The organism is Stenotrophomonas sp. TWI602, assembly GCF_039674045.1.
Classification (GTDB): Bacteria; Pseudomonadota; Gammaproteobacteria; order Xanthomonadales; family Xanthomonadaceae; genus Stenotrophomonas.
Genome location: NZ_JBDJMT010000006.1, coordinates 1 through 219,868 on the forward strand (window position 1 = coordinate 1; position 219,868 = coordinate 219,868).

Below are 219,868 nucleotides of genomic sequence, written 5' to 3' on the forward strand. Positions count from 1 at the left end.
TGTTTCGCCCCGCGGTGGGGGGGGCTCCTGTCGCCAATTTTCCCTCCCCCCACCCCCCGGTCGGCTCTACTGGCTGTCCCGGGAAACCGGTGCCTCGGCACCCTCGGTGTCGCCCGGATGGCGCGGCTCCGGCGGTGGCAGCTGTTCTTCCTTGGCGGTCTTGTGGCCCGGCAGGTCCGGCCGGGTTTCCATCAGCAGCGACAACGCGGCCTTGGCCATCATGTGCGCACTGATCGGTGCGGTGATGAACAGGAACACGGTGATCAGCAGTTCGCGTGGCTGCGGGTCTTCGCCGAGGAAGATGTGGTAACAGACCGAGCCGACCAGCACGCAGCCCACGCCCAGCGTGCTGGCCTTGGTCGGTGCGTGCAGGCGCTTGAAGAAGGTGGAGAGCTTCACCAGGCCGAGTGCGCCGACCAGGATGAAGAAGCAGCCGAACAGCAGCAGGATCGACAGCACGATCTGGATGAAGGTGATCATTCGACGATGTCCCGGCGCAGCACGAACTTGCTCAGCACCACTGTGCTGCCGAAGCCGAGCATGGCGATGATCAGCGCCGCTTCGAAGTACACCGCCGAGTTGAGGTACATGCCGAACAACATGAGTTCAGCGATGGCCGTCACCGACAAGGTGTCCAGCGCAAGGATGCGATCGGGCACGGTGGGGCCTCGCAGCAGGCGCCAGGTGGCCAGCAGCATGGCCAGGCCGACCACGTGCATGCACACCACCATCGTGGTCTGGATGAACATGTATCCGGTCATGGGAAGATCTCCATCAGCGGGGCTTCGTAGCGGGATTTGATCTGCCGGATCAGCGCATCCGGATCATCCAGATGCAGCACGTGCACCAGCAGATACCTGCGGTCATCGGACAAGGCCGCCGACACCGTGCCCGGGGTCAACGTGATCATGCTGGTCAACGCGGCGATGCCGTGGATGTTGGCGATATCCAGCGGCAGCCAGATGAAGCCGGGGTGGATGCGGCGCTCCGGCCCCAGCACCTGGATCGCGACCCGTATGTTGGAGATCAGGATGTCCCACAGGGTCACGAACAACAGCTTGGGGAGGGGCTTGAGCGAGCCGATCCGCGCGAACTCGCGGTCCAGCCGGGCGGCGAACAGCGGCACCACCACGCCCAGGATCATGCCGAGCACGAACTGGCCCAGGGTGAAGCTGTCGGACATCAACAGCCAGAACGCCACCACCATCACGCTCAGCGAGGGCGAGGGCAGGATGCGCTTGTACAGGGAAGGCTTGCCGGTCATGGCTGGCGGATCTCCGGCGTTGTGGCGCGCAGTTCACCCACGTAGTCCTGGGGCTGCAGCAGCTGGGTGGCCATCGCATCGGTGTGCTGCATCAGCGGGCCGGCGAACACGCTCATCGCGATGCCATAGCTGAGCAGCAGCGCGGCGGCGAACAATTCCACGGTGCGCGTCGGTGCCTTGCGCGGCTTGGGTGCGCCTTCTTCGACCACCGGCACGCGCCAGAACAGGCGGATGCCGCCGCGGGTCAGGCCGACGATGACCATCAGGCTGCTGCCCAGCACGGCGGCCCACACCGCCCAGGTGTACTGCGCGGGCATCCCGGCCAGCAGCGCAGCCTTGGCCAGGAAGCCGGACAGCGGCGGCAGGCCCGCGACCGACACCGCACCGATCAGGAACAGCACCGCAGGCGTTTCCTTGCCCGGCATCGGCGCGATGACTTCCTTGCGATCGCTGGCACCGCCGCGGCGGCGGCGGATCAGATCGGCAATGAGGAACAGTGCGGCGGCCACGAAGGTGCTGTGCGGCAGGTAGTAGAGGCCGGCCGAGAGCACTTCGGGCGTACGCACCGAGAAGGCGATGAACAGCGTCGCCGCCGAGACCACCACCAGGTAGGAGATCAGCACGCGCAGGCGTGCCGCAGCGAGCACGCCCAGGCCGCCCAGCACGAGGGTGGCCACACCGGCCCAGAGCAGCCACTGGCTGCCGTAGCCGGCCATCGGTCCGGCACCCTCGCCGAACCACAGCGTGCTGACCCGCAGCACCGCGTACAGGCCGACCTTGGTCATGATCGCGAACAGCGCCGCCACCGCTGCCGGCGCACGCGCATACGCTTCGGGCAGCCACAGATACAGCGGCATCAGCGCGGCCTTGCTGCAGAACACCAGCAGCAACAGCCCCATGGTCGCCTTGACCAGGGTCAGGTGCGAGGCCGGCACTTCAGCGATGCGCTGGGACAGTTCGGCCATGTTGAGCGAGCCCAGCGAGGCGTACAGCAGGCCGAGTGCGATCAGGAACAGGGTCGAGGCGGTGACGTTGAACACCACGTAGTGCAGGCCGATGCGCATGCGCAGGCCGCGCCCGCCGCTGAGCAGCAGGCCATAGGAGGCGATCAGCATCACCTCGAAGAACACGAACAGATTGAAGATATCGCCGGTCAGGAACGCGCCGTTGAGGCCGACCAGCTGGAACTGGAACAACGCATGGAAGTGCGGCGCGCGCCGGTCCCAGCCCGAGCAGGCGTGCAGCAGGCAGGGGATGGCCAGCAGCAGCGTGGTCACCAGCATCCATGCCGAGAGGCGGTCGGCCACCAGCGCGATGCCCAGGCGCGAGGGCCAGTCACCCAGCAGGTACACCGCGATGCTGCCGTCAGCGGTCTGCGCGAACAGCAGCGCGACGGCCGCGGCGAGCGCGGTCAGCGTGGTCCACGCCACCGTGCGCTGCACCTTCGGCCCGTAGCGGCGATGCTCGACGAACAGCGAGCAGGCCGCGCCGAACAGTGGAATCAGGATGGGCAGGATCACCGCATGATTCATGCGCCGCCCTCCCGGCCCGGCGCGGTATCGGCAGGCAGCTCTTCTTCTTCGTGCGCGTCCACGTGGTCGCTGTGGTTGTCGCTGCGGCTGCGCATCGCCAGCACGATGCTGACTGCCGTCATCGCGAAGGCGATCACGATGGCGGTCAACACCAGCGCCTGCGGCAGCGGATCGGTGTAGTTGCCCAGGTCGCTGTCGATGCCCTCACGCAGCACCGGTGCCTTGCCCTGCACCAGCCGGCCGCCGGCAAAGATCAGCAGGTTGGTCGCATACGACAGGAAGGTCATGCCGAGGATCACATCGAAGCTGCGCGCGCGCAGCAACAGGTAGATGCCGATCGCGCTCAGTACGCCGATGGCGCTTGCCAGAGCCAGTTCCATCAGTGCATCTCCCCGGTTTTTGCCGAACGGCGGTTGGGATCGATTTCGCCTTTACGGGCATTGCGGGTGCGCGAGGGCTTGATCGTGCCCATCATCGAGAGCATCAGCATCACGCCGCCGAACACCACCAGGTACACGCCGGTATCGAAGCCGATCGCACTGGCCAGCGGTACCTCGCCGATCAGCGGAATGTGCAGGTCCAGATGGCCGCTGGTCAGGAACGGCACGCCGAACAGCATCGACGCGCAGCCACTGAGGATGGCGATCAGCAGGCCGGCACCGATGCAGCGGATGTAATCGAAGCCGAAGCGCGATTCCACCGAGGTGGTGCCCTGGATGACGTACTGGATCAGCAGCGGCACGGCCAGCACCAGGCCGGCGATGAAGCCGCCGCCGGGCGCGTTGTGGCCGCGCAGGAACAGGAAGATCGAGACGGTCAGGGTGAGCGGGAACATGATCTGGGCCAGATCGGCCGGCACCGGCAGCTTGATCGGCGGGCCGGGCATGATCTGTTCCGGCGCCATCCGCGAGCGGCGCAGCATGGCGTGCACCACCAGCGCGGCGATGCCGAACACGGTGATCTCACCGAAGGTATCAAAGCCACGGAAGTCGACCAGGATCACGTTGACCACGTTCTGCCCATACGCCTCCGGCAGCGCACGCGCCAGCAGCTCGCCGGCCATGGTGTTCGGCGGCAACGTCATGGCGGTGTAGGCCATCGCGGCCAGGCCGCCGCCGGCGACGATCGCGATCACCGCATCGCGCCGCTTGCGCCAGACCGACTTCTCCGGGGGCGACTGGATCGGCAGGTAGTTCATGCCCAGCAGCATCAGCACCAGGGTGACCATCTCCACCAGCAGCTGGGTCAGGGCCAGATCGGGCGCGGAGAGGAACACGAAGGTCAGCGAGACCATCAGGCCGACACCGCCGACCACCAGCACCGCCAGCAGGCGCTGCCGGTAGACGAACAGTGCGCCCAGCGCGCAGGCCATCATCACCAGCCACAGCGCCCAGCCCAGCAGTGGGATCGGCTGCGGCGAGGGCCAGTTGGGCGACGCTGGATTGGCCACGAACGGTGCGGCGGCGACGATGATCGCCACCACCACCAGCGCCATCAGCATGCGCTGCAGGCTGCCGTTGGCCAGGCCCTGGGTGAGCCGGTGGGCGAAGCCGAACACCAGGTCCAGCTGCTTGTGGAACAGGTTGCGGCCGATGCTGCGGCTGACCACCGCATGCAGGTTGATCAGGCGGCGCAGCCCGAAGTACAGCGCGATACCGCCAATGACGCCGGCGATGCTCATCATCAACGGGGTGTTGAAGCCATGCCAGACCGAGAGGCTGTAGGCCGGCATCGCCGCGCCGAGGATCGAGGAGGCGGCCGCGTGCAGCACCGGGGCGATGGTGATCGCCGGGGCGACGCCGACGGCCACGCAGACCACGACCAGGATCTCGACGGGCACCTTCATGAAGCGCGGCGGCTCATGCGGGACGCGGTCCAGATCATGCGGGCCTTTGCCGAAGAAGGTGTCGTGCACGAAGCGCAGGCTGTAGGCCACGCCGAACACGCCGGCCAGCAGTGCGGCGATCGACATCACCACGCGCATGGTTTCCGGACCGCCCGCGGTCAGCGCTTCGGCGAACAGCATTTCCTTGGACAGGAAGCCGTTGAGCAGCGGAATACCGGCCATCGCCAGCGAGGCGATGATCGCCAGCGCGCTGGTGATCGGCATCAACCGCCGCAGGCCGCCCAGCTTGCGCATGTCACGGGTGCCGGTCTCGTGGTCGATGATGCCCGCAGCCATGAACAGCGACGCCTTGAAGGTGGCGTGGTTGAGGATGTGGAACACGCCGGCCACCACCGCCATCGGTGTGGACAGGCCGAACAGCATGGTGATCAGGCCCAGATGGGAGATCGTCGAATAGGCCAGCAGGCCTTTGAGGTCATGCTGGAAGATCGCGTTCCAGGCGCCGATCAGCAGCGTGATCGCCCCGATGCCGCTGACCGTATAGAAGAACAGATCGGTGCCGGCCAGCGCCGGGTGCAACCGGGCCAGCAGGAACACGCCGGCTTTGACCATCGTCGCCGAATGCAGGTAGGCCGAGACCGGGGTCGGCGCGGCCATCGCGTGCGGCAGCCAGAAGTGGAACGGGAACTGGGCGCTCTTGGTGAAGATGCCGGCCAGGACCAGGAACAGGGCATACGGGTACAGCGAACTGGCGCGGATCAGATCGCCCGCGGCGAGTACGGCATCCAGTTCGAAGCTGCCCACGATGCGACCGATCAGCAGCACGCCGCCGAGCAGGGCCAGACCGCCGCCGCCGGTGACCACCAGGGCCATCCGGGCCCCCTCGCGGGCATCCTGGCGATGCGACCAGAAGCCGATCAGCAGGAACGAGCTGATGCTGGTCATTTCCCAGAACACCATCAACAGCAACAGGTTGCCCGAGAGCACCATGCCCAGCATGGCGCCCATGAACAGCAGCAGGTAGCAGTAGAAGCGGTGGGCGCTGTCGCGGGCACTGAGGTAGTAGTGGGCGTACATCACCACCAGTGCACCGATCGCCAGCACCATGCCGGCGAACATCCAGGCCAGGCCATCCAGGCGCAGTGAGAAGGCCAGGCCGATCTGCGGTATCCACTCCCCATAACTGCGGACGATCCCGCCGTCCATGATGGCCGGGGTCATCGTCGCCAACAGCGCCAGTCCTCCCAGCGGAGCGGCCGCGGCTACCCAGGCGGCCGTGGAGCGGGAGGTGCGGCGGAATGAAGCGACGGCCACTGCCATCAGGAAGGGCAGGGCGAGCAGCAGGAGCAGACTAGGATTCATGCAGGGAATGCGGGATTCACGAGCAGGTCGTTCAGTCTAACAGGCAGGCAATTGCTGCCGATACACCCGAATACGCCCTCAATTGCATGTAACGTGCGCTGATTCATTTTTTCAGGGCGGCGCGTGGCCCCATTCGGGCGCGTCGGCCGCCGTATGGAGACCCGCTGGCGACTTTGCCGAGTGTGGCCTCCCGGCGCCCGTCGAATCGGGTCGGGAACCAGTCGTCACAGGGGCTGCGGGACCGCGTGGGCGTGCACGAAGATGAACGGTGACCGTCGCTCGAAAGGCCACTGCGGACGATGCTGGACGGTCCGGCGTGGAGTGCCGGTGAGCGTCCTCGCTCGTTCAGGAAAAACCGGTCAGTAGCGCCAGTCCATCCGGCGGTAGAGCTTGGCCAGGACCCACAGCGGGCCGATCAGCAGGTAGACCAGATCGGTCAGGAAGCTCGGCTTGCGGCCTTCATGCTTGTGGCCGATGAACTGCGCGACCCAGGCCACGGCGAAGACCCCCAGGGCCAGCCAGAACAGGTTGACCAGGCCGATCTCGGCTTCCAGCAGCCGGCAGACGCAGCCGCTGACGAAGAAGAACGCCAGCATGCCGTAGCCCAGCGTGCGCGAGAGGCGGTTATAGAAGCACCAGGCGGCGAACATCGCCAGGCCGGCCCAGATCCCGTTCTGGAACCAGGTGATCAGCGGCGGCAGGCACCACAGCAGGGCGATCACCGACCACGCGATCGCCGGGACGGCCACGACGTGGATGCGCTGGTTCAGCGCATTGCGGTGATCGTCGGAATAACTGGCGAAATAGCGGTCGATCGGGCGTGCGACGGTGGTGGTGGCCATGTTCCCTCCCAGGATCTGCAGAGCATACCGCCCGTAGAGCCGACCGTTGGTCGGCTTGCTCTCACCCAGACGATACCCCTCGTGCTGCACGCGATAGGCCACCAACGTCCGCGGCAGTCGACCAGCGGTCGACTCTACGGCCGGGACCCCCGGCCATCACGGCCGGGGGCGCAGGCGAATCAGTCGACCGAGATACCGGCCAGGCGCTGCAGCGCCTCGGCGTACTTGGCCCGGGTGCGCTCGATGATCTCGGCCGGGATGCTCGGGCCCGGGGCGGTCTTGCCCCAGTCCAGCGTTTCCAGGTAATCGCGGACGAACTGCTTGTCGTAGCTCGGCGGGCTGGTGCCCACCTCGTACTCGTCAGCCGGCCAGTAGCGCGAGGAATCCGGGGTCAGCATCTCGTCCATGATGTACAGACGGCCATCGGCATCGGTACCGAACTCGAACTTGGTGTCGGCCAGAATGATGCCGCGCTCGCGGGCGTAATCGGCGGCGAAGGCATAGATGCGCAGGGTGGCGTCGCGCACGCGCTCGGCCAGGTCCGCACCGACCGCCTTCACCATCGCATCGAAATCGATGTTCTCGTCATGGTCGCCGACGGCGGCCTTGGTCGAGGGGGTGAAGATCGGTTCGGGCAGCTGTTCGGCCTGGCGCAGGCCGTCGGGCAGCTCGATGCCGCTGATCTTGCCGGTGCGCTGGTAGTCCTTCCAGCCGCTGCCGATCAGGTAGCCGCGGGCGATCGCCTCGACCGGAACCGGCTTGAGCTTGCGGGTGACCACGGCGCGCTTGGCGTACAGGGCCGGATCGACACCCTCGGGCAGCACGCTGGCGACATCGATGCCGGTCAGGTGGTTGGGCATCAGGTGCGCGGTCTTGGCGAACCAGAAGTTGGAGACCTGGCAGAGCATCTCGCCCTTGCCGGGGATCGGATCGGGGAGCACCACGTCGAAGGCTGACAGACGGTCGGTTGCGACCATCAGCAGGTAGTCCCCCGGCGGAGTGCCGGCGGGGAGCCGGTCGCGCGGAATGTCGAAAACATCACGCACCTTGCCGCGATGGCGCAAGGGCAGGCCGGGGAGATCGGATTGCAACAACGTGGTCGGCACGGGCACTCCTGAGGCTTCGTCATGACAGCTGTCCAGGGGACCCGGAGGGCCCGCACAGACAGCGGGCGGCCTAGTGTAAAGCGGGTTGGGCCCGCTGTGACGTAAAATGAGGATCCTTTGTCGCCTTGGCTGCCCAGACCACCATGCGCTGGTACGGAAAACTGCTCGGATTCATCGCCGGCGCCTTGTTGTTCAGGCCCAATCCGCTGTTCGGTGCCGTGGTCGGGCTGTTGCTGGGGCATGCCTTCGATGCCGACTGGTTCCGGCTGAACAGGGAAAACCCCTACCGCGAACTGGGGCTGACCTCCGAGGCGACCGATGCCGAGATCGACCTGGCCTACCGCCGGCTGATGTCCCAGTACCACCCGGACAAGGTGGTCGGCGCGGCGCCGGAGCTGCGCCAGCAGGCCGAGCGCAAGTCGCGCCAGCTCAATGCCGCCTACGACCGCATCAAGACCCTGCGCAAGCGCTGAGTCCGCGCGGCGCCCCCTTTCCACCTCCCGAAGGCCCCGGCCATGTCCAACTGCATCATTGCCCCCTCCATCCTGTCCGCCGATTTCGCCCGCCTGGGTGAGGAAGTGGACAACGTGCTCGCGGCCGGCGCCGATTGGGTGCATTTCGATGTGATGGACAACCATTACGTGCCGAATCTGACCATCGGCCCGCTGGTCTGCCAGGCGCTGCGCAAGCACGGTGTGACCGCGCCGATCGACGTGCATCTGATGGTGGAGCCGGTGGACCGGATCATTCCGGATTTCGCCGAGGCCGGCGCGACCTACATCAGCTTCCATCCGGAGGCGAGCCGCCACGTGCACCGCACGATCCAGCTGATCCGTTCGCTGGGCTGCAAGCCGGGCGTGGTGCTCAATCCGGCCACGCCGGTGGACATCCTGGACTGGGTGCTCGATGACCTGGACCTGGTGCTGGTGATGTCGGTCAATCCGGGTTTCGGCGGCCAGGCGTTCATTCCGTCGGCGCTGGACAAGGTGCGCGCGATCCGCAAGAAGATCGATGCCAGTGGCAAGGACATCCGCCTGGAGATCGACGGTGGGGTGAAGGCCGACAACATCGGGGCGATCGCCGCCGCCGGTGCCGATGCCTTCGTGGCCGGCTCGGCGATCTTCAATGCGAAGACCAGCTACCAGGACATCATCGCGCAGATGCGCGGCAACGTCGCCGCGGCGCGGGGCTGAGCCATGGAACCGGTGGCTGCCGTGACCATTCGCGTGGCCACCGCCGAGGATGCGGCGCTGATCCTGCGTTTCATCCGCGAGTTGGCGATCTACGAGAAGGCCGAGTCGTCGGTGCAGACCGACGAAGCGGGCATCCGCGCGAGCCTGTTCGGACCGGCGGCGAAGGCGCATGCGCTGATCTGCGAAGCCGATGGCGTGGCGATCGGGTATGCGGTGTATTTCTACAACTACTCGACGTGGCTGGGCCGCAACGGGATCTACCTGGAAGATCTGTACGTCAGCCCGGAGCGCCGCGGCAGCGGTGCCGGCAAGGCGCTGCTGCAGCACATCGCACGGATCGCGGTGGCCGAAGGCTGCGGCCGGTTCGAGTGGTCGGTGCTGGACTGGAATGCACCGGCGATCCAGTTCTACCAAGCCGCGGGAGCGAAGCCGCAAAGCGAGTGGACGGTGTACCGGATGGAAGGCGAGGCGTTGCGGACCTTCGCCGAAGGCTGAGCACCCGTAGAGCCGACCGTTGGTTGGCTGCCGCAGCCAACCCAGCCCGGTAGTGCCGACCGTTGGTCGGCTGCGCTTCTGGCGGGTCAAAAAAAAGACCGCACCATTGCTGATGCGGCCCTGGGAATAGCGGGAGGCTGATCCTGCCTCCATCCATCTTCCTTGCTATGGCCTCCCATTCTCCGGGGGATCGGTGACGCTTTGATGACGTTCACCGGCGGCCACGCCGTCCGCTGCTAGCCTTCGCTTCCCCACTCCCTGGAAGTACCGCATGAGCCGTCCCCATTGGCGTTTGATCCTCAACGGCAAGGCCACCGGCAATGAGGATGTGCGCGAGGCGGTCGCGGCGCTGCGTGAGCGCGGCGTGCAGCTGGAGGTACGGGTGACCTGGGAATCGGGCGACGCCGAGCGCTACGTGGCCGAGGCGATTGCGCATGGGGTCGATACAATCATTGCGGCCGGCGGTGATGGCACCCTCAGTGAGGTGGCCGAGACACTGGCGCACCGGGAAGAGGCCGCCGATGCATTGCCGTCGCTGGGGCTGCTGCCGCTGGGCACGGCCAACGATTTCGCCACCGCGGCGGAGATTCCCGATGAACCGCTGGCGGCGCTGGAGCTGATGACGCACGCGCCCGCGCGCCCGGTCGATCTGCTGCGCATCGATGCCGATGGCAAAGTGTGGTGGTGCGCGAACGTGGCGAGTGGCGGCTTCGGCACCGAGGTCACGGTGGAGACCGATGAGGGCTTGAAGAAAGTGCTCGGCGGCCTGGCCTACCTGGTCACCGGGGTATCGCGGCTGGGCCGGATCGATCCGATCCAGGCGCGGGTCCGGGCGCCGGGGTTCGAGTGGGCCGGTGGTTTCATCGCGCTGGGCATCGGCAACGGCCGCCAGGCCGGCGGCGGGCAGGTACTGTGCCCGGAGGCTCTGATTGATGACGGTCTGCTCGATATCACGGTGATCCCCGAGCTGAGCGGGGAGGTCGCCTCGACCTTTGCCGCGTTGGTCAAGGGCGGCAAGCGCGGCGCGCTGGAGCAGGTGGCCGAGCGTGTCCAGGCACCGTGGGTGGAGATCGAGGCCGAGGAGCCGCTGACCCTCAATCTGGATGGCGAGCCGGTCCAGGCCCGGCACTTCCGCATCGACTGCGTGCCGGGGCGGGTCAACCTGCATGTGGCGCTGGACAGCCCGCTGCTGTCCAGAGCCTGAGTCGCAGCGCCGGGGCGGCACCCTGCATACGGCGGGCGCGTGGTGGCGCCTGCCGGGCCCGGCTCACTTCAACAGGCGATCCAACAACCTGCCGGCCGCGTTCTCAACCGTCTGATCGCTGCGCCCGCCGAGACCCGTCGCGATGCCGCCCGACGTGACTGAGCGATCCTTGAAGGAAACGGGGAATGTCTGCATCCGTCGCAGTCGTCCCTGGCCCAGGTCCTGGTACTGGCCGAAGGAGGAGCTGATGTCAAAGCGGTTACCCACCGTCTGCCCTTCGCTCATGACTCTCTGCGCGATGAACGTCACCGGGCTTGATCGACCCGGCAACAAGGTGAAGCTTGGGTCGACCTGGTTGCCGGAGGCGATAGGGATGCCTTTTACGTTGTGCTTGCCCTGGCCGCCAAAAAGGCGGTAGCCATAGCCATTGCTGTCGGTCGCGTTGAAGCTGCCGTGTTCGTAGTTCAATACCATTGGTTGCGATGACACGTTGCGCAGCGTCATGGTTACCGTGACCTGCATGGTGCCGCGTCCCCGCTCACCCGCCCGGATCGAATCCAGACGCGCTTCGATATCGCCAAATCGCTCCAGTGCGCCGGTGTCGTCGGGCGCCGGCACGCCGCAGCGTTGGTTCAACGCTTCCAGCTGGGCACGCAGCTGTGCGTTCTCACGACGGAGCGCGTCGGCGGATTGTGCGTGGGCAGGCACGGCCTGACCGGCCAGCAATGCTGCCGCCGCAGCGGCCGACAGCAGCGACTGCTTCAAGGTGATTCCGTTCATGTGCAGATCCTCAATGCATGGACATGGCTGCGCCAAACAGGCCGAGCACGGTGAGATTGACCAGCACCCAGACGATGCCCGCAGCGAACAGGCTGGCCAAGGTGATCAACAACTGCTTGATGCCATCGGGGTTCCCCTTGCTTTGCGCATAGGCGAAACACAGGATCGTGCTGAGCAGGAACAGCACCACCCCGACGATGCCGATGATCGGCACCAGAGCGCAGACCCAGCCGATCCATCGCAGCGTCCTGGCCGTGCGCATCAGGCCTTCGGTTGCGCGCCGCCCGGCTTCCTCGCGCACGAGGCGCTGCTGCAGCGCGTTCTGGACGTCGCTTTCATTGAGTTGATTCATGGATGATTCCCCTGTGGATTCCGAAACGATCAGCTGCCCAAAGCACGCCGTGCGCAGTCCTCCGGCGAAACGCACGGATCCTCTTCCGCTGGCTGCGCTGCCACCGCCGGATCGGGCGAGTAGGACGCCAGGACGCGTCCGCTGCGGTCCAGAAGCTGGACGTGCGTGACGTACGCATTGAGGCGTCGCTGGTTCAGATCCGCAGACTGGACGAAGAAGTAGGTCCGCAGCCGGGGTTTGCTGTTCCATCGGCTACGAAGCCCTTCAAGCTCGCGGGCAACCGCTTCGTCAGCGACCGGGGCGAGCTGAACCTGCGCAGGGTTGGCCCAGGTGTAGGTGTACTCCGGAATGTCCATGAAGTAGCGATACTTGCCGCCGTTGAATTCGCCGACCGGGAAGCCCTTCCGCTCGAAGTCATAGGCCTGCAGGTCGGCATCCTCCAGTTCGCTCCAGAAATACGGCGAGCGGCCCGCGTCTGCGATGCCCTGTTCGAGCTGCGGGCGAAGCGCCACCATCAGGTCCTTGCGGCGGAAGGTATCGGCCGTGCCGCGGTATTCCTGCGAGGCGAGGCTGGCCATCGTGTCGAAATCCGTCGGCAGCTTGGACGTGGCGGCATAAAGAAACATCACCTGTTGGCCGCTATCCAACTTGCGATACTCAGTCAGCGGCTTGGCCAGGTCGGCTTGGGGAAGCGGGGTGCGTGCCGTTTTATCTGCGCTTGCCTCACCCTCGGCCGCAGGGGTGTTGCTGTCGTTATCGGCGCTCGGGGGTGCTGCATCGTCTTTGCCGTTGCAGGCGACAAGCAGCAGGGACAGGGTGAGTGCGGTGGAAAGTGATTGCAGTGCGGAGAGGGCCATGGCGTCCTTGACGTGGTGATGGGATGGCGGCAAATCTGCGTCCAGAGGCGCAGCGACGCAGGTCGTGAACATGACTTGACGAACAACACAGGAGGTGGTTGTGAAAGCGGAGCTTATGGAGGAGCTGTACGCCGGGGTCACCGATCCCGAGCGGATGCAGTCATTCGTTGAACGACTCGGGCGCGCGGTTGGTTGCCACTCGGGCAGCGTGACCCTGCGGGACGTGCAGGGTGGGCGTCACGTGGCGCTGGTTGCGGCCGGTGCGATGGCGGACCCGCGTACGGTGGAGCGCTTCAACGAAGACACGCTGTATTCGGTGGACAACCTCTGGTTCAACCGGGCCGCGCCTACGATGCGGGCTGGCAGTGTCATCGTCAGCGACCGGGTGGCCACGCTGGAGGAGATGCGCGGAACGCGGTATTACCTGGATTTCCTGCGCCAGATCGACACGCTGCGCTCGGTGGCGCTATGTGCCTCGCGCAAGCCGGATCAGGTCACCATGTTGACCTTCGTGGGAACCGAGCGGCGGGGCGATTTCGATGCACGTGAGGTGGCACTCTGCGAAGCGTTGGCACCGCACTTCGTCAACGCCTTCGAGTTGCGCCAGTCACTGCAGGACGCGTGGCGCCAGGCAGGGACGTTGGCCCTGTTGCTTCTCGATGAGAACCTGCGGCCGGTGTCGGTGAATGCCGGGGGGGAGGAGATGCTGCTGGGTCGTGTCCTGCGTGTGCGCCGCAAGGCGGCATTGGAGCCGGTACATCCGGCCTCGCGTGCAGGCTGGAATGCCCTGGTCCGGCGCCTGGCGCTGCGGGGCGGTCCGGCGCAGGACCCCGGGGAGGATATCGTCGCCCTGCATGATGTCGATGGGCTACTGGCAGGCTTCGCGTCGCTCAGGCCTTACGGAAAGTACATCCCCGGCACCGGTACCGCCCGCTTTGTCATGACGGTCAACACGCTCGTGCGCCGTTCGTCTGCCGGGCTGTCCACCACCCTGCGCGAGCTTTTCGGCCTGACCCCGGCCGAAGCCACCCTGGCCGTGGCGCTGCATCACCAAGGCGAGCTGTCGGCCGCCGCCACGATCTGCGGCATCGGTGTCGGAAGCGCGCGGACCCGCCTGCAGAGCATTTTCGAGAAGACCCGTCTGCATCGGCAGGTGGACCTCGTCAGGATGCTGGATACCCTGAACGGTATGTTGGCCGCCGAACGGCCGATGCCCCTGTACTGACGCTGGAGGCGCCAGTGCGGGCGCCGCGTCGGGGGCTGGCGTGCCTGCCTGCGGCGCGGGACGGGGTTCCCCCCCGCGCCGGGCTGCGGTACAGTCGCCGGGTGTCCATTCTGACGACCCCGCATACCCTTTCTTCCGCTCGCCGTTGGTGGCGATGGTGGCCTGTTGCCGTCGTCCGTCCCGCCACCGCCGTTTCCCGGAAGGAAAGTCGTCTTGATTACGCTCGAGCAGTTCCAGCAGCAGGCCGCTGAAGGCCACACCCGCATCCCCGTCGTCCGTGAAGTGCTGTCCGACCTGGACACGCCGCTGTCGGTCTATCTGAAGCTCGCCGACGGCCCGCATACCTATCTGTTTGAATCGGTCGAGGGCGGCGAACGCTTCGGGCGCTATTCCATCATCGGCCTGCCGGCACGCCGGGTATATGCCTTCCACGGCCATACCCTGACCATCAGCGAGTCCGGCACCGTGGTGGAAACCCGCGAGGTCGCCGACCCGTTCACCGAGGTCGAGGCGCTGCGCAGCGCCCACTCGGTGCCGAAACTGGCCGGTCTGCCGGGTTTCACCGGCGGCCTGGTCGGCTGGTTTGGCTTTGAGTGCATCGGTTATATCGAACCGCGCCTGGCCCCGCCGCGTGGCCGCGATGAGTTGGGCACGCCGGACATTCTGCTGCTGCACTCCGAAGAACTGGCGGTATTCGACAATCTCAAGGGCCGCCTGTACCTGATCGTGCACGCCGACCCGGGTCAGCCCGGGGCGTGGGACCACGCCCAGGCCAAGCTGGATGCGCTGGTCGCCACATTGCGCGCCCCCGGCGCCGGCTACCCCGCGCCGATCACGCGCGACGTGCTGGACGAGAACGATTTCGTCTCCGGCTTCACCCGCGAAGGCTTCATTGCCGCGGTCGACAAGTCCAAGGAATACATCCGCGCCGGCGACATCTTCCAGGTGGTGCTGAGCCAGCGCCTGAGCGTGCCGTTCAAGGCGCGCCCTGTGGATGTGTACCGCGCGCTGCGTGCGCTCAATCCCTCGCCGTACATGTATTTCCTCGATACCGGCGACGTGCAGGTGGTCGGCTCCTCGCCGGAAATCCTGGTGCGGCTGCAGGACGGGGAAGTCACCGTGCGTCCGATCGCCGGCACCCGCCCGCGCGGCGCGACGGTGGAGGAAGACAACGCACTGGAAGTGGAACTGCTGGCCGATCCCAAGGAACGTGCCGAGCATCTGATGCTGATCGATCTCGGCCGCAATGATGCCGGCCGCGTGTCCAAGGCCGGCACGGTGGAAGTGGGCGAGCAGTTCGTGATCGAGCGCTACAGCCACGTCATGCACATCGTCAGCGAGGTCACCGGGCAGCTGCAGCCGGGCCTGAGCTATGCCGACGTGCTGCGTGCGACGTTCCCGGCCGGCACCGTCAGCGGCGCGCCGAAGATCCGCGCGCTGGAAGTGATCCGCGAGCTGGAGCCGATCAAGCGCAACGTCTACGCCGGCAGCATCGGCTACATCGGCTGGCATGGCGATGCCGATACCGCGATCGCGATCCGCACCGCGGTGATCAAGGACGGTCGCCTGCACGTGCAGGCCGGCGCCGGCATCGTCTACGACTCCGATCCCGGCAAGGAATGGGACGAGACGATGAACAAGGGCCGCGCGCTGTTCCGTGCGGTCGCGCAGGCGGCCAAGGGCCTGTAACGCACTGCTGCCGAACGGCCTGACACGTGCACGGTTGCGTGCACGCCACTTCCCCATTCAAGACGGACCCTGACCATGTTGTTGATGCTCGACAACTACGACAGCTTCACCTACAACCTCGTGCAGTACCTGCAGACGCTGGGCGCCGAGGTCAAGGTGGTGCGCAACGACGCGTTGAGCGTCGATGAAATCGCCGCGCTCGCGCCCGAGCGCATCGTGATCTCGCCCGGCCCGTGCACGCCCAACGAAGCGGGTGTGTCGCTGGAGCTGATCCGCCGGCTCGGCCCGACCACGCCGATCCTGGGCGTGTGCCTGGGCCACCAGAGCATCGGCCAGGTGTATGGCGGTGACGTCATCCGCGCCACCAACATCATGCACGGCAAGACCTCGCCGATCCGGCATGAAGGCAAGGGCGTGTTCGCCGGCCTGCCGGACCGCTACCAGGCCACGCGCTACCACTCGCTGGTGGTCGACAAGACCACGCTGCCGGCCTGCCTGGAAATGACCGCCTGGACCGAGAACGAGGACGGCTCGATCGAAGAGATCATGGGCCTGCGCCATCGCGAACATCCGGTCGAGGGCGTGCAGTTCCACCCCGAGTCGATCCTCACCGAGCATGGCCACGCCCTGCTGAAGAATTTCCTGCAGCGCTGAGCGCGCCGCACCTGCACCACAAAGGACCCCGCATGACCTTCTCCCCCCAGGAAGCCCTGCAGCGCACCATCGAGCACCGCGAGATCTTCTTCGACGAAATGGTCGACCTGATGCGGCAGATCATGCGCGGTGACGTGTCGCCGGTGATGACCGCCGCGATCCTGACCGGCCTGCGGGTCAAGAAGGAAACCATCGGCGAGATCGCCGGCGCCGCCACCGTGATGCGCGAGCTCGCCCTCGCGGTACCGGTGGAGGACAAGACGCATCTGGTGGATATCGTCGGCACCGGTGGCGATGGTTCGCACACCTTCAACATTTCCACCTGCGCGATGTTCGTGGTGTCTGCGGCCGGGGCCAAGGTGGCCAAGCATGGCAACCGCAGTGTTTCCTCCAAGTCCGGCAGTGCCGATGCAGTCGAGGCGCTGGGCGCGATCATCGATCTGCAGCCGGAGGAGGTCGCGCGCGCGATCACCGAGACCGGCATCGGCTTCATGTTCGCGCCGATGCACCACCCGGCGATGAAGGTCGTCGCACCGGTGCGACGCGAGATGGGCGTGCGGACGATCTTCAACATCCTCGGCCCGCTGACCAATCCGGTCGGTGCGACCAACGTGTTGATGGGCGTGTTCCATTCGGATCTGGTCGGCATCCAGGCGCGCGTGCTGCGCGAACTCGGGGCCGAGCGCGCGCTGGTGGTGTGGGGCCGCGACAACATGGATGAGATCTCGCTCGGCGCCGGGACACTGGTGGGCGAACTGCGCGACGGCAAGGTGCGCGAGTACGAGATCCATCCGGAAGATTTCGGTATCGCGATGTCGGCCAGCCGCAACCTCAAGGTCGGCGGTCCGGAAGAATCCATCGCGATGCTGCGTGGCGTGCTCGACAACCAGCCCGGCCCGGCGCTCGACATCGTGGCGCTCAATGCCGGCGCCGCGCTGTACGTGGCCGGTGTCGCCGACAGCATCGCCGATGGTCTGGCCCGTGCCCGTGCGGTGCTGGCCGATGGCAGTGCGCGCTCGCGGATGGAGCAGTACGTCGCCGCCACCCGCCGCATCCGCGGGGCCGTCTGAGCCCGCGTTTTCCGAATTCAGCGGGGCTGGTCGATAATGGCCGGCCTCCAGGACCCCAATGACATGAGCGACATCCTCGATACCATCCTGGCCCGCAAGGCCGAAGAAGTCGCCGCACGCCGGGCCCAGGTGCCGCTTGAAGCACTGATCGCGCGCGTGGAGCAGGCTCCGCCCGTGCGTGGCTTCGCGGATGCGCTGCGCGCCTCGATCACCGCCGGCAACCCGGCCGTGATCGCCGAAATCAAGAAGGCCAGCCCCTCCAAGGGCGTTATCCGCCCGGACTTCCATCCGGCTGATATCGCGGTGAGCTACGAATTCGGCGGGGCCAGCTGCCTGTCGGTGCTGACCGACGTGGATTTCTTCCAGGGCAGTGATGCCTACCTGCAACAGGCCCGCGACGCCTGCACGCTGCCGGTGCTGCGCAAGGACTTCGTGATCGATGCCTACCAGGTGTATGAAGCGCGTGTGCTCGGCGCGGACTGCATCCTGCTGATCGTGGCCGCCCTGGACGACCGCCAGCTGGCCGAGCTGTCCGACCTGGCCATGCAGCTGGGCATGGACGTGCTGGTGGAAGTGCACGACATCGACGAGCTCGAGCGCGCCATCCAGGTGCCGGTGCCGCTGATCGGCATCAACAACCGCAACCTGCGTACCTTCGAGGTGTCGCTGCAGACCACGCTGGACATGCGCCAGGCCGTGCCGCGCGACCGCCTGCTGGTCACCGAAAGCGGCATCCTCGGCACGGCCGATGTCACCGTGATGCGCCAGGCCGGGGTCAACGCGTTCCTGGTCGGTGAGGCCTTCATGCGCGTGGAAGAGCCCGGCGAGGGCCTGCGTCAGCTATTCTTCAGCGCATGACAGCGATCTACCCAACGCCGCGCGACGACGCCCCGCTGGTGGTCTTCGATTTCGATCACACCCTGTACGACGGCGATTCCGGCAGCCATCTGTTCGCCTGGCTGATCAAGCGCAACCCGCTGCGGCTGCTGGCGGCCCTGGTTGCCACGCCGCTGCTCGGCCCGTTGGTGGCATTCCTGCCCACCCGCCGCCGCGGCATCTCCGGCTATGTGTGGATCGCCACGTTTGGCCTGCACCGGGCGCGCGAGTTCAACAAGGTGATCGATCGCTACGTCCTCAAGCACGAAGCCGATATCCGCCGCCGCCTGCTGCCCGTGGCGCTGGAGGTGTTCGCGCGTCACCGCGCCGCTGGCGACCGCGTCGTGGTCGCTACCGGTGCACCGCCGGAACTGGCCCGCGCGATCCTGGCCTTCGTGGCGCACCAGGGCGTGCCGGTGATCGGCAGTGAGGTCGGGCCGTTCCTGGGCGCGGTCATCGCCACCCGCCACTGCCACAACGAAGAAAAGATGCGGATGCTGCGCGAGCGCGGCTACGGCGAGATCGACGTCGCCTACTCCGACAGCAGCGCCGACCTGCCGCTGCTGCTGGCCGCGGCGGCGCCGGTGGTGGTCAATCCGAAGGCGTCCCGGGTGGACTATTTCCGCCAGGTGCTGCCGCCGGGCACCCCCGTGCTCAACTGGGGCTGCGTGGATCGGGCCGGCGATCCGGTCTGATTCACCGCTGAAAATCCCTGAAACGGTGTCGCGTCCGGCTCAGCCTGCGCGCCACTGCACGATGGCATGGCCGATCTGGAACAGGCTGATGCCCAGCACCAGCACGCCGACGGCCACCAGCACCCAGCGTTCCTTGACCTTTTTGACCAGAATCGCGGCCACCGGCGCGGCCATCATGCCGCCGATCAACAGGCCGGCCACGATGTTCAGGTACTGAACGCCCATGGTCAGCAGGAAGGTGATCGACACCGCCAGGGTCACCACGAACTCGGCGGCATTGACCGTGCCGATGGTGGTGCGGGCCTTGCCACCGCGTGCGAGCAGGGTGGACGTCGCCACCGGGCCCCAGCCACCACCGCCACTGGCATCCAGCAGGCCGGCCACGAGGCCAAGCAGCGGGACGCGCTTCACTTCCTGGGCCGGCAGCATCCGGCCGGCCGCGCGCAGCAGGATGAAGATCGCCAGCACCAGCAGATACATATAGATGAAGGGGCGGATCACGTCGCCGGGCAGCTGGGTCAGCACGTAGGCGCCGACCACCCCACCGACGGCGCCAGGCAGGGCCAGGCGCAGGAACAGCCGACGGTCCACATTGCCCGCGACCAGGTGCGAGACCCCGGACGCCCCGGTGGTGAACACCTCCGCGGTATGGATGCTGGCGCTGACCGCGGCGGGCGGCAGGCCCATGCTGAGCAGGACCGAGGAAGACACCAGCCCGAACGCCATGCCCAGCGCGCCGTCGACCAGCTGTGCGCCGAGGCCGATCAGGATGAACCAATAGAATTCACTGCCAAGTTCCATGCGAACAGCCTAGCGGCAAATGGGCAGGTAGTGCCGACCGCTGGCCGGCGACCCGGGGTAGTCAGGGCCCGGGGGAGGCCGGGTGGCGTGTCCAATCGCGTGCCGGATAGCCGAACGGATAGCCGAACGGATAGCTGACCGGATAGCTGACCGGATAGCTGACCGGATAGCCGGCCGGATAGCCGACCAACGGTCGGCTCTACCGCGCGGGGTCAGCGGGTGCCGTACAGGACCACGGTCTTGCCGCGGGCATGCAGTTGCCCGTCGGTCTGCAGCTTCTTCAGCACGCGGCCGGCCATTTCACGCGAGCAGCCGACCAGACGGGCCAGTTCCTGGCGCGAGACGCGCAGCTGGGTGCCCTGCGGGTGGCTCATCGCCTCCGGCTCGCGGGACAGATCGTGCAGGGTCCGCACGATGCGGTCGGTCACATCCAGGAACGCCAGGCGGCTGGCCTTCCTGCTGGTATCGAGCAGGCGCTTGGAGAGCTGCTGGCCGATCGAGTAGAGCAGGCGCGGCGCATCGGCCGAGAGCGGGCCCAGGAACAGCTGATGGAGGCGCTCGTAGCTGATCTCGGCCAGCTCGCACGGGGTGCGGGTGCGCAGGATCACCTCGCGCCGGTCCGATTCGACGAACAGCCCCATCTCACCGACGAACTCTCCCGAGCCGAAGTAGCCCAGCACCAGCTCACGATCGTCATCTTCCTCAGCCATTATTGAGACTGATCCACTGATCACGTAGTAGAGCGTGCCGGCCGGATCGCCAGGACGGAACACGTCGGTACGGGCGGGGTAACGGCGGCGGTGGCTGTGGGCCAGGAAGCGATCGATTGTTGCGATATCCAGGGCCAATGGACTTGTGGCAAGGCGCACAGTTGACACGTTGAGGCGCTCCGATTGCTCATGAAGAATTCACGGCTATGTGCCGGGAGCTTAACGATCCGAATTGTTAAGGGCAAACCGAGCACAGGTACTCGTTTCAATGCAAGTTTCGCCCCCGATCACTTTGCCCCATAATTACTTCTTTCCCACCACACACAGGATCGACCGCCGTGGTCAAGCCGTTGCCTCGCCTGAGGTTGCAGGGTTTCAACAACCTCACCAAGGCGTTGAGCTTCAACATCTATGACGTCTGTTACGCCCGCACCGAAGAGGAGCGTCAGCGTTACATCGAATATATTGATGAAGAGTACAACGCCGATAGGCTGACTCAGATCCTGACCGACGTTGCCGAGATCATCGGCGCGAACATCCTGAACGTGGCCCGCCAGGACTACGACCCCCAGGGTGCCTCGGTGACGATCCTGATCTCGGAAGAGCCGGTGATCGACAAGAAGCAGGCCGGCAAGGAGCTGATCTCCGACGCTGTGGTCGCGCACATGGACAAGAGCCACATCACCGTCCATACCTACCCGGAAACCCATCCGCAGGAGGGCATCGCCACGTTCCGCGCGGACATCGATGTGGCCACCTGTGGCGTGATTTCCCCGTTGAAAGCGCTGAACTACCTGATCGAGAGTCTGGAATCGGACATCGTGATCATGGATTACCGCGTGCGTGGCTTCACTCGTGACGTGAAGGGCAAGAAGCACTACATCGATCACAAGATCAACTCGATCCAGAACTTCCTGGCCAAGAACATCAAGTCGCGTTACGAGATGTTCGACGTCAATGTCTATCAGGAAAATATCTTCCACACGAAGATGCACCTGAAGGATTTCGATCTGGACCAGTACCTGTTCGAAGAGAAGGCCAAGAACCTCTCGTTCAAGGAACGCATGAAGATCGAGGCGCTGCTGCGTCGTGAGATCGAAGAGCTGTTCCATGGGCGCAATCTGGCCGAGTAAGGCACTTCGCGATGGTGTCCGGGCCTGGCCCGGGCAACCTCGTTCAGGCGGGACGGCCCGCCCTGTGGAACCGGTGTTTGCGCAAAACCCGGTTCCACGGTAGCTACCGACGACGGTCCGGTGTGAAAACACCGGGCCGTTTTGCTTTTGTTAACCCAAGGAATCCCCCATGCCCTGGATCTATCTTCTCGTCGCCGGTCTGTTCGAAATCGGCTTCGCCATCGGAATGAAGTACTCCGAAGGCTTCAGCAAGCCCCTTCCGACGCTGGCCACCGTCGCGGCCGCCCTGGTCAGCCTGTACCTGATGAGCCAGGCGATGAAATCCATTCCGGTCGGCACGGCGTACGCGATCTGGACCGGGATCGGCGCATTGGGCGTGGCGATGCTGGGCATCTTCCTGTTCGGCGACAGCGCCTCGCCGTCGCGGCTGGCCTGCATCGCGTTGATCGTGGCCGGGGTGATCGGCCTGAAGCTGGTCTCGGGGTAACGCCCTCGCATTCGCGCTGGCGCTCCCACGGTTCGCTGTGCGAACCGTGGGCCCCCGGCTCACTGAACACCCATACCCCCGCCGCTTCGCGGCGCCCCCCTGACTCAGGGGGGCTTTTCACCCGATGCACGCGGCGCGGTGGAGGCTTAAAGGCGGTACGCGATGGTCTTCATGACCTTGGAGGCCAGCGCCATCACCGACGGGATCGGGGCGGGCAGCCTGCGCGCGCCGGCATGCTCGGCATGGTCGGCGTGGCGGGCTTCGTCGATCTTCATCACCTTGATCACCTCGCGGCTGCGCAGGTCGGCCGGGGGCAGGGTATCCAGGTGTTCGTCCAGATGCGCTTCCACCTGACGTTCGGTTTCGACCACGAAGCCCAGGTTCCAGCCATCCCCGCGCAGGCCCGCCAGGGTGCCGATGGTGTAGCTGCCGGCATACCAGATCGGATTGAACAGGCTGGGACGGCTGTCCAGTTCGCGCAGGCGCTGGGCACACCAGGCCAGGTGGTCGGTTTCTTCCTGGGCGGCGTCGAGCAGGTGGGCGCGGGTTTCCGGCTCACGGGCGACTGCGGCCTGGCCGAAGTACAGGCCCTGGGCGCAGACCTCACCGACATGGTTGATGCGCATGAGACCGGCGGCGTGGCGGCGCTCGGGCGCGGCCATCTGCACGTCCGGGGTGTCCTCGGCGGGGTAGGGGCGGCTGGCCGGCGGATTGCCGAACACGGTATCCAGCGCCCGCTGGGCTTCGGTCAGCAGGTGGTCGAGCGGCGTGATCTGGCGGAGCGCGGTCATGGCAGGAAGTGTCGCGGCGGGGGACTGTCGATTCTCGCCCCCCACGGCCGGTGTGCCAAGCCGGGATCAGGGTCAACTTGCATGTGGCGGGGATGGCCAGTACAATCCCGCCTCTTCACAACGCGTGGCAGAGTTCCGGCCGTACTGCGCCGTAATGAGCCCGACCTACTAGAGTTCTTTCATGAGCACTTTCACTGCAAAGTCCGAGACCGTCCAGCGCGACTGGTATCTCGTCGACGCATCCGGCAAGACGCTGGGCCGTCTGTCCACCGAGCTGGCCCGCCGTCTGCGCGGCAAGCACAAGCCGGTTTACACCCCTCACGTTGATACCGGTGATTACCTGGTTGTCATCAATGCAGAAAAGATTGCCGTCACCGGCAACAAGCTGCAGGACAAGCTGTATCACCGTTTCACTGGCTACATCGGCAACCTGAAGACCGAAACTCTGGCCCAGGCGCTTGAGCGCCACCCGGAGCGTGTCATCGAGACCGCCGTCAAGGGCATGCTGCCGAAGGGCCCGCTGGGCCGCGCCATGTACCGCAAGCTCAAGGTGTACTCGGGTTCCGAGCACCCGCACGCCGCTCAGCAGCCTCAGGTTCTGGATATCTAATCATGGCTATCACGCAAAACTACGGCACCGGCCGCCGCAAGTCCTCCACCGCCCGCGTGTTCCTGCGCAAGGGCGCCGGCAACATCACCGTCAATGGCCGTCCGCTGGACGAGTTCTTTGGCCGTGAGACTGCACGCATGATCGTGCGTCAGCCGCTGGAACTGACCAAGAACACCGAAAGCTTCGACATCATGGTCACCGCCGCTGGCGGTGGTACCACCGGTCAGGCCGGTGCGATCCGTCTGGGCATCGCCCGTGCGCTGGTCGAGTACGACGAAACCCTGAAGTCCGAGCTGCGCAAGGCTGGCTTCATGACCCGTGACGCCCGTGAAGTCGAGCGTAAGAAGGTCGGCCTGCACAAGGCACGTCGCGCCACCCAGTTCTCCAAGCGCTGATCCATCGCGCCTGGCGTGGGATCCTTCGGGATCCCGCTGGGAGGTACGCAAAAGCCCGGCTTCGGCCGGGCTTTTGTCGTTTCCGGGGGTGGGTTTCGTCCCCGCAGATCGCTTGGTCGTCAGGTGGATGCAGCGAGGGGTGGCGACGCTTCCGGCGGCACTGCTGCGCTCGCCGCTGTTTCATAGGGGCGGCGGTGGCGGTAGTGCCGACCGCTGGTCGGCTGCTTTCGCGGCCCGGCATGGGCAGGGTGTCGGCCGTCCACCCTCTTTCTGGTGAAACAGCCCCCTTGGAGTGCAAGGGGGCGCGCCGCCAGGCGCGGGGATGTGGAGGCAAAGAAGGCTGGCCCCAACCTTGCTCCGCAAGGTTGGGGCACTGGGCGCCATGCGCCCAGTCAGCCGCCCAAACAAAACAAAAGGCCTGATCTTTCGATCAGGCCTTTTGTTTTGTTTGGCTGCCCCGGATGGATTCGAACCACCGAATGCCTGAGTCAGAGTCAGGTGCCTTACCGCTTGGCGACGGGGCAAAATGTGCGTGCAATTATTGCACTTTTTCCCTGAAAAACCAAGCGAACTTGGTGGCTATGGGTGGACTCGAACCACCGACCCCAGCATTATGAGTGCTGTGCTCTAACCGGCTGAGCTACATAGCCTCAGGGAGCCGGTAATTCTGGAGATGTATTCGGAATCTGTCAACACTTTTTCACCGCGCTTGTGAGTGGGCAGCGGGCGTGGCACAGTCCCGATCAGTAGATTTTTCTAGGAGTCCGCATCGTGATCGATCCGGACGGCTATCGACCGAACGTCGGTATTGTGCTGATGCGGCAGGATGGGCAGGTTTTCTGGGCACGACGTGTGCGCCGGGATGGCTGGCAGTTCCCGCAGGGCGGCATGAACACCGACGAGACGCCTGTCGAAGCCATGTATCGCGAGTTGCAGGAAGAAACCGGGTTGTTGCCGGAGCACGTTGAAGTGCTCGGGGCGACGCCGGGTTGGCTTCGCTATCGGCTGCCGGCACGGGCCATCCGCCGCAATGAACGGCAGGTCTGTATCGGCCAGAAGCAGGTGTGGTTCCTGCTCCGGCTGGCCGGGGACGAATCCCACGTCACCCTGGACCATACCGACAGCCCCGAGTTCGACCAGTGGCGTTGGGTCGATTTCTGGTACCCGGTCGAACATGTGGTGATGTTCAAGCGGGGCGTCTATGCGCGTGCGCTGCGCCATCTGGCGCCGCTGGCACGGGGGGTGGCCGGGCCGGGGGTGGAAACCATGCCCAAGTCCGCGCAGGAAGCCTGGATGCCTGGCAATGCCGCCGGTCACGACCGGCCGCGCAAGCGCACCACGCCCAAGCGGGGTGGTGGCTACTGGCCGCGCAGCAAGGCCAAGGGCGAGCCGGGCGCCGTCTGAGCGCTGCTGGCGGCTCTGAACCGTATCGAGAATGATTCAGGTTCGAAATTGACAACCATTCGCATTTCGATTGGAATAGCAGCAGGCCGATCCGGGCCTGCCTGCCGAGTCCGCACGTGTACGTCTGCATCTGCAACGGGGTTACCGACCATCAGATCCGCGAAGCCGCGCAGAGCGGTGTCGTGAGCGTGTCCGAGCTGACGATGCGCACCGGCTGCGGCGCGACCTGCGGCTCCTGCCTGGACATGGCGGCCGATCTGTTGGCCAAGTTCAGCGCTACCCACGACCTGCCACTGCCGGTATTGGGCCTGCAAGCCGCCTGAGATCGGCCGGCCCGGTTGCGGGCCGCAACTGAGCACGATTCGCGTTCCTTCATGCCTGCGCGCGACGCGGTACAGTGCCCGCGATTCCACGCAGCAGGAGCACGCTCATGAAGGGCGACGCCAAAGTCATCGAATTCCTCAACAAGGTCCTCTACAACGAGCTGACCGCGATCAACCAGTACTTCCTGCACGCCAAGATGCTGAAGAACTGGGGCCTGAAGGAGCTCGCCGATCACGAGTACAAGGAATCGATCGAAGAGATGAAGCATGCGGACATCCTGTCCGACCGCATCCTCTTCCTCGAAGGCCTGCCGAACTTCCAGGCACTGGGCAAGCTGCGCATCGGCGAGAACCCGGCCGAGATCCTGCAGTGCGACCTCAGCCTGGAACGCGATGGCGTGGTCACGCTGCGCGAAGCGGTGGCCTATGCCGATTCGATCGGTGACTACGTCAGCCGCCAGCTGTTCGTGAAAATCCTCGAGTCCGAGGAAGAGCATATCGACTGGCTGGAAACCCAGCTGGATCTGATCGAGCGCATCGGCGAACCGAACTACCTGCTGACCAAGATCGAAGACTGAGTCAGCCCTGCAACGGGGCGCGCAGGCGGGCGTGATAGCCGCCCAGCGCGATCCGTGCACGCGCGAACTCGGCGATCAACAGCGCCACCGCCACGGCGGGGCGCTCCAGCGTGCCGGCGCGGGCATCGTGCTCGATCCGCCAGGCCGCTGCCGACAGGGCCATCGCGCCCACATTCGCACTGGCGGATTTGAGGCTGTGGGCCAACGCGCGCAGCTGGTCCAGGTCCGCTGCGACCGAGGCGTCCTGCAGCTGGCGGATCAGCGGTGGCGTGTCATCCAGGAACACGCCGATGACCCGCGCGGTGTCCGCGCCGATCACTTCAAGCAGTTCATCGAGCACGTCCTGGTCGAGCACCGCGGCGGGTGTCTGGTCGCGTGCGGGCACCGCTGCGGTGGCTGCAAAGGGCCGGGTCGGCAGCAACGCCGGGTCGTCGGCCAGCACGCTTCCCCAGCGTGCCAGCACGGCCTGGAGTGTTTCGCGGTGGATCGGTTTGGACAGGTAATCGTCCATGCCGGCCTGCAGGCAGCGCTCGCGGTCGCCGGCCATCGCATTGGCGGTCATCGCCACGATCGGCAGCCGCGCCGCGCCTCGTGTGGCCTCGTGCGCGCGCCAGCGGCGGGTCGCGTCGTAGCCATCCAGCACCGGCATCTGGCAATCCATCAGCACCACATCGAACGGCCGGGCCTGCAGTGCCTCCAGTGCCTGCTCGCCCTGGGTGGCGGTCTCCACCTCGCAGCCCAGCACCTGCAGCAGCCGCTGCGCGACCAGCAGGTTGACGCTGTTGTCTTCCACCAGCAGCACGCGCAGCGGGAACTGCGGCAGTGCCGTGGGCGAGCCTGCGTATTCCACCTCGGCCAGCAGCGCAGCCGGGCGCGCACTGGGCACCACCGGGCGCAGCAGCGCGTGCAGTTCACTGTCAGCGCCCTGCCGCGACAGGGCGGGTCCCGGGCCAAGCGACTCGGGCGCGGGCGCCTCATCGCCGTACAGCCACAGCAGCTGCGCAGTGGGATGCCGTTCGTTCCCGGCCACCGCCTTCTGCAGTGCCTGGGTGCCATGGCGCAGGCCGTCGGTGTCGGCGATCACCCAGGTCAGGGCCGGGTCGATACCGGGGCGCTGTGGCGCGCGCAGGGCGTCGATCGCTTCGGCGCTGGTCTCCACCGTGTGCAGGCGCAGATCATGGTGCTGGGTCACCCGTTCGATACGCTGGGCGAGCACCGCATCGCGGGTGATCAGCAAGGCACGCCGCGTGTTGCCGACCGCTGGCAGATCGCCGATCACCTTGAGCAGGGGAATCTCGAACCAGAACGTAGCGCCGCGCCCCACGGTGGAGTGCACGCCGATCCGGCCCTGCATCAGGTCGATGATGCGCTTGCAGATGGCCAGGCCCAGCCCGGTGCCGCCGTACAGGCGCGTGGTGGACGCATCGGCCTGGCTGAAGGACTGGAACAGGCGCGCCTGCAGGGCGTCGTCGATGCCGATCCCGCTGTCGGCGATCTCGAACCGCAGCTGGTGCTGCGCGTTGGTCTCGCCCTGGCGCTGCACGCGCAGCCGGATCTGGCCACGCTCGGTGAACTTGATCGCATTGACCAGCAGGTTGCTCAGCACCTGGCGCAGGCGCACCGGGTCGCCACGGACGGACAGGCGTACCGCCGGGTCGAGTTCGAGCGAGAGCTGCAGGCCTTTCGGATCGGCGGCGCGCTGCATCAACTGCACCAGCCCTTCGAGCAGCTCGCGCAGGTTGAACGTGGTGATCTCCAGGTTCAGGCCCTTGGCCTCGAGCCGGGAGTAATCGAGGATGTCATCGACGATCCTCAGCAGCTGCTGTGAGCTGGTCGCCGCGGTCTGCAGCATCTGGCGCTGGTCACTGCCGAGCTGGCCGCGCGCGATCAGATCGAGCATCGGCAGGATGCCGTTGAGCGGCGTTCGGATCTCGTGGCTCATGGTGGCCAGGAACTCACCCTTGGCCAGCGCCGCGGCTTCGGCGGCCTGCTTGGCGCTGAGCAGTTCCTGTTCAAGCTGGTTCTGCTGCTGCCGGCGCTGCTGCAGCTGATCGCGCTCGAGCACCAGCGCCTCACTACGCCGCTGCAGCCGCTCCAGCTGGTCCTGCGCGTCACGCCAGCGGCGTACCGCCTGGATGCCGGCGATCAGTGCCACCACGCCGGTGCCGGCGGCAATGTCGATCCACGGCCCATTGGCACCGATGCGCGCCATCACCGCGGCAGTGGCACACAGGGCGGCCGCCGCAGCGCTGATCCACAGCGGGGCCGGGGTGGAGGAGGGGGCTGGCCGTCCGTGGCGTCCCATGCTCAGAGCACCGAGTTCTGGAAGTCGAAGTTCAGTTCGCTGCCGGCGGACTGGACCATGTTGCCCTGGATGAAATCCACTCCGCCGATCCACATCGCGGCCGCTGCCTGCGGGTCTTCAATCTGCTGGCCGATGATGCGCAGCCCGGCGCGGTGCGCCCGGTCGATCGCCGCGCGCAGTTCGTCGCGCGTCTGCTGGTTGGTGTGGCTGTTGGAGAAGCGCGCGGCCATGCGCACATAGGCCAACGGCAGCTGCGCCATCAAGGCATTGGCTTCATCGCCCGGCTCGAACTGGCTCAGGCAGAAACGCACGCCGGCTGCATGCATGCGCGTGCAGAACTGCTGCAGGGTGACGGTGTGGATCAAGGCATCGGGCAGGCGTACGTCGATGACCAATGCGCTGCCGTCGATCTGCCGGCTCGCCAGCGATTCCAGCAGCCAGTCACCGAAGGCATCGCGGGCCAGCGTGCGCAGCGACTGCGAGACGAACAGGTGCAGCGGCTGCGCGGCGTGGCGATACAGATCCAGCAGCCCAAGCGCATGGTCGAGCACCTGCTGGTCCAGATCGGCAATGCGCCCGGCTGCTTCGGCGGCCGGAATCACCTGGCCGGCGGCCAGCACGCTGCCATCGGCCTGGCGCAGCCGCAGCAGCATCTGGTATTGCGCGGTGTTGCCACCGGCCACGGCGACGATCGGCTGGTAGGCCAGTTCCAGCTGCCCGTCAAGCAACGCCAGGTGTTCCTGCGCGGCCACATCTTCGCGGCGCACGTACGCGGCCACGCCCGCGGTCAGCAGGCGGGCCTGCAAGGTGGTGCGTTCGACCGCTTCCAGTGCGCTGCCCGCATCGGAGAAGCCCGGCGAGAGCTGCGCATGACCGACCACGCCGCGCAGGTGCACGGATTCGTCATCGCGGATCACGAACGCGCGCGTGGACAACTGCTCGCGCAGGGTATGCGCCATTGCATCCAGCGTGGCCTCGTCGGCCCCGCGGGCCAGCACCAGGAAACTGTTGTCGTTCAGACGTGCCAGCAGGTAGGGCTGGGCGGCATCGGCCAGCCGTTGGCCCGCCTGGGTCATCAGCCGTTCGAACGCGGCATAGCCGTAGCGCTCGCGCAGCCCCAGCGCGCTGGCGATCTCGATGAAGAACAGGCCGCCGTGGTCGCGGTGCGCCAGCGAGGCGCCGAGCTGTTGCATCACATGATGGCGGGTCGGCAGGCCGGTCTCGGGGTTGTTCATCGCCGGTGCGCTGCCGTTGCCCGCCTGTGAGGCGGCCTGCGCACGGGCGCGGCGGATCCGGTTGGAGACGGCGGCGATCAGGTGGCGCGGGCGGATCGGCTTGCTGAGGAAATCATCGGCGCCGCTGTCGAGCACTTCGAACTGGCGCTCCGGATCCGGGTCGCCACTGAGGAACACGATGGGCAGCAGCTGCTGGCCGGGTTGCTGGCGGATCAGGGCGGTCAGCCGCATCCCATCCAGCCCGGGCAGATGCAGGTCCATCAGGATCAGGTCGGGGCGATGCTCGGCGATGGCCTGCTGCACCCCCTCGGCATCGCTGTGCACCAGCGCTTCCATGCCGGCGCCGTGCAGCACGCTCTGCGCGAACAGGGCCTGCGAGCGGTCGTCTTCGACGATCAGCACGCGGTACGGCGAGTCGATGCCGGGCGGCGGCAGGCTGCCGGTCTCGGTGTGCATCGGGGGGAGCAGGGGCGGCGGGCTGGCCGGCGCCGGCGTCAGCGCCACGACATTGCTGTGCACCACGGGCGCGGGTGAGGCCTGGCTTTGCCAGCGCTGCCAGTGGTCGGCCGGCGGCGTTTCAGCGCGCACGGCGCGGGCGGGTGCAACAACGTTGTCGTGAACGGCCATCAGTACTCCCAGTCTGCGCCGCAATTATGCGATGAACACCCGAAGGCAGGGCACGCCTCACCGTGGCAGGGTTCCCGGTTTGACCTGCGTCTGGCCACTGTCGGCCTGCCGCATCAACCAACGCATGCCCTTCCACAGCGTCCGCCAGATCATCCACACGATCAACGCGCCGATCAGGCTGCACGCCACCACCAGGATCAGCGCCAGCCAGGGGTGCGCCAGCGCGAGCGCGAGCCCGCCGACCACCACGGTGTCTTCGGCGGCGGAGGCGATCCAGTTGCTGGCCGGTTCGGGTGAGGTGTTGAGCAGGGCGCGGGTACCGGATTTGAGCCCGTGGCTGGCCAGCGCGACGCCGGCACCGGCCACCAGTGCGGTGCCGCTGAGCTCACCGCTGGGCGAGAGCGTGGCGGCGGCCAGGAACGCACCGGCCGGGACCCGGGCCAGGGTCTGGACCAGATCCCAGACCGAGTCGACCCCGGGGATCTTGTCGGCGAAGAATTCGGCGATGGCCAGCGCGGCCGAGGTGCCCAGCACCCACCAGGACTCCGTGGCCTGCAGCGCGGGCGGCAGGTCGACCCAGCCGAGCAGGCCGGCCAGGCCGACGCCGAACACGGTCAGGTACACGCGGATGCCGGCCAGCCAGGCCAGCAGGATGCCGATCACGAACAGGTGGGCTTCGGTCATGGCACGCGCTCCGGCTGCAGAATGTGCACAGGCGCACACTATCGGGGATGACGTCCATGAACGCCACTGCCCCGATCCCGGCCCTGCGCGGACAAGGTCTTTCCCCTGACTTACACTAGCCCGTCGTTCCAGACAGGGGCCGTTGCGACAGCGCCGGCAGGCGCGGTCGCCCAGGACTGCCATGAATAAACCCACACCTTCCCGCATCCAGATCCGCCGGCCGGGCGCGCCGCCCGTGCAGGACCGCAAGCGCCTGCTGGTGCTGGGCGGGGCCTGGCTGCTGTCGCTGATCCTCGCCGTGCTGCTTGGCGCCTGGCTGGGCTCGCCCGGCGGTGACGTCGGCACCCAGCTCAAGGCCGCCGAGACCCGCAATGAGCGCCTCCAGCAGCAGCTCATCGAACTGCAGCAGCGCCAGGCCACCCTGCAGGCGTCCGACCGCATCAGCCGCGCCGCCAACAACGAAGTCCAGACCTCGCTGGGCGAGCGCGACGAAGAAATCGCCGGCCTGCGCGCCGACGTGGCCTTCTATGAGCGCCTGGTCGGAGCGACCAGCCAGCGCAAGGGCCTGAACACCCATTCGGTGGAGTTCTCGCCGGAGACGGGCGGCACCTGGCAGTACGCCGTGGTGCTGACCCAGAACCTGAACCGCGGGGCGATCAGCCAGGGGCAGATGCGCTTCACGGTGGAAGGCGTCAAGGACGGCAAGCTGACCTCGGTCAGCTGGGACGAGCTGCACCAGCGCACCAAGGTGCCGGGCCAGGACTATTCCTTCCGGTACTTCCAGCAGCTCACCGGCAGCGTGATGCTGCCACCAGGCTTCACCCCGCAACGTGTGCGGGTCACGCTGGGATCGGGCGCGGGGGGCGCCACCCAGGTATTCGATTGGAAGCAGGCCGGAGCACCGGCGGCATCGGCAAAAGAAGGGGAGTAAGCCCATGTTTGGCAGCAACAAATCCAACCGCGACGGACATCTGGTCGTGGACGCGCTGATCGGCGCGCAGGTGGTGATCCGCGGGGACGTGGAATTCAGCGGTGGCCTGTACGTGGAAGGCACCATCCTGGGCAAGGTGATCGCCCAGGACGGCGCCAGCAACGCCACCCTGACGGTGGCCGAGCATGGCGCCATCGAGGGCGAGATCCGTGCCCAGGTGGTGGTCATCAGCGGCCGCCTGGACGGGGATGTGCACGCCACCGAGCGGGTCGAACTGACCCCCAGCGCCCGGGTGACGGGCAACATCCATTACCAGGTGGTGGAAATGCACGCCGGCGCCCAGCTGACCGGCCGCCTGATCCATAGCTCGGCGCAGATGGCCCTGCCGCCGCCGTCCGGGGATGCGGACCAGGGCAAGGGCAAGGACACCGCGGCCCGCAAGAAGCTGGCCGAGGCGATGGCCTGAATCGCGCCCGCGTGACAACTTGAAACCGTGCTCATGCACCCCCATGCTGGGGGCATGAGCACGCTTGTTTCCCTGCCCGGCGCTCCCGCCGCCGCGCCGAACTACCAGTCCCTGGACCGTCCGCTGAACTTCACCGAGGCCGCTGCGGCCAAGGTCAAGGAGCTGATCCAGGATGAGGGCAACGCTGCCCTCGCCCTGCGCGTCTACATCGAAGGCGGCGGTTGTTCCGGCTTCCAGTACGGCTTCGAGTTCGACGAGAACCGCGCCGAGGACGACCTGGCGGTGGATACCGCCGGCGTCACCCTGCTGGTCGATCCGCTGAGCCTGCAGTACCTGATGGGCGCTGAGGTGGATTACACCGAAAGCCTGACCGGCGCGCAGTTCGTGATCCGAAATCCGAACGCCAAGACCACCTGCGGCTGCGGCAGCAGTTTCAGCATGTGATGTGCGCGCAACCGGCCTGACGGTCGGTTGCCGCTTGCCAGTCCCGCCGAATGTGGGCAGGCTCTTGCGATGTCCAAATTCTCTTCGCAGCTTTCCGGTTTCGCCTTCGTCAGCGAGCCGCTGGAGCGCGCCGATACCCTGCGCGATGACGCCGATGCGTTGTTGCGCCTGTGGCCGGACGCGCGTGTATTGGTGCTCGACCAGGACGGCACGGCGCTGGCCGGCCACGATGGTCAGCCGCTGCCGCTGACCGGCGCGGATCTGGGCGGTGGCCCGGGCACCGCGATCTTCCTCGGCCTGCGCGGCGAGCAGGCGTGGTTCTCGATGGAGGCCGCCGGGCTGTCGGTGACGGCGCCGCAGCGGGTCGACCTGCGCCAGTCCGCCGCGACCTGGTCCATCGCCGATTCCACCGCCTTCTGTTACGCCCGGGGCATGTCCTACTGGCAGTCGCGCACCCGCTTCTGCGGGGTGTGCGGCGGCGCGGTGACCTTCAGCCGCGGTGGCTTCGTGGGCCGGTGTGGCCAGTGCGCCACCGAACACTACCCCCGGGTCGATCCGGCGGTGATCGTGGCCGTGGAGAACCAGGGCCGGCTGCTGCTCGGCCGCCAGGCGAACTGGGCCCCGCGCCGTTATTCGGTGTTGGCCGGCTTCGTCGAGCCGGGTGAGTCCTTGGAGCAGACCGTGGTCCGTGAGGTCTTCGAGGAGAGCCGGGTGCGCGTGCGCGAGTGCCGCTACCTGGGCACCCAGCCATGGCCGTTCCCCGGCGCACTGATGCTGGGCTTCGCCGCCACGGCCGAAGACGACGTGCCTACCGTGAACGGCGAGCTGGAAGATGCGCGCTGGTTTACCGCCGAGGAAGTGGGCGCAGCCCTGGCCCGGGATGTCGAGGATGACGGCGAAGGCATCCGCCTGTCGCCGCCGATCTCGATCTCGCGCAGCCTGATCGAGCACTGGTACCGCCAGCAGATCGCCTGACCGTCGCCTGCCGTTGCCGCAGGCTGAACACGCGGCGCGGTACATTACCAACGGCCCGGGGAATTGCCGGGCCGCAAGGCATAGTAGCGGCGCGTTCCACGTCCCGAGCCGGAGGCTTACATGTTCACCACCCTGGTCGCCGTGCTGGTTGCCTTGGCCCTGGGCCATGTCGCGCCGGGCGTGGCCGTCGCGCTGCGGCGTTTCGGCCTGTACCGGCGCTGGCTGCAGTGGCTGGACCGGCACGCCGCCGAAGACGGGGTCTGGCGCGGCCGCAAGGGCGCCTGGCTGGCGGTGCTGCCGTTCGTGGCAGTGCTGGGCCTGCTCCAGTGGCTGTTCGATGACCGCGTCTACGGCCTGCCGTCGCTGCTGCTGGGCGTGCTGGTGCTGGTGATGTGCTGGGGCCCGCGCGATCTGGACCGCGATGTCGAGGCGGTGATCGACGCCGATGACGCCCACGCCCGCCACCTGGCGATCGCGCAGCTGCAGTCCGCCGGTGGCAGCCTGCAGGAAGACGTCCCCTCGCTGGTCGAAGCCACCGTGCTCAACGCGCTGCGGCGCTGGTTCGCGGTGCTGTTCTGGTTCCTGCTGCTGGGCCCGGTCGGCGCGCTGCTGTATCGCCTGCTCGCCTTGCTGGGGGTTGGCCCGATGCGCTCGCTGGCCAGCGTGGAAGCGGTCGCCGGGGCGCGCGTGGTGCTGTCCTGGCTGGAGTGGCCGGTGGCGCAGCTGATGTCGCTGTCGATGGCGCTGGTCGGCAACTTCGATACCGCGTTCAAGGCCTGGCGCGAAGCGCACGGGAATCAGTGGTCGGCCTCGACACACTTTCTCGGTGCGGTCGCGCGGGCAAGCGTGAGCGCCGAGCTGCGTGAGGACGCGCACGATTACAGTGATGCGGGGATGGTGCCGGTGTGGCGTCGCCTGCCGGAGCTGCGCGATGCGATGAGCCTGGTGTGGCGCATGCTGCTGCTGTGGATGGCGGTGCTGGCGCTGCTGGTGATCGCCGGCTGGGTCACCTAGCCGTCCGGGTCAGCCCGGTGCCAACCAGGTAAACGGCACCCACGGCAGGTTGCGTGCGATCCAGTACGCGGGCAGCAGGATCAGCCAGAAAGCGGGCTTCATCAGCAGCGTGATCAACGGCTGCAGCGCGCGTGGCCGCCAGCCCAATGCCCAGCCGAGCACCAGCGGGGCGATGGCCAGCATCAGCATGGCCAGGGGATTCATCGAAAACGCGGTGGCCACATCGCCGTGGGCCAGCGCGTGCAGTGCACGCGTCAGCCCGCAGCCGATGCAGTAATACCCGGTGACCGCCAGAAAGCTGCACGGCGGGAACGGACTGCTGGCGCTGTTGGGGTCGTAGTGCCGCAGCACCCAGACCCCCGCACCGGCCGCCAGTGCGGCCGGTGGCAACAACGCCAGCAACCAGCGCTTGCCGTGCAGCGCGATCATCAGCTGTTGCTTTCGATCTGCTGCTGGAACTGCTGCATCTGCTCCATGTAACCGTCCACGCCCATGAAGGCCAGCGAGATCACGAACAGCACCACGCCGGCGATCAGGAAGCCGGTGGTGACCCATGCCCAGATCTTGGCGTTCTTGGAAGCACGACGCGCGCCTTCCAGGTCGCCCTGGTTGAGCAGGCCGTTGACCTTGCTGGCGAACACGATCGCGACCACACCGGTGACGATGCCCGGGAAGCTCAGGCACGACAGGCAGCACACGAAGAACGCCAGGATGGTGACGACGATCGACCAGATCAGGTGGTTCGGAATGCTGCCCGGGGCGGGCGGCAGGGGGGCGGTGGCATTCATCAGCGAAACTCCATTTGCTTGGGTGGGTGGGTGCGTACGAGGTGTCCCGGGCGGTAATCTAACCGATGTCCCTGTCTCTATGTATACGGTTACATGCAGGCACGGCGGGGCTCACGCCTGATCGCCCCGCAGCTGTCGCACCTGGCTTTCCAGCATCGGTGCGGTGGCAGCATCCCCCGCTATCGGCGCAGAGGCGACCACCTCCACATGCGCGCGGAAGCGGCGAGGCACACGCATGCGGCCCAGGCGCGTGTCGCGGCGGCTCCACATGCTCGACCACATCCCACGCAGCGCCATCGGCACCACCGGTACCGGGCGACGCTCCAGGATCTTCTCCACGCCCGATTTGAACGCGCCCATCTGCCCATCGCGGGTCAACGCGCCCTCGGGGAAGATGCAGACCAGCTCGCCCTCGGCCAGCGCCTTGTCCACCTCATCGAAGGCGGCCTGCATCAGCGCGGGATCTTCGCGTGCGCCGGCGATCGGGATCGCCTTGGCGGTGCGGAAGATCCAGCGCATCACCGGGATGTTGAAGATCTTGTAGTACATGACGAAGCGCACCGGCCGCGGGATCGTCGCCGACAGGATCAGCGCGTCCATGTAGCTGACGTGGTTGCACACGATCAGCGCCGCGCCCTCGTCCGGCACGTGGGTCTCGATCCCGTGCGGGCGCAGCCGGTACAGCGCACGCACCATCACCCAGCTGAGGAAGCGCATCAGGAATTCAGGCACGATCGTGAAGATGTAGATCGACACCACGGCGTTGGCGATCGCCAGCGCCAGGAACAGCTGCGGGATGGTCCAGTCCAGCACGCGCTGGGTCAGCAGGCCAAGACTCGCAGCGAGCACGATGAAGCCGGAGTTCTGGATGTTGAGCGCAGCGAACACGCGTGACATTTCCGACTTGGCCGTGCGGCTCTGGATCAGCGCGAACAACGGCACCACGAAGAAGCCGGTGAACAGGCCGATGCCGATCAGATCGATGATGATGCGCGCGCTGCCCGGCGCCTGCACGAACTGCCAGATCGACAGCCCGGCCACGGCAGCTTCGCCGACGCGGGCGAAGTACAGGTCGAGCATGAAGGCGGTCATGCCGAACGCCCCCAGCGGCACCAGCCCGATTTCCACGGTGCGCCCGGACAGCTTCTCGCACAGCAGCGAACCGGTGCCGGTGCCCAGCGAGAACAGGGCCAGCGCGAAGATGTAGAGCAGGGAGCCACCACCGAGGTTGACCTCGGCATAGGTCGGCAGCTGCGAGGTGAGCATGGTGCCGACGAACCAGAACCAGGACACGCCCAGGATCGCGTTGCGCACGGCTTTCTGCTTCTTGGCCATGCGCAGCACCGCGAGCGACTCGGGCAGCGGGTTCCAGTTGATCTTCAGGTCCGGCGCGCCCGCATCGACCTTGGGGATCATCCGTGCGGTCAGATTGCCCGCGACGGCGAGCACGATCACCGCGGTGGCCGCCACGATCGGCCCATGGCTCCCGGACAGGGCGAAGATCAGGCCGCCGGCGATCATGCCGGTCAGGATCGACAGCGAGGTGCCCATCTCGACCAGGCCGTTGCCGCCGGTCAGTTCCTCGGGCTTGAGGATCGAGGGCAGCACCGAGTACTTCACCGGCCCGAACAGCGTGGACTGCATGCCGGTGCAGAACAGTGCCACCAGCAGCACGGGCATGCTCTCGGTCAGGAAACCGAGTGCGGCCAGCGACATGATCGCGATTTCCATGGTCGTGGTGATCACGATCAGCCGGGATTTCTCCAGCTTCTCCGCGATCTGGCCGGCCAGTGCCGAGAACAGGAAGTACGGCAGGATGAAGATCGCCGGCGCCAGGTTGGTATACAGCGAGCGCTCTTCGATCGGCGTGCCGAGGAAGAACAGCAGCGCGATGATCGCCTGGCGGTAGACGTTGTCGTTGAACGCGCCCAGCGACTGGACGATGAAAAACGGCAGGAAACGGCGTTGCCTGAGCAGAGCGAACTGACTATGGCCGGACATGGAGACTCCTTGCGAACCGGCGCAGCCTAGCATTCTCCCTGTTGGCGCAGCATGGCAGCGCCGCGGAACGGTGCAGGCAGCCCCGTCTTGGGTAGCTCACGACCGTTGGTCGTGAGAACGTTCAATAGGTCGTGAGCCCTTCAACATCCGTATCGACCAACGGTCGATACCTACCGCAGCGTGCGCGCGGCCTCATTGGCGGCGCCCCGCAGCTTGGGCAGCAGGCGCAGCATCAGCCCCATCTGGGTGCGGATCAGCTGCAGCTTGGGGGGCATGTCGTCCGGGATCTGCTCCAGCTGCTCGGCCAGGGCCCGATCGCCCTCGTTGGCGTCTTCAGCCACCGGCTCGCGCCGCTGCAGCGCAGTGGCGATCTGCTGCATCGCCTGTTCGACGCGTTCCCCACCGGACAGCGCCAGTGGATCCTGGCCGTAGCTGTCCAGCTGGGTGCGGTGGGCGCCCAGTGCGGAGAGATGGCCGAGCAGGGTGTTGGACAGCGCCAGGAAGCGGAAGCCGGCATCCAGGTTGCGGCGCACGTGGCCGGGCTCGCGCAGCATGTTCGACAGTGCCGTGGACAGCGCCGCATCGGCGTTGTGCATGTCCCGGCGTGCGATGCGATAGGCCAGATCGTCCTGCATCCCGCTGCCGTACTGGCCCAGTACGGCGTGCAGGTACTTGGCGCAGTTGTCGAGCACACGGGCCATCACCAGGTTCAGGCGCCGGCCCTGCCAGTCGGGCAGGATCAGGAAGGCGGCCGCCGCGGCGATCGCGCAGCCCAGCAGGGTATCCACCAGGCGCGGCCAGATCAGCAGGAAGCCATCGCCGATCAGGTTGAAGCAGGTCAGTGCCATCACCGTGATCGCCGCCGAGGCCACCAGGTAGCGATCGCTGCGGGTGAAGAAGAACAGCAGCGCCGAGAGCAGGGCGATCAGCAGTTCGATGCGCAGGTCCTGGAACAGCTGCATCAGCGCCCAGGTCAGCACCAGGCCGATCAGCGTGCCGGCGATCCGTTGTGCCAGCCGCTGGCGGGTCGCGCCGAAGTGCGGGCGGCACACGAACACGATGGTGAGCAGCACCCACGAGCCGTTCTGTGCGTTGAACAGCCGGATCGCGGCGAACCCGGCGATCAGCGCCAGCGCCATGCGCAGGCCGTGCCGGAACAGCACCGAGCCGGGGGTGAGCTGCTGGCGGATGCGCACACCCATCTCGCGCAGGGTATGCGGGTTGGTATCGCGCAGGCGGGTATCGACGTTGTCCAGGGTGGACTCGGACTTCTCGGCCTCGGACAGGCGCCGCTCGATGCTCTGCAGGTTGTGGCCGAGCAGTTCCAGCGAGGCCAGCAGGCGCTGCCACTGCGGGTTGTGCTGGGCACGCAGCCAGGTGATCGAATCGGTCAGGTCGGCCGTGGCCTGCTTGGTGCGCTCGCCGTACTGGAACGGCTGGCGCAGGCGGATCGCCTGGCCGAGGTTGGCGCAGGCCTCACCCTGCAGCGCGAGCAGGCGCTGGCAGCGGTACAGCACGTCGCTGTGGAAGAACGCCTCGGTGAGTGCGCCGTAGGGGTAGTGCGAGGAGCTGGCACGCTCATGGAAGTCCTGCGCCATGTAGTAAAGGCGCAGGTACAGGCCGGACTGCACGCCGGGGCGACCGGAGCGGCCAAACCGGGCCAGGATCGCGGTCTTGGCGATGTTCAGCGCTTCGACCACGCGCCGGTTCTGCTCGGCCAGGGCCAGCTGGCGCTTCTGCACGTCGGCATCGCGCACCGGTTCGAACAGATCGGCCTTGAGCTGCAGGTAGCGGCCCAGTTCCAGGTACAGGCGCGCGACCCGCTCGCGCACGGGCCGGTTGGCGAACAGGGCGGTCCACAGGATCGAGAGCAGCGCGTACCAGACCGCACCGGCCAGCAGATGGCTGACCGCGTTGATCGCCTGGGACAGATCGGCCGCGCCGTGCTGCTCCAGCCCGATCATGGTGTAGATGGCCAGCGTCACCGTGGCCTGCGCGATGGAGGCATAGCGCTCGCCGAGCGCGCCGAGCAGGGTCAGCCCGAACGTCGCTGCGGCCAGCGCGGTGATGAACCACCACGGATGCGGGAACAGCACCACGACCGCGGCGGCGGCGGCCACGAAGCACAGCAGTGACAGGGCGACCGATTTGATCCGGCCCCACCAGTTGTCGTCGGTCTCGGCGATCGCGCTGGCGATGATGCCCAGGAATACGCCCGGCAGCGCAGGCAGCTGGTCGAGATACCAGCACAGCCCCATCGCCGCGGACAACGCGATGAACACCCGCAGGCCATAGCTGGCCTTCTCATGCGCCCACAGGCGGCTGACGCGGGTTTCGAACGAAGGCATGGCGACTCGGCGGAAGGCAGGCGGCCATTATTGCCGGAGCGGGGTGAAGGGGACACCTTTACGTGGGTTGGAATGGCGCTGGTAGTGCCTGCCGCTGGCCGGCTCCCGACAAAGCCGAGGAGCCGGCCACCGGCCGGCACGACCAGCATGCATCCGGCTTACATATCGAACCGCACGCTTACCGCGAAGGTGCGCGGCAGGCCGACGCCTGCGTTGGACCAGTACTTCTTGTTGGCCAGGTTCTCCACGCCGGCGCGCCAGGTGACGGGGTGGCCGGCAGCCTGCATGCGGTAGCCGACGCCCGCGTTGACCAGGGTGTAGTCGGGCAGCTTGAGCGTGTTGTCGGCGTCGTAGTAGACGTCACCGTAGTAGCGGGCCAGTGCGTACACGCTCAGGCCCTCGATCTGCGGGATGCTGTAGTCGGCGTGCAGCACGCCCTGCCAGCGGGCGGCGCCGGCGGTGCGGTTGCCTTCCTGGCTGGCGCTGCCCGGGGAGAGTTTGTCGTAGGTCGGGTCCAGCCAGGTCACGCCGCCACCGAGGGTGAAGGCATCGGTCAGGCGCACATCGCCACTGACTTCCACGCCTTCGTACAGGGTGATGCCGTCCTGCACCAGCAGCTTGCCGGCGGACGTAATCAGGTCGATGTTCGCGCCACGCTCCAATCGGAAGGCGGCCGCATTGGCGCTCCAGCGCGGGTACTCGATCTTGGCGCCGATCTCGACCTGCGTGCTGATGGTGGGGTCGAGCACGTCGCCGGCATTGATGTAATCGCTGCCCACGCGGCTGCCGGCTTCCAGCGATTCGACGTAGCTGGCATACAGCGTCACGGCATCGGCCGGCTTGTACATCAGGGCGTAGGTCGGGGTGACCGGATAGGTGTGGTACGCGCCCTTGTTTTCGAAGTCGTTGTAGCGCGCGCCGGCCAGCAGCGACCAGCCATCGGCGAAGCTGACGGTGTCGCTCACGAATACCGCCTGCTGCACGGTCTCGCTGCCGCGGCTGAGCACGCGCGAGCCGACCGCATCATGGCGCAGCGTCGGACGCTGATAGATGTTGCCGCGGCCGAGGGTGTTCCATTCGTACGGACGGTCCCAGCCCAGGCCGGTCTGGTGGGAGACGCCGGCAACGACCTGGTGCGACAGCGGGCCGGTCTGGAAGCGACCCTGCACGATGGCCTGGGCCAGCTTCCACTCGCTCTTGCCGCCGAGCTCGTAGGTGTTGATGTCGTAGTCGCCGTTGACGTCATCGATGTAGGCGAAGATCTTGTTGACGTCGTTCCAGGAGGTGGTCACGCCATAGCTCAGGCTGGCTTTCCAGTCGCTGTTGATCTGCCAGTTCAACGCGGTGGAGAGCAGGCTGGAGCGGGTGTCGTAGTAGCTGCCGTCGATGCTGTTGTCGATGTCGCCGGCCAGCGGGCGCGGCAGCTCGGTCAGGCCGATGAAGTAGTACTGCGGGGATTCGTTGCTGAGATCGCGTGACTGGAACACGCCGTCGAAGGTCCAGGTGAGGCGATCGCTCAGGCGTGCATCCAGCGACAGCGCGCCGACCTTGCGGTTCACCTCGCCGCCGTTGAAGGTCTCGCCCTTCTCCTGGTACGCATTGAAGCGGTAGCCGAACATGTCTTCGTTGCCGAAGCGCCCGCCCACATCGACCTGGCCGCTGACGATGCCCGCCTCGCGCCAGCCGAGCTGCGCCGACAGCGTGGTGACCTCGGTCGGCTTCCTGGTCACGTAGTTGACGATGCCGCCGGGCTGGCCGAAGCCATACATGAAGCCACCGGGACCCTTCAGCAGTTCCACCTGCTCCATCACTTCCAGCGGCCACTCGGTGCCCCACGAAGAAACCTGCAGGCCGTTGACGCGGTAGCTGTCGTAGCTGAGGTCGATACCGCGGTTGCGGATCGGCGAGCTCCAGCCGCTGGCGTAGGCGCTGACCTGGGTGACCACGGACGGATCGGTGAGGAAGGCCTCGCCAAGCGAGACCACCTGGCGCTTCTCGATGTCCTCGCGGCCCACCACCGAGATCGCGAAGGGGGTATCGCGCACGGCACGGTCGCCCAGCGCGCCGGTGTCGGTATGGGTGCGTTCGGCGATGACCTTGATCGCATCCAGGTCGGTGGCCGAGCGCGCCCGGACGCCGCCATCCGGGGCGGACTGGGCGTGGGCGGTGCAGGCCGCGGCCAGGGAAAGGGCGAGCAGGGCCGGGCGCAGGGCACGGCGGCCCGGCACCACGGCCGGGAGCGAAGACACAGACTGGCGCATGTTGTGGGGGTCCTCCGCGGGCGGCAGCACACCGTCCGCGATCAGAAGAAGGCGGAAAAGAGGGGGTGGCTGAGTCGTCAGGCGTGCCGCGTCAGCGGCAGCGGGGCATCGCGGGGGGCAGTGCAGGACCGTGGCTGATGCGAATTGTTCTCTTTTGGGCCGGAAGCGTCAATCCGGCGGCGTGCCGACCCACGGTCGGCACCTGGCTGCATGAACCACGTTCAGTGCAGCCGTGCCGCCGTCACCGTGCGGCCGCGGCGCGCTTCAACGCACGCTTTTCACGACGGCGGGCCCGCCGGGCCGCCCAGCGCTCGCGCAGGCACGAGAAGATCACGTACAGCGCCGGGGTGCTGAGCAGGGTCAGGCTCTGCGAGAACAGCAGGCCGCCGATCATCGCGATGCCCAGCGGGCGGCGCAGTTCGGAACCTTCGCCCAGCCCGATCGCCAGGGGCACCGCGGCCAGGATCGCCACCATGCTGGTCATCATGATCGGACGGAAACGCACGATGCTGGCTTCGCGTGCGGCTTCCAGCGGTGTCTTCCCATGCTCGCGCTGCGCTACCACCGCGAAGTCGATCATCATGATCGCGTTCTTCTTGACGATGCCGATCAGCAGCACCAGCGCGATCATCGAAATCACCGACAGCTCGGTGTTGGTGCCATACAGCGCCAGCAGCGCGCCCACGCCCGCCGCCGGCAGCGTGGACAGGATGGTGACCGGGTGGATCAGGCTTTCATACAGCATGCCCAGCACCAGGTAGACGGTGATGATCGCCGCCATCACCAGGATCAGCATCGCCATCGGGTCCGAATCGAACCCGAACCCGGCGTCCTCGGCCAGGCGGATGTCGCCGGGCATGCGCATGCCATTGACCGTGCTGTCGATGATGGCCTTGGCCTCGCCCATGCTGGTGCCGGGGGCGAGGTTGTAGCTCAGGTCCATCGTCGTGTACTGGTTTTCGTGGGTGATCTGCGAGGGCGCCAACCCCGGCACCTGCTCGGCGACCGCCGTGATCGGCACCATCTCGCCATTGCCGGCCCGCACGTAGATCTGGTCCAGCGCACCCGGTGTCGCGGTCTGCTCGGGCAGGGCGTTGACCACCACGCTGTACTGGTTGATGTCCGAGTAGATCGTGGAGATCTGGCGCTGGCCGAAGGCGCCGTACAGCGCGCCGTCGATGGCACCGACCGACACCCCCAGGCGCGCGGCCTTGGCGCGGTCGATCACGATGTTCTGGCGCAGGCCGGCGCTGTCCACGTCGGTGCCGACGTCGGCCAGCTTCGGGTTCTTCTTCAGCGCGGCCTGCAGTTTGGGCAGCCACTCCTGCAGCTGGGCCAGGTCGTTGCCCTGCAGCGAGACGCGGTACTGCGCGCCCTGGCTTGCCCCCCCGCCGTCATTGCTGGGCAGATCCTGGATCGCGCGCAGGCGCAGCTGCAGGTCGGGATAGCGGTCGGCCTTGGCGCTCAGGCGCGCCAGGGCCTGCGCGGTGGTTTCGCGGCGGCCGTCCTTGCGTGATTTCAGTTCAACGTTGAACTGCGCGCTGGAGCCCTGCCGGCCACTGCCCAGGCGCACGCCCACGGTCTTCACCGCCGGGTCGGCCATCAGCATGTCGGTGATGCGCCGCTGGCGGTTGACCATGTCGTCGAAGGAGACCGTGGCGCTGGAGTTCGCGCGGCCCCAGATCAGGCCGGTGTCCTGGGGCGGGAACGCGCCCTTCTTCACCGCACCGAACAGGAACACCGTCGCGCCGATCAGCAGCAGCGGGGTCAGCGACAGCAGCAGTGCATGACGCAGCGAGAAGTCGAGCAGCGTCACGTAGATCCGCAGCATGCGGTCGTGGCCGGCGTCGAGCAGGCGGCCGAAGCGGCTGGGTGCACCGGCGTCGGCATGCGCGCTCAGGAAGCGGCTGCACAGCGCCGGGGTGAGGGTCAGCGAGATGATCATCGACACCACGATCGCCGCCACCAGGGTGACGGTGAACTCGCGGAAGAACGCGCCCATCATGCCCTTGGCGAACAGCAGCGGGATGAACACCGCCACCAGCGAGGCGGTGATCGAGACGATGGTGAAGCCGATCTCGCGCGCACCGGTGAGGGCCGCCTGCATGCGCGTCATGCCCTCGTCGAGGTGGCGCATGATGTTCTCGATCACCACGATCGCATCGTCGACCACGAAGCCGATCGCGATCACCAGCGCCAGCAGGCTCAGGTTGTTCAAGGTGAAGCCCAGCACGTACATCACCAGCGCCGCACCGGCCAGCGACAGCGGCACGGTCACCGCCGCGATCAGGGTCGGGGCGAGCCGGCGCAGGAACAGCGCCATGGTCAGCACCACCATCGCCAGCGCGATCAGCAGGGTGATCTGCACTTCATGCAGCGAGGAGCGGATGGTCGGGGTGCGGTCGAAATAGGGGGTGAGCGTGGTGCCCGGTTCCAGGTAGTCGCGCAGGGTGGGAATCTGCGCCTTTACCCGGTCCACGGTTTCCACGATGTTGGCGCCGGCGCGGGTGAACACGTACATCACCACCGCCGGTTTGTGGTTGAACCACGCGGCCTGGTAGGCATCCTGCTGCCCGTCGTAGACGTTGGCGATGTCCTGCAGGCGGATCACGCGGCCGTTGTCGGCGGTCTTGATGACGAGCTGGGCGAAGTCGGCTGCGCGCGCCACCGAGTCGTTGGCGATGATCGCGGTGGTGGTGTTGCCATCGGTGAGGAAGCCGGTCGGCGAGGTCACGTTGGCGGCGCGCACGGCATTGCGCAGGTCATCGGCGGTCAGACCGAGGGCGTTCATCAGGCGCAGGTTGACGTCCACGCGCACGGCCGGCGTCGAAGCACCGGCAATATCCACCGAGGACACGCCGGTGATCTGGCGCAGGCGCTGGGCCAGCAGCGAGTCGGCGACGTTGTAGAGGTCGTCGGCCGACTGCGTTTCCGAGGTCAGCGCGATCGCGATGACCGGGTCATCGTTCGGGTTCGCCTTCTGGAACATCGGCGTGCCCAGCCCGGCGGGCAGGTCGGCCTGGGCCGAGTTGATCGCGGTCTGTACGTCCAGTGCGGCCGAATCGATGTCGCGGTCGCTCTGGAAGATCATGAAGACCAGCGAACTTCCCTCGGAGCTGGACGAACGCATGCGGTCGATGCCCGGCAGCTGGCCGAGGTGGCGTTCCAGCGGCGCGGTCACCGTGGAGGCCATGGTCGTGGCATCCGCGCCGGCCTGGTTGGCGTGCACGAAGATCACCGGGATCTGGATGTTCGGCAGTGCCGACACGCCCAGCTGCAGGTAGCAGATCACGCCGACCACGAACAGGCCGATGGCCAGCAGGGCAGTGCCGATCGGGCGGCGGATGAACGGACCGGAGATGTTCATCGAACGCCTCCGCAACGGCCTGCGGTGCTCATCATCACGCCTGCGGCTCCTGCACCGGGCCATGGCCATGACGCAGCGCACGCTGTTCGCGGCGCTGGCGCAGGCGGTCGGAGAAGCGCTCCATGTACAGGTAGATCACCGGCGTGGTGTACAGCGTCACCAGCTGCGACAGCAGCAGGCCGCCGACGATGGCGATACCCAGCGGGCGGCGCAGTTCCGAGCCGATGCCGGTGCCCAGCGCCAGCGGCAATGCACCCAGCATCGCGGCAGCGGTGGTCATCATGATCGGGCGGAAGCGCAGCAGGCACGCGCGACGGATCGCCTCGTGCGCGTTGGCGCCGGTGCGCCGGGCTTCGATCGCGAAGTCGACCATCATGATGCCGTTTTTCTTCACGATGCCGATGAGCAGCACGATGCCGACGATGCCGTCCACCGACAACGGCAGCCCGCACACCATCAGCGCCAGCAGGGCGCCGACGCCGGCCGGGGGCAGGGTGGAGATGATGGTGAAGGGATGGATGTAACTCTCATACAGCACGCCCAGCACGATGTAGATCAGCACCAGCGAGGCCAGCAGCAGCCACACCACATCGGTCTGGCTGCCGGTGAACTCGGCGGCCTTGCCGATGAACTGCGCATGCACCTGCGAGGGCATGTCCAGGCCGGCCTTGGTCTCTTCAATCGCCTTGACCGCATCGGACAAGGAATAGCCCGGCGCGATGTTGAACGACACCGTGACCGCCGGCAGCTGCTGCTGGTGGCTGACCACCAGCGGGGTGCTGGTGACCTTGCCCTCGGCCAGCGCCGCCAGCGGAATGATGTTGCCGGCGCCGACCGGAATGCCGGTGTTCTGCGCGCCGATACCGGTGGCGGTGGACGAGTTGGACGAGGTGACCTGGCCGAAGTTGGTGGCATTGCTGCCGGTCAGCGCGCCCGCGCCATTGGAGGCTACCGCCAGCTGGTTCATCAGCGCGGTGCTGGTGCGGAACTCCGGGGCCACTTCCAGCACTACGCGGTACTGGTTGAGCTCGGTGAAGATGGTCGAGATCTGGCGCTGGCCAAAGGCGTCGTACAGGGTGTCGTCGATGGTCTGCATCGGCACGCCGAGCACGCTGGCCTTGTCGCGGTCGATGGTCAGCTCGAGCGCGCGGCCCTGGTTGGACAGGTTGTTGTCCACGTCGGCCAGCTCCGGGCGCTGGCGCAGCGCCTCGGTCAGGCGCGTGGCCTGCAGCGCGACCTGCGCGCTGTCCACGTCCGATAGCGAGTACTGGTACTCGGTCGCGGCCACGCGGGTATCCAGGGTGACGTCCTGCACCGGCTTGAGGTACAGCGCCACCCCGGGAATGCCGGCCACGGCCTTCTGCAGGCGCGGCAGGATCTTGTCGAGCCCATCGCGGTCGCCGCGCTCCTTGAGCACGATCGACAGCTGGCCCTGGTTGAGCGTCGGGTTCATGGTCCCGGCGCCGATGAAGGCCGAGACACCGGTCACTGCCGGATCGCTGCGCAGCGCTTCGGCCACGGCCTTGGTGCGCTGCTCCATCTGCGGGAAGGCGATGTTCTGGTCGGCCTGCACCACACCGGTGATCAGGCCGGTGTCCTGCTCGGGCAGCAGGCCCTTGGGGATCACGATGTACAGCACCACGGTCAGCACCAGTGCGCCGGCGGCGACGGCCAGGGTCAGCGGCTGGTGATCCAGCACCCAGTCCAGGCTGCGCTCGTACAGGCCGACGGTGCGCGACCACACGGTGGTCTTGCCCGCTGCGGCGGCGCGCTCATGCGCGTCTTCGCCCTCGGGCAGCGCATCGGGCTTGAGCAGGTAGGCGCACATCATCGGGGTGAGCGTCAGCGAGATCAGCATCGACAGCGTCACCGCGATGCTCAGCACCCAGGCGAATTCGTGGAACAGGCGGCCGGTGACGCCGGGCATCAGCAGCAGCGGCAGGAACACCGCCACCAGCGAAATCGTCAGCGAGAGCACGGTGAAGCCGATCTGCTGCGCGCCGATCTCGGCCGCTTCCGGCCCGCTCTTGCCCTGTTCGATGTAACGCACGATGTTCTCGATCATCACGATCGCATCGTCGACCACGAAGCCGGTGGCCACCACCAGCGCCATCAGCGAGAGGTTGTCCAGCGACATCCCGGCGAACGCCATCACACCGAAGGTGCCGGCCAGTGACAGCGGCACCGCCACCGAGGGAATGATGGTCGCCCACAGGCGGCGCAGGAACACGAAGATCACCGCGACCACCAGGCCGATGGTCAGGATCAGGGTGAACTGCACTTCATGTACCGAGGCGCGGATGGTCTCGGTGCGGTCGTTGAAGATGTCCAGATGCACGTCGGCCGGCAGCACGTTCTGCAGCTGCGGCAGCAACGCGCGGATGCGCTCGACGGTCTGCACGATGTTCGCGCCCGGCTGGCGCCGCACTTCCAGCAGCACCGCCGGCTTGCCATCGGCCCACGCGGCCAGCTGGTCGTTCTCCACGCCGTCGATCACGTTGGCCACATCGGACAGGCGCACCGGGCGGCCGTTCTTGTAGCTGATGATGGTGTCGCGATACTCGGCGGCACTGGTCAGCTGGTCGTTGGTGCCGATCGAGTAGGACTGGGTCTTGCCGTTGAGCGAGCCCTTTGGCGCGTTGACGTTGGCCTGGGTGAGCGAACTGCGCAGCTCTTCCAGGGTCAAGCCCATGTTGGACAGCTGCGCCGGGTTGACCTGGATGCGCACGGCCGGGCGCACGTTGCCGGCGATGGAGACCAGGCCCACGCCCTGCACCTGCGACAGGCGCTGGGCGAGGATGGAGTCGGCGTAGTTGTTGACGTCGCGCAGCGGGCGCGTGTCGGAGGTGAGCTTGAGGGTGACGATCGCCGCGTCGGCCGGGTTCACCCGGTTGTAGACCGGCTGGTAGGGCAGCGAGGAGGGCAGGGTGGCCTGGCGGATCGCGGCCTGCACATCCTGCGCGGCGATGTCGATGTCGCGGTCCATCGAGAACTGCAGGATGATCGTGGACAGCCCTGCCGACGAATCGGAGGTCATGATCTCCAGCCCGGAAATCTGCCCGAACTGGCGCTCCAGCGGCGTGGTCACCAGCGAGGCCATGGTGACCGCATTGGCACCGGGATACTGGGTGGTCACCACCAGGCTGGGCGCATCGATCTCGGGCAGCGCCGACACCGGCAGCTGGCGGTAGCCGAGGATGCCGAGCAGCAGCAGGCCCGCCATCAGCAGCGAGGTGGCGATCGGGCGGCGGATGAAAATCGTCGAAAAGCCCACGGGCGGGTCCTTGCTGGTGCGTCGTGCTGCGTTGGATCAGGCGAACGCCGGCGCGTGGGCCGGCGTCAGGAACGTAGGGCAGGCGCGATCAGCGCGGACCGCCACCGCGGCGTCCACCACCACCCTGCTGCTGGGCGGCCTTGAGTTCGGCTTCGGTCGGTGCGGCCGGGGTTTCGCCCGGCTTGAGCGCGGTCACCTTCGCACCCGGCTTGAGCCGGAACTGGCCTTCGCTCACGACACGCTCGCCGCCTTTCAGGCCCTCGGTGATCTGCACCTGGCTGTCGCCGACTTCCACGCCGCTCTTCACCGTCTGCATGGCCACGGTGCTGTCCGGCTTGACGATGTAGACGTATTCGCCGTCCGGCCCGCGCATCACGGCCTGGGTCGGGATCACCACGCCGCCGGCGATGGTGCGCAGCTGCATGCGGACATTGACGAACTGGCCCGGCCACAGCGAGTTGTCTTCGTTGTCGAACAGGGCGCGCGCGCGGAAGGTGCCGCTGTCGCTGCTGATCTGGTTGTCCACCACATCCAGCTTTCCGCCGTCGGTAAGGACGTGCGCGTCGTTGCGGTCCAGTGCGGCGATGTCTACCGGGCCGGCGGCCTGGGCCTGGCGCACGGCCGGCAGCTGGCGCTCGGGCAGGTTGAACACGACATGGATCGGATGAATCTGGGTCAGCGTCACCAACGCCGTGCCGGCGCTGACAATGTTGCCGGCGTCGACCGCGCGGATACCGGCGATGCCGGAGATCGGGGCGGTCACGCGGGTGTACTGCAGCTGCACCTGGGCGGCGCGCATGCTGGCCTCGTTGGCGGCCACGGCACTTTCGAACTGGGCCACCTGGTTGCGCTGGGTATCCAGGTCGGTCTTGGCCACGTACTGGCGATATTCGGCCGAATTGGAGCGCTGGTAGTTGGAGCGGGCGGTGGCGAGCTGGGCCTGGTTCTGGCGCTTGGCGGCCGCAGCTTCGTCGTAACTGGCCTGCAGGGTGCGCGGATCGATCTGTGCGAGCAGGTCGCCCTTCTTCACTTCCTGGCCCTCCTTGAAGTTCAGGCTGATCAGCTGGCCACCGACCTGCGGGCTGACGGTAACGGTATTCATCGCCGCGACCGTGCCAAGCGCGCTGGCATACACCGGCACGTCCTGGCGGACTGCATCGATCACCGTGACCGGCACCGGGCCGGCATTGGCCGGGTCACCGCCCTGGCGCCCTTCGGCTGCCGGACCGCCTGCATCCCCCTTCTTGCCGCCCATCAGGCGCATTCCGACCACGGCAACCACCAGCACTGCGACCACCAGCAGCACGATCTTCCAGAAACGCGACATTCAATAACTCCTGAGGGGGCTGGCGGAGGGCGGGGGGCCCGGTTGGCTAGGCGCAAAGCATACTCGTCGCCCGTGGCCTTTCATGCATGACGGATGGGACGGGCGATCAGACCGGATGTGACGGGTGAGGTTCCCTCCATGAACGTTTGCCGGGGCAGAAAGTTACAGCGCGTCCGGCCCCGATGCCCTACATTCAGGTTCGACCGCCGTTCTGACCCGTGGAGACCTTCAATGCCCCGTCTGTCGCTGTTGATGTCCGCCCTGCTGCTGGCCGCCCCCGGTCTGGCCGCCGCCGCCCCCGCCGAACGCCCGGAAGTGGCCGCCGCTGCGACCCGCCTCAAGGCCCAGGTGATCGACTGGCGCCGTGACTTCCACCAGCACCCGGAGCTGTCCAACCGCGAAGAACGCACCTCGGCCAAGGTGGCCGAACGCCTGCGCGCGATGGGCCTGAAGCCGCAGACCGGCATCGCCCACCACGGCGTGGTGGCCATCATCAAGGGCGGCAAGCCCGGCCCCCGGATCGCCCTGCGCGCGGACATGGACGCACTGCCGGTGACCGAACAGACCGGCCTGCCGTTCGCCTCCAAGGCCACCAGCACCTACCGCGGCGAGACCGTCGGGGTGATGCACGCCTGCGGTCACGACGCCCACACCGCCACCCTGCTGGGCGTGGCCGATGCGCTGGTGAAGATGCGCGCGAACCTGCCCGGCGAGGTCATGCTGATCTTCCAGCCCGCCGAGGAAGGCGCGCCGCCGCCGGAAGAGGGCGGGGCGGCGCTGATGCTCAAGGAAGGGCTGTTCAAGGACTTCAAGCCCGAGGCCGTGTTCGGCCTGCATGTGTTCTCCAGCGTGCCGGCCGGCCAGATCGCGGTGCGTGGCGGCCCGCTGATGGCAGCGTCGGATCGGTTCGGGATCAAGGTGATCGGCCGCCAGACCCACGGCTCGGCGCCGTGGAACGGGGTAGACCCGATCGTGGCCACCGCCGACCTGGTCGGCACCGCGCAGACCATCGTCAGCCGCCGCGCCAACCTCTCCAAGCAGCCGGCGGTGGTGACCTTCGGCGCGATCAAGGGCGGCATCCGTTACAACATCATTCCCGATGAAGTGGAGATGGTCGGCACCATCCGCACCTTCGACGAGGGCATGCGCCAGCAGATCTTCGCCGACCTGCGCAACGTGGCCGAGCACACCGCGGCCGCGCACGGGGCCAAGGCCGAAACCGAGATCTATGAGTCCGAGGGCAACCCGGCCACGGTCAACGATCCGGCACTGACCGCGCGCATGCTGCCGAGCCTGCAGGCCGTGGTGGGCGAGGGCAATGTGTATGAGCCGCCGCTGCAGATGGGCGCCGAGGACTTCTCGCTGTACGCCCAGCAGGTACCGGGGATGTTCTTCTTCGTGGGCTCCACCAGCGAGGGGATCGATCCGGCGACCGCGCCGGCCAACCACTCGCCGAAGTTCCTGCTCGATGAGAAGGCGCTGGATGTGGGCCTGCGCGCGTTGCTGCAGGTGAGCCTGGATTACCTCAACGGGACGCCGGCTGCGGCGCCTGGCGCAGGCTGACGTCAGACGACGGCTGGTAGACGGTAGGTCCCGGCCGCTGGCCGGGGCGAAAACCGGCACGGGCGGGAGGGTTCCGATCCTCCCTCCGACTGGGGATGCAAATTGCCCCGTCGCCGTGTCCGTTCGTTTTCGATGCCGGACGCCGCGCGCCTACCGGCGTAAAATGGCGGCATGAATACCCCCCAGGACTCCAGCCTCGGTCGCGAGGTGGCTTACCCGTCGCAGTACGATCCCGGCCTGCTCTTCCCCATCCCGCGCCGTGGCGCCCGCGAGGAGATCGGCCTGGACGAGGCGGCGTTGCCGTTTGTCGGCCATGACCGTTGGCAGGCCTATGAATTGAGCTGGCTGGATGGTCGCGGCAAACCGCGCGTGGCCGTGGCCACGGTCAGCGTGCCGTGCACCTCGCCGAACCTGATCGAATCCAAGTCGTTCAAGCTGTATCTCAACTCGCTCAACAGCACGCGTTTCGATGATGACGCGGCCGCGCGGCTGTGCATCACCCGCGATCTGTCGGCGTGTGCCGGGGCGGTGGTGACGGTGGTGCTCGGGGTGCCGCCGCTGGTGGAAGAGCCCGAGGGCGAGTCGCTGGACGAGCGCGAGGTGACCATTGAGCGCTACGGCCCGCCGGCCCCGGAGTTCCTGTTCGCCGATGCCGATGAGGTGGTCACCGAAACGTTGAGTTCGGCCCTGCTCAAGTCCAACTGCCCGGTCACCGGCCAGCCGGACTGGGCCAGCGTCAGCGTGCGTTACCACGGCCCGAAGATCGACCGCGACGGCCTGCTGAAATACCTGATCAGCTACCGCGAACACGCCGAGTTCCACGAGCAGTGCGTGGAGCGGATCTTCAGCGAAATCACCCAGCGCTGCGCACCGCAGTGGCTGGAAGTGGAAGCGCGCTACACCCGCCGCGGCGGCCTGGACATCAACCCGTGGCGGGCCAGCCCGGGCATCGAACTGCCGGCCCGCACCGTCCGCGACCTGCGCCAGTAGAGCGACCCCACGGGTCGCTGCCCTGGAACCCGGCACCACGCGCAGCCACCCATGGGGTGGCTCTACCCCCGGGCAACGTGGCCGCCGGTAGCCGTTCCGCACGTCTTCACACCCACGCCATGCCCCATTAACAAGGGCTGTGACACCGTGCCTCCCATGTCGTCAATCAAGACGGGAGTGTATGGATGAGTACCGATAAGAAAGTCGACTTTTCCGGTGTCAGCGCCAGCGTTGATACCACCGCGCAGAAAGTCGATCAGGTCGATTTCTCGGGCGTGACCTCCTCGGTGGATACCACCGCGGAAAAGGTCGGGGGCACCTACACGGTGCAGAAGGGCGATTCGCTCTCCAAGATCGCCAAGCAGGAACTGGGCGATGCCAATGCGTGGAAGCGCATCTTCGAGGCCAACCGCGATGTACTGGACGACCCGGACAAGATCCAACCGGGCCAGACCCTGAAACTGCCGCCCAAAGCCTGATCCGCTGTACTGCCCATCACCTACAAGGGAGCAACCTCACATGAAGAAGTCGTCCATCAGTACTGCCGTCCTCGCCGCGCTTCTGGCCACCGTGGCCTTGGCTGGCTGCAAGAAGAAAGAAGACACCGCTGACAACAACGCCCAGCCCGCCGCGATGACGCCGGCCGCGCCGGCGCCGATGACCGAAGCCGCGCCGCAGCCGATGACCGCGGCAGCAGGGGTGAACGTTTCGGCCGTTACCGTTGGCAAGACCGCCGCAGCCGACAAGACCGTCACCTCGGTCGCGCTGTTCGCGCCGAAGGACGACATCATCGTGTCGATCCGCACCGATGGCAGCGCCAACAACGCCAACGTGGCGGCCAAGCTGACCTTCCAGAATGGTCAGGTGGCCGGTGAGCAGAACCAGGTGGTCAATACCACCGGTGCCGAAACCACCAATATCTCGTTCAAGAATGCCAATGGCTGGCCGGCGGGCAAGTACCGCGCGGAAGTCATGGTAGATGGTAAGGCGGCCGGATCGCCGCAGGAGTTTGAGGTCAAGTAAGCCTAGACGCCGACTCTCTCCCGGCAACAGGCTCACGATGGACGCAGCCGCGAGGCTGCGTCTTTTTTATGGCTTTATTTCATCGGCGTGGCGGGCAGAAGTGCGCTTCATGCCATTCCAGGCGCGGCAGCCTGTATGGGTCTAGCGCTGGGCCGCAGGCGCCTCAAGGAAGGGCATGGTTTCCCGCTCTGGTGAGATCGCCCGATCCGTACTGTGCGTGGATTGCACGAGTCGTATCGTCGCAGAATGGGGGTATCGCGCGGCGCCGGAATTCCAAGGGAGAGGCAATGGACAAGAAGAGGATGTGGCGTTTCTTTGCGCCTGTTGTTGCGCTTTTACCCGGATACGCATATGGACAGGAAGCAACGCTGTGGGCCTACAGTTGCGATCACTTCCTCCATGGCGCCTGCCTGCGTGTCCCCACTGGGATGTCGATCAGCTACGAATCACCTGCGGATTTCGGGATTCATGAAGTTTTGAAGGATCAACGGAGCGTGCTGTTGGTCTATGAAGGCGACGCACCGCAAGCGCCCAGTCCGGGATCCTCTATCGATCTGAAACTAACCCTTCCTGGCTATCAGCTTTCCGGCTACAGAACAGCCGAGGGCGATTCGACCCGATACGACATCTTCGTTACGCCTGACCGATCCGGTGCCATGCCGCTGCATCTGATCGGCACGGCGACCGGCGCCTCACAGCGCAAGGATCTGGCAGCGGCAGTTGGCGGCTTCCGGGTATGTAGTTTCAAGCGCAACCACAGCAACCAGACGCTCACGTGTCCCCGCCAAAGTGTGTGGGGAAAGCCACTCGCGGAATGGGTGGACGACCCCCCGCAGGCCGCAGCCGCTTCCAAGTGAGCGGCTCCGCACCCCGAAAGCGGCTGGGCCGCTGGCTGGCACCGATGCACCACAGCGTTCCAGTACGTTTGCGTATGGGGTAGCTTTGCTCCGGGGGGCTGAAAACGCGACAATGCAGGGGTTTCCCGCCGTGCGCGCCGTTGGTTGGCGCGGTCCCCGGGGAAAGTGCGGGCCAGGCTGTGCGAGGCCCTGCACGCGACACGGTTGCACGCGGCCCGGCATTGCCGTCGGCCATCATTCACGAGATCTGCAAGAGAGCCCTGATCCCCCATGTCGAACACGCCCAAGATTCTCTACACGCTCACCGATGAAGCCCCGTTCCTGGCCACGCAGTCGCTGCTGCCGATCGTCGAGGCCTACACCGCCACCGCCGGCATTGCCGTGGAAACCCGCGACATTTCGCTGTCCGGCCGCATCCTGGCCCTGTTCCCGGATTACCTGAAAGACGACCAGAAAGAAGCCGATCACCTGGCCGAACTGGGCCAGCTGGCGACCACCCCGGACGCGAACATCATCAAGCTGCCCAACATCAGCGCCTCGGTGCCGCAGCTGAAGGCCGCGATCAAGGAACTGCAGGACCAGGGCTTCGCACTGCCGAACTACCCGGACGTGCCGACCGACGACGTCTCGCGCGACATCAAGGCGCGCTACGACAAGGTCAAGGGCAGCGCGGTGAACCCGGTGCTGCGCGAAGGCAACTCCGATCGCCGCGCGCCGCTGTCGGTCAAGAACTACGCCCGCAAGCACCCGCATCGCATGGGCAAGTGGTCCAAGGACTGCAAGTCGCATGTCGCGCACATGGATGGCGGTGACTTCTACGGCAGCGAAAAGTCGGCGACGCTGGCCACTGCCGGCAGCCTGAAGATCGAACTGTTCAAGGCCGACGGCAGCAGCGTCGTGCTCAAGGAAAAGACCGCAGTCAAGGCCGGTGAGATCGTCGACGCCGCCGTGATGAGCCGCAATGCGCTGGCCTCGTTCGTGCAGGCGCAGATCGCCGATGCGAAGGCCAAGGGCGTGCTGTTCTCGCTGCACCTCAAGGCCACCATGATGAAGGTCTCCGACCCGATCATGTTCGGTGTGGTCGTCGAAGAGTTCTACAAGGACGTGCTGGCCAAGCATGCCGAGGTGCTCAAGCAGGCCGGGTTCGATCCGAACAACGGTATCGGCGATCTGTTCGCGCGCCTGCCGCAGCTGCCCGAAGCGACCCAGGAAGCGATCAAGGCCGACCTGGCCGCCGAGTACGGCAAGCGCCCGGGCCTGGCCATGGTCAATTCGGACAAGGGCATCACCAACCTGCACGTGCCGAGCGACGTGATCGTCGATGCCTCGATGCCGGCGATGATCCGCGACTCCGGCGGCATGTGGAATGCCGATGGCAAGCTGCAGGACACCAAGGCCGTCATCCCCGACCGTTGCTATGCCGGTGTGTACCAGGCCGTGATCGACGACTGCCGCACCCACGGTGCGTTCGACCCGGCCACCATGGGCTCGGTGCCGAACGTCGGCCTGATGGCACAGAAGGCCGAGGAATACGGCTCGCACGACAAGACCTTCCAGATCCCGGCCGACGGCACCGTGCGCGTCTCCGATGAGGCAGGCGCCGTGGTGTTCGAGCACGCCGTGCAGACCGGCGACATCTGGCGCATGTGCCAGACCAAGGACGCCCCGATCCAGGATTGGGTAAAGCTGGCCGTGAACCGCGCCCGCCTGAGCGGCACCCCGGCGGTGTTCTGGCTCGATGCAGCCCGCGCGCACGATGCGCAGGTGATCGCCAAGGTCGAGACCTACCTGAAGGACCACGACACCAACGGCCTGGACATCCGCATCCTGGCCCCGGTGGAAGCGACCGCCTTCTCGCTGGACCGCATCCGCAAGGGTGAGGACACCATCTCGGTGACCGGCAACGTGCTGCGCGACTACCTGACCGACCTGTTCCCGATCATGGAGCTGGGCACCAGCGCCAAGATGCTCTCCATCGTGCCGCTGATGGCCGGTGGCGGCCTGTTCGAGACCGGTGCCGGTGGTTCGGCGCCCAAGCACGTTCAGCAGTTCGTGGAAGAGGACTACCTGCGCTGGGATTCGCTGGGCGAGTTCCTCGCGCTGGCGGCCTCGCTGGAGCACCTGGGCAACCGTTACGACAACGCCGGTGCGACCGTGCTGGCCAAGACGCTGGACCAGGCCAACGGCCAGTTCCTGGACAACGACAAGTCGCCGTCACGCAAGCTCGGTGGCATCGACAACCGCGGCAGCCACTTCTACATCGCGCTGTACTGGGCCCAGGCCCTGGCCGCGCAGGACGACGATGCCGCGCTGAAGGCCCGTTTCGCTCCGCTGGCCAAGGCCCTGGCCGACAACGAGCAGGCCATCGTCGGCGAGCTGGCCGCGGTGCAGGGCAAGCCGGTCGATATCGGCGGTTACTACCGTCCGGACGTGGCCAAGGCCAGCGCCGCGATGCGTCCGAGCACCACCTTCAACAGCGCGCTGTCTGCGCTGTAACGAAGCGGTCCCGCCCCAGCGGTGATCGATGAAGAACCCGCGCTTCGGCGCGGGTTTTTTTGTGGGCGATTGGTTCTGATCGGGCGGCGGGTCACTGGCGGCGGGGACGGCGGCCCAGCTGGGCCGAAAGGTGGGCGATCTCAGCATTCAGCGCAGTCTGCTGCTCTGCGGCCATCAAACGCAGGAGCACGGTGGCATCTGTCTCCATGCAGGCACCCGTGCTGAAGCACAGCACATCCATCAATTCACTCCCCACCCCGCAGGCAAGTCCACGTTCGCAGGCGGTAATCTGCCACGCCAATCCAGTGATGAGCGGATCTCCATCCGCGGCGCCCGTCGCAGCGGTTGCTTGAGCAAGAGACCCCAGGTACGCCATTGCCGTCACGTCGTCGGCCGCAATGACCTGTTCCATCAACTGGACATACTCCGCCGGCGTGAGAGGTGCCGTAGCTGTCTGGCGAAGACGCAACCACAGCTGTGAAGCAAGATCACCCTGGCGCGCGGCCTGCTCCCTCCATGCCAGCATGGCCTCAAGTGGAATCACCTGACCGCCATCCACACCGCCACACTGCGCGAAAACACGTTCGCCGGTCAGGCGCATCTGCTGCCCTGCACCCGGATCCGGATGCAACCTGGCCGTGCTTTCGACGCCCTCGAGATAGGACGCACGCCGGAGGTTCACCAGAAAACACTTCTCGTACAGTTCGGCCAACCGGCGCTGCGCGTTGACGTCTCCGCGTTCGGCCGCAGCGCTGACGCCTTCGAACTCGTTGCGGGTGTCATCTTCGAAGCCGGCCGACAGCGGTCCAGACTCCAGCGCATGAGGGACCGGAGCGACAGCCTCCGCGGACAGTGCGGTTGTCGATGAAGGTCTAGTCATGGTCTGCGATACCCGTGGCCGGTCACGTTGGCCCGAATACACGGGCACCAATACTGCCGCCAGCAACACAGCGCCCACCCACACGGTCCTGCGACGGCCTGTCGTCATCACTTTCCCTGTTCGAAGGTTCATGGGGCGACTCTACCCCGGAAACCCGCATGCACCGGCGCCGGCTGGGCAAGCGCCCAGTGGCTGCCGTATGGTGGCAGCAGGTCCTGTGGAAGTGGATACATGCGCGGTCGCTGTTCCTGCCAGATCTTTCCATGCCCCGCCGGGGGCGCCACATGAGCGCAACGCCGGATGCGCTCGCGCACCTGATCCGCGATGGGTTCGAGGAGTACCACGCGCGCTTCGCGGCGATCAGCCGGCGTGCGCGGCAGCGCTTCGAACAGCGGGACTGGGCCAGTGCGCGGCAGGACGCCGTGGAGCGCATCGGGCTGTACGACCGGTGCATCGCCGAAACCGTGGATGCATTGCGCCGTGCAGCCGGTGAGCGGATCGGCGAGCGCGCGCTGTGGCTGCAGGTACGTGTCGCCTACGCCGCGCTGCTGGTCGGCTTGATCGATGCCGAGCTGTACAAGACCTTCTACAACACGCTGGCGCGCCGGCTGTTCGCCACCCGTGGCGTAGACGGGGCGATCGAGTTCATGGCGATGGATGTGGAGCCCTCCGACGCCATTACCCATCCGGTCGCGCGACACAGCTACACCTTGTCGCCCACGCGCCCGGCCGATGCCTTCATGCGCGTACTGGGGGACTACCGCTTCGATGTGCCGTACGCGCACCAGCTGCGCTGCGCCGCGGCGATCGCGGTGCGCCTGCAGGACGATCTGGCGCACTGGGGCGACTACCCGGTGCGCAGCATTGAACTGCTCGACACCGTGTTCTATCGCGAGCGTCGGGCCTATCTGGTGGGGCGCGTATTCGGTGAGCATCGCTTCTCGCCCTGCGTGATCGCGCTGGTCCATGACGAGCGCGGCCTGCGCGTGGATGCGGTGTTGACCCGGCGCCGTGATGTCGCGCATCTGTTCGGCGTCTCGCGCAGCTATTTCCAGGCCGATCTGGCCACGGTAGGCGATGCGGTGGTGTTCCTGCGCAGCCTGCTGCCGGGCAAGCCGGTCGATGAGATCTACACCGTGCTCGGGCGTGCCAAGCAGGGCAAGACCGAACGCTATCGCACCTTTTTCCGTCACTTCCAGGAACAGCCGGGCGAGCAGCTGGTGCATGCTGACGGCACGCCCGGCATGGTCATGGCGGTGTTCACCCTGCCCAGCTATCCGCTGGTGTTCAAGCTGATCCGGGACCGTTTCGCCTGGCCCAAGACCATGAGCCGGCACCAGGTCGAAGAGAAGTATGCGCTGGTATTCAACCTGGACCGTGTCGGCCGGCTGCTCGACGCGCAGCCCTATCGGCACCTGCGCTTCCCGCGGTCACGCTTCTCTTCGGCCCTGCGCGAGGAGCTGCTGACCCAGTGCGCCAGCAGTGTGCGCGAGGACGGCGACGAACTGGTGATCGCGCTGTGCTACGTGCAGCGGCGTTTCCGTCCGCTCAACCTGTACCTGCGTGAGCAGACCGCCGAGGCACGTCGCGTCGCCGCGCTTGATTACGCGCAGGCGATCACCGACATGGCGCGCAACAACATTTTTCCTGGCGATATGTTGCCGAAGAACTTTGGTGTGTCCCGCCACGGGCGCGCGGTGTTCTACGACTACGACGAGCTGTGCCTGGTCACCGAGTGCAACTTCCGTGCATGGCCGACGCCGCGCAATGAGGAGGAAGCGCTGGCTGGTGAACCCTGGTTCGACATCGGCCCGCGTGACGTGTTTCCGGAGCGGTTCTGGATGTTCATGGGGCTGCCGGCGCCCGAGCTGGCGGCCGTGCGCGAGCATTTCGGCCATCTGCTGGATCCCGTGTGGTGGCAACAGCTGCAGGCAGGTTTTGCCAGCGGTGATTTTCCGGACACGCCGCCGTATGCCGGCGCGCTGCGGCTGGCTTGATTGTCCACAGGAACGCCGCTGCGCTACGCTGTCAGGTATCCACAAGGAGATAGTGCGATGCGTTGTTCCCCTATTCTTGCCCTGGCACTGGCCTTCAGCGGCGTGGGCATGGTCGTGGTTCCCGATGCGGACGCACAGACCAAGCGCGAGGTGCGCGAGCAGGCCGAAGCCAGCATGGTGCTTACCGGCGAGATCGATATCGGTACCGAAGGCCAGGTCGAAGCGTTCCGTCTCGACAAGCCGGACCAGGTGGACGAGGGAATCGTCCGGTTCGTCGAACGTGCGGTGCACACCTGGCGCTTCGAGCCGGTGCGGCGCCAGGGCCGCGCCGTCAAGGCGCGTGCGCCGGCCAGCATCCGCCTGGGGGCAAAGAACAACCCGGATGGCACGGGCCAGGTCACCCTGCTGGCGGCGAGTTTCGACACGTACGACCCAACCGATACCAGCAGCGTGACCGGCAGGAAGATGTCGCGGCCGGCGTATCCGGAGGACGTGTTCAATGCAGGGGGACGCGGTGACGTGATCCTGCTGATCCAGGTCGGGCGCGATGGCAACGCCCTGGACGTGGCGACCGAGCAGGTCAACCTGCGTGTGATCGCCAATGAGGCGAACATGCGGAAGATGCGTGACAAGCTGTCGCGGGTAGCGATGGGTGCTGCGCGCAAATGGACGTTCAGGATTCCGACCACCGGCGAGTACAGGAATGAAGCCAGCTGGACCATCCGGGTGCCGGTACGCTTCTCCTTCGGAGACGACGCCGAGCGCTACGGTCGCTGGGATGCCTATATTCCCGGCCCGCGCCAGCAGGCGCCGTGGCGCAGGGACATGGACATGGCGGCCGATGGCAAGGCCGATATGCTGCCGTCCGGCGGGGTGTTCATGGCCGATGCCGCCGGCAAGGGGCCGACCCTGTTGACGCCGCTGGGTGGCTGACCCTGCATGCCGGCCCCAGTGGGTAGGCTGTCGGTACCGATGACGATGAATGGCACAAGGAGAAACAACGCGATGGACATCATCAAGGCAATCGCCGTGGCACTGGTGCTGGCAGCAGCGCCAGCGCACGCGGCCAAGCCGTCGGCCGATGTGCCGGTGGAAATGGGGATGCGGGTCGAGGGCACCCTCGCCATTGGCGACGACGGCCGCATCACTGCGCTGGAGATCGACAAGCAGGACCTGCTTCCGGAGGCAGTGGCCACGCTGGTGCGTGACACCGTGAAGAACTGGGAATTCGAGCCGAATGTGCGTGACGGCGCCCCGGTACCGATGGATGCGCGGATGACCGTACGTGTCGTCGCCCAGCCGGGTGCGAACGATACCTTCAACGTGCGGCTGATCAGTGCACATTTCGATGGCGCCCGGAAGGATGCCTCGGGACGGGAAATCAAATCCAGGGTGCGTACGCCACCCCCGCGCTACCCCGCCGACGTGTTCCGCGTGGGTGGGCAGGGCACCGTGTACCTCGCCCTGAAGGTTGACCGGGAAGGGCGTGTGGTCGACCAGGTTGCCGAGCAGGTGAATCTGAGAAGCACGGGGACGGCAGCCCAGATGGATCTCATCCGCAGTCGCCTGAGCAAGGCATCGCTGGACGCCGCGCGCAAGTGGCGCTTTCCGCTGAGCGCGGAGGACGCCAGCCTGGAGGCGCCGTTCCGCACCTACCGCGTGCCGGTCAGTTTCGCGATCAACACCGCCATGCCTGACGACCTGGCGCAGTGGCGCGCTTACATTCCAGGACCACGCAACGCCATCCCGTGGTCCACACGCCCGGAGAGCGCCGGCTTCTCGCCGGATCTGCTGACCGACGGCTCGGCTACGTTGGCCGGCGACCCCAACGCGCCGCGCCTGCGCACCCCGCTGGGCAGCTGAGCCTGACACGGGCCGCGGCGCATTGCGCCCGCGACCCCGGTGTCAACTGGTGCCCGTGCCTTCAGGCTGCGGGTACACCACGGTGCGGTTGCGGCCCTGTTCCTTGGCCATGTACAGGGCCTTGTCGGCCAGCCGCAGCGCCTGCTGCGGATCATCGTGATAGGTCGGGTAGTGGGCCACGCCCAGCGACACGGTGACCGTGCCGACCTGCTCGAACACTTCGGCTGCCACCTGGATGCGCAGGCGCTCGGCCACCTGCGCGGCATGGAGGGCATCGATGCCCGGCAACAGGATCAGGAACTCCTCACCGCCGTTGCGGCAGAGCAGATCGGTGTCGCGTGAGCCATCGCGCATCAATTGCGCGATGCGCAGGATCACGGCGTCACCGACCGCATGACCGAAGCGGTCGTTGATGCTTTTGAAGCGGTCGATGTCCAGCGCGATGATCCCGAATGGCTGGCCGCGTGCCTGCCAGTCTTCCAGCCCCTGCTGCAGGCCGCGCCGGTTCTGCAGGCCGGTAAGGGGATCGGTCATGCTGGCGCGGTTGAGCTTGCCGATGCGGTCCTGCAGCAGGTTGAAGCTGTACAGCAGGGCGGCTTTGAGCTGGGCGACCTCGTAGTACCAGGCCCGGATACCGGTGACGTGGCGGAGCGCGATGCCGGTGTCGCGGTTCTGCACGTTGCGCGCCAGCTGCCATAGCGGCAGCGAGATGCGCCGCGCGAACCACCAGGTGATCAGCAGCGACAGGATGCCCAGCGGAATCGCATTCCAGATCACCGCCGACATCAGCTTGGACAGTGAGGCCAGCGTGGCGGTGGTCGGCCGCTGGGCCACCACGCCCCAGCCAACGCTCGGCACCGGCGCGTACCCGGCCAGCATCTGCACGCCGTGACTGTTGCGTACCTGCTGCGCGCCGGAGTGGCCTCGGGTCACCGCCTGCACGGCCGGGTTCTCCAGCGCGAACTGGCCGACCCGGTCCTGTTCGATGTGGTACAGGATGCGACCGTTGCGGTCGACGACGTACAGGTAGGACCCATCGCGGTAATAGTGCTTGCCCAGCAGCGATTGCAGGATGCTGCGCTGGCGCAGGTAGATCGTGCCGCTGACATAGCCCTGGTACCTCCCCTGCGCGGAGAAGATCGGATGCGAAATCGCCACCACCAGGCGCCCGGTCGCGGCCTGGTAGGGGTCGCTGATGAAGGGGACCCGGCGCTCCAGGGCATCGCGGTTGCCGGCGCTCTTGAGCAGCACGCCCTGCAGGGCCAGGCTCTGTGGGGAGGTCGCCAGCACGGTACCGCCGGCATCCACTATCAGCACCGAGTTGAAGCTGTTGGTCTGCAGCTGCAGGCGTGCGGCTTCTGCTTCCAGTTCGCTGCGATCATGCACACGCTGGCCGAGCAGGGTGGCGCTGTAGGCCACCTGCTGCTGCGCTGACAGAACGAAGTTCTGGGTCGACTCCGCCAGCTTGCTGGCATACACACGGTTGGCTTCCAGCGTATTGCCGATCAGCTGCTCGCGCTGCACGCGGTAGCTGGCATGCAGGGTATTGGCCAGCGCGATGAGCGCGCTGAGCAGGGCCAGGGCAAGGATCAACTTGCCCAGGTTCAGACGGGTGGACAACGGACGCATGCGGTTCACGGGCGGCAGGGTGCAGCACCAACCGGAACATGCGGATGGAACGGCAGCAGCGAAACAGTCAGGAGCGCACGACCCCGCCCCCGGGCGGTCAACAACTCGTTGGGCGGCGATTATTGCGGATTACACCCCCACGTGGGTGAAGTCGGCGCCGCCGTGGTGGCCCGTTCAGCGCTCCAGGCGCTTGCGCAGCACGCCGCGCAGATGATCGGCGCCGGCCTGGTCGAGTGGCCCGAGCACGCCGCGCACCGTTTCGGGAATATGCGCGGCGGTGTGGTCATCGGCCTCGAAGACATAGTGCTGGAACATCGCCTGCCAATGCGCACGCTGTGCCGGTGGCAGATCGCGTATGGCCAGCAGCGATAGCATCAGTGCGTTCATCGGCGCATCCCGCCACGCCGGCACAGGCCGCCACCAGTAATTGACCAGTACATTGAACGCCTCCAGCCCCTCCATGTGGTGCCACCACAACGAGGGGATGAACACCGCATCGCCGGGGCCGAGTTCGGCCACCTGTGCGTGGGCCAGCGCCTCGCTGAAGCGCGGGAAGCGTGCCAGGTCCGGTGCGGCGAAGTCGACCAGGCTGACGGCCTGCCCGGCCGGCGTGAAGTCCAGTGGCCCGATATACAGATTGCCCACCTGCGCCGGCGGGAACAGGGTGACCCGGCGGCGGCCGGCGGCCACGCAGGCCAGGTTGTCCGGCACGTCCTGGTGCGCGGCGATACGCGAGCGGTTGCCGATCCAGATACTGGCCAGCGGATCGTCCACGCCGAGCGCAAGTGCATTGGCCCGGCGGAAGCCGGGCAGGAAACTGTCCAGCGTGGTCGAGGCGACGTAGATCGAGGGTGGCGTCGGCGCGGTGGCGTACTTGAGCAGGGTGTCGAGCACGACCTTCAACGGAATCTGCTCGCGGCGGAAATTGAAGCCGCTCATGTCGGCGTTGTAGAACACACGCCCCTTGGCCTCCGGCGGCGCCGTGGTGGCGGTGACCGGCATCGTGCCGTGGTCGAACTGTTTGAGATGGGCGACCGCCGCCTGTGCGGACTGCGTCGCCGCGCTGACCAGCGGCCACTGCGCCACCAGCCCGCGGATCACTTTCGGTGTCGTCCAGCCGGGCAACTGCGCGTGCAGCTGCGCCGGATCCAGATCATGCAGTTCCTCGATCGGGCCGGGCATGGCAGACATCGGCGTCCTGATGGCAGAGGCGGGTGGCGCCCACGGTAGCGCGGGGGTGGCGGAAGCGAAAGGCCGCGGGGTGAGCGCGGCCTTCCGGTGCTGCGGGTCGGTACAGCCGACTCAGAACTTGTAGCGAACGCCGAACATGTAACGCGGCCCGGTCTGGGTGGCGTAGCGCAGCATGTTGGAATGGCGCGCGTAGGTGCGCATGGTCTCGTCGGTCAGGTTGATCGCCTCCACACTCAGCGTCAGCTGGTCGCTGACCGCGTAGCTGATGTTGAGATCGAGCTGGCCGTAGGCTTCGGTGTAGTTCGGGTTGGGCCCCTGGCCGCCGATGCCGTTGAGGAACTTGTCGCGCCAGTTGTAGGCCGCACGGACCTGCCAGGCGTTCTTGTCGTAGAACAGCACCGCGTTGGCAGAATCGCTGAGGCCGATCATCGGATACTGGTCGCCCAGGCTGAGGTTGTCGAAGGTCAGGCCGGATTTCACCTTGGTGTAGTTCGCCGCCATGCCAAAGCCGGACTGGCCGAACAGGTGCTGCACGGCCACTTCCCAACCCTGGAGGTGGTCCGAACGCTGGTTGGCCGGCAGGGTGACATCAAACCCGGCGATCGGATCACCCGGCTGGCCGACGATGCTGCCGGTCAGCTGACCGGCGGAGTTGACACCGGTGGAGGTCACGCCCGGGTCGCCGGCATGGTTGGTGAAGATGTAGTTGCGGAGGCACACCGTATCGGTAGCCACGCAGCCCGATGCCAGTGCCTCGTTCCAGTAGGCGCCGCCCACCGGGGTGTGCAGACTGCCTGCATCCTCACGCGCGATCGTATTGCTGATGAAGTTCTTGATGTTCTTGCGGAAGAAGCCGACCGAGGCGTAGCTGGCCTCTCCGTAGTACCACTCCAGCGAGAGATCGACGTTGTCCGAGAGCAACGGCTCCAGTGCCGGGTTGCCACGCGAGCCGGTGCCGCCCTGGGTGCGCACGATGTTGTCCAGACGCTGCCCGCTTTCGATCTGCGTCCAGCCCGGACGGCCGAGGCTGCGGCTGTAGCTGCCGCGCAGCGCCAACGATTCGCTCAGGTCCAGCTTCAGGTCGAGATTGGGCAGGATGTAGTCGTACTTGCCCTTGCCACCCACGAAGGCGCCTTCCTCGGCGTAGGTGATGTTGAATTCGTTGAGCGAATTCCAGCTGATGGAGGTGGGTACGCGCACCAGCGCCTGCGATTCCACCTCGGTTTGTTCGTAGCGCACACCCGCGGCGATATGCAGCGGCATGTTCCAGTCAAAGGTAGTGCGGTATTGCAGGTAAGCGCTCTTGGACGTTTCCGTGGTACGGATGTCCTCGGAGTATTCCGTCGGGGCGACATAGCAGGTGGGGCAGGCAGGCTCCACGCCATTGGCCACCTGGGCGGCACGATCGCGCAGGCGGTCGAAATCGAAGACCAGGAACTGGCCCGTCAGGCGCGGATCGTTGTGGCCGGAGAACGCCTTGAAGTACTTGCCCATGTCATCGGCGTACCAGATGCTGTCATCGTAGTCCGCAGGCGTACCGACGCCACCCCAGCTGTCTCGCTGCATGATGGCCGCGGCCGAGCGATTGTCCACCTTGGTGTGGCCCACGCCGAAATCCAGCGCGGAGTAGTCGGCAAAGCGGAACACGCCCTTGGCCTGCAGCTGCTCCACTTCAGACTTGTTGTAGCTGTTCTGGAAGACCGAGCCGGTCACCAGGGCATCCGACGCCTGGATGCCGCCAGGAGGCAGTGCGATGTTGATGATGGGGAGGTCGCCGCTGTAATCCACCGTGGTCTTGCCACGCACGTAAGCGGCGACGCCCAGCACGCCCGCCGAGCCGTAGGGGCCATCGGGCTGCGATTCGGCACTGGCGCGGTTGTAGTCGAAGGACAGGTCCAGCGCGTCGTTGACCTCCCACTCGACGTTGAAGCCCACCGCTTCCATGTTGTTCTTGGTCGCCAGCTTCATGCCGCCCATGGCCACGTCGCCGTTGACCACGTCTTCGCTGTAGACGATAGGCGCGGCAACCGGGCCGTTGGTCCAGGTGCTGTCGCCAGGGCCATAGTTGAACCACACCGACAGTTCGCTGCGCTGCTGCTGGACCTTGTTTTCCACATAGGTGTAGTCCAGCGTGGTGGTCACGTTGTCCAGCGGCTTCCACTGGAACGTGGCCTGCCCGTTGGTGCGCTGCCGCTGCACCGCATTGACGTTGTAGGCCGAGTTCTGCGGGCGGCCATAGATATCATCGGCGCCCGGGCGGTTGGTGATCCGGTCGACATAGCCCGTGCCTGGTTGTGGCAACGCCCGCCAGTCGGTGGTGTCGCTGCCACGAAGGGTCGCCCAGCCTTCGGCCACGGTCGCCTGGTTGAAGCCCGAGTCGCGTTCCTGATGGCTGGCACTGAGTGCAACACCGAAGCGTCCGTCGGCGTAGGTCTGGCTGAAGATGCCCGATAGCTCACCGGTGATGTTGGACCCTTGCAGCGTGCGCGGCACGTTGTCGTTGGAGGTGTCGTGCACCGCCTTCAGGCCCAGGCTGACGACCGGCGCCGCCTCCAATGGACGCAGCGTCTTGATGTTGATGGTGGCGCCGATGCCGCCCGTCGGATTGTCGGCGCGGGTGGTCTTGTAGACCTCGACGGCCGAAATCGATTCGGAGGCGATATTCGCAAAGTCGAACGATCGCGAACCGTTCAGGCCAGCACCGCCGTTGCCGAGGTTGGACGCCGGCATCTGCCGGCCGTTCAGGAGCACCAGGTTGTAGTCCGGGCCGATGCCGCGCACGGTGACTTTGGAGCCCTCGCCGCTGGAGGTGCGGTCGATCGACACGCCGCTGATGCGCTGCAGCGATTCGGCCAGGTTGGTATCCGGGAACTTGCCGATGTCCTCGGCAATGATGCCGTCGACCACCCCCTGGCTGTCGCGCTTGAGGTTCATCGACGAGGTGAGGCTGCCACGGATGCCGGTGACCTGCACCGCATCCAGCGTGGTGGGATCGACGCCATCGGGGGCCGTCGTGGTGTTCTCTCGGGCCGCAGGATCCTGCGCCCAGGCCGGGCCGGCCAGGACAGCGAGAAGTGCGGAGGTGAGCATCGCCTTGCGGGGTACGGCCTTGTACGTCTTCATGATGATCCCTCCCCAGGGAATTCGATCGTGGCGGTTCTGCGTTGTGTCGGCGCGGGGTCCAGTGCGCACGGCCCGGATTGGAGCCATGGTTGACAGCGTTGTCAACAAACGCACGTGGCGATGCGCTTGCGGCCGACGCCGAGCTGTGTCGTGCGTTGCAGTCGGGACGGCTGCGCGCGCGGCGGAAACACTGCAGCACGGGCGTTGTAGCTCGATTCTGCGGGGACGTGGGCCGCCGGAATGGCGATGCTGATCTGTTGTGCAGTGCAGAACGAAACTGCGCGAAGGCATTCGGGCGCGTGCACTGCAGCATCGGCCGACCCTCGGATCCGATTGCTGACAGCGCTGGACAATCGCGGTCCAAGCAGGTTCCATGTCTGGCCGCCGACTGGCCGGCACTCCCAATCTGGAAGGACATGCAATGGACACTCCTGCTGCCGTCCGCGGACAACATGTGCAAAGCAATGGCGTTGCACTGGCCGTGGTCACCGCCATCTTTTTCATGTGGGGCTTCCTCACCTGCCTCAACGACATCCTGATCCCGCACCTCAAGGCCGCGTTCGCCCTGACCTGGGTGCAGGCGATGCTGGTCCAGTTCACCTTCTTCGGTGCGTACTTCCTGATGTCGCTCCCCGCCGGGCGCCTGGTCGCGGCGGTGGGTTACAAGCGCGGCATCGTGGCCGGGCTGGCCATTGCCGGTGTGGGCGCGTTGCTGTTCTGGCCGGCCGCGCAGGCGCATGTGTACGGCCTGTTCCTCGGCGCGCTGTTCGTGCTGGCCACCGGCATCACCGTGCTGCAGGTGGCCGCCAATCCCTACGTTGCGCTGCTCGGGCCGGAACAGACCAGTTCCAGCCGGCTGACGTTGGCGCAATCGATGAATGCGCTGGGCACCACCATCGCGCCGCTGTTCGGTGGCCTGCTGATCCTCTCGGCCGCGCCGCGCACGGCCGATGAGCTGGCGCTGCTGCCGCACGCTGAAGCGCTCGCGTATCGCGCTGCTGAAGCGCAATCGGTGCAGGTGCCGTACTTCGGCCTGGCAGTGGCGCTGTTCGTGCTGGCGGTGGCGATCTGGATGTTCCGCCTGCCGACCATTCCCGGCGTGGAAGGCGAGGCTGCCACCGGCAGGGGCCGCCTGCGCGATGCGCTGCGCCACCGCCACCTGCGCTATGGCGTCCTGGCGATCTTCTTCTATGTGGGTGCGGAAGTCTCGATCGGCAGCGTGCTGGTCAACTTCCTTTCGATGCCGGGTATCGGTGAGGGGCTGACCGAGCAGGAAGCCACGCGCTACGTGTCCTTGTACTGGGGCGGCGCGCTGGTCGGGCGTCTGCTCGGTGCGGCATTGCTGACCCGTCTGGATCCGCGCCGCATGCTGGGGGTCTTCGCGTTGATCGTCATGGCCCTGCTGGCGGTGACGATGCTGGGCAGCGGCAACCTGGCCAAGTGGAGTGTGGTCAGCATCGGCCTGTTCAATTCGATCATGTTCCCGACCATCTTCGCGTTGGCGATTGCCCGCCTCGGTACGCTGACCGGCCAGGCATCGAGCCTGCTGGTGATGGCGATCGTCGGTGGGGCGGTGATCCCGCTGGCGATGGGTTGGCTGGCCGACCATCATGGGCTGCAGGTGTCCTTCCTGCTGCCGATGCTGTGCTACCTGTTCATTGCGTTCTACGCGTGGCGCGGTTCGCGCCACAGCGGCTGAGGCAGGCGATCAGCGGCGACGCGGTGGGTGCGTGGATTCGCGCACCAGCACCGCGTGATCGACGGTGATCATGGTGCCGGCGTCCGGCGAGCGGATGTGATCGATCAACTGCTCGGTGGCCAGCCGCCCCATGGCGGCGGTCGGCTGCCGCACCGTGGTCAGCGCCGGGTAGATATGCCCGGCGATCGGGGTGTCATCGAAGCCGCAGACCGACAGGTCCCGGGGGATGCGCAGGCCGCGTTGGCCGGCGACGCGGAACACTGCGGCGGCCATGTCGTCGTTGGCGGCGAAGATCGCCGTGGGTGGCTCTGCCAGATCCAACAGGGCGTTGGCCGCGTCGATGCCGGATTCGAACGAGAACTGGCCGTTGACCACCAGCGCCGGGTCGTACTCGATCCCGTACTGGCGCAGCGCCTGGCGATAGCCGGCGTGGCGCCACTGGCAGGCGCCATGCGCGCGCGGGCCCTTGATGTGGCCGATGCGGCGGTGGCCCTGCGCGACCAGGTGGCCGATCAGTTCGACCACCGCCGTGGTCTCGTCCATGCGCACGCCGATGCAGCCTTCGGGGTGCCGCGGCGCAATGGAGGCATACGGAATTTCGTGTTCTTCCAGATAGGCCAGCACCACTGCGTCGTCGGTCAGTGGCGGGATCAGCACCACCCCGTCGGGGCGCGAATTCTCGAACAGCGCGGCCAGATCGGGCAAGGTGCGGCGCGCCGTGCCGACCGGGCCCAGGATCAGGTTGTAGTGGTTGGCGTGGCACGCCTCCAGCATCCCGTTCTGGATTTCCATCAGGTAATTGCGCGAGGGGTTGTTGTAGACCAGCGCCAGCGCATACGAGCGCTGACCGGCCAGGCTGCGCGCCGAGAGATTGGGTTTGTAGCCGAGGCGGGCCACCGCGGCCAGTACGCGATCGCGGGTTTCCACGCGCACGTTGGGCTCGTTGTTGAGCACGCGGGACACCGTCTTGATCGATACACCCGCAACGGCGGCGACATCCTCGATACGACTACGCATGGTGCGGGGGTTCCTCTTGGAGGGGCGGGCGGGCAGCTGCCGATGGTAGTGCGGGTGTGTCACATCGATGTTGCCGATGCAGGCGGATGTTGCCATGCCGGCGACGTGCGTGGCGGGTTCGTGTTTTTGCATGCCGCGATGCAGCAGTTCACGGGAGGGGCGGACACACGCTGCGCCGGCGATCCCTGCTGCAGCGGGACTTCGGCCGCAACCCTGCCCGACCGCGGTTGACAGCGTTGCCATGGGCTTATATGACAGCGCTGTCAGACAGGGGCGCTGACCGACGCAGTATCGCTACCCCGCCGGCCATCGACATCGCAGCGCGAGCGGTGCCCGGCTGCGGTCGCGCCCGTCCCGTTCGCGCGTATTTCATCAGAGGAAGATGTCCAGTGACCAGCTCCAACAAGACGATTCTCGCCACCTGCCTGCTGGCCGCGCTGGCCTCGACGGCCGGTGCCGCACCGGCCACCGGTGAACGCCTGCAGGACTGGCCCCACGTGGCCAGCGCGATCGCGCCGGATGCCGCGCTTGAGGCGCGGGTGCGGGAAATCGTGGCGGAGATGACGCTGGCGCAGAAGGTGGGCCAGATGACCCAGCCCGAGATCAAGATGATCACGCCCGATGAGGTCCGCCAGTACTACATCGGCTCGGTTCTCAATGGTGGCGGCTCCTGGCCGGGCATGGACAAGCACGCCACGGTGGCGCAGTGGCTGCAACTGGCCGATGCCTATCGCGCGGCCTCGCTGGCCACCGATGCACGCACGCCGATCCCGGTGATCTGGGGCACCGATGCGGTGCACGGTCACAACAACGTCTACGGCGCCACGCTGTTCCCGCACAACATCGGCCTGGGCGCGGCGGGCGATGCCGCCCTGATCGAGCGGATCGGCCAGGCCACCGCACACGCGGTGCGCGCGACCGGCATCGACTGGGTGTTCGCGCCGACCCTGGCGGTGGCGCACGATCCGCGCTGGGGCCGTACCTACGAAAGCTATTCCTCCGATCCACATGTGATCCGCGCCTTCGCACAGGCCTACGTCAAGGGCGCGCAGGGACGTTTCGGCGATGACGGCAACGTGGTCGCCACGGCCAAGCACTACATCGGCGATGGCGCGACCGACAACGGCCGCGACCAGGGTGAGGCGCTGGTCGACAAGGCCACGATGATCAACGTGCACGGGCAGGGCTACTACGGCGCGCTCGGCGAAGGCGTGCAGACGGTGATGGCGTCGTTCAACAGCTGGAACGACCGCAGTGGCGGGGTCGACTACGGCAAGATGCACGGCAACAAAGCCCTGCTGACCGGTGCGCTGAAAGAGAAGATGGGCTTCGACGGTTTCGTCGTGTCCGACTGGAACGGCATCGCCCAGGTGCCGGGCTGCCGCAACGACAGCTGCGCGCAGGCGATCAACGCCGGCATCGACATGGTGATGGTGCCCGACGACTGGAAGGCCTTCATCGCCAACACCATGGCCCAGGTGGAGCGCGGGGAGATCCCGATGGCGCGCATCGATGATGCGGTCACCCGCATCCTGCGCGTGAAGCTGCGTGCAGGCCTGTTCGATCACAAGCCGTCGGACAGCCGCTACGCCGGTGATGTCGCTGCCGTGCAGCACCGTGAGCTGGCGCGCCAGGCGGTGCGCGAGTCGCTGGTGCTGCTCAAGAACGATGCGAAGGTTCTGCCGCTGCGCCGCGATGCACGCGTCATGGTGGTCGGCAAGAGTGCCGACAACCTGTCCGATCAGTCCGGCGGCTGGTCGCTGACCTGGCAGGGCACCGAGAACCGCAATGCCGATTTCCCCCACGCTGATTCGGTGCTGGGGGCGTTGCGTGCCGAGCTGGGCACACAGAACGTTGCCTACAGCGCTGATGCCACCGCGCTGGATCCCACCCGGTTCGATGTGGTGGTGGCGGTGATTGGCGAGACGCCGTACGCCGAGACCAACGGCGACATCCTGGCCTCTGATTCGGTCAGCCACAGCCGCGCCTATCCGCAGGATCTGGCGGTGCTGCGCGCGGCCCAGGCCAGTGGCAAGCCGGTGGTGACCGTGTACTTCTCCGGGCGTCCGATGTACACCAACGACCTGCTCAACCAATCGCAGGCCTTCGTGGCGGCGTGGCTGCCGGGCACCGAGGGCAAGGGCATCACCGATGTGCTGGTGGCCGGCAAGGATGGCAAGCCCGTGCATGATTTCCGCGGGCGCCTGAGCTTCCCGTGGCCGGGCGTTCCCTGCCCGGCGCCGATCGACCGGCCGGACCCGAAGCGTCCGCCGCTGTTCGCGCTGGGTCACGGCCTGGCCTACAGCTCGCCCGGCACGCTGACGCGCCTTCCCGAAGCCAATCCGGACAACTGCGGCGAGGTGACCACCCTGCCGATCTTCAACCGGGCTGACACGCCACCGTTCGCGCTGCATGTGGCGGCCGGCGGCGCGACCCAGCCGCTGGGCAACGACCTCAACGCCACGCTGCGCTGGCCGGCCGCCGCGCCGGTAGTGCAGGTGCGCACCGTGCAGGTCAACACCCAGCAGGACGCGAAGGAAGTCACGTGGCTGGCACCGGCGCAGTTGATCGCGCGCAGCACCTCGCGGCGCAACCTGGGCGCGCTGGCGCGCAACCACGGCGCGCTGCAGTTCGACCTGCATCTGGTGCAGCGCCCGACATCGCCGGTGACGGTGAGCATGCAGTGCGGCACCGGCTGCGACGGCGGCGTGGATATCGCGCCGCTGCTGACCACGCTGGCGCCGGGCCAGAAGCAGACCGTGACCGTGCCGCTGGCGTGCTTTGCCAAACGCGGCGTGGACCTGGGCGCGGTGGAAGCGCCGTTCGTGGTGAGCGCCGACACGCCGTTTGCGGCGGCGTTTACCCAGGTGCGCGTGTCGGTGAATGCAGACAAGGCGCCGGGCGTGGTGCGCTGCCCGTAGAGCCGGGCTCTGCCCGGCCGGCGTTCGGCGGAGGATGTGTGGAGCCGGCCAGCGGCCGGCACTACCCGGGCACCCTCTCAACGAAAAAGGCCCCGCAGTGCGGGGCCTCTTTCTGTCCGGATGCTGCGCCGATCAGCGCTTCATCGAACCGAAGAACTCGTCGTTGGACTTGGTGTTCTTCATCTTGTCGAGCAGGAATTCCATTGCGGCCATTTCATCCATCGGATGCAGCAGCTTGCGCAGGATCCAGATCTTCTGCAGCAGTTCCGGTTCGATCAGCAGATCTTCGCGGCGGGTACCCGAGCGGTTGATGTCGATCGCCGGGAACACGCGCTTTTCGGAGATGCGACGGCTCAGGTGCACTTCGCTGTTGCCGGTGCCCTTGAACTCTTCGTAGATCACCTCGTCCATCTTGCTGCCGGTATCGACCAGCGCGGTAGCGATGATGGTCAGGCTGCCGCCTTCCTCCACGTTACGCGCCGCGCCGAAGAAGCGCTTCGGACGGTGCAGGGCGTTGGCGTCCACACCACCGGTGAGCACCTTGCCGGAGCTGGGCACCACGTTGTTGTAGGCACGCGCCAGGCGGGTGATCGAGTCGAGCAGGATCACCACGTCCTTCTTGTGCTCGACCAGGCGCTTGGCCCGCTCGATCACCATTTCGGCGACCTGCACGTGGCGCGCAGCCGGTTCGTCGAAGGTGGAGCTGATGACTTCGCCGCGCACGGTGCGCTGCATTTCCGTCACTTCTTCCGGGCGCTCATCGATCAGCAGCACGATCAGGTGCACGTCCGGATGATTGGTGGTGATCGCCGTGGCCACCTGCTGCATCATCATCGTCTTGCCGGCCTTGGGCTGGGAGACGATCAGCGAACGCTGACCCTTGCCCTGCGGTGCCATCAGATCGAGGATGCGGCCGGTGATGTCTTCGGACGAACCGTTGCCGCGTTCCAGGGTGAAGCGCTTGCGCGGGAACAGCGGGGTCAGGTTCTCGAACAGCACCTTGTTCTTGGACGCTTCCAGCGGCTCACCGTTGATGGTGTCCACGATCGACAGCGCGAAGTAGCGCTCGCCGTCCTTCGGGAAGCGGATGCGGCCGGACAGGTGGTCGCCGGTGCGCAGGTTGAAGCGGCGGATCTGGCTGGGCGAAATGTAGGTATCGTCCGGGCCGGCCAGGTAGCTGGCTTCGGCCGCGCGCAGGAAGCCGAAGCCGTCCGGCAGGATTTCCAGCACGCCGTCGGCGGCAACGCCGTCGCCATGACGGGTCAGCACCTTGAGCAGGGCGAAGATCACGTCCTGCTTGCGGGCACGGGCCACGCCTTCGGAGATCTGCAGCTGTTCGGCGATTTCCAGCAGCTTCTGTGCCGGCATGCGCTTGAGGTCACTCAGCGAATAGACCGGGAAGCCTTCGGGCACGTTGGCCTGCTGGCTGCGCACGAACGGCTGCTGTTCGCCGTTGTCCTGCGGCATGCCGTCGTCGTTGTAGCGATCGCCACCGCGGTTGCGGTCACGGCGATTGCGGAAACGGTCGCGGCGGTTGCCTTGGCCCTGACCCTGGCCTTGGCCCTGGTTCTGGCCCTGACCCTGCTGGTACGGGTTCTGCCCGCCCTGCGGGTTCTGGTTGCGGCCGTTCTGGTTGCGCTGGCCACCGTCGCCGGTGTCCTGCTGACCACCGCCCTGCGAGGGCGATGCGTCGCCACCGGCAGGGGCTGCCGGTGCCGATGCCTGCGGGGCTGCCGAAGGAGCAGCAGCCGGCGCCGGCGCGTCAGACGCGGCAGCCAGAGGCAGAGCGGGTTGTGAGGGGGGAGAACCTGCGTCGGCAGCGGTGTTGGCGGCGGCCTTGGCGACGCGCGGCTTGCGCACGCGCTTCTCGGCGGGCGCGTCGGCGCTCCCGGGTTCGGAAGTAGTGATATCGGACAAGTGCTGGATTCCTCGCTAGAAGGTGCGAGCGCCCGGCAGGGCGGCGAACGTTGGGAAAGGATCTGGAAGGAAACTGCGTCCAGAAGATGCGGCGCGCGAATGCGGCCGGATATGCCGACACTAACACCGGCTCGCGGCGGCGCGCAAGCCGGGTGGGGCAGGGTCATTCATGCGGGCGACGGGCCCGCGTGGCAGCCGGACGGGCCGGCTGCCTGCTGCGATCAGGCCAGGGCCTTGTCGAGCATGCCGGCCAGCTGGGCCTTGCCGACGGCACCGATCTGCTGGGCCTGGACTTCGCCGTCCTTGAACACCAGCAGCATCGGGATCGAGCGCACGTGGTACTTGGCAGCCAGGGCGCGGTTCTGATCCACGTTGACCTTGGCGATCTTGGCGCGACCGTTGTAGGCGTCGGCCAGTTCATCCAGCGCCGGGGCGATCATCTTGCAGGGACCACACCATTCGGCCCAGAAATCGACCAGCACCGGTTCCTTGGAATTCAGCACTGCGCTATCAAAGTCGGCGTCGCCGACGTGTACAACCTTGTCGCTCATCTTGGTTTCTCGTCTGGTAATGCACCCGGCAGGGCCGGAGGAAGTTGAATTTGGGCAACGCCGACCCGGCGTCACCCTCGTCTGGTGCCTCGTGGCCGCGGGCGGCCAGCGGTGCGTTCGGCGGATGCCTGGACGCTCACGGGGCGCAGTGTACCGCTATCGCCGTGACCGGACAGACGCTGGTTGGAAAGATGCGTCCCGTGATCGCCCACCTGCGTTATCGCGACGATCCCGGTTGATATGCGGGGGCCGGGAGGCCGGTTCCAGCCCCGCCCGCCGCGCCGTTCAACCGGCGGCAGGGCGGGTGAATACGAGGTGCAGAGCGCACGCCAGCCCTGCCAACGCGCTGTAATGGCGCGCTGGGCGGGCATTCTCATGGGGTCGAGCGACGGGGGATCCCGGTTTGCCGCCGACATTGCGCTAAACTGGGGCATTGCGCGGCGCCCTGGACCCGAGTCCGGCCCCGCCAATCCCGGCGCAGGGGCCGTTTGCGACGGTGCCCCCCAAGATGATGCAAGCCACCCGCACCTCTGCCGGCTGGCCTTACCAAGACGGACTCATGAGCGACAAACCGCTGACCGATTTGACCTTCTCCTCCTTCGAGCTGCATCCGGCCCTGCAGGCCGGCCTTGAAGGAGCCGGATTCACCCGTTGCACGCCCATCCAGGCGCTGACCCTGCCGGTCGCGCTGCCCGGCGGCGACGTCGCCGGCCAGGCCCAGACCGGCACCGGCAAGACCCTGGCCTTCCTGGTCGCGGTGGTGAACCGCCTGCTGACCCGCCCGGCACTGGCCGATCGCAAGCCGGAAGACCCGCGCGCGCTGATCCTGGCCCCGACCCGCGAGCTGGCCATCCAGATCCACAAGGATGCCGTGAAGTTCGGCTCCGACCTCGGCCTGCGCTTCGCACTGGTCTACGGCGGTGTGGATTACGACAAGCAGCGCGAAATCCTGCAGCAGGGCGTGGACGTGATCATCGCCACCCCCGGCCGCCTGATCGACTACGTCAAGCAGCACAAGGTGGTCTCGCTGCACGCCTGCGAAATCTGCGTGCTCGACGAAGCCGACCGAATGTTCGACCTGGGCTTCATCAAGGACATCCGCTTCCTGCTGCGCCGCATGCCCGAGCGCAGCACGCGCCAGACGCTGCTGTTCAGCGCCACGCTCAGCCACCGCGTGCTGGAGCTGGCCTACGAGCACATGAACGAGCCGCAGAAGCTGGTGGTGGAGAGCGAGTCGATCACCGCCGCCCGCGTGCGCCAGCGCATCTACTTCCCGGCCGACGAAGAAAAGATCCCGCTGCTGCTGGGCCTGCTCTCGCGCAGCGAAGGCGCCCGCACCATGGTCTTCGTCAACACCAAGGTGTTCGTCGAGCGCGTGGCCCGTTCGCTGGAAAAGGCCGGCTACCGCGTCGGCGTGCTGTCCGGCGACGTGCCGCAGAAGAAGCGCGAGAGCCTGCTCAACCGCTTCCAGAAGGGCCAGCTGGAAATCCTGGTGGCCACCGATGTCGCCGCCCGCGGCCTGCACATCGACGGCATCAAGTACGTCTACAACTACGACCTGCCGTTCGACGCCGAAGACTACGTGCACCGCATCGGCCGTACCGCGCGCCTGGGCGAAGAAGGCGATGCGATCAGCTTCGCCTGCGAGCGCTACGCGATGGGCCTGCCGGACATCGAGGCGTACATCGAACAGAAGATCCCGGTCGAGCCGGTCACCAGCGAAATCCTGACCCCGATCCCGCGCGCGCCGCGTGCACCGTCGCCGGAAGGCGAGGGTGATGCCGAGGGTGACGAGAACGAAAGCGTCGGCCAGATCTTCCGCGAAGCACGCGAAGCGCGTGCCGCCGAAGAGCAGCGTCGTGGCGGTGGCAGCAGCCGTGGCGGCAAGCCGGCCGGTGGCCGTGGCGAACGCCGCGCACCGGGCGAGCGCAGTGCCGATGGCAAACCCCGCCGTGAGCGAAAGCCGCTCGTGGAAGGCGAGCCGCCGGCCGTGGCCGCCGATGCCGCTGCCACCCCGCAGCTGGCCCCGACCGCCGCGCCGTCTGCCGAAGGCAGCCCGGCCGTGGAAGGTGAGCGTGCGCCGCGCAAGCGTCGTCGTCGTCGCCACGGCCGTCCGGTCGAAGGTGCCGAGGGCGCCGCAGCGACCGGCCCGGTGACCCCGGTGCAGGTGACCGCCAAGCCGATGCGCGGCACGCCTGCCGCCGATCCGGGCGCCTCGTTCCTGACCCGCCTGGGCCGCAAGATCCGCCGGATGCTGTCCGGTTCGTAAGACCGGACGCGCGACCCGCGATGCCTGGGGGGTATAGCCCCCTTGGTAAGGGGGCGGTCGCGAAGCGACGGGGGATCGGGTGCTGATGAGAGGGGCCCACGGTTTGCGCAGCGAACCGTGGGGCGACAGCGCGAATGCGATGGCGCTTCCCCCGACCAACGGTCGGCACCTACCGTCTGACGCCCGACCTCCACGCCGCCACCCTCGTCCTGCATAATCAGGGGATGAGCGTCCTGCGTTTTGACAATGTCAGCAAACAATATGCGGGCGGCCACCAGGCACTGGTGGACGTCAGCTTCGATGTCGCCCCCGGGGAAATGCTGTTCGTCACCGGCCATTCCGGTGCGGGCAAGAGCACCCTGCTCAAGTTGATCCATCTCGACGAGCGGCCCAGCCGCGGCGCGGTGATCTTCAATGAGCGCAACCTGCTGAAGGTGCGCGGCGGAAGTATTCCGCGGCATCGGCGCGAGGTCGGTGCGGTGTACCAGGACCATCGGCTGCTGATGGACCGCAGCATCGCCGAGAACGTTGCCCTGCCGTTGATCCTGCGCGGCACCCGCCGCAACGAGATCGGCAAGCGCGTGCGCTCGGTACTCGAACGCATGGGCCTGGGCCACCGCGAAAAAGCCCTGCCCTCGCAGCTGTCGGCCGGTGAACAGCAGCGCGTCGGTATCGCCCGTGCGATTGTCGGCGAGCCCACGCTGCTGGTCGCCGATGAGCCCACCGGCAATCTCGATCCCACGTTGGCGGCGGAAATCATGGCGTTGTTTGCCGAGTTGCCCGATCGCGGCACCAGCGTGCTGGTGGTCAGCCACGATCTGGCCCTGCTGCGACGCATGCGCAAGCGCGTGCTGATCCTGGATCACGGCCGCCTGGTCGATGACATCTCGCCGCAGGACCTGGCCGAATGAATACTCCGGTGACCAAGGAAACCGCCGCGCCCTCGCGCTTGGGCGTGTGGCTGCACCATCACGGCCACAGCGTGGTCTTCAGCCTCGGCCGTGCGTGGCGCAAGCCGTGGGCGACGCTGCTCACGGTGATGGTCATGGCGCTCGCGCTGGCCCTGCCGCTGGGCCTGTCGATCGCGCTGGACAACCTCAAGCACTTCGCCGGCAGCGTGCAGCAGTCGCGCGACATCAACCTCTTTCTGAAGACCGACGCCGGTGCCGATGCGGCCCGCCAGGTGGCCGAGGCCCTGCGCGGTCGCGCCGACGTGGCCAACGTCACCGTGCAGACCCCGGAGCAGGGCCTGGCCGAGCTGCGCGAGAGCGCCGGGCTCGGTGAGGCCATCGATGCACTGCATGACAATCCGCTGCCGACCCTGCTGATCGTGACCCCGGGCGAGGGCGCCGACGACGCGCGCCTGGCGCAGTCGCTGGAAGGCCTGCCGCAGGCCGATCTGGTCCAGCACGATGCGTTGTGGCGCAAACGCCTGGATGGCTGGCTGGGCTTTGGTACGCGCCTGGTGCAGGTGCTGTCGGTGCTGCTCGGCCTCGGTGCCGCACTGGTGGTCGGTAATACCGTACGCCTGGACATCCAGGCGCGCCGCGATGAGATCGGCGTGCTGCAGCTGCTCGGCGCCAGCGATGGCTTCATCCGCCGCCCGTTCCTGTATCTGGGCGCGTGGTACGGCCTGGGCGCCGGCGCGGTCGCCCTCGCGCTGATCGGTGCGGCCGGGCTGGCGCTGCGTCCGCCGCTGGCGGCGCTCTCGCAGAGTTATGGCAGCCCCTTCGTGCTGCATGGTCTGGACCTGCTGCATTCCTCGTTCGTGCTGCTCGGCACCGTGGTGCTGGGCTGGCTGGGCGCCTGGCTGGTGACGGGGCATTTCCTGCGCCAGACCCGTCCGACCGAAACCTGAGGCCCGCATGCGTCCGCAAGCCCTCAAGCACCTCGCCGACGACGCCCCGCGCGTGATGGTCGTCGACGGCTCCAGGCTGGTCCGCAAGTTGATTGCCGATGTGCTGCAGCGCGAACTGCCGGCCGTGGAGGTGGTGGGCTGCGCGAGCATCGCCGAGGCGCGTGCGGCGCTGGATGCCGGGCCGGTCAGTCTGGTCACCACCTCGCTCACCCTGAGCGATGGCGACGGGCTGGACCTGGCGCGCATCGTGCGCGACGCGGCGGGGCAGGCCTACGTGCCGGTCATCGTGGTCTCCGGCGACGCGCAGCAGCATCTGGAACAGCGCCGCTTCACCGAGTACGTCACCGATTATTTCGACAAGGCGCTCGGTCACGAAGCCCTGGCCACCTTCATCCGTGGCTATGTGCAGCCAGAGACCATTCCGGGCGCCACGATCCTGTATGTCGAAGACAGCCGCGTCGTCGCCGAGGCGACCAAGCGCATGCTCGAACGGCAGGGCCTGAACGTGCTGCACGTGCTCACTGCCGAAGATGCCTTCGCGCTGCTCACGGCCGAGTCGCTCGGCCGCAGCAGCCATCGCATCGATCTGGTGCTCACCGATGTCACGCTCAAGGGCGAGCTCAGTGGCCGCGATGTGGTGCAGCGCGTGCGCGTGGACTTCGGCTACGGCAAGCGCCGCCTGCCGGTGCTGGTCATGACCGGCGACGGCAACCCGCACAACCAGTCCGGCCTGCTCCAGGCCGGTGCCAACGATCTGGTCCAGAAGCCGATCGAAGAGCGCCTGCTCATCACCAAGGTGCTGTTCCAGCTGCGCCTGTCCCGCCTCAACGAAAAGCCTGTAGTGCGATGAATGACGATGTAGTGCCCAGCATCCAGCTCGAACCGAGCTGGAAGACGCGTATCGGTGATTACCTGCTGCGCCCGGACATGCGCGAACTCTCCGCGTTCCTGCGCCAGCGCAAGGCGGCCGGGGCGCAGGTGTTCCCGCCTGGCCCGCAGATCTTCGCCGCGTTCGACGCCACGCCCTTCGATCAGGTCAAGGTGGTCATCCTCGGCCAGGATCCGTATCACGGGCATGGCCAGGCCCACGGCCTGAGTTTCTCGGTGATGCCGGGCGTACCGGTGCCGCCATCGCTGCTGAACATCTACAAAGAGATCGAGGCCGATCTGGGCATCCCGCGCCCGGACCACGGCTGCCTGCTGCCGTGGGCGCACCGTGGGGTGCTGCTGCTCAATGCGGTGCTGACCGTGGAGGCGGGCAACGCCGGCTCTCACCAGCGGCGTGGCTGGGAGGGCTTCACCGACCATGTGGTGGACACGCTCAACCGCGAGCGCGAGGGCCTGGTGTTCCTGTTGTGGGGCAGTTACGCCCAGCAGAAGGGCAAGGTCATCGATACCGGCCGGCACCGCGTGCTCAAGGCGCCGCATCCTTCGCCGTTGTCGGCGCATCGCGGCTTCCTGGGCTGCCGTCATTTTTCGATGGCCAATGACTACCTGCAGCGCCGCGGCAACGCGCGCATCGACTGGTCGCTGCCGCCGCGTGCCGCGCTGGAGCCGGCGGCGTAATCACTGGCGGTCGTCATCTGGACGGCCAGCATCGCGATGATGGAGTGCGCCACCTGCCGCTTGCGGGTTGAACATGGCGGGCTATTACCAGGCGTCGGTGGGTTTGGGCCTGCCACGCGTAGCGGTGGCGCAGGGGTAGAGCCAGGCCATGCCTGGCTGAACTGCCGACAACCTTTCCGGGCTGAATGGGCGCATCCGGCAGCCTGTTCAGCCAGAAAACACGCGCCAGCGCCCAATTCATCCGTCTATCTTGTTGATTTTATGGAGTTTGATGGTTTGTTTCCAGCCTCTCGCCACTGTCATCATTTCGCGGTACGTTAGGGGTGTCTTCGGTGCCAGCGTCCCATGAACAGAACGCTGGAACTTCTTTCCCCTTTAGCAGTCCAATTCCGGGACTGCTAAGATGAGTGCTATGAGCCAGAACACCTCTACTGCCCTTGTGGCAAACAATCTCCCGATTCCCAGTGCGCTCGGTTCGCTGGACGCCTACATCGGTGCCGTGCACCAGATCCCGGTGCTGTCGGTCGATGACGAGCAGGATCTGGCCCGCCGCTTCCGCGACGAGCTGGATCTGGACGCCGCGCGCGAGCTGGTCCATTCCCACCTGCGCTTCGTGGTGCACGTCGCCCGTGGCTACAACGGCTACGGCCTGGCGCTGGGCGATCTGATCCAGGAAGGCAACATCGGCCTGATGAAGGCGGTGAAGCGCTTCGACCCGGACATGGGCGTTCGCCTGGTGTCGTTCGCGGTGCATTGGATCCGTGCGGAAATGCACGAGTTCATCCTCAAGAACTGGCGCATCGTCAAGGTCGCCACGACCAAGGCGCAGCGCAAGCTGTTCTTCAACCTGCGCAAGTCCAAGACTCGCCTGGGCTGGATGAACGCGGCCGAAGTCAGCGCGGTGGCCAAGGACCTGAACGTGTCCGAGCGTGAAGTGCTCGAGATGGAGTCGCGCCTGTCGGGTCGCGATATCGGTTTCGATCTCTCCAGCGATGACGATGACGATCATGCGCCGCCGTCGCCGGCTGCCTACCTGCGCGCCAACGAAGAAGATCCTTCGATGGCGTATGAGCGGATGGACAGCGAAGACAATCAGCTGCAGCTGCTGCGCGAAGGCATGGCCGAACTGGATGCGCGTTCGCGCGACATCATCCGCCGTCGCTGGTTGGACGCGGACAGCAAGGTGACGCTGCAGGAGCTGGCCGATGAGTACGGCGTGTCGGCCGAACGCATCCGCCAGGTCGAGGCGAACGCGCTGAAGAAGATGAAGGCGCTGTTTACTGCGTGATGCAGTGACTGGCGTGGTTACGCAAAAAGGCCCGGCTGATGCCGGGCCTTTTTGCTTTCTGGCGTTCAGGGCAGTGCTTCGATCGGTCGTGGCCCCGATCGTGCCAGGTCAGCCCTGCTCGCGCGCAATCGCCCGCCAGCCGATATCGCCGCGGTGGAACTCATGGGCCCAATGGATGGCACCGACGCCGGCGTAGGCGTTGCGCTGTGCCTCGCCCACCGTGCCGCCCAGTGCAGCCACGCACAGCACACGGCCGCCGGCGCTGAGCACCTGGCCCTGCGCGTCCAGCGTGGTGCCGGCATGGAATACCTTGGCCGTCGCCGCCACAGCGTCCAGGCCGTGGATCACGTCACCGGTGATCGGGGTCTCCGGATAGGGCGAGGCCGCCATCACCACACCCAGCGACGGGCGCGGATCCCACTGCGCCTCCACGGTGTCCAGGCGCTCGTCGATCGCCGCTTCGACCAGATCCACCAGGTCCGACTGCAGGCGCAGCATCACCGGCTGGGTTTCCGGGTCGCCAAAGCGCACGTTGAACTCGATCACCTTCGGCGCGCCGCTGGCATCGATCATCAGGCCGGCATAGAGGAAGCCGGTGAACGGAATGCCGTCGGCGATCATGCCCTGCACGGTCGGGTTGACCACCTCGCGCATCACGCGCGCATGCACTTCATCGGTCACCACCGGGGCCGGCGAGTACGCGCCCATGCCGCCGGTGTTCGGGCCGGTGTCACCGTCGCCCACGCGCTTGTGGTCCTGCGAGGTCGCCATCGGCAGCGCCGTCTTACCGTCCACCATCGAGATGAAGCTGGCTTCTTCGCCGTCCAGGAATTCTTCGATCACCACGCGTGCGCCAGCATCGCCGAAGGCATTGCCGGAGAGCATGTCGCGCACCGCGTCCTCGGCCTCGGCCAGGGTCATCGCCACGATCACGCCCTTGCCGGCGGCCAGACCATCGGCCTTGACCACGATCGGTGCGCCTTTCTCACGCAGGTAGGCCAGCGCCGGTTCGATGTCGGTATGCACGGCATAGAACGCGGTCGGGATCCCGTGGCGGGCCAGGAAATCCTTCGCGTACGCCTTGCTGCCTTCCAACTGCGCGGCGGCGGCGGTGGGCCCGAAGATGCGGTGCCCGGCGGCGCGGAAGCGATCGACCACACCAGCCACCAACGGCACTTCCGGGCCGACCACGGTCAGGCCGATGCCTTCGGTGCCGACCAGCGCCAACAGACCGTCCAGATCGGTGACCTTGACGTCCACGTTGCGGCACTTGGGCTCGGTGGCGGTGCCTGCATTGCCGGGGGCGACGATGACCTCACGGACCTTCGCGGACTGGGCCAGCTTCCAGGCCAGGGCGTGTTCGCGGCCGCCAGCGCCGATGACCAGGATCTTCAATGCAGTTCTCGCGTAAGAGGGCAGGAACGTGATTTTACGCGGTGCGGGCGGCGGGTGCATTCGGGCGGTCGGTGGCCGTGGCAACCCACGGCCTCAGCTGTCGGCGCAGCCGTCGCGCTGGAGGTCGTCCGGCACCGGATACGCGCGCTGCCGGGCATCGAAGATGAGGTGGTAGAACGCGGTCGCCGGGCCCGTGCAGTCGTGGCCGCTGGCACGCACCGTCAGCGGCCAGTAGCCATCCACGGCGTTGCTGTCGCCCACCGTCGTGCTGAAGTCGACCGAGAACACGCCCTCGCCGCAGTCGGCCGGATGGCCGTCACAGCGGTGCAGGGCAAGATTGTCGAGGTGATCGCGGTACCGGGCGACATCGCGCAGACGATGATTGTGTTCGGCGATGTAACTGCGCCAGACGCGCCGATGGCCGCGCCGGTGTTCTTCGTGGGTGATCTGGAAGGCATGGCGCTGCGGGCCAAGCTGCGCGATCTGGACCGTACCGGGTGCGCCGTGGCGCCCGTATGGGCCCTGCAGGCGCTGGGCCATCACCAGCAGCGGATCCTTGGCAGGCAGTGGGGCGAACATGCCGCCGCGGTTGGCCTCTCCGTCGTCCGTGCCCACGCGCAGCACATACAGATCGACCCGGCCCGGCTCGACCGTGGCTGCGTCGTCCAGGGTCTGGCACACCGCCAGCAGGGTCTGCTCATGACCGTCGGCCGTGACCGTGTCACGCGCGCACACGCTGCGGGTGACCGGGCGTAGTGCCTCGACCTCGGTGTCCTCCCACGCATCCTTCCACGGCGCATCCAGGACGGCCTTGTCGCCATAGCGCGTGCGAAGGAAGGCCAGCAGGCGCTGGGTGTGATCGCCCCGGACCCGGACGGTGTCTTCCGGCTGCGCCGTGGTGTCGAGCACGCGGTGTGGTTTGGCCGGTTCGGAAGACGCCCCCGGTTCACTGGCAGGCGTGCAGCCCAGCACCCCCGCAGCAGTGGCGATGACCACCGCTGCGAGGCGATTGCGGAGCGAGGACGACATCCGTGTCGATCCCCCCATCAGTGGCGGAAGTGACGCACGCCGGTGAAGACCATCGCCAGGCCATGTTCGTCGGCCGCGGCGATCACTTCGTTGTCGCGCATCGAGCCACCCGGCTGGATCACCGCCTTGATGCCGGCCGCAGCGGCGGCATCGATGCCATCGCGGAACGGGAAGAACGCATCGGAGGCCATCACCGAGCCGTCCACCACCAGGTTCGCATCGGCGGCCTTGATGCCCGCGATGCGCGCCGAGTAGACGCGGCTCATCTGGCCGGCGCCGACACCGATGGTGCGGTTGTCCTTGGCGTACACGATGGCGTTGGATTTGACGAACTTGGCGACCTTCCAGGCGAACAGCAGATCGGCGAACTGCTTGTCGGTCGGCGCCAGCTTGCTCACCACGGTCAGTTCGTCGCGGCTCATGCCGCGGTTGTCGGCGCTCTGCATCAGCAGGCCCGAGCCGATCCGCTTGGTGTCGTAGTTGTTGCGGCCCTGTCCGTGCGGAATGCGCAGCACGCGCACGTTGGCCTTCTTGGTCGCGTACTCCAGTGCCGCCGGCGCGTAGTCCGGGGCGATCAGCACTTCAACGAACTGACGGTCCAGGATCACCTGCGTGGTGGCCAGGTCCAGCGGCTGGTTGAAGGCGATGATGCCGCCGAAGGCGCTGGTCGGGTCGGTCGCGTAGGCCAGCTCGTAGGCATCGCCGTTCCCGGCACCCACGGCCACGCCGCACGGGTTGGCGTGCTTGACGATCACGCAGGCCGGTACGTCGAACTGACGCACGCATTCCCACGCCGCATCAGCATCGGCCAGGTTGTTGTAGCTCAGTTCCTTGCCCTGCAGCTGCTGGAACGTGGCCAGCGTGCCCGGCACCGGGTACAGGTCGCGATAGAACGCGCCGCTCTGGTGCGGGTTCTCGCCGTAGCGCAGATCCATCACCTTCACGAAGTTCGAATTCATCTGCGCCGGGAACTCCGCACGCACCGGCACGGCGGTGTCGGTGGTGGTCACCGCAGAAAGGTAGTTGCTGATCGCCGCGTCGTACTGGGCCACGCGGTTGAACGCGGCCACCGAGAAGGCGAAGCGCTTGGCGGCCGAGAGCTTGCCGTCGTTGGCGTCCAGTTCGGCCAGCAGCTCGGCGTACTGCGACGGGTCGGTCGCCACGGCCACGCGGGCGAAGTTCTTGGCCGCCGAACGCAGCATCGCCGGGCCACCGATGTCGATGTTCTCCACGGCGTCTTCAAGCGCGCAGTCCGCCTTGGCGGTGACCGACTCGAACGGATACAGATTCAGCACCAGCAGGTCGATCGCGCCGATGCCGTGGTCGGCCATCACCGCGTCATCCAGCCCGGCGCGGCCGAGCAGGCCGCCGTGCACCATCGGGTGCAGGGTCTTGACCCGGCCGTCCATCATTTCCGGGAACCCGGTGACGTCGGCGACGTCCTTCACTGCCAGGCCGGCCTCGCGGATCGCCTTGGCGGTACCGCCGGTGGAAAGCAGCTCCACGTTGCGCGCCGCCAGGGCGCGGGCCAGGTCGATCAGACCGGTTTTGTCGGAAACAGACAGCAGGGCCCGGCGCACGGGCAGCAGATCGGAACTCATGGGGGCAGGAGATCGAAGCGGAGCGGGGGCATATTGTAGGCCAGTGGCGCTGGCATGGCCCCAGAAACGACGAAGGCCGGCACCGAGCGCTGCTCGATCCGGCCTGCTTTCCGCCAGGCACTAAGCGCCTGCCCACCGGCATCAGGTGGTGATGCCGTATTCCTTCAGCTTCTTGCGCAGGGTGGCGCGGTGGATGCCCAGCATCGCCGCGGCGCGGCTCTGGTTGCCTTCGCAGTGGTTGAGCACCTCCACGAACAGCGGGATTTCCATCTCGCGCAATACGATCTCGTAGACATCGTCCGCATCGCAGCCATCCAGGTCCCGCAGGTAGCGCCTGACCGACTGGGCCACGTGTTCGCGCAGGGGTGGCTTTGGCGCGCCACGACTGTTGTCAGGACGAGAAAGGACAGCGTTCAAGGAGTTTCCCGGTGCAAGAGCCGGGGCGGACAACAGCCCACGGCGGAAGGGTGATGGGGTCAGTCTAGCGCGTGCGTCGGCCGCCTGCCACGCTGCGGCGGCCCCGGCGACGCCTCAGAGGAACTCAAAGGTGAATGCGACGGTAGACGCCGCAGGCTCGCGCACGCGGAAGGCGATCTGCGCGCTTTGCCCCGGTTCCAGCGTCGCGGCCGGGTCCGTGGCGCGGTCCAGATAGTCGGCCGGCGCGAACACATTGGTGCCGATCACGCGGCCATCGGCATCAGACAGCGACAGCCGCAGCGACGGCCAGGACTGGGCCCAGCGCGCGTCGTTGCGGATGCTGGCCTGAACCTGCAGCGCGCCGGCCTGGCCCGGCACCGGGCGCACATCGCGGCTGAGCATGCTGAAGGCCGTCGGCTCGCGCCAGGCTGGCAATGAACAGCGCAGCACGCCGCACAGCCCGGCAATCCACGGGCGGGTGCCGGCATCGGCGGCAAGCCGGGCGCGGTCGGCCACGGCGATCTGCACCAGCAGCACGGCGGCCAGCCCGGCGACCATGCCCCACTGCCAGCGCGGCGTTCGCAGGCGCGCACCGGGCAGGCGGAGGAAGCTCGGTGTGGTGATGGCATCGGCTGGCGGCAGGGCCGCCGTGGCCGTGCTGCGCGCGTCCTCGTTGAAGGTGCGCACGTCATCCGATGGGGCTGCCGTCTCAACGAGTGGCGCGGCCGCCAGCGCATCGTCGGCGACACGGTGCCGCTCGGACGCGGGTGAGCGTTCCCATTCCGAGACGGAGGGTTCCGGCGCGTGCACCGGCTGTGCATCGATCACCTGTTCGACCGCCAGCGGTGCGATGCGATCGTCCACAGGCGTGGCCGACGGCGCAGGTGCTGCGTCAGACGGCGCGGCCGGGCGGTCAGCCGGATCGGCCGGCGCCTCCGGCGACGGACGCAGGAACGTGGCGATCGGGCGGCGCGGCGGCATCGGAGGCTCGGACATGGGCACGGGACCGGGCAGGAGACGGGCTATTCAAGCACGGCGGACGCCGGTGATGCGCATCCAGTCGCCGTCATGCGCCACCGCCAGCTGTTCGAAGGCCGGGGCATAGCGCTCCAGCAGTTCGCCTTCCTGCCCATGCAGGATGCCCGACAGCGCGATGCGGCCGCCCGGGGCGACACGCGCGGCCAGCACATCGGCCAGTGCATCCAGGGCCGAGGCGAGGATGTTGGCGACCACGACGGGATACGTCGCCTGCGGCTCGTCGTCCGGCAGGTAGACCTGCACACGGTCCTGCAGCCCATTGCGCTCGGCGTTGTCACCGGTGGCGAGCACCGCCTGCGGGTCGTTGTCCACGCCGACCGCGCGCGCGGCCCCCAGCTTCAGCGCCGCCAGGGCGAGGATGCCCGAGCCGCAGCCGAAATCGAGCACGGTGTTGCCGGCCAGCGCACCCTCGGCGGCCAGGCCGTCCAGCCAACGCAGGCACAGGGCCGTGGTCGGGTGGGTGCCCGAACCGAACGCCAGGCCCGGATCCAGGCGGACCACGGCGGCATCCTCGGCCTGCGCGGCTTCTGGAAGTTCATGGTTCCACGGCACGATCCAGGTGCGGTCACCGAAGGCCATCGGCTGGAACTGGTCGATCCAGGCGCGCTCCCAGTCTTCGTCGGCCACGGCACGGAAGCTGGCATTGGCCCAGTCCAGGCCCGGATCGAAGGCATCCAGCGCGGCCAGCAGGGCCAGCGCATTGGTATCGCCCGGGAACAGCGCGGTCAGCACCAGGTCGTTCCACAACGGCGTCTCGCCCACGCCCGGTTCCAGGATCGCGCGTTCGTTGCTGGTGTCGGCATCGGCATCGAGCAGGGTCACCGCCAGCGCGCCCACGTCGTCCAGCGCATTCTCATAGCGCGGCTGGGTGGCTTCGGTGCAGTGCAGGGTGAGTTCCAGGAAGGGCATGGGGGCAGGGACCGGCGGAAAACCGTGCATGTTAGACCAGTGCGGCCCGCGGGTCCCGGCGTACCGTGGGGAGGTCGTCTCGCCGGCCGGTAAGATCGGCCGGACGACCGGTTCAGACAGCGTTGCGGCTGCTTGCTAAACTTACATTTCTGCTGTCTATCGCTGACAGCCTCTGACGTCCCGCCCATGGCGCTCGTGCCCACCCTCAAAACCTGGTTGCTGGTCGTGCCAGCCCTGGCGTTGCTCGGGGTGGTGGGCTATCGCGCGGGCGATCGGGTGCTGCATGCCGAGCACGTGGCCTCGCCGGGCGATGAACCGACGGCGGCCAGCGCGCCGAGCGCGGTCCCGGCCGAAGCGCGGCAGCTCGCCCGGCGCCTGCTGGGCAGCGAGCGCGGCACGGCCGTGGCCTCCGGCCTGCCGTTGGACCTTCGCGCCGATATCGAAGGCGATACCGATCTGTTTGCGTATGCGCAGCGCCTGCAGCTGCAGGCCGCCAACGGCAATGCGGAGGCCGGGTGGATGGTCAGCCGTGTGTACGACTACTGCGCCACCTACGCCATGGACCCGGGTGGCTATCAGCTCGACAACGACGTGTTGACCGGGCTGGGCATGAAAGCGTCCGTGTCGATGGTGACCGCGCGCGAGCGTGTTTCGCGCCGCTGCGCCGGCTTCGTCAGCAGCGACAATCTGGGCCGGTCCTTGATCCTGACCCAGCGCCTGCAGGCCGCCAAGGCCGGCAACCTGGCGGCCGAGGCCTCGCTGTTCGCCGAAGGTCATCCACTGGAAACCGCTCCGGCCTATCGTCGCGGGCTGGTCGAGCGGGTGATGGAGTCGCGGGATCCGGAAGCCTTCATGGCACTGGCGCCGGGCATGGGCCAGCGCGCCAGCGGCGACAGTGCGATGAGCGGCATGGTGGCCGGCGATCAGTTCAGCGAACTCGCCTGGCGGCTGGCGGCCTGCGAGTTGGGCATGGCGTGCGGGCCCGATAGTGTGCTGATGAATAATTTCTGCGCGAACGGAGGGATCTGTTCGCAGGACGGTGGGCAGGACTTTGCCACTTTTGTGTATGACGCCGCGGTATCGCGGCAAGGTGCGGGGAAAATGAACGTGTTGGTTGAAGAGCTGGTCAAGCAGAGGAATGGGCGATGAATTACCGTCGAATCCTGCACGGTGCGAAATTCTGGTTCTGGGTGGCGTTGTTTGTCGCTTACTCGGCCGGGGCAGTGGGTCTGGTGATGATCGACACCTATGACGATCGTTACCGAAGCCTGTCCAAAGTGCAGTTGACCTCGGTCAAGGCCGATGCCGAAGTGCGTCGTGCCGGTGCCAGTCAGGTCGCTGCGGTGTATCGCGCGCAGAGTGGCATGCCGTTCGCTTCGCTGCCCACCGGCAGTACCTTCCAGGTGGTGTGGCCGGACGGGTCCACCGAGACGATGGTGATCGTGGATCCGACCTCCTCGCTGGGCGTGGAGCCGGTGAAGCATTCGCAGGTCACCGCAGCTGATACCGCCAAGCCGTAAGCACGTCAGCCAACCATGGGTTGGCTCTACCGGGTTTGTGCCCTCCGGCAGCCCGGTTCGCGCAAACAAAAAGGCGGGGAGATCCCCGCCTTTCTGCTGTCCAACGTGACGCGTGAATCAACCGATCAGGTCAACGCGATCGACTTGTTCTTGCGTTCGGCCAGGCGCTTTTCCAGGTAGTGGATGTTCTGCCCACCGGCCTGGAAGCCCTTGTCGCGCATGATGCGCTGCTGCAGCGCGACGTTGGTCTTGATGCCGTCCACGACCAGCTCGCTCAGTGCCACGCGCATGCGCGCGATCGCGGTCTCGCGATCCGGGCCGTGCACGATCAGCTTGCCGATCATCGAGTCATAGTTCGGCGGCACGCGGTAACCACTGTAGATGTGGGTATCCACACGCACACCGGGGCCACCCGGCGGATGGAACGCGGTGATCTGGCCCGGGCTCGGCACGAAGGTTTCAGCGTCTTCGGCGTTGATGCGGCACTCGATCGCGTGGCCGGTCAGCACCACGTCGCTCTGCTTGATGGTCAGCTTCTGGCCGGCGGCGATGCGCAGCTGCTCGCAGACCAGGTCGATGCCGGTCACCATCTCCGTCACCGGATGTTCCACCTGCACGCGGGTGTTCATTTCGATGAAGTAGAAGCGGCCGTCTTCGAACAGGAACTCGAAGGTACCCGCGCCGCGGTAGCCGATGCGGATGCAGGCTTCCACGCACACCTTGCCGATCTCATCGCGCAGCTCGGCGGTGATGCCCGGTGCCGGCGCTTCTTCCACCACTTTCTGGTGGCGGCGCTGCATGGAGCAGTCGCGCTCACCGAGGTGGATGGCATTGCCCTGGCCATCGGCAAGCACCTGGATTTCCACGTGACGCGGATTCTCCAGGAACTTCTCCATGTAGACCTGATCGTTGCTGAAAGCGGCCTTGGCTTCGGACTTGGTGGTCTCGATCGCCGCCTTCAACGAGGCTTCGGCATGCACCACGCGCATGCCACGGCCGCCACCGCCACCGGAGGCCTTGATGATGACCGGGTAGCCGATCTCACGGGCGATCTTGGTGTTGGCCACGATGTCGTCGGTCAGCGGGCCGCCCGAGCCGGGCACGCACGGCACGCCGGCGGCCTTCATCGCGCGGATCGCTTCCACCTTGTCGCCCATCAGGCGGATGGTGTCGGCCTTGGGGCCGATGAAGATGAAACCGGACTCTTCCACGCGCTCGGCGAAGTCGGCGTTCTCCGACAGGAAGCCGTAGCCCGGGTGGATGGCCTGGGCGTCGGTGACTTCCGCCGCGGCGATCAGGGCCGGGATGTTGAGGTAGCTCTCCGAGGACGGTGCCGGACCGATGCAGACCGACTCGTCGGCCATGGCCACGTGCTTGAGGTTGCGGTCGACCGTGGAATGCACAGCCACCGTGCGGATGCCCAGGGTATGGCACGCGCGCAGGATGCGCAGCGCGATCTCCCCTCGGTTGGCAATAACGACTTTGTCGAGCATGGACTAATCCTTAGCCGATCACGAACAGCGGCTGGTCGAATTCGACCGGCTGGCCGTTTTCGCCCAGGATGGCGACGATGGTGCCGGAAACATCGGCTTCGATCGGGTTGAACATCTTCATCGCTTCGATGATCGCCAGCGTTTCACCGGCCTTGACGGCCTGGCCGACCGACACGAAGGCCGGCTTGTCCGGCGAGGACGACGCGTAGAAGGTGCCGACCATCGGGGCGCGCAGCACGTGGCCGTCCGGCAGGGCGTTGCCCGCCTTGGCGGTGCCGCCGGTGGAGGCTTCGGTGGGCGACTGCATCGGCATCGCCGGGGCTGCGGCGGCCTGCACCGGCGCGGGCGCCATCATCATCTGCGGGGCGGCCTGCATCATGCCGTAGCCGGAGACCGGGGCGCGCGACAGGCGCACGGACTCTTCGCCTTCCTTGATTTCGATTTCGGCGAGGTTCGACTCTTCCAGCAGGTCGATCAGTTTCTTGATTTTGCGGAGATCCATAGGGGCCTCTTTGGCTCGTGGTGTCAGTGGTGGGAAGCGCGGTGCGCTCGGGTCAAAGCAATTCGTAGAAATCGCGCAGCTGCCGCGTACGGTCGCGCGCGAGGGTGGTCAGGCAGTGCATCTGCGCGCCATTGCGCGAGGTGCCATCGGCGTTGAAGGCGTAGACCGCGTCGCAATCGTGGTCGCGCAGCTGCATCCACGCGCGCTGGGCCAGGATCAGCTGCTTTTCGGCATCCGCGCAGTGCGTGCAGGCGCCTTCGGCCGCCTGGCGGCGCAACTGCTGGCGCGCCTGGGCGTACACCGCGTTCAATTCGGTATCGGCCTCGCTGGCCACATCCGAGGCGCACAGATCCGATTCCATGGTGCCGCTCGGCTGCGCGCAGTCGATGCCTTCCGCGCTGCGATCAGCGGCACTGGCGGCGCCACACAGGCAGCCCCACAGCGCGACGCTGGCGAGGACACGCGGCAGCGTCATCACGCGGAGGCGGCCGCCAGCCGGGTCAGCGCTGCATCCATCGCATAGCGATAGCTGTCCGCCCCGAACCCACAGATCACCCCGACCGCCTTGTCGCTGAAATAGCTGTGCTGGCGGAAGGGCTCGCGCGCATGCGGATTGGACAGGTGGATCTCGATGAAGGGCAGGTCCACCGCGGCCAGCGCATCGCGCAGGGCCACGGACGTGTGAGTGAACGCGGCCGGATTGATCAGGATGAAGGCGGTGCCGTCATCGCGGGCGGCCTGCACGCGGTCCACCAGGTGGTGTTCGGCGTTGGACTGCAGGCTCTCCACGTCATGCCCGGCGGCGTGCGCCTGGGCCAGCAGGGCCTGGTCGATCTGCGCCAGCGTGGTGTGCCCATACACCCCCGGCTCGCGTGTGCCGAGCAGGTTGAGGTTGGGGCCATGCAGGACCAGCAGTTTCGCCATGGGTGCCGAACAACAGGAAAGGGCGGAGTCTGGCGGAACTGGTGGATCGTGTCCAGTTCGACGAAGTTACGCGTGTTTCAAGCGCATGTTTGAAAATTGAGCGGGACCGTTGCGGTAGCACGATGTCCGCAGGCTGTGCGGCTCAGCATAGTTGGTGGGAATTCCCACCAACTATGACGCGCGCCCACCATAGTTAGTGGGGACAGGGCCGCTAGTGGCCGGTAGCGGACACGGACGGTGCCAGCTGGTGTAGGCGCCATGACGATACAAGCGCGAGCGGCGTGGATCTTTCGCCAGATTTGCGCACTCCGGCACGCAGGACCGAAACCAATCCTCGCTCCGCTCACGCAAGTATCGCAACGGTTTGTCGACCCATAGGAACGCGGATATCCATAGGAGTCGCAAGAGACCATCAGTGAACCAATTGGGGCCAGTTTCACCGCGCTCGTAGCGCTTCCAGCGCGCGCTGTTCGCCAATACGGACCAGGCCGGCCATTGAAAATTCTTGGAGATGGCGGATCAGCTCTGCCTTGGGCATGTTTGTTACTGTCTGCACCGGCTCGGGGAAGTTGCTGCTGATCAGCAACGTCAAACAAGGGGCGCCCACGCTCCAAAGGCAACGCAACAGGGCCGGGTCGTCTTTCGGGATGCCCGTGATAGCACTGATGACGTCGAGCACGAAGACGAGCTTTGCCGCAATATCAACGGTGAACAGGTGCTTCAAGTGGGATGAGGGTGATCCGATCTCGCGCGCCAGCACCCGTACATGCCAGTTCTCCTCGCTCATCACTGAGTTGACGACGGTCTCCAGGATCACCAGCAGCTGTTTTGCGGGCGGGAGATCCCCCCTGGACAGGGGTGAGAGGTCTGCAAGCGCCAACAATCGGTCATGGGCCTCAACTAACACGGACTGATAGAGCGCGCTACGGCCTCCGAAGTGGTAGTTGATGGACGCCAGATCAACGCCAGCAACCTCGGCAATTGCTTTGCTCGTCGTCTCCGCATAGCCCTGATTGGAAAAAAGCAGGCCCGCGCTTTCCAGTATCCGTAGGCGAGTGGCTTCTCCGTCGACTCGGAGAGCTCTATGTGCTTGGTTCATCACGCCACTTCAATGAGTTCGGTTGGATAGCATAAGTGCATTTGCGCTTAGATTAAAATTGATTTAATGTCGAGTTGACGTAGTTCCTTCCGAGAATTTCCCGTGCCGATGCCCCACCTTGGGTCGAGGGAAGGGGTGGCGCGACCGCACCAATCAAGGACTGAAAGCGATGAATCTTGATGTCACCTCTCCCTCATCTGCTGGGTTGAATGCAGATGCGCTGGAACGGCTGGGCTCCTCTATTCAGGCCGATATCGATGGCGCGAAGCACTTTGGGGCTTCGGTCCTTGTCGCCCGGCACGGCCAGGTCGTGTACCAAGCAAACTTCGGTACTGTAGGCCCAGGTCGCGCGCCTGCAAATGACGATAGATACCTGCTCATGTCGATGTCGAAAGCTTTCACCGCAGCGCTTGTACTCAGAGCAGTCGATGAGGGTCGCTTCGGCCTGGATACCCGCGTCGCGGATCTAGTCCCTGGCTTCGGCGCATTGGGCAAGCAACGGGCAACCGTTCGGCAATTGCTTTCACACACAGCGGGGCTGCCGTTCGGTCTCGTTCCGCCTCCACTTAGCTTGGATAAAGTCGGCAACTTGGAGATGAAAACTGCCGGAATATGTGCGTTGCCCGCCTCCTACAGGCCCGGGACAAAATGCATCTATACCTCCGGCTTGGGGTACGACCTTCTAGGGCAAATTCTAGTGAATGTCGATTCGAAAGGCCGCAACTTCAATCGCATCGCCGAAGAGGATCTGTTCAAGCCGCTGGGGATGGCGGACAGTAGCTTCGGGTGTTCGATCAATGATCCGCGCCGTGTCCCGGTTTCGTTTACTGACAGGAATGTAGGTCCCACGACCCCGATGCTTCTGCGCCTTTTCAATGAGCATCTTACCGAGGACGCGGAAATGCCGAGCGGAAATGCGTACTCCACGATTCATGACGTCTTCCGTTTTACGGAAGTCTTTCGCGGGCGCGGGGCGGCGCATGGTCGGCGCGTTCTCTCACCCGCTCTCTTCAACTACGCCCGGCGAGACCATACGACAGGCCTGATTAACGACGCGACCGCGTTCGAGGTAGAAGAGCGCGGCCTGGACGATTTCCCAGCACACTTTACCCTGCTTGGAGGCTATGTCCGTGGGATGGGGCACATGCTGAACCCCGCGGGGCATACCGCATCACCGCAGAGTATCGCGGCCGTTGGCGGAGCCTCAACGTCATGGATGATCGATCTCGAGCGTGATCTTACGGTCGTTTTCCTCTCTGCTGGCTTCATTGAAGGACTGCGCCATATTCAACGCGTGCAACGCATCAACGACCTTGCCCTCGCAGCAGTCGACGCCTAGCTTGCGGCTGACCAAGAAGCGAGAGCGCTCGTGTGTCTGTTATTGGCCGCAAGCGGACGCAGAGAAGAGGTGTGCCAAGCAGGCTTGGCGTGCGCGTAAAGGCATGTCTTGGGTTCTGAGTAAGGACAGAAGAACCCAACTACGCTGGTTAACAGGAGTGTAGTGCATCGATCATTGATCCAGTCCTCGAGCAGACTTTGAGTAGACTCCGGCCAAGCGCCTTGACTGCAGACGCACCTCATCGGTATCGGTGTAGCCCTGCTCCCGAATCAGTCCAGCAACGCCTAACAGCATCCAAGCAGTCCAGCTGCTGAGCGTAGCCACATCCCTGTACGCGACATGTTCATGGCGTGCGTCATGTACGGCATCGCACCGAAGTTCATAAAGCGCTACCAGACGGGCTACGATCTCCTTGAAGTTCTCCGGTTGCTCCTGCTGAACGGCACCTACCAGGATAGCCGCCACACCCTCACTGACAGCCTTGGTGATGCCCGTTCCCTCACCTGAGAAGATCACTTCCGCGCAACTCCAGTACTTGACCAGTTGCATTACACGCAACGTATCTTGCTGCGCGTCGGAGAACCAGAAAATTCCTCGCAGCAGCGCCTCCTCCAGGTCTGACAAATGCGTACTCGCCGCAAGGCTTAGGGCATGTTTCACATACGGAGTGCCCTCGAGGAAACTGGCAACCTCTTCATCAACGTTGAAGTCCTGATGCTCCACGAATGCACGTGAAAACCTGACTCCATGGCTCTCATCATCCCAAGACATTCTACGGCGTGCGGCGCGCACGCCTGCAAAGCGAGTCTCGGCCGTGATCCGAAAGGGATTGGCACCATCAGAGAAGCAGACTGAAGCTACTACTGCTAAGACGCCGATCACTACCTCGACGCGGAACTTGAACTCACGGTTCGCGAACGCTTCTGATCCGTACACAGAGCCGACTAGGCAAGGACCATTGCCAATCATTTCTCCAATCGAGGTGTCTCCGAGCTTAGCCCCTCTTCGCTCCAAACTCTCACCACAAGGCCGTTCCAATGTTAGACAACCTAAATGAACTGCCACGCCTTCGAGAGTCAATCCGTTTATGGGAACGGCTTGCCAATACATGCGGCGGGAGGCCTGCAGTTTGTTGGTCACTAGCCGAATCAGCTCTTCCGCGCTGCTTGGAACTCTGCCTTCCGAGAGGAAATTGCACAGAATTGCTCGGAACGAACCAATGCTATCGGCTGGCTCAGTAAACGCTACCAATTGGGCAGGCCTGAGCAATGCGCTGATCGCGTCAAATGCTGCCAATCCCGCGTCCGTAAGCAAGGCAATTCGACCATCTGACAAGCGCAACTCCTGCCATAGATACTTCCGGCCTAGGCGCTTGGCCGCCTTGAAAGAATATGGTTCAACACCCTTTCGACCGAAGAGGGTGGAAAGATGGCGCTTCAGTGTTCTCAATTGCTTGCGACTAAGCGTCATACATGCCTCACGACCTACGGCTCGTTTGGAGGCGGCCAGGAGTGCTACCAACCTTGCCCGGCATGCTTGTTTACTGTAATCGGGAAGAATCTGCAACCGGATCGTTGCAACCTATTACAATGCGGTCAGCATGCGGCACCCGCCGCGTAGCATGTCTTCTGTTCGCCGCAAGCGGACATCACAAGATTCTGCTTGCCTATACCTGATCACGGCGGTCCCTCAGCTGATGATCCTCACTCGCTCTAGTCTTCCAGTCGCCCTTCGCCCCTACGCTTGGCCGGGCGGATCTTGGCTGCGTATGCGACTGGAGGGCGCGTGCTGGCATTTGCCCCGTAGCTCAGGAGCTTTAGCGCCACCTATGGGAACGCTCGCAAGCCATCAGGTGATGGTGTGCTTGGTCCTGCAACCATCTCTCTGGGTAGCACGAGTCTGAATGCGGCGAAAGGGGCAAGCGGCCGATTCATCATTTTTAAGAATGCTCTGATTTATCTAGAAGCGGCAGATGCCGAGGATGGCTGCATCCGGGAAGACCGGAATTCACGACCACTCCTCCTCATCCGCGGCGCGCTGCGCAGCTTCTGGAAAGCTCCCATGAACTTTGTTTACAGATTGATCTTCAACGCATCGACTGGTACGTGGGCTGTTGCCCACGAGCTGGCCGCTGCACGTGGCAAGAAGAACCGCACCCGCCTGGCAAAGGCAATGGCGCTGGTGCTGGCGCTCCCGGCTGGCGCGGCATTGGCCGCCGATTCGCCTGACTCGCTGCAGTGCGAAGCAGGTCAGGCCATTTCCCAAGATGGACTCCGCTGTGAGGCCGTCGCGCAGGGAGTTCCCACCGGAATCCAGACGAGGGCGACTGCTGCGGAAGTCCAGGCCTACACCGCTATTGGTGCCGCGACGACTGCGACTTTGGAAGACGCGAGCGCGAAGGGCATCGGGGCAACGGCATTGGGCAGAGGTGCCTTGGCAGACGCAGATTTTGGCACGGCAATCGGCGCCGGCGCGAAGGCGATCGGGAAAAATTCTTTAGCGATGGGTTATGCAGCGAAGGCCGAGGGCGTCCTTTCTGTTGCCATTGGCTATGATTCTCAAGCACCCGAAGGCAAGACCGTATCAGTGGGTAGCGCGGCATTCAAGCGTCGAATCGTCAACGTCGCCGCTGGCACCGCCGCTTCCGACTCCGCAACCATCGGTCAGCTGACCCCGCTTGTGAGGGGTTTGGGTGGAGGCGCCGCCATTGACGCCACCACGGGCACTGTTACTGGCCCGACGTACAAGGTGGATGGCAAGGACAAGGCCAACCTGGGCGACGCGCTGGCGAGTCTCGACGCCAACACCAGCGTACTGAAGGACAAGCTCGCCAGCAGCGGCCTGGTCGCGGCCGACGGGAAGTCCATTGCGGCGGTTGCGTATGACCGTGATGCCAACGGCGCTGCCAACTATCAGGCCGTAACGCTCGGCAATGGAACCGGTCAGGTCGCGCTGAAGAATGTTGCCGCCGGCACGGCCGCGTCCGACGCCGCAACCGTTGGTCAGCTGACTCCGCTGATTGCTGGGCTGGGCGGCGGCGCTTCCATCGACGCCAAGACCGGCGTGGTGACGGGCCCCACCTACAAGGTGGATGGCAAGAACCAGAACCTGGATAATGCGTTGGCTGGACTGAGCAGCAGCGCTACCGAGCTGAAGGACAAGCTCACCAACAGCGGTGTGCTGGCCGCCGATGGCAACGCCATTGCCGCGGTGACCTATGATCGCGACAAGAAGGGCGTCACCAACTACGGCTCGGTGACCCTGGGCAACGGCACCGGTGCTGTGCAGCTGAAGAACGTCGCCGCCGGCACCGACGGCGGTGACGCCGTCAACCTTGACCAGCTGAAGACCGCTGTGGCCAGCGCGTCGCCGGCGGAGAGCGCGTTCATCGCTGGCAAGGGCGGTGGCACGGCAGCCAAGGCGACCGGCTTCAACTCGGTGGCTCTGGGCATCAACTCGGTGGCCGACCAGGCAAACACCGTGTCGGTGGGCTCGACGTCGGGGAAGCGTCGCATCACGAACCTGGCGTCGGCCCAGGAAGAAAGCGATGCCGCAACCTATGGCCAGGTTACGGCCCTGGTGGGTAACGCCAGTTCGAGCGCCCAGCGTGCACTGAAGGACGTCAACACGCGCCTGTCGGCGCTGAGCGAGCAGACAGGCCGTGTCGGTTTGGATAGCCCGTTTCTGAAGATCGATGCCCCGGAAGGCTCCGATGCGGCTGTAGTGGATCTGAACAACTCCGCTGTGGCCATTGGTGCATCGACCAGCGCCATCGGCAGTATTGCCACGGCGATTGGTGGCGCCTCCTACGCGAAGGGTTCGCAGGCTGCGGCGATTGGCGGTGGCGCCTACGCCGAGGGTCAGGGCGCTCTGGCGATGGGCTCCGCGCGGGCCGAAGCCGACAATTCCACGGCGCTGGGTAACGGTGCGCGTGCCACCGGTGCCTACACGCTGGCCGTCGGCGCGAACGCGCGCTCGGCGGGCATGAATGGCATTGCCCTGGGTAACAGCACCCGCGCGAACGCTGATAATGCAGTGGCCATCGGCACCTTGGCCAACATCGAGGCCACGGCCACCAACTCCATGGCCTTTGGCCGTAACGCCAGCGTGGGCGCTGGCGCGACCAATGCGATGTCGCTGGGCAGCAACACGACCAATACCCGTGCCAACACGGTGTCGGTCGGTAGCCTGAAGAACGAGCGGCAGATCACGAATGTGGCGGCCGGTACCGCTGACACCGACGCCGTCAATTTCAGCCAGCTGAAGAGCTTCGTCGGTTCCAATGGTGGTGGTCCGCTGACGGTGTCGTACGCCGATGAAACGAAAGCCTCGCTCGCCTTGGCCGGCGAAAACGGCACGACGATCAGCAACGTGAAGGCTGGCGCCGTCTCGGCCACCAGCACCGAAGCGATCAACGGCGCGCAGCTGCAGGGCACGGCCTCTTCGGTTGCCTCCGCGCTGGGCGGCGGTTCGACGGTCAAGGCCGACGGCACCCTCGTGGCGCCGAGCTACACCGTGGGTGGCAATAAGCATGGCTCCGTCGGCAGCGCTCTGGGGGCTGTGGATACATCCCTGACCGATCTGGACGGCCGTACCAATGACCTGGCCAGCCAGATCAAGGGCAGCGGCCTGGTGGACGACAAGGGCAACGCCCTGGCCGCCGTGACCTACGACAAGAAGGCGGATGGTTCGGCTGACCGGGCTTCGGTGACGCTAGGCACGCCGGGCACTGCCGTGAAGCTCTCGAACGTGGCCGCCGGCAAGGTGACCGCCGCCAGCACCGACGCCATCAACGGCGCTCAGCTGCAGGGTACGGCTGCTTCCGTGGCAGCGGCCCTGGGTGGCGGCTCCACGGTCAAGGCCGACGGCACCCTTTCGGCGCCGAGCTACAACGTTGGTGGTAAGCCGCATGCCTCCATCGGTGGCGCATTGGGCGCTCTGGACACATCGGTCACGGCGCTGGATGGCAGGACCAATGATCTCGCCGAGCAGCTTGCCGGCAGTGGATTGGTGGATGACAAGGGCAATGCCATCGCGGCAGTGACGTACGACCAGAAGAAGGACGGCTCGGCGGACTACGCATCGGTTACGCTGGGCAATGCGGATACCGCCGTGAAGCTCTCGAACGTGGCCGCCGGCAAGGTGACCGCCGCGAGCACGGATGCCATTAACGGTGCACAGCTGCAGGGGACGGCCACTTCGGTGGCGGCGGCTCTGGGCGGCGGCGCGGTGATGAAGGCTGACGGCACGCTGACCGCGCCAAGCTATACCGTGGGAAGCGGCAAGTACGGCGACGTCGGCGGCGCTTTCGGTGCGGTGAACAGCTCGCTGACTGATCTGGATGGCCGTGCCAAGTCCATGGCGGAACAGCTCGCAGGTATGGGCATGGTGGGCGAGGATGGCAAGAGCCTGGCCGCCGTTACCTATGACCAAAAGAAGGATGGTTCGGCTGACTATGCGTCCGTGACCCTGGGCTCGAAGGATGCTGCGGTGAAGCTGTCGAATGTGGCCGCCGGTTCGGTAGCCGCCGGTAGCACCGAGGCCATCAACGGCGCTCAGCTGCAGGGCACCGCCGCTTCGGTGGCAGCAGCCCTGGGCGGTGGTTCCACCGTGAAGGCCGACGGCAGCATTGCGGCACCGAGCTACACCGTGGGTACCACCAAGCACGGCGATGTGGGCAGTGCATTCGGCGCCGTCAACACCTCGCTGTCTGACCTGGACGGCCGAGCGAAGCAGCTGGACGAAAAGTTGTCCGGCACGGGCTTGGTGGACGACAAGGGCAATGCGTTGGCCGCTGTTGTCTACGGCCAGAACAAGGACGGTTCGACCAACTATGGTTCGGTGACGCTGGGTAAGATCGCTGGCAGTGAACCGGTGCGCCTGAAGAACCTCGCCGCTGGCGTGGACAGCAGCGACGCGGTCAATGTCAGCCAGCTGACCGCTGCAACCGCCAATCCGTGGTTCAGTGGCAAGGGCGGCGGCACGGCGGCCAAGGCAAGTGCGTTCGGTTCGGTTGCCATCGGCATCAACTCGGTCGCCGACCAGAACAACACGGTGTCCGTTGGCAGTAATGACCAGAAACGTCGCATCACCAATGTTGCCGACGGTGAGGGCAACTACGACGCGGTCAACTACCGCCAGCTTGTGTCGATGGTGTCCGGCCAGAACACGCGGACCCAGAGCGCGCTCAAGGATGTGGATAGCCGCTTCGCCGCATTGGATGCACGCGGCGTCGTGGACGATTCATTCATCAAGATCGATGCCCCTGAAGGCTCCGATGCGGCTGTAGTGGATCTGAACAACTCCGCTGTGGCCATTGGTGCATCGACCAGCGCCATCGGCAGTATTGCCACGGCGATTGGTGGCGCCTCCTATGCGAAGGGTTCGCAGGCTGCGGCGATTGGCGGTGGCGCCTACGCCGAGGGTCAGGGCGCTCTGGCGATGGGCTCCGCGCGGGCCGAAGCCGACAATTCCACGGCGCTGGGTAACGGTGCGCGTGCCACCGGTGCCTACACGCTGGCCGTCGGCGCGAACGCGCGCTCGGCGGGCATGAATGGCATTGCCCTGGGTAACAGCACCCGCGCGAACGCTGATAATGCAGTGGCCATCGGCACCTTGGCCAACATCGAGGCCACGGCCACCAACTCCATGGCCTTTGGCCGTAACGCCAGCGTGGGCGCTGGCGCGACCAATGCGATGTCGCTGGGCAGCAACACGACCAATACCCGTGCCAACACGGTGTCGGTCGGTAGCCTGAAGAACGAGCGGCAAATCACCAACGTGGCGGCCGGCACGGCCGAAACCGATGCTGTCAACTTCAGTCAGCTGAAGAAGTACGTGGGTGAGAACGGTGGCAGCGGTGGTGCAGCCAATCCGCTGGCTGTGGCCTACACCGATGCCGACAAGGGCACGGTCAGCCTGGCGGGTGCTGAGGGCACAATCCTCTCCAACGTCAAGGCGGGTAGCGCAGACACCGACGCGGCCAACGTCGGCCAGGTGAAGGGCGTTGCCGCCGCGATCGGCGGAGGCGCCTCCATTGCGGCAGACGGTTCCGTCACCGCGCCGAGCTTCACGATCGGTGGCGGCCGCTACAGCAACGTCGGCGACACTTTCGCTGCAGTGGACACCTCGCTGACCGACCTGGATGGGCGTGTCACGGGCAATAGCAGCAGCGTGACCAACCTGAGTAAGCAGTTCGAGGCGCTGACGGCAGGCACCAGTGGCATGGTCACCTTCGATGCGGCGTCCAACACCGTGAAGGTCGCTTCGGCCCAAGCGGGCACCACGGTCGACTTTGCCAACAGTGACAACGAAGCACGCACGCTGACCAACGTTGCTGCAGGCAGCGCCGAAGGCGATGCGGTGAATGTTGCCCAGCTGAAGGGCACTGCACAGAGTGTGGCCACAGCCATCGGTGGCGGTTCGGTCGTCAACGCGGACGGCACTGTCTCCCAGCCGAGCTACACGGTCGGTGGGACTACGGTGACCAACTTCGGCGATGCCATCACCAACATCGATGACCGCACGACCATCAACGCAACCGAGCTCACCACGCTGGGCACGACCATCAAGGAACTGTCCAACGGCACGTCCGGTCTGGTCACCGTTGATCAGGTCACCGGCAATGTGCAGGTCGCTGCAGCGCAGGGCGGTACCCTCGTCGACATGGAAGGCACCGACGGCAAGCGTCGCGTCAGCGGTGTTGCCAACGGCACGGAGGAGGACGACGTGGTGACGATTGCCCAGCTGCGTGCAGCCGGTGCGATCGATCCGGTCAGTGGCCAGACGTTGAGCGTGCTGACCTACGACGGTGCCGATCTGTCGCGTGCCACCCTGGGCGGTAGCCAGGGAACCGTACTGGCCAACGTCGCCAGCGGGTTCATCGGCGCGGGCAGCATGGAAGCGATCAACGGTGGCCAGCTGTTCGACATGAATGCCGCTATCCAGGGCAGGATGGATGGGCTCGATGGTCGTGTCGGCACCATTGAGAAGGGCATTGCTGAGGGCTCGATTGGGAGCGGCAACGGCAACGGCAACGGCAACGGCAACGGCAATCCTGCCGGCGACGGTGCAGCCGAGGGCGGTTTGGTTGGTCCGGGTGCTGGCGAAGGTGCGCTGATTGTCGGCGGCGGTTCGGCCGGCGGTTCAGGTGCGGTGAGCGTCGGCGACGGCAGCAAGGCGGAGGGCGACAGCTCGATCGCCGTCGGCGGTGGCAGCTCGGCCGGCACCGGCTCCATCAGCGTCGGTGGTGGCAGCTCGGCCGGTGGCACTGGCGCGATCAGCGTCGGCGAGGGCAGCGCGGCCAGTGGTACCGGCTCGGTTGCCATCGGTGAGGGTGCGAAGGTGACGAACGACAACTCGGTTGCCATCGGCAGCGGATCCACCACCACCCGAGATAATGAAGTGTCGATGGGCTCGGCGGGTTCGGAACGTGTTGTCAGCAATGTCGCCGCGGGTATCCAGGGCACTGACGCAGTCAATCTGCAGCAGATGGATGACCGCTTCAAGGCCGAGCATGACTGGTCCAACAGCCGCTTCCAGTCGATGGACAAGCGCATCGACCGGATGGGTGCCATCAGTGCGGCCTACGCCGGTATGGCCATCAATACGGCCGGTCTGAGCGGCGACAACCGCCTGGGCGCCGGTATCGGGTCGCAGAACGGTCGCAGTGCATTGGCCGTTGGCTACCAGCGCATCCTCGGCGAGAAGAAGAACGTGTCGGTCTCGCTGGGCGGTGCTTTCAGTGGCAGCGACCAGAGCGTCTCGGCAGGTGCCGGCATCAGCTGGTAAGCGGAGAGAGCTTACCGTCGTAGTGTAAAAAGAAGCCCGCGGTCGAAAGATCGCGGGCTTTTCTACGTTTTCCTGCGGAGCAACCGCGCCTCGATCAGCCGAAAAGGCCTGAGTCCAGACAGAACGCCACCAGTTCCTGATCCGTCCGGGTGCCCAGCTTGCGCATGGCGCTGATCTTCTGGGTGCTGACTGTCTTGGTGCTGCGATTGAGCGCGCGCGCGATATCGCCAACGCTCTGGCCGCTGGCGAACAGCCGAATCACTTCGAATTCCCGGGGCGACAAGGTGGCAGCCGAGGTGGGCTCGCCAGCCTCAGGTACCATTTCTTCGCGAGGCAGTTCGGGGGAACGGTAGATCCGTTGTGCCAGCAGGCTGGTCAGGGCCCCGTCGAGCTCATTGAGATTCCCGCTCTTGCGCACCACACCGTTGGCACCCGCGCGGTACATTTCGGCAACGATGGAGGGGTTGGACACCATCGTCAGTATCAGAACGCGAGTGTCCGGGAAATTGCGGGTCAGGTAGGAAATGAGCTTGATCCCATCCCCCATACGCTCGTCACCAGGCATGCTGTAGTCGGTGATGATGATGTCCGGCGCATGTTGCTGTGCGAGTTCCACCAGCCCGGCCGGGTCCTGTGCCTGACCGACGACCTGGAAGCGCGGGTCGCGATCAACAAGATCGGCGATGCCCGCCAGCACAATCGGGTGGTCGTCGGCAATGACGATCTTGGTCTTCAAGGTGGGGTCTCCGGATCGCGGGAAAGGTCAAGGTGGATCGGTCGGGTCGGCGGATGTCGACTCGAGATGGGCCAGGGCGCGTTCCAATCGGACAATGAACGCCTCGATGCCAGATGCGCAATCCTCCGCACTGGCGCCGTCGTCGATTCTATCCTCGATGCGCTTGCTCTCATCGGCCAACGGTTCTGCCGACGCTATGACCAGCGCACCACGCAGGCGATGCAGCATGTGCTTGACGCCCTGCAGATCCCCGGTCTCCTGTGATCTCACCAGTGCGGCTATATCAGCACGCATGGTTTCCAGGAAGACCGTCCGCATCCGCGGAGTGACCGAGAGGACATCCGGGCTCGATCCGGTAACAGCCAAGGGGCTCAGATGTCGGTACAGATCGTCCAGCCGGATGGGCTTCACCAGACAGTCGGCCATGCCCACGCTGCGGCAACGCGCGCGCTCAATGGGGTCGGCATTGGCAGTGGCACCGAATATTGGGGCCGTGACGCCGTGCCCGTGCAGCCGCTCTGCCAGTGCATAGCCATCGACATGCGGCATGTTCAGGTCGGTGATGACCACATCGAAATGACGACGTGTCCAATAATCAAATGCCTCGGCGCCATCACTGGCGACGACGGCATGGCACCCGAGTCGTTCCAGCTGTTCACGCAGGATCATCTGGTTGATGGGGTTGTCCTCTGCGACCAGAACGCTCAGGTGGAGCGGCTGGAACGCCTTGGCCGACGGTTCTCTCTGCAGGGGCAGTGGGCGGCCGGCCGCGAGGAGCAGTGCATCGACCATCGCATCGAGGCGGTGCATGGATACCAGCCATACGCCGTTGACCTGTTGGGGATGATCGCCGCCGCCGGTGCGGGCGACCACGTGAGGGCCGTGCCATGCGCCGATCGGTCCATTCATGGGGATCTCCAGAAGAGGCGTGCCGGGGATCGCATCCATGCCCGGGTCCCGGTGAAGCCCCTGCGCGAGGAAACCGCGCTTGCGCAGACGGGCGCACAGGGTGTCAACCAGCTCGCCGGCCGGCGAGCGCACGTAAACGCGCTGCTCTGCGTCGGCGGAACGTCCGCTCGGGGAGGAATCCTCTGGCCGGTCCAGCTCGAGCTCGAAACTGAAACTGCTCCCAAGCCCCGTGTCACTCACCAATCTCAGTTGGCCGCCCATCAGGCCCAGCAGTTGCGCGCTGATCGCCAACCCAAGGCCGGTGCCCCGCTGCGCATCGGCGCCCGGATTGGCCTGATAGAACGCTTCGAAGAGATGCGCTTGATGGTGTTCCTCGATCCCGATCCCGGTATCGGCCACCTGCCAGGCGAGCGTCGCCTTTCGCCCGCTCACGTCCCGTGGCTGAAGCCGGATGACCACGCGGCCGGCCTCGGTGAACTTGATGGCGTTGCTGACCAGGTTGTTCAGGACCTGACGTATCCTCGCGCCGTCGCCGTGGACGTGCTCAGGCACGTCGCCATTAATGCAGGCATACAGCTGCAGGTTCTTCCGCGTCGCGGACGCGGCATACGAGCGGAGCACCTCTTCGGTGAGGTCGGCAGGGGAGAACAGCACGGGCTCCAGGACCAGCTGTCCGGCTTCGGCTTTGGACACGTCCAGGATGTCACCAATCAACTGCATCAACGTGGATGACGAATGCTGGATGGTGCTCAGGTAGTCTCTCTGCTGACTGTCCAACGCGGTGAGCCCGAGCAGCTCCAGCGTGCCCAGGACGCCGTACAGGGGGGTGCGGATCTCATGGCTCATGGTCGCCAGGAACAGGCTCTTGGCGCGGTTCGCCTGATCGGCCTCCTGCCGAGCCTGTTGTAGAACCTGCTCGGCTTCATGCTGCGCAGTGAGATCGATGAACAGGCAAAGGGTGACAGGCTCGCCGCGATACCGGGCTTGGGTGGTATTGATCAGCAGGTGGCGTCCATCCGGTGTCCGGTAGGGGATCGTGCGGCTCTGCCCGGATTTCACCAACGTCAGTGCATCTTGACGCCACGTGCCATCCCAGCCGGGAGCGTCGTGTCGAGCACCCAGCCACTCGCGAGCCAGCGCATTCTCCAGTACCACGCTGCCATCACTGCTGCGAAGAAGACACAGCCCGATCGGAGCGGCCTCCAGGACGGTACGGCTGAACGCCTCGCTCTCCTGCAGCCGTTCCTGATTCCTGCGCAGCGGCACCAGGACGGAGCGGCGGTAGCTGCGAAGCGCCACGATGCCACCGAGCGCAAGCAGGATGGCCGCAATCACGCCGCCGATCAGAGGCCAACGCTGGTGAAGCAGCACGCGCGCCCAGCCGACCTGATAGACCGCTTGCCAGCCTTCAGCGTCACGCATGCGATAGGTAATACTCCCTGCACTGTATTGTCTGCTTTGCCCGCTGCCACCATCGACCTCCGGCCCGTAGAGCAGCCGCCCGTCTGGGGCCAGGATCGAAAGCCGGTCGTAAATAGGCTCTCCAAGCACCTGCTGGTGGTCGTCGATGCGGGACACATCCAGCATGCAGGAGATCGCCGGGGTCCCGCCATTGGCCCATAGGGCCGCATCCTGGGGAGAGCGCATGATGGACAGCAGCCAACGGCTCCCATCGGCCAGATCGCGTCGGTGCCACCCCATGCCGCCGTTCTGCGGGCTCGTGATCGAGGCTTCTGCGTGAATGATGCCCATCATCCGGCGCAGGGTTGGATCCGCAGTGTTATCGGAACCGCTTATGGGGAGCGCATGCGGCACCAGCGCTGCCATCGTGCCGGCACCATCGAGCAGGAGGCAACGGGGCGACGGATAGCGCGAATCGGACCAAAAGCTGCCATAGAACCCTGAGAAAGCTCTGCCCAACTCCATTGCTGCGGGTGAAGGGGGGGATCCGGTGCTGCTTACGACGGAAAATGGAGAGAAGGCTGCGGGGTAAGGACTGGCGTCCAGAAAGCGTGGCGTGGCGCGCTTTGAATCCGCGGGATCCAGCTGATGGCCCTGCCAGCGCGCCATGAAGCGCTCTTGTTCGTGCAGCGCACCAGAAAGGCGCTTGAAGTGGAAATCAACCTTCTGCTGCTCTTCCCGAAGCAGCTGTAGCGAGCTGGAGAGAAGAAGACCGGCCTGAATGGTGGCCACGGCGATGGTGCCCACGAGCAGGCTGTGCAGCCACAGGGACCTGCGCGCAAGCAAGCGCACGGGAGTGGACTCGACCGGCATGCATATCTCGTCTGACGGGCGGAGCGGCCCTTGCGAAGGATAATCGATAGGAACCCTGCCGCGCACGGAACGGGGAAGGTCCCCCAGCGGTCTCACCCCTGCAACCATTCACGGGCTCCCGTGAGATGACCTGGTCACCCCAACCCGACAAAGTTCAGGCCCAGCGCCACCAGTTCCTGGTCGCTCCTCGTACCGAGCTTGCGCTTCGCACTGGCCTTCTGGGCGCTGACGGTAGAGCGGCTCCGATTGAATCTCGCCGCGATGTCACTCACGGTCTGGCCGTTGGAAAACAGCCTGACGACCTCCAGTTCCCGCGGCGACAGGCCGTGTCGAGGCGCTTGAGGGTGATCAGACGTTGCGCTGGAACGACCAGCGCTACGTGACCGATAAGTGCGCTGCATCCGTGCCGCTGCCAGCGCGCTGAGAAGCTCACCGGGATCCCCCGATTTGGTGATCACGCAGTGCGCCCCGACTCTGTACATCTCATCGATCATCCACGGGGTGGTGATCATTGTCAGAATCAGAATGGGGAGGCAGGGAAACGCCCTGTGCAGCCTCCCGATGAGCACGGAACCATCGCAGGTGCGGGAATCGCCTGGCATCACGTAGTCGGTGATCAGCATGTCAGGTTGTTGCGTATGGAGCGCCCTCATGAGTGCGGCGGAATCACTCGCCTGTGCAACCACCCGGAATCGGCCGTCCTGCTCGATCAGTTCACGAACGCCCGCCAGTATGAACGGGTGATCGTCGGCAATCACAACGCGGGATGTCCCTCGGCCGTCCTTGCGTTTCATCGGCCGTCATTCCGCTGGGCGCGCGTCTCACCATTCAAAAGTTCTGCGAAGGCGTTTGGGGGGATCGCGGCGGAGATCAGGTAGCCTTGCACCTGTGTGCAGCCGAGTGCACGGAGCGTGGACAGCTCTTCATCCGTCTCAACTCCTTCGGCGACGATGTTGAGGCCGAGCTTCTGGCCAAGCGTGATCACGGTGCTCAAGGCGCTCCGCAGTGCAGAATCCCGCGTGCAGCCATGTACCAGCGAACGATCGATTTTCACCTCGGTGAATGGAGCGCTCACCAGGTTGTGCACGGAGCTCAGTCCCTGTCCAAAGTCATCCTGGGCCAACCCGAAGCCTTTCATGCGCAGGCGGCAGGCACCAGCGTAATAGTCGCTCACGTGCCGGGTGGTGCTGCTCTCCATCAGCTCGAAACAAAGATCAGCAGGCGACCCGCCGTGCTCAATGGTCAGCTCCATCAGTTCCTCCGGCAAGGTGCTTCTCTCCAGGAGATGGGGAGGCAAATTGACTGATACGGGAATTCGAAAGCCCCTCGCGCGCCACTGGGCCTGCGCGCGAACGCTCATCTTCACCATGTGCTGCAGTAGTGCCAGCTCGAGTGAGTTTTCCTGGATCAACGGTAGGAACTGACCGGGCGATATCAAGCCCTGTTCTGGGTGGCACCAGCGGACCAACGCTTCGGCCGCCACCACAAGGCCGGAGCCCAGCGATTTTTTCGGCTGGAACCACGCCGTGATCTCACCGCTCTTCATGGCCCGCCACAACGTGTCGCGGCTTGCCGCCAACGGGAGCTTGGCCTCCTTGCTGACGGCGGCGACGCGATGCGCGCCCTCCTGCTTCTGGCTCAACAACGCCATTACATCGGCAACATCGCCAGGAGATACGGGCTTTGGCAGTATCGCAAGCACGCTGAATCCCAAGGATTCGGCCATCAGACGGGCGGAGAACATCATGCGTGTCGACGCCGAGCTGACCAATACCAGTGCCGGCTTTCGATCCTGGGCTGCCAGGCTCTGGATGAACTGAATGCCGTCTACCCCGGGCATCATCATGTCGGTCACGACCAGGTCGTAGGGACGCCAGTGGCACATCGCCAGCGCATCGGCGCCATCGCCCGAGGTATCTGCGTGGGTTCTCGAAGCGCTGTTGAAGAGCTGAGCCAGCATGCTGCGTTGGAAGGCCTGGTCTTCCAGGATCAGTACATGGCGGATGGTCATGCCGGTGCTCCGTGGGACAGTTGGGTCAGGGCGCGGCGCAAGGTACCGATGTCAACCGGCTTCGCCAGGTAGCCGGCCATGCCACTGGCAAAGCAGCGTTCACGCTCTTCGGGGGTGGCGCTGGCTGTCGCGCCGATCACTGGGACAAGGATGTCGTGCTGACGCAGGCTTCTGGTCAACGCATGCCCGCTCATGCGCGGCATGTTGATGTCGGTCAACACCACGTCGAACGGTTGCGACCGGCACAGCTCCAAAGCATGCTGGCCGTCGGTTGCTGTTAGGACGCTGCAGCCGAGTGTTTCCAGCTGCTCCTTCATGATGATGCGATTGATCGGATTGTCCTCGGCGACCAGCACCCGCAGGTCCAGCGCGTCGGGTCGGGATACCGCTGCCATCGGGACAGGGGCGTCGCTCTGTTGCAGCCGCGCCAACGCGTTTGCAATGGCGCGGATGCTGAACATTGTGACGGTGAGGTGGCGGGGGTTCTCCGGATCAACGACGGGCGTATCACCGGCATCAGGCAGCGCGGTGACGCGGGGCCCCCGCCAGCTGACGGGGGGAGAGCCGCGTGGGTCGCTGTCGAGCAGAATGGCGTCCTGGTCCGGCGCGAGCGGCATCCCCGGTTCAAAGCGATGCACGGTGGCACCCCACCGCTGCAGCCATTCGCTCCCACTATCTGCCAACTCGGAAACAGAGCACCGGACATAGATCAGCGGTTGCGCCAGCAACTTGGGCGCACTTCCCTCGGGCGTGGCCCGCGAATCGGCCTTCAGGGGCAGCACCATCGTGAAACTGCTGCCCAGGCCGGGCTCGCTGACCAGACGGATGTCGCCGTTCATCAGCCGCACCAGTCGGTCGCTGATGGACAATCCCAGCCCGGCACCTTCCAAGCGGTTGTGTGTGCCGATCTGACGGAAGGGTTCGAACAAACGCGCATGCTCGGCTTGGGCGATGCCTACGCCGGTATCCGTGACCTGCCAGCTTACGGACACCATATCCGCCTCACGGGCGACCAGCCGGACGCGCAGGCAGATGTTCCCGCTGTCAGTGAACTTGATCGCGTTGCTCAGCAGATTTCCCAGAATCTGCCGAATCCGACCAGCGTCGCCCACGACCTGGTCCGGCAGCCTGGGGTCGGTGCACACCATGATCCGTATTCCCTTCCGTTCAGCGGCTGCCGCATACGCACGAAGGGTCGACTCCGCCAGATCCAAAGGGGAGAACGGTGCCACGACCAAGGTGAGCTGACCCGATTCAATCTTGGTCACATCCAGAATCTCGCTGATCAGCTGAAGCAGGGCCGAAGATGATTGCTCGATGGTTGCAAGGTACTGGCTCTGTCGAGCGTCCAGTGACGTATGCGCCAACAGCTCCAGCGTGCCGAGCAGGCCATACAAAGGGGTCCGGATCTCGTGGCTCATCGTGGCAAGAAAGGCAGTCTTGGCTTGACTGGCGGCGTCAGCCGCCTGCTTTGCCGCGGACAAGACCGCCTGGATCTGACGATGTCTGCTCACGTCGTTGAAAACGCACAGCAGGACATCTTCGCCGTGATAGCGGGTCCGAGCGGCCAGCACCTGGAGTTGTCGGCCATCGCTGGTGGTGTAGTCCGCGCTGCGACGTTCGCCCAGCGGGTCCGCATTGCCGGTTCGAAGATTGCCCAGCCAGTCGCCTGCTGCGGCATCGTTGCCAAGCCAGTCACGTGCAAGCTGGTTCTCCACCATCGGGGTGCCATCGTGGCCGCGCAGCACGCAAACTCCGACCGGCGCCATCTCGATCACCGTGCTGCCGAAATCGAAGCTCTCCAGGAGTTGTCGATGCTGTAGCAGCGCCGGCTGGATCAACTGGCGGTCGATGCGTCGGGTCAGCGCACGCAGCGCAACCACGCCAGCCAGGGACATCAGCAGCGAAATGCCCAGATGGGGCGCGAGATCAACCAGCAGCAGGCTCAGGGGCGCGTGGTACACCAGCCGCCAGCCGTCTTCGCCAATGCCCTTGACCAGTGCCAGGCCCTGAGGACGAGCGCCATCCCAGATCCATCCGAACTCGTCCTGCGCATGCCGACGCATCCAGTTTGCGGAAGGGGAGCGCTCCCCTTGCGTCAGGACTGCCTCCCCGTGCTTGTCCAGCAAAGCAAAGTCGCCAATGCCATTGCCATTCAGGGTCTCGATCATGGCGTCCGAGTCAATCGCCAATCCCAGCCAGTGGGAAGCGTCTGGTTCCGCGCCGCCGATCGCCCGATAAAGATAAATGGGCGATCCCGTCTGTGTTGGTGCAACCCAGCGCACCCGGCTATCGCCAGGTCGTTCACCATCCGGTGCCAGCGGGCTTCCCACGGTGTGTTGTCGAGAGATGAAACTGGCGCTCGGCTCCTCGTGAGCAGCCGAGCGAACGGCCACTGAGGTGCCGTCAATGTGCACCAAGCGCACGCCAAAATCGGCCAACGTCTCTTCAGCCCGTGCCGACAGGAGCAGAGTCAATTCCTGTCCGTCGCCCGCCGTACCCAATCGGAGTCGACGAACGTTCCGGTCATCGTCATGCCTCGAGGCGCGCGCCTTCCGGCTGGAGGTGTGGACGTTGACGACCGAGTCGACCAGATAGTTCAGGAGGGCTTCGCGCTGGTCCACATAAAGCTGCGCTCGATACGCAGCAGCGTTCATCCCGCGCCTGTGTACGGAGACGTCATCGCCCAGCTGAACGAGGACGTAGAAGATCCCGGTACCGACCAGGCACAGCAGGATGCACGCCGACAGCCACCGCAGCAGCACGGTGGCTGCGACGGCAGGAGCGTCGATCGTGGGGTGCTGTGGGAGGAGGCGATGCATGAAAGCATGCTATGGAGAGGTATCAAGCCATTCCATCAGCCAATCCTTAAAGGCCGTCTCCTCACGCGGAGGTCGGCATGTCCGTTCAGCTCCGGCCAGACGGGGGCTGGAACTGCCAATAAGGGTGTTTCCTGTGGCTTTGACCATTTTTAGAATTGAATTCGATTCGGAGTCCAGCGTGTCCCAGAACATCTACGACAATCAGGCGTTTTTTGATGGCTATGCCCGACTGCCGCGCTCGCAGTTCGGTCTGGAGGCCGCACCCGAGTGGCCGGCGATCCAAGCTATGCTCCCTGTGCTGACGGGAAAACGGGTTCTGGACCTTGGCTGTGGATACGGTTGGTTTTGCCGCAGGGCACGAGCCGCAGGAGCCGTCAAAGTGCTCGGTATCGACTTGTCCGAAAAAATGCTCACACGAGCTCGAGAGCTCACCGAGGACACCGACATCAGTTACCAGCGTGGCGATCTGGAGCGGCTGATGCGGGCGATGCAGGATTGGTGCCCGCCCTTTCCCGGTTTCCATCTCTACTACCCAAGCCGCCGCCAGAACTCGCCGGCGTTCGCGCTGCTGGTCGAAGCGCTTCGATGGGGTGGTGATGACGCACTGCTGAGAAAACCTCAGTAGTCCATGAATCCGGGGGCTGCTTATCAGTCCCCGCGGCGTGGGCCACCATGGCGCCCACTGAAAACACGTCCGAGCTCTGTCGCGCGTCGTCCGCGCTGCCCAACGCCACGTCCCTGTCTCGTCCCTGCGCACTGTGCAGGGCGGCAACGCCATTCCTGTTCCAGAGAGTGCTCCCCATGCCCCCTGTCGCCACCTCCCTCCCCGCGCAGAGCGACGCGCATCACGCTGCCGCCGCGCCGGCGCACTGGGCCGGCATCTTCGCCATGACCCTGTGCGTGTTCTGCCTGGTCGCCTCGGAATTCATGCCGGTCAGTCTGTTGACGCCCATCGCCACCTCGCTCGGCGTTACCGAAGGGTGGGCCGGCTATGGGATTGCCATCTCCGGTGCCTTCGCCGTCATCACCAGCCTGTTCATCGCCCGCATCGCAGGTGATCTCGACCGCAAGACACTGCTTCTGCTGCTCACCGTGGTGATGGGCATCTCCGGTGTCATCGTCAGCCTCGCCCCCAGCTATCCGGTCTACATGATCGGGCGCGCGCTGATCGGTGTGGTCATCGGCGGCTTCTGGTCGATGTCGGCCGCGATCGCGATACGGGTGGTACCGGCCGCGAGCGTGCCCAAGGCGCTCGCCGTCTTCAATGGCGGCAATGCGCTGGCGACGGTCGTGGCAGCCCCGCTGGGCAGCTACCTCGGCGGCATCATCGGCTGGCGCGGCGCCTTTCTGTGCCTGTTGCCGATCGCCGTGATCGCACTGGTGTGGCAATGGATCAGTCTTCCTGCCCTGAAGCCGGCGCCTCGCCAGGCGACCGGCAGCATCTTCGCTGTTCTCCGGCGCCCGCTCGTGCTGCGCGGGATGGCCGCCGTCGGGGTGTTCTTCAGCGGTCAGTTCATGCTGTTCACCTACCTGCGCCCGTTCCTTGAAACGGTGACGCATGTGAGCGTGGGCATGCTGTCGATGCTGCTGCTCGCGCTGGGGGTGGCCGGCTTCATCGGCACCGTGCTCATCGGGGGATGCATCCGGAAGAGCGTCTACCTGCCGCTGATGATCATCCCGCTGGTCATGGCCGTCATCGCGCTGGGGCTTACCGTCTTCGGTCACTCCAGCCGCATGGCCTTCGTGCTTCTCGCTGCCTGGGGCCTGGTGGCGACGGCTGCACCGGTCGCCTGGTGGGCATGGCTGGCCCGGTCCATGCCCGATGATGCCGAGGCCGGTGGCGGGCTGATGGTGGCGGTCGTGCAGCTCTCCATCGCGCTGGGTTCCACGGTGGGCGGGCTGCTTTTCGACGGCAGTGGCTACCGCGCGACCTTCATCGTCAGCGCGGCGGTGCTGCTTGCCGGTTCGCTGCTGGCGGCACTTACCGCGCGCACCCGCACGTCATAGTGCGGGATGGCGCAGCGCGTTGATGAGGGCGGCAAACGCAGGCGATCCCTGCCGGCGGTTGGGGTAGTAGAGGTGGTAGCCGGAAAACAGCGGACACCACTCGTCCAGTACCTGCACCAGCTGGCCGCTGGCGAGGTAGGGCGCGGCAAGATCCTCGGTCACATACGCCAGTCCAATGCCATCCACGGCGGCATTGATGACATGGAACATGCTGTTGAACACCAGCTGCCCCTCTCCCTTGACGCTGAATTCCTTGCCGTCCTTTTCGAACTCCCATGCATAGATGCTGCCTGCGGGCCGGTGACGGATGTTGACGCAGGGCAACCCCGTGATCTCGTACGGCGTACGGGGTTTGGGATGGCGCTGGAAGTACGCAGGCGAGCCCACCACCACCAGCCGCCAGTCCGGACCAATGCGGACGGCGATCATGTCGTTGCTCAGCGCCTCGCCCAGGCGGATGCCCGCGTCGAAGCGTTCCTCGACCACGTTGGTGAATCCGTAGTCCACGTAGAACTCCAGCGTGATGTCCGGGTACGCGGCCAGGAAGGTCGCCAGCCTGGGCCGGATCACCATCTCGATGGCATCGTCGCTGCAGGTGATGCGAAGGGTGCCGGCGGGGCGGTCACGGAGATCGCCGAGCGCATCCACGCTCTCGCCGATGGCGTCGAAATGCGGGCCGATCGAGCGCATCAGCCGCTCGCCCGCTTCGGTGGGCGCGACATTGCGCGTGGTCCGTGCCAGCAGCCGGACCCCCAGGCGCGCCTCGAGCTGTTTCAGGGTGTGGCTCAGCGCCGATGCAGAGACCCCGAGCCGTGCCGCGGCCTTGGTGAAGCTCTGCTCCCTGGCGACGGCCAGAAACGCCTGCAGATCGTTGGTTTTCAGGACAGCCATTGCTGATTCCGCATCAGGAGTCGGGCGCGATGCCCACAGTAACACCACGAATTGTGAGCAGAGCTCAGCACGCCTTCCACATTCCCCCGGCTAATCACGGTGGTTGCGGAGGGCTACCGTGGGTCCGGCCTACCAACGCCCTGCATTTCTCACTGAGTACCTCTCATGAAACGACTTGCCCTGCTGCTGGCGCTGGCCGCCAGTTCCTTCACGACCCTGGGAGCCACGATGCCTACCGGTGCAGACAATTTCTACAAAAGTGACACGGTCACCGTTGAACGGGTGACCTTCAAGAACCAGTACCACATGGAGGTGGTGGGGAATCTCGTCCGGCCCAAGGCGACATCGAACGCCACCGCGTCGGCCGCGGTGATCGTCGGCCACCCGATGGGGGCGGTCAAAGAGCAGAGCTCCATGCTGTATGCGCAGAAGCTGGCCGAGCAGGGCTTCGTCACCCTGGCGATCGATCTGCCCTTCTGGGGAGAGAGCGAAGGCGAGCCGCGCAATCTGGTCGCGCCCGAGATGTACAGCGAAGCTTTCAGTGCCGCAGTGGACTACCTGGGGACCCGCGACTTCATCGACCGCACGCGTATCGGTGTGCTCGGCATCTGTGGCAGCGGCAGTTTCGCCATCAGCGCGGCCAAGATGGATCCGCGGCTGCGGGCCATTGCCACGGTCAGCATGTATGACATGGGCGACGTGACGCGCAACGGTCTGGGCCAGTCGGTGTCGCTGGAACAGCGCAAGGCGATGTTGGCCAAGGCGGCCGAGCAGCGCTACACCGAGTTCACGACCGGCAAGGGAATCTTCCTCGACTATCTTCCCATCCAGCTGCCCGCCGATGCCGATCCCGTGACCCGCGAGTTCTGGGCGTTCTACCGTACCCCGCGTGGCATCGCCATTCCCAAGGGCCGCACGCTGGAGACCACGCAGAACCGCATGCTGACCAGCGAAGTCCGCTTCGTGAACTTCTATCCGTTCAATGACATCGAGACGATCTCGCCACGCCCGATGCTGTTCATCGCCGGCAGCGAGGCCCACTCGCTGGAGTTCAGCCAGAAGGCCTACGCGCTGGCCGGGCAGCCCAAAGCGCTGCATATCGTTCCCGGTGCTGGACACGTGGATCTTTATGATCGCGCCGACCTGATTCCGTTCGAGACACTGACGCGGTTCTTCAGGAGCAACCTGAGCGCCGACTGACACCGGCGCAGGGTGCGGGGCGGCCATCGCGTCCGGGCTGCACCCGGACGCGATGGTTTCACGTCCGCCAGGTCCGGCTCAGGGCTTGATCTGGCCGGTCCAGGACTTGCTCATGATCTTCCACTGGCCATCGGTCTTGAGCAGGACCACGTAGTCCACGCCGTCCCAGCCGGGGTAATCCAGCATCACGCGGACGGCGGCCAGATTGGTGGCCATGTCCACGATTTCATAGCGGCGCTTGCGCTGGGCCTCGTTGGCCGCCGGCGTGCCGTTGAAGCCTTCTGCGAACTGTTCCCCGGTCCGCATCTGCAGCGCGCTGCCACGGGCTTCGGAGTAGCCGATCATCACGCCGTCTGCCCGGAAGACGTCCTTGGCCAACGTGTTGTCGGCAGTGATGTAGGCGCGCATGAAGGTCTGCATGACCTTGTCCACCGCCTCACGATCGGTGCTCTGCGCCATGGCCGAGGTGGGGAGCAGCAGGAACAGGCTGGCGGCAAGGCCAACGGATCGAATCGATACTTTCATGGTGTTTCCTCAGGGGTGTGGTGTGTGGGAGATCAGGGTTGAGCGGCTGCCTGGTTGGACGCCTGCACGGTGTGGACGCGAAGCGCCTCGACCACGGCCTGCGCCACCGGCGTGGCAGAGGCATAGTTCTGCCCGGTCACCAGCCGGCCATCGACTTCGACATGCGGGTCATCGCTTTCCACCGTCCGGAAGGCACCGCCGCGGGACACGACGGTCTGGCGGATCAGGAACGGGAACTGGTGGAAGTAGGGCGCATTCTGGCGTTCGTGCTCTTCGGGGTAGCCGCTGATGCGCTTGCCCGAGACCAGGTACTGGCCGCCGGCAAGCTGGAGATTCACGATGCCTGCCGTCCCGTGGCAGACCGCCGAGATGACCCCGCCGTTGCCCTCGTAGACCTGCATGGCAATGCGCTGCAGCGCCACGTTCTCGGCGACCCCGTACATGGCATTGCTGCCGCCCACGTAGTACACCGCCCGGTACTGCGTGGGATCGATCTGTGCCGGGGTGACGGTGCCGCGCAGCCCGCGCATGATCCGGGCATCGTCCAGACGGTGCGCCACGTCGTCGCTGACGTAGTCATCCAGAATCGGTACGGCGCCGCCGTCGGGCGATACGAAGTCCACCGCGTAGCCGGCGGCATGGAAGACATCCCAGGCATGCACGACCTCGCCAAAGCTGACGCTGGCCGGGAGCGTGGAGGTTCCATGCACCGTGGCGCTGGCGAGGATGAACAGGATGCGGTCCTGCTGGCCGCCAGCGGGCTGCCCCACGGCCGCGGGGACGGTGCTCCGCGGCGCAGCGTCGGTGGTGCAGGTACCGCCCAGCCAGACGCTGAGCAGGAGCAATACGAAGGTGGCGATGGTACGTAACGTCTGCATGGCACTGACTCGCAGGAAGGAGCCAGCACCCTATCCAATCGCTTTCAAATCAATGTATTGCAGCGCCTTCCCGGAGTGCGGGAATCGATTCTAGGAGTGTGTGGCGGCCGTGCGGTAGGCCGCCGGGGTGACGCCCTCGCACTTCTTGAACGCGCTGTAGAAGGTCGACATGGACTGGAAGCCCGCTTCCTGCGCCACGATATCCAGCGGCTTGGGAGGCTGCTGTTGCAGGATGGCCTTGGCTTCGATCACCCGCAGCTGGGTGAGGTACTGCTTGAACGAGGTCTGGTTGTTGTCGTTGAGCAGCTGCGATAGCCGGGTCTGGGGCATGCCAAGCCGGCGGGCGAGGCGGGGCAGGGTCAGGGCGGGGTCCAGATGCAACCGCTCGCGCGCCATCAGCTCGGCCAGGGCCTGGAGTTGAACGGCGGCGTCGGACGCGGGAATTCGACGGTCCTGATAGGGCTCGATCGGCGCCCGGCCCGAGCGCAGCCGGAGCCCGACCAGAACGCTCACCGCCAGAACGAAGGTGAAGGACAGCGCGCCGACGATATAGGACGTGTAACCGGCCGTGTAGTACGCGATCCAGATGATCCAGATGCCCGCCAGCGCGCCGAGCAGCAGCGGGGCGGACGGCGAGGACAGCAGCCGGGCGCGGTGGCGATACATCTGCACGGTGGTGAGCAGCAGATAGCCCAGCCAGGCATAGTTGATGCCCGGCGTGATGACGTACCGCCACAGCTCGATATTGCGGGTGTACGGCAGCAGGACATTCACTGCCACGGCAAGCACCAGCAGCGCGACGAGGTGCCACCGGCCGTTCGTGTCCGTCCCGGCAGTCTCCCGTTGGCTGGAGCGCACCAGAAAGTAGAGGCAGGGGCCGATCAGGAAACAGGCGGTCAGCCCGAGCTGGAGAACGACCAGCGGAATATCCGGCCAGAAGTGGAAGGCCACGGACTTTCCGGTCCGCACACCCACCATCAGGATCAGCAGCGACAGCCAACGCTGCGTGGGCTCGCCCTTGGCGCGCCACCACAATACCGACGCCGCGACGATGCCATTGAAGGCGCCCAGCATCGCGAAGAAGAACAGAAAGTGTTGGCTGAGCATTGGCGCAGTATTGAGAAAATACGCGGCCCGTCAAGCGGGTCGCTTTTACCCACGTGTATTCTCTGCGCATGGATGACACTCAATTTCTGGCGCGGCGACGCCGGCTGTTGGCCGCGCTTGCGGGCGCCGCAGTGTTGCCCTCGTGCGCGCGTGGCAATGCGGTCGGGGGGGCGGTGGCCGTGCCGATGCTGGCGTCCGAGCGGGCGGGGATGGCGCCGTATCTGTTCCTGACCGTCACCAGCGCCACACGCAGCGTGGAGGAACTCGCGCAGCTGGTGCAGTCCACGCTGCTGCCGGCGTTGGCACCTGCAGACATCCTGCACGCGTATGGTCCGGTGGCCGGCGCGATACAGCTGTGGATGGCGCTGGAGCCTCACATGCTGGACCACTACGGTGTGAGCGTGGATGCCGCGCTGTCCCTGCTGGCCGGCGCCGTGGACGGCACCGTAAGCCCGGTGCCGGGCCGCAACACACTCGATGCGTGGGCGATCCAGCGCACCCACACCCGGGCCGAGGTGAACGCCAACGACATCACGCTGTCGCTGCCAGGCGAGAGCCACGCGCCGCTGTTTGCCTTGGGCAGCTCGCACTACGCGCTGGCGCCCCCGCCGTGGTCGAGCCAGGCCTGTTACTCCTTCATGCTCGAGCCACGCCGTCGCGTGGTCGCACCGTTCGAGCAGCACTGCCAGGCACTGCTCGACGCTGCGGCCGACGTCCTCCCCGATGATCTGCAGATCCAGATGGGACGACTGGGGGATTTCATGAAGGCCGTGCCTACGCTGTACGTGAGCGTGAAGGATGACGACTCATGACGCCGGCGACTTGCGTTGGCCGCTCCATGATTTGCTCACGATCATCCACTTGCCATCGATGTTCAGCAGGGCAAGGTAGTCTTCGCCATCCCAACCAGGGTAGTCCAGCGTCAGCTTCACCTGCGCAGCGTGTGGGGTGACGCCAGCAGGCTGCCTGATCCCAGTCGGATCAAGGGCGCGCACTACGTTCCAGGACGCGGGGATTCGATTCCCGGAGTCCTCCCGTCAGCGCACCTCGGCAAGCACCGCGCGCACCCGCAGGGCCAACTCCTCCAGCGTGAACGGTTTGCCGATCAGGTGGACGCTGGGGTCCAGTACGCCGTCGTGCTCCAGCGCATTGCGACTGTAGCCGGTGGTGAACAGCACTTTCAGATCCGGGCGCCGCTTCAGGGCCTCATCGGCCAGCTGTCGCCCGTTGACCTCGGGCATCACCACATCGGTGAACAGCAGGGCGATATCGGGATGGCTGTCGAGCAGGGCAAGCGCGGTGGCGGCCCCTTCGGCGGCGAGCACCGGGTAGCCCAGCTCGCTCAACGCATCGATGGAGAACTGGCGGACGCCGGGCTCGTCTTCCACGATCAGCACCCGCTCGCGGCCCCCACTCAGCGGAGCGGTACCGCTGGTTGTCGGCGAAGGCGTGGCGGCGATGTCGGCCATGAGGCGCGGCAGATACAGGGTCACCGTTGTTCCCTGCCCGACGGTAGAGCGGATCTTCACGTGACCGGCCGACTGTTTGACGAAGCCATACACCTGCGACAGGCCAAGCCCCGTGCCTTGTCCCACCTTTTTCGTGGTGAAGAACGGATCGAATGCCTTGGCGACCACCTCCGGCGGCATGCCGCTGCCGTTGTCGGCCACGGTGATCAGAACGTATTGGCCATCGGGAACCTCCGCCGGGGCGGAGCCAGCGCCCGCGGTGATCTCGCCGTTGGCGGTTTCCACCGTGAGGCGCCCACCGCCAGGCAGCGCATCGCGCGCATTGACGGCCAGGTTGAGAATCACGTTCTCCAGCTGATTGGCATCGGCGAACGTCCGCCACAGGTCGGCGGCCAGTACGGTCTGCAGGCGGATGCTGCTGCCCAGCGAATGCACCAGCAGGTCGGACATGCCCGCCACCAGCTGGTTCACATCCAGTGGCACCGGCTGCAATGGCTGCTGGCGCGAGAACGCCAGCAACCGCTGGGTGAGCTGTGCCGCCCGGGTGGCGCCGTCGATGGCCATGTCGATGTAGCGCTTGGTGCGCGGGTCGTTGTCGCCGAGCCGCATCGCCAGCAGATCCAGCGGGCCGATCACGGTCGCCAGCATGTTGTTGAAGTCGTGGGCGATACCGCCGGTGAGCTGGCCGACGGCCTCCATCTTCTGACTCTGCCGAAGCGCATCTTCCACGCGGGTGCGCTCGGCGACCTCTTCGAGCACGCGGCTTTCCAGCTGCTCGTTCAATTCCTTCAAGCGGGCGTCGGCGATCTTGCGCGCGGTGATCTCGATCACCACCCCAACCACGCGGACGCAGCGGTCGCCCTCGAAGTGTCCCCGGCCCTTGGCCGCGACCCAGCGCACGATCCCGTCTTCCTTGCCGACCGTGCGGTACTCCACGTCATAGAGCGCGCGCTGGGCCGGATCAGCCGCGGCGGCAAAGGCGGCGAGGGTCGCTGCACGGTCGTCGGGGTGGATGCCTTCGTTGAAATCACGCAGCGACACCGGAACATCGGCGGAGATGCCGAACATCGCCTTGGTCCGGGGCGGCCAGATCAAGGCGTCCGCCACCAGGTCGACATCCCAGAAGCCCATGTCGCCTGCCTCGGTGGCAAACCGCAGGCGCTCCTCGCTTTTGGCCAGGGCGGCCTCGGCGGCTTCACGCACGGTCAGATCCAGCATCGCGCCGATCATCCGCAGCGGCTCGCCCACCGCACCACGCAGGACGGTGGCGCGGTCGAGCACGGAGGCGAAACTGCCATCGGCGCGGCGGAACCGGTATTCGTTGTTCCACGCGGTACCGTCGCCTTCGATCACGGCATGGATATCCGCATCGACGCGCGCCCGGTCGTCGGGGTGGATATGGTCCAGCCACCACTGCGCGCTGGTTTCGCTCAGCGCATGGCCGAACAGCGTGGTCAGTGCCTCGTTCCAGATCACGTGACCATCGGAGATGCGCCAGTCCCAGATCGCATCGTTGGTGGCCTGCGCGGCCAGCCGATAGCGCTCCTCCACTTCAGCATGACGGGCTTCGGCCGCCTTGCGGTCGGTGATGTCCAGCGAAGTGCCGACCAAGCCCACCACGGTTCCGTCGGCATCACGCAACGGCGATTTGGTGGACAGCCAGCAGGCGCGCCGGCCATCGGCAAAGCTCACGTCTTCTTCGAGCTGCTCGGTCTGGCCGCTGGCCATGACCCGCTCGTCGGTGGCCATCACCGTGGCGGCCTGGGCCGGGTCGCTGAGCAGTTCGGCATCGGTGCGCCCCACATACACCTCGGGTGGCAGACCGATCAGATCGGTGGTGCCACGGTTGCCGATCAGGATCCGGCCCTGGCGGTCCTTGGCGTACACCACACCCGGCGCGGCCTCCACGAACGAACGCAGCAGGGTCTGCGCCTGGTCACGCTCGGCCTCCACCCGCCTGCGGTCATCGATGTCGATCAGCACGCCGGGAAACCCGACCGCGTTTCCGCTGGCATCCAGATCGACCCGGCCGATGGCCTCGATCCAGCGATAGGCACCGTCCGCGCCGCGGGTGCGGTACTGGTGGGCATAGCGACCGCCACGGCGCACGGCGTCGGCGATCGCCTCCGCCAGACCCGGGCGGTCCTCGGGGTGAACGGCGGACACCACCTGCTCCAGGCGCAGTTCACTGCGCGCGAGTGCGGGGTCCAGGCCATGCACCTCGGCGAGGGCATCGTCGATGGTCAGACTGTCGCGGGCGACATCCCAGAACCAGGTGCCGATGATTGCGCCGGCGGCCAGCGCCAGTTTGACGCGCTCGGTATCCCGTTCGCCGTGGGAACCCGTGGTAGGTGAAGAGCTCAAGCGGTACCTGCGATCAGCGGGGGGCGGCCGCCCTAGCGTATCGCTGCGGGGTGTCGCTGTGGAACCCTCCCAGCGCTGCGCGGCAGCGCCTCAGGGAATCAACCGCGCCGCCCGCAGCCGCGTGAACAGCGCGAAGAACGCATCGTCACTGGGCTGGTAATCCAGGAACCCCATCCGGCGGCTCTTTGACATGTCCGTCACCACTTCCAGCGGGCGCCCGAGATCGGCATCGGTGTGCCAGGGCGAGATCAGCTGGTGGATGTCAGACTCGGCCAGGCCGTGGGTGGCGGCCAGCGACGACCACAGCGCGGCATCATCGGCCATCTGCTCGGCGAGCGGACGGACCTGACCACTGAACGGCACGGCCTCGATATCGAACCACGCGGCGATCCGGCCCCACATCCAGCGCCAGCGGAACACATCGCCATTGACCACGTTGAAGGCCTGGTTGGCGGCGGCCGGGGTCTGCGTCGCCCACAACAGGTGCCGTGCCAGCTGTCCGGCATCGGTCATGTCGGTCAGCCCGTCCCACTGCGCGAGGGAGCCGGGGAACTGGAACGGGCGCCCGGTGTGGCGGCACAGGGTGGCATGCACGGCCAGCGTGGTGCCCATGTTCATGGCATTGCCCACCGCTGCGCCGATCACGGTATGCGGGCGATGCACGCTCCAGTGGAAGCCATCGCGGGCGGCGGCGGCAAACACCTCGTCTTCCTGTGCGTAGTAGAAGTTGTCCACGGGCAGGCGCGGTTGTTCTTCACGGAAGGGCGTCTGCGGCAGGTTGCCCTGCGCGTACGCCTCGAACGGTCCCAGGTAATGCTTCAGGCCCGTGACCAGTGCCACATGCTGCACGCTGCCGGCTGGCTGCAGTGCATCCAGCAGATGGCGCACCATCGCGCTGTTGACCCGGATGTTTTCGGCCTCGTTGGCCTGCCGGGACCAGGTGGTGATGAACACGTGCGTGGGGGCCAGTCCGGACAGCGCGGCGCGCGTGGCCTGCGCATCGCGCAGGTCGGCGCAGACGCCGTGGGCGCCGGCGGGCAGCGAATCGGGCCGACGGGCCAGGCCGTGGACGTCCCAGCCCTCCTGCAGCAGTCGTTGTATCAGTGCACTGCCCACGATGCCCGTTGCACCGACCACCAACGCTTTCTGCTTCACGATGTCGCCTCTTTCATTGCTTTACAGGCGCACACCTTAGGATATCGAGGTACGCCTCGAAAGAAGGCACCAAACGGTAACCACACATGAAAACGGGTACTCCCGAAGCGCATTGGCGAGAGGATTGCGCCCCCCGGCGGGTGCTGGAGCTGTTCAGCACCAACTGGACCTCGATGGTGCTGCACACCCTGGCCGTGCGCCATGACGGCATTGCCCGCAGCAACGCGCTGCACCGCAGCCTGCCGGCCGTCTCCAAGAAGATGCTGATCCAGACGCTGCGTGACATGGAGCATGCGGGGATCGTGCTGCGCACCGAGTACCCCACCGTGCCGCCCTCGGTGGAGTACACATTGACCCCACTGGGGCGGCAACTGGTCGAACCGATCGAACTGATCTACGACTGGGCGCGCCGCAATGCCGGCGCCCTGGACGCGCTGCAGCCACGCGCGACGTCACGTCGGCGCTGAGCGGGACGTGCCAGCCGGATCGGGTGGCGTACGGCTCCCCTCCAGCGCATCGATGCGGTGACCCTCAGGTTCTGGCTCCTGCACGTGCTGGGTTGGTCGCTGTTCGCGCTGATCGCCTTCCTTGCGCGACCGAGTAAAGCGTCGGTGCCGGACGCGCCTTTGAAGAACGCGTCGGCCTCGCGGCCACGGGGAGCGATATATGACCTGCGGTCAGGGACCGGATCCAATGGCGGCCTGACCGGATGAGCGGTCAGTGCGGTGTGGTGACCCGCAGCCCACGCAGCAGCAGGTCGAGCGCCGCCACGCTCTGTGCCAGCCGCGCATCGCCATCATCGCCATCGGCGATCCAGAACGCGGCCTCGGCCAGGCTGCCGTACACCAGCGAGGCCAGGGCCTGCGGATGGGCCTCGGCGACCACGCCCTGATCGATCAGGTGCGCGAGCAGGCGCTGCATGGAATCGATGCAGTGGCGCTGCGATTCCGGCGAGGCGCCGCCGAGCACCGCCCGCGCATCGCGCAGGACGATGCGCTGGATGGTCGGCTCCAGGGCCATCTCCAGATACCCCATGCAGCGAAGACGAAAGCCCGCCCACGGATCCTCGGCGGCGTCGGAGATCGCCTTGAGGCGGTCGTCCATCTCAGCGTCGATCTCATCGACGACGGCCGCGAGCAGGCCCTGCTTGTCACCGAAGTGGTGATACAGCGCGCCACGGGTGAGCCCGGCCTGCGCGGTGAGGTCGTCCATCGAGGTCTCGGCGTAGCCACGCTCGCTGAAGACCACGCGGGCCGTCGCCAGCAGCGTGGCGCGGGTCTGCTCCATGTCGGCGCGGGTGCGACGGGCCATCGATATCTCCTTGCTTGCGGGGCGGACCGCTGTTTACATCCGGAGCGTATGTATATAGGATTTTAAACATACGTTGTGTATGTAAAAGGTGGAAAGCCAGTGAAACGCGCTGTGACCCGTCCCTATCGAGAGTTGTTCGCTGCGCCCGGTACCACCGGGTTTGCGCTGGCGGGGCTGCTGGCGCGGCTGCCGTTGCCGATGACCGGCATCGGCCTCATCACGCTGCTGGCCCAGGTGCGCGGCAGCTATGCATTGGCCGGCGCGGTAGCCGCGACGTTCGTGCTGACCTATGCGTTGCTGTCGCCGCAGGTATCCCGTCTGGTGGACCGGCATGGACAGCGCCGTGTCGTGCCGATGGCCACCGGCGTCAGCGTGATCGGCCTGCTGATGCTGCTGGCGGCCTCGTGGTGGGAAGCGCCGGCGGCCGTGCTGTTCCTCGGGGCACTGCTGGCCGGGGCGATGCCCAGCATGTCGGCCATGGTGCGCGCGCGCTGGACCGCGATCTATCGCGGACAGTCGCGCCTGCAGACCGCGTACGCGCTGGAAACCGTGTTCGATGAGGTCACCTTCATCGTCGGGCCGCCGTTATCGATCGGCCTGGCGGTCTCGCTGTTTCCGCAGGCGGGTGTCCTCGCCGCTACGGTGCTGCTGCCGATCGGCGCGCTTGCGTTGATCGCGCAGCGCCGAACCGAGCCCCCGATCGAGGCCGTACTACCCCATGCCGCACCTGCTGCGTCCGTCATCCGTCTGCCGGGTGTGCGGTGGCTGGCCGTGTTGATGGTCGCGATGGGCGTGATCGTGGGCACCGTCGATATCGTCAGCGTCGCCTTCGCCGCGCACGTGGGGCAGCCCGCCGCCGCCAGCGTCGTGCTGTGTGCGTATGCCGCCGGCTCCTGCCTGTCCGGGGTACTGTTCGGTGCGCTCAAGCTGCAGACGCCACTGCGCCGCCTGTTGCTGCTGGGCGGGATCGCGACCGCATTGACCACCTTGCCGCTGCTGCTGGTGGGAAGCATCGCCGCACTCGCCGTGACGGTCTTCGCGGCGGGTGTGTTCTTCGCCCCGACGATGATCGTGGCGATGTCGTTGATCGAGCAACAGGTCCCGCCGCGCCAGCTCACCGAGGGCATGACCTGGCTGCTGGCGGCGCTGAACGTGGGCGTGGCGCTGGGCGCGGCGATCGCCGGCTATGGGGTGGATGCACACGGGCCACGCGCCGGGTACCTGGTTGCCTTGTGTGCGGGAGGAGCGGTGCTGCTGGCGGCGGCGTTCGCGCACGGCGTGTTGCGTCCGCGTGAGCCACGCCACTTGGGGATCTGCTGATGCAGGCGCAATCCACACCGCGCCACCCGTGGTGGGCGGTCACCGCGGTCAGTCTGGCCACCTTCTCGGTCGTCACCACGGAGATGCTGCCGGTCGGCCTGCTGACCCCGATCGCCGAAGCGTTGGACACCACCACCGGCACTGCGGGCCTGATGATCTCGTTGCCCGCACTGCTGGCAGCGCTGTTCGCACCGCTGGTGGTGATCAGCGCCGGCAGCGTGGATCGACGCTCGCTGCTGTGCGGGCTGCTGGGTCTGCTGGTGATCGCCAACCTGGGTACGGCTTTCGCCCCCACGCTGGGCTGGATGCTGGCGGCCCGCGTGCTGGTCGGGCTGTGCATGGGCGGCATCTGGGCCATTGCCGGCGGGCTGGCGGTGCGGCTGGTGGCAACGCGATCGGTCGGCCTGGCCACATCGCTCATCTTTGGCGGCGTGGCGGCTGCTTCCGTGCTGGGCGTTCCGCTTGGCGCGCTGATCGGGGAGCTGCTGGGATGGCGTTGGGCGTTCGGCAGCATGGCGCTGCTGGGGGCCGCCGTCCTTGCCCTGCACCTGGCCGTGATGCCCGGGCTGCCGCCGTCCGGCACGACCAGCGTGCGCCAGTTCGGTCAGCAACTGGGCAACCGCGGGCTGCAGCTTGGGTTGATGCTGACCTTCCTGCTGGTCGCCGGGCACTTCATCGCCTTTACGTTCGTTCGGCCGCTGCTGATGTCGGTCTCGGGATTCGACGCGCGCTGGGTGGGGCTGTTGTTGTTCGGCTACGGCGCCGCGGGCATGGCCGGCAACTTCCTTGCCGGCATCGCGGCAGCACGACGTACCAGGCTGACGGTGTCGCTGATCGCGGCGGGTCTGGTGCTGGCGCCCTCGCTGTTCCTGACCCTCGGGGAGTCGCGCCTGGGCGGTGCCGTCGCGCTGCTGGCGTGGGGGCTGGCCTACGGCGGGGTATCGGTGGGCTTGATGACGTGGATGATAAAGGCCGTGCCCAGGGCGATGGAAATCGCCTCCGCACTCTATGTCGGTGCCTTCAATGTCGGGATCGCATCCGGGGCGTGGGTGGGCGGCCAAGCACTGGATCGGCTCGGTCTGACCGCCAATCTCTGGCTCACCGGTGGCTTCGCGGTCGCGGCAGGGGTGGTGTGCCTTGCTGGCCGCCGGATGGAATGGACGGAGCGGGACACCGGCATGCCTTCGCGCGCACCGTGACAGGGTGGCCCGAATCCTCCCCGGCGCTATCTGGTTTCCGTCGTCTGCAGCGCCGCCTTTTCAGCCTCGGTCAACGCGCGATGGCCGTAGCTCAGCACCCGGGTCATCTGCCATTGCCCGTCCTTGTGCTGCCAGACCATCACGAACTTCGCACTGCCTTCGCAGTGGCCGGTCGCCACCTCGCAGAAGCGGTGCTCGCCTTCCTCGATCGCGCCGAAGTTCTTGATCGGGTAGACCTTGAGCGTCCCTGGAACCCGTTCGCGGCGGACCTTGTGGCAAATGTACTTGCGCGTGTTGGAGACCACCGTGTCGCGATCGAAGCTGGCCCCGCCGCTGTCGTGATAGAACTCGACGGTCGGCGAAAAGTAGCGGGCAAAGGTCTCCAGGTCGCAGCGGTTGTACGCGTCGAAGACCTGGTCATCCAACGCGGTGATGGTGCGCGTGAGGGTGGCTGCCTCCACGGCCTCCTCGCCAGCGGACGCTGACAGGGGCGCGAGCATGCCGGCAGCGACGAGCAGGGCGGCGAAAGCGGTGGGGCAGTGTGTCATCGGGGGTGCCTGCTTCAATCGGACCAGAGCGGGCGCCAGGTTTCGCATGGGCCGGGGCGTCCTTCAAGTGTCATTCGGAACGATGACCTGTGGGCACGGCAGAACGCACATGGCCCCGGCGTGTTACAGCGTGCTGGAATCCACCCGCTGGCGGCCAGCCTGGGTCAAATCGATGTCGCCGTCTTCCGCCTGGGCCGCGTAGCCGGCCTTGACCGCCCAGTTGGCGGCTTCATCGCTGACCGGACGCGTGGCGTTGATGTCGCGCAGGATCTGCCGCTGTTCGTCGGTCAGGTGCGTTGCCGCGCTCGTCCCGGTGCCGCCGCTCATGGCGCGCGGGCCTCGACGCTGACCACGCCCTGGGCCAGCCGCGCCCGCTTGGCGCGCCGATGGTTCACCCACCACACCAGCCCCGGCAGGCCGTACAGCAGTGCACCGGCGAGCAGAAAGATCTTGAAGGCGGCATTCATGGCGGTCTCTCTCCGTGCGGTATGGCGTTGGTGCGTCGTGATCGGCCCAAGGTGCGGTGGCGCGCACCGGATCCTGCAGCGGCCCCGGCCGCGATCCCAGCGCTAGTTCAGCGCAATCGCCGTGAAGGCGCTGTCCCTTCCTTCACTGTCGCACGTTCAGCGGGTGTGATCCCGGTGTTGCTGCAACCCGCCCGTTCAAGACGACGCATGCCACCGCCCGGCGAGGGATACCCCGAGCCGCCCGGCGCTCGTCGCCTGACCGTCATCACTTCGTCGTCTGGCGCCCTTACAACGGGAGCCACTGGCGACGCCAGGGGCGCTCAGTGAGATCGGCCCTCAAGTTCAGCGCGGTCCCGCCGATACCGGTGCGTCCTTCCGCCTGGAGTGCGTGATGTCGGTCGTCCCCCGTCGCCTGTCGTTGTTCGTCGCCCGTCTGGGCGATCGGTTCCGCTTCCGTCTCGCCCAGCCGACCCGGCTGGCCGCGCTCGGCCGCCTCAGCGTGGCACAGAAACTCAGGGCCAGCCTGCTGATCTGCGGCCTGGGCCTGTTTGCGGTCGCCGTCGTCTACGGCTGGACGCGCCATGATACCGAGCGTGCAGCCGAAACCTTCGCCGCGCACCAGCAGGAGGCCGCACTGGCGGCCACGCTGGCGACCGAGATCGCCGATGCGCGGCGCCTGCAGACACGGTATGCCAGCACCTTCGATGACGGCGATCGCGAGGCGTTGCAGGCCGCGCAGCAGCGCCTGCAGGCGACCCTGGGCCAGCTGCAGCGCGATCCCCACGATGCCGGAAGTGCCGGGGCGCTGCGCGAGCTGGCTGCCCGCGCGGGTGACTTCGCCGAGGGCATCAGCGCATTGAATACCCGGGTGGATGAGATGGGGCGCGGCGATGCTGGCCTGCGTGCGCAGTTGGAGGCGGCGGCTGCCACGCTGGAGGCCAGCGTCGAGGCCAGCGCGCGCCCGGTGGTGATCGCCCAGCTGCAGAAGATGCGGCGCGAGGAAAGCCTGCTGCTGCTCACCGGTGATGCGGCGCACACCGATCGTGCCAGCGAACAGAAGCTGCCGTTCGATCTGTCCCTGGCGCAGGCGCGCCTGGATGCAGAAACGCAGGAAGCGCTGCGAAGGCAGATGGAGGCGTATCAAGGGGCGCTGCTGGCCTACACCGCCGCCCGCATCGGGCTGGATGTGGAGGCGCAGTCACTGGCCGAGACCGCGGCCCAGATCGGGCCCGGGCTGCAGGCGCTGCAACAGGCGCAGACGCGGGCCTTGGCCGCGGCACGCGAGCGACAGGCCGCGCGGGCCAGCACCATGGGGGTCGTATTCGCGTTTACCCTGCTGCTGGTGGCGGTGGTGCTGATCGCCACCTTGCTGCTGGTGCTGCGCGCGGTCCGTCAACCGATCCGCGACACGCTGCGCTTTGCCGAGGACATCGCCGATGACCGGCTCGACACCGTGCTGACCATCCACAATCCGCACGATGAGATCGGCCAGCTGGCCGCGCGCCTGCGCCACATGCAGCAACGGCTGCGCGAGCGGATCGAGGCCGAGCGCGCCGTCGCGCGCGACAACACCCGCGCCCGCCAGGCGTTGGACAGTGCGCAGACCGGCGTGATGGTGCTCGACGGCGAGGGGCGGATCGGCTTCCTCAACCAGGCGCTGCTCACCGAACTGCAGCTCACGCACGCGGACTGGAGCGGCCAACCGGCGGCCGCCCTGCATCCGGCCTTCGCCAGCCTGTTGCCGAGGCTGCAGCGCGGCCAGCGTGCCAGCCGGGAGATCGAGCACGCAGGCGTCCGCTACCAGCTGGTGATCACCCCGATCGTGGAGCACGACCAGCTGCTGGGGGCGGCGGTTGAGTGGCGCAGCCGCGCGCTGGAAACCACCGTGGAGAACGAGGTGGCCGCGCTGGTCGATGCGGCCGCGCGGGGCGAACTGCATGGGCGGATCGCGGTCGAGGACAAGCAGGGCTTCGTAAAGACGCTGGCGCTGAGCATCAACCACCTGCTCGATACCTTCCAGAGCAACCTGTCCGGATTGCAGGGGCTGCTCTCGGCGTTGTCGCAGGGCGATCTGCGCGTACGCATGCAGGGCGATTTCCACGGTGTGTTCGCGCGCCTGCGTGACGATGCCAATGCCACGGTGATGCAGCTGACCGACATCGTCGCGCGCATCCAGCAGGCCTCGGTGGCGATCAACCATGCCGCCGGCGAGATCGTCGCCGGCAACCACGACCTCTCCGATCGCACCGAGCGCCAGGCGGCGCATCTGGAAGAAACCGCTTCCTCGATGGAGGAGCTCGCGGCCACGGTGCGGCAGAACGCGGATTCGGCGCAGCAGGCCAACCAGCTGGCGATACGTGCGGCCGAGGTTGCGGCCCGCGGCGGCGAATCGGTGGCGCAGGTGGTGACCACCATGGCCGATATCGCCCTGTCCTCGCGGCGGATCGGGGAGATCACCGGGGTGATCGACGGAATCGCGTTCCAGACCAACATCCTGGCCCTGAACGCCGCCGTGGAAGCGGCGCGGGCAGGCGAGCAGGGGCGCAGCTTCGCGGTGGTAGCCAGCGAAGTGCGTTTGCTGGCACAACGCAGTGCCGACGCCGCGCGCCAGATCAAGCAGCTGATCGAAGCCTCGGTCGAGCGCGTTGATGCGGGTACCCGGCAGGTCGACAGCGCAGGCGCGACCATGGGCGAGATCGTCGGCAGCGTGCAGCGGGTGACATCGATCATGGCCAGCATTTCGGCCGCGTCGCAGCAGCAGACCGCGGGCATCGAGCAGGTGAGCCAGACGTTGCTGCAGATGGATGGCAGCACCCAGCAGAATGCGGCGCTGGTGGAGGAGGCCTCGGCCTCGGCGCGCGCGCTGGATCGCCAGGCCTCCCTGCTGGGCGAGGCGGTGGATGCCTTCGTCATGACTGCACCGCCGTGCGCGCGCGTGCGGGCGACGGCCTGAGGCCGGCGTCAACACCGCACTCACGGGTCTTCACCGGCAGTGAGCCGGCGCTGTGGTTCGCTATTGTTCATCCATGAAGACCTCCACGCGCCGGCCGTCGCCCTCTACTGCCCCGGATACCTTCGTGCGCGTCCGGGGCGCACGCGAACACAACCTCAAGAACGTGGATGTCGACATCCCGCGCGATGCGCTGGTGGTGTTCTCCGGCATCTCCGGCTCGGGCAAATCCTCGCTGGCGTTCGGTACGCTGTATGCCGAAGCACAGCGGCGCTACCTGGAGTCGTTGTCGCCCTATGCGCGGCGGCTGATCGACCAGGTCGGCGTGCCGGATGTGGATGCGATCGAAGGGCTGCCACCGGCCGTGGCCCTGCAGCAGCAGCGCGGCACCGCCAGCGTGCGCTCCAGCGTCGGCAGCGTGACCACGCTGTCGAGTCTGCTTCGGATGTTGTACTCGCGCGCCGGTACCTATCCGGCCAAGCAACCCATGCTGTACGCCGAAGACTTCTCGCCGAATACGCCGCAGGGCGCCTGCCCGAACTGCCACGGCCTGGGCTACGTGTATGAGGTGACCGAGCAGTCCATGGTGCCCGATCCGTCGCTGAGCATCCGCGAGCGCGCCATCGCTGCGTGGCCGCCGGCATGGCACGGGCAGAACCAGCGCGACATTCTCGTCACGCTGGGCTACGACGTGGATGTTCCCTGGCGCGATCTACCGAAAAAGCAGCGCGACTGGATCCTGTTCACCGAGGAACAACCGGTGGTGCCGGTGTATGCCGGCTTCACCCCGGCCGAAACCCGCGCCGCCGTGCGTCGCAAGGAGGAGCCCAGTTACATGGGCACCTTCAGCGGAGCACGCCGTTACGTACTGCATACCTTTGCCACCACGCAGAGCGCGATGATGAAAAAGCGCGTGGCGCGCTACATGATCGGCGCCGAGTGTCCGGTCTGCGATGGCCGCCGGTTGAAGCGCGAAGCGCTGTCGGTGACGTTCGCCGGCATGGATATCGGCACGTTGTCGCGGCTGCCGCTCAGTGCCATGGCGCAGGCGTTGCGTCCGGCGGCGCAGGGGCATTTCGAGGTAGCGGCCGCAACCGCCACACGCAGCCGTAGCGCCGGTCGCCAGGCCACGGCCAAGCGGGTGGCCGCCGGTGGCAACGCGCATGCGGGTGGCAGCGATGTGCGCCGCACGCCGGATCTGTCGGAGGAGAAGCGCATCGCGGCCCAGCGCATCGCGCACGATCTGGTCGAACGGATCGGCACGCTGCAGTCGCTGGGGCTGGGCTATCTGTCGATGGACCGCGCGACCCCGACGCTGTCGCCGGGCGAACTGCAGCGCCTGCGCCTGGCGACACAGATCCGCTCGAGCCTGTTCGGCGTCGTGTACGTGCTCGATGAGCCCACCGCCGGCCTGCATCCCGCCGATGGCGAGGCCCTGTACGACGCACTGGCCCAGCTCAAGGCTGGCGGCAACACGCTGTTCGTGGTGGAGCATGATCTGGAGATGCTGCGCCGCGCGGACTGGCTGGTGGATGTCGGCCCGGGTGCCGGTCAGCACGGTGGCCAGGTGCTCTACAGCGGACCACCCGAGGGCCTGCGCACGATCAAGGCCTCGGTCACCGCGCCGTATCTGTTCCAGAGCGGTGCCGGCCCGCGCCGCACGCCGCGCGCGCCGTCCGGCTGGCTGGGCCTGCAGGGCGTTCACCGCAACAACCTGCATGGCGTGGATACACGTTTTCCGCTTGGGGCGTTCACGGCGGTGACCGGTGTCTCCGGCTCGGGCAAGTCGAGTCTGGTCAGCCAGGCGCTGGTCGAGCTGGTCGGCGAGCACCTGGGGCAGGAGCCGGTGATCGAAGAGGCCGACAGCGACCTGCCGCAGCCCAGCCGCATCGAACGTACCCGGGGCCGGTTGAACGGGGCCAAGGCGATCACACGTCTGGTCAACGTCGACCAGAAGCCGATCGGGCGGACGCCGCGCTCCAACCTGGCCACCTACACCGGCCTGTTCGATCATGTGCGCCGTCTGTTTGCCGGCACGCGCTCGGCCAAGGCGCGCCGCTACAGCGTGGGCCGTTTCTCCTTCAATGTCGCCGCCGGCCGCTGCGAGACCTGCGAAGGCGAGGGCTTCGTCCACGTCGAGCTGTTGTTCATGCCCAGCGTCTACGCGCCATGCCCCACCTGCCATGGGCAGCGCTACAACGCGAAGACCCTGGAGGTGCAGTGGAACGGTCGCAACATCGCACAGGTGCTGGCGATGACGGTGGAGGAGGCGTTGGCGTTCTTCGCCGACGAGCCGCCCGTGCAGCGGCCGCTGCAACTGCTGCGGGATATCGGCCTGGGCTATCTGCGTCTGGGCCAGCCGGCCACGGAATTGTCCGGTGGGGAGGCGCAGCGGATCAAGCTGGCCACCGAGCTGCAGCGCAGCCAGCACGGCAACAGCCTGTATGTGCTGGACGAGCCGACCACCGGCCTGCATCCGGCCGATGTGGACAAGCTGATGACGCAGCTGCACGGCCTGGTCGACGCCGGCAACACGGTGGTGGTGGTCGAGCACGACCTGCGTGTCGTCGCCGACGCGGACTGGGTGATCGATGTGGGGCCGGGCGCGGGCGAGGAGGGCGGCAGGATCGTCGCCGAAGGCACGCCGGCCCAGGTCAGTCGCGCCAGGCAGGGCGCCACCGCGCGCTATCTGCGCCGCTGGTTTCCCTGAGCGGCGCCGTGCACCTCAGTACACGTCGCGGCGGTAGCGTCCGTCGTCGAGCAGGGCATCCACGGCATCGTTGCCGAGCACCTTGCGCAGCACGGCATCGACGCCTTCGGCCATGCCGTGCAACGAGCCGCATACGTAGAGGCTGCCGCCCAGGTCCACCCACGCCCGCAGTGCCTCCGGTGCGGCGCGCAGGCGGTCCTGCACATAGCCGCCGCCGTCCGGATCGCGCGAGAACGCCAGGTCCACACGGCTGAGGTGACCTTGCGCCCGCCACGCCTCGATCTCCTCGCGATACAGGAAATCGTGCGCGCGGGTGCGCTCGCCGAACACCAGCCAATGCCCGCGATCGCCCTGCGCGTCGGCTTCACGCAGCAGGCTGCGCAGACCCGCGATGCCGGTGCCGTTGCCGATCAGCAGCATCGGGGCGTGCTCGGGATGGCGATGGAAGCCGGTGTTGCGACGCACGCGGGCATGAATGTTGTCTGCCTCCCTGGCATGCACGCACAACCAGCCCGAGCCCAGTCCGTGGCGGCCGTCGGGCAGATCGGTCAGGCGGATCACCAACTGCACGGCACCATCGCCGGGCACCGAGGCGATCGAGTATTCGCGATGCGGCAGCGCAGGCAGTCGTGCGAGCCAGCGGGCAGCATCGGGTGCTGCAGCGGCGTCCACTGCCTCCGCTGTCTCAGGCAGCACACGCGCGGCAGCGGCCTCGACCAATGCCGTGATGCGTCCATCGACCGTCACCGGCGCCTGCGGATCCAGACCGTTGCGAGCCAGCACCGACAGCACATGCGCACGCGCGTGGCGCGGCGCCATCTCCAGGATGTCGCCGGCCTGCCAGTGCGCGTGCGCCGGCGGCCGCAGGGACACCTGCCAGATCGCCCCGGCGGCGCTGCCCGGATTGAGCTGCGCGCGCGCATCCAGCGCCCAAGGGTGCAGTTCAACCGGTGCCGGCAGCGGGGTGTGATCCTCCACCCCGGTCAGCACACCCAGCTGCTGCTGCCAGTTCGCCAGCGGCACGGCATCGGTGCGGTCCACCTCGATGCTGGCGAACAGTCGTTGCGCACCCTGCGCCACCAGCCAGCTGTCCACCTGTCGCGAGAAACCGCAGAAGCGTAGGTATTCGCGGTCGCCGAGCCCGAGCACGGCGTACGCCAGGCCCTGCAGCGCGGTGGACTGCGCCAATACCCGTCGCTCGAACGCACGCGCCGCATCCGGCGCTTCGCCATCGCCGAACGTACTGATGACGAACAAGGCCTTGTCCGTGTCCGCGAGCAACGCCGTATCCACTTGCGCGAGCGGCCGGACGTGCACCGGCAGGCCAGCCGCCTGCAACTGCGCCGCCGTACGCCAGGCCAGCTGTTCGGCAAAACCACTCTGGCTGGCAAACGCCACCAGCCACGGCTGCCCGGTGCCGACGGCCGCCGCGAGAGGCAGCCGTGAGGCACGCACCTCGCGCTTCTTGCGGCGGCGGTCCAGATACAGCATCCAGCCGGTGATGAAGAACACCAGCATGCCCAGGCTGGACAGCATCACGATGACCCGCCCCGGCAGCCCGAAGAAGCTGCCCGAGTGCAATGCGAACACACTGACGATGATCTTGCCGCCGGCATTCCTGGCGCGGTACGGCGCGTAGGCGAGCAGGGCACCGGTGGCCGGATCCAGCTGGACGATATCCTGCGCGCGGTCATGGGCGGCATCGCCGCCCTGCACGCGGCTGGTCAGCGGGCGGCCCGGTGTGGCCGGGAAGCGCAGATCGATGTAGCCGCGGCGCACACCCTCCAGGCCGTACAGCGTCGCCTGCACCTTGCCCAGATCCAGCGGGCCGCGGCTGGCGCGCCGCTCGCTTTGCTCTGCGTCTGCCCCGCCGAGCAGCGTGGTGGCGCCCTTGCGGTACCAGTCGAACGACCACCACAGCCCGGTCAGCGCGATCATCAGGTAGACCAGCAGGACCCAGGTGCCGACCACCGAGTGCAGGCTCCACAGGAAACTGCGCCCGTTGCGCGACCACTCCACCGCCAGCCAGGTGCGCCAGTGCCACCAGCGTCGCGGCCAGCGCAGATACAGACCGGATAGACAGAAGAACACCAGCGCGATCGCGCAGCTGCCGGTGATCAGGCTGCCGCGTTCGCCACTGACCAGGTGGCGGTGCAGGTCTTCGACGAAGGCGAAGAAATCCAGCCCCTTCAGCTCGGTCAGCACGGTACCCGTGTACGGATCGAAGTAGCGCCAGTTCGCCTGGCCGCCGTCGAAACGCGCGACCGACAGGCGCTGCCCGGTGGCATCCACGCGCAGCCGCTGCAACGGCTGTGGCATGTCCTGCTGCAACCGCGGCAACAGCGCGGTGAGCGCCAGCGGCTGCTCGCCGGCCGCATGGCGTTGCACGACCTGCGCAAGCGCAGGATTGGCCGCGCGCATGATCTCGTCTTCAAAGGCCAGCGTGGCCCCGCTCAGGCCCATCACCGCCAGCACGGTGCCGGCAGTGATGCCCAACAGCCAGTGCAGCTGGAAAACAACGGTCTTCAACATGCGGGCGGTTCCGGCGGCAAGGCGAAGCAGGCCCGGCTGTAGATGAGAATTGATCTCGTCATTGTTGGGTGCAGGGCAGGGGCGGTCAATAGACCAAGGCGGGCCAGCGCGGCATCCCGATCAAACCGTTACCGATCCCCCGTGCGTCAGTGCCGTGCCCAGGCCTCGATCTCACCGGCCGCAAACGGCCCCAGCTTCTGTTTCACGATGCGCCCCTGCGCATCCACCAGCACTGAATACGGCAGCAGGCCCTGTGCATTGCCCAGCCGCACGCTGGCGTCGGCTGGGCCGGGGGTATCGAGCACGATCGGGTAGGCGACCGGGATGCGGGTCAGGAAATCGCGCACGCCCTCGGGCGTATCCAGCGCCAGCCCGAGCACCTGCACGCCGGTCGCGCCCTGGGCATCGGCAAAGGCGGTCAGCGCGGGCATTTCCTCCACGCACGGGCCGCACCAGCTGGCCCAGACGTTGATCAGCAGCGGACGCCCGTGGAAGCTGGCCAGGTCCTGCGGTTGCCCTTGGAGGTCCGGCAGGGTGATCGCCGGCATCGGATCACCCGGTTGGGCGGCGACCACCACCGGCCGGGGCGGTGGCGGGGCCTTGGCCGGGCGCTCGTCATGCCCGGCGAACCAGACGCCGGCGCCGATCCCGAGCACGGCCGCGATCACGACCACCACGACCGTCCGGCGTGGTGGCCGCAGGCTCATCGCGCGGTCCGCAGCAGCGCTTCTTCCACCAGCGCCTGGGTCAGTACCGTCGGCAGCACGGTCGGCGGTGCGCCCGGGCCATAGACCACATACAGCGGCACACCGACGGCCTTGTGCTCATCCAGGAACGCGGTGATCTGCGGGTCGACATTGGTGTAGTCGCCGCGCATGTACACCGCGTTGGTCCGGCGCAGGGTGTCCTGGAACGCGTTGGTGCCCAGCACGGCGCGCTCGTTGGCCTTGCAGGTCACGCACCAGTCGGCCGTCATGTTGACGAACACGACGCGGTTGTCCTGGCGCAGCCGGTCCAGCATCTGCGGCGAGTACTCCACCACGTTGTCGCTGGCCGCCTGCGCGGCCTTGGCCGGCGGCGCCATGCGGGTCACGCCCCAGATCGGGTACAGCGCGCCAAGGACCAACAGCAGGGCCAACAGGCCGCCCACACGCTGACTGCGCCAGCGGCTGCGCTCGAACCACCACAGCGCCAGCGACAGGATCACCAGGCCACCCAGCACCAGCGCCATCGCGTCCACGCCGCGCTGCTTGCCCAGTACCCACAGCAGCCAGATCGCGGTGCCGTACATCGGGAAGGCCAGCACCAGCTTGAGCGTTTCCATCCACGCGCCGGGGCGCGGCAGGCGGCGGGCCAGCGAGGGCACGAAACCGATCAGCAGGAACGGCAGGGCCAGGCCCAGGCCGAGCGCCAGGAATACCAGCATCGCCTGCAGGCCGGGGGCAGCGAAGGCGTAGGCCAGGGCCGGGCCCATGAACGGGGCCACGCACGGGCTGGCCACTACGCAGGCGAGCACGCCGGTGAAGAAATCGCCGACCGGGCCGCTGCGCGAGGCCAGCGACTGGCCGACACCGCCCATGCTGCCGCCCAGGGTGAACACACCCGACAGGCTCAGGCCAACGGCGAACATCAGATACACCAACGCGGCGATGAACCACGGGTGCTGCAGCTGGAAGCCCCAGCCCGCGGCCTGGCCCGCCGCACGCAGCGCGATCACCAGTGCACCGATGGCGGCGAAGGCGACCAGCACGCCGGCGGTGTACCAGAGCGCATGGCTGCGCGCGCGCTGACGGCTCTCGCCGCTCTGCGCCACGCCCAGCACCTTCAGCGACAGGATCGGCAGCACGCAGGGCATCAGATTGAGGATCAGGCCACCGGCCACGGCGAACAGCAGCAGCACCAGCAGGTTGCCCGGCGCGGCGGCCGGGGCGACCGGCGGCGGGGTGCGCTGCGCGTTGTCGGCGCTGGCATCCGGGGTGGCGGCGGTGTCGCCCGGCACGGCCAGCGCGGGTTCGTTCGGGCGGATCAGCATCGGCTGGCTGCCGGTGCCGGCATCACCGCGGGCCTGTGCCCGTTTATCGCGATTGGGCAGGGGCGCGATGACCTCGGTCTTCTGCGCGACCTCATCGGCCTTGGCATTGATCGTGCCGGCCGGCAGCGCCAACTTCACCCGGCGCGTCATCGGCGGGTAGCAGATGCCATCGGTCTGGCAGCCCTGGAAGGTGATCACCAGCGTGGCATCGGTGGCATTGGCCGTGCTGCGGCGCAGTGGCAGCGGCACGTCGATCTGGTCGAAATACACCGCCACATCGCCGAAATGCTCATCACGATGCGACTTGGCGGCCGGCCACGTCGGCTTGTCCGCGCGGATGCCCGGCGCGCCTTCCAGTGCCAGCGAAGTGCGGTCGCGATACAGGTAGTAACCGGGTGCCGGGGTGAAACGCAGCAGCACGGTGTTGCCATCGCCGACGATCGCATCGAAGCCGAAGGCGCGCTCGGACGGCAGCGGCAGCGCCTGGGTGTTGCTGGTGCCGGGCAGGCGCAGGCCACTGCCGGTGTTGCCGGCCAACGGGGTGTTGAACGGGGACGCGGCAGCGCTGGCGGCGGTCGGGGCGGTGCCAGCGCCGCTGCCACCGGCCGGCAGCTTCACCTGCAGCGTGCGCTTCTGCGGCGGGTAGCACACGCCGGCATCGGCGCAGCCCTGGTAACGCACTTCCAGCGTCACGGTGTCGGTGCCGTCGGCAGCCTTGCCCGGCAGCACGCCGGTCAGGCGTTCGCGGTAGGTCTCCACCTCGCCGAAGAAATCGTCGTGATGCTTCTTGCCGGCTGGCAGCTGCAACGCCTCGGCGTCGAAACCGGCATCGGCCTTGACCGTGGTGCGGTGGCGATACAGGTAATAGCCCGGGGCGATCTTCCAGCTGATCTCCACGCGATCGCGGTCACGCGCCTGCGCAGTCAGCCCGAAGGCTTCATCGACCGGGAGCAGGTCCTTTTCGCTGACCGCCCAGACCGGCAGGGAGACCACGAGCAACGCGCACAGCGCGGCAACACGACGAAACAGCGTCATCAATCACTTTCCTCACGGGTCTGCGCCCGAATCCAATCCAGGTACGCCGGTAGGCCGGCGCGGGTTTCGACCGCGATGCACTCGGGGAGTTCATACGGATGCAGGGCCTGCACGCGCGCGATCGCGGCGTCCAGGCGGCTGCCGGTGGTCTTGATCAGCAACTGGACCTCGTGGTCCTCGGTGACCTCGCCCTGCCAGCGGTAGGTCGAATGCGCCCCGTCCAGGCGCGTCACGCAGGCTGCCAGGCGTTCGTCCACCAGCGCGTGTGCCAGCCGCGTGGCGCAGGCCACGTCGGGGCAGGTGGTGAACAGCAGGAAGACGGGATCGGCAATCGACATGACCGCCGAGTATAGGACCGCCAGAGGTCAATGGTCCGACCGGCGCCGCGAGGGGGCGCCGGTCGGCCGGGCTCAGTTGGCCAGCTGGCAGGTGGTCGGCTTGGCCGAGGTGAACAGCGTCGGGGTGGCCCACTCCGGGTGGTCGATGAACGGATTGCGGTTGCCCTGGAAACTGAAGATCACCTCGTTGCGAGCGCGTTCTGCCGCGTCCGGCGGGTCGGACAGGTGCCAGTCGATCAGGGTCGAGAGCAGGCCCATGTAAGCCGGCGAGGCCGACGTTTTGACGATCCTGCTGCGGTCGTCGGTCAACTCCAGGTCCGGCTCGGACTGCCCGGTTTTGGCATCTTTACCGCCTTCATAACGGATCGCCATGTACATCACCGCACGCGCCATATCGCCCTTGCGGTGGCCCCACACTTCGAACGAGCCGCCATTGCCATCCGGCGTGCGCACCCAGTTGGAGGTGCCCGGGTAGCCGCCGCTGCCGCCGCCGAAACCATTGTTGGCCTCGGTCGCGCGTTCACCGCAGTTGCTGTCGCATTTGGCAAACGGCTTGTTGCCGCGGTCCGCATTCCACTGCGCATCGGTCAGGTACAGCATGTGGGTGTCGGTATACGGCGCGTACGGCAGGCCCTTGTCGCCGGTGGTGCTGGCAAAGCCCAGCGAGTTGGGCCAGGTGTGCTCGCGGTTGTAGGTCAGCCCGCTCCCGGTGCCTGCGCGCCCGCTGACCTTGGTGTAGCTGCGGTTGCGGTAGGCATCGAGGATCTTGCCGCTGTTGTTGGGATCTTCGTCGGCGATTTCCAGGATGGTCCAGGTGCTGGTGCCCGAGCCGCTGTACGGGTAAGCGGTGTGGCCCTTGATGGTCTCGTGCAGCGAGCAGCGCAACTGGCTGGGGGTGGAGGTGTTGACCCGGGCGTAGTACTCCCCGGGCGTGCCGGGGTTGCCCGGATCGGGCGTGGTGGCGGTGGCCACGGTAAAGGCGATGCGGGTATCGGCGGCCGGGCGGGCGCCTTGGGCATCCTTGACGCGGGTGGCGCGGATGTCGAAGCGGCAGGCTTCACCGGCCACCAGCGCGGTGTTGGTGGCCAGGGTGAAGCGGGTACCGGTGGTCGGGTGGCTCAGGATGACCGTGCCGGACTGGCCGCAGCTCAGCGCGAAGGCGCCGCTGGCGAGGGTGACCGGCTCACTGAAGGTGACGCTCAGGTCGGCGGCGGCCGGGAAGGTGCTGGCGCCCTGCTCGGGGGTGGTGGCGGTGACCGAGGGCGCGGTATTCGGGCCGGTCGGGCCGCCGCCGCTGAAGGTCTGGCCGTGGTTGCAGGCGCCGAAGCTCTGTGGGGCCGATTCGGCCCAGGTGAAATGCGCGTACTGGCTGCCGGTGCCGGTCAGCTGCAGGGAGGTGCCCGGGGCGGTGCTGTTGGTCTCGCTGATCGGGAGGTTCTGGCTGGTCAGGCCCGCCGCAGGACCCCCGGCGGCGGTGATGGTGCCCTCGTAGCTGAGGAACTGGACCACCTTGCCACTGGGATCGACCAGGGCGATGCCGTCGTTGGGACCGTTCTGGATCCCGTTGGTCGGGTAGCTGACCGTGGCCAGCCGGGCGCTGCCGCAGCTGGCGGTGCCGGCCGGGACCGCGTTGCTGGCGTAGACCGCGGCGGCCGAAGGGTTGCTGCCGTTGTAGAGATAGAGCCGGTAGCCGGACAGGTCTTCACCGGCGGTGGCGACCACTTCGATCGCCTCGCCGACGTCTCCGGCCGGGGTGCTGTCGTCGTAATGCAGTTCATTGATGAATACATCGGCCCGGGCCGGGCTGGTGGCCAGCACCAGCAGGCAGGCCAGGGACAGCGGCGTCAGCAACCTCATCTACGGCTCCTTGTGATTGGTCAGTGCCGCTCGAATCTACGCAATCCAGATGACACATCGATTGGTCTGTCGGATTCGACCTTTCGCATTGAGAACTGCGTCAAACATTCACGCGCGGGCCCGGATCGGCAAAAAAAACCGGCCGCCTGCCCTTGAAAGGGGTGGGGCCAGCACCATCTCTGCTCTGTCCCGCACCGTCGGGTTTTTTCGTGAGCGTGGCTGGCAGTCGCCCTGTGCGAGTGCTAACATCGCCAGACTTTCCTAGACCAATCAACAACTTAAAAGGGTCTCACATGAGCATCAAGCCGCTTCATGACCGCGTCGTAGTCAAGCCGATCGAAGCCGACGAAATCTCGTCCGGCGGCATCGTGATTCCGGATTCCGCCAAGGAAAAGTCGACCAAGGGTGAAGTCGTGGCCGTCGGCCCGGGCAAGCCCCTGGACAACGGCAGCGTGCGCGCGCCGTCGCTGAAGGTCGGTGACAAGGTCATCTACGGCCAGTACGCCGGCAGCAGCTACAAGTCCGAAGGCGTCGAGTTCAAGGTCCTGCGCGAAGACGACATCCTCGCCATCGTCGGCTGAGTGATGCGGCCGGCCCCGTGCCGGCGCTTCCGCACTTCCTCCCGTTCAAGCAGCCGGGCATGGCCCGGCTCTACATAAAAAGGTAATCGCAATGGCTGCCAAAGATATTCGTTTCGGTGAAGACGCCCGCGCCCGCATGGTTCGCGGCGTCAACGTTCTCGCCAATGCCGTCAAGGCTACCCTGGGCCCGAAGGGCCGCAACGTCGTGCTCGAAAAGAGCTTCGGCGCGCCGACCATCACCAAGGACGGCGTCTCTGTCGCCAAGGAAATCGAACTGGCTGACAAGTTCGAGAACATGGGCGCGCAGATGGTGAAGGAAGTCGCGTCGCGCACCAACGATGACGCCGGCGACGGCACCACCACTGCCACCGTGCTGGCCCAGGCCCTGATCCGCGAAGGCGCCAAGGCCGTTGCTGCCGGCATGAACCCGATGGACCTCAAGCGCGGTATCGACAAGGCCGTGATCGCCGCCGTCGCCGAGCTGAAGAACATCTCCAAGCCGACCGCTGACGACAAGGCCATTGCCCAGGTCGGCACGATCTCGGCCAACTCGGACGAGTCGATCGGCAACATCATCGCCGAAGCGATGCGCCGCGTGACCAAGGAAGGCGTCATCACCGTTGAAGAAGGCTCGGGCCTGGACAACGAGCTGGACGTCGTCGAAGGCATGCAGTTCGACCGTGGCTACCTGTCCCCGTACTTCATCAACAACCAGCAGTCGCAGACCGCTGACCTGGATGATCCGTACGTGCTGCTGCACGACAAGAAGATCTCCAACGTGCGCGACCTGCTGCCCGTGCTGGAAGGCGTCGCCAAGGCCGGCAAGCCGCTGCTGATCATCGCCGAAGACATCGAAGGCGAAGCGCTGGCGACCCTGGTGGTCAACACCATCCGTGGCATCGTCAAGGTCGTGGCCGTCAAGGCACCGGGCTTCGGCGATCGTCGCAAGGCGATGCTGGAAGACATGGCCGTGCTGACCGGCGGCACCGTGATCTCCGAGGAAATCGGTCTGTCGCTGGAAAAGGCGACGATCAAGGACCTGGGCCGCGCCAAGAAGGTGCAGGTCTCCAAGGAAAACACCACGATCATCGATGGCGCCGGCGAGAAGGCCAACATCGAAGCGCGTGTCACCCAGATCAAGACCCAGATCGAAGACACCTCGTCCGATTACGACCGTGAAAAGCTGCAGGAACGCGTGGCCAAGCTGGCCGGCGGCGTTGCCGTGATCAAGGTCGGTGCCTCGACCGAAATCGAAATGAAGGAAAAGAAGGATCGCGTCGACGACGCCCTGCACGCGACCCGTGCAGCCGTTGAAGAAGGCGTGGTCCCGGGCGGCGGCGTTGCCCTGGTCCGTGCGGTCACCGCGCTGAGCGGCCTGAAGGGTGCCAACGAAGACCAGAACCACGGCATCCAGATCGCCCTGCGCGCGATGGAAGCCCCGCTGCGCGAAATCGTGGCCAATGCTGGCGAAGAGCCGTCCGTGATCGTCAACAAGGTCAAGGAAGGCACCGGCAGCTTCGGCTACAACGCCGCCACCGGCGAATTCGGCGACATGCTGGAATTCGGCATCCTGGACCCGACCAAGGTGACCCGTTCGGCGCTGCAGAACGCAGCCTCGATCGCTGGCCTGATGATCACCACCGAAGCGATGGTTGCCGAAGCCCCGAAGAAGGATGACGGCGCTGGCGCAGCTGGCGGCGGCATGGGTGGCATGGGCGGCATGGGCGGTATGGACTTCTGATGCCGCCGCCGGCCCCCGGCCGGCACGCATCGGTCCGGTAGGTACCGACCGTTGGTCGGTACCCGCCATGCGCCAACGTACGACGAAAAACCCCGCCGAAAGGCGGGGTTTTTTTGTGCGCGCACTACGGGCTCACAGCGAGCTGGTCGGCGCCTCCACTTCTTCCTGCAGCCAGCGCAGGAATGCCGCGATGGCCGGGTTCTCCTCGGCGCCGGGCAGGGTGACGGCGTAGTACGCAAACCGCGTCGGCCACGGCTGATCCAGTACGACGGCCAGCCGCCCGCTGGCGACTTCGGATTCCACATACAGGTCACGCACCAGCGCGATGCCCTGGCCCGCTTCTGCGGCGCGGATCAGCAACACGTCATCATCGAACGCCGGGCCACGTTCGATGCGCGGATCGGATGGCAGGCCGAGCGCGCGGAACCACAGCGACCAGTCACTGCGGTCTGAATCCTGCAGCAGCGGGTACTGCAGGCAGTCCACCGCCGAGTGGATGGGTGGACCGTCGGCGAGCAGTGCCGGGCAGGCCACCGGCAACAGCACCGGCGCCGCCAGCGGGCGTGAGACCAGGCCGGGATACTCGCCGAGACCGTGGCGGATGGCGATGTCGATGCGATCGCGACGCAGATTCGCCAGCGCCGATGAGGCCTCCACACGCACTTCGATCGCCGGGTGGCGTTCGGTGAACCGGCCCAGCCGTGGCACCAGCCAAGAGGCGGCGAAGCTGGGCACGGTGCTGAGGGTGAGGGTCTGCCGCGCGTGGATGGCGTCCAGCGTGGCCATGCTGTCCTGGATCTGATCGAACGCGCGCAGCAGGGCAGGGTGCACCTGTGTGCCGGCCGGGGTCAGTGCGACCCCGTGAGGGGTGCGGGTGAACAGCACAACGCCGGTGCGTGCCTGCAGCAGTTTGAGCTGCTGGCTGATCGCCCCCGGCGTGACCCCCATGACCGCAGCAGCGGCCTTGAGGCTGCCATGACGACCGGTTTCGACGAAGGCGCGCAGTGCGAGCAGGGGAAGGACGGCGCTCATGACCTTAGATTTTCTCTCTTGGCAGTGCAGGAAGAATCGTTCTACAGAGCGCGTTGGCCTGCGTAGCATCGTGATCATGTTGAATCGATGTCGTTTAGTCCAGCTGCATTGATCCAGCCCTGCTGCGCGACCCCCGCCCACTGTTCCGCCTGCCAAGGAGACCGCTGTGTCCCCCGTTTCGCTGCACCTGTACACCGACAGCTCGCCCAACGGCTTCAAGATCACCATCGCGCTGGAAGAACTCGGCCTCCCTTACGTACTGCATCACGTGCGCATCGACGAAGGTGAGCACCGCCATCCCGATTTCCTGCAACGGCATCCGCACGGCCGCATTCCGGTGCTGGTCGACGAGGCGACGGGTATCACCGTGTTCGAATCCGCCGCCATCCTGCTGTATCTGGCCGAGCAGAGCGGACGGCTGTTGCCCGACGCGCCACGCGCGCGCTGGGAGGCCATCACCTGGTTGATGTTCCACTCGGCCAGCGTCGGGCCGATCCTGGGGCAGCGCGTGCACTTCGAGATGTTCGCCGACGCGCCCTACGCACCCGCCATCGAACGCTACCGGCGCCTGAGCGCCGAGTTCTTCGCCACCCTGGACCAGCGCCTCACAGGCCGCTCATGGCTGGCAGGCGAGGCGTACTCCATCGCCGATATTGCCGGCTATGGCTGGACCCATATCGCCCGGCTCATCGGCTTCGATTTCAGCACTTACCTGCACTTGAGTGCATGGCACCTGCGCATGTCACAGCGGCCTGCGGTGCAGCGCGGCGTGCAGCTCCCCGAACCGGCCACCGGCCCCTGATACAGGAACGACCACGATGACCCTGTTGACTGATATCACCCCGATGCAGGCGCCACTGACCGGCGCATCCGCACCGACGTTCGCCCGCCATGCCGGTTACCAGCGCATGTTCCGCGAGGGGGCGCTGACGCTGGGTGTGTTCCTGCCCCTGCGCTTCTATCAAGGCGACATGCAGGTGCTGGGCGGGCAGGCGGATCTGGTGAGCCAGCTCGACCGTGACGGCTTCGCTGCGGCCTGGGTGCGCGATGTGCCGCTGTTCGATCCGCTGTTCGGCGATGCCGGGCAGGTGTTCGATCCGTTTACCTATCTGGCCTTCCTGGCGGCACGCACGAAGCGGCTGGCGCTGGCCACGGGCAGTGCGATCTTCTCGCTGCGCCACCCGATCGATCTGGCCAAGTCGGCCACCACCATCGACCAGCTGTCCGGTGGGCGCCTGGTGCTGGGCATCGCCTCCGGCGATCGCCCGGTCGAGTTCCCCGCGTACGGTCTGGAGCATGCCGACCGCGGCCACCGCTTCGCCGATTCGGTGCTGTACGTCAGGCAGCTGATGCAGCACGGTCCCTTGCATATCGACTCGCCACTGGGCGCGCTGCAGGGCGTAGAGCTGTTGCCCAAGCCGGTGGCCGGGGCGATTCCCCTGCTGGTGACCGGCACCTCGCGCCAGACACTGGACTGGGTCGGGCAGCATGCCGATGGCTGGCTGACCTATCCCGAGGCAACCCATCACGCGGGCGGACCGCGGCACCTGGCCGACAAGATCCAGGCATGGCGCCGTCTCATCCCCGACGGTGGCTTCCGCCCGCATGTCACCAACGAATGGCTGGATCTGGTCGAGGACCCGAACCATCCCCGCACGCCGCTCAATGGCGGCTACACGCTGAGAACCGGCCGCAACGGATTGATCGATCTGCTGGGCGAGTGGCAGCGTGCCGGCGTGAACCATGCTGCGCTGGGCATCCAGTTCTCGGAGCGCCCGGCGGGCGAGGTGCTGCAGGAACTGGCCGAGTACGTACTGCCGTTGTTTCCTTCGCATGACGGGGCGCTGCCGGCCGGCACGCGCTGGTAGGCATGCCCTCCGCTCCGCCATGCGGGGCGGCGCGGCATGTGTCAGGCCGCAGAACGCACCGCGCGCCGACGCTCGCGCCAAGCGAGGCCGAGATGCGCAAGCAGGAAGGACAGTGCGCCGCCCACCAACATTCCCTGCGCGTACGCCATGGGCAGCCATATCGCTGCCGCCGCGCCGAGCGCCATGCCGACCAGGCTGACGGCGGCGGCAACGCGTTGCCGCGCCAGGTGCTGCGCCTGCGCGCGCTGACGTTGCTGGACGGCCTCGCGCTTGTCGTCCGGCCGCAGGATGGCCTGGGCGATCGCGTCAGCTTGGGAAGGGGTCATCTACGCATCCTTGTGGTTGATCCTGGCCCGGATCTTCGCCTGTCACCGGGGCGAGGTAAAGCGCGGCGGGGTGTCAGACAAGTCGCAGGAGCGGTATAATTAGCCGCCGTACTATTCCGGATCCGCCTGCATGCTGGAGATCAAACACCAGGCTTTCCTGACCGAACTGGCGCGTCGTGGCCAGCCGGATACGGGGGAATTGGCGCTGTGTTTCCAGGTGCTGTCGCTGGCCAGCGCGATCGACCAGGACTGCGCGAGTCGTCTGGCACCGCTGGGCCTGAGCGAAGGGCGTTTCGTGCTCCTGTTCCTGCTGCGCGGTGCGGATACGGCCTTGTCGCCCCACCAATTGGCCGAGCGCGCCGGCGTCACCCGTGCCACCGTTACCGGCCTGCTGGATGGCCTGGAGCGCGAACACCTGGTGAGCCGCCACAGTGATCCGGATGACAAACGCCGCATCCATGTACGGCTGACCCCGGCGGGTCAGGCACTCGCTGCGCAACTGTTCGACCAGCAGACCGACTGGATCGCCTCGCTGTTCGCCGACATCAGCCCCAGGGAACGGCGCACGCTTAGCACGCTGTTGCAACGCGTGTGGTCGCGCACTGACGCAGGACGTGCCGCATGAAACCGCCCGTCACCCGCGAGCGACGCGGACAGCTGGATCGCGGTGAAGCCGAAGCCACGCATCTGACCGAAGTGCTGGCCGTCGATTTCGCCAAGCTGATGGCCAATGTCGCCCCTGATTTGCCCGCGTCGGCGATCACCCCGATGCGCAACGCTGCCAAGCGCGGCATCACCCTGCGCATGCAGGGCGCCGCCACGCTGCTACGCGTGCACGGACACGGCGATCACGCGCGGTGGTCGCGCCATGCCAGTGACACGGTACGTGGCTGGGCCTGCTATCTGATTGGTAGCGACCCGGGGTTGTCACTGGAGCACAAGCTGGATGCGCTGCGCGCGCTGGCCGATGACGCACACTTCGGCGTGCGCGAGTGGGCGTGGCTGGCCGTGCGTCCGCATATCGTGTCCGAACCGCTGCGGGTGCTCACGCACGTGCACGGCTGGACCACCGACGCCTCGCCCAACGTGCGCCGCTTCGCCTGCGAAGCGCTGCGACCGCGGGGTGTTTGGGCAGCCCACATCGCGCTGTTCAAGCAGGAACCACAGCACGCCCTGCCGCTGCTGCAGGCGCTGTGCTGCGATGCCTCGCGCTATGTGCAGGATTCGGTCGGCAACTGGCTCAACGACGCCGGCAAAAGCCAGCCCGATTGGGTCCGCGCGCTCTGCAGCGAATGGCAGCAGCGGCATGCCGATGATCCGGCCAACACCTATATCCGCAAGCGCGCACTGCGCTCGCTCTGACCTCAAGGAATGCCATGTCGCACATGTTGATCGAGCTGTATACCGCCACCCCTGCCTGGACCGCGCTGGACCCGGTATCGCGCGGGGCGCTCTTCGCCCGCATCGGAGCGGGTATGCAAAACGTGGACCCCGCACGCGTCACACCGGTCGCGATGGGCCGTATCGAGCAGGACGTGCCGCACACCACGGCCGAGCAGTTCTATGCGGTGTGGCAGTGCGCCGAACGGCTGGATGCCGATGCCTTGCTGGCCGCGATCGGCGCCACCGGCTGGCATGAGTACTTCACCACCACGCACGCGGTAGGTGCAGCGGGGAACCTGCAGCAGCATCTGGCTGAGCTGGCGGCGCTGCCGCGGGGCTGATCGTATACGGCGGGTGCGTGGCGGCTGAATGCTCTTCGCAGTTGCGAATGAAACAGTTGGCACCTCCAAACCCCTGTGTTATCAATACTCCCCAATGAACGCACGCCCCGCCAATTCCTACTTTTGGTATTACTTTCCGAAGCCACCGGCGGAGGAAGGCATGCGCTCACCCTGAAGAAACCTTCAGACGCATTCCCGAAAGCCGCCAGCGCACCTGGCGGCTTTTTTGTTGCCGCCGCGCTGGGGACCCCCACTGCCAAGGAGTTACCCCATGCCCCCCCATACCGACGACCTGCGCATCCGCAAGATTGAACCGTTGACCCCGCCGGCGCAGCTGCTGGCGATGCTGCCCTGCGACGATGAAGCCTCCGATACGGTCAGCGCCTCGCGCGCGGCCCTGCACGAGATCCTGCACGGCCGCGACGACCGCCTGGCGGTGGTGATCGGCCCGTGCTCGATCCACGACCCGGTGGCCGCCATCGAATACGCCCAGCGCCTCAAGCCGCTGCGTGACGCTTACGCCAACGAGCTGGAAATCGTCATGCGCGTGTACTTCGAAAAGCCGCGCACCACGGTGGGCTGGAAGGGCCTGATCAACGATCCGGACCTGGATGGCAGCTTCAACATCAACAAGGGCCTGCGCGTGGCGCGTGGTCTGCTGCGCGACATCAACAAGCTCGGCCTGCCGGCCGGCGTCGAGTTCCTCGATGTGATCTCGCCGCAGTACATCGCCGACCTGGTGGCCTGGGGCGCCATTGGCGCGCGCACCACCGAAAGCCAGGTGCATCGCGAACTGGCCTCGGGGCTGTCGTGCCCGGTCGGGTTCAAGAACGGTACCGACGGCAACATCAAGATCGCCGCCGATGCGATCGGTGCGGCCTCCAACCCGCATCACTTCCTGTCGGTGACCAAGGAAGGCGGCACCGCCATCGTCGCCACCGCCGGCAACCCGGATTGCCACGTGATCCTGCGTGGCGGCAAGACGCCGAACTACGATGCCGACCACGTGGAAGCGACCAGCCAGACCCTGGCCAAGTCGCACCTGGCCGCGCGCATCATGATTGATGCGAGCCACGCCAACAGCAGCAAGAACCCGGAAAACCAGCCCAAGGTCATCGCCGACATCAACGCCCAGCTGGCCAATGGCGAAGAGCGCATCGTCGGGGTGATGGTGGAAAGCCACCTCGTGGCCGGTCGCCAGGACCTGGTCGACGGCCAGCCGCTGACCTACGGCCAGAGCATCACCGATGGCTGCATCGGCTGGGACAGCTCGCTGGCGGTGCTGGAAAGCCTCGCCGAAGCGGTGCGGGCGCGGCGGGCGGTGCGGATCAGCAAGGCGGCATAAGCGTGCGTTGATCCGGGGTAGAGCCACCCCATGGGTGGCTGCGCACAGCGCCGCGGAGCTTCATGCAGATCATGCAGGAGCAGCCACGCATGGCGTGGCTCTACCCCTGGGGTGTCGCGCGTCCGCTGATCACGCCACCCGCCGCAGCTTCGCCAACGCCAGATAGATCGCCGGCGTGGTGTACAGGGTCAGCCACTGGCTGACCAGCAGGCCGCCGACAATCGCGATCCCCAGCGGCTGGCGCATCTCCCAGCCTTCGCCGGTGGCCAGCATCAGCGGCAACGTGCCCAGCAACGCGGCCACGCTGGTCATCAGGATCGGACGGAACCGCAGCCGTGCCGCCTCGCAGATCGCGTCGTACGGCGACAGCCCGCGCTCGCGTTCGGCCGACAGCGCGAAATCGATGATCAGGATGGTGTTCTTCATCACCACGCCCACCAGCAGGAACAGGCCGAGCAGCGAGATCAGGTTCAACTCGTTGCCGAACGCCATCAGCGCCAGCAGTGCGCCCACGCCCGCCGAGGGCAGCGTGGAGAGGATCGCCAGCGGCTGCACGAAGCTTTCGTACAACACGCCCAGCACCAGATACACCGCCAGCATCGCGCCGAGGATCAGCCACAGCTGGCGCTCACGCAGTTTCTCGAAGCCACCGGCCTCGCCACTCAGCCTGGCCTGCACATGGGTGGGCAGCATGATGCCGGCCATCGCGCGGTCCACGGCTTTCACCGCCTGGTCCAGGGTGACGCCGGGTGCGAGGGCGAACTCGATCCAGACCGAGGCAAACTGCTGGCTGTGGTAAATGCGGTCCGGCGCCATGCCGTAGGACCAGCTGGCAATCGAGGACAGTGGCAGGCGCTGGCCGTCCTTGCCGATCACGTGGATCTGCTCCAGCGTGGAGGGATCCTGGGTATAGCGCGGGTCCAGTTCCATCACCACGCGGTACTGGTTGAGGGTGTCGTACAGCGTGGCGACCTGGCGCTGGCTGAAGGCGTTGTTGAGCACGGAGGCGATCATGCGCATGTCCACGCCCAGGCGTGCGGCGGCGTCGCGGTCGATGTCCAGCACCACCTGGCGCATGCCTTCATCGCCCTTGGATTCCACGTCCACCAGTTCGGGCAGGGCGCGCAGTGCGTCGGCCACCTTGGGGGCCCATTGCCGCAGGGGTTCCAGCTCGCCGGAGAGCAGCTGGAACTCATACTGGCCACTGTCGCCGCTGCCTTCCAGCTTGATGTCCTGGTCCACCCACAGGAACATGCCGCCGCCGGGAATCTTCGGCATGTTGCTGCGCAGGCGGTCGATCACCTGCTGGCTGGAGACCTTGCGCTCGGCCAGCGGCGTCATCTTGATCATGATGAAGGCGTTGTTGACCCCGCTGCGCCCGCCGATGTACCCGATGATGTCGCTGATCGCCGGGTCGGCCAGCAGCAGTTTGCGGTACGCCTCGATCTTGGGCTGCATGACCTGGAACGAGAGGCCGTCGTCGCCACGCGCGAAGCCACGCAGCTGGGCGGTGTCCTGCTTGGGCACGATGCCCTTGGGCACCTGCTGGAACAGCCACACGTTCAGCGCGATCACGCCGGCGAACAGCAGCAACGGCACCGCCAGCCAGCGCAGCATGGTCTGCAGGCTGCCCACATAGGCGCCGCGCAGGCGTTCGAACAGCGCGGTACCGGCGCGCTGCAGCCCATTGCCCGGGCCGGGTCGCGGCTGCCCGAGCAGGCGTGCGCACAGCATCGGGGTCAGGCTGAGCGAGACCAGCAGCGAGACGCCCATCGCCGCCACCAGGGTCAGCGAGAACTCGCGGAACAGCTTCTCGACGAAGTCATCCAGGAACAGGATCGAGATGAACACCACGGCCAGCGCGATGTTCATCGACAGCAGCGTGGCACCGACTTCCCCCGCGCCCCGCAGCGCGGCGGTCATCGGCGAAGCGCCTTCTTCGCGGTGGCGGGCGATGTTCTCCAGCACCACGATCGCATCGTCGACCACCAGCACCGCTGCCACGATCAGCGCCATCAGCGAAAGCGTGTTGAGCGAGAACCCGAGCAGGGCGATGATCGCCAGCGCGCCCAGCAGCGAGACCGGAATCGCCACGGTCGGCACCAGCGCCGCGCGCCAGTGGCCGAGGAAGGCCAACACCACCAGCACCACCAGCGCGATCGCCAGCAGCAGCGTCAGCTCGGCCTCGCGCAGGGTGGCGCGGATCACCGGCGAGCGGTCCATCACCACCTGCATGTCGATGGCGGCCGGCAGCAGTGCCTGCAGCGTGTCCATCTGCGCCTGGATGGCATCGACGGTCTCGATGATGTTCGCGTCCGGCTGGCGGCTGACGATCAGCAGCACCGCCGGGCGCTCGTTGTGGAAGCCGCTGGCATAGCGATCCTCCACGCCTTCGCTGATCCCGGCCACATCCTCCAGGTACACCGGGCGGCCGTCGCGCATCGCCACGATCAGGCGGCGGTACTCAGCGGCGGTGCGCAGCTGCAGCGTGGCCTCCAGCTGCCACTGCTGGGCCTGGCTGGCCACCGTGCCCAGTGGCTTGAGCGCGTTGGCGTTGCGGATCGCCGCAGCGATGTCGTCCAGCGCGATGCGGTGATGGTTCAGGGCATTGGGATCGAGCGAGACGCGCACCGCGGGCAGTGAGCTGCCGCCCACCTGCACCTCGCCGACGCCGGGAATCTGCGCCAGCTTCTGTGCGATCACGGTGGAGGCCACGTCGTAGATCTGGCCCGGCGCGAGGCTGTCCGAGCTCAGCGCCAGCGCCATGATCGGCGCCTGCGAGGGATTCACCTTGCGGTACTGGGGCATGCCCGGCATGCCGCTGGGCAGCTGCGCGCGCGCGGCATTGATCGCCGCCTGCACGTCGCGCGCGGCATCGTCCACGTTGCGGCCGAGCGCGAATTTGAGCTCGACCTGGGTCGAGCCCTGGGTGCTGGCCGAGTCGATCCCGGTCAATCCCGGGATGGTGCCCAGGGCACGCTCCAGCGGCGTGGCGACGTTGGCCGCCATCGATTCCGGACTCGCGCCCGGCAGGCTGGCACTGACGTTGATCGCCGGGTAATCAACCTGCGGCAATGGCGCGACCGGCAGCAGGCGCAGCCCGAGCAGGCCGGCCAGCACCACCGCCACCGCCAGCAGCACGGTGGCGACGGGATGCTGCACGAACCAGCCGATCGCCCGCGACAGCGGACTCACGCCAGCGCCTCGTCAGCCCCGTCGGTCACCGGCGCCGGGCGCTGGCGGAAGCGGTCGAAGAACAGGTAGATCACCGGCGTGGTGAACAGGGTCAGCACCTGGCTGACGATCAGCCCACCGACCATCACCAGGCCCAGCGGCTGGCGCAGCTCCGCGCCCGAGCCACTGGCGAACATCAGCGGGATCGCGCCGAACAGCGCGGCCAGCGTGGTCATCAGGATCGGGCGGAAGCGCAGCAATGCGGCCTGATGGATCGCCTGACGCGGCGCCATGCCGTGCTCGCGCTCGGCCTCCAGCGCGAAGTCGATCATCATGATCGCGTTCTTCTTGACCAGCCCGATCAGCAGCACGATGCCGATCACCGCGATCAGGTCCAGGCTGCGCCCGCTGACCAGCAACGCCAGTAACGCACCCACGGTGGCCGAGGGCAGGGTGGAGAGGATGGTGATCGGATGGATGAAGCTCTCATAGAGCACGCCCAGCACCAGGTACATCACCACCACCGCCGCCAGCACCAGCCACAACGTGCTCGACAGCGAGGCGCGGAACGCATCGGCCGCCCCCTGCAGGCGCAGTTCGACGCTGGCCGGCAGGCCGATCGCGGCGCGCGCGCCTTCGATGGCCTCCACGGCTTCGCCCAGCGATGCCTCCGGGGCGAGGTTGAACGAGAACGTCACCGCCGGGAACTGGCCGACATGGTTGATCAGCAGCTGCGCGGGGCGCTGTTCGATCCGTGCGATGCCGCCCAGCGGCACCTGCCGTCCGTCCGGACCGGTGACGTGCAGGCGTGCGATCGCATCCGGGCCGAAGGCCACGTCCGGGCGCGCTTCCAGCACCACGCGGTACTGGTTGGCCTGGGTGAAGATGGTCGAGATCTGGCGCTGCCCGAACGCGTCGTACAGCGCATCGGCGATGGTCTCCACGCTGATCCCCAGGCGCGCGGCGGCGACCCGGTCGATCACCACGTGTGCCTGCAGCCCTTGGTTCTGCAGATCGCTGGCGACGTCGGCCAGTGCCGGTGCCTGCTGCAGATGCTCGAGCAGGCGCGGCGTCCACGTCTCCAGCTGCGCGATATCCGGGCTGGTCAGGGTGAACTGGTACTGGGTCCGGCTGATCCGGTCTTCGATGCCCAGCTCCTGCACCGGCTGCAGGTACAGCCTGATGCCCGGGACATGCGCCACGCGCTGCTGCAGCCGCGCGATGATCGCCTGCGCATCGGCAGCGCGCTGTGCGTGCGGTTTCAATTCGATCAGCAGGCGCCCGCTGTTGAGCGTGGCGTTGTTGCCGTCCACGCCGATGAACGAGGACAGGCTGGCCACGTCCTCATCCTCCAGCAACGCCGCCGACAACGCCTGCTGGCGCTGCGCCATCGCCTGGAAGGAGATCGACTGTGGCGCCTCGCTGATGCCCTGGATCAGCCCGGCATCCTGCACCGGGAAGAAGCCTTTGGGCACCCACACGTACAGCAGTGCCGTCAGTACGAGGGTGGCGACGGTGGCGGCCAGCATCAGCGGCTGGCGCTGCAGCACCCAGTGCAGCTGGCGATCGTAAACCGCCACGACGCGATCGAACGGGTCACCCTGCTGCGCCGATTCCTGCCCATCCGCATCGCGGCGGGTGGCATGACCGGCCTTGAGCAGGCGCGCGCACATCATCGGCGTCAGCGTCAGCGAGACCAGCAGCGAGATGCCGATCGCCACCGCCAGGGTGATCGCGAACTCGTGGAACAGCTTGCCGACCACGTCGGCCATGAACAGCAGCGGGATCAGCACCGCGATCAGCGACAGGGTCAGCGAGATCAGGGTGAAGCCGATCTGCCGGGCGCCCTTCAGCGCTGCCTGCATCGGCGTGGCACCGCGCTCCAGATGACGGGCGATGTTCTCCAGCATCACGATCGCATCGTCCACCACGAAGCCGGTGGCGATGGTCAGCGCCATCAGGGTGAGATTGTTGAGCGAGAAGCCGGCCAGCAGCATCACCCCGAACGTGCCGACCAGCGACAGCGGGACCGCGATGCTGGGAATGATCGTGGCCGGGATGTTGCGCAGGAACAGGAAGGTGACCATCACCACCAGTGCGATCGCGATCAGCAGCTCGTGCTGCACGCCGCGGATCGAGGCGCGGATCGATTCGGTGCGATCGCTGAGGATGTCCACATCCACACCGGCCGGCAGCGAGGATTGCAGCTGCGGCAGCAGCGCACGCACCTGGTCGACCACGGCGATGACGTTCGCGCCGGGCTGGCGCTGGATGTTGATCAGCACCGCCGGGGTGGTGCCCGACCACGCGGCCAGCTGGCGGTTCTCGGCGCCATCTTCGATGGTGGCGACATCGCCCAGGCGCAGCGGTGCGCCGTCCTTCCAGGCCAGGATCAGGGCGCGGTACTCGGCCACCGAGCGCATCTGGTCGTTGGCATCGAGCATGATCGCGCGGGTCGGGCCGTCGAAGCTGCCCTTGGGCAGGTTGACGTTGGCCGTGCCGATCGCGGTGCGGATGCTGGCCATGCTCAGGCCGTTGGCGGCCAGCGCGGAGGGATTGACCTGGATGCGGACTGCCGGGCGCTGCCCGCCGGCCAGGCTGACCAGGCCGACGCCGGGCAGCTGCGAGATCCGCTGCGCCATGCGCGTATCGACCAGGTCGTGCACCTGCGGCAGCGACAGCCCCTGCGAGGTCACCGCCAAGGTCAGGATCGGGGTATCGGCCGGGTTGACCTTGCGGTACACCGGCGGCACCGGCAGGTCATCGGGCAGGAAGCTGTCGGCGGCGTTGATCGCGGCCTGCACTTCCTGCTCGGCCACGCCGAGCGCGACCTCCAGCGAGAACTGCAGGGTGATCACCGACGCGCCGCCGGAGCTGGTCGAGGACATCTGCTTCAACCCCGGGATCTGCCCCAGCTGCCGTTCCAGCGGCGCGGTGACCGCGCTGGTAGTGACATCCGGGCTGGCGCCGGGATACAGCGTGGTGATCTGGATGATCGGGTAATCGACCTGCGGCAGTGCCGCGACCGGCAGCAGGCGGTAGGCCATCACGCCGGACAGCAGCAGCGCCACCATCAGCAGCGTGGTCGCGACCGGGCGCTCGATGAAGGGGCGCGAGAGGTTCATGCGCCGGTCCGCGGCGGGTCCTGCTCCACCACCTCGACCTTGGCGCCTTCGCGCAGGCCGTCGATGCCTTCCACCACCACGCGCTCGCCAGGCTTGAGGCCTTCGCGCACCGAGACGCGCTCGCCATCGGCCGGGCCGAGCACCACGGTGCGCAGCGACGAGGTGTCATCGGCCGCGATCACGTAGACGTAGCTGCCCTTGCTGCCGAACTGCACGGCCGCGTTGGGAATCACCACCGCATCGCTGCTGCTGACCTGCAGGCGCACGTTGACGAACTGGTTGGGGAACAACGACTCATCGGCGTTGGCGAACTGCGCGCGCAATTTGAGCGTGCCGGTGGCGGTATCGATGCGGTTGTCCAGGCTGGAGAGCACGCCGTCGCCGAGCGCGGTGCGCTCCTCGCGGTCCCAGGCTTCCACGGTCAACTGCGGATTGGCGCGTGCCGCAGCCACCACCGCCGGCAGGTCCGGCTCGGGCACGGTGAACAGCACGCTGATCGGGGTGGTCTGGGTGATCGTGGCCAGCGGCTCGGTATCGCCACTGCGCACCAGGTTGCCGACATCGACGTTGCGCAGGCCCATGCGCCCGGCCACCGGTGCGGTGATGCGGGTGTACTGCAGCTGCAGGCGTGCTTCATCCACCGCCGCCTGATCGGTCTGGCGGCGGCCCTGCAGCTGGCGGACCTTGCTCTGCTGATCACTCAGGTCCTGCGCGGAGACGAAGTGCTTGGTCTGCAGTTCGGCGAAGCGCTTGAGCTGGCTTTCGGCATTGTCCAGCTCGGCCAGGTTCTGCTGCTGGGTGCCCAGCGCACGCGACAGCTGCACCTGGAACGGGCGCGGATCGATCTCGGCCAGCAGCTCGCCGGCGGTGACGTGCTGACCCTCGGAGAATGCCAACCGCAGCAGTTCGCCATCCACGCGGCTGCGGATGCTCACCGTATGCAACGGGGTCACCGTGCCGAGCGCTTTCAGGCGCACCACCAGATCTTCTCGCGTCGCGGTGGCCACACGCACCGGGGTGGCGGTGCTCGCAGGCACGGCCTCGGCGGTCGGCGCGGGCGACAACACCCGCCAGGCGATCACGGCGGCGGCCAGTACGGCCACGACCAACAGCGGTTTGAACAGACGACGGGAACGCGAGGGGAGCGGGGCAGACATGGGGCATCCTGCGCGCACGCCACACGGCGAACGCGTCCATGGTTTACCGGCCCGTGGGGGCAGGCGGGGCGAAGTGGGGTTGTCTGGCGGGGCCGCTGGTCGAATGCCGCAGCGTGGCTGGATACCGACCCGGGAGGGGCGGGGGCGTCATGGTACCGCGTGTGGATGCCTGCACTCACATGCCCTTGGTCATGGGGCGGGGCAGGGCCCGGGTGGATGGGTGCATTGCGTCATCCGACCAAGGTGGTCACGGGAAGGCGCATGCATGCCGTCGGTACACGCCGCCACCCGACCAACGGTCGGGTGCTACCGGTGCATTGAACGTGTGTCAGGCCACCCGACCAACGGTCGGGTGCTACCGGTGCATTGAACGTGTGCCAGGCCACCCGACCAACGGTCGGGTGCTACCGGTGCATTGAACGTGTGTCAGGCCACCCGACCAGCGGTCGGGTGCTACCGGTGCATTGAACGTTCCGTTCAATGCACCTCGTCGCGGTATACGAACTTCGGCATTTCCCAGTTGAAGTGGATGGCCAGCAGGCGGAACAGGAAGCCACCGCCCAGGCACCACAGCGTGGCCGCGTTGAGCGATACACCGAGTTCCAGCAGGGTCAGGTAGGCCGCGCCGGTGAGCAGGGTGATCACGGCATACAGTTCTTTCTGGAAGATCAGCGGCACCTCGTTGCACAGCACATCGCGCAGCACGCCGCCGAACGCACCGGTCAGCATGCCGGCGATCAGGATGATCGGCACGGTGTGCCCGCCTTCGCGCGCGACTGCGCAGCCGATCAGGGTGAACGCGATCAGGCCCAGGCCATCGAGGACCAGGAAGGTGCGCCGGAAGTGGTGCATCCAGCGCGCCACCCAGGTCGCGATCAGCGCCGCGCAGATGGTGAAGCCCAGGTACTCCGGGTGCTTCACCCAGCCCAGTGGGTAATGGCCGAGCACGATGTCGCGCAGCGAGCCGCCACCGAGCGCGGTGACGCAGGCGATGATGACCACGCCGAACAGGTCCATGCGGCGGCGGCCGGCCGACAGCGCGCCGGTCATGGCTTCGGCCGAGATGGCGATGAGGTAGATCAGGGAGAGCAGCATGGGGGTGGCTCCGGGAAGCACGTCAGGCGGGGACGGAAACGCACACGCATCACGCCAGCACCGCTGCACTGTCGTGGGGTGGGATTCCGTTGCCGCTCCCGCTGTCCTTTTGCCTGAGAGTTCGGTGGCCAAGGCCACGTGCCCCTTCGGCGGGTCATTGAAGACCTCTCTCCAGATCGGCGTGTCGGATGCATGGTTGGTGGCTGTGCAGCCACCGGCCTGAGCGATTATGGGAGCCTGCGCCTTCGGCGGGCGCCAGCGCGGCGCCTCTCTCCTGCATCCGGGGCGGATTCTAGCAGCCGCCGGGCCCGTGCCGGGGGATAATCCCGGTATGCCCGCTGAACCCGCCCTCTGGTACCTGTACCTGCTTGAATGCCGCAACGGCAGCTATTACGCCGGCATCAGCAACGACGTGGACGCGCGCTTCCAGGCCCATCTCGCCGGCAAAGGGGCGAAGTACACCCGGGCCAACCCCCCGGTGAAGGTGCTGGCGATGCGCGCCTACCCGGACCGCGCGACGGCGTCGAAGGCCGAGTGGCAGCTCAAGCGGCAACCGCGCGAGCGCAAGCTGGCGTGGCTGGCGCTGCCCGATCCCACGTAGCCCCGCGTGCGGGTTGTTCGGGCCTTCGTTGGCGGCATACCATCGACCCTCGTTCGTTGATCCGCTTGCCCAAGCCCTGGAGTGCCATGTCCCGCGATCTGTCGTTGTACCCGGAAGACGAGAATGGCGATGTGCTCTGGAACATGCTGCAGGATGGCGACGACCTGTCGATTCCGCGCGAGGTGGATTTCGCGCTGATCTTCCCGACCCAGGACGTGGCGATCGCCTTCGCCGTGCACCTGCTCAAGAACGACCAGAAGGTGTCCTTCGCCGCGTACGAGGGCAACGACGACTACCCGTGGCAGGTGGTGGTGCATCCGCTGATGCTGCCGACCCACCAGAACATCTCGGGCTTCGAAGGTCTGCTCGCCAGCGAGGCGGTCTCCTACAGCGGCCAGGTCGATGGCTGGGGATGTCTGTCGCAGGGCTGATCAGGGCGTGGGCGGTCGTTTCGGTCGGCGATCGTCCTGCGCATCACCGAAGATGATCCGGGCGCTGCGCTGGTAGCTCCAGTACGCCACCGCCCAGTTCAACAGCACCACCACGCGGTTGCGGAAGCCGATCAGGAAGAACACGTGCGCGGCCAGCCAGAACCACCAGGCCAGCACCCCGGAGAGCTGCAGCCGGCCGAGGTGGACGATGGCGGCCATGCGGCCGATGGTCGCCAGGTTGCCAAAGTCCTGATACTTGAACGGCCCGGGTGCGGGCCTGCCGGCCAGGCGCGCCTGGATCGTGGTGGCCACGTGCTTGCCCATCTGCTTGGCCGCCGGCGCGACGCCGGGCACCGGCTTGCCGTCAGCCTGGGTCAGTGCGGCCAGGTCACCAGCGACGAAGATCTCCGGGTGGCCGTCCAGGGTGAGATCGGGCTGCACCGGCACGCGGCCGGCGCGATCCAGTGGCACGTCCAGCGTGCGCGCCAGCGGTGAGGCGGCGACACCGGCGGCCCAGACCACGGTGCGGGCCTCGACGAAGCGCTCGCCGAGCTGGAAGCCTTCGGCATTGATGTCGCTGACGGGGGTGCCGGTGAGCACTTCCACGCCCAGCTTTTCCAGCTGCCGCCGTGCCTTGAGCGAGAGCACCTCGGGGAAGGTCGACAGCACGCGCGGGCCGGCCTCGACCAGGCGGACCTTGGCCGAGGCGGGATCGATATGGCGGAACTCATTGCGCAGCGTATGCCGTGCGATCTCGGCCAGGGTACCGGCCAGTTCCACGCCGGTGGGGCCACCGCCGACCACGGCGAAACTCAGCCAGGCCGCTTTGCGCGCGGGATCGGGTTCGGCCTCGGCGCGCTCGAAGGCGAGCAGCAGCTTGCGGCGCAGCGCGATGGCATCGTCCAGCGTCTTCAGGCCCGGCGCATCAGCCGCCCATTCGTCGTGGCCGAAATACGCATGGGTGGCACCGGTGCACAGCATCAGGGTGTCGTAGGCGATCTGCGTGCCATCGGCCAGGGTCGCGGTGCGCGCCGCCTTGTCGATGTCGGTCACTTCGCCCAGCCGCACTTCAACGTTGCGCTGGTCGCCGAGGATGTGGCGCAGCGGTGCGGCGATATCCGGCGCGGACAGGCCGGCGGTGGCCACCTGGTAGAGCAGCGGCTGGAACAGATGGTGGTTGCGACGGTCCACCAGGGTGATGCGCACGTGCGCCGAGGCGAGGGCACGGGTGGCCCAGAGGCCGGCAAAACCGCCACCGATGATGAGCAGGTGGGGCGTGGGATCGCGGGTCATGCTTCACTCCTTGGCGGGCGCCGGCGGGGGGCGGCGCAGGTCGTCTCGTGATGCGGACCATGGTCGCACGTGAAGCGCGATGTTCACGTCGATGGCCGATACTGGGTTCAGGGGCCATCGCACTTGCCCGATGGCCGATCCGATCCCGCCCAGGAGACCGAGATGTCCGAACCGGAAAAGCGCATCGCCCTGTTGATCGACGCCGACAACGCGCCCTCGTCCAAGATCGATGCGGTGCTGGCCGAAGTCGCCCGCTATGGCGTGGCCAATGTCCGCCGCGCCTACGGCAACTGGAAGAGTCCGCGCTTGAAAGGGTGGGAATCGGTGCTGCACGAATACGCGATCCGCCCGATCCAGCAGTTCGCCTACAGCCGCGGCAAGAACGCCTCGGACATGGCCATGGTGATCGACGCGATGGACATGCTGTACGCCCGCAATCTGGACGGTTTTGCGATCGTCTCCAGCGACGCGGATTTCACCCCGCTGGTGATGCGCCTGCTGACCGACGGGGTGAAGGTGTACGGCTTCGGCGAAAAGAAAACGCCCGAGCCGTTCGTCAACGCCTGCTCGAAGTTCACCTACATCGAAGCCCTGGGTCAGCCGCATGCGGCCGATCAGGAAGTGGAGCAGGACAACGAGGAAACCCGCCCGCGCAAGAGCGGCCCGGAGCTGCGCAACGACACCCGCCTGGTGCAGATGCTGCGCCGCGCGGTGACCTCGGCCGAAGCCGAGGATGGCTGGTCACACCTGGGCCCGGTCGGCAGCCAGATCGGCAACCAGGCCTCCTTCGATTCGCGCAATTACGGGTACGGCAAACTCAGCGATCTGCTGGCCGCGACCGGCCTGTTCGAGATGAAGAAGGACGGCAAATCGACGTATGTGCGCGCGCTGCCGAAGAAGAGTGCGGCGAAGGCGACGAAGTAACAGCCCGCCGTTGGGCGTATCGTATCCGCACCGCGCGACCCGTGCCGCGCATCGCCCGATACGAGAGTCCGATCATGCTGAAAATCTGGGGCCGTCGCAATTCCAGCAACGTGCGCAAAGTGCTGTGGTGTGCCGAGGAGATCGGTGCGCCCTACGAGTCGATCGAAGTCGGCGGTGCATTCGGTGGCACGCAGTCGCCGGCGTACCGCGCGATGAATCCGAACGGGCTGGTGCCGGTGATCGAGGACCAGGGCCTGCCGCTGTGGGAATCCAACACGATCGTGCGCTATCTCTGCGCGCGCTACGCGCTGGGCACGCTGTACCCGGAGGACGTGGTGGCGCGCGCGCAGTCGGAGAAGTGGATGGACTGGACCACCTCGACCTTCGCCGGCGTGTTCCGCGATCTGTTCTGGGGCACGTTGCGGACCGCGCCCGCTGATCGGGATGAGGCGCGCATCGCTGCCGCACTGGTGCGCTCGGGCGAGTTGCTGGCCATGGCCGATGAGGCCTTGTCGCGGCAGCCGTATCTGTCCGGTGAGCAGTTCGCGATGGGCGATATCCCGCTGGGCGCCTTCATCTATGCCTGGTTCGAGATGCCGATCCAGCGGCCGGACCTGCCGCATCTGGCCGCCTGGTACGAACGGCTGAAGCAGCGGCCGGCGTACCAGCGTGGGGTCATGACGGCGTTGACCTGATCGGGGTGCCGGCCAGCGGCCGGCACTACCTCGTGCCGACAAACGGTCGGCACCTGCCGGCCTAGTACAGATCCATCGGATCCACATCCAGCGACCAGCGCACCCTGCGTGCCTGCGGCAGCGCGGAGATCTGCGGCGTCACCTGGTCCAGCACGCCATGCAGTGGGCGTCGCGCGGGTGAGGACAGCAGCAGCTGGGTGCGCTGGTAGCCGGCGCGGCGGGGCATCGGTGCCGGCATCGGGCCGTAGCGTTCCACCGCGGCATCGTCGGGAATCAACGCGCGCACCGCACTGAGCATCGCGTTGGCATGCTCCACCTGCTGCGCTTCGGCACGCAGCAGCGCCAGGTGCGCGAACGGCGGGAAACCGGCCGCCTCGCGCTGCTGAAGCTCCGCATCGGCAAAGGCGTGGTAGCCGCCGTTGACCAGCGTCTCCAGCAGGGGATGCCCCGGGTGGTGGGTCTGCAGCCAGACCTCGCCGGCATCCACCGCACGCCCGGCGCGGCCGGCGACCTGGATCAGCTGCTGGGCGAGCTTTTCACTGGCGCGGAAGTCGGCCGAGAACAGACCTTCATCGATGCCGACCACTACCACCAGGGTCAGCTTCGGCAGGTCGTGACCCTTGGCCAGGATCTGCGTGCCGACCAGAATCCCCGCGCGATCGCCCAGCAAGGCCAGCTGGGTTTCCAGCGCATCGCGCTTGCCGGTGGTGCCGCGGTCGATGCGGATCACCGGGAACTCCGGGAAGGCCTCGACCAGATGTTCTTCCAGCCGTTCGGTACCGATGCCCTGCGGCTGCAGCGCCAGGCTGCCGCAGTCCGGGCACGCCAGCGGCGCGGACTGGCGCGCACCACAATGGTGGCATTGCAGGCGCCGGCCACCGGCATGCACGGTCATCGGCGCATCGCAGCGCTGGCACGGCGCGGTCCAGCCACAGTCATGGCAGAGCAGCACGGGCGCATAACCGCGGCGGTTCTTGAACACCAGCACCTGGTGCCCGGCCTGCAGATGCTGGGTGATGCCGGCCAGTACTTCCGGCGAGAGCCCATCGCGCAACGGTCGTTTGCGCACATCGAGCACGCGCACCACCGGCGGGCGCGCGGCGCCGGCGCGCTGCTTCAGGCGCAGGTGGGTGTAACGGCCGGCATGCGCGTTGTGCAGCGATTCCAGCGACGGCGTGGCGCTGCCGAGCACGACGGCGACGTCCAGTGCCTTGGCGCGTACCAGCGCGAAATCGCGCGCGTGATAGCGGATGCCGTCCTGCTGTTTGTAACTGCCGTCGTGCTCTTCGTCGATCACGATCAGGCCCGCATGCGGCAGTGGCGTGAACACCGCCGAGCGCGTGCCGACGATGACCTGTGCTTCGCCCCGCGCGGCGGCGGCCCACACGCGGGCGCGCTCGTTGTCGTTCAAGCCCGAGTGCAGCACATGCACCGGAATGCCCAGGCGGTTGCGGAAGCGCGACAGCGTCTGCGGGGTCAGCCCGATCTCCGGCACCAGCACCAGCGCCTGCTTGCCGCGTGCGAGGCAGGCGACGATCGCCTGCAGGTAGACCTCGGTCTTGCCGCTGCCGGTCACGCCATCGAGCAGGAAGGCACCAAAACCGTCGGCGGCGGTGATCGCGGCGATCGCCTCGGCCTGTTCGGCGTTGGGCGCGGGGCCGCTTGCCGGCGAGGCGATGGCCGGTGAATGCGCCAGCGCGATCCGTTCGACCAGCTCGCGCTTGGCCAGCGACCGGGCCGCGCTGCGCCAGTCGTCCATCAAGGTATCCAGGCGGTCTTCGCTCACCACGCCCTCGGCCAGGCACTCGGCCAGACGTTGCGGGCGGGTACCGCTGCGCAGCTTGGGCTGCGGGTCGCGGCCGGCCGCCGTCAGCTGCCAGCCCCACTGATGGGTGTCCGGCACGGCCTCACCCCGCCGCAGCGGACCGGGCAGGGCCGTGCTGATCACCTCGCCCAGCGGGGCATGGGTGTAGCGCGCCAGCCACTGCAGCGAGCGCCACAGCTCACCGGTCACCAGCGGCGTGGTGTCGATCCACTCGATCGCGGCACGCAGGCTGCCCGGGTCCTCGACCTGGCCGATCCCGGCCACCACGCCGATCAGCTCCCGCGAGCCGAACGGCACCCGGACCCGCTGCCCGGTCATCCCCGGGTCCGGGGCTGGCCCGGGCGGCGGGGCATAGTCGAACAAGTGCGGCAGCGGCACCGGCAGGGCGACGCGCAGGGTCGAAGACGAGGAGGTCATCGGGTCAGTGTAGCGGGCAGGGGCGGAGCGGATCACGCCCATTCACCGTCTCAACCGGGTGCGCGCCCAATCATAAATCCCACCTAAATATCCGACTTGATTGGAGATTCAGGCTTATCCACATCTTCTGTGGATAAGTCTGTGTGCCACTGCGTATGTGACCGCCTTGCGTCAGGAACTTCCGACGTTCTGCTCAGGTTGGTCAAAAAATAGCCAAGCAACAATAGGCAATAAAAACAACAACATAGCTGTGAAACAAAGTTGAAACAGACTTGACGTGGGGCTCACGTGTGGTTCTACCCCGGTTTTGCGTGGTGCTGTGCACAACCTTTTGCGCCGGAAGGCTTTGCGGAGCGTGGCCGCTCACAGGAAATGAACATCCGCGCGCCGCTGGAGTGACGCAATCGCTATCATTTCCACACAATGATGGAGTTGCTATGACGGCTGCGCCCGCCCCCGTTTCTTCTACCGCAGCCGGCGCGCTGTCGGCGTTTCTCCGTGGCGTTGAACGCCGCGCCTTGGTCGTGGCCGAGCTGCAGTGCGGCGACCCGACCGTCGCCGAACAGGCGCTGGTCGCCGTCATGCGCGCCTTCGCCGGCATCGCCAGCGATCTGCCCATGGCCCAGTGGCCGGAGCGGTTCTGGTCGCTGCTGGTGCACCGCGCGCCGTTGCGCGAGCCGGCCGCAGGCCGTTGGCCTGCCCCCTTGGAGCACCTGGCCGGGCTGACCCCGCCGGCGCGGTTGGCCTTTGTGCTGCGGATCGGTGGCGGGCTGGATGAAGCCGCGGCCGCGCGGATCCTGGATCTGCCGATGGCCGACTACCAGCACGCACTGGCCGATGCCTGCCCGCGCGATGCCCATGGCAACCCGGATGCCGCCGGCTGGCGCGCGCTGGCCGAGCAGGTCCAGCTGCGTATCCGCGATCTGCCCGCCAGCCGGCTGCAGCGCCTGCAGCAACCGGTGGCGGCCCCGGCCAGCCAGCAACCCGATACCGCCTCCTGGCGCACGCCGGTCAAGTCCGATGCCCCCACCCAGCGCCGTCCGCTCAAGCGCCAGCGCGGCCGTCGTTTCCCGTGGAAGGGCGTGCTGATCGTGGCCGTCACTGCCGGCGTGCTGCTCGGCGGCGCGGCGTGGTGGAAACACGCCCGTCAGGGTGGCGAGCCCATGGCCGATACCCCCGAAGGTGCCGTCGCCGATGCCGGCCCGGTCACGGTCGAAGCGTTGCCGGCGGCCGACCTGCCGACCGTGGCGCCGACCGCCTCGCCCTACGCGGCCACGGACGCGGCGATGCTGGCCGATCCGGATCTGCCGACCGCCCGCGATGCCGATCTGTACGCATGGTTTGCTGCGGGTGGCCCCGTGCCCGTGGATGAATCCCAGGCCCAGCCGAGCCGCCCCGAACCCGCTACCGCCGGCCTGGAGACGGCTGCCGCCGATGAGTAAGCCTGTCTTCCTGCTGATCGCCCTCGGGCTTTCCAGTGCGGCCATCGCCGCCCCCAACCGGGTGGAGGTGCCGCTCGCGGTGCCGGCGCCGGCCAGTGCCACTGCACCGGCGATCCCGACCACCCCCGCAGCGCTGGATCCGGCCCAGCTGCGCGAGCTGCGCAGCCGCTATGCCGCCTGGCAGGCCATGACCGAAAGCGAGCGTGCCCGTGTCCGCGCCGCGGCGGCGCGCGTGGCGGCGCTGCCGCCGGCCCAGCAGCAGGCGCTTCGCCAGCGCTTCGCCGAACAGGACCAGCGCTTCCGCGACGGCTGGCTGCTTGGCCCACAGCTCGGGCATGAGTTCACCAAGCTGCAGGGCCTGTTCGGGTATCTGCCGGCCGAGCAGCGCCCCACCGCGCTGGCGGTGCTGCGCCAGCTCACGCCCTCCCAGCTCACCCAGCTGACCCTGGTCGCCCAGCGCACTCCACCGCAGGACCGCGACCGCGTGCGCGCCGAATTCCTTGGCGTGGCGCCGGCCGCACGGGACAGCTGGCTGCGCGAGAACGTGGGCCACTGACGGCTTCGGCCCGTTTACCTGAAAGCGCGGCTTTTCCCCGGCCGCGCGCGTAAGATGGCGGGCCGCAACCCGGTGCCTGTGCCCTCCGCGCGCGACCGTAGTTGCCGTCTGTGACTCCCATGTCTACCGCTTCCTCCACGCCGCGCCTCTCCCGGGAAGTGCGCGCCACCGGTCTGCTCGCGCTGCCGCTGGTTCTGGGCCATGTCTCCACCGGCCTGATCTCTTTCGTCGACAACGTGATCGCCGGTCACCACGGCACCCACACCCTCGCGGCCGTCACCATCGGCACGGCGCTGCTGTGGCTGCCGATGCTGATCCCGATCGGCACCCTGATCTCGCTGACCGCCTCGGTGTCGCAGCTGCACGGTGCGGGCCGCGAGCGCGAGATCGGTCCGCTGTTCCGCCAGGCGCTGTGGCTGGCGCTGGGGCTGGGGCTGATCATGTTCACTTTCCTCACGGTGGTGCCGCCGCTGCTGCCGGCGTTCGGCATCGCGCCGGATATCGTGCCCGGCGCGACCGCGTTCCTGCATGCGGTGCGCTGGGGCGGCCCAGCGCTGACGCTGTACTTCTGCATGCGCTACCTCAGCGAAGGGATGCACTGGACGCTGCCGACCATGCTGCTCGGCTTTGGTGGCCTGTTGGTGCTGGCGCCGCTGGGCTACGTGCTCTGCTACGGCAAGCTCGGCTTCCCCGAGCTGGGCGCCGAAGGCCTGGGCATGGCCTCGGCGATCATGATGTGGCTGCAGGCGCTGTGCTTTGCCGGTTACCTGTGGAAGACCAAGCGCTTCGCCCACCTGCAGTTGTTCTCGCACTTCGACGCGCCGCGCTGGAGCGCGATCTGGGAGCTGCTGCGCACCGGCCTGCCGATCGGCATCACCGTGCTGATGGAAGGCGGCCTGTTCATCGTCACCGCGCTGCTGATCGGCCGCCTCGGCGCCACCGAAGCGGCCTCGCACCAGATCGCGATCAATGTGGCGCAGCTGTGCTTCATGATCCCGATGGGCGTGGCCGAAGCCACCACGGTGCGGGTCGGCCATGCGGTCGGCAGCGGCAACGGGCTGGGTGTGCGCCGCGCGGCGATCGCCGGGCTGCTGATCATCCTGGGCACCCAGACGCTGTCGGCGCTGGTGCTGCTGCTTGGCCATGACGCCATCGTCGGCGTCTACACGAACGATCTGGGCGTGGCTGCACTGGCCTCGACCCTGCTGCTGTATGCAGCCGCGTTCCAGTTCCCGGATGGCATCCAGGTGCTTTCGGCCGGTGCGTTGCGCGGCCTGAAGGACACCCGCGTGCCGATGTTCATCGCCATGTTCTCGTACTGGGGCCTGGGCATGCCGCTCGGCGCCGGGCTGGGACTGGGCTTGGGCATGGGCCCGCAGGGCATGTGGCTGGGCCTGATCCTGGGCCTGACCGCCGCCGCGATCCTCATGGCCTGGCGCCTGCGCGTGAGCAGCGCCCGTGCCGGCCTCCCATCGACCCCCTGACTTGTGTCCGATGCCGGCGCGCCCGGCAACGGCTATTCTGGCACCACGGCAAGAAGCCACTCTGGAGTTACCCCCATGAACCAACCCGCGCGTCGCAATCCCGTCGCCAGCTTCTTCATCGGGCTGTGGGATGTGATGAACTTTACCCGCCGGCTCATCCTCAACCTGGTGTTCTTCGGCCTGCTGTTCCTGATCCTGATCCTGTTCATCGTCGCGATGGGCAAGAGCGCGACCTCGAAGGCGTCGCTGCAGGACCGCACCACGCTGGTCATCGCGCCGGAAGGTCGGCTGGTCGAGCAGTTCAGCGCCGATCCGGTCAGCCGCGCGCTGGGCAAGGCCGTCGGTGACAAGGGCGCCGAAGAAATCCAGCTGCGTGATCTGATCCGCGCGCTGGAGGCGGCCAAGACCGACAAGAAGATCGAGCGTGTGGTGCTGGAGCTGGACAAGCTGCAGCCGAGCGGCTTCGCCTCGATGCGCGAAGTGACCGTAGCGCTGCAGGAACTGCGTGCCGCCGGCAAGCAGGTCGTGGCTTTCAGCGAGAACATGAGCCAGTCGCAGTACCTGCTGGCCTCGCAGGCCGATGAGGTCTACCTGGACCCGATGGGCGGCGTGGTGCTCGAGGGCCTGGGCCGCTATCGCCAGTACTTCCGCACCGGCCTGCAGGACAAGCTGGGCGTGGACGTGCACCTGTTCAAGGTGGGTGAGTACAAGTCGGCCGCCGAGCCGTACGTGCTGGACGCCGCATCGCCGCAGGCCAAGGAAGCCGACCTGTTCTGGATGAACGATGTGTGGCAGCGCTACCTGGCTGACATCGCCAAGGCACGCAAGCTCGACCCGGCCCAGCTGGCCGCCGGCATCGATACCATGCCCGAAGGTATCGCCGCCGCCGGTGGCGACCTGGCCAAGTTCGCCCTGCAGCAGAAGCTGGTGGACGGCCTGAAGACGCGCGAGGAAGTGGACACCCTGCTCACCGAGCGCGGCATCGCCGACGACGACGCGGACGGTGGCTACCGCAACGTCAATCTGGATGCCTACCTGAGCGTGCTCGATGGCCGCCGTTCGCCGGTGGATTCGCGTCCGCAGGTGGCGGTGATCGTGGCGTCCGGTGAAATCTCCGGTGGCGATCTGCCGGCCGGCCGCATCGGTGGCGAGTCGACCTCGGCCCTGCTGCGCGAAGCGCGCGACGACAAGGACGTGAAGGCCGTGGTGCTGCGCGTGAGCTCGCCGGGCGGTGAAGTGTTCGCCTCCGAGCAGATCCGCCGTGAAGTGGTCGCGCTGAAGGAAGCCGGCAAGCCGGTGGTGGTCTCGATGGGCGATCTGGCCGCCTCGGGCGGTTACTGGATCAGCATGAATGCCGATCGCATCTACGCTGACCCCTCCACGATCACCGGTTCGATCGGCATCTTCGGGATGATCCCGAACGTGGCCCGCTCGCTGGACAAGATCGGCGTGCATACCGATGGCGTGGGCACCACCCGCTTCGCCGGTGCGTTCGACATCACCCGCCCGATGGACCCGGCCGTGGGCCAGGTCATCCAGTCGGTGATCAACAAGGGCTACGCCGATTTCACCGGCAAGGTCGCCGCCGCGCGCAACAAGCCGGTGGAAGCGGTTGATGAAGTCGCCCGCGGTCGTGTGTGGAGCGGTGCGCAGGCCAAGGAACGTGGCCTGGTCGATGACTTCGGTGGCCTGAAGGCCGCGGTGGCGGATGCCGCCAGCCGCGCCAAGCTTGGTGAGGCCGGCAAGTTCCGCGTGCGTTACATCGAGAAGGCGGCCACGCCGTTCGCGCAGTTCCTCAGCGGCTTCGCCGGCAGCCATGCCGGTGCCTGGATGCTGGGCGAGTCGGGCATGGCCCGTCTGATGCTGGCCCGTTCAATGCCGGAGCTGGACACCCAGCTGCGCTTCGTCGAGGACGCCGCACGCGACCCGCGCAACAACGCCGCGCCGGTCAAGACGCTGGTGTACTGCTTCTGCGGTCTGTAAGCGGCCTCAGCGGTACTGTGTGACACCCGAACGCCCGGCCTGTGCCGGGCGTTCTGCCATCCGGCCGATGGGTGTCAGGGGCTGGGCGGTGGCGTGTCACCGCTGGCGCGGTCGGCTTCGGCGGCGCGGGCATCGGCGGACTGCTGCAGGGTGTCACTGACCGCCTTGGCGCGGTCGATCGGTGCCTGGATCGCATCGCGCAGTTCAGTGGCCTGCGGTTCCGGTGGTGTGTCCGGTGCCGGCGGCACTGGCCGGTTGCAGGCGCTCAGCGCGATCATCGCGAGCAGCGGCAGGGCAATACGGATCGTCATGGCAACCTCCCTCGGTGAGCCGGTAGCGGAGCATCAGTGTCCCACCGCTTCGCGCCTTGCGCGTGATGGCGTCCGGTAGGCCGGCCATCGCGCGTTATCCTATCCAGGCCGCACCGTGGGTGCTGCATCCCATGGATCACCGCAGGAGAAGCACGTGAGCGCGCAACGTTGGCGACTGGATGGACAGACCGCATTGATCACCGGCGCGAGTGCCGGCATCGGCTTGGCGATCGCGCGCGAACTGCTGGGCTTCGGTGCGGACCTGCTGATCGTCGGCCGCGATGCGGATGCGCTGGAGATGGCCCGCGATGAACTGGCTGATGCCTACCCGGATCGTGAGATCCACGGGCTGGCTGCCGACGTCTCCGATGACGAGGACCGCCGCGAAATCCTGGACTGGGTGGAGGACCACAGCGATGGGCTGCACATCCTGGTCAACAACGCCGGTGGCAACATCAGCAAGCCGGCCACCGAATACACCGAAGACGAGTGGCGCGGGATCTTCGAGACCAACCTGTTTTCGGCGTTCGAGCTGTCGCGCTACGCGCACCCGCTGCTGGCGCGGCACGCGGCCTCGGCGATCGTCAACGTCGGCAGCGTGTCCGGCCTGACCCACGTGCGCAGCGGCGCGGTGTACGGCATGACCAAGGCCGCGATGCACCAGATGACCCGCAATCTGGCCGTGGAGTGGGCAGAGGACGGCATCCGCGTCAACGCCGTGGCGCCGTGGTACATCCGCACCCGGCGGACCTCCGGGCCGTTGTCCGATCCGGACTACTACGAGCAGGTGATCGACCGCACGCCGATGCGCCGTATCGGCGAGCCGGAAGAGGTGGCGGCGGCGGTCGGTTTCCTGTGCCTGCCAGCCTCCAGCTATGTCACCGGCGAGTGCATCGCGGTGGACGGTGGGTTCCTGCGCTACGGGTTCTGAGCCGGCCAGCGGCCGGCACTGCCGGTCACAGGGTGCGCGGCAGAACGCGGTCATGACGCACGGTGAATCCAGTCACGACGCGGGGTTAAACCCGGTCATGGCACGGGGCAATCGCTCTCGGCCAACACGGCTTCCAGCCGCGTGCGTTCGGCGGTCGCCGCGGCCTGGTTCTCCGGCGCAGCGAAGCGCTCGCGCCCGCGCGCATCGCGCAAGCGCTGCTGCCAGCTGCTGCAGCGCTGTTGCTCCGCTACCGGCTCGCAGGCATCGCGCACCACTTCGCAGCTGGCTGCATTGCTCGGCGCATGGCTGCCCCCCAGGCCGGTAAGGGCCAGCGATTCGCAGCGTGACGGGGCCGGCTCGCGCTCATGCAGGTAGCGGCCGCCATCGGCAGAAACGCACTGGTAGATCTCCGGCAGCGGCGGTTTGGGTGGGCGGGCGTCGTCGGGCTCCTCTGCCGCGGCTGCCGGGCGCAGCGCTGCGCTGTCGAGCAGGCCGCTGTCTTCGTCGCCGTCCTGCGGCAACGGTGGCATGCGGTAGTCAGGGGTGGGCGCAGCCGGCGCATTCTCCACGGCTGCCGGGCCACGCACCGGCGCGCTGATCCGCTGGATGCGCTGGTCGCTGCCAGCGGGGCAGGCGACGCTCTGGATGGTCAACTGGCCGCCCGCATCGGTGCAGCGGAAGAACACCGCCTCGTCCGCCGCAGCGGGCAGGCTCACAAGCAACAGAAGCAGCAGGCAGCGTGTCATGCCCCGCCGCAGTCCTGGTCCAGGCGCGCATCGATCCCGCGCTGCTCGCGGGTCAGCGCGTCGCGTTCGCTCTGCAGCGCACTGTTGTAGCGGCGGATCAGCGCCCAGCGCCGGTCTTTCAGCCGCGAGCAGACTTCCTGTGCGGGCAGCGCATGACATTCGTCGCGCACCAGCACGTTGCCGGCCGGTACCACCACGCTGTTGCCCCACCCCGGATGCGGATACCCACCGCCTTGCCAGTGCGAGCTGCCGCCGCCGATGCTGATGCTGCCGCCCACCCGCGAGCCGGTGCCGGTCACCGAGACCGCACCGCCACTGCTGCTCACCGAACCGCTGCCCATCGGTGCGATCGGTGGCAGCGGGCGCGACGGCCGATAGCCACCCGACGGCGGCCTCGGGCCAGGTGGATACGGCAGATAGGCCTCGGTCCAGATCGGCACCCAGCGTGGATTGCCCTCGTTGCTGTCGCTGACGTAGCTGTCGCCCTCGCTGGTGGTGCACTCGTACATCGGCTGCAGCGGCTGCACGTGCACGTAGCGCACCTCGCGCTCGGGTGCGCGCGGGGCAGGCATCGGGTCGGGCGCGCGGTCGCTGCGCACTACCTGCGGAGCCGGGTCACGTGGGCGCTGCAGGTCGCGGACTTCCTGCCGGCCCTCGCGGCATGGCGCGTCCTGCAGCGAGACGGCGCCGTTGCTGCCCACGCAGCGGTAGACGCGCACGTTGTCGCTCTGCGCGGCGGCGGGCACGGCAGGACTCAGCAACGTGAGCAGGGACAACCACAGAGCAGGGCGCAGGGTCATGCGGCCAGTGTGCGGCTTTGCCCGCCCGCGCGCAAAAGGCGGCTCAGCTGCGCAATACCTGGCCGCTGAGCGCATCGCGGATCGGCGTGGGCTGCGCCAGGCCACCGGTCTGGCCATCGATCAGGCCATCGAGCAACGCCAGCAGGCGCGGGTCCAGTTCGGCGCGTGTGCGTGCTGGCGGCTCGCCGGCGAGGTTGGCACTGGTGGAGACCAGTGGGCCGCCCCAGGCGCGGCACAGCGCGGCGACCAGGGGGTGCGCGCTGATGCGCACCGCGATGCCGCTGTGTTCGCCGGTGATCCAGCGCGGCGCACGTTCGCCAGCGGGCAGGATCCAGGTGTTGGCACCGGGCCAGCTGGCCAGGACCGCGCCTTGGCGATCCAGCGGCAGGGCATCCATCCGCACCCAGCCATCCAGTTGGGCCGGATCGGCGGCGACCAGGATCATCCCCTTCTCGACCGGGCGCTGCTTGAGCTGCAGCAGCTTCATCACCGCCGCTTCGTGCGCGGGATCGCAGCCCAGCCCCCAGACCGCTTCGGTGGGATAGGCGATCACCCTGCCGGCGCGCAGCGCACGCAGGGCAGTGTCCACAGTGAGTTCGTTCATGACAGGCGACCCGGGTGCATGGCCCGCATTATCCTCCCGCCGTGGCGGGAGGGGTCAACCAGGGCGGTCAGGAGGCCTTTTTGACGGCCTTCTTCACGGCTTTCTTGGCCACCTTCTTGGTGGACTTCTTCGCCGTGGCCTTCTTGGCAACCTTCTTCACCGCAGCCTTCTTGGTGGCGGTCTTCTTGGTCGCTTCGCCAGCGGCGGCTTTCTTGGCCGGTGCCTTCTTGGCCACCACCTTCTTGGCGGCCTTCTTGCCGAAGCCCTTGCGCACCGGCTTGCCGGTTTCTTCCATCAGCGTCTGCACTTCGGCCAGGGTCAGCGAGGCGGGCTCGCGATCCTTCGGGATCTTGCCGTTCATCTTGCCATCGCTGATGTACGGGCCGAAGCGACCATTGAGGACCTGGATCTCGCTGCCCTCGAACTCCTTGATGATCCGGTTGCGCGCGATCTCTTCCTTCTCTTCGATCAGGAACACGGCGCGGGCCAGGTCGATGGTATAGGGGTCGTCTTCCTTCTTCAGCGAGGCATAGGTGCTGCCACGCTTGGCGAACGGACCGAACCGGCCGATGCCGACGCTGACGTCCTCGTCCTTGTCCTGGCCGAGCGCACGCGGCATCAGGAAAAGCTCCAGCGCGTCTTCCAGGGAGATGGTGTGCATCGACTGGCCGGGGCGCAGCGAGGCGAACTTGGGCTTGTCCTCGGCGTCCTCGGCGGTGCTGCCGATCGCCGCGTACGGCCCGAAGCGCCCCAGGCGCACGCTGACCGGCTTGCCGGTCTTGGGGTCGGTGCCGAGCTCGCGCGCGCCACTGGCCTCGGCGCGATCGACCGATTCGTTCTTTTCGCCGACCAGCTTGTGGAACGGTTCCCAGAACCGCGCCATCAGCGGGATCCAGTCTTCCTCGCCACGCGACACGGCATCGAGCTCGTCTTCGAGCTTGGCGGTGAAGTCGTAATCCACGTACTGGGTGAAGTGGCTGGACAGGAACTTGGAGACCGCGCGGCCGACGTCGGACGGGCGGAAGCTGCGGCCCTCCATCTCCACGTACTTGCGGAACAGCAGGGTCTGGATGATCGAGGCATAGGTCGAGGGGCGGCCGATGCCGTACTCCTCGAGCGCCTTGACCAGCGCCGCTTCGGTGAAGCGCGGCGGCGGCTGGGTGAAGTGCTGTTCGGCCAGGATGCGATCGAGCGGCACGCGGTCGCCGGGCTTCATCGCCGGCAGCTTGCGGCCTTCATCGTCGTCGTCGGCACTCTTGTTGTCCTTGCCTTCCTCGTACACGGCCAGGAAGCCGGGCACGACCACGGTGGTGCCGCTGGCGCGGAACACATGCTCGCTGCCGGCCGACAGGTCCACGCTGACGGTGTTGAGCGTGGCCGGGATCATCTGGCAGGCGACGGCGCGCTTCCAGATCAGCTCGTACAGCTTGCGCTCGTCATCGGTGAGGAAGCGCGCCACCTGGGCCGGGGTGCGCAGCGCCGAGGTCGGACGCACGGCTTCGTGCGCTTCCTGGGCGTTCTTGGATTTGGTCTGGTAGGTGTTGGGCTGGTCCGGCAGCGAGCCGATGCCGTAATCGCGTGCGATCACATCGCGGATTTCGGCCAGCGCGTCCTGCGAGAGGTTCACCGAGTCGGTACGCATGTACGAGATCAGGCCGACGGTGCCTTCTTCCTCACCGATCGCCATGCCTTCATACAGCTTCTGCGCGACCTGCATGGTCTTGCGCGTGGTGAAACCGAGCTTGCGCGAGGCTTCCTGCTGCAGCGTGGAGGTGGTGAACGGCGGCGCCGGGCGGCGCTTGCGCTCCTTGCTGACCACGTCGGTGACGTGCAGGGCGCCCTGGGCGGCCTGCTGGATGCGCAGGCGCGCGGCCTCGGCGGTATCGCCGTCGGTCACGGTGAACTGTTCGAACTTCTGCCCGTCCAGCTTGATCAGGCGCGCATTGAAGTGCTGCGAAGGATGCGCGCACAGCGCATCGATGCTCCAGTACTCGCGGGCGATGAAGGCTTCGATCTCTTCTTCGCGCTCGACGATCATGCGCAGTGCCGGGCTCTGCACACGGCCGGCGGACAGGCCGCGCTGCACCTTGCGCCACAGCACCGGGGACAGGTTGAAGCCGACCAGGTAATCCAGCGCGCGGCGCGCCTGCTGGGCATCGACCAGGTCACCGGCGATTTCGCGCGGGTGGCCCATCGCTTCCTTGATGGCGCGCGGGGTGATCTCAGTGAAGACCACGCGCTGCATCGGCTTGTCCTTGACCAGCCCGCGCTCCTTCAGGATCTCGGCGATGTGCCAGCTGATCGCTTCACCCTCGCGATCCGGATCGGTCGCCAGGAAGATGTCGTCGGCGCCCTTGGCGGCCTTGACGATGGCATCGACGTGCTTTTCGTTCTTCTCGATGAGGTCGTACCGCATCGCGAAGTTGTTGTCGGGGTCGACCGCGCCTTCCTTGGGCACCAGGTCACGCACATGCCCATACGAGGCCAGGACAGTGAAGTCCTTGCCGAGGTATTTGTTGATCGTCTTGGCCTTGGCGGGCGATTCGACGATGAGCAGGTGCTTGGGCATGGCGTCAGGATTCTATGGGCAGGGCCCCGGGGAGGGCCGCTAGGGTGGAGCAAATGGCCGCATTAGTGAAGCGGCGCGGGCGATATACATAAACCGAACGCCCGGGGGTGGGCCGGGCGTTCAGCTTTCTGCCTATTAGTGGAATCACGCCGGGCCCGCTCATGTCAAGCGGCCCGGTGTGAGGATGGCTCGGATCAGGACATCGAGGCGATCACGCCGATCATCGCGATCATCACGCCGAACAGGGCGACCACGGCCAGTGCGGCGATCACCAGGATCACGATGGTGACCGTGCCCAGGCCGCGCTGCTGCAGCTCGGGGTGCTCGGTGAAGGCCCACTTGTCCACCACCAGGGTGTCGCACATCATGTCGTGCAATGCCTGCTTGCGCTCGGTGAAGGCGGCCATGATGAAGCCGATCATCAGGATCAGGCTGCTGACGATGGTTGCCAGGTAGCGGCAGAAGGCCCGCAGGAAGCTGATCCGCTCGCCATTGCCGCGCACGACCTTGATGCCGACGGCCATCTTGCCCAGCGTGGCGCCACCGCGCGAGGCGTGGAAGCCGGCGTAGTAGCCGATGCTGATCACCATGCTGAGCAGCATCACCACCAGCGTCAGCGCGACCTGTACGCCTTCGTTGCCCGAGCCGGCGCCCATCACGTTGATGATCATGCTCAGCGGCAGGGTGACCACGGTGAGCAGGATGTAATCGATGAAGTAGGCGGCGTAGCGCTTCCAGAAACCGGCATAGACCACGTCCTGGCCATGGACCACGGCCGTGTTGGCGTAGCCGGTGGCCGCGGCAGGCGCGGTGTACGGCGAGTAGGTGCCGCCACCGGTGCCCGGCAGTGGCGCGGTGCCATTGTCGATGGCGGTGTAATCCCCGCGCAGGTCGATGCCGCTGCCGAGATTGCTGGCGGCCGCGGCGAGATGCTGCAGCTGCAGCTCATCGACGGCCTCGGACAGTGGCGCCCACTGCGCGAACCCTTCGCGCCACACCAGCGTGGCCAGGGTGATGTCACCGCGCTGGAAGCGCTGGCGCATCTCCTCTGCGCTCAGCGGCCCCTGACGTTCCTGGCCATCGGCGAAATACCACTCAGTCATTGCTTCAATCCCCTGTTGGGTGCATCCATGGACATGTGTCCGTTATCAGCCGCGGCATTCCAGCGGCAGGTAGGTATCGTCGGGCTCGCCGCTGCATTCCCACTGCCCGGCACCGTTGTAGTCCAGCCACAACAGCTTGCCGTCCAGCGCGGCATTGCCGGGCACGGTGAGCTCGGCTTCCACGCCGCAGTGGCCATTGTTGAAGCGGCCGATCCGCACGGCGTTGATCGCGCCGTCGGCGTAGGCTTCGGCCGGCTGGAAGCCCTCGTCATCGTTGACCGGGCAGCGGCCATGTGCGCTGTGGAACCCGGCCACCGCGAGCTTGACCGGGGCCAGCGTCACCAGTGCTTCACTGGTTTTGGCCCGCGCCACATAGTCCCGATAGGCGGGCAGCGCAAACGAGGCGAGGACCGCGCCGACGATCAGCACCAGCACCACGATCACGGCCGCAACGATGCCCACGATCGCGCACCCGCTCAATCCCTTGCGGGGTGGGGGAACGGCGGTGGGGTTGGCGGGGGACACGGGGGTGACGGGAACGCCGGGCGCGGCGGGCAGCGCCGGTGGCACGGCGGGGCCGGGAACCGGCTCTGCCACCACCTCGACGGCGGGGGCGATGTCCAGGCCGATCTCGGCCGCCACGGTTTCCAGCGGCTGCCACTGGGCCATGCCGTCGCGCCAGACCAGCGTATCCAGTGCGATGCGGCTGGAATGGTAGAGCGCGATCAACTCGTCAGCAGGCAGCGGACCGCGCTGCTGACTGTTTCCTTCTGCAAAGAACCACTGGTCCACCGGCCCGCTCCTGAATGCGCAAGGCGCTCAGTGTAAGGTCAGTGAAGCGGTTCCGGCTCGTCCACGAACATCTGGGTTTCCATCCAGGCGTACGCGGCCTCGGCCCCGGGCTGGTTGAACAGCACCATCAGCACGACCCACTTGAGGTCGTCCAGGTCCAGTTCGTCCTGGTCCAGCGCCATCGCACGGTCGAGCACCAGCTCACGCTGGCTGGCATCGAGGATGCCGTGCTGCTCCAGGAACATCAAAAAGCCACGGCCTTCCACGTCGAGCTTGTCCAGCTCGGGCCCATGGAAAATGCGCACCGGGCCATTGACGCGGCCCAGCACCACGGCCGGGCGCTGCTCGGCGAGCGCGTCCAGCCAGTCAAAGGCTTTGTTGATCTCGGTGGGGCTGAAGCCGGCCTGGATCAGGCCGTTCTGGAGGGAGTCGCGGTCGCGGATGAGGTCCGCGTCTTCGCTGAAATAGTGTTCGAACAGGTACAGCAGGACATCCAGAATGCTCTCTTTCATTGCCCCTCGGCCTGCGTCAACGACGCTGTGGAGGTGAAGAAACTAGGGTTTTCGACAGTAGCGACCATAGGCGGCCATTACCTTTCCATCCAGTTCCATGACCAGCAGCATGGCCGACAGCTGGGCCGCCGTCAATCCGCTGCGCTGGATCAATGAATCCATACCCGTTGGGTCATGATCCAGGGCTTTCCACAAGCACTGGTAGTCCGGGTCGGTGTAGGAAGGGGCGCGCTCGGGCGCCGGTCGTGCCTGTTCAGTGGGGGCGTCCAAGCGGGTTCGCAAGGCCCCGGCCAGGGTCTGGGCGAGCGCGGCCAACCCGGCGGTCACCTCGGCCGGCGCCTCCACCAGCGCTGCGCCCTGCCGGATCAGCCGATGGCAGCCGCGGGCGCGGGGATTGCGGATCGAGCCGGGCAGGGCGAACACCTCGCGGCCCGCCTCGGCCGCGCAGCGCGCGGTGATCAGGGCGCCGGAGCGCTCGGCGGCCTCGATCACCAGGGTGCCCAGGCTGAGCCCGGCGATGATCCGGTTGCGTGCGGGGAAGTGCGCCTGGGTTGCCGGCATGCCCGGGGCGTACTCGCTGACCACCGCGCCGGTGGCGGCAATCCGTTCATGCAGCGCGGCATGCCGGGGCGGATAGGTCTGGTCCAGGCCGGTGGCGACCACGGCCACGGTCATGCCCCCGGTCACCTGCAATGCGCCGTCATGGGCGTGGGCATCGACCCCGGCCGCCAGCCCGCTGATGACCGACCAGCCCTCGCCGGCCAGCGCGGTGGCGAAGGCATGCGCGTGCTCGCGGCCGCCGGCAGTAGGCGAGCGGCTGCCGACCACCGCCACCGCCGGGTGCCAGAGCCGCGCCGGGTCACCGTCCACGAACAACGCCACGGGCGGTTCCTCGATCTGGGTGAGCAGCGCCGGGTAGTCCGGATCGGTCACGCCGAGCAGGTGATGGTGCTCCTCGGCCAGCCATGCCAGGGCCTGTGCCAGGTAGCGTTCGTCCGGCAACGCGAGCCGGGCGCGTTGCGCTGGAGTACAGCCGGCGGCCCGCCAGGCGGTCGGGCCGGCCCGCAGGGCGGCCGCCGCATCGGAGAACTGGCGCAGCAGGCGCAGGCGAGGCGGCAGCGCGCCCCCGGCCAGGACCAGGGTGAGCAGGGCGGTGGAGGCGGCAAGGCAGGGAATGGGCATCCCGATACCCTGGCCCGGAAATGACGACGGCGCCCTAGGGCGCCGTCGGATCGCAGGGTAGGACTCCGCCGCGCTTACTGCTTATCCGGATGCAGTGCCGAATAGCCGACCCTGACCGGCTTCACGCCTTCCATCACCAGCGCGTAGCTGACGTTCTCGAACGTGCGGAAGACCATCGCATGGGCGGCGTACTCGTCCGGCAGGGTGACCCGGCCGGCACCGCTGGTCAGCGAATCGTCCATCCGCGACGAGTTCGGGTAATCCATGCGGTGGGCCACATGGCGGCCCTGGCGCCACAGCGAGAACACGGTGCCGTTGTCGACCCCGTTGGCACTGCCGGCGGAGATCGCGATCACATCGCGCGGGCCGCCGGAGGTGAAGGTGTCGGCGACGGCCAGCACGCGCACGTCCAGATCGACGGCCTGCGGCGCGGGCACATGCGGCACGAACTGCAGGTCGTACGGGCGGGCCTCGACCGGAACCAGGCGGTCACCGGCGCGGACTTCACGGCCGTCCACCTGGCCCTGCAGCACCAGCGAGGTCACCTCGACACTGCCGCTCTGTACCCGGCTCACCGTGCCGACGTTGATCTGGGCCAGTTCGTAGCCCAGCGTCTGGTGCCGCTTGCTCGGCACGATGAACGTCTTCCAGAGGTTGCCGCTGCCGGGCGTGGTATCGCCGCGGGCATTGAGGTCTTCGGTCGGCTTGGGCAGGGCGTACTGCACCGTCGGGCGGACCACCGCGTAGCGCTGGCCGACCTGGGCGTTCTCCAGGCCGCGCACATAGGCAGTCTGGCCGGTGGTGGCGCGCAGGCGGTTTTCTTCCAGATTGACCACGTAGGGCAGCGACTTGACCTCGTCGACCACGCTCAGCTGCTTCAGGAAGGGCTCGACCTGCTCCAGCGGGACGCCGTTGATCGGGGCCTCCTGGCGCGGGCCGGGCTGGGCCACGACGCGGTCCAGATAGGCCAGGCTGAGCACGTCACCCGGGTAGATCAGGTGCGGATTCTTGACCTGCGGGTTGGCCTGCCAGATCTCCGGCCACAGCCAGGGCTTCTGCAGGAAACGCGCCGAGATGTCCCATAGCGTGTCCCCTTTGCGCACGACATAGGTATCCGGGTGCCCGCCATTCATTTCCACGGCGGTAGCATAGGTAGCGACGGTCAGCATCGCCACGGCGACGACCGTACGAGTTCGTTCAAACATAGATGTGGTGCCTGATTCCCCAACAGGTTCGCGCACTATAGTCCAGAAACCGGGGCGCGGGGCAAGCGTTGGCGATAGAATCTCGCTGTACGCCGCTTCGACCGGCGCCCCCTACCGGTATTTGCCATGGCCCTCCTGCCCATTCTCGAATTTCCCGATCCGCGCCTGCGTACCAAGGCTGCGTTGATCGATGCTGCCGACGTGACCACGCCGGCGTTCCAGACCCTGATCGATGACATGTTCCACACCATGTACGACGCCCCGGGCATCGGCCTGGCCGCCAGCCAGGTGGACGTGCACAAGCGCTTCATGGTGATCGACGTCAGTGAAGAGAAGGACACCCCGATGGTGTTCATCAATCCTGAGATCGTCGCCAACGAAGGCGGCCAGGTCTATCAGGAAGGCTGCCTGTCGGTGCCGGGCATCTTTGCCGACGTCACCCGCGCCAACCAGATCACCGTGCATTACCTGGATCGCCACGGCGTGGCCCAGGAACTGACCACCGACGGCGTGCTCGCTGTCTGCGTGCAGCACGAGATGGACCACTTGGACGGCAAGCTGTTCATTGATTACCTCTCGCCGCTCAAGCGCGAGATGGTGCGCAAGAAGCTGGCCAAGCAGCGCAAGCACGTTGCCTGAGGTGATTGCAGCGACCGCCGCGCGGGATGACCGCGCGACGTGTCCTGTCGCGCGGCGCCGCACATCGGCGCCGTTTTACGTTCTGTTAGTGGGGTCGCCATGAAGATTGTCTTTGCCGGTACGCCGGCGTTCGCCGTGTCCTCGCTGCGTGCCGCAGCCCGCCACCATGAAGTGGTCGCGGTGTACACGCAGCCCGATCGCCCCGCTGGCCGTGGCCGTGGCCTGGCCCCGTCGCCGGTCAAGCTGGAAGCGATCGCACGTGGCATCCCGGTGTTCCAGCCGGAGAGCCTCAAGACCCCCGAAGCCCAGCAGCAGCTGCGCGATCTGGCGCCGGACCTGATGGTGGTGGTGGCCTATGGGCTGATCCTGCCCAAGGCGGTGCTGACCATTCCAACCCACGGCTGCTGGAACGTGCACGCCTCGCTGCTGCCGCGTTGGCGCGGTGCCGCGCCGATCCAGCGTGCGATCCAGGCCGGCGATACCGAAACCGGTGTCTGCCTGATGCAGATGGACGCCGGGCTGGATACCGGCCCGGTGCTGCTCAAGCAGCACATCGCGATCGGCGCCAACGACACCGGCGGTCAGCTGCACGATCGTTTGGCCGCCTTGGGTGAGCAGGTGCTGTCCGATGGCCTGGGCCTGCTGCGGGCCGGCATCAAGCCGATCGCGCAGCCGCAGCCGGAGGCCGGCGTGACCTATGCGCACAAGCTGGACAAGGCCGAAGCCCGTCTGGACTGGGCGCAGGACGCCCACGCGCTGGCACGCACCGTACGTGCGTTCAATCCGTGGCCGATCGCCGAGGCGATGCTGGCCGGCGAACGCGTCCGCATCCATGGCGCGATCGCGCTGGATGACAACCAGGGCAAGGCCCCGGGCACGCTGCTGGCCGCCTCGCGCGACGGCATCGACATCGCCTGTGGCCAGGGTGCGCTGCGCCTGCGTGTGCTGCAGCGTGAGGGCGGCAAGGCGATCACCGCCGCCGACTACCTCAATGCCCGTCGCGATCTCGGCATGGGTGCCTGACATGACCAACGCGCGTTCCGGCAAGCCTGCAGGCCCCTACACCGCCCATACCGCCCCCGGCGTGCCCACCCGCGTGCTGGCCGCGCGCGTGCTGGCCCAGGTGATCGGCCGCGGCCGTTCGCTCAAGGCCGAACTGGCCACCGCCTTGCCGACCCTGGACGACAGCCGCGACCGCGCGCTGCTGGAGGCGCTGTGCTTTGCCGTGCTGCGTCGCCGGGCCGCGTATGACGCCGCACTGGCGCAATGGATGCCGCGGCCGCTGGGCGTGCGCGAAGACGAACTGCGCGCGCTGCTGCTGGTCGGCTTCGCCCAGCTGGACGCACTGGAGCTGCCGGCGCACGCCGCGCTCTCGGCCACGGTCGACGCTGCGCGTGCGATGGGCCGTGATCGCCAGGCCGGCATGGTCAATGCGCTGCTGCGCCGCGCCCAGCGCGAAGGCATTCCGCCGCTGCCGGCGCGCGATGCCTTCCCGCTGTGGATGGCCGAGAAGATCGAACAGGATTGGCCGGACGAGGCCGACGCGGTGTTCACCGCGAGCCTGCAGGCCGCGCCGCTGTGGCTGCGGGTCAACCGCCAGCACAGCACTCGTGAGGCGATGCTGCAGCAGTTGGCGGCAGCCGGTATCGAGGCTGAAGCATCGCGCGTGGGTGCCGATGCGATCCGCCTGCCAGTGCCGGTCGCGGTCTCCGCGCTGCCCGGGTTCGCCGATGGCGCGCTGTCGGTGCAGGATCTGTCTGCCCAGCAGGTGGCCGATGCGCTGGCGCCGCGCCCGGGTTCGCGGGTGCTCGATGCCTGCGCCGCGCCGGGCGGCAAGGCTGCCCATCTGCTGGAGCGCGATCCGACCCTGCAACTGCTGGCGTTGGACATCGATGCGCGCCGGCTCAAGCGCATCAGCGAAACGTTCGCACGCACCGGCGTGGGCCAGAACGCGAAGGTGCTGGCGGGCGATGCAACCGATCCGGCCAGCTGGTGGGACGGGCAGCTGTTCGACACCATCCTGCTGGATGCGCCCTGTTCGGCCACCGGCATCATCCGCCGCCAGCCGGATGTGCTGGCGCATCGCCGCGCGACCGACATCGAGGCGCTGATGGCCTTGCAGGCGCGCCTGCTGGATGCCTGCTGGACGATGCTTACCCCGGGCGGAACCCTGCTGTATGCGACATGCTCGATCCTGCGCGATGAAAACCAGTTCCAGGTCGAAGCCTTCCTGCAGCGCACCCGGGATGCGGGCTTCCTGCCGCTGGGAGAGGCGTATGGCCACGATTCCTGGGCCGGGCGCCAGCGCCTGCCCGGTGAGGACGGTGCTGACGGCTTCTTCTATGCACGTCTGCTAAAGAAGGGTTGAACCGAACCCGGCTAGAATCCCGCCCCATGCTTAAAAACCGCGCATCCCGAGAGTTCTGGCTGCTTGCCCTGATGGCCCTGCTCGTTCTGGGGGCCGGCCTGGGCATGCGTGATCCGTGGCCCTCCGACGAGCCCCGGTTCGCGCTGGTCGCAAAGCAGATGGTGGAGAGCGGGGACTGGCTGTTCCCGCATCGGGGCACCGAGTTGTACTCGGACAAGCCGCCGATGCTGATGTGGTCGCAGGCCGCGCTGTACTCGCTGATCGGCGACTGGCGGGTGGCCTTCCTGCTGCCCTCGCTGCTGGCCGCGCTGGGCACACTGGCCTGCGTCTATGACCTGGGCCGCCGCCTGTGGACGCGGCGGGTCGGGCTGTACGCCGCCTGGGCGCTGCTGTTCGCGCTGCACTTCACCTTCCAGTCCAAGAAAGCCCAGATCGATCCGCTGGTGGTGGTCTTCATCACCCTGGCCAACTACGGCCTGCTGCGGCATCTGCTCAGTGGCCCTGCGTGGCGCTGGTGGTGGCTGGGCTGGTTCGCCGCCGGGCTGGGGGTAATCACCAAGGGCGTGGGCGTCATCGCATTGCTGATGATCGTGCCGGCCGCCGTGGCCTCCGTGCTGGGCTGGCCGCGGGTCAAGCTGCATGTCCGCGACTGGCGGTTCTGGGTCGGGCCGCTGGCCTTCGTGCTGGCGATCGCGCTGTGGCTGGTGCCGATGGTGGTGACCGCACTGGGCAGCGGTTCGGCCGAGTACCGCGCCTATCTGGACGACATCCTGTTCCGGCAGACCGCCAAGCGTTACGCGCAGTCCTGGGATCACCACCAGCCGTGGTGGTATTTCCTGGGTACGATGCCGTCGATGTGGATCCCGGCCTTCCTGGCGATTCCCTGGGCCATCCCCGCCTGGCGCCGACGCCTGCAGCGCCGCGATGCGCGCTACCTGCTGCCGCTGGTGTGGTGGTTGTTGATCGTGCTGTTCTTCTCGATCCCCAACGGCAAGCGTGACGTCTACATCCTGCCGGCGCTGCCGATGTTCTGCCTGGCGCTGGCGCCGCTGCTGCCGGGGCTGCTGCGCAAGCGCACCTTCCAGTGGTTGCTGGGCGGCTTCGTGGCGCTGCTGGCTGCCGGCCTGCTCGGCATCGGCATCTCGATGCTGCTGGGGCAGCCGGGCTTCGAGCGCAAACTGATTCTGGATCGCGGCATCGACACCGCGGTGACCTCCGGCCTGGGCTGGGTCGCGGTCGCGTTGGGCTGCTGGGCGGTGCTCACCCTGTGCATCGCCGGCGTGCGCCGCTTCCATCTGGCCGTGGTGGCGACGCTGACCATGGCCTGGGTAGCGTTCGGGCTGATCGGCTACCCGCTGTTCAATGACTCCAGTTCCGCCCGCGGCCTGATGCTGCAGGTCGGTCAACGCATCGGCCCGGAGGCCGAACTGGGTCTGGTCGCCTGGAAAGAACAGAACCTGCTGATGGCCGACCGTGAGGCCGCCACCTTCGGGTTCAACCGGCGTTGGGACCGGCAACTCGCCGACGGAGTCGCCTGGCAGGCCGCACAGCCGCAGCAGCGTTGGCTGCTGGTCCAGGAGGACGCGCTGCTGGCCTGCGTGGACCGCACCAGCGCCGAACTGGCCGGGGTCGCCAACCGTCGGCGTTGGTGGTTGGTAAGGCCGGGCGACATCCACGGCCCGTGTGTGGCCAGTGCCGAAGAACAGGCGCGCGAACGCGCGCTGCACCGGATCGACGGCGATGAGTGAATTCTGTAATGCTGGCCGCCTCCTCGGGCGGATACCGCAGGTCCGTGGGCGCCGGTCGCGTCCAGTGCAATCACGGGCGTGCATGCCTGCGTGTGGCAATCGAGGTTGGCAATGACGTTCTCCGCTGCATCCGAGCCGGCCACGCCCGTTTCCCTGCCGCCGCTGCAGGGGCGTGCCGGTGTGGCCCATTGGATCGCCACCGTGGGCCTGTTCTGCATGCCCGCGCTGGTGCTGACCCTGCCCCAGAACCTGTTGCCCTACGGCATCCTGTTGCTGCTGAGCACGCTGCTGGCGCCGGATTACCTGTGGCGCGCGCGTGGCCTGGCCGGGCAGCCGGTGAAGGCCCTGACCTGGCTGGTGGTGGCCGCGATTGCCTTTGCGCTGCTCTCGATCTATCTGTTCGAGCAGGGCCTGCGCGACATCGACAACCGCTCGCGGTTCGTGGTGATCCCGTGGATCGCCCTGTGGGTGTGTGCACTGCGGCCGGACATCCGCTGGCTGTGGGGCGGGGCGCTGGCCGGCCTGCTCGGCACCATGGTGCTGTCGATCCTGCAGGTGGCCGGCGGCGCGCCACGCGCTGATCTGAGCACCAACGCGATCGTGCTGGCCGACATCGTGCTGGTGCTGATGGTGCTGCTGGTGTTCTGCCGGCCGCACCAGCGCTGGACCTGGGTGATCGTGGGCATGGTCGCCGGTTGCGTGACCATCGTGCTCAGCGGCAGCCGCGGCGTCTGGCTGGCGCTGTTGGCACTGCTGGTGGTGATGGCGATGAGCCTGCGCTGGCGCACCGGCCGCGCGCGCCTGGGCGTGCTGTTGGCGCTGGTGGCGATCGCCGGCACCTTGACCCTCACCATCCCGAGCCTGCGCGAGCAGGTACGCCTGACCGAGCTCAAGCACGACGTGGTGCGGATGGAGCGCGGTGACAGCGACTCCTCCGCCGGCGCGCGCGTGGAGCGGCTGCAGGTGGCCTATGAAACCTTCCTCGATCACCCGCTGACCGGCGTGGGGATCGGCCATTTCGACAGCGCCATGCAGCGCCTGCCGGTGTGCCGGGATGATCCGAGTGAGCAGCGTTGCCATCTGGGCCACGCGCACAACGATCTGGCCGAGTGGGCCGCGACCCAGGGCGCGCCGGGCCTGCTGTTGCTGCTGGCCATCTACGGCGTGCCGCTATGGGTGTTCACCGGCCTGCACCGGCGCAGCGGCGAGCAGACCTTCCGTGGTCCGGCGGCCGCCGGGATCATGGTGGTGGTGACCTATGTGCTGTGCGGGATCACCCAGTCGATGTTCGCGCATCAGATCACGGCCAGCTTCTACGTCACCATCGTCGGCCTGCTGGCCGGGCTGTCGATCGTCCAGGGGTACACGCGGCGCCTGGCGCTGGCGTCGGCCGGGGCTCAGGCGCCGGGCTGATCCCGCGGCGGGTCGGTGAGCGGCTGCCCGTTCTGCAGCATCCACAGCATGATGGTCTTCTGGCGCACGTAATTGGCGCGTACGTAGGCGTAGACCAGGCCGTGCCAGCCATCGCGGAAGCCGCCACGCAGCAGCAGCCCGCGCCAGAACCGCCACGCCGGCGCCAGGATCAGTTTGGGCAGGGTGGCGCGCTTGCCGCGCGCGAACTCGTGCTCGGCCATCATCCGCGCGTAGCGCTGGGTCTTGAGCAGCTGCTGCTCCAGCGAGCGGTAGGGGTAATGGATCAGGTCGCCGCGCAGGGTACCCACCGCACCATCGACGCTGGCCGCCTCATGGATCTCACGCTTGCCGCGCCAGCCGCCATGGCGGCGGTCGAACAGGCGCAGGACCCGGTCCGGGTAGGCATTGCCATGCTTCAGGAACTTGCCGAAGTACGCGGAGAGCCGTGCGAACCGGTAGCCATGGTGGCCGGCGAAGCCGTTGGCCTGGGCGGACAGGATCGCCTCGCGCAGGGTGTCGCTGATGCGCTCGTCGGCGTCCAGGCACAGCACCCAGTCATGCGCGGCCTGCTCGACGCAGAACGCCTTCTGGCTGCGGAAGCCATCGAACCGGCGTTGCAGCACCCGCGCCCCGGCGGCCGTCGCGATCGCCACGGTGGCATCGGTGGATTGCGAGTCCACGACGACGATCTCGTCGCAGAAGGCCAGCGAGGCCAGGCAATCGCCGATGCGGTCGGCTTCATTGAACGCGATAATGCAGGCCGAAATGCGAGGCCGTTCAGTGGGAGCGGTCGAGGAGGACATGATGGCCGAGTACCTGCTGTTTGCGACGGAGCGTTATGCGCTGCCCATTCTCGCCCCTCTGGCGCAGGCGTTGCACGCATCCGGTCAATCGGTGTCGGCCTGGTTCGCCGATGGCGCCGCCGGGGCCTCGCTGCCCGGCGTGCCCAATGTGGCCCTGAACGAGGCGCTGACACTGCGCCCGCGCGCGGTGTTCAGCGCCGCCAACTGGGTGCCGCCGTTCATCGCCGGGGCCAAGGTGCAGGTCTTCCACGGCTTCAACGTGCAGAAGCGCGACAGTGCCCGCGGCCACTTCCGGGTGCGCGGTCTGTTCGATCTGTACTGCACCCAGGGCCCGGCCACGACCACCCCGTTCCGCGAGCTGGCCGCGCGCGAGGGCCACTTCGCCGTGGCCGAGACCGGCTGGCCCAAGCTCGATCCGCTGTTCCGCGATGACGGTGGCTTGAGCGCCGGATTGCGCGTGCCGGCACAGGGCCGCCCGGTGATCCTGTTCGGCTCGACCTTCACCGAGCGGCTGAGCGCCGCGCCGCATCTGTACGAGCAGATCGCGGCCGATATCGGCCGCGGCGAGCACTACTGGCTGCTGACCCTTCACCCCAAGTGCGCCCCGGAGCTGTTCGAGCGCTTCCGCGCGCTGGCCGGTGCACATGCGCGCTTCATCGAGCCGGAACAGGTGATGGCCGCGCAGCGCGCCGCCGATGTGCTGGTCTCGGATACTTCCTCGATCGTCTCCGAGTTCATCGTGCAGCACAAACCGGTGGTGACCTTCCGCAACCGGGTCCCGCAGCCGCACATGATCGATTTCGACGACGCCACCCAGCTGCCGGCGATGCTGGCCCAGGCGTTGGATCCAGCGCCCGCCCTGATGGCCGAGATCCGCCGGTACGCGGACACCATCCATCCGTTCCGCGATGGGTATTCCTCCGAGCGGGTGATCGCTGCCACCGAGGATTTCCTGTCCGGTGAACTCGGCGCGCTCAAGCGCAAACCGTTCGGTGCGTGGACGCGCGGCCTGCAGATCCGCAAGGATCTCGGGTACTGGGGGCCGGCGAAGCGGTAGCGTCACCAGGTAGATCCACGCCATGCGTGGATGCGCTCCTACCAGCGCAGGCGACGCTTCGCCAACGCACGGCCCAACTGCTCGTACACCGCACGCGCCTCCGCTTCCGGCAGGTACTGCAGCACCAGCGGCGTGCCCATGCCTGCACCCGCGGTATCCAGCCATACGCTGGCGGTGCCCAGCCGGCGGTCCAGCGGCGAGCGGGTCAGGCGCAGCGCCTGCAGCTTGTCCAGTTCGGCAAAGCGCCACCAGCGCTGCCACCAGCCACCGCGCACGGCGACGTAGTCGTCATCCAGGTGATAGCCGATGCGCGCCATCTGCCGGTACGCGCGGAACGCCGACCACGGCAGCCATAGCAGCACCAGCGCCCCCCACGGCCCGCCGTACCAGATCGCCGCCGCCGTCAGCAGCGGAACCAGGCACAGCGCGCCCAGGCACAGCCGCCACCAGCCGCGCCTCTGCACCGGCTGCCAGCGCGCCGGCGGCCACTGCAGGTGTGGCAGCAGATGCTGGACCAGCCCATCGCAGACGGCCGGCGTCGCCAGCGGCGCCAGCTCACGCAGGTCGCGGCGCTCGCCTTCGCCGGGGTTGCCTGCAGCAATATCGATACGCAGTTGCCGGCGCTGGAACCAGCGCTGCAGCGCGCTCTCGCGCAATGTCCACGCCTGGATCCGGCGCCGCGCCACGCTGGTGCGCATGCGGGTTAGAAGCCCACTGGCCACGGTCAGCCGGCGCTCGTGCTCACTGAGCCGGAAGCCGTAATAGCGCAGCAGCGCGAGCCCCACCGACAACACCCGCAGCATCACCCAGAAGCCCACCACGGCGACTACCGCGGCCATGGTCCAGAGCCACATTCCGGGATGCAGGTGGCTGGCATACCCGAAGGCCTGGCGGCCGCCGGCTTCGATCACATCGGAGACGCTGCCACGCGGGAACAACTGCACCATCGCGCCCAGCACTGCCACCACCACGACCCAGCCGCGGTTGGAGAGCAGGCCGATACGGACCACCTCGCCCGGGCTCAAGGCGAGCAGCACATCCTCGGCCGGTTCGGCCGCAGCGGCTTCACCCTCGGCCGTGGCCGGCACTGCCTGGCCTCGCTGGCGTACCAGGCGCTCCAGTGCGAGCGCCTGATCGAGTTTGAGCACCCGCATTTCCGCTTCGGGGCGATGGCCACCGGCCGATTCCAGCTTCAGCTCGGCCACGCCGAACAGGCGGTGCAACGGGTTCTGGTGGACAACCACGTTGTGGATGCGGGCGAAGGGAATCTCGCGCCGATTGCGCGCGAACACCCCGCTGCGCACGGTGATGGCCGACGCGCCGATCCGATAGCGATAGGTGAGGTACTGCAGCACCGAGTACGCGACCAGCGCCACCACGGCGATCACCGGGCCGAGTGACAGCCACAGCTCATCGCGGTCGCCACGCTGGCCGAACACCACCAGCGCGATCAGCGGTACCAAGCCCTGGCGCAACTGCATCAGCAGCACGAACAGCCACGACCAGGGATGCAGCCGCTGCTCCGGCGCGGCATCAAGCGGCGGCGGGGTACTCACAGCGCGTCGTCGTCCTGGTCCAGCTGGTGCGCCAGGGTGTCGCGCAGGCGCTCGGCATCGGCGCTGTCCAGCCCACTGAGCGTGACCGCACTGAAGCGGCTGCCGGCGGTATGCACGACCAGCGTGCTCAACCCGGCGCTGCGTTCGATCGGCCCACGGCGCAGATCCAGGTGCTGCACGCGCGAGGTCGGTACACGGGTTTCGTTCTGCCAGAGCAGGTCGCGGCGCAGGCCGAGGCCTTGGGCATCCAGCCGCCAATACGTGCGGCGCTGGCGGCGGAACGCGAGGGCCGCACCGATCAACGCGCCGAGTACGACCATGCCGGCCGCACCCCACCAGCGGCCCGGCAGATCAAAGACCACCCAGAGCGTGCCGAGCACGCCGCCGAGCATCAGTGCGCCAGCGATCGCACCACCGAACGCGGCCAGCGAGGCCGAACGCAGCGGCATCGCCTGCCAGTCGGGGGCAGGCGGCAACGGCGGCAGGGGCGGCGGCACGGGAGTGTCGAGGAGATCGGACAAGGCAAGGCGCTCGGCTGGGGAACGGGCCGGGCGCATGCATACAGGTGCAACCGCCCGTGGCGCAGACGGTAGCAGGTTGCCGTGGGCTATTGCGCGGCCTGGATCAGCGCGTCGACATCGAGCAGATGGCCAGCGCGTTCGGCCTTGGTGCGCAGGTACTGCTCGTTCTCGGCGGTGATGTCGCCGGTCACCGGCACGCAGTCGACGACGTCGATGCCGGCATTGCGCAGGCGCTGGGCCTTGGTCGGGTTGTTGCTGAGCAGCTGCACGCGGCTCACGCCCAGGCCCTGCAGCATCGCCACGGCACTGCCGTAGCGGCGCTCATCGGCACCGAAGCCGAGCTGGGCATCGGCGTCGATCGTGTCCAGGCCGTCGTGCTGGTACCCGTAGGCGCGCATCTTCGCGGCGATGCCGGTACCACGGCCTTCCTGGTCCAGGTACAGCAGCACGCCGCCGCCAAGCTCTTTGAGCTTGCGCAGGCCGCGCCGCAGCTGGTCGCCGCAGTCGCACTTGAGCGAGCCGAACAGATCGCCGGTCAGGCAGGAGGAATGCACGCGCACCGGCACCACGGCGGACAGATCCGGGGTGCCCACGATGATCGCGACCTGGTCACGCTGGGCCACGCCGCCGCGGAACACCGCGAATTCGGTCATCCCGACCTCGCGCAGCGGCACCGGCGAGCGGGCCACCAGTTCATACGCATGCGCGGCCTGTTCGGCGCCCTGGCTCAGGTCGCACAGCGAGACCTGCGCGCAGTCGTCGAAGCGGCGGTCATCGGCGGTCAGCAGCACGCCGACCATCGCCGGCAACAGCAGGCCGAGGCGGGCGATCTCCACCGCGCCATCGTCCAGCGCTTCGCCACCGGTCCAGCCCGGCGGCATCGCACCCGGGTCGCGCAGGTAGCTGAGCGAGGGCAGGGCATCGAAGTCGATGCCGGCCAGCGGCACGCGCGCGCCACGTTCGGCACTTACCCCGAGCACGCGGGCGCGGGTGGCGGTGAGGAACAGGTAGTGGCGATCTTCCGCGGCCGCCGCAAAGGCGCTGAAGCTGGTGCGGGTGCTGCTGTCCAGTGCGATGAACGCCAGGCGCTGGCCGTGGCCATCGTCGATCACCACCGGGCGGCCGGCACGCAGTTCGGCCACCGCGCGCTCGCAGCGGATCGCGGCCGGGTCGCCGAACAGGGAAGAAGCAGGGGACATGTCAGGGGCCGTGGGGGACATCGTGGTTTCCACAGTGGGGACGGATCGCGGCGATTCAATCGCACCAAGGGCGCGACGCTGCGTCGCAGTCAGTGCGGATGGTCCTCGGTGGCATAGGGATCGTCCTCGCCGCTCTGCGGTGGGCGCAGCGTATAGCGCTTGTAGGTCCACTGATACTGCGCCGGATCGCGCCGGGCGATGCGCTCGATGCCGGCATTGAGGGCGGTGGCCGCGGTGCGCGGGTCGGGATCGGCCACGGCAGGCGAGGTGGCTTCAATATGCAGGGCGAACTCCATGCCCGGGCCAATCCGCTCGCACCAGCCGTACAGCACGGTCGCGCCGGTGCGCTCGGCCAGCCGGTTGACCAGGGTCATGGTCAGCGCCTCCACCCCGAAGAACGGCGCGAACACGCCGTCGCCGGCCTTGGGCTGCTGGTCGGGCAGGATGCCGGTGGCGCCGCCGTCCTTGAGCACCTTGAACAACTGGCGCACGGCCGGGCCTTCGGCGCGCACCTGCTGCACGTTGTCGCCGCCGCGGACCAGCTGCAGGAAGGCATCGCCCACTTCCTCATCCGGCGCCTTGTAGACGATCGCGATCGGCCCGCGCGAGGCCAGCCACTGGTTGAGCAGCTCCCAGTTGCCGTAATGCGGGGCCGCCACGATCACGCCCTTGCCGGCGGCCAGGGCTGCGTCGTACAGCGCCTCGCCGTGGCGCTCGGTCAGGCGGGCCAGGTTGCGATCACGTGGCTGGGTCCACAGGCGCAGGGTCTCGATGGCCTGCAGCGCGGTCGAGCGCAGCACCTCGCGGTGGAGCACCGTGCGCTCGGCCTCGCCCATCTCGGGGTAGGCCAGCTCGAGGTTGCGACGGGTGACGCGGCTCTCACGGGCATTGAGACGTATCCACAGCCAGGCCAGCAGGGAGGCGAAGGCACGCAGCCAGGACCAGGGCAGGCGGGTGAACAGGGCAGCGGCGCGGTAGGCCAGGCGGGCAGTGGTGTGCGGTTTCATCACTGCAAAGTCTAGCCGCTGGCGGCCAGCCTGTCGGCGCGCGGGCGCGTTAAGGTAGTCCGCCTTCAGTTGCGGAGCCCTGCCCATGCTTGTTCTGATCCAGCGCGTCAGCGAGGCCAGCGTCCGTGTCGAGGGGGCCGTGATCGGCCAGATCGGGCACGGTCTGCTGGCCCTGGTGGGCATGGAACCGGGCGACACCGAGGCCCAGATCGGGCGCATGGCCGATCGCCTGCTTGGTTACCGTGTGTTTGGCGATGAGGCCGGAAAAATGAACCGGTCGCTGCGTGATACCGGCGGCGGATTGCTGCTGGTCAGCCAATTCACCCTGGCGGCCGACACATCCAGCGGGATGCGGCCGGGCTTCAGTACCGCCGCGCCGCCGGCGGAGGCTGAACGCGGATTCAACCGACTGGTCGAGATCTGCAGACAAAAACACGCCCCGGGGGTGGAAACCGGCCAGTTTGGTGCCCATATGGTTGTCAGCCTGGTCAACGATGGTCCAGTGACCTTCCTGCTCAGACCCTAGCCCCGGGACCACCGCCCGGGAACGCGGGGCGCCGGGCTGGTATAATGCTAGGTTCTATTCCCTCTCCCAGCCGGTGGCGCGAGCACTACATGGCCAACGAACGTCCTGCCCAGCAAAACGACATCAAGCTTCTGATCAGCAAGGGCCTGGAACAGGGCTACCTGACCTACGCCGAAGTCAATGATCACCTGCCCGACGACATCGTCGATCCGGAGCAGATTGAAGACATCATCGGCATGATCAACGGCATGGGCATCGATGTCCATGAAGTTGCTCCCGATGCAGAAACCCTGTTGCTCAACGATGGCAACACCGGCAACCGCGAAGTCGATGACACCGCGGCCGAAGAAGCTGCCGCCGCGCTGAGCGCGCTCGACACCGAAGGTGGTCGCACCACCGACCCGGTGCGCATGTACATGCGCGAAATGGGTACCGTCGAGCTGCTGACCCGCGAAGGCGAAATCGCCATCGCCAAGCGCATCGAAGAAGGCCTGGGCCAGGTCCAGGCCGCACTCGGCACCTTCCCGGTGTCGGTGGAATCGCTGCTGGCCGACTACGACGCGCACAAGGAAGGCAAGAAGCGCCTGGCCGAAGTGATCGTCGGCTTCAACGACCTCGTCGAAGAAGTCCCGGCCCCGGCCGTGGCCGAAGACACCAGCGACGACGCTGACGATGACGCCGATGAAGAAGATGACGGCGACGACGTCGAGGAAGAGGCCGGCCCGACCGGTCCGGATCCGGAAGAAGTCGCACGCCGCATGCAGGCCCTGAGCGACGCGTACACCGCGTTCAAGAAGGCCGCTGCCAAGGGCGACCGCAAGCCGCTGGCCAAGCTGCGCGACGACATGGCCGCCGTGTTCGTGACCCTGAAACTGCCGTTGCCGCTGACCGATGTGCTGGTCAAGCAGCTGCGCGACGTCATGGCCTCGATCAAGTCCCACGAACGCCGCGTGCTGAACCTGGCGACCGTGACCGCGCGCATGCCGCGCAAGGACTTCATCCGCTCGTGGGAAGGCAACCAGACCAACCTGGAGTGGGTGGAAGACGCACTGAAGCGCAAGCAGAAGTGGTCCTCGGCCCTGCGTGACGTGAAGGACCAGATCATCGCCGAACAGCAGGCGACGATCGACATCGAGAAGACCACCTGGCTGGAACTGGACGAGCTGAAGGAAATCAGCCGCGCCATGGCCTACGGTGAAGCGCGTGCGCGCAAGGCCAAGAAGGAAATGGTCGAAGCCAACCTGCGCCTGGTCATCTCGATCGCCAAGAAGTACACCAACCGCGGCCTGCAGTTCCTCGACCTCATCCAGGAAGGCAACATCGGCCTGATGAAGGCCGTGGACAAGTTCGAATACCGCCGTGGTTACAAGTTCTCCACGTATGCGACCTGGTGGATCCGCCAGGCCATCACCCGTTCGATCGCCGATCAGGCGCGCACCATCCGTATCCCGGTGCACATGATCGAGACGATCAACAAGTTGAACCGCATTTCCCGTCAGATGCTCCAGCAGTATGGCCGCGAGGCTACGCCGGAGGAGCTGGCCAAGGAAATGGACATGCCGGAAGACAAGATCCGCAAGGTGATGAAGATCGCCAAGGAGCCGATCTCGATGGAAACCCCGATCGGCGACGACGAGGATTCCCATCTGGGCGACTTCATCGAGGACACCAACGTGGAGTCCCCGATCGAGAACACCACCAACATCAACTTGTCTGAAACCGTGCGTGACGTGCTGGCCGGCCTCACCCCGAGGGAAGCCAAGGTGCTGCGCATGCGCTTCGGCATCGACATGAACACCGACCACACCCTCGAGGAAGTCGGCAAGCAGTTCGACGTCACCCGCGAGCGTATCCGCCAGATCGAAGCGAAGGCGCTGCGCAAGCTGCGTCATCCGAGCCGGTCCGAGCAGCTGCGCAGTTTCCTGGATATCGATTGATCGATACCGGCGCATCGCGTTGAAACCCGACAGACCCCGCGCAAGCGGGGTTTGTTTTTTGGGGCGGGTGGCGGCGCGTGGTGTACTCGAGCCTAGCGGCGGCGCAGCGGATGGAGGGGTGTTCGAAGGGGTCGGGATCGCCAGGCTGATTTGGTGATTTCGTTGCGTGTTTCGTAACTTAATTACGGATTTTTTCTCGGTGTTCTCCGGGGTTATGTTATTTCAATCAATGGCTTATATGTTTAATTGGGTTGCGGTTCGCCGAGGATTGGCGTATAGATTCGTAACTTAACTCGTCCCGAAACTCAGGCCATGGCCCGTCCCCGTACCGTCCAGCTCCAGACGCTGTTCGACAACCTGCCTGCCGGCGAGGTCGTCTCAGCTGCCGATCTCGTCGATCGCCTGGGGGTTACCCGGACAACGTTGAGTCGTCTTGTCGCCGAGGCCGGGGACCGCGTGGTGCGACTTGGCCGCACCCGCGCCACGGCCTATGCCGTCCGCCAGCAGACCGCCGCGGGCAGCGAGTGGCCGCTGTTCCGGCTGGGGCCGGACGCCACCCTTGAAGAACTGGGCACGGTCGTGGCACTCACGGGCGAGACCTTCCACGTGGCGACCACCGCCGCACGCCCCAATCTGACCCGTTCGCCAGACGAGACCGTCGACGGCCACTTCCCGGGGCTGCCGTGGTACCTGGACGACCTGCGCCCGCAGGGCTTCCTCGGTCGCACCTTCGCGCATCGTCGCGGGCGTGACCTGGGCGTCCCCGACGACCTCAATCGATGGCAATTGGGTGACACCCTGCAGGCGCTGGTGCGTGCAGGCGGCACCGAGATCGGTGATCTCCTGCTGGGCGGCGATGCCGTGCAGATGGCGTTGCACGCGCTCGATGCGCCTGGCGATCATGTCCTGGCCGGGCAGCGCGCACGTCGTTATCCCGAGCGCGCGGCGGCGGCACTTGAAGGCGAAGACGTCGGATCGTCGCCGGGTGGCGAGCAACCGAAGTTCACTGCCACGGTGGAGCATGAGGGAGGGCGCTATGCGGCGCTGGTGAAGTTCGCGCAGCCCACCGCAGGCGAGGCCGCAGAACGCTGGGCAGACCTGCTGGTCTGCGAGCACCTCGCCCTGCAGTGCCTGCGCGACGCGGGCGTGCCGGCAGCAGCGTCCGAGATCCTCCAGACCGACACGCACACGTTCCTGGAAGTGCAGCGCTTCGACCGCACTGTCGACGTGCTCGGCCGGCGTGGCTTCGTCTCGCTGCTGGCGCTGTCCTCGGCCTTCGCTGGTGACGTGACCGTGGACTGGGGGACGGCTGCCGACGCGCTGCTGACGCAGGGCTGGGTCGATCGCGACGCGCAGGCCGCGATGGGAAGGCTGCACGCGTTCGGCCGACTCATCGGCAACAGCGACATGCATCAGGGCAATCTGGGTTTCCACCTGGTCGATCGCGGCCCGCTGCCGTTGGCGCCCGCGTATGACATGCTGCCGATGTCACTGGCACCCTCGCGCACAGGGGTGCTGCGTGCGGCTGCGCCGCTTGCCTCCATCGCGCCGGAGCGCAGCGGCCAGCTCGCACACCTGCACTGGGCAGCGCCGCTGGCAGTGGACTACTGGCAACGTGTGGCCGGTTCGGCGCTGCTGCGCTCGGGCGTGCTGCGTGACCTGGCGGCGGAAAATGCGCGTCGGGTGCAGGCGATGGGGCAGCGTTTCGGCTGATGTGAGGGTTGTAGTGGAAAGCGCCTGCGGGCCTCCACTACACTGTGCGGCCGCAAGGGCCTATAGCTCAACGGTTAGAGCAGAGGACTCATAATCCTTTGGTTGAAGGTTCGAATCCTTCTGGGCCCACCATCGAATCAGGCACTTAGCATCAACCGTACTGCCGATTCGCAGGTGCGGCAGCTTCTTCCATAGTCACGGCGACGCACTTCTTTTGTCGAGAAGGTGATTTGCGAGTTGCTTGCCGCGGCGCAATTGGGTGCCGTCCAGACCAGCTGCGGCATTGTTCAAGAACGAGGCGCCATAGCGACTTGAACCTGTGCGGAAGTATGCTTCCGCGTATGCATAGGCCATGACCGGGTCTTTCGAGGCCAATGTGCCGTTCTTGTAGATGTCGCTCAAACGCACATATGCGTTTGATTCGCCGGCCGCTCCCGCGGACTCGAGGAATCTGACGGTGTTCTGCTTGTAGTCACGGATCAGATCCGGATCCAGCGAGTTATGTTCGTCTTCAAAAATCCTCGAAGCGTATAGCGCGTAATCGAGCTGGGCGCGGATGTTTCCATGCTCGGCGGCATGGGTGATCGCGGTGAACACCTCTTCACGACTCAGCGGCTCAAGCCAAAGATCCTTGCAGAGCTCGTCGGTCGTACTCCTGACGTGGCCCGTGGTGGCGGAGGCCTCGCGATCAATCTGACAACGCAGATTTGTTTCAACCAGTTCGTATGTCGTCGTGGCACTGGCATCGGCAGGATGCTCGTCGCCTGCCTTCGCCGAAGGCCTGGTCGCCTGGTCCATCAGGCCCGGCGTTCCGGATGCTTCCTGATCTGATCGCGCAGCCGGGTCAGAGGCTTTAGATACTTCGTCAGCAGTGTTTGGCAAGGGCGTGGAATTTTGCCGGATAAGCGATAGTCCAGCGGTTCCTGACAACGCGACAACCATGACAGACGCCACTACAACTACCTTGCGTTTCATCGTGTATCCGGTCCCCTGAAAACCCAGCGTCGGCTGAGCGTAGATTCATAAGGCATCTGCTGCTCTCAGCATGCTGCGGCCAGGATCGGATGCCAACAGCCATGAGCCCGTGGGCCGTGCGGCATTGAAGGTTTCACCGGAAACTTCTGCCGCGACGTCCCGCACTGCATATGAAATCGCATGGAATAGGAATATACAAAAATAGAAGCACAGGACATTTCGTTATTGTTAAGTGTGTGTCCACTATCGTTCCGCCCCGGTTTGCGGCGCCAGTAATGGCTTTGCCGATTTCGCGATGTGGTTTTTCGCATCGCTTCCTGTGCGCGTGGCGATAGTGAAGCGCAGTTTTCCATCGGCCTTGTGTCGATGGCTTTCAGAGAGGTTGATTCATGAAGTTTCTCATTATCCCGGCAGCCCTTGCCGTGACATTGCTTGTGTCCGGTTGCACAACCAGCAGCTGGATCCAGGCGGCCGGTGGCGTGATGCAGGCAAAGGATGACTATGACAAGCAGGCGCGCAACCGGCGCCTCCGCGATGCCAACGCGGCGGCAGCACGTGCGCGCCGGCAGTGAGCGCCGCCCCCATGACCCAGGCGATCCTGCTGGCGTGTGGTGTCTGCGCGAGTCTGTCCGCATGCATGCCCAGCGTTCTTCAATATGACCGCGGCAATCCGGTCGTGATGAGTTCGCTGCAGCAGGAGGCGAGCCGCGAGTCGGTCCTGAGCGCCGCGGGACGGCCGCAGGACGCAATGGTGCTCCCCGGCATCAACGGCGTCTGTTACAACTATCTCCTGCGCAACCGCGGCAACAGCTCGCCCTACTATGTGGCCTTCAACGCGCAGGGGCGCGTGGTCAACGCAGGCTATATCGCCTGCGAGAAGGCTCTCGCTGCCGGGTACCTGGATTCCAGTGAGCCGATCAAGCCGCGCTACTGATTGAACGACAACGCGATGCGCACGCGCGTCATCGCAACAGCGATGGCGCCTGGTCGATCCGCCACGAACCATTCAACGCAAGCACCACCGCGAACGTTCCGCACAGCAACACGTCGGCCTCGTTGTTGTCGCGCAGGGAGCGATCCGCCCCCGGCAGCATGAGTACCTCCACCTCGCCGATGAAGTCATGTCGCTCGTGATGCCGGGCGCGCACCATCACGCGATACGGCCCGCACAGTGTGCGCACCACCGGACGGCTGCCTGCGGCCCGTGCCGCCTTGATCAGGTCGATCACGTTGCCGCGCGGCATGCGCCAGACGATCCGCTCGGGTTGGCCGAACCACTCCAGCGCCTTCACCTCGCGGGTGTGAAGGGCGCGCTTGGGGGGCGTGCGGCTCAAGGCCAGCGCTGCGCGGCGGCTGCGCAAGGCAATCCACAGCATGCTGCCCACGATGAACAGCCCGGCGGCCAGCAGGTACACGAACACCAGCCCAAACCAGGGTGAGCTGTTGGGGATACCGAACAGCATGGCAAAGAAGATGAGCAGCATCATCCCCTTGAGCCACTCGACCTTGGTGTTCCTTGTCGCCATGCCGGATCCCTTGAGACACCCGCAACACGCGGGGAGCCGGCCATTCTGACCCGGCAGGGGGCGCTCGTCAGCGGCTGGGTGGCTTCTTTCGCAGGCTGAGGACGACGATGGCGATCACCGCTGCGATAGCGACCGGGATGAGCATCAAGCCGACGATGATGATCCAATGGTAGATACTGAAACTGCCCATGCGTAAGACCTTCCGTTGGTTGCTTCAATCCTACTATCTTGTCAGTAGGCGGCATCGGGAACTGGGTGGTGGCGCCCATAAGCCGGAACGAACTCCCGCACGGCGCCTTTGGTCCCCGTGTCATTCGGCAGGTGTCGCGGTACCGGCGCCTTGCTAAAACATCCGTCAACCACCTCTCAGGCCATGGATGATGAAGCGACGCTACTCAATGCTGTGCGGCTGCCTGGTAACGCTGCTCCCCGCGGTTACGTACGCGGCTGTGGACCTTGCGGCGCTGGACAAGGACATGGTCGGCCCACGCACCGAGGTCCTCGTGCTGGGCAGCGTGCACCTCAGCGAGCACGAGGCCTTCGATCCCATGGCGCTGGATCCGCTGCTGGACAGGCTGGCGGCCTTCAAGCCCGGCTACATCACCATCGAAGCCATCAGCGGCGAGCAGTGCGATCTGGCCAAGCGCCATGCGGCGGTCTACGGCGATGACTACTGCGCCAGCACGGAGACGGCGAACGCGGCCACGGGATTGGAGGTGCCGGCGGCGATCGTACAGGTCAACAGTACGTTGGCGGCCTGGCCGGCTGCCCCCACCGCCGCGCAGCGTCGCCAACTGGCCGCCCTGTTCCTTGCCGCTGGCGAACGGGCGTCTGCCTACGTGCAGTGGCTGCAGCTGCCCGTGGCCGAGCGACGCGCGGGCGACGGCCTGGACGGCACCTTGGTCGAGCTGCTCAGGCAGATCGAAACGCGCAAGAACGAGAGCTACCAGATCGCTGCGGTCCTGGCCGCGCGGCTCGGTCTGCAGCGCGTGTACGCCGTCGACGACCATACCGGTGACAATCACCAGATCGCCGACCGCAAGGCGTTCAGCGCGTCGCTCCAGCAGGCGTGGAGTGGGTATGGCCCCACGTTCGATGCCATGACGGAACGCGAAGCGGCCTTCATCGCGTCCAACGATCTGCTCTCGCTGTATCGCAGCGTCAACGATCCCGCGGCGCTGCAGGTGCTCGCCGAGTCCAACGTGCGCCCGACACTGGCCGCCGTGTCACCGCAGCACTACCCCCAGATCTGGGTGCAGGGCTGGGAAATCCGCAATCTGCGCATGGTCGCCAACATTCTCGAGGTTGTGCGTGACCACCCCGGTTCCCGCGTCCTGTCCATCGTCGGCGCTTCGCACAAGCCCTGGTTTGATGGCTGGCTGGGGCAGGTCTCGGGGGTGGATATCGTGGAGGCACAGGACGTTCTCAAGGAGTAGGAGGGCGCCGCAGCACCCTCCACGCTGCCTCAGAACCGATAGCCGACTTCCGCACCGACGATGCGCGGGCGGTCGATGGGACCGTAGTAGTTGCCGTCACGGCCGAACGCCAGGTTGTCGAAGATCAACCCGTTGATGCGCCGCTTGTTGGTCAGGTTGTCGACGTACACGCGCGTGCTCCACGGCCCGGTTTCATAGCCGAGCTGCACGCCGAGGATGGCCACAGCCGGCTGATAGGCGCGATTGCGTTCGTCCAGCGCCATGCGGCCATTGAACGATGACTCCACGCGCGCGAACAGCCCGGAGCGGTGCTGGTAGCGTGCGGCAAGATACGCCGTGTACTGCGGAGTGAGTTTGACGTCGTTGCCGGCCAGGCTTTCATTGGCGCCGACGAACAGCTTGCGGTACTCGGCGTCCACGTAGCCCACGTTGGCGGTCAGCGTCAGGCCTGGCAGCACCTCCAGCGCGCCTTCCAGCTCCACACCACGCGAGCGGATGGACGCATCCGAGCCTACGTAGTCGGAGGAGATCGGCCGGCCGTTGGCATCGGTGGCCAGCTGGATTTCCTGCCAGTTGTCCGAGGTGATGTGGAACACCGCGCCACCGATATGCCCGCGCCCGCCGAGCAGGTTCATCTTGAAGCCGAGCTCGTGGCTCCACATCATTTCCGATTCGTAGCGCAGCACTTTGTCGTTGACGACGTCGCTCTGCGCGGCCGCCAGATTGAAGCCGCCCGGAATGTAGCCCTTGGCGGATGCGGCGTAGAACGAGAGCGTGTCGCTGGCGTCGTAGCGCAGTGACACGCGTGGCAGCGTGGCAGTGAAGGTGTGTGCGAGCTCGGCATCGCGATAGAACACCAGGCCGCCCGGGCCCAGATCGAGCGTGCCTTCGCGCTGGCGGGTGGAGCGCTTGGCCTGCTCATGGCGCAGGCCGAGGCTGGCGGTCAGTTTCGGCAGCGAGGGTGGGGTGTAGCTGGCCGTGCCGAACACGCTGTAGTCCTGGCCATCCGAGCCCTGCAGCGGAGCGAGGTCATAGCTGCCCAGGCCGCGCAACGGCGGGCCGACCAGCGTGCCCAGGATGGAGTCCTTGTGGTGCCGGTAGGTGGAGATGCCGGCGATGTAGGTCAGGGCCTGATCGCTGGGGGAGCTGAAGCGCAGCTCGCCGTTCCAGCTGTGCTGCTTGTCGTAGATGCGCCCGGCGAGGGCGGGCGTGGCGGTCATGTCGAAGTCGTAGCCGGCGGAGGTGTCCTCCTCTTGGCGGTAGGACAGGGCCGCATCCAGAGTGCCGCCGGACAATTGCCATTGCGCGCTGGTCCCGGCGACGGTTTCATTCTTGGTGGTGCGCTTGGGCGCATCGTTGATGTAGGTGAAGTCACCGATACCACGGCCGCCGTTGTAGAGATCGCCATAGGTGCGGTTATACAGACCGACATCCAGCGGCAGATATTCGTACTCGAACATCCCGGGTGCACGCGTGCCCAGGTGATAGGCGATCGCATTGATGGCCAGCGTATCGGTCGGCTCCCAGCGAAGTTTGCCCTGCAGGTAGGTTTCCTTGACCTTGCCTTTTACGCCATTGAACGGCGTGAGGTTCTTGAGGTGGCTGTCTTCGTCCGAGGCCATGAACGCCATCGAGCCGAACAACCGGTCGCTCTTGCCAAGCGCGCCGCCGAGGAAGCCATCCACGCTGCGGCCATGACCGTTGCTGAAGGAGGTCAGCCCGACATTGACCTCGCCCTCGGTGGTGGCCGACGGTGCGCGCGTGCGCACCAGCACCAGGCCGGATTCGCTGTTGGCACCGTACAGCGTGCCCTGTGGCCCGCGCAGGATCTCCACCGACTCCACATGGTTCAACACCGCGTTGCTCAGCTCGCGGAACGGAATGCCATCGATATAGACCGAGGCCCGGTTGACCAGAAACGGGTTGGACTCGATGCCGCGGATGGAGATGAACATGTCGCTGAGCTGACCCATCACGTTGAACTTCACGTTGGGGGCCAGCTTGTCCAGGTCGCGGAACTCGGTGACGTGCGCTTCTTTGAGGGCTTCGCGGTTGAGCACGGTGACCGACATGTCGCTCTTGAGGTACGGGGTAGCGCGTTTGCTGCCGGTTACTACGATGCCGTCCAGTTCGGTGGCCTTGGCGGCCGGGGTGGACTGGGCCTGGGCGGGCGCACTGGGCAGCAACTGAAGCGCGGCGAGCACGGCGCCGGCAAGTACAGCGTGTTTCACGAGGAGCCTCTGGGGTGGTGGCGCGCACCACGGTGATGGGGAGGAATCGCGAATGTTATTGTGTAACAATTAGGTGCTGCCGCTCCATTCCCGGCAGGGCGGATCCAGAACTGGACACCTGATGACCTGCGCCACTGCCACTGCCACTGCCACGCCAGCGACTGCCGTGGCTGCACGCGTGGCGGCCGAAAGCGCCGGTCCGCTGGACGCGTGCGTGGGCAATGCCGACGGCTCGGTGCTGATGCTTCGCCACACGTTCGCCGCGGCGCAGGGCACGATGGGTGAGGGCGGTGCGTTGCGCATCGGGCTGCTCACGGCGGGCGGCGGCACCCTGTATCAGCGCACGGCGCTCGGACGCATCGCGCAGCCTTGGCGCCCAGGCGCGTTCAATCTGGTGTTGCCGGACTGCCCGGGCGAATTCCGCAGCCCAGCGCTGGCGCTGCTGGGCCTGGCCATCGACGCGCGGCATCTGCAGGATCGCGGTGTGCGCTTGGAGCAGCTGCATTGCGCGGCATCGGCGCTGCAGGAAGACCCGGTGATCGCCTCGGTGATGTGGGCGTTGTGGCACTGCGCCGAGGCACATGCAGGTTCTGCCGCATTCTTTGAGCACGGTGTCGATCTGGTGCTGCAGCGGTTGGCCGGACTGCCGGTTGCGGCGCCCGCTATGCGACGCGCGCTGTCACCGACGCACCTCAAGCGCGTGCAGGAACTGATCGATGCCCATCTCGGCGACGATCTGGGCGTCGCCCGCATGGCGCAGGAAGTCGGGCAGGAGGCCAGTGGCTTCAGTCGTGGCTTCCGGCTGGCGACCGGCATGACGCCTTACGCGTATCTCACGTGGCGCCGGATGGAGGCGGCCAAGCCGATGCTGCTGGCCGGCCGCAGCGTCACCGAGGTCGCCCTGGCGATGGGCTATGCCAACCCCGGCAAGTTCGCCGCGGCGTTCCGGCGGGTGACCGGGCAGCCACCGTCGCGCTGGGCAGGCAACGCGCGAGGTGAACTGGCTGGCCATGTTTGAGGCCATCGGAGGACTGCGCTATCCTGCGCGCCGCTTTCGCTGCCCCGGCAGGACCCTTGTGATGACGCCACCCTGATACCGCGTTGACGACGCGCCGGCCCTTGCGCTGGCTCAGGGAGTGCTTTGTCTTCATCACACAACGCGCCGTGCGCATCGCCGGTGCGTGGAGTCTGTCCATGTCTGTGTCCTATCCGCTGCGCCAGCAATGGCTCGGCAACATCCGCGGTGATCTGCTGTCCGGCGCCGTGGTCGCCCTCGCGCTGATTCCCGAAGCGATCGCGTTTTCCATCATTGCCGGGGTCGACCCCAAGGTCGGTCTGTACGCTTCGTTCTGCATCGCGGTGGTCACCGCCATCGCCGGCGGCCGGCCGGGCATGATCTCCGCGGCCACCGGCGCGATGGCGCTGGTGATGGTCGATCTGGTCCGCGACCACGGCCTGCAGTATCTGCTGGCCGCGACGATCCTGGCCGGGCTGCTGCAGATCGTCGCCGGCGCGCTCAAGCTGGGTGCCCTGATGCGCTTCGTCTCGCGCTCGGTGATCACCGGCTTCGTCAACGCGTTGGCCATCCTGATCTTCCTTGCGCAGTTGCCCGAGCTGATCGGGATGCCATGGACGGTGTACGCCGTGTGCGCGGCCGGTCTGGCGATCATCTACCTGCTGCCGCTGCTGACCCGGGCGGTGCCTTCGCCGCTGGTGGCGATCGTGGTGCTCACCGGGCTGTCGATCTGGCTGGGCCTGGACATCCGCACCGTCGGCGACATGGGCGCGCTGCCGGACAGCCTGCCGACCTTCCTGCTCCCCGATGTGCCGCTCACCTGGGAGACCCTGCGCATCCTGCTGCCGGTCTCGGCCACGCTGGCGGTGGTGGGGCTGCTGGAGTCGATGATGACCGCGCAGATCGTGGAAGACATGACCGACACCCCCAGCCAGCGCAACCGTGAGTGCGCTGGACAGGGCCTGGCCAACATCACCGCCGGGCTGTTCGGCGGCATGGGCGGCTGCGCGATGATCGGGCAGTCGGTGATCAATGTGTCCTCCGGCGGCCGTGGCCGGTTGTCCTGCCTGGTGGCGGGCGTGCTGTTGCTGCTGCTGGTGGTCTACGGCGCGGAGTGGGTCCGGCAGATTCCGATGGCCGCGCTGGTCGCGGTGATGATCATGGTCAGCATCGGCACCTTCCACTGGCGCTCGTTCGCCGAGTTCCGGCTGCACCCGAAAAGCTCCTCGGTGGTGATGCTGGGCACGGTGGTCGTCACCGTGGCCACGCACGATCTGGCCAAGGGGGTGCTGACCGGGGTGCTGCTGTCGGCGCTGTTCTTCGCCCGCAAGGTGGGCCGGATGCTGGACATCGCCGAGGCCGACACGGCCGACGGCACCCGGGTCTACACGGTCAGCGGGCAGGTGTTCTTCGCCTCGGCCGGGCAGTTCGCGGCGGCCTTCGACCTGCTGCATGTGCCTGAGCGCGTGACCATCGATCTGAGCGGCGCGCACTTCTGGGACCTCAGCGCAGTGGGCGCGCTGGAACGGGTGACCGGCAAACTGCGCGCACGCGGGGCGCAGGTGGAGATGATTGGACTCAATGCGGCCAGCCAGACACTGGTGGAGCGCCTGGGACACGGCGACCGCAGCACGGGCGCTCACTGAACACGGTCAGGATTCGGCACTCAATATCGCCGCCATGACGCCGTTATCCAGCTGAGTCCCTTCTCTGGGCCGGTGCCGTCGCGGTGCCGGCGGGCGATATCTGCACAGGGCAGGGCAGTGGCATCGATCCCCGCTGGCCGCGCCGTGATTGCACCGCGCGCGTGCCGGCCCGCAATGGATTGCGTGTTTCCGTGGCGGCGCATGCGTGCGCCCGCCGGTATGCCCTTTTTCCGGAACCGCCCCATGCCCGTGTCCCGCCCCACTGCTTCCAAGCGCCCTGGCAGCATCGCCAACCGACTGATGCTGGGTACGGCGTTGATCGCCATGCTCTGCTTCGGTGTCACCGCTGCCATCAGCTATGGCGAAGCCAGCGCGTCGCTGGTGGATGCCTCCCGCCACACCATGCAGAGCGAGGCCCAGGCCGAAGCGCTGCGGGTGAGTGGTGATCTCTCCAGTGCTTTCGCCACCAGCCAGGCGCTGGCGCAGAACCTGCTGGTGCAGCGCGCTGCGGGAACGCTGTCGCGGGCGACGGTGTCTGCGGTGATCCACCAGCAGGTGCAGGTGCACCCGGAATGGGTGGGCTTCGGCACGTTGTGGGAACCCGACGCCTTCGATGGCAAGGATGCCGAGTTCGTCGGCGCCGAGGCACACGATGATACCGGCCGGTTCATGAGCTACTGGGCCTGGCACGACGGCGCGCCGATGCAGGATGCGCTGACCGGCTATGACGTGCCCGGCGATGGCGACTGGTATCTCAAGCCGAAGGCGCTCAAGCGGCAGACCGTCGCCGAGCCCTACACCTACGAGATCGGCGGTCAGAAGGTGCTGATGACCACGCTGTCCACCCCGGTGACCGATGACGGCAGCTTCCTCGGGGTCGTGACGGTGGACTTCGCCCTGGCCGCATTGCAGAAGCATCTCGCCGCGCTGCGCCCGATGGGCGAAGGCCATGTGGAACTGATCTCGCCCGGCGGCATCGTCCTGGCCGCGAAGGACGCCAACGAGATCGGCAAGCGTCGCCAGGATGCGCTGACCACGCAGGTACTGGCGGCGGTCAAGGCAGACAAGACTTTTGATGCCTTCGAGCCGGATGCGGCAGGCAACGTGAAGACCTACGTGCCGCTGCGCATCGGCGGCAGCGAAGAGCATTTCGCGCTGGGTGTGATCGTGCCGCATGCGCTGATCACCGCGCAGGCACGTGCGCTGCTGTGGATCATCCTGGCCGTTGGCCTGGGCGCGGCACTGGTGCTCAGCGGCAGCGTGTACGTGCTGCTGCGCCGTCAGGCGATCCGTCCGTTGGCCGATGCCGTCCGCCTGTCCGCAGACGTGGCCGAGGGGCGTCTGGATACACCGCTGCCGCCCGCGCGCAATGACGAAGTCGGCCGCCTGCTCGAATCGATGCAGCGCATGCGCAGCCAGCTGCGCGCAGTGATGGCCGCGCAGGGTGAGATGGCCCAGCGACATGAGGCGGGCGAGCTGAGTTACCGCATGGACGCGCAGACCTTCCCCGGCGAGTACGGCAAGATGGTGGAAGACACCAACCAGCTGGTGGGCGCCAACATCGCAGTCACCCGCCGTCTGGTCGAGGTGATGCAGCGCTACGCGGTCGGTGACCTGAGCCAGGACATGGACCGCCTGCCCGGCGAGCAGGCCGCTTTCACGGCTGCAATGGATACCACCAAGGCCAACCTGCGTGCCATCAATACCCAGATCGGGGATCTGGCCGGGGCGGCGGCGGTGGGTGATTTCAGCCAGCGTGGCGATGTGGTGCGCTTCGACCACGACTTCCGCGCGATGGTGGAAAACCTCAACACCATGATGCAGGTCAGCGATGACAACCTGCAGCAGATTTCCGCGCTGCTGCGCGCCATCGCCGCGGGTGATCTCACCGCACGCATGCGTGGTGAGTTCCATGGCGTGTTCGCCCGGATGCGTGACGATGCCGATACCACGGTGGCGCAGTTGACCGACATCGTCGGCCGGATCCAGCAGGCCACCGGCAGTATCAACCTCGCCGCCGGCGAGATCGCCGCGGGCAACAGCGACCTGTCGCGCCGCACCGAGCAGCAGGCTGCCAGCCTGGAAGAGACCGCCGCATCGATGGAAGAACTCACCTCCACGGTTCGCCAGAATGCCGACCACGCGGTGCAGGCCAACCAGCTCGCCGCCGGCGCTGCCGAGGTGGCTTCGCAGGGCGGTGTGGTGGTCGGCCAGGTGGTGACCACCATGGCGGGCATCGAGGCCTCGTCCAAGCGCATCGCCGAGATCATCTCGGTGATCGACGGCATCGCGTTCCAGACCAACATCCTGGCGCTGAACGCTGCGGTGGAAGCCGCGCGTGCCGGCGAACAGGGCCGCGGTTTCGCGGTGGTGGCCACGGAAGTCCGCGCACTGGCGCAGCGCTCCGCCGGGGCGGCCAAGGAAATCAAGACCTTGATCGACGACTCGGTCACTCAGGTCAGCGCGGGCTCGGCCCTGGTGCAGACCGCCGGCCGCACGATGGAAGAGATCGTCACCGGCGTGCGCCGGGTCAACGACATCATGGCCGAGATCTCGGCAGCCTCGAAGGAGCAGTCCGCCGGTATCGAACAGGTCAACCAGACCATCACCCAGATGGACGAGACCACCCAGCAGAATGCCGCGCTGGTGGAGGAAGCGACGGCGGCCGCGCGTGCGATGGAAGAGCAGGCGCAGCAGCTGGGCACGGCGGTGGCGATCTTCCGCCTGCAGGCCAGTGCGGCGGCGGGCACACCGGCGCGTCGTGCCACGCCCGCGCGGACCGCTGCGCGCGTGCCCGCAGCAGCAGTGGTCGGCGAGGACTGGCAGACCTTCTGATCCGGACCGGCGCGCCGGTGCCAACGGCGCGCCGGCAGGGCCGGTTCACCCGGTGCTCACCGCCGGGCATTGGTAATCGGCGCTATTCTGTTTGCCGATGGTGAGCACATGACCTCTCGTTCCGACCGGCTCGGCCTGACCGCGTTGACTGCCCTGGTGGTCGGATCGATGATCGGCGCCGGCATCTTCTCACTGCCACAGAACATCGCGCGCAGCGCCGGCCCGGGTGTGGCCTTGATCGGCTGGATGATCAGTGGCCTGGGCATGTTGATGCTGGCCTTCGTGTTCCAGAATCTGGCCAACCGCAAGCCCGAGCTGGATACCGGTATATACGCGTACGCGCGCGCCGGGTTCGGCGATTACATCGGCTTTTCCGCGGCGTGGGGCTACTGGGTCTGCTCGCTGCTCGGCAACGTCAGCTACTTCGTGCTGATCTTCAGCGGCCTGGGCTATTTCGTGCCGGCCTTCGGCGAGGGCAATACCTGGCAGGCGGTGGCATGCGCCTCCGTGCTGCTGTGGGCGATGCACGCAATGATCCTGCGTGGCATCCGCCAGGCCGCCTTGGTGAATGCGGTCGTCACCGTCGCCAAGATCGTGCCGATCGTGGTGTTTCTGATCATCGCCGCCGTGGGCTTCAAGGCCGATATCTTCACCGGCGAGTTCTGGGGCACGGCCGAACTGGGCAGCCTGGGTGAGCAGCTGCGGGGCATGATGCTGATCACGGTCTGGGTGTTCATCGGCATCGAGGGTGCCAGCATCTACTCGCGGCGCGCGGCCAGGCGTTCGGATGTCGGGCGCGCGACGATCATCGGGTTTGTGTGCGTGCTCGCGCTGCTGATGCTGGTCAACCTGCTGTCGATGGGCGTGCTGCGCCAGGAAGCGCTGGCACAGGCGCGCAATCCCTCGATGGCCTTCGTGCTGGAGGCCATCGTCGGGCCCTGGGGCGCCACGTTGATCATCATCGGCATGATCGTCTCGGTGCTGGGGGCATTGCTGGCATGGGTGCTGCTGTGCGCCGAAGTGCTGTATGCGGCGGCGGGGGATGGCACGATGCCGGCCTTCCTCGGGCGCGAGAACGCACGACAGGTTCCCGCCAACGCGCTGTGGCTCACCCACGGGCTGATCCAGTTGTTTCTGATCATCACCCTGTTCAGTGCCGGCACCTACACCAGCCTGGTGCTGCTGGGCGCATCGATGAGCCTGGTGCCCTATCTGTTCTCGGCCGGTTACGGTGCATTGCTGGCGCTACGCGGGGAAACCTATGGCGGGCAACCCGGGCTGCGGGTCCGCGATCTGCTGGTGGCCGGTCTGGCCACGGTATACGCGCTGTGGCTGGTCTATGCCGGTGGCCTGTCACAGGTGCTGCTGTCGGTGTTGCTGTACGCACCGGGCATCGCCATGTTCGCGGCCGCCAAGCACCAGCATGGGCAGCGGATATTCACCCGGGCGGAGCAGGTGATCGTGGCGGGCGTGATCGTCGTTGCCGGCTGGGCGGCGTGGGGTCTGTACCAGGGTGATCTACACCTGGCGTGAGCCCAACGGGATCGACTCAGCCCTCCCGATGGCCGCGCGCCTCCGGTTCGTTCAGCAGATCGATGGGTGTCTCGACACCGCGGCCGACGCTCCACAAAAAAGCCCGGTCAATGACCGGGCTCTTCATCCACGCCTGCGCGCTGCTTACCAGCGCATGCCGGCGAAGGGGTTCCAGCTGGTATCGCCCTTTACCTTTTCAAGGTAGTACGAATAGTTGGTGGTCAGCGCGATCAGCACCGACCAGGCCACACCGATCGCACGGCCGACCACGTCCGGCAGGAAGGCCACGACGACCATCAGCACCAGGGTGATGCCCAGGATCGTCAGCGCCTTGCGCCACATGCCCAGGATCAGCAGGTAGATCCAGCTGAAGAACAGGGCGAACAAGTTGAAGTTGACCTTGATCTTCTGGCCGAACGGCAGCGTCTTGTACGCGGCCTTGAAGGTCGGCGAATTGGGGGCGCCGTGCTGTTCGAAGAAGTTGAAGCGGAACTGCCACTTGGGGCTGTAGGGGGAAGCAGTGTTGGAATCCATATCAGAATCGTATGTTGAAAACGATTACATGATAGCCGCAAGCTCTTGATTAGCGCCAATTTTTCGACGCTTTGCACGCCCCCTGTCAGGGACTGCGCGCACCGTCACACATTCGTCCCGGTTTTCCGATAGGGTGCGCAATCCGCGCGGCCGGAAGCCCCGCGGGTAATGAGAAGTCAACGAGATGCCAGACCATGTCCATTGATGTGATGACCCCCGATCGCCCGCAAGCAGGGCCGCAGATCACCCCGTGCCCGGTTGCCACCCAGGCACAACACCTGCTTGCCCAGCTGCAGTTTTCGCAGGTGAGCGCCCGCGCGCTGTCGCGCCTGCCGGTAGACACCGACCTGGCCATCGCCGCTACCGTCGCCTGAGCCGCTGCCGCACCCCGTCAACGCTGCCGGCCCGCCCCCTCCAGGGCGAAAAACTGCGCACCACTGGCGGCGCTTCCTCCTGCCGAGGCCATGGGGACCGGTCGCGTTGCGGCAGGGGGCTGATCGCCGCCGCCCGCAAGATGAATGGGCAGAAGCCCATGGCACAGGGCCTGCGCGCCCTTGGCCGCGAGAGGGCCTCCACTTGTCTCGATCCAAAAGCTGAATGCGGAGAAATCCCCGGTCCGCCCTTCGCGCGCACCTTACATTTCGCGCCATAGACTGAGCCGCATTTTTCGTCTCAAGCGGTTTGGAGAGTTCGTGGGTTCCGGTAGTCACAGACATACGCTGCGTGCCGGTCTCCGGCCTGCGCCGACAGGACGAATGCGTGCCATCGTGTACGCCGGGCTCAGGATGCCCCTTTCCACACTTGGCACCCCCGGCCTGGCACGCCCTGCACAGGGACACCGCGCATGAGTACCCAGACCCTGAACGCCCTGCTGGATGCCGGCCGGGCGACGTTGCCGGCCGAGTCGCCGTTGCCGATGCCCGAGCAGTCCCTGCGCGAAGGGCAGCTGCAGGTTCCGCGCCAGCGCACCTCGCCGCGGATGATCGGGCTGCGCCGTTTCTACATCCTGGGCGGTACCGCAGCCATGACCATCGCCGCCAGCCGGATGATGTGGAAGGTGCTCGCCGTTGATGGCATCAGTGTGCTGGAAGCCTGCCTGCTGGTGCTGTTCGTGGGCCTGTTCGCCTGGATCGCGTTGTCCTTCGCCGGGGCCGTGGCCGGCTTCCTGACCGCGGTATTCGATCGGGGCTACAAGCTCGGCATCGACCCGGATGCGCCGCTGCCGACCGTGCATACGCGCACCGCGCTGCTGATGCCGACCTACAACGAAGATCCGCGCCGGTTGCTGGCCGGGTTGCAGGCGATCTACGAGTCGGTGGCCGAGACCGGCCAGCTGGCGAATTTCGATTTCTACGTGCTCAGCGATACCCGGCGCGATGACATCGGCCAGGCCGAGGAAGCGGCCTTCCACGCCCTGTGCGACGCGGTGGGCGGCCATGACCGCATCTTCTATCGTCGCCGCGGCGACAACGGTGGCCGCAAGGCCGGCAACATCGCCGACTGGGTCCGCCGTTTCGGTGGCGCCTATCCGCAGATGCTGATCCTGGATGCCGACAGCCTGATGACGGGCGACACCATCGTGCGCCTGGTCGCCGGCATGGAGCACAACCCGGATGTGGGGCTGATCCAGACCCTGCCGGCGGTGGTCGGCGGGCGCACGCTGTTTGCCCGCATGCAGCAGTTCGGTGGCCGCGTGTACGGCCCGGTGATCGGCCGCGGCGTGGCCTGGTGGCATGGCGCGGAGAGCAACTACTGGGGCCACAACGCCATCATCCGCACCCAGGCCTTCGCCGAGCAGGCCGGCCTGCCGTCGCTGCCGGGCAAGGAGCCGTTTGGTGGGCATGTGCTCAGCCACGATTTCGTCGAGGCCGCCCTGATGCGCCGCGGTGGCTGGGCCACCCACATGGTGCCGTACCTGAAAGGCAGCTACGAGGAAGGCCCGCCCACCCTGACCGACCTGCTGGTGCGCGATCGCCGCTGGTGCCAGGGCAACCTGCAGCACGCCAAGGTGGTCGGTTCCAAGGGCCTGCATTGGGTCAGCCGCATGCACATGCTGGTCGGCATCGGGCACTACTTCACCGCGCCGATGTGGGCGATGCTGATGTTGATCGGCATTGCGATCCCGCTGTTCCAGGGCGGCATCGACCTCAATGAAGTGCTGCATCTCTCGCCCGGCGTGTACTGGCGCCACCAGGACGAGACCCAGGTGATCCGCATGTTCGCCATCACCATGGTGGTGCTGCTTTCGCCCAAGGTGCTCGGCTATCTGGCGATGCTGCTGGAGCCGGTTGAACGCCGTGGCTGCGGTGGCACGATCCGCGCGTTCATCTCGATGCTGCTGGAAACCATCCTCGCCGCGCTGATGGCGCCGGTGGTGATGTACGTGCAGTCGCGCGGTGTGGCCGAAGTGCTGGCCGGCAAGGACTCGGGCTGGGACGCGCAGCAGCGCGACGATGGCGGCGTGTCCTGGTTGGCGCTGACGCGTGGCTACGGCGGGCTGAGTGTGTTCGGCCTGTTCATGGGCGCGCTGGCCTATGCGGTCTCGCCCTCGCTGGCCGCATGGATGGCACCGGTGGTGATCGGCATGGTGCTGGCGATTCCGGTGGTGGGCTTCACCTCCTCGCGCACCGCTGGCGTCTGGATGCACCGGTTGGGCCTGATGGAAATCCCGGAAGAATCGGCCCCGCCGAAGGTGCTGGTGCGCGCGGCCGAGCTGCGCCGTGCTGCGGCCGAGGCACATCCCGCCGGCTGATCACGGCCATCCAGGCATCGCCCCCATTGCGGTGGGCCGCGGTCATAATGCGGCTTGAACGTACTGGAGCCGCCTGATGCTGGATACCGTGGAAAACGAAACCGGCGCCGACCCGCAGTGGTCGGTGCTGTGGCTGCATGGCCTGGGTGCCGATGGCCATGACTTCGCCCCGATCGTGCCCGAACTGGTGCGCCCGCACTGGCCGGCGATCCGCTTCGTGTTCCCGCATGCGCCGGTGCAGCCGATCACGATCAACAACGGCGTGCCGATGCGCGCCTGGTATGACATCGTCAGCATGGATTTCCGTTCGCGCGCGGACAGCGCCGGGGTGGACGCCTCGATCGTGGAACTGGAACTGCTGATCGAGCGCGAGGTCGCCCGCGGCATTCCGGCCGAACGGATCCTGCTGGCCGGCTTCTCGCAGGGCGGGGCGGTGATCCTCAGCGCGCTGCTGCGTCGCACCCGTCCGCTGGCCGGGCTGATCGCACTGTCGACCTATCTGCCGGATCCGGCCAAGGCGGCTGCCGCGCGCGTGGCCGATGCCATCAGCGTGCCGGTGTTCATGGCCCATGGCACCCAGGATCCGGTGATCCCGGTGGCGATCGCCGAGCACACCGCGCAGACGCTGAGCGCGCTCGGACTGCGGGTGCAGTGGCACACCTACACGATGGCCCACCAGGTCTGCGCCGAGGAGCTGCAGGCGCTGGGCGACTGGCTCGAGGCGCGCTTCGCCGCCTGACGCCATGAGCGACCCGCGCCAGCAGTCCTGGTTGCCCGAGCTGTGCCGCCTGCCGCGCCTGGCGGCAATGCTGGGGTTGGCCGAGCTGGTGGTTGTCGTAGTGGCGCTGGCCCCCGATGGCAGTCGCCACTGGACGCTGCCGGACTTCCTGTCCGCCAGCGGCTTCGCGTTGTGGCTGGCGCTGGCAGTGACGGTCAGCCTGTGCAGCGTGCGCGCGGTGCTCTCGCGCCTGCCCGAAGTGCCGGGCATGGTGCTGGTGGTGCTGATGACCGGGCTGATCGCCGGTGCGTGCGCGGCGATCGTGCATGCGCTGTACGGCGTGCTCGGCGGCAGCAGCTTTGCCCAGGCGGTCGGCTTCTGGCGGTTCACGTTGGGCAGTGCGGCGATCACCGCGCTGATCACTGCCCTGGCGCTGCGCTACTTCTACGTCAGCGACCGCGGCAGCGCGCAGATGCTGGCCAACGCACGGGCCCAGGCCGATGCATTGCAGGCGCGGATCCGGCCGCACTTCCTGTTCAACAGCATGAACCTGATCGCCAGCCTGCTGCGGCGTGATCCGGAGGTGGCCGAGCGCGCGGTGCTGGATCTGTCCGATCTGTTCCGCGCCGCGCTCGGTGCCGGCGATGGCGATTCCACCCTGCAGGCCGAGTGCGAACTGGCCGAGCGCTATCTCTCGATCGAATCGCTACGGCTGGGCGAACGCCTGAAAGTGATCTGGCTGCGCGACGAGCCGCTGCCTTGGTCGTTGCCGATGCCGCGGCTGGTACTGCAGCCACTGGTCGAAAATGCCGTACTGCATGGCATCTCGCGGGTGCCCGCGGGCGGCACGATCGTGCTTGCACTGTCCAGTGACGGCACGAATCTGCGCATCCGCGTGCGCAACCCGGCGCCGGATCCGGCCACGCGCGGGCTGCCGCTCCTGCAGGGGGCCGGGCATGCACAACGCAACATCGCCCATCGCCTGGCCTGGCGCTTCGGCCCGGCCGCGCGGATGACGGGGGCGTGGGCCGACGGCTACTATGCTTGCGAAATCACGGTCCCGGTCCAGTGAGGAAACTGTCTTGAAGGTGGTGATCGCCGACGACGAACCGCTGGCCCGCGAGCGCCTGCGCTCCCTGCTCGCTGACCAGGCCGGCATCGAGGTGGTGGCCGAGGCCGAGAACGGCGAACAGGCGCTGCACGCCTGCGCCGAGCTGCAACCGGACCTGGTCCTGCTCGACATCGCCATGCCCGGCCTGGACGGGCTGGAAGCCGCGCGCCATCTGGCCACCTTCGAGCCACGCCCGGCGGTGGTGTTCTGCACCGCATACGACGCGCATGCGCTGTCCGCGTTCGAGGCGGCCGCCATCGACTACCTGATGAAACCGGTGCGCCCCGAGCGCCTGGCGGCCGCGCTGGAGCGTGCGCGCACCTTCCTCGCCGGCCGCAGTGGCCCGGCGACCGCCGCCAGCCAGCAGGCGCGTACCCTGCTGTGCGCGCGCCTGCGCGGCAGCCTGCGGCTGATCCCGGTCGAGGACATCCACTACCTGCAGGCCGAAGAAAAATACGTCGTGGTGCACCACGCCCGCGGCGAAGACCTGCTGGAAGAGTCGCTGAAGTCGCTGGAAGAGGAATTCGGCAACCGCTTCGTGCGCATCCACCGCAATTGCCTGGTCGCCCGGCACGAACTGGTCGAGCTGCGACGAAATGGCGCAGGCCAGGTCCAGGCGGTATTGCGGCATGGCCACGGGCCGCTGGAAGTCAGCCGCCGTTGCGTGGCCAGCCTCAAGCAGGATCTCAAGTACCTCTAAGTGCGGGTGCGCCCGACCGTTGGTCGATACGCCCCTGTGCGTCGATAATGGCGCCATGAAGACCCTGCGCATCGCCACCCGAAAGAGCCCGCTTGCCCTGTGGCAGAGCGAATATGTTGCCGACCGCCTGCGCCAGGCGCATCCCGGTCTGGACGTGGTGCTGGTCCCGATGAGCACGCGCGGCGACGAGGTGCTGGATCGTTCGCTCGCCGCGATCGGCGGCAAGGGCCTGTTCCTCAAGGAACTGGAACTGGCCATGCTGCGTGGCGAAGCGGACTGTGCCGTGCACTCGCTCAAGGACGTGCCGATGGAGCTGGACGCGCCGTTCGCGCTGCCGGCGATGCTGACCCGTCATGACGCGGCCGATGGTTTCATCTCCAATCTGTACGCCTCGCTGGACGCGCTGCCGATCGGCGCGCGGGTAGGCACCTCGTCGCTGCGCCGCCAGGCCCAGCTGCGCGCGCTGCGCCCGGACCTGGAGCTGCAGGACCTGCGCGGCAACGTCAACACGCGCCTGGCCAAGCTGGACAACGGCGGCTACGACGCGATCGTGCTGGCCGTGGCGGGGCTGGAGCGGCTCGGCCTGGGCCACCGCATCGTGGCGCGGCTGGCGGCACCGGACTGGTTGCCGGCCCCGGCGCAGGGCGCGGTGACGGTGGAATGCAACGGTGAGGACGCGGCGGTGATGGGCCTGTTCGCGGCGCTGGACGATGCCGACACACGTGCCTGCGTGGAAGCCGAGCGCGCCATGAACCGTGCACTGCACGGCAGCTGCCACGTGCCGGTGGCCGGGTTCGCGCAATGGGAAGGCGAGAACCTGTTCCTGCAGGGCCTGGTCGGCGGGGTCGCCGATGGCCGCATCGTGCGCGCGGAAGCGCGTGGCCCGGCCAGTGATCCGGAGACGCTGGGCCAGCGCGTGGCGCGTGGCCTGCTGGATGCCGGTGCCGGGGAACTGCTCGCGGTGTAGTGCCGGCCGCGGGGCCGCGCCCCCGGCCCCCGGGGCCGCCCCCCATCCCGGCCCCCGCCCGGCCCCCCCACCGGGGGGGGGGCGGGGGGCCCCCGCCGCGGAAGAT

184 protein-coding genes, 3 tRNA genes, 1 pseudogene and 2 riboswitches are annotated in these 219,868 nt (G+C 66.7%); of the genes and pseudogenes, 92 read left to right on the forward strand and 96 right to left on the reverse strand.

What is annotated here, in order from left to right; all coding sequences use genetic code 11:
• Positions 1-66: 66 nt before the first annotated feature.
• From ABE483_RS08250 to ABE483_RS08285, 8 genes are all read right to left on the reverse strand, one after another.
• The gene (locus tag ABE483_RS08250) at positions 67-480 is read right to left on the reverse strand and encodes a Na+/H+ antiporter subunit G (RefSeq protein WP_123729953.1); all 414 of its coding nucleotides are present in this window, start codon (positions 478-480) and stop codon (positions 67-69) included.
• Positions 477-761: a K+/H+ antiporter subunit F gene (locus ABE483_RS08255; RefSeq protein WP_070472350.1), complete on the reverse strand. Its 285-nt coding sequence runs from the start codon at positions 759-761 to the stop codon at positions 477-479. The genes ABE483_RS08250 and ABE483_RS08255 overlap by 4 nt, the downstream gene beginning before the upstream one ends.
• Positions 758-1,264 carry a Na+/H+ antiporter subunit E gene (locus ABE483_RS08260; RefSeq protein ID WP_313211054.1) on the reverse strand — a complete coding sequence of 169 codons (507 nt, stop codon included), beginning with the start codon at positions 1,262-1,264 and terminating at the stop codon, positions 758-760. Before ABE483_RS08260 ends, ABE483_RS08255 begins: the two co-directional genes overlap by 4 nt.
• Positions 1,261-2,796 carry a monovalent cation/H+ antiporter subunit D gene (locus ABE483_RS08265; RefSeq protein WP_123729955.1) on the reverse strand — a complete coding sequence of 512 codons (1,536 nt, stop codon included), beginning with the start codon at positions 2,794-2,796 and terminating at the stop codon, positions 1,261-1,263. Before ABE483_RS08265 ends, ABE483_RS08260 begins: the two co-directional genes overlap by 4 nt.
• Positions 2,793-3,176: a Na+/H+ antiporter subunit C gene (locus ABE483_RS08270; RefSeq protein ID WP_019185295.1), complete on the reverse strand. Its 384-nt coding sequence runs from the start codon at positions 3,174-3,176 to the stop codon at positions 2,793-2,795. The genes ABE483_RS08265 and ABE483_RS08270 overlap by 4 nt, the downstream gene beginning before the upstream one ends.
• Positions 3,176-6,004, reverse strand: a complete 2,829-nt coding sequence (locus ABE483_RS08275) for a monovalent cation/H+ antiporter subunit A (RefSeq protein ID WP_313211055.1) — start codon at positions 6,002-6,004, stop codon at positions 3,176-3,178. Before ABE483_RS08275 ends, ABE483_RS08270 begins: the two co-directional genes overlap by 1 nt.
• Before the next feature lie 359 nt (positions 6,005-6,363).
• The gene (locus ABE483_RS08280) at positions 6,364-6,846 is read right to left on the reverse strand and encodes an Mpo1-like protein (RefSeq protein ID WP_121040632.1); all 483 of its coding nucleotides are present in this window, start codon (positions 6,844-6,846) and stop codon (positions 6,364-6,366) included.
• A gap of 179 nt (positions 6,847-7,025) precedes the next feature.
• Positions 7,026-7,952, reverse strand: a complete 927-nt coding sequence (locus ABE483_RS08285; RefSeq protein ID WP_019185298.1) for a phosphoribosylaminoimidazolesuccinocarboxamide synthase — start codon at positions 7,950-7,952, stop codon at positions 7,026-7,028.
• A gap of 143 nt (positions 7,953-8,095) precedes the next feature.
• On the opposite strand from ABE483_RS08285, the gene ABE483_RS08290 reads away from it, so the two are divergent.
• The 4 genes from ABE483_RS08290 to yegS all read left to right on the forward strand — a co-directional run bounded on the left by ABE483_RS08290 (position 8,096) and on the right by yegS (position 10,844).
• A complete protein-coding gene (locus ABE483_RS08290) occupies positions 8,096-8,425 on the forward strand; it encodes a DnaJ domain-containing protein (RefSeq protein WP_123730837.1) in 330 nt (109 codons plus the stop codon).
• A gap of 42 nt (positions 8,426-8,467) precedes the next feature.
• Positions 8,468-9,145 (forward strand): ribulose-phosphate 3-epimerase, encoded by a 678-nt coding sequence (rpe, locus tag ABE483_RS08295; protein WP_070426117.1) that lies wholly within the window; start codon positions 8,468-8,470, stop codon positions 9,143-9,145.
• Positions 9,146-9,157: 12 nt separating this feature from the next.
• Positions 9,158-9,640 carry a GNAT family N-acetyltransferase gene (locus tag ABE483_RS08300; RefSeq protein ID WP_313211079.1) on the forward strand — a complete coding sequence of 161 codons (483 nt, stop codon included), beginning with the start codon at positions 9,158-9,160 and terminating at the stop codon, positions 9,638-9,640.
• Positions 9,641-9,911: 271 nt separating this feature from the next.
• Positions 9,912-10,844: a lipid kinase YegS gene (yegS, locus tag ABE483_RS08305; protein WP_346481495.1), complete on the forward strand. Its 933-nt coding sequence runs from the start codon at positions 9,912-9,914 to the stop codon at positions 10,842-10,844.
• Positions 10,845-10,907: 63 nt separating this feature from the next.
• Here the strand turns inward: yegS and ABE483_RS08310 are convergent, their stop codons facing one another.
• Genes ABE483_RS08310 through ABE483_RS08320 form a run of 3 tightly spaced genes read right to left on the reverse strand, consistent with a single transcriptional unit; the run spans position 10,908 to position 12,905 of the window.
• Entirely contained in the window at positions 10,908-11,624 is a 717-nt protein-coding gene (locus ABE483_RS08310) for a hypothetical protein (RefSeq protein WP_346481496.1), read from the reverse strand.
• A gap of 10 nt (positions 11,625-11,634) precedes the next feature.
• Positions 11,635-12,051 carry a hypothetical protein gene (locus tag ABE483_RS08315; protein WP_313211058.1) on the reverse strand — a complete coding sequence of 139 codons (417 nt, stop codon included), beginning with the start codon at positions 12,049-12,051 and terminating at the stop codon, positions 11,635-11,637.
• Positions 12,006-12,905: a DUF4852 domain-containing protein gene (locus ABE483_RS08320; protein WP_313211059.1), complete on the reverse strand. Its 900-nt coding sequence runs from the start codon at positions 12,903-12,905 to the stop codon at positions 12,006-12,008. The genes ABE483_RS08315 and ABE483_RS08320 overlap by 46 nt, the downstream gene beginning before the upstream one ends.
• Before the next feature lie 28 nt (positions 12,906-12,933).
• Between ABE483_RS08320 and ABE483_RS08325 the strand changes: the two genes are divergently transcribed.
• The 6 genes from ABE483_RS08325 to ABE483_RS08350 all read left to right on the forward strand — a co-directional run bounded on the left by ABE483_RS08325 (position 12,934) and on the right by ABE483_RS08350 (position 19,042).
• Positions 12,934-14,058 carry a hypothetical protein gene (locus ABE483_RS08325; protein ID WP_313211060.1) on the forward strand — a complete coding sequence of 375 codons (1,125 nt, stop codon included), beginning with the start codon at positions 12,934-12,936 and terminating at the stop codon, positions 14,056-14,058.
• Positions 14,059-14,271: 213 nt separating this feature from the next.
• Entirely contained in the window at positions 14,272-15,747 is a 1,476-nt protein-coding gene (gene trpE / locus ABE483_RS08330) for an anthranilate synthase component I (protein WP_313211061.1), read from the forward strand.
• 75 nt (positions 15,748-15,822) lie between these two features.
• On the forward strand, positions 15,823-16,401 hold the full coding sequence (locus ABE483_RS08335; protein ID WP_070472319.1) for an aminodeoxychorismate/anthranilate synthase component II: 579 nt from the start codon (positions 15,823-15,825) through the stop codon (positions 16,399-16,401).
• 32 nt (positions 16,402-16,433) lie between these two features.
• Complete coding sequence (gene trpD / locus ABE483_RS08340) at positions 16,434-17,471, forward strand: anthranilate phosphoribosyltransferase (RefSeq protein WP_313219435.1); 1,038 nt, start codon at positions 16,434-16,436, stop codon at positions 17,469-17,471.
• A 63-nt stretch (positions 17,472-17,534) separates the two neighbouring features.
• Positions 17,535-18,329 carry an indole-3-glycerol phosphate synthase TrpC gene (gene trpC / locus ABE483_RS08345; RefSeq protein ID WP_313219436.1) on the forward strand — a complete coding sequence of 265 codons (795 nt, stop codon included), beginning with the start codon at positions 17,535-17,537 and terminating at the stop codon, positions 18,327-18,329.
• On the forward strand, positions 18,326-19,042 hold the full coding sequence (locus ABE483_RS08350; RefSeq protein WP_121040613.1) for a haloacid dehalogenase-like hydrolase: 717 nt from the start codon (positions 18,326-18,328) through the stop codon (positions 19,040-19,042). Before trpC ends, ABE483_RS08350 begins: the two co-directional genes overlap by 4 nt.
• Positions 19,043-19,081: 39 nt before the next feature.
• Here the strand turns inward: ABE483_RS08350 and ABE483_RS08355 are convergent, their stop codons facing one another.
• From ABE483_RS08355 to crp, 3 genes are all read right to left on the reverse strand, one after another.
• A complete protein-coding gene (locus ABE483_RS08355) occupies positions 19,082-19,843 on the reverse strand; it encodes a sulfite exporter TauE/SafE family protein (RefSeq protein WP_346481497.1) in 762 nt (253 codons plus the stop codon).
• A 61-nt stretch (positions 19,844-19,904) separates the two neighbouring features.
• Positions 19,905-20,033, reverse strand: coding sequence for a hypothetical protein (locus ABE483_RS08360; protein WP_346481498.1), 129 nt, complete (start codon positions 20,031-20,033; stop codon positions 19,905-19,907).
• Positions 20,034-20,055: 22 nt separating this feature from the next.
• Positions 20,056-20,721 carry a cAMP-activated global transcriptional regulator CRP gene (gene crp / locus ABE483_RS08365; RefSeq protein ID WP_088433580.1) on the reverse strand — a complete coding sequence of 222 codons (666 nt, stop codon included), beginning with the start codon at positions 20,719-20,721 and terminating at the stop codon, positions 20,056-20,058.
• 170 nt (positions 20,722-20,891) lie between these two features.
• On the opposite strand from crp, the gene speD reads away from it, so the two are divergent.
• Positions 20,892-21,686, forward strand: a complete 795-nt coding sequence (speD, locus tag ABE483_RS08370) for an adenosylmethionine decarboxylase (protein WP_019185315.1) — start codon at positions 20,892-20,894, stop codon at positions 21,684-21,686.
• A gap of 169 nt (positions 21,687-21,855) precedes the next feature.
• Positions 21,856-22,173 (forward strand): quaternary ammonium compound efflux SMR transporter SugE, encoded by a 318-nt coding sequence (gene sugE / locus ABE483_RS08375; protein WP_070472306.1) that lies wholly within the window; start codon positions 21,856-21,858, stop codon positions 22,171-22,173.
• A gap of 146 nt (positions 22,174-22,319) precedes the next feature.
• Here sugE and coq7 read toward each other — a convergent pair whose 3' ends face one another.
• Complete coding sequence (gene coq7 / locus ABE483_RS08380) at positions 22,320-22,964, reverse strand: 2-polyprenyl-3-methyl-6-methoxy-1,4-benzoquinone monooxygenase (RefSeq protein ID WP_313211066.1); 645 nt, start codon at positions 22,962-22,964, stop codon at positions 22,320-22,322.
• A 181-nt stretch (positions 22,965-23,145) separates the two neighbouring features.
• Between coq7 and rplM the strand changes: the two genes are divergently transcribed.
• Together rplM and rpsI are read left to right on the forward strand one after the other, a co-directional pair.
• Positions 23,146-23,574, forward strand: a complete 429-nt coding sequence (gene rplM, locus ABE483_RS08385; RefSeq protein ID WP_017354548.1) for a 50S ribosomal protein L13 — start codon at positions 23,146-23,148, stop codon at positions 23,572-23,574.
• A gap of 2 nt (positions 23,575-23,576) precedes the next feature.
• Positions 23,577-23,969 (forward strand): 30S ribosomal protein S9, encoded by a 393-nt coding sequence (rpsI, locus tag ABE483_RS08390; protein WP_017354549.1) that lies wholly within the window; start codon positions 23,577-23,579, stop codon positions 23,967-23,969.
• A gap of 449 nt (positions 23,970-24,418) precedes the next feature.
• Here the strand turns inward: rpsI and ABE483_RS08395 are convergent.
• Both ABE483_RS08395 and ABE483_RS08400 read right to left on the reverse strand, forming a co-directional pair.
• A tRNA-Gln gene (locus tag ABE483_RS08395) sits at positions 24,419-24,493 on the reverse strand.
• Between the two features lie 49 nt (positions 24,494-24,542).
• Positions 24,543-24,619 (reverse strand) — tRNA-Met (locus tag ABE483_RS08400).
• A gap of 121 nt (positions 24,620-24,740) precedes the next feature.
• Between ABE483_RS08400 and ABE483_RS08405 the strand changes: the two genes are divergently transcribed.
• The 3 genes from ABE483_RS08405 to bfr all read left to right on the forward strand — a co-directional run bounded on the left by ABE483_RS08405 (position 24,741) and on the right by bfr (position 26,274).
• Positions 24,741-25,373 carry an RNA pyrophosphohydrolase gene (locus ABE483_RS08405; RefSeq protein WP_313211067.1) on the forward strand — a complete coding sequence of 211 codons (633 nt, stop codon included), beginning with the start codon at positions 24,741-24,743 and terminating at the stop codon, positions 25,371-25,373.
• A gap of 116 nt (positions 25,374-25,489) precedes the next feature.
• A complete protein-coding gene (locus tag ABE483_RS08410; protein ID WP_088433582.1) occupies positions 25,490-25,696 on the forward strand; it encodes a (2Fe-2S)-binding protein in 207 nt (68 codons plus the stop codon).
• A gap of 107 nt (positions 25,697-25,803) precedes the next feature.
• Entirely contained in the window at positions 25,804-26,274 is a 471-nt protein-coding gene (gene bfr / locus ABE483_RS08415; protein WP_019185321.1) for a bacterioferritin, read from the forward strand.
• 1 nt (position 26,275) lies between these two features.
• Here the strand turns inward: bfr and ABE483_RS08420 are convergent, their stop codons facing one another.
• Genes ABE483_RS08420 through ABE483_RS08430 form a run of 3 tightly spaced genes read right to left on the reverse strand, consistent with a single transcriptional unit; the run spans position 26,276 to position 31,125 of the window.
• Positions 26,276-28,579 carry an ATP-binding protein gene (locus tag ABE483_RS08420; protein ID WP_313211068.1) on the reverse strand — a complete coding sequence of 768 codons (2,304 nt, stop codon included), beginning with the start codon at positions 28,577-28,579 and terminating at the stop codon, positions 26,276-26,278.
• Between the two features lie 2 nt (positions 28,580-28,581).
• Positions 28,582-30,441 carry an EAL domain-containing protein gene (locus ABE483_RS08425; RefSeq protein WP_313219440.1) on the reverse strand — a complete coding sequence of 620 codons (1,860 nt, stop codon included), beginning with the start codon at positions 30,439-30,441 and terminating at the stop codon, positions 28,582-28,584.
• Between the two features lie 57 nt (positions 30,442-30,498).
• Positions 30,499-31,125: a DUF4126 domain-containing protein gene (locus ABE483_RS08430; RefSeq protein ID WP_088433585.1), complete on the reverse strand. Its 627-nt coding sequence runs from the start codon at positions 31,123-31,125 to the stop codon at positions 30,499-30,501.
• Positions 31,126-31,306: 181 nt separating this feature from the next.
• Here ABE483_RS08430 and ABE483_RS08435 point away from each other — a divergent pair, with 181 nt between their 5' ends.
• The 5 genes from ABE483_RS08435 to ampE all read left to right on the forward strand — a co-directional run bounded on the left by ABE483_RS08435 (position 31,307) and on the right by ampE (position 34,955).
• The gene (locus ABE483_RS08435; RefSeq protein ID WP_121040594.1) at positions 31,307-32,056 is read left to right on the forward strand and encodes a DUF6776 family protein; all 750 of its coding nucleotides are present in this window, start codon (positions 31,307-31,309) and stop codon (positions 32,054-32,056) included.
• A 4-nt stretch (positions 32,057-32,060) separates the two neighbouring features.
• On the forward strand, positions 32,061-32,522 hold the full coding sequence (locus ABE483_RS08440; protein ID WP_313211070.1) for a polymer-forming cytoskeletal protein: 462 nt from the start codon (positions 32,061-32,063) through the stop codon (positions 32,520-32,522).
• Between the two features lie 54 nt (positions 32,523-32,576).
• Positions 32,577-32,966 carry an iron-sulfur cluster insertion protein ErpA gene (gene erpA, locus ABE483_RS08445; protein ID WP_019185327.1) on the forward strand — a complete coding sequence of 130 codons (390 nt, stop codon included), beginning with the start codon at positions 32,577-32,579 and terminating at the stop codon, positions 32,964-32,966.
• 69 nt (positions 32,967-33,035) lie between these two features.
• Complete coding sequence (nudC, locus tag ABE483_RS08450) at positions 33,036-33,941, forward strand: NAD(+) diphosphatase (protein ID WP_152150924.1); 906 nt, start codon at positions 33,036-33,038, stop codon at positions 33,939-33,941.
• Positions 33,942-34,061: 120 nt separating this feature from the next.
• Positions 34,062-34,955: a regulatory signaling modulator protein AmpE gene (gene ampE / locus ABE483_RS08455; protein WP_313211071.1), complete on the forward strand. Its 894-nt coding sequence runs from the start codon at positions 34,062-34,064 to the stop codon at positions 34,953-34,955.
• A 9-nt stretch (positions 34,956-34,964) separates the two neighbouring features.
• On the opposite strand, the gene ABE483_RS08460 is transcribed toward ampE, so the two are convergent.
• The 8 genes from ABE483_RS08460 to ABE483_RS08495 form a co-directional block, all read right to left on the reverse strand.
• Entirely contained in the window at positions 34,965-35,384 is a 420-nt protein-coding gene (locus tag ABE483_RS08460) for a DUF2752 domain-containing protein (RefSeq protein ID WP_313211072.1), read from the reverse strand.
• On the reverse strand, positions 35,384-35,743 hold the full coding sequence (locus ABE483_RS08465) for a CD225/dispanin family protein (protein WP_123729974.1): 360 nt from the start codon (positions 35,741-35,743) through the stop codon (positions 35,384-35,386). Before ABE483_RS08465 ends, ABE483_RS08460 begins: the two co-directional genes overlap by 1 nt.
• Before the next feature lie 111 nt (positions 35,744-35,854).
• A complete protein-coding gene (locus tag ABE483_RS08470) occupies positions 35,855-37,744 on the reverse strand; it encodes an MFS transporter (RefSeq protein WP_346481499.1) in 1,890 nt (629 codons plus the stop codon).
• A 170-nt stretch (positions 37,745-37,914) separates the two neighbouring features.
• Positions 37,915-40,092, reverse strand: a complete 2,178-nt coding sequence (yccS, locus tag ABE483_RS08475; RefSeq protein ID WP_346481500.1) for a YccS family putative transporter — start codon at positions 40,090-40,092, stop codon at positions 37,915-37,917.
• A 158-nt stretch (positions 40,093-40,250) separates the two neighbouring features.
• Positions 40,251-42,353, reverse strand: coding sequence for a TonB-dependent receptor (locus tag ABE483_RS08480; protein ID WP_346481501.1), 2,103 nt, complete (start codon positions 42,351-42,353; stop codon positions 40,251-40,253).
• A gap of 241 nt (positions 42,354-42,594) precedes the next feature.
• The gene (locus ABE483_RS08485) at positions 42,595-45,720 is read right to left on the reverse strand and encodes an efflux RND transporter permease subunit (protein ID WP_313211076.1); all 3,126 of its coding nucleotides are present in this window, start codon (positions 45,718-45,720) and stop codon (positions 42,595-42,597) included.
• A 34-nt stretch (positions 45,721-45,754) separates the two neighbouring features.
• A complete protein-coding gene (locus tag ABE483_RS08490) occupies positions 45,755-48,994 on the reverse strand; it encodes an efflux RND transporter permease subunit (protein WP_346481502.1) in 3,240 nt (1,079 codons plus the stop codon).
• Positions 48,995-49,082: 88 nt separating this feature from the next.
• Entirely contained in the window at positions 49,083-50,321 is a 1,239-nt protein-coding gene (locus ABE483_RS08495; protein WP_121040573.1) for an efflux RND transporter periplasmic adaptor subunit, read from the reverse strand.
• Between the two features lie 231 nt (positions 50,322-50,552).
• On the opposite strand from ABE483_RS08495, the gene ABE483_RS08500 reads away from it, so the two are divergent.
• The 6 genes from ABE483_RS08500 to ABE483_RS08525 all read left to right on the forward strand — a co-directional run bounded on the left by ABE483_RS08500 (position 50,553) and on the right by ABE483_RS08525 (position 57,250).
• Entirely contained in the window at positions 50,553-51,884 is a 1,332-nt protein-coding gene (locus tag ABE483_RS08500) for a M20 family metallopeptidase (RefSeq protein ID WP_176987984.1), read from the forward strand.
• 171 nt (positions 51,885-52,055) lie between these two features.
• Positions 52,056-52,874: an NADPH-dependent 7-cyano-7-deazaguanine reductase QueF gene (queF, locus tag ABE483_RS08505; protein ID WP_313211343.1), complete on the forward strand. Its 819-nt coding sequence runs from the start codon at positions 52,056-52,058 to the stop codon at positions 52,872-52,874.
• A 185-nt stretch (positions 52,875-53,059) separates the two neighbouring features.
• Complete coding sequence (locus tag ABE483_RS08510; RefSeq protein ID WP_121040566.1) at positions 53,060-53,353, forward strand: LysM peptidoglycan-binding domain-containing protein; 294 nt, start codon at positions 53,060-53,062, stop codon at positions 53,351-53,353.
• A 40-nt stretch (positions 53,354-53,393) separates the two neighbouring features.
• Positions 53,394-53,897: a hypothetical protein gene (locus tag ABE483_RS08515; RefSeq protein WP_121040564.1), complete on the forward strand. Its 504-nt coding sequence runs from the start codon at positions 53,394-53,396 to the stop codon at positions 53,895-53,897.
• A gap of 287 nt (positions 53,898-54,184) precedes the next feature.
• On the forward strand, positions 54,185-54,754 hold the full coding sequence (locus tag ABE483_RS08520) for a hypothetical protein (RefSeq protein WP_346481503.1): 570 nt from the start codon (positions 54,185-54,187) through the stop codon (positions 54,752-54,754).
• 270 nt (positions 54,755-55,024) lie between these two features.
• Positions 55,025-57,250, forward strand: a complete 2,226-nt coding sequence (locus tag ABE483_RS08525) for an NADP-dependent isocitrate dehydrogenase (RefSeq protein ID WP_346465879.1) — start codon at positions 55,025-55,027, stop codon at positions 57,248-57,250.
• Between the two features lie 91 nt (positions 57,251-57,341).
• Here ABE483_RS08525 and ABE483_RS08530 read toward each other — a convergent pair whose 3' ends face one another.
• On the reverse strand, positions 57,342-58,262 hold the full coding sequence (locus ABE483_RS08530) for a hypothetical protein (protein WP_346481504.1): 921 nt from the start codon (positions 58,260-58,262) through the stop codon (positions 57,342-57,344).
• Positions 58,263-58,414: 152 nt separating this feature from the next.
• Between ABE483_RS08530 and aceK the strand changes: the two genes are divergently transcribed.
• The 3 genes from aceK (at position 58,415) to ABE483_RS08545 (ending at position 61,990) form a co-directional block, all read left to right on the forward strand.
• Positions 58,415-60,127 carry a bifunctional isocitrate dehydrogenase kinase/phosphatase gene (gene aceK / locus ABE483_RS08535; RefSeq protein WP_346481505.1) on the forward strand — a complete coding sequence of 571 codons (1,713 nt, stop codon included), beginning with the start codon at positions 58,415-58,417 and terminating at the stop codon, positions 60,125-60,127.
• A 57-nt stretch (positions 60,128-60,184) separates the two neighbouring features.
• A complete protein-coding gene (locus ABE483_RS08540) occupies positions 60,185-61,060 on the forward strand; it encodes an energy transducer TonB (RefSeq protein WP_313211340.1) in 876 nt (291 codons plus the stop codon).
• A 72-nt stretch (positions 61,061-61,132) separates the two neighbouring features.
• A complete protein-coding gene (locus tag ABE483_RS08545) occupies positions 61,133-61,990 on the forward strand; it encodes a protein tonB (RefSeq protein WP_346481506.1) in 858 nt (285 codons plus the stop codon).
• A gap of 42 nt (positions 61,991-62,032) precedes the next feature.
• On the opposite strand, the gene ABE483_RS08550 is transcribed toward ABE483_RS08545, so the two are convergent.
• From ABE483_RS08550 to ABE483_RS08560, 3 genes are all read right to left on the reverse strand, one after another.
• Entirely contained in the window at positions 62,033-63,619 is a 1,587-nt protein-coding gene (locus ABE483_RS08550) for a sensor domain-containing diguanylate cyclase (protein ID WP_346481560.1), read from the reverse strand.
• Positions 63,620-63,793: 174 nt separating this feature from the next.
• Entirely contained in the window at positions 63,794-64,810 is a 1,017-nt protein-coding gene (locus ABE483_RS08555; RefSeq protein WP_313211337.1) for a cupin-like domain-containing protein, read from the reverse strand.
• Positions 64,811-64,921: 111 nt separating this feature from the next.
• Positions 64,922-67,933: a TonB-dependent receptor gene (locus ABE483_RS08560; RefSeq protein WP_346481507.1), complete on the reverse strand. Its 3,012-nt coding sequence runs from the start codon at positions 67,931-67,933 to the stop codon at positions 64,922-64,924.
• A 421-nt stretch (positions 67,934-68,354) separates the two neighbouring features.
• On the opposite strand from ABE483_RS08560, the gene ABE483_RS08565 reads away from it, so the two are divergent.
• The gene (locus ABE483_RS08565; protein ID WP_313211335.1) at positions 68,355-69,632 is read left to right on the forward strand and encodes a sugar MFS transporter; all 1,278 of its coding nucleotides are present in this window, start codon (positions 68,355-68,357) and stop codon (positions 69,630-69,632) included.
• A 9-nt stretch (positions 69,633-69,641) separates the two neighbouring features.
• On the opposite strand, the gene ABE483_RS08570 is transcribed toward ABE483_RS08565, so the two are convergent.
• Positions 69,642-70,649 carry a LacI family DNA-binding transcriptional regulator gene (locus ABE483_RS08570; protein ID WP_313219451.1) on the reverse strand — a complete coding sequence of 336 codons (1,008 nt, stop codon included), beginning with the start codon at positions 70,647-70,649 and terminating at the stop codon, positions 69,642-69,644.
• A 389-nt stretch (positions 70,650-71,038) separates the two neighbouring features.
• Between ABE483_RS08570 and ABE483_RS08575 the strand changes: the two genes are divergently transcribed.
• The gene (locus ABE483_RS08575; protein ID WP_346481508.1) at positions 71,039-73,570 is read left to right on the forward strand and encodes a glycoside hydrolase family 3 N-terminal domain-containing protein; all 2,532 of its coding nucleotides are present in this window, start codon (positions 71,039-71,041) and stop codon (positions 73,568-73,570) included.
• Positions 73,571-73,702: 132 nt separating this feature from the next.
• On the opposite strand, the gene rho is transcribed toward ABE483_RS08575, so the two are convergent.
• Together rho and trxA are read right to left on the reverse strand one after the other, a co-directional pair.
• A complete protein-coding gene (gene rho / locus ABE483_RS08580; RefSeq protein WP_346481509.1) occupies positions 73,703-75,487 on the reverse strand; it encodes a transcription termination factor Rho in 1,785 nt (594 codons plus the stop codon).
• A 221-nt stretch (positions 75,488-75,708) separates the two neighbouring features.
• Positions 75,709-76,038 carry a thioredoxin TrxA gene (gene trxA / locus ABE483_RS08585; protein ID WP_019183509.1) on the reverse strand — a complete coding sequence of 110 codons (330 nt, stop codon included), beginning with the start codon at positions 76,036-76,038 and terminating at the stop codon, positions 75,709-75,711.
• Positions 76,039-76,597: 559 nt separating this feature from the next.
• Between trxA and rhlB the strand changes: the two genes are divergently transcribed.
• The 6 genes from rhlB to rpoH all read left to right on the forward strand — a co-directional run bounded on the left by rhlB (position 76,598) and on the right by rpoH (position 83,019).
• Positions 76,598-78,307, forward strand: coding sequence for an ATP-dependent RNA helicase RhlB (gene rhlB / locus ABE483_RS08590; RefSeq protein WP_346481510.1), 1,710 nt, complete (start codon positions 76,598-76,600; stop codon positions 78,305-78,307).
• A gap of 224 nt (positions 78,308-78,531) precedes the next feature.
• Entirely contained in the window at positions 78,532-79,218 is a 687-nt protein-coding gene (ftsE, locus tag ABE483_RS08595) for a cell division ATP-binding protein FtsE (protein WP_121040406.1), read from the forward strand.
• A complete protein-coding gene (ftsX, locus tag ABE483_RS08600; protein WP_346465873.1) occupies positions 79,215-80,165 on the forward strand; it encodes a permease-like cell division protein FtsX in 951 nt (316 codons plus the stop codon). The genes ftsE and ftsX overlap by 4 nt, the downstream gene beginning before the upstream one ends.
• A gap of 7 nt (positions 80,166-80,172) precedes the next feature.
• Positions 80,173-81,015, forward strand: a complete 843-nt coding sequence (locus tag ABE483_RS08605; RefSeq protein WP_313211329.1) for a response regulator — start codon at positions 80,173-80,175, stop codon at positions 81,013-81,015.
• Complete coding sequence (gene ung, locus ABE483_RS08610; protein WP_284128706.1) at positions 81,012-81,731, forward strand: uracil-DNA glycosylase; 720 nt, start codon at positions 81,012-81,014, stop codon at positions 81,729-81,731. The genes ABE483_RS08605 and ung overlap by 4 nt, the downstream gene beginning before the upstream one ends.
• A gap of 412 nt (positions 81,732-82,143) precedes the next feature.
• Complete coding sequence (gene rpoH / locus ABE483_RS08615) at positions 82,144-83,019, forward strand: RNA polymerase sigma factor RpoH (RefSeq protein WP_019183519.1); 876 nt, start codon at positions 82,144-82,146, stop codon at positions 83,017-83,019.
• A 108-nt stretch (positions 83,020-83,127) separates the two neighbouring features.
• Here rpoH and purD read toward each other — a convergent pair whose 3' ends face one another.
• The 6 genes from purD to prmA form a co-directional block, all read right to left on the reverse strand.
• Positions 83,128-84,414: a phosphoribosylamine--glycine ligase gene (gene purD / locus ABE483_RS08620; RefSeq protein ID WP_313219454.1), complete on the reverse strand. Its 1,287-nt coding sequence runs from the start codon at positions 84,412-84,414 to the stop codon at positions 83,128-83,130.
• Between the two features lie 93 nt (positions 84,415-84,507).
• Positions 84,508-85,443 carry a hypothetical protein gene (locus ABE483_RS08625; RefSeq protein ID WP_346481511.1) on the reverse strand — a complete coding sequence of 312 codons (936 nt, stop codon included), beginning with the start codon at positions 85,441-85,443 and terminating at the stop codon, positions 84,508-84,510.
• A gap of 17 nt (positions 85,444-85,460) precedes the next feature.
• Positions 85,461-87,044: a bifunctional phosphoribosylaminoimidazolecarboxamide formyltransferase/IMP cyclohydrolase gene (gene purH / locus ABE483_RS08630; RefSeq protein ID WP_346481512.1), complete on the reverse strand. Its 1,584-nt coding sequence runs from the start codon at positions 87,042-87,044 to the stop codon at positions 85,461-85,463.
• A gap of 141 nt (positions 87,045-87,185) precedes the next feature.
• A complete protein-coding gene (gene fis, locus ABE483_RS08635) occupies positions 87,186-87,461 on the reverse strand; it encodes a DNA-binding transcriptional regulator Fis (protein ID WP_123730002.1) in 276 nt (91 codons plus the stop codon).
• A gap of 114 nt (positions 87,462-87,575) precedes the next feature.
• Positions 87,576-88,457 carry a DUF3426 domain-containing protein gene (locus ABE483_RS08640; RefSeq protein ID WP_346481513.1) on the reverse strand — a complete coding sequence of 294 codons (882 nt, stop codon included), beginning with the start codon at positions 88,455-88,457 and terminating at the stop codon, positions 87,576-87,578.
• Between the two features lie 30 nt (positions 88,458-88,487).
• Positions 88,488-89,408 (reverse strand): 50S ribosomal protein L11 methyltransferase, encoded by a 921-nt coding sequence (prmA, locus tag ABE483_RS08645; protein WP_346481514.1) that lies wholly within the window; start codon positions 89,406-89,408, stop codon positions 88,488-88,490.
• Between the two features lie 186 nt (positions 89,409-89,594).
• On the opposite strand from prmA, the gene ABE483_RS08650 reads away from it, so the two are divergent.
• Together ABE483_RS08650 and ABE483_RS08655 are read left to right on the forward strand one after the other, a co-directional pair.
• Entirely contained in the window at positions 89,595-90,557 is a 963-nt protein-coding gene (locus ABE483_RS08650) for a hypothetical protein (RefSeq protein WP_313219459.1), read from the forward strand.
• Positions 90,554-90,928, forward strand: a complete 375-nt coding sequence (locus tag ABE483_RS08655) for a hypothetical protein (RefSeq protein WP_313211322.1) — start codon at positions 90,554-90,556, stop codon at positions 90,926-90,928. The genes ABE483_RS08650 and ABE483_RS08655 overlap by 4 nt, the downstream gene beginning before the upstream one ends.
• Before the next feature lie 125 nt (positions 90,929-91,053).
• Here the strand turns inward: ABE483_RS08655 and accC are convergent, their stop codons facing one another.
• The 5 genes from accC to ABE483_RS08680 form a co-directional block, all read right to left on the reverse strand.
• A complete protein-coding gene (gene accC, locus ABE483_RS08660; RefSeq protein WP_313211321.1) occupies positions 91,054-92,421 on the reverse strand; it encodes an acetyl-CoA carboxylase biotin carboxylase subunit in 1,368 nt (455 codons plus the stop codon).
• A gap of 10 nt (positions 92,422-92,431) precedes the next feature.
• Positions 92,432-92,923, reverse strand: a complete 492-nt coding sequence (gene accB / locus ABE483_RS08665; protein ID WP_137190554.1) for an acetyl-CoA carboxylase biotin carboxyl carrier protein — start codon at positions 92,921-92,923, stop codon at positions 92,432-92,434.
• Between the two features lie 52 nt (positions 92,924-92,975).
• Positions 92,976-93,398 (reverse strand): lysozyme inhibitor LprI family protein, encoded by a 423-nt coding sequence (locus ABE483_RS08670; RefSeq protein WP_313211320.1) that lies wholly within the window; start codon positions 93,396-93,398, stop codon positions 92,976-92,978.
• Positions 93,398-93,847, reverse strand: coding sequence for a type II 3-dehydroquinate dehydratase (aroQ, locus tag ABE483_RS08675; protein ID WP_346481515.1), 450 nt, complete (start codon positions 93,845-93,847; stop codon positions 93,398-93,400). Before aroQ ends, ABE483_RS08670 begins: the two co-directional genes overlap by 1 nt.
• Positions 93,848-94,283: 436 nt before the next feature.
• Positions 94,284-94,946 carry a TetR/AcrR family transcriptional regulator gene (locus ABE483_RS08680; protein ID WP_346481516.1) on the reverse strand — a complete coding sequence of 221 codons (663 nt, stop codon included), beginning with the start codon at positions 94,944-94,946 and terminating at the stop codon, positions 94,284-94,286.
• Positions 94,947-95,115: 169 nt separating this feature from the next.
• On the opposite strand from ABE483_RS08680, the gene ABE483_RS08685 reads away from it, so the two are divergent.
• Positions 95,116-96,285, forward strand: a complete 1,170-nt coding sequence (locus ABE483_RS08685) for a serine hydrolase domain-containing protein (protein ID WP_346481517.1) — start codon at positions 95,116-95,118, stop codon at positions 96,283-96,285.
• 171 nt (positions 96,286-96,456) lie between these two features.
• Here the strand turns inward: ABE483_RS08685 and ABE483_RS08690 are convergent, their stop codons facing one another.
• A complete protein-coding gene (locus tag ABE483_RS08690) occupies positions 96,457-97,755 on the reverse strand; it encodes a hypothetical protein (RefSeq protein ID WP_346481518.1) in 1,299 nt (432 codons plus the stop codon).
• Between the two features lie 591 nt (positions 97,756-98,346).
• Between ABE483_RS08690 and ABE483_RS08695 the strand changes: the two genes are divergently transcribed.
• Entirely contained in the window at positions 98,347-105,075 is a 6,729-nt protein-coding gene (locus tag ABE483_RS08695) for an ESPR-type extended signal peptide-containing protein (RefSeq protein WP_346481519.1), read from the forward strand.
• A 94-nt stretch (positions 105,076-105,169) separates the two neighbouring features.
• Here the strand turns inward: ABE483_RS08695 and ABE483_RS08700 are convergent, their stop codons facing one another.
• From ABE483_RS08700 to ABE483_RS08720, 5 genes are all read right to left on the reverse strand, one after another.
• Positions 105,170-105,811: a response regulator transcription factor gene (locus tag ABE483_RS08700; RefSeq protein ID WP_346481520.1), complete on the reverse strand. Its 642-nt coding sequence runs from the start codon at positions 105,809-105,811 to the stop codon at positions 105,170-105,172.
• Positions 105,812-105,838: 27 nt separating this feature from the next.
• On the reverse strand, positions 105,839-108,994 hold the full coding sequence (locus tag ABE483_RS08705) for a response regulator (protein WP_346481521.1): 3,156 nt from the start codon (positions 108,992-108,994) through the stop codon (positions 105,839-105,841).
• A 134-nt stretch (positions 108,995-109,128) separates the two neighbouring features.
• Positions 109,129-109,788, reverse strand: a complete 660-nt coding sequence (locus ABE483_RS08710; RefSeq protein ID WP_346481522.1) for a response regulator transcription factor — start codon at positions 109,786-109,788, stop codon at positions 109,129-109,131.
• Positions 109,785-111,005: an EAL domain-containing response regulator gene (locus ABE483_RS08715; protein ID WP_346481523.1), complete on the reverse strand. Its 1,221-nt coding sequence runs from the start codon at positions 111,003-111,005 to the stop codon at positions 109,785-109,787. Before ABE483_RS08715 ends, ABE483_RS08710 begins: the two co-directional genes overlap by 4 nt.
• Positions 111,002-113,827, reverse strand: coding sequence for a response regulator (locus ABE483_RS08720; RefSeq protein ID WP_346481524.1), 2,826 nt, complete (start codon positions 113,825-113,827; stop codon positions 111,002-111,004). Before ABE483_RS08720 ends, ABE483_RS08715 begins: the two co-directional genes overlap by 4 nt.
• On the opposite strand from ABE483_RS08720, the pseudogene ABE483_RS08725 reads away from it, so the two are divergent.
• Positions 113,826-114,296, forward strand: a pseudogene (locus ABE483_RS08725) (methyltransferase domain-containing protein); the annotation flags it as partial. The gene ABE483_RS08720 and the pseudogene ABE483_RS08725 overlap by 2 nt on opposite strands.
• A gap of 203 nt (positions 114,297-114,499) precedes the next feature.
• Positions 114,500-115,834 carry an MFS transporter gene (locus tag ABE483_RS08730; RefSeq protein ID WP_346481525.1) on the forward strand — a complete coding sequence of 445 codons (1,335 nt, stop codon included), beginning with the start codon at positions 114,500-114,502 and terminating at the stop codon, positions 115,832-115,834.
• Here the strand turns inward: ABE483_RS08730 and ABE483_RS08735 are convergent.
• A complete protein-coding gene (locus ABE483_RS08735) occupies positions 115,829-116,725 on the reverse strand; it encodes a LysR family transcriptional regulator (RefSeq protein WP_123730014.1) in 897 nt (298 codons plus the stop codon). The two genes, ABE483_RS08730 and ABE483_RS08735, sit on opposite strands and share 6 nt — an antisense overlap.
• A gap of 165 nt (positions 116,726-116,890) precedes the next feature.
• On the opposite strand from ABE483_RS08735, the gene ABE483_RS08740 reads away from it, so the two are divergent.
• A complete protein-coding gene (locus ABE483_RS08740; protein ID WP_346465869.1) occupies positions 116,891-117,925 on the forward strand; it encodes an alpha/beta hydrolase in 1,035 nt (344 codons plus the stop codon).
• Positions 117,926-118,003: 78 nt separating this feature from the next.
• On the opposite strand, the gene ABE483_RS08745 is transcribed toward ABE483_RS08740, so the two are convergent.
• From ABE483_RS08745 to ABE483_RS08755, 3 genes are all read right to left on the reverse strand, one after another.
• A complete protein-coding gene (locus ABE483_RS08745; RefSeq protein WP_121040371.1) occupies positions 118,004-118,450 on the reverse strand; it encodes a nuclear transport factor 2 family protein in 447 nt (148 codons plus the stop codon).
• A 32-nt stretch (positions 118,451-118,482) separates the two neighbouring features.
• The gene (locus tag ABE483_RS08750) at positions 118,483-119,328 is read right to left on the reverse strand and encodes a type 1 glutamine amidotransferase domain-containing protein (protein WP_346481526.1); all 846 of its coding nucleotides are present in this window, start codon (positions 119,326-119,328) and stop codon (positions 118,483-118,485) included.
• 90 nt (positions 119,329-119,418) lie between these two features.
• Positions 119,419-120,435: a helix-turn-helix domain-containing protein gene (locus ABE483_RS08755; RefSeq protein WP_346481527.1), complete on the reverse strand. Its 1,017-nt coding sequence runs from the start codon at positions 120,433-120,435 to the stop codon at positions 119,419-119,421.
• 68 nt (positions 120,436-120,503) lie between these two features.
• Between ABE483_RS08755 and ABE483_RS08760 the strand changes: the two genes are divergently transcribed.
• A complete protein-coding gene (locus tag ABE483_RS08760) occupies positions 120,504-121,247 on the forward strand; it encodes a hypothetical protein (RefSeq protein ID WP_346481528.1) in 744 nt (247 codons plus the stop codon).
• Here the strand turns inward: ABE483_RS08760 and ABE483_RS08765 are convergent.
• The 3 genes from ABE483_RS08765 to ABE483_RS08775 all read right to left on the reverse strand — a co-directional run bounded on the left by ABE483_RS08765 (position 121,242) and on the right by ABE483_RS08775 (position 125,426).
• Positions 121,242-121,430 carry a nuclear transport factor 2 family protein gene (locus ABE483_RS08765; protein ID WP_313212940.1) on the reverse strand — a complete coding sequence of 63 codons (189 nt, stop codon included), beginning with the start codon at positions 121,428-121,430 and terminating at the stop codon, positions 121,242-121,244. The genes ABE483_RS08760 and ABE483_RS08765 overlap by 6 nt on opposite strands.
• A gap of 42 nt (positions 121,431-121,472) precedes the next feature.
• The gene (locus tag ABE483_RS08770) at positions 121,473-124,268 is read right to left on the reverse strand and encodes a PAS domain-containing protein (protein WP_346481529.1); all 2,796 of its coding nucleotides are present in this window, start codon (positions 124,266-124,268) and stop codon (positions 121,473-121,475) included.
• A 90-nt stretch (positions 124,269-124,358) separates the two neighbouring features.
• Positions 124,359-125,426: an SDR family oxidoreductase gene (locus ABE483_RS08775; protein ID WP_313212949.1), complete on the reverse strand. Its 1,068-nt coding sequence runs from the start codon at positions 125,424-125,426 to the stop codon at positions 124,359-124,361.
• 83 nt (positions 125,427-125,509) lie between these two features.
• Here ABE483_RS08775 and ABE483_RS08780 point away from each other — a divergent pair, with 83 nt between their 5' ends.
• Positions 125,510-125,890, forward strand: a complete 381-nt coding sequence (locus tag ABE483_RS08780; RefSeq protein WP_346481530.1) for a helix-turn-helix domain-containing protein — start codon at positions 125,510-125,512, stop codon at positions 125,888-125,890.
• Positions 125,891-126,140: 250 nt separating this feature from the next.
• On the opposite strand, the gene ABE483_RS08785 is transcribed toward ABE483_RS08780, so the two are convergent.
• Positions 126,141-126,734 (reverse strand): TetR family transcriptional regulator, encoded by a 594-nt coding sequence (locus tag ABE483_RS08785; RefSeq protein ID WP_313219470.1) that lies wholly within the window; start codon positions 126,732-126,734, stop codon positions 126,141-126,143.
• A 111-nt stretch (positions 126,735-126,845) separates the two neighbouring features.
• Here ABE483_RS08785 and ABE483_RS08790 point away from each other — a divergent pair, with 111 nt between their 5' ends.
• A complete protein-coding gene (locus tag ABE483_RS08790; RefSeq protein ID WP_313212934.1) occupies positions 126,846-128,054 on the forward strand; it encodes an MFS transporter in 1,209 nt (402 codons plus the stop codon).
• Positions 128,054-129,253 (forward strand): MFS transporter, encoded by a 1,200-nt coding sequence (locus tag ABE483_RS08795; RefSeq protein WP_346481531.1) that lies wholly within the window; start codon positions 128,054-128,056, stop codon positions 129,251-129,253. Before ABE483_RS08790 ends, ABE483_RS08795 begins: the two co-directional genes overlap by 1 nt.
• Before the next feature lie 26 nt (positions 129,254-129,279).
• On the opposite strand, the gene ABE483_RS08800 is transcribed toward ABE483_RS08795, so the two are convergent.
• The 3 genes from ABE483_RS08800 to ABE483_RS08810 form a co-directional block, all read right to left on the reverse strand.
• Positions 129,280-129,849 (reverse strand): nuclear transport factor 2 family protein, encoded by a 570-nt coding sequence (locus ABE483_RS08800; protein WP_346462956.1) that lies wholly within the window; start codon positions 129,847-129,849, stop codon positions 129,280-129,282.
• A 75-nt stretch (positions 129,850-129,924) separates the two neighbouring features.
• Positions 129,925-130,128, reverse strand: a complete 204-nt coding sequence (locus ABE483_RS08805) for a hypothetical protein (protein WP_313209021.1) — start codon at positions 130,126-130,128, stop codon at positions 129,925-129,927.
• Positions 130,125-130,268 carry a hypothetical protein gene (locus tag ABE483_RS08810; protein ID WP_179459899.1) on the reverse strand — a complete coding sequence of 48 codons (144 nt, stop codon included), beginning with the start codon at positions 130,266-130,268 and terminating at the stop codon, positions 130,125-130,127. The genes ABE483_RS08805 and ABE483_RS08810 overlap by 4 nt, the downstream gene beginning before the upstream one ends.
• Before the next feature lie 391 nt (positions 130,269-130,659).
• On the opposite strand from ABE483_RS08810, the gene ABE483_RS08815 reads away from it, so the two are divergent.
• Both ABE483_RS08815 and ABE483_RS08820 read left to right on the forward strand, forming a co-directional pair.
• Positions 130,660-133,221 carry a methyl-accepting chemotaxis protein gene (locus ABE483_RS08815; RefSeq protein WP_346481532.1) on the forward strand — a complete coding sequence of 854 codons (2,562 nt, stop codon included), beginning with the start codon at positions 130,660-130,662 and terminating at the stop codon, positions 133,219-133,221.
• 73 nt (positions 133,222-133,294) lie between these two features.
• Positions 133,295-135,928 (forward strand): excinuclease ABC subunit UvrA, encoded by a 2,634-nt coding sequence (locus ABE483_RS08820; protein ID WP_346481533.1) that lies wholly within the window; start codon positions 133,295-133,297, stop codon positions 135,926-135,928.
• A gap of 15 nt (positions 135,929-135,943) precedes the next feature.
• Here ABE483_RS08820 and ABE483_RS08825 read toward each other — a convergent pair whose 3' ends face one another.
• The 5 genes from ABE483_RS08825 to ABE483_RS08845 form a co-directional block, all read right to left on the reverse strand.
• Positions 135,944-138,460: a sulfite reductase flavoprotein subunit alpha gene (locus tag ABE483_RS08825; RefSeq protein WP_346481534.1), complete on the reverse strand. Its 2,517-nt coding sequence runs from the start codon at positions 138,458-138,460 to the stop codon at positions 135,944-135,946.
• Positions 138,461-138,606: 146 nt separating this feature from the next.
• Entirely contained in the window at positions 138,607-139,167 is a 561-nt protein-coding gene (locus ABE483_RS08830) for a TlpA disulfide reductase family protein (RefSeq protein WP_346481535.1), read from the reverse strand.
• The gene (locus tag ABE483_RS08835; RefSeq protein ID WP_346462951.1) at positions 139,164-141,527 is read right to left on the reverse strand and encodes a protein-disulfide reductase DsbD domain-containing protein; all 2,364 of its coding nucleotides are present in this window, start codon (positions 141,525-141,527) and stop codon (positions 139,164-139,166) included. Before ABE483_RS08835 ends, ABE483_RS08830 begins: the two co-directional genes overlap by 4 nt.
• A complete protein-coding gene (gene cutA, locus ABE483_RS08840; RefSeq protein ID WP_019183549.1) occupies positions 141,527-141,865 on the reverse strand; it encodes a divalent-cation tolerance protein CutA in 339 nt (112 codons plus the stop codon). Before cutA ends, ABE483_RS08835 begins: the two co-directional genes overlap by 1 nt.
• Before the next feature lie 72 nt (positions 141,866-141,937).
• Complete coding sequence (locus ABE483_RS08845; RefSeq protein WP_346481536.1) at positions 141,938-143,722, reverse strand: endonuclease; 1,785 nt, start codon at positions 143,720-143,722, stop codon at positions 141,938-141,940.
• A gap of 293 nt (positions 143,723-144,015) precedes the next feature.
• On the opposite strand from ABE483_RS08845, the gene ABE483_RS08850 reads away from it, so the two are divergent.
• Both ABE483_RS08850 and groL read left to right on the forward strand, forming a co-directional pair.
• On the forward strand, positions 144,016-144,303 hold the full coding sequence (locus ABE483_RS08850) for a co-chaperone GroES (protein WP_019183551.1): 288 nt from the start codon (positions 144,016-144,018) through the stop codon (positions 144,301-144,303).
• Positions 144,304-144,394: 91 nt separating this feature from the next.
• Positions 144,395-146,044 carry a chaperonin GroEL gene (groL, locus tag ABE483_RS08855; RefSeq protein WP_019183552.1) on the forward strand — a complete coding sequence of 550 codons (1,650 nt, stop codon included), beginning with the start codon at positions 144,395-144,397 and terminating at the stop codon, positions 146,042-146,044.
• 132 nt (positions 146,045-146,176) lie between these two features.
• Here the strand turns inward: groL and ABE483_RS08860 are convergent, their stop codons facing one another.
• Positions 146,177-147,076 carry a LysR substrate-binding domain-containing protein gene (locus tag ABE483_RS08860; protein ID WP_346481537.1) on the reverse strand — a complete coding sequence of 300 codons (900 nt, stop codon included), beginning with the start codon at positions 147,074-147,076 and terminating at the stop codon, positions 146,177-146,179.
• A 166-nt stretch (positions 147,077-147,242) separates the two neighbouring features.
• Here ABE483_RS08860 and ABE483_RS08865 point away from each other — a divergent pair, with 166 nt between their 5' ends.
• Together ABE483_RS08865 and ABE483_RS08870 are read left to right on the forward strand one after the other, a co-directional pair.
• Positions 147,243-147,878 carry a glutathione S-transferase family protein gene (locus ABE483_RS08865; protein WP_313209029.1) on the forward strand — a complete coding sequence of 212 codons (636 nt, stop codon included), beginning with the start codon at positions 147,243-147,245 and terminating at the stop codon, positions 147,876-147,878.
• A gap of 16 nt (positions 147,879-147,894) precedes the next feature.
• Positions 147,895-148,944 carry an LLM class oxidoreductase gene (locus tag ABE483_RS08870; protein WP_346481538.1) on the forward strand — a complete coding sequence of 350 codons (1,050 nt, stop codon included), beginning with the start codon at positions 147,895-147,897 and terminating at the stop codon, positions 148,942-148,944.
• Positions 148,945-148,985: 41 nt separating this feature from the next.
• Here ABE483_RS08870 and ABE483_RS08875 read toward each other — a convergent pair whose 3' ends face one another.
• Complete coding sequence (locus ABE483_RS08875; protein ID WP_319624295.1) at positions 148,986-149,270, reverse strand: hypothetical protein; 285 nt, start codon at positions 149,268-149,270, stop codon at positions 148,986-148,988.
• A gap of 130 nt (positions 149,271-149,400) precedes the next feature.
• On the opposite strand from ABE483_RS08875, the gene ABE483_RS08880 reads away from it, so the two are divergent.
• The 4 genes from ABE483_RS08880 (at position 149,401) to aroG (ending at position 152,339) form a co-directional block, all read left to right on the forward strand.
• On the forward strand, positions 149,401-149,895 hold the full coding sequence (locus ABE483_RS08880; RefSeq protein WP_070472158.1) for a MarR family transcriptional regulator: 495 nt from the start codon (positions 149,401-149,403) through the stop codon (positions 149,893-149,895).
• Positions 149,892-150,632 carry a DNA alkylation repair protein gene (locus ABE483_RS08885; protein WP_346481539.1) on the forward strand — a complete coding sequence of 247 codons (741 nt, stop codon included), beginning with the start codon at positions 149,892-149,894 and terminating at the stop codon, positions 150,630-150,632. Before ABE483_RS08880 ends, ABE483_RS08885 begins: the two co-directional genes overlap by 4 nt.
• A gap of 14 nt (positions 150,633-150,646) precedes the next feature.
• Positions 150,647-150,994 (forward strand): DUF6616 family protein, encoded by a 348-nt coding sequence (locus tag ABE483_RS08890; protein WP_265308789.1) that lies wholly within the window; start codon positions 150,647-150,649, stop codon positions 150,992-150,994.
• Between the two features lie 271 nt (positions 150,995-151,265).
• Positions 151,266-152,339 carry a 3-deoxy-7-phosphoheptulonate synthase AroG gene (gene aroG / locus ABE483_RS08895; RefSeq protein WP_346481540.1) on the forward strand — a complete coding sequence of 358 codons (1,074 nt, stop codon included), beginning with the start codon at positions 151,266-151,268 and terminating at the stop codon, positions 152,337-152,339.
• A gap of 129 nt (positions 152,340-152,468) precedes the next feature.
• Here the strand turns inward: aroG and ABE483_RS08900 are convergent, their stop codons facing one another.
• The 4 genes from ABE483_RS08900 to ABE483_RS08915 all read right to left on the reverse strand — a co-directional run bounded on the left by ABE483_RS08900 (position 152,469) and on the right by ABE483_RS08915 (position 160,890).
• Entirely contained in the window at positions 152,469-155,534 is a 3,066-nt protein-coding gene (locus ABE483_RS08900; RefSeq protein WP_346481541.1) for an efflux RND transporter permease subunit, read from the reverse strand.
• Entirely contained in the window at positions 155,531-158,638 is a 3,108-nt protein-coding gene (locus ABE483_RS08905) for an MdtB/MuxB family multidrug efflux RND transporter permease subunit (RefSeq protein ID WP_346481542.1), read from the reverse strand. Before ABE483_RS08905 ends, ABE483_RS08900 begins: the two co-directional genes overlap by 4 nt.
• Positions 158,635-159,795, reverse strand: coding sequence for an MdtA/MuxA family multidrug efflux RND transporter periplasmic adaptor subunit (locus tag ABE483_RS08910; protein WP_346481543.1), 1,161 nt, complete (start codon positions 159,793-159,795; stop codon positions 158,635-158,637). Before ABE483_RS08910 ends, ABE483_RS08905 begins: the two co-directional genes overlap by 4 nt.
• 477 nt (positions 159,796-160,272) lie before the next feature.
• Positions 160,273-160,890, reverse strand: coding sequence for a trimeric intracellular cation channel family protein (locus ABE483_RS08915; protein ID WP_313209037.1), 618 nt, complete (start codon positions 160,888-160,890; stop codon positions 160,273-160,275).
• Positions 160,891-160,983: 93 nt separating this feature from the next.
• A riboswitch (glycine riboswitch) is annotated at positions 160,984-161,075 on the reverse strand.
• Positions 161,076-161,083: 8 nt separating this feature from the next.
• A riboswitch (glycine riboswitch) is annotated at positions 161,084-161,177 on the reverse strand.
• A 44-nt stretch (positions 161,178-161,221) separates the two neighbouring features.
• Between ABE483_RS08915 and ABE483_RS08920 the strand changes: the two genes are divergently transcribed.
• Positions 161,222-161,491, forward strand: coding sequence for a GIY-YIG nuclease family protein (locus ABE483_RS08920; protein WP_313209038.1), 270 nt, complete (start codon positions 161,222-161,224; stop codon positions 161,489-161,491).
• Between the two features lie 86 nt (positions 161,492-161,577).
• Positions 161,578-161,922, forward strand: a complete 345-nt coding sequence (locus tag ABE483_RS08925) for a ribonuclease E inhibitor RraB (protein ID WP_313209039.1) — start codon at positions 161,578-161,580, stop codon at positions 161,920-161,922.
• Here the strand turns inward: ABE483_RS08925 and ABE483_RS08930 are convergent, their stop codons facing one another.
• A complete protein-coding gene (locus ABE483_RS08930; RefSeq protein WP_313219489.1) occupies positions 161,923-163,215 on the reverse strand; it encodes an NAD(P)/FAD-dependent oxidoreductase in 1,293 nt (430 codons plus the stop codon).
• Between the two features lie 162 nt (positions 163,216-163,377).
• Here ABE483_RS08930 and ABE483_RS08935 point away from each other — a divergent pair, with 162 nt between their 5' ends.
• Positions 163,378-164,139 carry an NYN domain-containing protein gene (locus ABE483_RS08935; RefSeq protein ID WP_102788585.1) on the forward strand — a complete coding sequence of 254 codons (762 nt, stop codon included), beginning with the start codon at positions 163,378-163,380 and terminating at the stop codon, positions 164,137-164,139.
• A gap of 74 nt (positions 164,140-164,213) precedes the next feature.
• Complete coding sequence (locus ABE483_RS08940; protein WP_070472123.1) at positions 164,214-164,834, forward strand: glutathione S-transferase; 621 nt, start codon at positions 164,214-164,216, stop codon at positions 164,832-164,834.
• Positions 164,835-164,895: 61 nt separating this feature from the next.
• Here ABE483_RS08940 and ABE483_RS08945 read toward each other — a convergent pair whose 3' ends face one another.
• Positions 164,896-167,076, reverse strand: coding sequence for a primosomal protein N' (locus ABE483_RS08945; RefSeq protein WP_313219491.1), 2,181 nt, complete (start codon positions 167,074-167,076; stop codon positions 164,896-164,898).
• Between the two features lie 437 nt (positions 167,077-167,513).
• On the opposite strand from ABE483_RS08945, the gene ABE483_RS08950 reads away from it, so the two are divergent.
• The 4 genes from ABE483_RS08950 (at position 167,514) to sppA (ending at position 172,541) form a co-directional block, all read left to right on the forward strand.
• Complete coding sequence (locus ABE483_RS08950) at positions 167,514-168,518, forward strand: hypothetical protein (protein ID WP_346481544.1); 1,005 nt, start codon at positions 167,514-167,516, stop codon at positions 168,516-168,518.
• Positions 168,511-169,074 (forward strand): DUF3106 domain-containing protein, encoded by a 564-nt coding sequence (locus ABE483_RS08955; protein ID WP_313209043.1) that lies wholly within the window; start codon positions 168,511-168,513, stop codon positions 169,072-169,074. The genes ABE483_RS08950 and ABE483_RS08955 overlap by 8 nt, the downstream gene beginning before the upstream one ends.
• Positions 169,075-169,193: 119 nt before the next feature.
• Positions 169,194-170,558 carry an MATE family efflux transporter gene (locus tag ABE483_RS08960; RefSeq protein WP_313219492.1) on the forward strand — a complete coding sequence of 455 codons (1,365 nt, stop codon included), beginning with the start codon at positions 169,194-169,196 and terminating at the stop codon, positions 170,556-170,558.
• Between the two features lie 75 nt (positions 170,559-170,633).
• Positions 170,634-172,541 (forward strand): signal peptide peptidase SppA, encoded by a 1,908-nt coding sequence (sppA, locus tag ABE483_RS08965; protein ID WP_313219493.1) that lies wholly within the window; start codon positions 170,634-170,636, stop codon positions 172,539-172,541.
• 74 nt (positions 172,542-172,615) lie between these two features.
• Here sppA and ABE483_RS08970 read toward each other — a convergent pair whose 3' ends face one another.
• On the reverse strand, positions 172,616-172,852 hold the full coding sequence (locus ABE483_RS08970; protein WP_313219494.1) for a hypothetical protein: 237 nt from the start codon (positions 172,850-172,852) through the stop codon (positions 172,616-172,618).
• A gap of 154 nt (positions 172,853-173,006) precedes the next feature.
• Here ABE483_RS08970 and ABE483_RS08975 point away from each other — a divergent pair, with 154 nt between their 5' ends.
• Complete coding sequence (locus ABE483_RS08975) at positions 173,007-173,783, forward strand: SDR family oxidoreductase (protein ID WP_046274143.1); 777 nt, start codon at positions 173,007-173,009, stop codon at positions 173,781-173,783.
• Positions 173,784-173,878: 95 nt separating this feature from the next.
• On the opposite strand, the gene ABE483_RS08980 is transcribed toward ABE483_RS08975, so the two are convergent.
• From ABE483_RS08980 to ABE483_RS09020, 9 genes are all read right to left on the reverse strand, one after another.
• Positions 173,879-174,529, reverse strand: coding sequence for a DUF4124 domain-containing protein (locus tag ABE483_RS08980; protein ID WP_346481545.1), 651 nt, complete (start codon positions 174,527-174,529; stop codon positions 173,879-173,881).
• A complete protein-coding gene (locus tag ABE483_RS08985; protein ID WP_346481546.1) occupies positions 174,526-175,329 on the reverse strand; it encodes a DUF4124 domain-containing protein in 804 nt (267 codons plus the stop codon). The genes ABE483_RS08980 and ABE483_RS08985 overlap by 4 nt, the downstream gene beginning before the upstream one ends.
• 43 nt (positions 175,330-175,372) lie before the next feature.
• Positions 175,373-175,933, reverse strand: coding sequence for a Sua5/YciO/YrdC/YwlC family protein (locus ABE483_RS08990; RefSeq protein WP_346481547.1), 561 nt, complete (start codon positions 175,931-175,933; stop codon positions 175,373-175,375).
• A gap of 67 nt (positions 175,934-176,000) precedes the next feature.
• Complete coding sequence (locus ABE483_RS08995; RefSeq protein WP_346481548.1) at positions 176,001-178,502, reverse strand: DNA topoisomerase I; 2,502 nt, start codon at positions 178,500-178,502, stop codon at positions 176,001-176,003.
• Positions 178,503-178,696: 194 nt separating this feature from the next.
• Positions 178,697-179,605: an RDD family protein gene (locus tag ABE483_RS09000; RefSeq protein WP_313209051.1), complete on the reverse strand. Its 909-nt coding sequence runs from the start codon at positions 179,603-179,605 to the stop codon at positions 178,697-178,699.
• Positions 179,606-179,650: 45 nt separating this feature from the next.
• Positions 179,651-180,397: a pilin gene (locus ABE483_RS09005; RefSeq protein ID WP_313219498.1), complete on the reverse strand. Its 747-nt coding sequence runs from the start codon at positions 180,395-180,397 to the stop codon at positions 179,651-179,653.
• A gap of 38 nt (positions 180,398-180,435) precedes the next feature.
• Positions 180,436-180,909, reverse strand: coding sequence for a DUF494 family protein (locus tag ABE483_RS09010; RefSeq protein WP_088433666.1), 474 nt, complete (start codon positions 180,907-180,909; stop codon positions 180,436-180,438).
• 42 nt (positions 180,910-180,951) lie between these two features.
• Entirely contained in the window at positions 180,952-182,091 is a 1,140-nt protein-coding gene (dprA, locus tag ABE483_RS09015; protein WP_346481549.1) for a DNA-processing protein DprA, read from the reverse strand.
• Between the two features lie 74 nt (positions 182,092-182,165).
• Positions 182,166-183,296: a LysM peptidoglycan-binding domain-containing protein gene (locus ABE483_RS09020; protein ID WP_313209054.1), complete on the reverse strand. Its 1,131-nt coding sequence runs from the start codon at positions 183,294-183,296 to the stop codon at positions 182,166-182,168.
• Positions 183,297-183,422: 126 nt separating this feature from the next.
• Between ABE483_RS09020 and def the strand changes: the two genes are divergently transcribed.
• From def to ABE483_RS09045, 5 genes are all read left to right on the forward strand, one after another.
• On the forward strand, positions 183,423-183,935 hold the full coding sequence (gene def / locus ABE483_RS09025) for a peptide deformylase (RefSeq protein WP_313209055.1): 513 nt from the start codon (positions 183,423-183,425) through the stop codon (positions 183,933-183,935).
• Positions 183,936-184,034: 99 nt separating this feature from the next.
• Positions 184,035-184,958, forward strand: coding sequence for a methionyl-tRNA formyltransferase (gene fmt, locus ABE483_RS09030; RefSeq protein ID WP_313219500.1), 924 nt, complete (start codon positions 184,035-184,037; stop codon positions 184,956-184,958).
• A gap of 1 nt (position 184,959) precedes the next feature.
• Positions 184,960-186,303 (forward strand): 16S rRNA (cytosine(967)-C(5))-methyltransferase RsmB, encoded by a 1,344-nt coding sequence (gene rsmB / locus ABE483_RS09035; RefSeq protein WP_313209057.1) that lies wholly within the window; start codon positions 184,960-184,962, stop codon positions 186,301-186,303.
• A gap of 26 nt (positions 186,304-186,329) precedes the next feature.
• On the forward strand, positions 186,330-188,051 hold the full coding sequence (locus tag ABE483_RS09040; protein WP_346462931.1) for a glycosyltransferase family 39 protein: 1,722 nt from the start codon (positions 186,330-186,332) through the stop codon (positions 188,049-188,051).
• Positions 188,052-188,162: 111 nt separating this feature from the next.
• A complete protein-coding gene (locus ABE483_RS09045; protein ID WP_313209059.1) occupies positions 188,163-189,464 on the forward strand; it encodes an O-antigen ligase in 1,302 nt (433 codons plus the stop codon).
• Here ABE483_RS09045 and ABE483_RS09050 read toward each other — a convergent pair.
• Positions 189,449-190,267, reverse strand: a complete 819-nt coding sequence (locus tag ABE483_RS09050; RefSeq protein WP_346481550.1) for a glycosyltransferase family 2 protein — start codon at positions 190,265-190,267, stop codon at positions 189,449-189,451. The two genes, ABE483_RS09045 and ABE483_RS09050, sit on opposite strands and share 16 nt — an antisense overlap.
• Here ABE483_RS09050 and ABE483_RS09055 point away from each other — a divergent pair.
• Positions 190,266-191,324 (forward strand): CDP-glycerol glycerophosphotransferase family protein, encoded by a 1,059-nt coding sequence (locus tag ABE483_RS09055; protein ID WP_346465903.1) that lies wholly within the window; start codon positions 190,266-190,268, stop codon positions 191,322-191,324. The two genes, ABE483_RS09050 and ABE483_RS09055, sit on opposite strands and share 2 nt — an antisense overlap.
• A gap of 38 nt (positions 191,325-191,362) precedes the next feature.
• On the opposite strand, the gene ABE483_RS09060 is transcribed toward ABE483_RS09055, so the two are convergent.
• The 4 genes from ABE483_RS09060 to ABE483_RS09075 all read right to left on the reverse strand — a co-directional run bounded on the left by ABE483_RS09060 (position 191,363) and on the right by ABE483_RS09075 (position 195,607).
• On the reverse strand, positions 191,363-192,880 hold the full coding sequence (locus ABE483_RS09060) for a PH domain-containing protein (protein ID WP_346465833.1): 1,518 nt from the start codon (positions 192,878-192,880) through the stop codon (positions 191,363-191,365).
• On the reverse strand, positions 192,877-193,329 hold the full coding sequence (locus ABE483_RS09065) for a PH domain-containing protein (protein WP_313209113.1): 453 nt from the start codon (positions 193,327-193,329) through the stop codon (positions 192,877-192,879). The genes ABE483_RS09060 and ABE483_RS09065 overlap by 4 nt, the downstream gene beginning before the upstream one ends.
• 158 nt (positions 193,330-193,487) lie before the next feature.
• The gene (gene ribA, locus ABE483_RS09070; protein WP_313209062.1) at positions 193,488-194,621 is read right to left on the reverse strand and encodes a GTP cyclohydrolase II RibA; all 1,134 of its coding nucleotides are present in this window, start codon (positions 194,619-194,621) and stop codon (positions 193,488-193,490) included.
• 68 nt (positions 194,622-194,689) lie between these two features.
• Positions 194,690-195,607 carry a lauroyl acyltransferase gene (locus tag ABE483_RS09075; RefSeq protein WP_313219504.1) on the reverse strand — a complete coding sequence of 306 codons (918 nt, stop codon included), beginning with the start codon at positions 195,605-195,607 and terminating at the stop codon, positions 194,690-194,692.
• 85 nt (positions 195,608-195,692) lie between these two features.
• Between ABE483_RS09075 and dtd the strand changes: the two genes are divergently transcribed.
• The 4 genes from dtd to ABE483_RS09095 all read left to right on the forward strand — a co-directional run bounded on the left by dtd (position 195,693) and on the right by ABE483_RS09095 (position 199,915).
• The gene (gene dtd / locus ABE483_RS09080) at positions 195,693-196,133 is read left to right on the forward strand and encodes a D-aminoacyl-tRNA deacylase (protein ID WP_313219505.1); all 441 of its coding nucleotides are present in this window, start codon (positions 195,693-195,695) and stop codon (positions 196,131-196,133) included.
• A gap of 89 nt (positions 196,134-196,222) precedes the next feature.
• Positions 196,223-198,070 carry an RNA polymerase sigma factor RpoD gene (rpoD, locus tag ABE483_RS09085; RefSeq protein ID WP_121040252.1) on the forward strand — a complete coding sequence of 616 codons (1,848 nt, stop codon included), beginning with the start codon at positions 196,223-196,225 and terminating at the stop codon, positions 198,068-198,070.
• 312 nt (positions 198,071-198,382) lie between these two features.
• On the forward strand, positions 198,383-199,783 hold the full coding sequence (yjjJ, locus tag ABE483_RS09090) for a type II toxin-antitoxin system HipA family toxin YjjJ (RefSeq protein ID WP_346481551.1): 1,401 nt from the start codon (positions 198,383-198,385) through the stop codon (positions 199,781-199,783).
• Positions 199,784-199,839: 56 nt separating this feature from the next.
• Positions 199,840-199,915, forward strand: a tRNA-Ile gene (locus tag ABE483_RS09095).
• A gap of 63 nt (positions 199,916-199,978) precedes the next feature.
• Here ABE483_RS09095 and ABE483_RS09100 read toward each other — a convergent pair.
• Complete coding sequence (locus ABE483_RS09100; protein WP_313209077.1) at positions 199,979-200,758, reverse strand: hypothetical protein; 780 nt, start codon at positions 200,756-200,758, stop codon at positions 199,979-199,981.
• 389 nt (positions 200,759-201,147) lie between these two features.
• On the opposite strand from ABE483_RS09100, the gene ABE483_RS09105 reads away from it, so the two are divergent.
• Positions 201,148-201,330 (forward strand): hypothetical protein, encoded by a 183-nt coding sequence (locus tag ABE483_RS09105; protein WP_346481552.1) that lies wholly within the window; start codon positions 201,148-201,150, stop codon positions 201,328-201,330.
• An 11-nt stretch (positions 201,331-201,341) separates the two neighbouring features.
• Positions 201,342-201,692: a hypothetical protein gene (locus tag ABE483_RS09110; protein WP_313209078.1), complete on the forward strand. Its 351-nt coding sequence runs from the start codon at positions 201,342-201,344 to the stop codon at positions 201,690-201,692.
• Between the two features lie 28 nt (positions 201,693-201,720).
• Here ABE483_RS09110 and ABE483_RS09115 read toward each other — a convergent pair whose 3' ends face one another.
• Both ABE483_RS09115 and ABE483_RS09120 read right to left on the reverse strand, forming a co-directional pair.
• A complete protein-coding gene (locus ABE483_RS09115) occupies positions 201,721-202,245 on the reverse strand; it encodes a hypothetical protein (RefSeq protein WP_346481553.1) in 525 nt (174 codons plus the stop codon).
• 106 nt (positions 202,246-202,351) lie between these two features.
• Positions 202,352-202,474, reverse strand: a complete 123-nt coding sequence (locus tag ABE483_RS09120) for a hypothetical protein (protein ID WP_346481554.1) — start codon at positions 202,472-202,474, stop codon at positions 202,352-202,354.
• Between the two features lie 208 nt (positions 202,475-202,682).
• On the opposite strand from ABE483_RS09120, the gene ABE483_RS09125 reads away from it, so the two are divergent.
• Positions 202,683-203,720, forward strand: a complete 1,038-nt coding sequence (locus tag ABE483_RS09125; RefSeq protein WP_346481561.1) for a DUF5694 domain-containing protein — start codon at positions 202,683-202,685, stop codon at positions 203,718-203,720.
• Between the two features lie 29 nt (positions 203,721-203,749).
• Here ABE483_RS09125 and ABE483_RS09130 read toward each other — a convergent pair whose 3' ends face one another.
• Positions 203,750-205,951, reverse strand: a complete 2,202-nt coding sequence (locus ABE483_RS09130) for a TonB-dependent receptor (RefSeq protein WP_346481555.1) — start codon at positions 205,949-205,951, stop codon at positions 203,750-203,752.
• 121 nt (positions 205,952-206,072) lie between these two features.
• Between ABE483_RS09130 and ABE483_RS09135 the strand changes: the two genes are divergently transcribed.
• The 4 genes from ABE483_RS09135 to arcD all read left to right on the forward strand — a co-directional run bounded on the left by ABE483_RS09135 (position 206,073) and on the right by arcD (position 212,980).
• Complete coding sequence (locus ABE483_RS09135) at positions 206,073-206,969, forward strand: AraC family transcriptional regulator (protein WP_346481556.1); 897 nt, start codon at positions 206,073-206,075, stop codon at positions 206,967-206,969.
• Positions 206,970-207,145: 176 nt separating this feature from the next.
• Positions 207,146-208,612: a SulP family inorganic anion transporter gene (locus tag ABE483_RS09140; RefSeq protein WP_346481557.1), complete on the forward strand. Its 1,467-nt coding sequence runs from the start codon at positions 207,146-207,148 to the stop codon at positions 208,610-208,612.
• Positions 208,613-208,855: 243 nt separating this feature from the next.
• Entirely contained in the window at positions 208,856-211,447 is a 2,592-nt protein-coding gene (locus ABE483_RS09145; RefSeq protein ID WP_346481558.1) for a methyl-accepting chemotaxis protein, read from the forward strand.
• A gap of 108 nt (positions 211,448-211,555) precedes the next feature.
• Positions 211,556-212,980 carry an arginine-ornithine antiporter gene (arcD, locus tag ABE483_RS09150; RefSeq protein WP_346481559.1) on the forward strand — a complete coding sequence of 475 codons (1,425 nt, stop codon included), beginning with the start codon at positions 211,556-211,558 and terminating at the stop codon, positions 212,978-212,980.
• A 144-nt stretch (positions 212,981-213,124) separates the two neighbouring features.
• On the opposite strand, the gene ABE483_RS09155 is transcribed toward arcD, so the two are convergent.
• Positions 213,125-213,514, reverse strand: a complete 390-nt coding sequence (locus ABE483_RS09155) for a DUF2628 domain-containing protein (protein WP_313209085.1) — start codon at positions 213,512-213,514, stop codon at positions 213,125-213,127.
• 194 nt (positions 213,515-213,708) lie between these two features.
• On the opposite strand from ABE483_RS09155, the gene ABE483_RS09160 reads away from it, so the two are divergent.
• From ABE483_RS09160 to hemC, 6 genes are all read left to right on the forward strand, one after another.
• The gene (locus tag ABE483_RS09160; RefSeq protein ID WP_313209086.1) at positions 213,709-213,888 is read left to right on the forward strand and encodes a hypothetical protein; all 180 of its coding nucleotides are present in this window, start codon (positions 213,709-213,711) and stop codon (positions 213,886-213,888) included.
• A gap of 470 nt (positions 213,889-214,358) precedes the next feature.
• Positions 214,359-216,266: a glucans biosynthesis glucosyltransferase MdoH gene (gene mdoH / locus ABE483_RS09165; RefSeq protein WP_313209087.1), complete on the forward strand. Its 1,908-nt coding sequence runs from the start codon at positions 214,359-214,361 to the stop codon at positions 216,264-216,266.
• A gap of 73 nt (positions 216,267-216,339) precedes the next feature.
• The gene (locus ABE483_RS09170) at positions 216,340-217,005 is read left to right on the forward strand and encodes a carboxylesterase (RefSeq protein ID WP_346481562.1); all 666 of its coding nucleotides are present in this window, start codon (positions 216,340-216,342) and stop codon (positions 217,003-217,005) included.
• Between the two features lie 4 nt (positions 217,006-217,009).
• Positions 217,010-218,056: a histidine kinase gene (locus tag ABE483_RS09175; protein WP_313219528.1), complete on the forward strand. Its 1,047-nt coding sequence runs from the start codon at positions 217,010-217,012 to the stop codon at positions 218,054-218,056.
• 10 nt (positions 218,057-218,066) lie between these two features.
• The gene (locus ABE483_RS09180) at positions 218,067-218,795 is read left to right on the forward strand and encodes a LytTR family DNA-binding domain-containing protein (protein ID WP_313219529.1); all 729 of its coding nucleotides are present in this window, start codon (positions 218,067-218,069) and stop codon (positions 218,793-218,795) included.
• Between the two features lie 55 nt (positions 218,796-218,850).
• Entirely contained in the window at positions 218,851-219,762 is a 912-nt protein-coding gene (hemC, locus tag ABE483_RS09185; protein WP_346462917.1) for a hydroxymethylbilane synthase, read from the forward strand.
• Positions 219,763-219,868 lie beyond the last annotated feature (106 nt).

Bases quoted from the DNA above. Each gene is read 5' to 3' on its own strand.
- ABE483_RS08250 (WP_123729953.1), bottom strand. From the start codon at position 480: ATGATCACCTTCATCCAGATCGTGCTGTCGATCCTGCTGCTGTTCGGC.
- ABE483_RS08255 (WP_070472350.1), bottom strand. From the start codon at position 761: ATGACCGGATACATGTTCATCCAGACCACGATGGTGGTGTGCATGCAC.
- ABE483_RS08260 (WP_313211054.1), bottom strand. From the start codon at position 1,264: ATGACCGGCAAGCCTTCCCTGTACAAGCGCATCCTGCCCTCGCCCTCG.
- ABE483_RS08265 (WP_123729955.1), bottom strand. From the start codon at position 2,796: ATGAATCATGCGGTGATCCTGCCCATCCTGATTCCACTGTTCGGCGCG.
- ABE483_RS08270 (WP_019185295.1), bottom strand. From the start codon at position 3,176: ATGGAACTGGCTCTGGCAAGCGCCATCGGCGTACTGAGCGCGATCGGC.
- ABE483_RS08275 (WP_313211055.1), bottom strand. From the start codon at position 6,004: ATGAATCCTAGTCTGCTCCTGCTGCTCGCCCTGCCCTTCCTGATGGCA.
- ABE483_RS08280 (WP_121040632.1), bottom strand. From the start codon at position 6,846: ATGGCCACCACCACCGTCGCACGCCCGATCGACCGCTATTTCGCCAGT.
- ABE483_RS08290 (WP_123730837.1), top strand. From the start codon at position 8,096: ATGCGCTGGTACGGAAAACTGCTCGGATTCATCGCCGGCGCCTTGTTG.
- rpe (WP_070426117.1), top strand. From the start codon at position 8,468: ATGTCCAACTGCATCATTGCCCCCTCCATCCTGTCCGCCGATTTCGCC.
- yegS (WP_346481495.1), top strand. From the start codon at position 9,912: ATGAGCCGTCCCCATTGGCGTTTGATCCTCAACGGCAAGGCCACCGGC.
- ABE483_RS08310 (WP_346481496.1), bottom strand. From the start codon at position 11,624: ATGAACGGAATCACCTTGAAGCAGTCGCTGCTGTCGGCCGCTGCGGCG.
- ABE483_RS08320 (WP_313211059.1), bottom strand. From the start codon at position 12,905: ATGTTCACGACCTGCGTCGCTGCGCCTCTGGACGCAGATTTGCCGCCA.
- ABE483_RS08335 (WP_070472319.1), top strand. From the start codon at position 15,823: ATGTTGTTGATGCTCGACAACTACGACAGCTTCACCTACAACCTCGTG.
- trpD (WP_313219435.1), top strand. From the start codon at position 16,434: ATGACCTTCTCCCCCCAGGAAGCCCTGCAGCGCACCATCGAGCACCGC.
- trpC (WP_313219436.1), top strand. From the start codon at position 17,535: ATGAGCGACATCCTCGATACCATCCTGGCCCGCAAGGCCGAAGAAGTC.
- ABE483_RS08350 (WP_121040613.1), top strand. From the start codon at position 18,326: ATGACAGCGATCTACCCAACGCCGCGCGACGACGCCCCGCTGGTGGTC.
- ABE483_RS08355 (WP_346481497.1), bottom strand. From the start codon at position 19,843: ATGGAACTTGGCAGTGAATTCTATTGGTTCATCCTGATCGGCCTCGGC.
- sugE (WP_070472306.1), top strand. From the start codon at position 21,856: ATGCCCTGGATCTATCTTCTCGTCGCCGGTCTGTTCGAAATCGGCTTC.
- coq7 (WP_313211066.1), bottom strand. From the start codon at position 22,964: ATGACCGCGCTCCGCCAGATCACGCCGCTCGACCACCTGCTGACCGAA.
- rplM (WP_017354548.1), top strand. From the start codon at position 23,146: ATGAGCACTTTCACTGCAAAGTCCGAGACCGTCCAGCGCGACTGGTAT.
- rpsI (WP_017354549.1), top strand. From the start codon at position 23,577: ATGGCTATCACGCAAAACTACGGCACCGGCCGCCGCAAGTCCTCCACC.
- bfr (WP_019185321.1), top strand. From the start codon at position 25,804: ATGAAGGGCGACGCCAAAGTCATCGAATTCCTCAACAAGGTCCTCTAC.
- ABE483_RS08420 (WP_313211068.1), bottom strand. From the start codon at position 28,579: ATGGGACGCCACGGACGGCCAGCCCCCTCCTCCACCCCGGCCCCGCTG.
- ABE483_RS08425 (WP_313219440.1), bottom strand. From the start codon at position 30,441: ATGGCCGTTCACGACAACGTTGTTGCACCCGCCCGCGCCGTGCGCGCT.
- ABE483_RS08430 (WP_088433585.1), bottom strand. From the start codon at position 31,125: ATGACCGAAGCCCACCTGTTCGTGATCGGCATCCTGCTGGCCTGGCTG.
- ABE483_RS08435 (WP_121040594.1), top strand. From the start codon at position 31,307: ATGAATAAACCCACACCTTCCCGCATCCAGATCCGCCGGCCGGGCGCG.
- ABE483_RS08440 (WP_313211070.1), top strand. From the start codon at position 32,061: ATGTTTGGCAGCAACAAATCCAACCGCGACGGACATCTGGTCGTGGAC.
- erpA (WP_019185327.1), top strand. From the start codon at position 32,577: ATGAGCACGCTTGTTTCCCTGCCCGGCGCTCCCGCCGCCGCGCCGAAC.
- nudC (WP_152150924.1), top strand. From the start codon at position 33,036: ATGTCCAAATTCTCTTCGCAGCTTTCCGGTTTCGCCTTCGTCAGCGAG.
- ampE (WP_313211071.1), top strand. From the start codon at position 34,062: ATGTTCACCACCCTGGTCGCCGTGCTGGTTGCCTTGGCCCTGGGCCAT.
- ABE483_RS08460 (WP_313211072.1), bottom strand. From the start codon at position 35,384: ATGATCGCGCTGCACGGCAAGCGCTGGTTGCTGGCGTTGTTGCCACCG.
- ABE483_RS08465 (WP_123729974.1), bottom strand. From the start codon at position 35,743: ATGAATGCCACCGCCCCCCTGCCGCCCGCCCCGGGCAGCATTCCGAAC.
- ABE483_RS08470 (WP_346481499.1), bottom strand. From the start codon at position 37,744: ATGTCCGGCCATAGTCAGTTCGCTCTGCTCAGGCAACGCCGTTTCCTG.
- yccS (WP_346481500.1), bottom strand. From the start codon at position 40,092: ATGCCTTCGTTCGAAACCCGCGTCAGCCGCCTGTGGGCGCATGAGAAG.
- ABE483_RS08480 (WP_346481501.1), bottom strand. From the start codon at position 42,353: ATGCGCCAGTCTGTGTCTTCGCTCCCGGCCGTGGTGCCGGGCCGCCGT.
- ABE483_RS08485 (WP_313211076.1), bottom strand. From the start codon at position 45,720: ATGAACATCTCCGGTCCGTTCATCCGCCGCCCGATCGGCACTGCCCTG.
- ABE483_RS08495 (WP_121040573.1), bottom strand. From the start codon at position 50,321: ATGTCGCGTTTCTGGAAGATCGTGCTGCTGGTGGTCGCAGTGCTGGTG.
- ABE483_RS08500 (WP_176987984.1), top strand. From the start codon at position 50,553: ATGCCCCGTCTGTCGCTGTTGATGTCCGCCCTGCTGCTGGCCGCCCCC.
- queF (WP_313211343.1), top strand. From the start codon at position 52,056: ATGAATACCCCCCAGGACTCCAGCCTCGGTCGCGAGGTGGCTTACCCG.
- ABE483_RS08510 (WP_121040566.1), top strand. From the start codon at position 53,060: ATGAGTACCGATAAGAAAGTCGACTTTTCCGGTGTCAGCGCCAGCGTT.
- ABE483_RS08515 (WP_121040564.1), top strand. From the start codon at position 53,394: ATGAAGAAGTCGTCCATCAGTACTGCCGTCCTCGCCGCGCTTCTGGCC.
- ABE483_RS08520 (WP_346481503.1), top strand. From the start codon at position 54,185: ATGGACAAGAAGAGGATGTGGCGTTTCTTTGCGCCTGTTGTTGCGCTT.
- ABE483_RS08525 (WP_346465879.1), top strand. From the start codon at position 55,025: ATGTCGAACACGCCCAAGATTCTCTACACGCTCACCGATGAAGCCCCG.
- ABE483_RS08530 (WP_346481504.1), bottom strand. From the start codon at position 58,262: ATGAACCTTCGAACAGGGAAAGTGATGACGACAGGCCGTCGCAGGACC.
- aceK (WP_346481505.1), top strand. From the start codon at position 58,415: ATGAGCGCAACGCCGGATGCGCTCGCGCACCTGATCCGCGATGGGTTC.
- ABE483_RS08540 (WP_313211340.1), top strand. From the start codon at position 60,185: ATGCGTTGTTCCCCTATTCTTGCCCTGGCACTGGCCTTCAGCGGCGTG.
- ABE483_RS08545 (WP_346481506.1), top strand. From the start codon at position 61,133: ATGGACATCATCAAGGCAATCGCCGTGGCACTGGTGCTGGCAGCAGCG.
- ABE483_RS08550 (WP_346481560.1), bottom strand. From the start codon at position 63,619: ATGCGTCCGTTGTCCACCCGTCTGAACCTGGGCAAGTTGATCCTTGCC.
- ABE483_RS08555 (WP_313211337.1), bottom strand. From the start codon at position 64,810: ATGTCTGCCATGCCCGGCCCGATCGAGGAACTGCATGATCTGGATCCG.
- ABE483_RS08560 (WP_346481507.1), bottom strand. From the start codon at position 67,933: ATGAAGACGTACAAGGCCGTACCCCGCAAGGCGATGCTCACCTCCGCA.
- ABE483_RS08565 (WP_313211335.1), top strand. From the start codon at position 68,355: ATGGACACTCCTGCTGCCGTCCGCGGACAACATGTGCAAAGCAATGGC.
- ABE483_RS08570 (WP_313219451.1), bottom strand. From the start codon at position 70,649: ATGCGTAGTCGTATCGAGGATGTCGCCGCCGTTGCGGGTGTATCGATC.
- trxA (WP_019183509.1), bottom strand. From the start codon at position 76,038: ATGAGCGACAAGGTTGTACACGTCGGCGACGCCGACTTTGATAGCGCA.
- rhlB (WP_346481510.1), top strand. From the start codon at position 76,598: ATGAGCGACAAACCGCTGACCGATTTGACCTTCTCCTCCTTCGAGCTG.
- ftsE (WP_121040406.1), top strand. From the start codon at position 78,532: ATGAGCGTCCTGCGTTTTGACAATGTCAGCAAACAATATGCGGGCGGC.
- ftsX (WP_346465873.1), top strand. From the start codon at position 79,215: ATGAATACTCCGGTGACCAAGGAAACCGCCGCGCCCTCGCGCTTGGGC.
- ABE483_RS08605 (WP_313211329.1), top strand. From the start codon at position 80,173: ATGCGTCCGCAAGCCCTCAAGCACCTCGCCGACGACGCCCCGCGCGTG.
- ung (WP_284128706.1), top strand. From the start codon at position 81,012: ATGAATGACGATGTAGTGCCCAGCATCCAGCTCGAACCGAGCTGGAAG.
- rpoH (WP_019183519.1), top strand. From the start codon at position 82,144: ATGAGCCAGAACACCTCTACTGCCCTTGTGGCAAACAATCTCCCGATT.
- ABE483_RS08625 (WP_346481511.1), bottom strand. From the start codon at position 85,443: ATGTCGTCCTCGCTCCGCAATCGCCTCGCAGCGGTGGTCATCGCCACT.
- purH (WP_346481512.1), bottom strand. From the start codon at position 87,044: ATGAGTTCCGATCTGCTGCCCGTGCGCCGGGCCCTGCTGTCTGTTTCC.
- ABE483_RS08640 (WP_346481513.1), bottom strand. From the start codon at position 88,457: ATGTCCGAGCCTCCGATGCCGCCGCGCCGCCCGATCGCCACGTTCCTG.
- prmA (WP_346481514.1), bottom strand. From the start codon at position 89,408: ATGCCCTTCCTGGAACTCACCCTGCACTGCACCGAAGCCACCCAGCCG.
- ABE483_RS08650 (WP_313219459.1), top strand. From the start codon at position 89,595: ATGGCGCTCGTGCCCACCCTCAAAACCTGGTTGCTGGTCGTGCCAGCC.
- ABE483_RS08655 (WP_313211322.1), top strand. From the start codon at position 90,554: ATGAATTACCGTCGAATCCTGCACGGTGCGAAATTCTGGTTCTGGGTG.
- accC (WP_313211321.1), bottom strand. From the start codon at position 92,421: ATGCTCGACAAAGTCGTTATTGCCAACCGAGGGGAGATCGCGCTGCGC.
- accB (WP_137190554.1), bottom strand. From the start codon at position 92,923: ATGGATCTCCGCAAAATCAAGAAACTGATCGACCTGCTGGAAGAGTCG.
- ABE483_RS08670 (WP_313211320.1), bottom strand. From the start codon at position 93,398: ATGACGCTGCCGCGTGTCCTCGCCAGCGTCGCGCTGTGGGGCTGCCTG.
- aroQ (WP_346481515.1), bottom strand. From the start codon at position 93,847: ATGGCGAAACTGCTGGTCCTGCATGGCCCCAACCTCAACCTGCTCGGC.
- ABE483_RS08680 (WP_346481516.1), bottom strand. From the start codon at position 94,946: ATGAACCAAGCACATAGAGCTCTCCGAGTCGACGGAGAAGCCACTCGC.
- ABE483_RS08685 (WP_346481517.1), top strand. From the start codon at position 95,116: ATGAATCTTGATGTCACCTCTCCCTCATCTGCTGGGTTGAATGCAGAT.
- ABE483_RS08690 (WP_346481518.1), bottom strand. From the start codon at position 97,755: ATGACGCTTAGTCGCAAGCAATTGAGAACACTGAAGCGCCATCTTTCC.
- ABE483_RS08695 (WP_346481519.1), top strand. From the start codon at position 98,347: ATGAACTTTGTTTACAGATTGATCTTCAACGCATCGACTGGTACGTGG.
- ABE483_RS08705 (WP_346481521.1), bottom strand. From the start codon at position 108,994: ATGCCGGTCGAGTCCACTCCCGTGCGCTTGCTTGCGCGCAGGTCCCTG.
- ABE483_RS08710 (WP_346481522.1), bottom strand. From the start codon at position 109,788: ATGAAACGCAAGGACGGCCGAGGGACATCCCGCGTTGTGATTGCCGAC.
- ABE483_RS08715 (WP_346481523.1), bottom strand. From the start codon at position 111,005: ATGACCATCCGCCATGTACTGATCCTGGAAGACCAGGCCTTCCAACGC.
- ABE483_RS08720 (WP_346481524.1), bottom strand. From the start codon at position 113,827: ATGCATCGCCTCCTCCCACAGCACCCCACGATCGACGCTCCTGCCGTC.
- ABE483_RS08730 (WP_346481525.1), top strand. From the start codon at position 114,500: ATGGCGCCCACTGAAAACACGTCCGAGCTCTGTCGCGCGTCGTCCGCG.
- ABE483_RS08735 (WP_123730014.1), bottom strand. From the start codon at position 116,725: ATGGCTGTCCTGAAAACCAACGATCTGCAGGCGTTTCTGGCCGTCGCC.
- ABE483_RS08740 (WP_346465869.1), top strand. From the start codon at position 116,891: ATGAAACGACTTGCCCTGCTGCTGGCGCTGGCCGCCAGTTCCTTCACG.
- ABE483_RS08745 (WP_121040371.1), bottom strand. From the start codon at position 118,450: ATGAAAGTATCGATTCGATCCGTTGGCCTTGCCGCCAGCCTGTTCCTG.
- ABE483_RS08750 (WP_346481526.1), bottom strand. From the start codon at position 119,328: ATGCAGACGTTACGTACCATCGCCACCTTCGTATTGCTCCTGCTCAGC.
- ABE483_RS08755 (WP_346481527.1), bottom strand. From the start codon at position 120,435: ATGCTCAGCCAACACTTTCTGTTCTTCTTCGCGATGCTGGGCGCCTTC.
- ABE483_RS08760 (WP_346481528.1), top strand. From the start codon at position 120,504: ATGGATGACACTCAATTTCTGGCGCGGCGACGCCGGCTGTTGGCCGCG.
- ABE483_RS08780 (WP_346481530.1), top strand. From the start codon at position 125,510: ATGAAAACGGGTACTCCCGAAGCGCATTGGCGAGAGGATTGCGCCCCC.
- ABE483_RS08785 (WP_313219470.1), bottom strand. From the start codon at position 126,734: ATGGCCCGTCGCACCCGCGCCGACATGGAGCAGACCCGCGCCACGCTG.
- ABE483_RS08795 (WP_346481531.1), top strand. From the start codon at position 128,054: ATGCAGGCGCAATCCACACCGCGCCACCCGTGGTGGGCGGTCACCGCG.
- ABE483_RS08800 (WP_346462956.1), bottom strand. From the start codon at position 129,849: ATGCGAAACCTGGCGCCCGCTCTGGTCCGATTGAAGCAGGCACCCCCG.
- ABE483_RS08805 (WP_313209021.1), bottom strand. From the start codon at position 130,128: ATGAGCGGCGGCACCGGGACGAGCGCGGCAACGCACCTGACCGACGAA.
- ABE483_RS08810 (WP_179459899.1), bottom strand. From the start codon at position 130,268: ATGAATGCCGCCTTCAAGATCTTTCTGCTCGCCGGTGCACTGCTGTAC.
- ABE483_RS08815 (WP_346481532.1), top strand. From the start codon at position 130,660: ATGTCGGTCGTCCCCCGTCGCCTGTCGTTGTTCGTCGCCCGTCTGGGC.
- ABE483_RS08820 (WP_346481533.1), top strand. From the start codon at position 133,295: ATGAAGACCTCCACGCGCCGGCCGTCGCCCTCTACTGCCCCGGATACC.
- ABE483_RS08825 (WP_346481534.1), bottom strand. From the start codon at position 138,460: ATGTTGAAGACCGTTGTTTTCCAGCTGCACTGGCTGTTGGGCATCACT.
- ABE483_RS08830 (WP_346481535.1), bottom strand. From the start codon at position 139,167: ATGAGCCTGCGGCCACCACGCCGGACGGTCGTGGTGGTCGTGATCGCG.
- ABE483_RS08835 (WP_346462951.1), bottom strand. From the start codon at position 141,527: ATGACGCTGTTTCGTCGTGTTGCCGCGCTGTGCGCGTTGCTCGTGGTC.
- cutA (WP_019183549.1), bottom strand. From the start codon at position 141,865: ATGTCGATTGCCGATCCCGTCTTCCTGCTGTTCACCACCTGCCCCGAC.
- ABE483_RS08845 (WP_346481536.1), bottom strand. From the start codon at position 143,722: ATGAGGTTGCTGACGCCGCTGTCCCTGGCCTGCCTGCTGGTGCTGGCC.
- ABE483_RS08850 (WP_019183551.1), top strand. From the start codon at position 144,016: ATGAGCATCAAGCCGCTTCATGACCGCGTCGTAGTCAAGCCGATCGAA.
- groL (WP_019183552.1), top strand. From the start codon at position 144,395: ATGGCTGCCAAAGATATTCGTTTCGGTGAAGACGCCCGCGCCCGCATG.
- ABE483_RS08860 (WP_346481537.1), bottom strand. From the start codon at position 147,076: ATGAGCGCCGTCCTTCCCCTGCTCGCACTGCGCGCCTTCGTCGAAACC.
- ABE483_RS08870 (WP_346481538.1), top strand. From the start codon at position 147,895: ATGACCCTGTTGACTGATATCACCCCGATGCAGGCGCCACTGACCGGC.
- ABE483_RS08875 (WP_319624295.1), bottom strand. From the start codon at position 149,270: ATGACCCCTTCCCAAGCTGACGCGATCGCCCAGGCCATCCTGCGGCCG.
- ABE483_RS08880 (WP_070472158.1), top strand. From the start codon at position 149,401: ATGCTGGAGATCAAACACCAGGCTTTCCTGACCGAACTGGCGCGTCGT.
- ABE483_RS08885 (WP_346481539.1), top strand. From the start codon at position 149,892: ATGAAACCGCCCGTCACCCGCGAGCGACGCGGACAGCTGGATCGCGGT.
- ABE483_RS08890 (WP_265308789.1), top strand. From the start codon at position 150,647: ATGTCGCACATGTTGATCGAGCTGTATACCGCCACCCCTGCCTGGACC.
- aroG (WP_346481540.1), top strand. From the start codon at position 151,266: ATGCCCCCCCATACCGACGACCTGCGCATCCGCAAGATTGAACCGTTG.
- ABE483_RS08905 (WP_346481542.1), bottom strand. From the start codon at position 158,638: ATGAACCTCTCGCGCCCCTTCATCGAGCGCCCGGTCGCGACCACGCTG.
- ABE483_RS08910 (WP_346481543.1), bottom strand. From the start codon at position 159,795: ATGTCTGCCCCGCTCCCCTCGCGTTCCCGTCGTCTGTTCAAACCGCTG.
- ABE483_RS08915 (WP_313209037.1), bottom strand. From the start codon at position 160,890: ATGCTGCTCTCCCTGATCTACCTCATCGCCATCTCGGCCGAAGCCATG.
- ABE483_RS08920 (WP_313209038.1), top strand. From the start codon at position 161,222: ATGCCCGCTGAACCCGCCCTCTGGTACCTGTACCTGCTTGAATGCCGC.
- ABE483_RS08925 (WP_313209039.1), top strand. From the start codon at position 161,578: ATGTCCCGCGATCTGTCGTTGTACCCGGAAGACGAGAATGGCGATGTG.
- ABE483_RS08930 (WP_313219489.1), bottom strand. From the start codon at position 163,215: ATGACCCGCGATCCCACGCCCCACCTGCTCATCATCGGTGGCGGTTTT.
- ABE483_RS08935 (WP_102788585.1), top strand. From the start codon at position 163,378: ATGTCCGAACCGGAAAAGCGCATCGCCCTGTTGATCGACGCCGACAAC.
- ABE483_RS08940 (WP_070472123.1), top strand. From the start codon at position 164,214: ATGCTGAAAATCTGGGGCCGTCGCAATTCCAGCAACGTGCGCAAAGTG.
- ABE483_RS08945 (WP_313219491.1), bottom strand. From the start codon at position 167,076: ATGACCTCCTCGTCTTCGACCCTGCGCGTCGCCCTGCCGGTGCCGCTG.
- ABE483_RS08950 (WP_346481544.1), top strand. From the start codon at position 167,514: ATGACGGCTGCGCCCGCCCCCGTTTCTTCTACCGCAGCCGGCGCGCTG.
- ABE483_RS08955 (WP_313209043.1), top strand. From the start codon at position 168,511: ATGAGTAAGCCTGTCTTCCTGCTGATCGCCCTCGGGCTTTCCAGTGCG.
- ABE483_RS08960 (WP_313219492.1), top strand. From the start codon at position 169,194: ATGTCTACCGCTTCCTCCACGCCGCGCCTCTCCCGGGAAGTGCGCGCC.
- sppA (WP_313219493.1), top strand. From the start codon at position 170,634: ATGAACCAACCCGCGCGTCGCAATCCCGTCGCCAGCTTCTTCATCGGG.
- ABE483_RS08970 (WP_313219494.1), bottom strand. From the start codon at position 172,852: ATGACGATCCGTATTGCCCTGCCGCTGCTCGCGATGATCGCGCTGAGC.
- ABE483_RS08980 (WP_346481545.1), bottom strand. From the start codon at position 174,529: ATGACACGCTGCCTGCTGCTTCTGTTGCTTGTGAGCCTGCCCGCTGCG.
- ABE483_RS08985 (WP_346481546.1), bottom strand. From the start codon at position 175,329: ATGACCCTGCGCCCTGCTCTGTGGTTGTCCCTGCTCACGTTGCTGAGT.
- ABE483_RS08990 (WP_346481547.1), bottom strand. From the start codon at position 175,933: ATGAACGAACTCACTGTGGACACTGCCCTGCGTGCGCTGCGCGCCGGC.
- ABE483_RS08995 (WP_346481548.1), bottom strand. From the start codon at position 178,502: ATGCCCAAGCACCTGCTCATCGTCGAATCGCCCGCCAAGGCCAAGACG.
- ABE483_RS09000 (WP_313209051.1), bottom strand. From the start codon at position 179,605: ATGACTGAGTGGTATTTCGCCGATGGCCAGGAACGTCAGGGGCCGCTG.
- ABE483_RS09010 (WP_088433666.1), bottom strand. From the start codon at position 180,909: ATGAAAGAGAGCATTCTGGATGTCCTGCTGTACCTGTTCGAACACTAT.
- dprA (WP_346481549.1), bottom strand. From the start codon at position 182,091: ATGCCCATTCCCTGCCTTGCCGCCTCCACCGCCCTGCTCACCCTGGTC.
- ABE483_RS09020 (WP_313209054.1), bottom strand. From the start codon at position 183,296: ATGTTTGAACGAACTCGTACGGTCGTCGCCGTGGCGATGCTGACCGTC.
- def (WP_313209055.1), top strand. From the start codon at position 183,423: ATGGCCCTCCTGCCCATTCTCGAATTTCCCGATCCGCGCCTGCGTACC.
- fmt (WP_313219500.1), top strand. From the start codon at position 184,035: ATGAAGATTGTCTTTGCCGGTACGCCGGCGTTCGCCGTGTCCTCGCTG.
- rsmB (WP_313209057.1), top strand. From the start codon at position 184,960: ATGACCAACGCGCGTTCCGGCAAGCCTGCAGGCCCCTACACCGCCCAT.
- ABE483_RS09040 (WP_346462931.1), top strand. From the start codon at position 186,330: ATGCTTAAAAACCGCGCATCCCGAGAGTTCTGGCTGCTTGCCCTGATG.
- ABE483_RS09045 (WP_313209059.1), top strand. From the start codon at position 188,163: ATGACGTTCTCCGCTGCATCCGAGCCGGCCACGCCCGTTTCCCTGCCG.
- ABE483_RS09055 (WP_346465903.1), top strand. From the start codon at position 190,266: ATGATGGCCGAGTACCTGCTGTTTGCGACGGAGCGTTATGCGCTGCCC.
- ABE483_RS09050 (WP_346481550.1), bottom strand. From the start codon at position 190,267: ATGTCCTCCTCGACCGCTCCCACTGAACGGCCTCGCATTTCGGCCTGC.
- ABE483_RS09065 (WP_313209113.1), bottom strand. From the start codon at position 193,329: ATGCCGCTGCGTTCGGCCTCGCTGGCCGCGTTCGGTGGTGCGATCGCT.
- ribA (WP_313209062.1), bottom strand. From the start codon at position 194,621: ATGTCCCCCACGGCCCCTGACATGTCCCCTGCTTCTTCCCTGTTCGGC.
- ABE483_RS09075 (WP_313219504.1), bottom strand. From the start codon at position 195,607: ATGAAACCGCACACCACTGCCCGCCTGGCCTACCGCGCCGCTGCCCTG.
- dtd (WP_313219505.1), top strand. From the start codon at position 195,693: ATGCTTGTTCTGATCCAGCGCGTCAGCGAGGCCAGCGTCCGTGTCGAG.
- rpoD (WP_121040252.1), top strand. From the start codon at position 196,223: ATGGCCAACGAACGTCCTGCCCAGCAAAACGACATCAAGCTTCTGATC.
- yjjJ (WP_346481551.1), top strand. From the start codon at position 198,383: ATGGCCCGTCCCCGTACCGTCCAGCTCCAGACGCTGTTCGACAACCTG.
- ABE483_RS09100 (WP_313209077.1), bottom strand. From the start codon at position 200,758: ATGAAACGCAAGGTAGTTGTAGTGGCGTCTGTCATGGTTGTCGCGTTG.
- ABE483_RS09105 (WP_346481552.1), top strand. From the start codon at position 201,148: ATGAAGTTTCTCATTATCCCGGCAGCCCTTGCCGTGACATTGCTTGTG.
- ABE483_RS09110 (WP_313209078.1), top strand. From the start codon at position 201,342: ATGACCCAGGCGATCCTGCTGGCGTGTGGTGTCTGCGCGAGTCTGTCC.
- ABE483_RS09115 (WP_346481553.1), bottom strand. From the start codon at position 202,245: ATGATGCTGCTCATCTTCTTTGCCATGCTGTTCGGTATCCCCAACAGC.
- ABE483_RS09120 (WP_346481554.1), bottom strand. From the start codon at position 202,474: ATGGGCAGTTTCAGTATCTACCATTGGATCATCATCGTCGGCTTGATG.
- ABE483_RS09125 (WP_346481561.1), top strand. From the start codon at position 202,683: ATGCTGTGCGGCTGCCTGGTAACGCTGCTCCCCGCGGTTACGTACGCG.
- ABE483_RS09135 (WP_346481556.1), top strand. From the start codon at position 206,073: ATGACCTGCGCCACTGCCACTGCCACTGCCACGCCAGCGACTGCCGTG.
- ABE483_RS09140 (WP_346481557.1), top strand. From the start codon at position 207,146: ATGTCTGTGTCCTATCCGCTGCGCCAGCAATGGCTCGGCAACATCCGC.
- ABE483_RS09145 (WP_346481558.1), top strand. From the start codon at position 208,856: ATGCCCGTGTCCCGCCCCACTGCTTCCAAGCGCCCTGGCAGCATCGCC.
- arcD (WP_346481559.1), top strand. From the start codon at position 211,556: ATGACCTCTCGTTCCGACCGGCTCGGCCTGACCGCGTTGACTGCCCTG.
- ABE483_RS09155 (WP_313209085.1), bottom strand. From the start codon at position 213,514: ATGGATTCCAACACTGCTTCCCCCTACAGCCCCAAGTGGCAGTTCCGC.
- ABE483_RS09160 (WP_313209086.1), top strand. From the start codon at position 213,709: ATGTCCATTGATGTGATGACCCCCGATCGCCCGCAAGCAGGGCCGCAG.
- mdoH (WP_313209087.1), top strand. From the start codon at position 214,359: ATGAGTACCCAGACCCTGAACGCCCTGCTGGATGCCGGCCGGGCGACG.
- ABE483_RS09175 (WP_313219528.1), top strand. From the start codon at position 217,010: ATGAGCGACCCGCGCCAGCAGTCCTGGTTGCCCGAGCTGTGCCGCCTG.
- hemC (WP_346462917.1), top strand. From the start codon at position 218,851: ATGAAGACCCTGCGCATCGCCACCCGAAAGAGCCCGCTTGCCCTGTGG.